This is a genomic window from Limnobacter parvus (assembly GCF_024623725.1).
GTDB lineage: Bacteria > Pseudomonadota > Gammaproteobacteria > Burkholderiales > Burkholderiaceae_B > Limnobacter > Limnobacter parvus.
In genome coordinates this window covers 57,672-288,357 of record NZ_JANKHG010000016.1, presented here as the reverse complement: position 1 = coordinate 288,357, position 230,686 = coordinate 57,672, and the positions used below count along the sequence as shown (strand labels likewise).

The 230,686-nt window shown below is 51.7% G+C and carries 196 protein-coding genes and 2 tRNA genes (2 of these 198 only partly in view); 98 read left to right on the top strand and 100 right to left on the bottom strand.

Features of this window, described 5'->3' with window-relative positions; genetic code table 11:
* From NSP04_RS06625 to NSP04_RS06610, 4 genes are all read left to right on the top strand, one after another.
* A protein-coding gene (locus NSP04_RS06625) for a YeeE/YedE family protein (protein WP_257511555.1) crosses the window boundary here: on the top strand, positions 1-753 show its 3' portion. The gene continues 363 nt to the left of window position 1, outside the view; 753 of the gene's 1,116 nt are visible here — the last part of the coding sequence; its start codon lies beyond the left edge, outside the window; it ends in the stop codon at positions 751-753.
* A gap of 67 nt (positions 754-820) precedes the next feature.
* Positions 821-897 (top strand) — tRNA-Met (locus NSP04_RS06620).
* A gap of 284 nt (positions 898-1,181) precedes the next feature.
* A complete protein-coding gene (locus NSP04_RS06615; RefSeq protein ID WP_257511554.1) occupies positions 1,182-3,476 on the top strand; it encodes a galactose oxidase-like domain-containing protein in 2,295 nt (764 codons plus the stop codon).
* Positions 3,463-4,437, top strand: a complete 975-nt coding sequence (locus NSP04_RS06610) for a hypothetical protein (RefSeq protein WP_257511553.1) — start codon at positions 3,463-3,465, stop codon at positions 4,435-4,437. The genes NSP04_RS06615 and NSP04_RS06610 overlap by 14 nt, the downstream gene beginning before the upstream one ends.
* Before the next feature lie 34 nt (positions 4,438-4,471).
* Here the strand turns inward: NSP04_RS06610 and NSP04_RS06605 are convergent, their stop codons facing one another.
* Genes NSP04_RS06605 through fabR form a run of 3 tightly spaced genes read right to left on the bottom strand, consistent with a single transcriptional unit; the run spans position 4,472 to position 8,151 of the window.
* On the bottom strand, positions 4,472-6,010 hold the full coding sequence (locus tag NSP04_RS06605) for an ArnT family glycosyltransferase (RefSeq protein WP_257511552.1): 1,539 nt from the start codon (positions 6,008-6,010) through the stop codon (positions 4,472-4,474).
* Between the two features lie 13 nt (positions 6,011-6,023).
* Positions 6,024-7,436, bottom strand: coding sequence for a UbiA family prenyltransferase (locus NSP04_RS06600; RefSeq protein WP_257511551.1), 1,413 nt, complete (start codon positions 7,434-7,436; stop codon positions 6,024-6,026).
* A 10-nt stretch (positions 7,437-7,446) separates the two neighbouring features.
* A complete protein-coding gene (gene fabR, locus NSP04_RS06595; RefSeq protein ID WP_257511550.1) occupies positions 7,447-8,151 on the bottom strand; it encodes an HTH-type transcriptional repressor FabR in 705 nt (234 codons plus the stop codon).
* Between the two features lie 308 nt (positions 8,152-8,459).
* Here fabR and NSP04_RS06590 point away from each other — a divergent pair, with 308 nt between their 5' ends.
* Both NSP04_RS06590 and NSP04_RS06585 read left to right on the top strand, forming a co-directional pair.
* Positions 8,460-9,131: a response regulator transcription factor gene (locus NSP04_RS06590; protein ID WP_257511549.1), complete on the top strand. Its 672-nt coding sequence runs from the start codon at positions 8,460-8,462 to the stop codon at positions 9,129-9,131.
* Between the two features lie 45 nt (positions 9,132-9,176).
* Positions 9,177-10,982, top strand: coding sequence for a sensor histidine kinase (locus tag NSP04_RS06585; RefSeq protein ID WP_257511548.1), 1,806 nt, complete (start codon positions 9,177-9,179; stop codon positions 10,980-10,982).
* Between the two features lie 10 nt (positions 10,983-10,992).
* Here NSP04_RS06585 and NSP04_RS06580 read toward each other — a convergent pair whose 3' ends face one another.
* Positions 10,993-12,114, bottom strand: a complete 1,122-nt coding sequence (locus NSP04_RS06580; RefSeq protein WP_257511547.1) for an anhydro-N-acetylmuramic acid kinase — start codon at positions 12,112-12,114, stop codon at positions 10,993-10,995.
* A 2-nt stretch (positions 12,115-12,116) separates the two neighbouring features.
* The gene (locus NSP04_RS06575) at positions 12,117-13,526 is read right to left on the bottom strand and encodes a peptidoglycan DD-metalloendopeptidase family protein (RefSeq protein WP_257511546.1); all 1,410 of its coding nucleotides are present in this window, start codon (positions 13,524-13,526) and stop codon (positions 12,117-12,119) included.
* A gap of 107 nt (positions 13,527-13,633) precedes the next feature.
* Here NSP04_RS06575 and tyrS point away from each other — a divergent pair, with 107 nt between their 5' ends.
* From tyrS to NSP04_RS06530, 9 genes are all read left to right on the top strand, one after another.
* Positions 13,634-14,905, top strand: a complete 1,272-nt coding sequence (gene tyrS, locus NSP04_RS06570; protein ID WP_257511545.1) for a tyrosine--tRNA ligase — start codon at positions 13,634-13,636, stop codon at positions 14,903-14,905.
* A complete protein-coding gene (locus NSP04_RS06565; RefSeq protein ID WP_257511544.1) occupies positions 14,902-15,627 on the top strand; it encodes a histidine phosphatase family protein in 726 nt (241 codons plus the stop codon). The genes tyrS and NSP04_RS06565 overlap by 4 nt, the downstream gene beginning before the upstream one ends.
* Positions 15,628-15,681: 54 nt before the next feature.
* Complete coding sequence (glyA, locus tag NSP04_RS06560; protein ID WP_257511543.1) at positions 15,682-16,926, top strand: serine hydroxymethyltransferase; 1,245 nt, start codon at positions 15,682-15,684, stop codon at positions 16,924-16,926.
* Between the two features lie 18 nt (positions 16,927-16,944).
* On the top strand, positions 16,945-17,412 hold the full coding sequence (gene nrdR / locus NSP04_RS06555) for a transcriptional regulator NrdR (RefSeq protein WP_257511542.1): 468 nt from the start codon (positions 16,945-16,947) through the stop codon (positions 17,410-17,412).
* A 14-nt stretch (positions 17,413-17,426) separates the two neighbouring features.
* Positions 17,427-18,560: a bifunctional diaminohydroxyphosphoribosylaminopyrimidine deaminase/5-amino-6-(5-phosphoribosylamino)uracil reductase RibD gene (gene ribD / locus NSP04_RS06550; RefSeq protein ID WP_257511541.1), complete on the top strand. Its 1,134-nt coding sequence runs from the start codon at positions 17,427-17,429 to the stop codon at positions 18,558-18,560.
* An 8-nt stretch (positions 18,561-18,568) separates the two neighbouring features.
* The gene (locus tag NSP04_RS06545; protein WP_257511540.1) at positions 18,569-19,195 is read left to right on the top strand and encodes a riboflavin synthase; all 627 of its coding nucleotides are present in this window, start codon (positions 18,569-18,571) and stop codon (positions 19,193-19,195) included.
* 89 nt (positions 19,196-19,284) lie between these two features.
* A complete protein-coding gene (locus tag NSP04_RS06540; protein ID WP_257511539.1) occupies positions 19,285-19,710 on the top strand; it encodes a DUF5675 family protein in 426 nt (141 codons plus the stop codon).
* The gene (locus tag NSP04_RS06535; RefSeq protein WP_257511538.1) at positions 19,707-20,297 is read left to right on the top strand and encodes a hypothetical protein; all 591 of its coding nucleotides are present in this window, start codon (positions 19,707-19,709) and stop codon (positions 20,295-20,297) included. The genes NSP04_RS06540 and NSP04_RS06535 overlap by 4 nt, the downstream gene beginning before the upstream one ends.
* A 2-nt stretch (positions 20,298-20,299) precedes the next feature.
* A complete protein-coding gene (locus tag NSP04_RS06530; protein WP_257511537.1) occupies positions 20,300-20,782 on the top strand; it encodes an Hcp family type VI secretion system effector in 483 nt (160 codons plus the stop codon).
* Positions 20,783-20,791: 9 nt separating this feature from the next.
* Here the strand turns inward: NSP04_RS06530 and NSP04_RS06525 are convergent, their stop codons facing one another.
* The 7 genes from NSP04_RS06525 to NSP04_RS06495 form a co-directional block, all read right to left on the bottom strand.
* Positions 20,792-21,529 (bottom strand): DUF3047 domain-containing protein, encoded by a 738-nt coding sequence (locus NSP04_RS06525; protein WP_257511536.1) that lies wholly within the window; start codon positions 21,527-21,529, stop codon positions 20,792-20,794.
* Positions 21,522-22,958: a TIGR04283 family arsenosugar biosynthesis glycosyltransferase gene (locus NSP04_RS06520; protein WP_257511535.1), complete on the bottom strand. Its 1,437-nt coding sequence runs from the start codon at positions 22,956-22,958 to the stop codon at positions 21,522-21,524. The genes NSP04_RS06525 and NSP04_RS06520 overlap by 8 nt, the downstream gene beginning before the upstream one ends.
* 12 nt (positions 22,959-22,970) lie before the next feature.
* Positions 22,971-24,452, bottom strand: coding sequence for a magnesium transporter (mgtE, locus tag NSP04_RS06515; RefSeq protein ID WP_257511655.1), 1,482 nt, complete (start codon positions 24,450-24,452; stop codon positions 22,971-22,973).
* A 36-nt stretch (positions 24,453-24,488) separates the two neighbouring features.
* On the bottom strand, positions 24,489-25,748 hold the full coding sequence (locus NSP04_RS06510) for a putative Na+/H+ antiporter (protein ID WP_257511534.1): 1,260 nt from the start codon (positions 25,746-25,748) through the stop codon (positions 24,489-24,491).
* A gap of 21 nt (positions 25,749-25,769) precedes the next feature.
* Positions 25,770-27,569 (bottom strand): chorismate-binding protein, encoded by a 1,800-nt coding sequence (locus tag NSP04_RS06505; RefSeq protein ID WP_257511533.1) that lies wholly within the window; start codon positions 27,567-27,569, stop codon positions 25,770-25,772.
* A gap of 58 nt (positions 27,570-27,627) precedes the next feature.
* Positions 27,628-28,830 (bottom strand): patatin-like phospholipase family protein, encoded by a 1,203-nt coding sequence (locus tag NSP04_RS06500; RefSeq protein WP_257511532.1) that lies wholly within the window; start codon positions 28,828-28,830, stop codon positions 27,628-27,630.
* 85 nt (positions 28,831-28,915) lie between these two features.
* Complete coding sequence (locus NSP04_RS06495) at positions 28,916-31,231, bottom strand: NADP-dependent malic enzyme (protein WP_306815273.1); 2,316 nt, start codon at positions 31,229-31,231, stop codon at positions 28,916-28,918.
* Between the two features lie 123 nt (positions 31,232-31,354).
* Here NSP04_RS06495 and NSP04_RS06490 point away from each other — a divergent pair, with 123 nt between their 5' ends.
* A complete protein-coding gene (locus NSP04_RS06490; protein ID WP_257511531.1) occupies positions 31,355-32,539 on the top strand; it encodes an aminotransferase class I/II-fold pyridoxal phosphate-dependent enzyme in 1,185 nt (394 codons plus the stop codon).
* Here NSP04_RS06490 and NSP04_RS06485 read toward each other — a convergent pair.
* Positions 32,536-33,396 (bottom strand): lytic transglycosylase domain-containing protein, encoded by an 861-nt coding sequence (locus tag NSP04_RS06485; protein WP_257511530.1) that lies wholly within the window; start codon positions 33,394-33,396, stop codon positions 32,536-32,538. The two genes, NSP04_RS06490 and NSP04_RS06485, sit on opposite strands and share 4 nt — an antisense overlap.
* 417 nt (positions 33,397-33,813) lie before the next feature.
* On the opposite strand from NSP04_RS06485, the gene NSP04_RS06480 reads away from it, so the two are divergent.
* Entirely contained in the window at positions 33,814-35,397 is a 1,584-nt protein-coding gene (locus tag NSP04_RS06480) for a UbiD family decarboxylase (protein ID WP_257511529.1), read from the top strand.
* Here the strand turns inward: NSP04_RS06480 and NSP04_RS06475 are convergent.
* The 5 genes from NSP04_RS06475 to NSP04_RS06455 form a co-directional block, all read right to left on the bottom strand.
* Positions 35,375-35,794: a hypothetical protein gene (locus NSP04_RS06475; RefSeq protein WP_257511528.1), complete on the bottom strand. Its 420-nt coding sequence runs from the start codon at positions 35,792-35,794 to the stop codon at positions 35,375-35,377. The two genes, NSP04_RS06480 and NSP04_RS06475, sit on opposite strands and share 23 nt — an antisense overlap.
* The gene (locus NSP04_RS06470) at positions 35,791-36,204 is read right to left on the bottom strand and encodes a phage holin family protein (protein ID WP_257511527.1); all 414 of its coding nucleotides are present in this window, start codon (positions 36,202-36,204) and stop codon (positions 35,791-35,793) included. Before NSP04_RS06470 ends, NSP04_RS06475 begins: the two co-directional genes overlap by 4 nt.
* 8 nt (positions 36,205-36,212) lie before the next feature.
* Complete coding sequence (locus NSP04_RS06465) at positions 36,213-36,515, bottom strand: ElaB/YgaM/YqjD family protein (protein ID WP_257511653.1); 303 nt, start codon at positions 36,513-36,515, stop codon at positions 36,213-36,215.
* A 94-nt stretch (positions 36,516-36,609) separates the two neighbouring features.
* Positions 36,610-38,049 carry a D-alanyl-D-alanine carboxypeptidase/D-alanyl-D-alanine endopeptidase gene (gene dacB / locus NSP04_RS06460; RefSeq protein ID WP_257511526.1) on the bottom strand — a complete coding sequence of 480 codons (1,440 nt, stop codon included), beginning with the start codon at positions 38,047-38,049 and terminating at the stop codon, positions 36,610-36,612.
* Positions 38,050-38,166: 117 nt separating this feature from the next.
* A complete protein-coding gene (locus tag NSP04_RS06455) occupies positions 38,167-38,751 on the bottom strand; it encodes a hypothetical protein (RefSeq protein ID WP_257511525.1) in 585 nt (194 codons plus the stop codon).
* A gap of 366 nt (positions 38,752-39,117) precedes the next feature.
* On the opposite strand from NSP04_RS06455, the gene NSP04_RS06450 reads away from it, so the two are divergent.
* From NSP04_RS06450 to NSP04_RS06440, 3 genes are all read left to right on the top strand, one after another.
* Positions 39,118-40,986, top strand: coding sequence for a DEAD/DEAH box helicase (locus NSP04_RS06450; RefSeq protein ID WP_257511524.1), 1,869 nt, complete (start codon positions 39,118-39,120; stop codon positions 40,984-40,986).
* Between the two features lie 138 nt (positions 40,987-41,124).
* Positions 41,125-42,495, top strand: coding sequence for a chloride channel protein (locus NSP04_RS06445; protein WP_257511523.1), 1,371 nt, complete (start codon positions 41,125-41,127; stop codon positions 42,493-42,495).
* Positions 42,492-43,031, top strand: coding sequence for an OmpA family protein (locus NSP04_RS06440; RefSeq protein ID WP_257511522.1), 540 nt, complete (start codon positions 42,492-42,494; stop codon positions 43,029-43,031). The genes NSP04_RS06445 and NSP04_RS06440 overlap by 4 nt, the downstream gene beginning before the upstream one ends.
* On the opposite strand, the gene NSP04_RS06435 is transcribed toward NSP04_RS06440, so the two are convergent.
* Positions 43,010-43,678, bottom strand: a complete 669-nt coding sequence (locus NSP04_RS06435; RefSeq protein ID WP_257511521.1) for a response regulator transcription factor — start codon at positions 43,676-43,678, stop codon at positions 43,010-43,012. The genes NSP04_RS06440 and NSP04_RS06435 overlap by 22 nt on opposite strands.
* Positions 43,665-45,656 carry a two-component system sensor histidine kinase NtrB gene (locus tag NSP04_RS06430; protein WP_257511520.1) on the bottom strand — a complete coding sequence of 664 codons (1,992 nt, stop codon included), beginning with the start codon at positions 45,654-45,656 and terminating at the stop codon, positions 43,665-43,667. Before NSP04_RS06430 ends, NSP04_RS06435 begins: the two co-directional genes overlap by 14 nt.
* Positions 45,657-45,768: 112 nt before the next feature.
* On the opposite strand from NSP04_RS06430, the gene NSP04_RS06425 reads away from it, so the two are divergent.
* Positions 45,769-46,800 (top strand): TRAP transporter substrate-binding protein, encoded by a 1,032-nt coding sequence (locus NSP04_RS06425; RefSeq protein WP_257511519.1) that lies wholly within the window; start codon positions 45,769-45,771, stop codon positions 46,798-46,800.
* 46 nt (positions 46,801-46,846) lie between these two features.
* On the opposite strand, the gene NSP04_RS06420 is transcribed toward NSP04_RS06425, so the two are convergent.
* On the bottom strand, positions 46,847-47,704 hold the full coding sequence (locus tag NSP04_RS06420) for a peroxiredoxin family protein (protein ID WP_257511518.1): 858 nt from the start codon (positions 47,702-47,704) through the stop codon (positions 46,847-46,849).
* A gap of 202 nt (positions 47,705-47,906) precedes the next feature.
* On the opposite strand from NSP04_RS06420, the gene NSP04_RS06415 reads away from it, so the two are divergent.
* From NSP04_RS06415 to NSP04_RS06400, 4 genes are all read left to right on the top strand, one after another.
* Positions 47,907-48,197, top strand: a complete 291-nt coding sequence (locus tag NSP04_RS06415) for a co-chaperone GroES (RefSeq protein ID WP_257511517.1) — start codon at positions 47,907-47,909, stop codon at positions 48,195-48,197.
* 30 nt (positions 48,198-48,227) lie between these two features.
* The gene (groL, locus tag NSP04_RS06410; RefSeq protein WP_257511516.1) at positions 48,228-49,874 is read left to right on the top strand and encodes a chaperonin GroEL; all 1,647 of its coding nucleotides are present in this window, start codon (positions 48,228-48,230) and stop codon (positions 49,872-49,874) included.
* A gap of 358 nt (positions 49,875-50,232) precedes the next feature.
* Positions 50,233-50,484: a type B 50S ribosomal protein L31 gene (locus NSP04_RS06405; protein WP_257511515.1), complete on the top strand. Its 252-nt coding sequence runs from the start codon at positions 50,233-50,235 to the stop codon at positions 50,482-50,484.
* A gap of 102 nt (positions 50,485-50,586) precedes the next feature.
* Positions 50,587-52,371 (top strand): ArnT family glycosyltransferase, encoded by a 1,785-nt coding sequence (locus NSP04_RS06400; RefSeq protein WP_257511514.1) that lies wholly within the window; start codon positions 50,587-50,589, stop codon positions 52,369-52,371.
* Position 52,372: 1 nt separating this feature from the next.
* On the opposite strand, the gene orn is transcribed toward NSP04_RS06400, so the two are convergent.
* Positions 52,373-52,996: an oligoribonuclease gene (gene orn / locus NSP04_RS06395; RefSeq protein WP_257511513.1), complete on the bottom strand. Its 624-nt coding sequence runs from the start codon at positions 52,994-52,996 to the stop codon at positions 52,373-52,375.
* Positions 52,997-53,088: 92 nt separating this feature from the next.
* On the opposite strand from orn, the gene NSP04_RS06390 reads away from it, so the two are divergent.
* Genes NSP04_RS06390 through rsgA form a run of 3 tightly spaced genes read left to right on the top strand, consistent with a single transcriptional unit; the run spans position 53,089 to position 55,707 of the window.
* Complete coding sequence (locus NSP04_RS06390; RefSeq protein ID WP_257511512.1) at positions 53,089-54,345, top strand: M48 family metallopeptidase; 1,257 nt, start codon at positions 53,089-53,091, stop codon at positions 54,343-54,345.
* Positions 54,342-54,722, top strand: coding sequence for a 4a-hydroxytetrahydrobiopterin dehydratase (locus NSP04_RS06385; RefSeq protein ID WP_257511511.1), 381 nt, complete (start codon positions 54,342-54,344; stop codon positions 54,720-54,722). The genes NSP04_RS06390 and NSP04_RS06385 overlap by 4 nt, the downstream gene beginning before the upstream one ends.
* Positions 54,715-55,707 carry a ribosome small subunit-dependent GTPase A gene (rsgA, locus tag NSP04_RS06380; protein WP_257511510.1) on the top strand — a complete coding sequence of 331 codons (993 nt, stop codon included), beginning with the start codon at positions 54,715-54,717 and terminating at the stop codon, positions 55,705-55,707. The genes NSP04_RS06385 and rsgA overlap by 8 nt, the downstream gene beginning before the upstream one ends.
* A gap of 9 nt (positions 55,708-55,716) precedes the next feature.
* Here the strand turns inward: rsgA and NSP04_RS06375 are convergent, their stop codons facing one another.
* From NSP04_RS06375 to NSP04_RS06350, 6 genes are read right to left on the bottom strand one after another with little or no spacing between them, the layout of a single operon-like run.
* Positions 55,717-56,712, bottom strand: coding sequence for a CobD/CbiB family protein (locus NSP04_RS06375; protein ID WP_257511509.1), 996 nt, complete (start codon positions 56,710-56,712; stop codon positions 55,717-55,719).
* A 3-nt stretch (positions 56,713-56,715) separates the two neighbouring features.
* Positions 56,716-57,327, bottom strand: coding sequence for an NUDIX hydrolase (locus NSP04_RS06370; RefSeq protein ID WP_257511508.1), 612 nt, complete (start codon positions 57,325-57,327; stop codon positions 56,716-56,718).
* A 17-nt stretch (positions 57,328-57,344) separates the two neighbouring features.
* Complete coding sequence (locus NSP04_RS06365; RefSeq protein ID WP_257511507.1) at positions 57,345-58,535, bottom strand: FAD-dependent monooxygenase; 1,191 nt, start codon at positions 58,533-58,535, stop codon at positions 57,345-57,347.
* Between the two features lie 7 nt (positions 58,536-58,542).
* Positions 58,543-59,931, bottom strand: coding sequence for an aminopeptidase P N-terminal domain-containing protein (locus NSP04_RS06360; protein ID WP_257511506.1), 1,389 nt, complete (start codon positions 59,929-59,931; stop codon positions 58,543-58,545).
* Position 59,932: 1 nt separating this feature from the next.
* On the bottom strand, positions 59,933-60,628 hold the full coding sequence (murU, locus tag NSP04_RS06355) for an N-acetylmuramate alpha-1-phosphate uridylyltransferase MurU (RefSeq protein ID WP_257511505.1): 696 nt from the start codon (positions 60,626-60,628) through the stop codon (positions 59,933-59,935).
* Complete coding sequence (locus tag NSP04_RS06350; protein WP_257511504.1) at positions 60,629-61,660, bottom strand: aminoglycoside phosphotransferase family protein; 1,032 nt, start codon at positions 61,658-61,660, stop codon at positions 60,629-60,631.
* A 65-nt stretch (positions 61,661-61,725) separates the two neighbouring features.
* Here NSP04_RS06350 and NSP04_RS06345 point away from each other — a divergent pair, with 65 nt between their 5' ends.
* Genes NSP04_RS06345 through rsmA form a run of 4 tightly spaced genes read left to right on the top strand, consistent with a single transcriptional unit; the run spans position 61,726 to position 67,248 of the window.
* Positions 61,726-64,056: an LPS-assembly protein LptD gene (locus NSP04_RS06345; RefSeq protein ID WP_257511503.1), complete on the top strand. Its 2,331-nt coding sequence runs from the start codon at positions 61,726-61,728 to the stop codon at positions 64,054-64,056.
* A 10-nt stretch (positions 64,057-64,066) separates the two neighbouring features.
* The gene (locus NSP04_RS06340) at positions 64,067-65,440 is read left to right on the top strand and encodes a peptidylprolyl isomerase (RefSeq protein ID WP_257511502.1); all 1,374 of its coding nucleotides are present in this window, start codon (positions 64,067-64,069) and stop codon (positions 65,438-65,440) included.
* 9 nt (positions 65,441-65,449) lie between these two features.
* On the top strand, positions 65,450-66,472 hold the full coding sequence (pdxA, locus tag NSP04_RS06335) for a 4-hydroxythreonine-4-phosphate dehydrogenase PdxA (protein WP_257511501.1): 1,023 nt from the start codon (positions 65,450-65,452) through the stop codon (positions 66,470-66,472).
* Positions 66,469-67,248: a 16S rRNA (adenine(1518)-N(6)/adenine(1519)-N(6))-dimethyltransferase RsmA gene (gene rsmA / locus NSP04_RS06330; protein WP_257511500.1), complete on the top strand. Its 780-nt coding sequence runs from the start codon at positions 66,469-66,471 to the stop codon at positions 67,246-67,248. The genes pdxA and rsmA overlap by 4 nt, the downstream gene beginning before the upstream one ends.
* Here rsmA and murI read toward each other — a convergent pair.
* Positions 67,245-68,072 (bottom strand): glutamate racemase, encoded by an 828-nt coding sequence (gene murI / locus NSP04_RS06325; RefSeq protein WP_257511499.1) that lies wholly within the window; start codon positions 68,070-68,072, stop codon positions 67,245-67,247. The two genes, rsmA and murI, sit on opposite strands and share 4 nt — an antisense overlap.
* A 181-nt stretch (positions 68,073-68,253) precedes the next feature.
* On the bottom strand, positions 68,254-68,601 hold the full coding sequence (locus NSP04_RS06320; RefSeq protein WP_257511498.1) for a RidA family protein: 348 nt from the start codon (positions 68,599-68,601) through the stop codon (positions 68,254-68,256).
* A 12-nt stretch (positions 68,602-68,613) separates the two neighbouring features.
* Between NSP04_RS06320 and NSP04_RS06315 the strand changes: the two genes are divergently transcribed.
* Positions 68,614-69,132, top strand: a complete 519-nt coding sequence (locus NSP04_RS06315) for an SRPBCC family protein (protein ID WP_257511497.1) — start codon at positions 68,614-68,616, stop codon at positions 69,130-69,132.
* 11 nt (positions 69,133-69,143) lie between these two features.
* On the opposite strand, the gene NSP04_RS06310 is transcribed toward NSP04_RS06315, so the two are convergent.
* Positions 69,144-69,482, bottom strand: coding sequence for a protein tyrosine phosphatase family protein (locus NSP04_RS06310; RefSeq protein ID WP_257511496.1), 339 nt, complete (start codon positions 69,480-69,482; stop codon positions 69,144-69,146).
* A 133-nt stretch (positions 69,483-69,615) separates the two neighbouring features.
* Here NSP04_RS06310 and NSP04_RS06305 point away from each other — a divergent pair, with 133 nt between their 5' ends.
* The 4 genes from NSP04_RS06305 to NSP04_RS06290 all read left to right on the top strand — a co-directional run bounded on the left by NSP04_RS06305 (position 69,616) and on the right by NSP04_RS06290 (position 73,133).
* Positions 69,616-70,788, top strand: coding sequence for a multidrug effflux MFS transporter (locus NSP04_RS06305; RefSeq protein ID WP_257511495.1), 1,173 nt, complete (start codon positions 69,616-69,618; stop codon positions 70,786-70,788).
* 148 nt (positions 70,789-70,936) lie between these two features.
* Entirely contained in the window at positions 70,937-71,806 is an 870-nt protein-coding gene (locus NSP04_RS06300; protein ID WP_257511494.1) for an alpha/beta hydrolase, read from the top strand.
* Positions 71,807-71,917: 111 nt separating this feature from the next.
* The gene (locus NSP04_RS06295) at positions 71,918-72,214 is read left to right on the top strand and encodes a hypothetical protein (RefSeq protein WP_257511493.1); all 297 of its coding nucleotides are present in this window, start codon (positions 71,918-71,920) and stop codon (positions 72,212-72,214) included.
* A gap of 19 nt (positions 72,215-72,233) precedes the next feature.
* Positions 72,234-73,133 carry an NAD(P)-dependent oxidoreductase gene (locus NSP04_RS06290; protein WP_257511492.1) on the top strand — a complete coding sequence of 300 codons (900 nt, stop codon included), beginning with the start codon at positions 72,234-72,236 and terminating at the stop codon, positions 73,131-73,133.
* 512 nt (positions 73,134-73,645) lie between these two features.
* Here NSP04_RS06290 and NSP04_RS06285 read toward each other — a convergent pair.
* A complete protein-coding gene (locus NSP04_RS06285) occupies positions 73,646-74,599 on the bottom strand; it encodes a CysB family HTH-type transcriptional regulator (protein WP_257511491.1) in 954 nt (317 codons plus the stop codon).
* A 113-nt stretch (positions 74,600-74,712) separates the two neighbouring features.
* Between NSP04_RS06285 and NSP04_RS06280 the strand changes: the two genes are divergently transcribed.
* The 7 genes from NSP04_RS06280 to cobA are packed head-to-tail and all read left to right on the top strand — an operon-like array spanning position 74,713 to position 81,660.
* Entirely contained in the window at positions 74,713-75,510 is a 798-nt protein-coding gene (locus NSP04_RS06280; RefSeq protein WP_257511490.1) for a sulfite exporter TauE/SafE family protein, read from the top strand.
* Positions 75,511-77,190 carry a nitrite/sulfite reductase gene (locus tag NSP04_RS06275; RefSeq protein WP_257511489.1) on the top strand — a complete coding sequence of 560 codons (1,680 nt, stop codon included), beginning with the start codon at positions 75,511-75,513 and terminating at the stop codon, positions 77,188-77,190.
* The gene (locus NSP04_RS06270) at positions 77,191-77,727 is read left to right on the top strand and encodes a DUF934 domain-containing protein (protein WP_257511488.1); all 537 of its coding nucleotides are present in this window, start codon (positions 77,191-77,193) and stop codon (positions 77,725-77,727) included.
* Positions 77,728-77,729: 2 nt separating this feature from the next.
* A complete protein-coding gene (locus NSP04_RS06265; protein WP_257511487.1) occupies positions 77,730-78,536 on the top strand; it encodes a phosphoadenylyl-sulfate reductase in 807 nt (268 codons plus the stop codon).
* Positions 78,537-78,558: 22 nt separating this feature from the next.
* The gene (gene cysD / locus NSP04_RS06260) at positions 78,559-79,482 is read left to right on the top strand and encodes a sulfate adenylyltransferase subunit CysD (protein ID WP_257511486.1); all 924 of its coding nucleotides are present in this window, start codon (positions 78,559-78,561) and stop codon (positions 79,480-79,482) included.
* 14 nt (positions 79,483-79,496) lie between these two features.
* Complete coding sequence (locus tag NSP04_RS06255; RefSeq protein ID WP_257511485.1) at positions 79,497-80,846, top strand: sulfate adenylyltransferase subunit 1; 1,350 nt, start codon at positions 79,497-79,499, stop codon at positions 80,844-80,846.
* Positions 80,847-80,901: 55 nt separating this feature from the next.
* On the top strand, positions 80,902-81,660 hold the full coding sequence (cobA, locus tag NSP04_RS06250) for a uroporphyrinogen-III C-methyltransferase (RefSeq protein ID WP_257511484.1): 759 nt from the start codon (positions 80,902-80,904) through the stop codon (positions 81,658-81,660).
* A 21-nt stretch (positions 81,661-81,681) separates the two neighbouring features.
* Here the strand turns inward: cobA and NSP04_RS06245 are convergent, their stop codons facing one another.
* A complete protein-coding gene (locus NSP04_RS06245) occupies positions 81,682-81,942 on the bottom strand; it encodes a hypothetical protein (RefSeq protein WP_257511483.1) in 261 nt (86 codons plus the stop codon).
* A gap of 1,478 nt (positions 81,943-83,420) precedes the next feature.
* On the opposite strand from NSP04_RS06245, the gene NSP04_RS06240 reads away from it, so the two are divergent.
* Positions 83,421-85,607 (top strand): hypothetical protein, encoded by a 2,187-nt coding sequence (locus NSP04_RS06240; RefSeq protein ID WP_257511482.1) that lies wholly within the window; start codon positions 83,421-83,423, stop codon positions 85,605-85,607.
* A gap of 9 nt (positions 85,608-85,616) precedes the next feature.
* Here the strand turns inward: NSP04_RS06240 and NSP04_RS06235 are convergent, their stop codons facing one another.
* The 3 genes from NSP04_RS06235 to lptF are packed head-to-tail and all read right to left on the bottom strand — an operon-like array spanning position 85,617 to position 88,323.
* A complete protein-coding gene (locus tag NSP04_RS06235) occupies positions 85,617-86,003 on the bottom strand; it encodes a sirohydrochlorin chelatase (RefSeq protein ID WP_257511481.1) in 387 nt (128 codons plus the stop codon).
* Positions 86,000-87,217 carry an LPS export ABC transporter permease LptG gene (lptG, locus tag NSP04_RS06230; RefSeq protein WP_257511480.1) on the bottom strand — a complete coding sequence of 406 codons (1,218 nt, stop codon included), beginning with the start codon at positions 87,215-87,217 and terminating at the stop codon, positions 86,000-86,002. Before lptG ends, NSP04_RS06235 begins: the two co-directional genes overlap by 4 nt.
* Entirely contained in the window at positions 87,214-88,323 is a 1,110-nt protein-coding gene (gene lptF, locus NSP04_RS06225; RefSeq protein ID WP_257511479.1) for an LPS export ABC transporter permease LptF, read from the bottom strand. Before lptF ends, lptG begins: the two co-directional genes overlap by 4 nt.
* Before the next feature lie 110 nt (positions 88,324-88,433).
* Between lptF and NSP04_RS06220 the strand changes: the two genes are divergently transcribed.
* The 3 genes from NSP04_RS06220 to NSP04_RS06210 are packed head-to-tail and all read left to right on the top strand — an operon-like array spanning position 88,434 to position 90,717.
* Complete coding sequence (locus tag NSP04_RS06220) at positions 88,434-90,035, top strand: leucyl aminopeptidase (protein ID WP_257511478.1); 1,602 nt, start codon at positions 88,434-88,436, stop codon at positions 90,033-90,035.
* A gap of 10 nt (positions 90,036-90,045) precedes the next feature.
* A complete protein-coding gene (locus NSP04_RS06215) occupies positions 90,046-90,474 on the top strand; it encodes a DNA polymerase III subunit chi (protein ID WP_257511477.1) in 429 nt (142 codons plus the stop codon).
* A 12-nt stretch (positions 90,475-90,486) separates the two neighbouring features.
* Positions 90,487-90,717: a hypothetical protein gene (locus NSP04_RS06210; RefSeq protein ID WP_257511476.1), complete on the top strand. Its 231-nt coding sequence runs from the start codon at positions 90,487-90,489 to the stop codon at positions 90,715-90,717.
* Here the strand turns inward: NSP04_RS06210 and NSP04_RS06205 are convergent, their stop codons facing one another.
* Positions 90,718-92,343, bottom strand: a complete 1,626-nt coding sequence (locus tag NSP04_RS06205) for a methyl-accepting chemotaxis protein (RefSeq protein ID WP_257511475.1) — start codon at positions 92,341-92,343, stop codon at positions 90,718-90,720.
* Positions 92,344-92,608: 265 nt separating this feature from the next.
* On the opposite strand from NSP04_RS06205, the gene NSP04_RS06200 reads away from it, so the two are divergent.
* Positions 92,609-95,458 carry a valine--tRNA ligase gene (locus NSP04_RS06200; protein ID WP_257511474.1) on the top strand — a complete coding sequence of 950 codons (2,850 nt, stop codon included), beginning with the start codon at positions 92,609-92,611 and terminating at the stop codon, positions 95,456-95,458.
* 80 nt (positions 95,459-95,538) lie between these two features.
* Here NSP04_RS06200 and NSP04_RS06195 read toward each other — a convergent pair whose 3' ends face one another.
* From NSP04_RS06195 to NSP04_RS06160, 8 genes are all read right to left on the bottom strand, one after another.
* Complete coding sequence (locus tag NSP04_RS06195) at positions 95,539-96,504, bottom strand: MBL fold metallo-hydrolase (RefSeq protein ID WP_257511473.1); 966 nt, start codon at positions 96,502-96,504, stop codon at positions 95,539-95,541.
* A 17-nt stretch (positions 96,505-96,521) separates the two neighbouring features.
* On the bottom strand, positions 96,522-97,001 hold the full coding sequence (locus tag NSP04_RS06190) for a BLUF domain-containing protein (RefSeq protein ID WP_257511472.1): 480 nt from the start codon (positions 96,999-97,001) through the stop codon (positions 96,522-96,524).
* 54 nt (positions 97,002-97,055) lie between these two features.
* Positions 97,056-97,727 carry a PIN domain-containing protein gene (locus tag NSP04_RS06185; RefSeq protein ID WP_257511471.1) on the bottom strand — a complete coding sequence of 224 codons (672 nt, stop codon included), beginning with the start codon at positions 97,725-97,727 and terminating at the stop codon, positions 97,056-97,058.
* Between the two features lie 15 nt (positions 97,728-97,742).
* Entirely contained in the window at positions 97,743-97,970 is a 228-nt protein-coding gene (locus NSP04_RS06180; RefSeq protein ID WP_257511470.1) for a sulfurtransferase TusA family protein, read from the bottom strand.
* A gap of 37 nt (positions 97,971-98,007) precedes the next feature.
* A complete protein-coding gene (locus NSP04_RS06175; protein WP_257511469.1) occupies positions 98,008-98,520 on the bottom strand; it encodes an NUDIX domain-containing protein in 513 nt (170 codons plus the stop codon).
* 28 nt (positions 98,521-98,548) lie between these two features.
* Positions 98,549-101,185 (bottom strand): alanine--tRNA ligase, encoded by a 2,637-nt coding sequence (alaS, locus tag NSP04_RS06170; RefSeq protein WP_257511468.1) that lies wholly within the window; start codon positions 101,183-101,185, stop codon positions 98,549-98,551.
* A gap of 125 nt (positions 101,186-101,310) precedes the next feature.
* Positions 101,311-101,964 (bottom strand): DUF4116 domain-containing protein, encoded by a 654-nt coding sequence (locus NSP04_RS06165; protein ID WP_257511467.1) that lies wholly within the window; start codon positions 101,962-101,964, stop codon positions 101,311-101,313.
* A 334-nt stretch (positions 101,965-102,298) separates the two neighbouring features.
* Positions 102,299-103,024, bottom strand: coding sequence for a glycerophosphodiester phosphodiesterase (locus NSP04_RS06160; RefSeq protein WP_257511466.1), 726 nt, complete (start codon positions 103,022-103,024; stop codon positions 102,299-102,301).
* Between the two features lie 104 nt (positions 103,025-103,128).
* Here NSP04_RS06160 and NSP04_RS06155 point away from each other — a divergent pair, with 104 nt between their 5' ends.
* On the top strand, positions 103,129-103,446 hold the full coding sequence (locus NSP04_RS06155; RefSeq protein WP_257511465.1) for an EthD family reductase: 318 nt from the start codon (positions 103,129-103,131) through the stop codon (positions 103,444-103,446).
* On the opposite strand, the gene NSP04_RS06150 is transcribed toward NSP04_RS06155, so the two are convergent.
* Positions 103,443-103,898, bottom strand: coding sequence for a YaiI/YqxD family protein (locus NSP04_RS06150; RefSeq protein WP_257511464.1), 456 nt, complete (start codon positions 103,896-103,898; stop codon positions 103,443-103,445). The two genes, NSP04_RS06155 and NSP04_RS06150, sit on opposite strands and share 4 nt — an antisense overlap.
* Positions 103,899-104,030: 132 nt before the next feature.
* Here NSP04_RS06150 and NSP04_RS06145 point away from each other — a divergent pair, with 132 nt between their 5' ends.
* Genes NSP04_RS06145 through NSP04_RS06135 form a run of 3 tightly spaced genes read left to right on the top strand, consistent with a single transcriptional unit; the run spans position 104,031 to position 106,835 of the window.
* The gene (locus tag NSP04_RS06145) at positions 104,031-104,894 is read left to right on the top strand and encodes an NAD(P)-dependent oxidoreductase (protein WP_257511463.1); all 864 of its coding nucleotides are present in this window, start codon (positions 104,031-104,033) and stop codon (positions 104,892-104,894) included.
* Between the two features lie 16 nt (positions 104,895-104,910).
* A complete protein-coding gene (locus NSP04_RS06140; protein ID WP_257511462.1) occupies positions 104,911-105,852 on the top strand; it encodes a DMT family transporter in 942 nt (313 codons plus the stop codon).
* A complete protein-coding gene (locus tag NSP04_RS06135) occupies positions 105,849-106,835 on the top strand; it encodes a quinone oxidoreductase family protein (RefSeq protein WP_257511461.1) in 987 nt (328 codons plus the stop codon). The genes NSP04_RS06140 and NSP04_RS06135 overlap by 4 nt, the downstream gene beginning before the upstream one ends.
* Positions 106,836-107,146: 311 nt before the next feature.
* Here NSP04_RS06135 and NSP04_RS06130 read toward each other — a convergent pair whose 3' ends face one another.
* The gene (locus NSP04_RS06130; protein ID WP_257511460.1) at positions 107,147-108,193 is read right to left on the bottom strand and encodes an HD-GYP domain-containing protein; all 1,047 of its coding nucleotides are present in this window, start codon (positions 108,191-108,193) and stop codon (positions 107,147-107,149) included.
* A 186-nt stretch (positions 108,194-108,379) separates the two neighbouring features.
* Here NSP04_RS06130 and NSP04_RS06125 point away from each other — a divergent pair, with 186 nt between their 5' ends.
* From NSP04_RS06125 to NSP04_RS06110, 4 genes are all read left to right on the top strand, one after another.
* Positions 108,380-110,575 carry an amidohydrolase family protein gene (locus NSP04_RS06125; protein WP_257511459.1) on the top strand — a complete coding sequence of 732 codons (2,196 nt, stop codon included), beginning with the start codon at positions 108,380-108,382 and terminating at the stop codon, positions 110,573-110,575.
* Positions 110,572-110,961, top strand: coding sequence for a hypothetical protein (locus NSP04_RS06120; RefSeq protein WP_257511458.1), 390 nt, complete (start codon positions 110,572-110,574; stop codon positions 110,959-110,961). The genes NSP04_RS06125 and NSP04_RS06120 overlap by 4 nt, the downstream gene beginning before the upstream one ends.
* 9 nt (positions 110,962-110,970) lie before the next feature.
* Complete coding sequence (locus NSP04_RS06115; RefSeq protein ID WP_257511457.1) at positions 110,971-111,696, top strand: sulfite exporter TauE/SafE family protein; 726 nt, start codon at positions 110,971-110,973, stop codon at positions 111,694-111,696.
* 99 nt (positions 111,697-111,795) lie between these two features.
* Positions 111,796-113,751 carry a methyl-accepting chemotaxis protein gene (locus tag NSP04_RS06110; RefSeq protein ID WP_257511456.1) on the top strand — a complete coding sequence of 652 codons (1,956 nt, stop codon included), beginning with the start codon at positions 111,796-111,798 and terminating at the stop codon, positions 113,749-113,751.
* A 9-nt stretch (positions 113,752-113,760) separates the two neighbouring features.
* On the opposite strand, the gene NSP04_RS06105 is transcribed toward NSP04_RS06110, so the two are convergent.
* The 7 genes from NSP04_RS06105 to NSP04_RS06075 form a co-directional block, all read right to left on the bottom strand.
* Positions 113,761-114,123, bottom strand: coding sequence for a phage holin family protein (locus NSP04_RS06105; RefSeq protein WP_257511652.1), 363 nt, complete (start codon positions 114,121-114,123; stop codon positions 113,761-113,763).
* A gap of 81 nt (positions 114,124-114,204) precedes the next feature.
* On the bottom strand, positions 114,205-116,484 hold the full coding sequence (locus NSP04_RS06100) for an ATP-binding protein (protein WP_257511455.1): 2,280 nt from the start codon (positions 116,482-116,484) through the stop codon (positions 114,205-114,207).
* Between the two features lie 13 nt (positions 116,485-116,497).
* Positions 116,498-117,457, bottom strand: coding sequence for an ABC transporter substrate-binding protein (locus NSP04_RS06095; protein ID WP_257511454.1), 960 nt, complete (start codon positions 117,455-117,457; stop codon positions 116,498-116,500).
* A gap of 182 nt (positions 117,458-117,639) precedes the next feature.
* Complete coding sequence (locus tag NSP04_RS06090) at positions 117,640-118,155, bottom strand: porin family protein (RefSeq protein WP_257511453.1); 516 nt, start codon at positions 118,153-118,155, stop codon at positions 117,640-117,642.
* A gap of 140 nt (positions 118,156-118,295) precedes the next feature.
* Positions 118,296-119,387, bottom strand: a complete 1,092-nt coding sequence (locus NSP04_RS06085; protein WP_257511452.1) for a fatty acid desaturase family protein — start codon at positions 119,385-119,387, stop codon at positions 118,296-118,298.
* Between the two features lie 29 nt (positions 119,388-119,416).
* Complete coding sequence (locus tag NSP04_RS06080; protein ID WP_257511451.1) at positions 119,417-120,529, bottom strand: ferredoxin reductase; 1,113 nt, start codon at positions 120,527-120,529, stop codon at positions 119,417-119,419.
* A gap of 203 nt (positions 120,530-120,732) precedes the next feature.
* On the bottom strand, positions 120,733-121,026 hold the full coding sequence (locus tag NSP04_RS06075) for a flagellar biosynthesis anti-sigma factor FlgM (RefSeq protein ID WP_257511450.1): 294 nt from the start codon (positions 121,024-121,026) through the stop codon (positions 120,733-120,735).
* A 267-nt stretch (positions 121,027-121,293) separates the two neighbouring features.
* On the opposite strand from NSP04_RS06075, the gene NSP04_RS06070 reads away from it, so the two are divergent.
* Together NSP04_RS06070 and NSP04_RS06065 are read left to right on the top strand one after the other, a co-directional pair.
* Positions 121,294-121,698, top strand: a complete 405-nt coding sequence (locus tag NSP04_RS06070; protein WP_257511449.1) for a BLUF domain-containing protein — start codon at positions 121,294-121,296, stop codon at positions 121,696-121,698.
* A gap of 57 nt (positions 121,699-121,755) precedes the next feature.
* On the top strand, positions 121,756-122,265 hold the full coding sequence (locus tag NSP04_RS06065; RefSeq protein WP_257511448.1) for a YqaA family protein: 510 nt from the start codon (positions 121,756-121,758) through the stop codon (positions 122,263-122,265).
* 31 nt (positions 122,266-122,296) lie between these two features.
* Here the strand turns inward: NSP04_RS06065 and NSP04_RS06060 are convergent.
* The 7 genes from NSP04_RS06060 to ybiB form a co-directional block, all read right to left on the bottom strand.
* Positions 122,297-122,372, bottom strand: a tRNA-Ile gene (locus tag NSP04_RS06060).
* Positions 122,373-122,391: 19 nt separating this feature from the next.
* Complete coding sequence (gene rpoD, locus NSP04_RS06055; RefSeq protein ID WP_257511447.1) at positions 122,392-124,794, bottom strand: RNA polymerase sigma factor RpoD; 2,403 nt, start codon at positions 124,792-124,794, stop codon at positions 122,392-122,394.
* A gap of 273 nt (positions 124,795-125,067) precedes the next feature.
* Complete coding sequence (gene dnaG, locus NSP04_RS06050; protein ID WP_257511446.1) at positions 125,068-126,900, bottom strand: DNA primase; 1,833 nt, start codon at positions 126,898-126,900, stop codon at positions 125,068-125,070.
* A gap of 147 nt (positions 126,901-127,047) precedes the next feature.
* Positions 127,048-127,494 carry a GatB/YqeY domain-containing protein gene (locus NSP04_RS06045; protein ID WP_257511445.1) on the bottom strand — a complete coding sequence of 149 codons (447 nt, stop codon included), beginning with the start codon at positions 127,492-127,494 and terminating at the stop codon, positions 127,048-127,050.
* Positions 127,495-127,501: 7 nt separating this feature from the next.
* Complete coding sequence (rpsU, locus tag NSP04_RS06040; RefSeq protein WP_257511444.1) at positions 127,502-127,714, bottom strand: 30S ribosomal protein S21; 213 nt, start codon at positions 127,712-127,714, stop codon at positions 127,502-127,504.
* A 178-nt stretch (positions 127,715-127,892) separates the two neighbouring features.
* Positions 127,893-129,122, bottom strand: a complete 1,230-nt coding sequence (locus NSP04_RS06035; protein WP_257511443.1) for a BaiN/RdsA family NAD(P)/FAD-dependent oxidoreductase — start codon at positions 129,120-129,122, stop codon at positions 127,893-127,895.
* Complete coding sequence (gene ybiB, locus NSP04_RS06030; RefSeq protein ID WP_257511442.1) at positions 129,109-130,095, bottom strand: DNA-binding protein YbiB; 987 nt, start codon at positions 130,093-130,095, stop codon at positions 129,109-129,111. Before ybiB ends, NSP04_RS06035 begins: the two co-directional genes overlap by 14 nt.
* A gap of 835 nt (positions 130,096-130,930) precedes the next feature.
* Here ybiB and NSP04_RS06025 point away from each other — a divergent pair.
* Complete coding sequence (locus tag NSP04_RS06025; protein WP_257511441.1) at positions 130,931-132,748, top strand: T3SS effector XopP-like protein; 1,818 nt, start codon at positions 130,931-130,933, stop codon at positions 132,746-132,748.
* A gap of 2 nt (positions 132,749-132,750) precedes the next feature.
* Here the strand turns inward: NSP04_RS06025 and NSP04_RS06020 are convergent, their stop codons facing one another.
* Genes NSP04_RS06020 through nirB form a run of 3 tightly spaced genes read right to left on the bottom strand, consistent with a single transcriptional unit; the run spans position 132,751 to position 138,430 of the window.
* Complete coding sequence (locus NSP04_RS06020; protein WP_257511440.1) at positions 132,751-135,588, bottom strand: nitrate reductase; 2,838 nt, start codon at positions 135,586-135,588, stop codon at positions 132,751-132,753.
* Positions 135,589-135,602: 14 nt separating this feature from the next.
* Positions 135,603-135,974, bottom strand: a complete 372-nt coding sequence (gene nirD / locus NSP04_RS06015; RefSeq protein WP_306815271.1) for a nitrite reductase small subunit NirD — start codon at positions 135,972-135,974, stop codon at positions 135,603-135,605.
* Positions 135,974-138,430: a nitrite reductase large subunit NirB gene (gene nirB / locus NSP04_RS06010; RefSeq protein ID WP_257511439.1), complete on the bottom strand. Its 2,457-nt coding sequence runs from the start codon at positions 138,428-138,430 to the stop codon at positions 135,974-135,976. The genes nirD and nirB overlap by 1 nt, the downstream gene beginning before the upstream one ends.
* 347 nt (positions 138,431-138,777) lie before the next feature.
* Here nirB and tsaD point away from each other — a divergent pair, with 347 nt between their 5' ends.
* The 6 genes from tsaD to glcF all read left to right on the top strand — a co-directional run bounded on the left by tsaD (position 138,778) and on the right by glcF (position 145,565).
* A complete protein-coding gene (tsaD, locus tag NSP04_RS06005; protein WP_257511438.1) occupies positions 138,778-139,836 on the top strand; it encodes a tRNA (adenosine(37)-N6)-threonylcarbamoyltransferase complex transferase subunit TsaD in 1,059 nt (352 codons plus the stop codon).
* Between the two features lie 641 nt (positions 139,837-140,477).
* Positions 140,478-141,086, top strand: a complete 609-nt coding sequence (locus NSP04_RS06000) for a J domain-containing protein (protein ID WP_257511437.1) — start codon at positions 140,478-140,480, stop codon at positions 141,084-141,086.
* 151 nt (positions 141,087-141,237) lie between these two features.
* Positions 141,238-141,594: a hypothetical protein gene (locus NSP04_RS05995; protein WP_257511436.1), complete on the top strand. Its 357-nt coding sequence runs from the start codon at positions 141,238-141,240 to the stop codon at positions 141,592-141,594.
* Positions 141,595-141,688: 94 nt separating this feature from the next.
* Positions 141,689-143,179, top strand: a complete 1,491-nt coding sequence (locus NSP04_RS05990) for an FAD-linked oxidase C-terminal domain-containing protein (RefSeq protein WP_257511435.1) — start codon at positions 141,689-141,691, stop codon at positions 143,177-143,179.
* A 12-nt stretch (positions 143,180-143,191) separates the two neighbouring features.
* Complete coding sequence (gene glcE, locus NSP04_RS05985; RefSeq protein WP_257511434.1) at positions 143,192-144,298, top strand: glycolate oxidase subunit GlcE; 1,107 nt, start codon at positions 143,192-143,194, stop codon at positions 144,296-144,298.
* A 10-nt stretch (positions 144,299-144,308) separates the two neighbouring features.
* The gene (gene glcF / locus NSP04_RS05980; RefSeq protein WP_257511433.1) at positions 144,309-145,565 is read left to right on the top strand and encodes a glycolate oxidase subunit GlcF; all 1,257 of its coding nucleotides are present in this window, start codon (positions 144,309-144,311) and stop codon (positions 145,563-145,565) included.
* Here glcF and NSP04_RS05975 read toward each other — a convergent pair.
* The 4 genes from NSP04_RS05975 to pdxH form a co-directional block, all read right to left on the bottom strand.
* On the bottom strand, positions 145,562-146,968 hold the full coding sequence (locus NSP04_RS05975; RefSeq protein WP_257511432.1) for a hypothetical protein: 1,407 nt from the start codon (positions 146,966-146,968) through the stop codon (positions 145,562-145,564). The genes glcF and NSP04_RS05975 overlap by 4 nt on opposite strands.
* 132 nt (positions 146,969-147,100) lie before the next feature.
* A complete protein-coding gene (locus NSP04_RS05970) occupies positions 147,101-148,102 on the bottom strand; it encodes a CmpA/NrtA family ABC transporter substrate-binding protein (protein WP_257511431.1) in 1,002 nt (333 codons plus the stop codon).
* Positions 148,102-148,734, bottom strand: a complete 633-nt coding sequence (locus tag NSP04_RS05965; protein WP_257511430.1) for an ANTAR domain-containing response regulator — start codon at positions 148,732-148,734, stop codon at positions 148,102-148,104. The genes NSP04_RS05970 and NSP04_RS05965 overlap by 1 nt, the downstream gene beginning before the upstream one ends.
* The gene (gene pdxH, locus NSP04_RS05960) at positions 148,707-149,342 is read right to left on the bottom strand and encodes a pyridoxamine 5'-phosphate oxidase (protein WP_257511429.1); all 636 of its coding nucleotides are present in this window, start codon (positions 149,340-149,342) and stop codon (positions 148,707-148,709) included. Before pdxH ends, NSP04_RS05965 begins: the two co-directional genes overlap by 28 nt.
* Positions 149,343-149,409: 67 nt before the next feature.
* Between pdxH and xerD the strand changes: the two genes are divergently transcribed.
* Both xerD and plsY read left to right on the top strand, forming a co-directional pair.
* The gene (gene xerD / locus NSP04_RS05955; RefSeq protein ID WP_257511428.1) at positions 149,410-150,309 is read left to right on the top strand and encodes a site-specific tyrosine recombinase XerD; all 900 of its coding nucleotides are present in this window, start codon (positions 149,410-149,412) and stop codon (positions 150,307-150,309) included.
* Positions 150,310-150,342: 33 nt separating this feature from the next.
* Complete coding sequence (gene plsY / locus NSP04_RS05950) at positions 150,343-150,951, top strand: glycerol-3-phosphate 1-O-acyltransferase PlsY (RefSeq protein WP_257511427.1); 609 nt, start codon at positions 150,343-150,345, stop codon at positions 150,949-150,951.
* Here the strand turns inward: plsY and NSP04_RS05945 are convergent.
* The 9 genes from NSP04_RS05945 to aroG form a co-directional block, all read right to left on the bottom strand.
* Positions 150,948-155,168, bottom strand: a complete 4,221-nt coding sequence (locus tag NSP04_RS05945) for a hypothetical protein (protein ID WP_257511426.1) — start codon at positions 155,166-155,168, stop codon at positions 150,948-150,950. The two genes, plsY and NSP04_RS05945, sit on opposite strands and share 4 nt — an antisense overlap.
* Positions 155,169-155,188: 20 nt before the next feature.
* Entirely contained in the window at positions 155,189-155,608 is a 420-nt protein-coding gene (locus NSP04_RS05940) for a hypothetical protein (RefSeq protein WP_257511425.1), read from the bottom strand.
* A 139-nt stretch (positions 155,609-155,747) separates the two neighbouring features.
* A complete protein-coding gene (locus tag NSP04_RS05935) occupies positions 155,748-157,217 on the bottom strand; it encodes an MORN repeat-containing protein (protein ID WP_257511424.1) in 1,470 nt (489 codons plus the stop codon).
* Positions 157,218-157,325: 108 nt separating this feature from the next.
* Positions 157,326-158,972, bottom strand: coding sequence for an MORN repeat-containing protein (locus tag NSP04_RS05930; protein ID WP_257511423.1), 1,647 nt, complete (start codon positions 158,970-158,972; stop codon positions 157,326-157,328).
* A gap of 70 nt (positions 158,973-159,042) precedes the next feature.
* Positions 159,043-164,691: an excinuclease ABC subunit UvrA gene (gene uvrA / locus NSP04_RS05925; RefSeq protein ID WP_257511422.1), complete on the bottom strand. Its 5,649-nt coding sequence runs from the start codon at positions 164,689-164,691 to the stop codon at positions 159,043-159,045.
* Between the two features lie 95 nt (positions 164,692-164,786).
* Complete coding sequence (locus NSP04_RS05920; RefSeq protein WP_257511421.1) at positions 164,787-165,365, bottom strand: hypothetical protein; 579 nt, start codon at positions 165,363-165,365, stop codon at positions 164,787-164,789.
* 40 nt (positions 165,366-165,405) lie between these two features.
* Entirely contained in the window at positions 165,406-165,945 is a 540-nt protein-coding gene (locus tag NSP04_RS05915; RefSeq protein ID WP_257511420.1) for a hypothetical protein, read from the bottom strand.
* A 66-nt stretch (positions 165,946-166,011) separates the two neighbouring features.
* Positions 166,012-168,720 (bottom strand): hypothetical protein, encoded by a 2,709-nt coding sequence (locus NSP04_RS05910; protein WP_257511419.1) that lies wholly within the window; start codon positions 168,718-168,720, stop codon positions 166,012-166,014.
* Between the two features lie 143 nt (positions 168,721-168,863).
* Positions 168,864-169,928 (bottom strand): 3-deoxy-7-phosphoheptulonate synthase AroG, encoded by a 1,065-nt coding sequence (aroG, locus tag NSP04_RS05905; RefSeq protein ID WP_257511418.1) that lies wholly within the window; start codon positions 169,926-169,928, stop codon positions 168,864-168,866.
* A gap of 318 nt (positions 169,929-170,246) precedes the next feature.
* Here aroG and NSP04_RS05900 point away from each other — a divergent pair, with 318 nt between their 5' ends.
* Entirely contained in the window at positions 170,247-171,032 is a 786-nt protein-coding gene (locus NSP04_RS05900) for a hypothetical protein (RefSeq protein WP_257511417.1), read from the top strand.
* On the opposite strand, the gene tldD is transcribed toward NSP04_RS05900, so the two are convergent.
* The 3 genes from tldD to NSP04_RS05885 are packed head-to-tail and all read right to left on the bottom strand — an operon-like array spanning position 171,013 to position 177,344.
* A complete protein-coding gene (tldD, locus tag NSP04_RS05895; protein ID WP_257511416.1) occupies positions 171,013-172,482 on the bottom strand; it encodes a metalloprotease TldD in 1,470 nt (489 codons plus the stop codon). The two genes, NSP04_RS05900 and tldD, sit on opposite strands and share 20 nt — an antisense overlap.
* A gap of 10 nt (positions 172,483-172,492) precedes the next feature.
* A complete protein-coding gene (locus tag NSP04_RS05890; protein WP_257511415.1) occupies positions 172,493-173,299 on the bottom strand; it encodes a carbon-nitrogen hydrolase family protein in 807 nt (268 codons plus the stop codon).
* A gap of 1 nt (position 173,300) precedes the next feature.
* Entirely contained in the window at positions 173,301-177,344 is a 4,044-nt protein-coding gene (locus tag NSP04_RS05885) for a YhdP family protein (RefSeq protein ID WP_257511414.1), read from the bottom strand.
* 76 nt (positions 177,345-177,420) lie between these two features.
* Between NSP04_RS05885 and glnE the strand changes: the two genes are divergently transcribed.
* Entirely contained in the window at positions 177,421-180,135 is a 2,715-nt protein-coding gene (gene glnE / locus NSP04_RS05880) for a bifunctional [glutamate--ammonia ligase]-adenylyl-L-tyrosine phosphorylase/[glutamate--ammonia-ligase] adenylyltransferase (protein WP_257511413.1), read from the top strand.
* A gap of 12 nt (positions 180,136-180,147) precedes the next feature.
* On the opposite strand, the gene mtgA is transcribed toward glnE, so the two are convergent.
* The 7 genes from mtgA to mpl are packed head-to-tail and all read right to left on the bottom strand — an operon-like array spanning position 180,148 to position 187,222.
* Positions 180,148-180,888, bottom strand: a complete 741-nt coding sequence (gene mtgA / locus NSP04_RS05875) for a monofunctional biosynthetic peptidoglycan transglycosylase (RefSeq protein WP_371825005.1) — start codon at positions 180,886-180,888, stop codon at positions 180,148-180,150.
* Positions 180,889-180,893: 5 nt separating this feature from the next.
* Entirely contained in the window at positions 180,894-181,778 is an 885-nt protein-coding gene (gene aroE, locus NSP04_RS05870; RefSeq protein WP_257511411.1) for a shikimate dehydrogenase, read from the bottom strand.
* Positions 181,779-181,805: 27 nt separating this feature from the next.
* On the bottom strand, positions 181,806-182,639 hold the full coding sequence (locus NSP04_RS05865) for an energy transducer TonB (RefSeq protein ID WP_257511410.1): 834 nt from the start codon (positions 182,637-182,639) through the stop codon (positions 181,806-181,808).
* Positions 182,636-184,630, bottom strand: a complete 1,995-nt coding sequence (locus tag NSP04_RS05860) for a ribonuclease catalytic domain-containing protein (RefSeq protein ID WP_257511409.1) — start codon at positions 184,628-184,630, stop codon at positions 182,636-182,638. The genes NSP04_RS05865 and NSP04_RS05860 overlap by 4 nt, the downstream gene beginning before the upstream one ends.
* 8 nt (positions 184,631-184,638) lie before the next feature.
* Positions 184,639-185,187, bottom strand: a complete 549-nt coding sequence (locus NSP04_RS05855) for a chorismate--pyruvate lyase family protein (RefSeq protein WP_257511408.1) — start codon at positions 185,185-185,187, stop codon at positions 184,639-184,641.
* On the bottom strand, positions 185,184-185,828 hold the full coding sequence (locus NSP04_RS05850) for a YqiA/YcfP family alpha/beta fold hydrolase (RefSeq protein WP_257511407.1): 645 nt from the start codon (positions 185,826-185,828) through the stop codon (positions 185,184-185,186). The genes NSP04_RS05855 and NSP04_RS05850 overlap by 4 nt, the downstream gene beginning before the upstream one ends.
* On the bottom strand, positions 185,825-187,222 hold the full coding sequence (gene mpl, locus NSP04_RS05845; RefSeq protein ID WP_257511406.1) for a UDP-N-acetylmuramate:L-alanyl-gamma-D-glutamyl-meso-diaminopimelate ligase: 1,398 nt from the start codon (positions 187,220-187,222) through the stop codon (positions 185,825-185,827). The genes NSP04_RS05850 and mpl overlap by 4 nt, the downstream gene beginning before the upstream one ends.
* Positions 187,223-187,284: 62 nt before the next feature.
* Here mpl and NSP04_RS05840 point away from each other — a divergent pair, with 62 nt between their 5' ends.
* The 8 genes from NSP04_RS05840 to NSP04_RS05805 all read left to right on the top strand — a co-directional run bounded on the left by NSP04_RS05840 (position 187,285) and on the right by NSP04_RS05805 (position 193,625).
* A complete protein-coding gene (locus tag NSP04_RS05840; RefSeq protein WP_257511405.1) occupies positions 187,285-187,896 on the top strand; it encodes a hypothetical protein in 612 nt (203 codons plus the stop codon).
* Positions 187,893-188,390, top strand: coding sequence for a TlpA family protein disulfide reductase (locus NSP04_RS05835; RefSeq protein WP_257511404.1), 498 nt, complete (start codon positions 187,893-187,895; stop codon positions 188,388-188,390). The genes NSP04_RS05840 and NSP04_RS05835 overlap by 4 nt, the downstream gene beginning before the upstream one ends.
* Before the next feature lie 180 nt (positions 188,391-188,570).
* The gene (gene accB, locus NSP04_RS05830) at positions 188,571-189,032 is read left to right on the top strand and encodes an acetyl-CoA carboxylase biotin carboxyl carrier protein (RefSeq protein ID WP_257511403.1); all 462 of its coding nucleotides are present in this window, start codon (positions 188,571-188,573) and stop codon (positions 189,030-189,032) included.
* Between the two features lie 16 nt (positions 189,033-189,048).
* Positions 189,049-190,398 carry an acetyl-CoA carboxylase biotin carboxylase subunit gene (accC, locus tag NSP04_RS05825; protein ID WP_257511402.1) on the top strand — a complete coding sequence of 450 codons (1,350 nt, stop codon included), beginning with the start codon at positions 189,049-189,051 and terminating at the stop codon, positions 190,396-190,398.
* Complete coding sequence (prmA, locus tag NSP04_RS05820) at positions 190,399-191,313, top strand: 50S ribosomal protein L11 methyltransferase (protein WP_257511401.1); 915 nt, start codon at positions 190,399-190,401, stop codon at positions 191,311-191,313.
* A 5-nt stretch (positions 191,314-191,318) separates the two neighbouring features.
* A complete protein-coding gene (locus tag NSP04_RS05815) occupies positions 191,319-192,119 on the top strand; it encodes a zinc-ribbon and DUF3426 domain-containing protein (RefSeq protein WP_257511400.1) in 801 nt (266 codons plus the stop codon).
* 51 nt (positions 192,120-192,170) lie between these two features.
* Positions 192,171-193,127 (top strand): carbohydrate kinase family protein, encoded by a 957-nt coding sequence (locus NSP04_RS05810; RefSeq protein WP_257511399.1) that lies wholly within the window; start codon positions 192,171-192,173, stop codon positions 193,125-193,127.
* A gap of 18 nt (positions 193,128-193,145) precedes the next feature.
* Positions 193,146-193,625, top strand: coding sequence for an outer membrane lipoprotein (locus tag NSP04_RS05805; protein ID WP_257511398.1), 480 nt, complete (start codon positions 193,146-193,148; stop codon positions 193,623-193,625).
* A gap of 79 nt (positions 193,626-193,704) precedes the next feature.
* Here NSP04_RS05805 and NSP04_RS05800 read toward each other — a convergent pair whose 3' ends face one another.
* Positions 193,705-194,274, bottom strand: coding sequence for a YggT family protein (locus NSP04_RS05800; protein ID WP_257511397.1), 570 nt, complete (start codon positions 194,272-194,274; stop codon positions 193,705-193,707).
* Between the two features lie 18 nt (positions 194,275-194,292).
* Complete coding sequence (locus tag NSP04_RS05795) at positions 194,293-194,577, bottom strand: hypothetical protein (protein WP_257511396.1); 285 nt, start codon at positions 194,575-194,577, stop codon at positions 194,293-194,295.
* A 97-nt stretch (positions 194,578-194,674) separates the two neighbouring features.
* On the opposite strand from NSP04_RS05795, the gene NSP04_RS05790 reads away from it, so the two are divergent.
* The gene (locus NSP04_RS05790; protein ID WP_257511395.1) at positions 194,675-194,923 is read left to right on the top strand and encodes a DUF1653 domain-containing protein; all 249 of its coding nucleotides are present in this window, start codon (positions 194,675-194,677) and stop codon (positions 194,921-194,923) included.
* A 22-nt stretch (positions 194,924-194,945) separates the two neighbouring features.
* Here NSP04_RS05790 and NSP04_RS05785 read toward each other — a convergent pair whose 3' ends face one another.
* Positions 194,946-196,451, bottom strand: a complete 1,506-nt coding sequence (locus tag NSP04_RS05785) for a flavin-containing monooxygenase (protein WP_257511394.1) — start codon at positions 196,449-196,451, stop codon at positions 194,946-194,948.
* A gap of 177 nt (positions 196,452-196,628) precedes the next feature.
* Here NSP04_RS05785 and NSP04_RS05780 point away from each other — a divergent pair, with 177 nt between their 5' ends.
* A complete protein-coding gene (locus tag NSP04_RS05780; RefSeq protein WP_257511393.1) occupies positions 196,629-197,528 on the top strand; it encodes an alpha/beta hydrolase in 900 nt (299 codons plus the stop codon).
* 52 nt (positions 197,529-197,580) lie between these two features.
* Entirely contained in the window at positions 197,581-198,792 is a 1,212-nt protein-coding gene (locus NSP04_RS05775; RefSeq protein WP_257511392.1) for an MBL fold metallo-hydrolase, read from the top strand.
* On the opposite strand, the gene NSP04_RS05770 is transcribed toward NSP04_RS05775, so the two are convergent.
* A complete protein-coding gene (locus tag NSP04_RS05770) occupies positions 198,793-199,632 on the bottom strand; it encodes an Lnb N-terminal periplasmic domain-containing protein (protein WP_371824998.1) in 840 nt (279 codons plus the stop codon).
* Positions 199,629-200,402 (bottom strand): MmyB family transcriptional regulator, encoded by a 774-nt coding sequence (locus NSP04_RS05765; RefSeq protein ID WP_257511391.1) that lies wholly within the window; start codon positions 200,400-200,402, stop codon positions 199,629-199,631. The genes NSP04_RS05770 and NSP04_RS05765 overlap by 4 nt, the downstream gene beginning before the upstream one ends.
* A 113-nt stretch (positions 200,403-200,515) precedes the next feature.
* Between NSP04_RS05765 and NSP04_RS05760 the strand changes: the two genes are divergently transcribed.
* From NSP04_RS05760 to NSP04_RS05725, 8 genes are all read left to right on the top strand, one after another.
* Entirely contained in the window at positions 200,516-200,971 is a 456-nt protein-coding gene (locus tag NSP04_RS05760) for a hypothetical protein (RefSeq protein ID WP_257511390.1), read from the top strand.
* A 76-nt stretch (positions 200,972-201,047) separates the two neighbouring features.
* Positions 201,048-201,932, top strand: a complete 885-nt coding sequence (locus tag NSP04_RS05755; RefSeq protein WP_257511389.1) for a PAAR domain-containing protein — start codon at positions 201,048-201,050, stop codon at positions 201,930-201,932.
* Positions 201,933-202,017: 85 nt separating this feature from the next.
* Positions 202,018-202,458, top strand: coding sequence for a hypothetical protein (locus NSP04_RS05750; RefSeq protein WP_257511388.1), 441 nt, complete (start codon positions 202,018-202,020; stop codon positions 202,456-202,458).
* A gap of 270 nt (positions 202,459-202,728) precedes the next feature.
* Positions 202,729-203,094 (top strand): hypothetical protein, encoded by a 366-nt coding sequence (locus NSP04_RS05745; RefSeq protein WP_257511387.1) that lies wholly within the window; start codon positions 202,729-202,731, stop codon positions 203,092-203,094.
* A gap of 279 nt (positions 203,095-203,373) precedes the next feature.
* Complete coding sequence (locus tag NSP04_RS05740) at positions 203,374-205,758, top strand: ADP-ribosylglycohydrolase family protein (protein WP_257511386.1); 2,385 nt, start codon at positions 203,374-203,376, stop codon at positions 205,756-205,758.
* A gap of 42 nt (positions 205,759-205,800) precedes the next feature.
* Positions 205,801-207,582, top strand: coding sequence for a hypothetical protein (locus NSP04_RS05735; RefSeq protein ID WP_257511385.1), 1,782 nt, complete (start codon positions 205,801-205,803; stop codon positions 207,580-207,582).
* Positions 207,583-207,913: 331 nt separating this feature from the next.
* A complete protein-coding gene (locus NSP04_RS05730) occupies positions 207,914-208,411 on the top strand; it encodes a hypothetical protein (protein ID WP_257511384.1) in 498 nt (165 codons plus the stop codon).
* Between the two features lie 193 nt (positions 208,412-208,604).
* Positions 208,605-209,915: a hypothetical protein gene (locus tag NSP04_RS05725; RefSeq protein WP_257511383.1), complete on the top strand. Its 1,311-nt coding sequence runs from the start codon at positions 208,605-208,607 to the stop codon at positions 209,913-209,915.
* Between the two features lie 66 nt (positions 209,916-209,981).
* Here the strand turns inward: NSP04_RS05725 and NSP04_RS05720 are convergent, their stop codons facing one another.
* The gene (locus tag NSP04_RS05720; RefSeq protein ID WP_257511382.1) at positions 209,982-211,814 is read right to left on the bottom strand and encodes a leucine-rich repeat domain-containing protein; all 1,833 of its coding nucleotides are present in this window, start codon (positions 211,812-211,814) and stop codon (positions 209,982-209,984) included.
* Complete coding sequence (locus tag NSP04_RS05715; protein ID WP_257511381.1) at positions 211,772-212,239, bottom strand: hypothetical protein; 468 nt, start codon at positions 212,237-212,239, stop codon at positions 211,772-211,774. Before NSP04_RS05715 ends, NSP04_RS05720 begins: the two co-directional genes overlap by 43 nt.
* A 418-nt stretch (positions 212,240-212,657) precedes the next feature.
* On the opposite strand from NSP04_RS05715, the gene NSP04_RS05710 reads away from it, so the two are divergent.
* From NSP04_RS05710 to NSP04_RS05700, 3 genes are all read left to right on the top strand, one after another.
* Positions 212,658-215,216, top strand: coding sequence for an ADP-ribosylglycohydrolase family protein (locus tag NSP04_RS05710; protein ID WP_257511380.1), 2,559 nt, complete (start codon positions 212,658-212,660; stop codon positions 215,214-215,216).
* 95 nt (positions 215,217-215,311) lie between these two features.
* Positions 215,312-217,906, top strand: coding sequence for a hypothetical protein (locus tag NSP04_RS05705; RefSeq protein ID WP_257511379.1), 2,595 nt, complete (start codon positions 215,312-215,314; stop codon positions 217,904-217,906).
* 34 nt (positions 217,907-217,940) lie between these two features.
* Positions 217,941-219,554, top strand: a complete 1,614-nt coding sequence (locus tag NSP04_RS05700; protein WP_257511378.1) for an NAD(P)/FAD-dependent oxidoreductase — start codon at positions 217,941-217,943, stop codon at positions 219,552-219,554.
* On the opposite strand, the gene NSP04_RS05695 is transcribed toward NSP04_RS05700, so the two are convergent.
* From NSP04_RS05695 to NSP04_RS05680, 4 genes are all read right to left on the bottom strand, one after another.
* Complete coding sequence (locus tag NSP04_RS05695; protein WP_257511377.1) at positions 219,547-219,966, bottom strand: pyridoxamine 5'-phosphate oxidase family protein; 420 nt, start codon at positions 219,964-219,966, stop codon at positions 219,547-219,549. The genes NSP04_RS05700 and NSP04_RS05695 overlap by 8 nt on opposite strands.
* A gap of 164 nt (positions 219,967-220,130) precedes the next feature.
* Positions 220,131-220,814 (bottom strand): hypothetical protein, encoded by a 684-nt coding sequence (locus NSP04_RS05690; protein WP_257511376.1) that lies wholly within the window; start codon positions 220,812-220,814, stop codon positions 220,131-220,133.
* Between the two features lie 7 nt (positions 220,815-220,821).
* Positions 220,822-221,358 (bottom strand): hypothetical protein, encoded by a 537-nt coding sequence (locus NSP04_RS05685; RefSeq protein ID WP_257511375.1) that lies wholly within the window; start codon positions 221,356-221,358, stop codon positions 220,822-220,824.
* Entirely contained in the window at positions 221,355-221,837 is a 483-nt protein-coding gene (locus NSP04_RS05680) for a M23 family metallopeptidase (protein ID WP_257511374.1), read from the bottom strand. The genes NSP04_RS05685 and NSP04_RS05680 overlap by 4 nt, the downstream gene beginning before the upstream one ends.
* A 217-nt stretch (positions 221,838-222,054) precedes the next feature.
* On the opposite strand from NSP04_RS05680, the gene NSP04_RS05675 reads away from it, so the two are divergent.
* The 5 genes from NSP04_RS05675 to NSP04_RS05655 all read left to right on the top strand — a co-directional run bounded on the left by NSP04_RS05675 (position 222,055) and on the right by NSP04_RS05655 (position 228,865).
* Positions 222,055-224,433, top strand: a complete 2,379-nt coding sequence (locus tag NSP04_RS05675) for a DNA/RNA helicase domain-containing protein (protein ID WP_257511373.1) — start codon at positions 222,055-222,057, stop codon at positions 224,431-224,433.
* Positions 224,434-224,956: 523 nt separating this feature from the next.
* Positions 224,957-225,880 (top strand): type IV toxin-antitoxin system AbiEi family antitoxin domain-containing protein, encoded by a 924-nt coding sequence (locus NSP04_RS05670; protein ID WP_257511372.1) that lies wholly within the window; start codon positions 224,957-224,959, stop codon positions 225,878-225,880.
* A complete protein-coding gene (locus tag NSP04_RS05665) occupies positions 225,873-226,751 on the top strand; it encodes a nucleotidyl transferase AbiEii/AbiGii toxin family protein (protein ID WP_257511371.1) in 879 nt (292 codons plus the stop codon). Before NSP04_RS05670 ends, NSP04_RS05665 begins: the two co-directional genes overlap by 8 nt.
* 182 nt (positions 226,752-226,933) lie before the next feature.
* Entirely contained in the window at positions 226,934-227,962 is a 1,029-nt protein-coding gene (locus NSP04_RS05660) for a hypothetical protein (RefSeq protein ID WP_257511370.1), read from the top strand.
* 33 nt (positions 227,963-227,995) lie between these two features.
* Positions 227,996-228,865 (top strand): hypothetical protein, encoded by an 870-nt coding sequence (locus NSP04_RS05655; RefSeq protein ID WP_257511369.1) that lies wholly within the window; start codon positions 227,996-227,998, stop codon positions 228,863-228,865.
* On the opposite strand, the gene NSP04_RS05650 is transcribed toward NSP04_RS05655, so the two are convergent.
* Positions 228,846-229,328, bottom strand: a complete 483-nt coding sequence (locus NSP04_RS05650; RefSeq protein WP_257511368.1) for an Hcp family type VI secretion system effector — start codon at positions 229,326-229,328, stop codon at positions 228,846-228,848. The genes NSP04_RS05655 and NSP04_RS05650 overlap by 20 nt on opposite strands.
* Before the next feature lie 208 nt (positions 229,329-229,536).
* Between NSP04_RS05650 and NSP04_RS05645 the strand changes: the two genes are divergently transcribed.
* A complete protein-coding gene (locus NSP04_RS05645) occupies positions 229,537-230,529 on the top strand; it encodes a chemotaxis protein CheB (protein ID WP_257511367.1) in 993 nt (330 codons plus the stop codon).
* A 64-nt stretch (positions 230,530-230,593) separates the two neighbouring features.
* Here the strand turns inward: NSP04_RS05645 and NSP04_RS05640 are convergent, their stop codons facing one another.
* Positions 230,594-230,686, bottom strand: partial view of a ribonucleotide-diphosphate reductase subunit beta gene (locus tag NSP04_RS05640; protein ID WP_257511366.1) — the 3' portion only. The gene runs 1,131 nt beyond the window's last position; only the last 93 of its 1,224 coding nucleotides appear in the window; its start codon lies off the right edge, out of view — the gene reads right to left on this strand; the stop codon is at positions 230,594-230,596.

Genomic DNA, 230,686 nt, shown 5'->3' with positions numbered 1-230,686 from the left:
AAAGCGTTGATGGTGTTTGTGATCATGGGCATTTCCGCATACATGACCTTGCGGGGCGTGTTCGGTGTATTGCGCGCGAATTACCTGGACCCAGTTCGGTTTGAATTTGAATCCAGCGCCTACCTTCCCGACCTGCTCTCCAACCTCATATCCACTGAACCCTCCACGATCAGCCAAGTTCTGGCAATTGCTTTGCCACTGCTGCTGTTGATTTTTGCGCTGGCCAACAAATCGGCCTGGAACAAAGAGGTAATTCTTGGCGGTGTGGGTGTTGGCTTGACTGTATTGGCTGCATGGTGGGTTATTTTCCAAATGGCCTACATTCCCGAACACCCCGATACACTTGAAGCTGCTTACCTGGGCTCCTATGCAAACCGGGCTGAAGGATTCAGTTTTGTGGCACCTTATGCGTTCACCCTGGAATGGTTGATGTTCTTTTCCGATCAGTCACGCGTGCTTACGGTGGGCGTGGTGGCCTGTTTCGGAGTGATACTGGGAGCCGCAGCCAGTGCATTGACCGAAAAATCTTTCCGCTGGGAAACATTTCAAGGCGTAGAGGACACAGCCAACCACACTGTGGGCGCGGTACTTATGGGTGTAGGTGGTGTATTGGCTTTGGGGTGCACAGTCGGGCAAGGCTTAAGCGGTGTCAGCACACTTTCACTTGCATCCTGGGTTGCATTGTTCAGCATTGTGCTGGGCGCAATGGTTGCGCTCAAGTACCAGATGTGGCGTGTTGAACGGATGATTTAAATTTGATGACTAACTGTGAAGACAGTCCTTCTTTTTTTTAGAAAGCTCAGTTATAATCTCGGTCTTTGGCGAATTAGCTCAGCCGGTTAGAGCGACGGAATCATAATCCGCAGGTCCGGGGTTCGAATCCCTGATTCGCCACCAAATACCCAAAAAGCCCATGCAAAAGCATGGGCTTTTTGCTTTATAGCCCCTCATTTTCTCTTCTACACAAATAACTTCCACCCGTACGTAATTTATTCATTAAATCGAATATACATACGCTTGTTCAAAACCATAATCACGGTTATTCTTTTTGGAAAGATGCATCTAAAAATGCACTTCAACAGTAACAACTGTTAACAAAACAAGAAGAGGGACACGCAGTACACCATGACTCCGTGAGCGCTCTTCTTCAATTAGAAAAGCTTGCCTGGAGGAGATGACACGTGTTCAAGCTGAATAAACTATCTGCAGTAATCGCCATCGGATTGGGATCTGCACTGCCTGTACAAGCCGGTCTGTTGGATGACCTGATCGGTGCCAAATTCAACCCCATTAGCACCAGCAAAGGTGTTGCACCGGAAGGCCAGAAAGGTACTTTCAGCGCACCGTTTGAGGAGCCCTTCGTTTACGAACGTTCAGGCGACAATGACAACAATGCCGATGCAACACCCATTCCAGCGCCTGAGAAGTGCATGGGAATTGGGGAAAATGGCAAGCTGCGCTGCAAACCTGCCGCCGGCACTATTTCCTTGTTGCCCAACGGCGACTTTTTGTATTTCAACGCGCTTGAAGGTACGGAAGATTTCGAATTCAGCATTTTGGTGGATTTCGGGCAAAAAGCCATTAACGATCAAACGCGTCGAATGATCATCCCCAAAGATGCAAATGCAGCCACCAACTGGGTACGACCTCTGGAAGTGGATTCTGGTGCAAACCCCGACGGCTACGCCATCACCGAGTTGCTGCCAGGACTAGGGCTAACGAACAAGGAAACCAATAGCGCGGATGGTGCACTCTTCTGTGCGGATGTGGCCATGCTGGCCGATGGCTCTATCATGGCTGTCGGCGGAACCGCTTATTACAGCGAACCTGGCAGCAACCTGATTGGGTACGGCTTGACCGAGCTTGAAGGCTTGAAAACCAGCCGCGTATACAACCCCAATACGAATCGCTGGATGCAAGGCAACGACATGAACTTCGGTCGTTGGTACCCCACCCTGCTCACTTTGCCCGACAGCAAAATGTTTGTGGCCAGTGGCGTAACCAAACTGCTCAAGCCCGTTTACCCACAGGCACCCGAACAGAGCGGCCGCAATGTGCCTCAAACAGAAACCTTTGATCCGGCGACCGGCAAATGGACAGTGAATGCACAAACTGCGCAGCGTTCTTTGCCACTGTACCCACGCCTGCACTTACTGCCCAACGGCCATGTGTATTACAACGCAGGCGGGCAGGCATTCAACCCGTTCGGTCAAGCCTACGACCAGCCTTTGTGGAATATTTCAGCCACTTACAACCCAGCCAATCAAACATGGTCTGATCTGGCCTATGCTGGTTTCCCCTTGAAGTTCAGTGACGCGGGTCTTGAGTCATTGACTCAAATCCTGAACCCGTTAACCGCGCCCAACGCCGCTGTGAGTGCATTAACAAAAACGCTCATGAGTGCACCCATGAAGAGCCCGCAAGCCCTTCAAAAAGTGTTGAGCACCATTACTACCGGCAATCCTGAGCAGATGTTACAAAAAATCGTGGGTGCTGGTATGCGTGGATCCACGTCATCAACCATGCTGCCACTGCGCCCCGATGCAGACGGCAAATACACACAAGCCAGCTTTCTGACCGCGGGCGGTGTACTTCCCTTGGTCGGCCTGACATCACCGGGTGGTTATGTGGCAGTGGCCGCGTCACGAATTGACACAGTGAAAACCAACGGTGACCAGATTGTTGATTATCAAAGTGAAGTGACCGGTTCATTGAATGAAACCCGTTGGTATGGTTCCAGTGTGTTGATGCCCGATGATTCCGTGATGGTGTTCAGCGGTGGTGACCGTGACGGTGTAGTAGCACCAGGAGTTGAGTTTCCGCGCAAAACTGCCGAGCGTTTCAATCCTGTGACAAAGAAGTGGACACAAATGGCTGTGGCCAACAACCCACGCACTTATCACAACACGGCCATTCTGATGCCAGACGGACGTGTGCTGGTTGGTGGGCACGCGCCAATTTCCACTTTGTACCTGAAAAACATTAACCTGGCTGCATTTGGCCTGTCACCGAACGATGGTCGTGATCCCTCATTCGAGATCTACTCTCCACCCTATGTGACCAATCCAAATCGCCCAGTATTGGTGGGATTCCAGGGCGGCAACAATGTACCTGCTGGCGACGGCAAAACAATGCTGAAACAGTTCACGAAGGGCCAGAACGTCACTATCCAAATGGCAGGCGGCACTGACATGGGCAAACTGGACTCAGTTACCTTGACCCGTCACACAGTGACCACTCACTTGGTTGATGCTGACCAGCGTACGGTCGTGATCCCGAAAGACAAGTTGACCATCAATGGCAACAACGTGACTTTCAAAATTCCAGACCAGGCCGCGGTGGTTCCACAAGGCGCCTACATGGTATTTGCGCGCACGAAGGCAGCCGATGGTTCACTGCTACCCTCCAAGTCAGTCAGCTTCATGTTAACGCATGGCAATTCACAAGGAGTCATGACCGCCAATGCCCGTCGTTAAAACGAACTGGGTGAAGAAAACGCTGGGCGCCTGCCTGGCGTTTTCTTTTTCCACCCTCACAATTGGTCACATCGTTCTGCCAAGCGCAGCGCATGCACATGCCGAACATGGCTCCGAAGGCGGAATACCCACGGTAAGCTCAAAGGCAAAATTGCCCAAGGGCATTTCCCTGCAAGTTGTGAAATCCAATGCCTATCAGTTTGCCTTGGCCACCGACGGCCAGCAAACACTGGAAGTGTTGGGTGAAGACAAGCGCCCCTTCCTGCGTTTCGAAGGTGACAAACTTTATGCCGATTTGAATGCTGTTGGTTGGCATCGATCAAGGCAGCCCGGCGGCGGCCCAGTACCCGATCGTCTGAAAGAAAACCCCAACGAAAAACCCAACTGGATTCTGTTGGACAAGCAACCTGGTTACGGCTGGTACGACCCCCGATTGATCAACGAAGAAGTTGCTCACTTCAATTTGCAACTGATTAGTAGTGGGAAGCCGATCAGTGTCCGCGTAGAACGCGTGGAAGCCGAGCCAATGACAGGTTATTGGCGCCCCACTTTGATCAGTGAACCTGAATTCTCGGGGTTGAACGTCTTGGTTCCCGGCCTCAGCGGAAATGCACTTTTGCTTAGCCGAATGGGCACAGCTCAGCATGAATTCGAAATACTTGATGATGAAAACCAACCCTTCATGGAACTGCGAAAAGACGGGGTGTGGCTACTGGGCAATCACAAATGGGCGCAGGACACCGGTTTGTTTTTTGGAGACTTTAAGGAAGACTCGCCATGGGTAAAAGTGTCGGAAACAAGTACAGTCACTTATTCAGATCCCAGACTGGACAACAAGCCCGGTAAGATTAACCAGATCGGTGAATGGTCTGTACCCGTTAAAATCAAAGGCCACGAGGAATTAAGCGCGCTGAAAGGCCAGATTAAATGGCAAAACATTGAAGCCAACGCAAACAAATAATCTTTAAAGACCGCGGGGAAAAACTTCCCGCTGTTTACTTGAACAAACCCAAATCACCCACCCTGCACTCTTCCTCGAATCCGTATTTGCGCGCAAATGGACAGTCCAGCACCGGCAGTACAGATGGAATTTGATAGTACTTCTCGACTGCCTCACGCAACACGACATTTCTGAATTGCTCATAATTGAAATTGGTGCCATCGACGATCGTAAACGGCACGCCTTGAATATCCCGGGTTTGCACCCGCACATCCGAAAGATAATCGGAATACAGGGCAGCATCGATGGGTTTGGCCTTGGCCACAATTCGAATGGGCTTGCCATTCATATTCCGCCAATCGACGAATGTGTCGTCGTTACGGGCGTGGTATTTGCCGGGCCCAAACACAGGCACGACCTGCTTGTGATGGTACGTCATCAATGCGGCGGGTGAATATGCAATTGTGGTGAGCACGCCATCTGGTGGCATGTCTTGAGTCAAGTTGGCAAGAATCGCCGGCATCTCGCGGTGAAACCGCACATCTTCCTGAAAATCTTTTGTGGGCCACACGCCTGCATTGGCATGCATCAGCAAACCAAACAAGACCAGATGTGGAAATGACAAAGCTGCGTTAAACCACACATAGCGCCTCATCCAGACCGTTGATGCGCACAAAGCCAATAAAACAAAGGCAATCGGCAGAAAACCCAGAACCCAGTGAAGTCCTACAGTTTTATTCAGCGAAATCAGAAAAAACAAAGTCAGGGGAACCAACAATGCAAAAAACAACGCACTTTGAGAGGACCACGCCCGCACCCCCTTAAGCAGGCTCCACAAGGCCCAGGGGGTTAGCAAGTACAGCATCATGCCCAGGTAAGTGAAAACAGTGCCCCATCCCAGCTGTGCATCCTCGTGCCGATTCACAAGGTTAAACATGATGTTGTTCCAGCAATTGTGCAGGTTGTAGCCAATGTTCACGCTGGCAAACGGCAAAACACCCGCCATTAGCAGCAAAAGGTACTTAACGCGTTGGGGCTGAAACAGCAGGTGCATGCCAAATGCAAAACCAAGCAAAACCGCAAAGTACTTGGACAGGAAGGCCAAGCCAAGAAAGCAACCAGCTAAAAAAATTCCAAAACCGGAATTGCTACGAATCGCCCGTGCGTATGTAAAAATTGACAAACCCATGAAAAATATCAGCGGGGTGTCTGTGGTTACAAACACGGCAAACCATGACACTGGCATCGACAAGTACACCGCGCCGGCCAGCCACGCGCGTGCTTCTTGTGCAGCAGGCAACAGCTCACGCGCCAACAACACCACGCCACCTGCGATTACCGTGGTCAAAAGCATGGTCAGGCTTCGAATCACAATCGGTTCATTGCCAATGTGGCTCAAGCCCCACAACCACCAGCCGATCATGGGTGGGTGATCGTAATATCCCCAGCTTAAATCAGTCGACCAAAGGTGGAAAAACGCTTCATCTCCCGTCATCGGGAAAAAATAGGCAAGCCAAATTTTGATCAGTGTTGTAACCAACACGGTGGACCAAAACACCGAACGAGCGGTTCGCAAAGGCAGTTCAGTTCGCATTGTTAAATTCCACTTAAGCCGCCATGAACACCAACACGCCCACTGCGCCCAGAAAACCCCAGCTGATGCGATCATGAATTGCAAAATGAACCGGATCGTCGATCATTTCCTTGCGGGAGGTCAGTATCCAGATCCGCATTAGCCAATACAAAAAGATGGGGCAAATGCCCCATAAATATTCTGGTGTGCTGTATTTCTCGGTGCCGTTTTGGCTGTCAACATACAAGGCCAACACCAACACCGCCACAAAGCCACTGGAAATGCCCATGGAAACCAGATAGCTCAAGTCGCTCATTCGATAACCACGACCTTGCGGCTGGCTTCCCTCAATCTGCAGGAATTCAAGTTCTGCACAACGTTTCACCAAGGCCAAACTTAGAAATACAAACAGTGAAATGGCCAGTAACCAACTCGACATTTCAAGTTCGGCACCCACGCCACCCGCAATAACCCGCACGGTGTATAGCATCGCCAACAACACCACATCCACAATTGCGGTGCGCTTGAACACGAAGGTGTAAAGCAATGTCACCACTGTATAAATGAAAAGCACAAAGGTGAATTGCCAACCCAAGGCCACAAACGCGGCCGTAAAACCCAACACACCCAGCACTTTCATCAATACAAAAGCTTTGCTGATCGACAAATCGCCACAGGCCATGGGTCGATGTTTTTTTCTTGGGTGCTGACGGTCAGCATTCAGATCCATCAGGTCATTCCAGATGTAAGTGGCAGAAGCCACCAAGCCGAACGCAATGAAACCCACTAACATGTTCAACCAAAGCTTTTGATCCAGCTCATGCGCGGCAATCAATGGAAGAAAGAGCAAAGAGTTTTTAGCCCATTGCTGCAAGCGCATTGCCTTAAGCCACACTCGAATGCCAGATTGCCGGGAATCAATGCGGCTCAATTCCACCCCAGCAGCCATTGCTTTGTTGCGTGTCTTGGTCGAGGTATTCACCCCGTAAGCCACTGCGGCCTTCTCCCAGACCGGAATGTCTACAGCCGCATCGCCAAAATAAAGGAAGGGCCTCCCCTGGCTGTCCACTTCAATGGCGTTCAACTTGTTCACGCCTTTCAAATTTGAATGTTCACTGGCGATGATGCGATCAAACAGCCCCAGGCGATCTGCAATTTTTTTAACGTCACGAGACAAGGAAGCACTGGCCAGCACCAATTCATGCCCCGCCGATTTCAATTGATTCAAACGCTCAAGCACAACCGCGTCGATTGGTAGGTAATCCAACACAGGGTCAATGCGCTTTGCAATTTCGGTTTTGAATACCCAAGGCCCTTTCAAGGCCCAGTACACCATCAAAAACCCATAAAACAGGTTCTTCTTTAGCAAAAGAAGACAGCATTCCAGCAGAACGTCCGATGGGCTTAAAGTGCCATCAAGGTCAACATAAACAATGGGTTTAGTCATAAAAGGCAGTTTATTTGGGCTTTGAAAGCCCACTGAGCAAAGACTGGGTCGGTTCTTCTTCCCAATGGGCCGCACCTAGGAACACCATCACGATTTGCTTCACGAAATTGTCCAACATTTCTTTTTCGATCTGAGGTTGATCGGCACGTGCATCCAGAAAATCGGTGGCTGAATTCATCATCAAAGTGACCACCAGGCTACAGATCAAGGTCAGTGTGTGGGTCGACAGCCCGGGGAAAATGTTCAGCAAACGCAGGTCGCTGGCCATTTCGTTTGTGAAGTGTGCGATTTCATTGCGAATGGCATTTCGAAGCGATTGGGACCCACCAGAGCGCTCCGAACTGATAAAGCGCCACTCAAGGTGATGCTGTTTAAGATAGGTTACAAAAACACTGACGGAATGGCGAATCATGTCTTCACCGGGAAGGCTGGCTTGCCGGGCTTCGCGCAATAGCCTTCGCAGGGTAATTCCGCCGTCTTCAACCAAAGCCAAACCAAGTTCGTCGGTGGTTTTGAAGTGACGATAGAACGCGGTGGGCACCACCCCGGCTTCACGGGTGATTTCGCGTATGCCAAGTGCTGTGAAACTGTTGCCATTGCCAACAAGTGTTAACGCGGCCTGCATCAAATTCTGGCGCGTTTGCTCCTTGCGCCGTACACGGGCCTGGGTTTCGTCAACCGGCTTGGTGGTCGCGGCGCTTAATCTTGTTCTCATGTTTCTAAATTGAACCTTGTTTTGATCGACCTAAGTTCTGATTTGTTGTTGTTATTCTAATAAAAACCAACATTTTGACAGTTTAACAGCCTACAGGACCACAAATTCACGGCGCAACGCTAACAAAAAATCATGCAGAACGAGGTGCTTTGTGTCGGATTACGGCATATCCCTATTGACTGCATACAAACGAGGCGGTTAACTCCCCCTAAAGAGGGTTGGAAAAAAGTGTTAATCAAATAAAGATGTTCATATGCTCACATCTAGTGACACTTAATGAATTAGTAAATCCTCGGGAGGAGACAGCGATGCCATCAAACCAGATTCTGGTTATTGAAGACCATCCACTTTTTGCAACTGGCATCAAAGACCTGGTTGAATTCGTGGCAACCAATGCGGAAATACTGTGCGCGGCCAGCATTGCCCATGCCAAGGAGCTTTGTTGCCGAAACACCCCGTCCTTGATTATTACGGACTTGCGCTTGCCCGACGCGCAGGGCCAGGAAGTCATCGACATTCTTACTCAACTTAACCCCAACCTACCCATGTTAATCATGAGTGGTGATGACCAACTTTTAAATTCTGTGACACCTAGCCAACATGCTCCGTCGTGGACCTTGTCCAAATCCGAGGGGTTCGAGCAAACTTCTTCTGTTTTGCTGGAGGCATTGACTCGCGCAGGTGTTCAAGTTCAGTGGCGCCCCAACGCCTTGTCGAATCGACAGACCAATGGCGAACACTTGACCGGGCGCATGGGACAGAACAATGGAATTCAGTTGACCCACAAACAACAACAGGTAATGCATTATTTGGCGTCTGGTCTGTCCAACAAAGAAATCGCACGGAAGCTGGATTTGTCGCCAGAAACCATCAAAACCCATTTACGTGAGATTTTCACGAGGATGAACGTTAAAAATCGAACTCAGGCCGTCAGTCTGTATCGCAAAATTCCGCGACTTAACGCATCTGCCATGGTTTGAAAACCAAACTTTAGGCGGCCATTCAACGGGCATTACAACAACTAAATGATAAATAGCTCAATTACAGCGCTTGCAGTATTGCTGGGTATTTCGCTATATCCGTTTTTTTCGAACCATCTTCCCAATCAACGGCAGAACGCATCTGCTGTGATAGGGGTGATCCTGCTTGGCTTCCTGATTCTGGGTTATGGCAGCTTCGCCCAACTTGAGCATGCAGAACCTTTGCATGTTGCGTTTCAGGTGCTGTCTTTTCTTTTCTTCGGCGCAGCATTCCTGGGGCGCCGACGTGGCACGATTGTGGCGGAACGCTCGGCCCTAACGCCTTTTGGCATCGGTATGCTTGCCGCCGGGGCCGATGTGCTTGCCTACACCTGGGAGGCTCACACTGCCCTGATTTGCGTACAAGCACTGTGTCTTCTGGCCATTACAAAAACCTACAGCAATTTACCCCGGGTCACTTTGATCAAGGCAGTCTATTTTGGTCTGTTCTACTGTGTGGTGAATGGCCTGTTTCACATTCAAACAAGCCTCCCGTTATCCGCTACCCCACCTGACTTAACCCTGGTCATCGCTGCATATTGTTTTCTTCTGTTCACTTGCGTGTTTCACATGGGATTTCAGGACTTATCGAGAACACGAACCAAAATCGGCTGGGACGAACAAAGCAGAATTGACCAAGACCTCATGAAACTTGCTTTTCGGGGACGTCGGGTTCTGAAAGATTTTCGGCATGATTTGCGCCAGCCATTGAGTACCTTGGGAATTCTGGCAAGCGTGGGCAAAGCCATTTCAAAAGACCCCGAAGTAACGGCGAGATACCAGCACATTCAAACGGCTCAGAAGGCACTGAAGAACATGCTGGAGGAGTTTTTTGATCAATTGCACACCGCGATCCGTTACCCGGTCGACGACAACAATGCACCACTTCAACAGGTAATGATCAATGAGGTGCTGGAGCCACTCATAGAAGAATATCGAATGCTTGCAGAGGTGAAGCACCTGGAAATTCGATACGTGCCAAGCGAACTCAGCGTGTTGAGCAACAAAGAAGCACTGACAAAGATCGTCAGAAATGGTTTGGACAACGCCATCAAATACACCAGCAAAGGCGGCGTGGTGGTGGGGGTTCGGCGCAGAATCGGGAAGGTATGTATTCAGATCGCAGACACAGGGCCGGGCATTGAGAACGACAAAGTGGCGCAACACAACAAGGGCTGGGGACATGGCAGTAATATTATTCGCGATCTAAGTGAACATATTCTGGCGAAAACAGAGTGTCGCAACCGTTGCATCAACAAACAGATTGTGGGTTCGATTTTCGAAGTCATGTTCCCGGAAGAGGCGGAAGTTAGCCACCGTGGCAAGTTGCCTTCTATCAAAACGAAAAGCAACTTCGAAGCGCAGGTGATGGCAATCAACAATGAGCACCTGATCGAAATTCAGCGCCGGCTCCCCACCGATGGATTCGACAAGGTCGACTTCAATCTCAATGGGGCTTACCGTGCCTATCTGTGTGCACTGCGTCGAGGAATGTCCTCGGTTTACATTATGTACGCGGGTGAAGAATCACAGCTTGATGTAGCCAGCAATCAATTGAAACTTCTGGGGTCATTGCTTGACTACGAACCTTGCTGCATATTGATCTACAACACGCCCAATGGCAGCAATGCGCAAATTGAATTCACCAAAGAAATGATCAGAATCCCGATCAGTTCTCGTCAAAATGATATGAATCTGAATGTGATCAGTGAACTCTTCCCGATTCGAGAAGGTGCCGAAGCCAACGACAGTACCTCTGCCTTTTCAAAATCTGCAACCGAATTTCGGAAAAGAACAGCGCTAATTATTTGAAGCGCAGGTTTCAGCCGGCAAGGTACAACGCACCAAGCACTGCCGCTTTTCGCGCACCTGTTACGGAGGGGCAATTCCCTGGCAAACCTACAACTCGCTGCTGAGCCAACCAGGCAAACGCGGCGGCTTCTACGGCTTGGGTTGGCAAACCAAGATTTTCAATTGGCAAGAAATCAACAGGTGCACAATCGAACCGAAGCTGCGAGACCAAAGTGCTGTTCTTCGCGCCACCACCACAAACAAAAACTTGTTCCACCCCCGGCGGAAGGCTGGCTTGAATTGACTTTACAGTCAAGGTCAACAGTGTTGCCATCACGTCTTCAGCAGGCAAATTTCGGTCTGTTTTCGCCAAGCAACTGTCGAACCACTGCAAATTGAAAGCATCGCGGCCCGTACTTTTTGGCCATTCTTGGGAAAAGAACGGGTGCTGCCAAAAACAGTTCAGCAAATCCAGACTGGGGTTGCCCATGGAGGCAATTTCACCGTCAATGTCCATTGGAATCTGGAACATGCGCTGAGCCCACATGTCCATCAAACAGTTGGCTGGACCGCAATCGCCGCCGGTCAATGGCTGAACTGCCCCGTTTAATACCGTCAAATTGGAAAAGCCACCTAGGTTCAAAACGGCCGTGCGGTCGTGTATGCCTTTGCCATTCAGCCATGCTTGGTGAAAAGCGGGCACCAGGGGGGCACCCTGCCCGGCCAAGGCGACATCGGCAGAACGAAAATCATTGGCAACATGAATACCCACAGAGTTCGCCAACAGGGCGCCATCGAGCATTTGATAGGTATAACCCAGTTCTGGCCGATGCCTAAGCGTTTGACCATGTGCACCCAACACTTGTACGTCACTCGCCTCAAGACCTAATTCAGCCAGCAATTGCCTGGCGCATTGCGCATAAAGCAAGGTCAATTCATGGCGCGCTTCGAGCATGACAGACAGGGGGTCTGAATGTGAATCAAACTGAGGTGGCAGCTGCTGCAGCATCAAAAGCGTTTGGCGCAGCTTCGGTGGAAACTCAAGGCTGGTTGCGCCAACAAAGCGCATTGCGGATGTTTTAGAATTCACTTGAATGGCCGCGACATCGACACCGTCGGTGCTGGTGCCAGACATCGCGCCAAGGGCAATCATTTTTACTGAGCGCGGGCCACTCGTTGGGCCGTGGCCAATTCCATGCGACGATCCAGCGCCAACTGCACGCGCTTGAATTCACCGATCGATACGCGATCCAGTGGTTCAGCCTGCGCAACGGTAATACTCAACGGGTTCTTGGGGACGCGGTTAACGCGGAATTCATAATGCAAGTGCGGGCCAGTTGCCCAACCTGTTGCGCCCACATAACCGATCACATCGCCCTGCTCAACTTTTTGACCAACTTTCACACCCTTGCCAAATCGGGACAAGTGCGCATATGCGGTGCTGTAGCCACTGTGGTGTTGAATTTCAACAAAGTTGCCGTAGCCGTTTTGCCAGCCTGAAAATTTTACTGTGCCGCTGGCTGTGGCCATAATCGGTGTGCCGGTTGGTGCAGCATAGTCCACACCATTGTGCGCCTTCCAGCGCTGCTGGATGGGATGGAAACGGCGCGGCGTGAATCCGGAAGAAATGCGGGAAAAGGCCAAAGGCGAACGCAGGAATGATTTTTTCAAGCTGCGGCCGTCTTCGTTGTAGTAACCGGCCGTCCCGTTGCCACTTGGCGTAAACCAGTAGGCCTTGTACGGCTTGTTGTTGTTCACGAACTCAACAGCCAACACGCGGCCTGAACGGGCGGAACGCCCCTCGAGGGTCAGGTCTTCGTACACCACTTTGAACTCATCGCCCTTGCGCAGTTCACGGTGAAAATCGATGTCAGATGAAAAAATTTCGGTCAGTTGAATGGCCACTGAATCAGGAAGGCCAGCTTTGTCGGCGGCAGCAAACAAAGAGGATTCAATTCGGCCAGCACGAAATACAATTTGTTTCTCGAAATTGACTGACTCTAGCTTGGCAGAAAACACGCCATTGGATTTTTGAATGAGAATTGACTCTTGCCTGTCTTCATCAACGCCGCTTTTGTATCGAAGCCACTGTAAATCGCCACTGGCGGTTTGTTGAACAGTCAACACACGACCAGCCCTCAAGTTGACCAAGTTGCGCGCTACTTTGTCTTGCCCAAGAAACGGCGCCAATCCGGTGGTGTTCACGCCCATCCGTTCAAGCAACCCTACCAAGGTGTCGCCGCGGCGAATGCGTTCTTCAGCCACCAGAGGGTCAAACGTGTAAATGCCTTGCTCGGCCAAGTTCAGCTCGACGGCTTCAACAACAACCTCGGAATTTTGAAGCGCAGAATCAACCGGAGAATTTTGAACGGAGCCAGCAATTGCAACAACTGCACCAAGAACGGGGAGGGAAAAAAACCCTACAATGACCCACTTTCTGTGGTGGTGTGATTCTGGTAATGCATCGTCTGCGTATCGCAGGCCCACCTGGATGAGGCTTTTGGAAAAGAAGACACCCTTTCCCAATGCGGCGATTGCTCGCTCTAATAAATTCTGAAGCATCATGTTTTAGTTTTAAAGGTGTGAAATTGCACGTAGCTGGTCGCCCTGAACCAGCACATTTTCAAAAATACAACACTGTGAACAAGCAGAGTGTAACAAAGGATTGCCAAATGAAACAGTCACCTGATAGCAGGGCCCCCATTAATGCGGTAAATACCGAAAATTTGTCTGAATCTGTTCGCCACGCCCTTGAAGTGACCAAGCGCGGCTGCGAGGAACTGTTAATTGAATCGGAATGGATCCAAAAACTGGTTCAAAGCGAAAAAACAGGCAAACCACTCCGCATCAAGTTGGGTTTAGACCCCACTGCACCCGACATACACCTAGGCCACACAGTGGTACTTAACAAGCTTCGTCATTTGCAAGATCTGGGCCATCAGGTGATTTTTTTGATCGGTGACTTCACATCCATGATTGGCGACCCGTCTGGCCGCAACAACACGCGCCCACCACTAAGCCCGGAACAAATACAGGAAAACGCCAAGACCTATCATCAGCAGGCTGTAAAAATTCTGGATGCTGACAAAACAGAAATCCGTTTCAATAGCGAATGGTGCATGCCGCTTGGGGCGGATGGCATGATCAAACTGGCGTCCAGCTACACAGTAGCCAGAATGCTTGAAAGGGAAGATTTCACGAAGCGCTATCAAGGCGGCGTTCCGATCGCCATTCATGAGTTCCTCTACCCCTTAATGCAAGGTTACGACTCGGTCGCTTTGAAGTCCGATCTTGAAATGGGCGGCACCGATCAAAAATTCAACTTGCTAGTGGGTCGGGAACTTCAAAAGCAACACGGGCAGGCCCAGCAATGCGTACTGACCATGCCATTGCTGGTGGGCACAGATGGCGTGGACAAAATGTCGAAGTCCAAGAACAACTATGTGGGCGTAACCGAATCGCCCACCAATATGTTTGGCAAGGTAATGTCCATTTCAGATGAACTGATGTGGAAATGGTACACCCTGCTGAGCTTTAAGTCGATGGCAGAAATCGACTCGATTAAAACAGCATGTGCCAATGGTGAGAACCCGCGCGATGCCAAGGTGGCGCTTGCACAGGAACTTGTTGCCCGCTTCCACAACCAGCAGGCTGCGGTTGAAGCACTGGCGGAATTTGAGGCCCGCTTCAAACAAGGTGCGCTGCCCGATGAACTGCCCGAGGTAAACATCGACCTTCCGGAGGGAGAAGCTGACGCGGCTTTGGCCTGGGTGCTTAAAACTGCGGGCCTGTGTGAAAGCAGCAGCGATGCCAACCGAAACATTCAGCAGGGCGGAGTAAAAGTCGATGGCGAAAAAGTACTGGACAAAGCCATGCGACTTGGCAAAGGTGTCTATGTGATTCAAGTTGGCAAACGCCGCTTTGCAAAGGTGCACCTGAATTGAACACGCAAGCCATTGATTTTGGTGCAATTGTCAGTAAAAAATTCACCAACACACGCTTCATTCTGGTGCGCCATGGCGAAACCGATTGGAACAAGGAAAAAAGATTTCAGGGTCACACCGACATTGCGCTGAATGCCCACGGCACTCAGCAAGCGCAGTTGATTCGGAAGTATTTTGATGAGTTGAAAGCAAACGGCCTGTCGCTTTATCAGAAGTGCGTTTGTAGCGACCTCGATCGGGCGCGCACCACGGCCCAAATTATTTGCGGCGAGAAGACACTGCCTGCGCAACTACATTCTGGTTTGCGAGAAAGACATTATGGTCATTTGGCTGGTTTAACTGCCAATCAAATGAGCGAGAAAAGTCCAGATGAATTTGCAGCCCTGAGTAACCGGCACCCTGAAGCACCACTTCAAGGTGGAGAAAGCCTACGTCAATTCTATGACCGAGTGGTAAGCACCTTCCTGGAAATTGCGAACGCAAATCGAGGTGCAAGCACACTGCTGGTGGCTCACGGCGGTGTACTTGATTGTATTTACAGGTATTGCACCGACGAGCCACTGGAAAAGCAACGGGATTGGCAACTGCCCAATTGCGCGCTGAATATTGTGGAGCTTGACTCTGAAGCCCATGGCAATGTGTTGTTGTGGGCATGGCAAGGCCATTTAAACAAGGACTTGCCGGGGCAAAACATGGACGAAGTCGATGGTCGAGTGACCTGAAATCATTTAGAATAATGGGCTTGTCTTGAACCCTATCCTTTCTCGGAAATCGCTATGTTTGACCGCCAACAGGGCATCGCCCAAACCGACCCCGAATTGTGGACTGCCATTCAGCAGGAAACCACCCGCCAGGAAGACCACATTGAGCTGATCGCGTCGGAAAACTACGCCAGCCCCGCCGTGATGGAAGCACAGGGTTCACAACTGACCAACAAATACGCAGAAGGCTACCCCGGCAAGCGTTACTACGGTGGTTGCGAACATGTCGACACAGTTGAAGATCTAGCCATTGAGCGCTTGAAAAAACTGTTTGGCGCCGAAGCGGCTAACGTGCAACCCAATTCCGGTTCACAGGCCAACCAAGCCGTATTTTTTGCATTGCTGCAGCCTGGCGACACCATCATGGGTTTGTCACTGGCTGAAGGCGGCCACTTAACGCATGGCATGCCATTGAACATGTCGGGCAAGTGGTTCAACGTGGTTTCCTATGGCTTGAATAAAGACGAAGCCATTGACTACGACCAGGTTGAAGCCCTGGCCCGTGAACACAAACCCAAGATCATCATTGCAGGTGCATCGGCTTATTCACTCCACATTGATTTCGAGCGCTTCGCGAAAATCGCCAAGGAAGTGGGCGCTTACTACATGGTTGACATGGCACATTATTCTGGCCTGATTGCAGCCGGTGTGTATCCCAACCCTGTGCCTCACGCCGATGTGTGCACATCGACCACGCACAAATCACTGCGCGGCCCGCGCGGTGGCATTATCTTGATGAAAGAAGAACTGGCCAAGAAAATCAACAGCGCAATTTTCCCCGGCATTCAGGGCGGCCCTTTGATGCACGTTATTGCAGGTAAGGCTGTAGCCTTCCATGAAGCTCTGCAACCCGAATTCAAGGAATACCAGAAACAGGTGGTGGCAAACGCCAAAGCCCTGGCCGAAACTCTGGTTGAACGTGGCCTGCGCATTGTGTCTGGCCGCACTGAGAGCCATGTGATGCTGGTTGACCTGCGTGCCAAAGGCATTACCGGCAAAGCCGCGGAAGCTGCTTTGGGCAATGCACACATTACTGTGAACAAAAACGCAATTCCAAACGACCCAGAAAAGCCATTTGTGACCAGCGGTGTTCGATTGGGCAGCCCAGCGATGACCACACGTGGTTTCAAGGAAGAACAAGCCCGCGCGGTTGGTCACTTGATTGCTGATGTACTTGAAAACCCGGAAGACGAAGCCACATTGGCCACCGTTCGTGCCAAGGTCAAGGAATTGACCAGCCAGTTTCCTGTTTACAAGTAAGCTCGGGGCCGCGGCATTATGAAATGCCCGTTTTGCGGCAATGCCGACACCCAGGTGGTCGATTCGCGCACGTCTGAAGAAGGCGACGCGATTCGCCGCCGCCGCCAGTGCGGCAGTTGCAGCAAACGCTTCACCACCTATGAACGGGCCGAACTGTTTCTGCCCGCCATCGTTAAAAAAGACGGTTCCAGAGTCGAATTTTCTCGCGACAAATTGCGCGGCAGCTTAATGCTGGCACTGCGCAAACGCCCTGTTCGCGCTGAAGCGATTGATGAAGCGGTTGCCAGTATTGAAGAAAAATTGCTGGTCAGCGCCGCCCGGGAAGTCGACACGAAATTTCTGGGCGAGCTGGTGATGCAACAGCTTAAACAACTCGACACAGTTGCTTACATTCGATTCGCATCGGTTTACAAAAGCTTTGAAGACCTGCAAAGTTTCTCTGAAGAAATTGCCCACCTGACTGCGCCCACCAAAAAAGGCGCTTAATGGTAACTGAGGCCATGCCCACTCTTTTACACACCGATGAACACTGGATGCAGCATGCGCTGAACCTGGCATGGAAAGGTCAGTACAGCACCACGCCCAATCCACGAGTGGGTTGTGTATTTGTGCGCGACGGTGTTGCAATTGCCGAGGGCTTTCATGCCAAGGCAGGCGAAGGCCATGCGGAAGTGCAAGCCATGGCTGATGCCAAAGCGCGCGGCGTTTCACTGCAGGGCAGCATAGCTTATGTAACCCTTGAGCCCTGTGCACACCATGGCCGCACTGGCCCCTGCGCTGATGCTTTAGTGCGTACCGGTGTTTCCAAGGTAGTGGCTGCTGTACTTGACCCCAATCCGCTGGTTGCAGGCAAAGGCATGGCGATGTTGCAGGTTGCAGGCATTGAAACATTGCATGGCGTGCTGGTTGAACAGGCGCGTTGGATCAACCGTGGCTTTTTTAGCCGAATGGAGCGCAAACGCCCTTGGGTGCGCCTGAAAATAGCCAGCAGTGCCGATGGCATCAGCGCCTTGAACAATGGGGTGAGCCAATGGATTACTGGCGAACAAGCCCGGCTGGACGGGCACCACCTGCGCGCCCAAGCCTGCGCCGTGCTCAGCGGCATTGGCACGGTCAAAGCCGACAATCCGCAACTGAATGTGCGCGGCATTGACACCGACCGCCAACCCCTGAAAGTGATTGTCGACAGCAAGCTGGAAATTTCGCCCGATGCGCTGTTGCTGCAAACCGGCAAAGTATTGATTGCACACACCGAGCCAGAACTGCCCGCATGGCTGACCACGCACGCTAATGCCGCGAATATCGAGGCGCTAAATGTGGCGCCGGTTGCAGCTGGCCTGCACGCCGGAAAAGTAAAAACCGACCTGCTGCGCCTGTTACTGGAATTGGCGCAACGCGGCGTTAATGAATTGCACCTTGAAGCGGGTTTTGGCTTGAACGGATCTTTTTTGCAAGCAGGGCTGGTCGATGAAATTGTGCAATACGTTGCACCCCGCTTTTTGGGTCCGGGCCAAGGCCTGTTCCGCCTGCCTGAACTGGAAAGCCTGCCAGCCTACCTTCAATGGGCACTGCATTCATACAAACAAATCGGAGAAGACCTGCGTATTACGTGGGTTAGTCACAAACAGGAGTAGTAGCACACATGTTCACCGGCATTATTGAATCGATTGGTACCATCGAAACCATCACCCCACTGGGCGGCGCAAACGCTGGCGTAAGGTTGGCAGTACAGGCACCCACGCTCGACTTTTCCGATGTAAAACTGGGTGACAGCATCGCCATTCAGGGCGCGTGCATGACCGTGGTGGCCATGACCAACGAAACCTTTCATGTGGATGTGTCGCAGGAAAGCCTGTCGAAAACAGTGGGCCTGAGCCAACCCGGTGAAGTGAATCTGGAAAAAGCCATGCGCTTGTCTGACCGCGTGGGTGGACATTTGGTGAGCGGCCATGTGGATGGTTTGGGCAGCGTGGTTGAATTTGAACCTGTGGGCGAAAGCTGGCACCTGCAAATTCGATCACCAAAAACGCTGTCGCCGTTCTTCGCTTACAAAGGCTCGGTGACCGTGAATGGCGTCAGCCTGACTGTGAACAAGGTGGACGATCTTGAAGGTGGTGAATGTGATATTCACATCAACCTGATTCCACACACTGTTCAAATGACCACGCTGAAGCACTTGAAAGCGGGAAACGCGGTGAATTTAGAAATTGATCAAATTGCGCGCTATTGCGAACGGATTGTGAAAACAATGAATTTGAATCCAGCCTGATATCCCTCTGGTTCACTCTTTCTTGGTAACTGTTTTGCACTGGCACATACCGCTGCTATGCTCCGCATTCAATTGAAATGGGAGCGGGCATGACAGAGAGTTATGTGATTCACGTCAACAGGCGTTGGCAAACTGAGGAATCGACGATTTCTGATTTTTCGGTCGAAAATACCGATTTAAAGGGCTACATCTTGGAAGAAAAAGGTCCCTCTTCTGCGCAGGCTGGAATGCAACTCCGAATTCCCGCAGGGGAATACAATCTCGTTTGGCACCATGGGGGACGTTTTGGACCCAAAGTACCCAAACTTTTCAACTTTCAAGTAAGCCCTGGTCGATTAATACTTATCCATCCCGGCAATGACGCAAGTGACACTGAAGGCTGCCTAATCGTAGGGCATAGTCGGAAAATCAATCGTGTCGAGAGTAGCAAACTGAAATTTGGCCAGTTAATGAAACTGCTGGAACCGACCGACCTATCCAAATCAAAGCTGATTATCACTGAGGACTTTCAATGATGAGCATTTTCAAGACCAGTATCTGCATGCTCCTTACGCTCACTCAATATTTGATTTTGCTTCCAACAACCTACGCACAAGTCAACGATATCTCAGAATTCGCACGTGGTGATCATGTATACATGCCTTTGAATTCAGATTTGACGCACACTCTCAGCCAAGAAACTTCTGGAATGCATCAATTTGAAGGGAGCCTCGTATTGACAGGCAAAGTTGAAGTGTTCTGGTATACGTGGACATTGGATGAGGAATCAGAAATTCGAATGAAACTTGAATTTATTCCAAGGACGGATGAACTTGAGAAGATTCCACTTGTTCTATATCCCCATGAACACTTCAAATTAGCCAAACGTCTTGAATTGAACACACCCAATGAAGCATTGGCACAGATTTTTGGTGCTAAAACCGCTGCATCAATCATCAAAAACCAAACGAGTCGATCAATTGAAGGTATCGCAGAATTTTCAGTGTATCAAACCTTTATTGAATGTGATCGACGCTATTTTCAGGCAACTTTAATCAAATTCGACGCTCAGTCAACCGCACAAGACTTGGCTTACCAATATAAAAAACGCTGTGGAGACTGATTATGAAAACCGATTTCTTTCTGCTCATTCCGGGTATTAAAGGCGAATCCGCAGACCACAAATACGCAAACTCAATTGACATCGACTCGATTGGCTGGGATTTAAAAAATAGCGGAACCACGCATTATGCCCGTGGCGGAGGCTCGGGAAAAGTTGAAGTCGACAGCATCAGCTTGACCAAGTTGGTTGATCGATCTACACCAAATTTAATCAAGGCTTGCTGCACTGGGCGACATTTTGATAAAGCAAGTGTCATTGTGCGGAAAGCGGGCGAAAAACCCTTGGAATACCTGCGCTTTGAACTGGAAAGCGTATTCATTAACCGCGTTAGCCAAGGTGGGAAAAGCAGCAATGATCAGGTTAAAGAAACAGTGTATTTAAGTTTCTCATCATTCAGAACGATTTACACACCGCAGTCGGAGACTGGGGGCATGCTGGCCAAAGTGGAAGGTGGTTTTCGGATTGCAGAAAACATTAGCACTTAAGGATCTAGTTTATTCAGCACTAATTTTCCCAAACAAGGCTTTCGCTTTCGATTTCGTGTTGTCGGAATCAGCACCCAGTGCAATGCCAGTGAACATCACTGGCCCTTGCGGCAATTCATCGCCGAAAGCCTTGCGCGCATCCGCTTGCAGGTCACGGTTTTCTGCAATCAGTTCGCTGGCTGTTGCTGTGTCGCGTACCACGATATTCCTCACACGTTCAGTGAAAGGATTGTCGAACACCTGCCCCACTTTTTCACCGGGTGTACCCCACACATAACACAGTGTGGCGGCGGGCAAGCGTTCTCCTGACACAGTGCGCGCCGCTGCCAATGCCAGGCGCGTGCCAATGCCCAGCTTGCCTTCATCAATTTGAATGAAGGCACACAACTTTGCCCCTGCATCGTCGCCTGCTTTGGTTTGCAAATTTGCCTTGGTGGGCTGCGTCAAAACTTGCCATTCCCAGCTCAGCGCTTTTAGCGTAGTGGGCTTTGCAAACGGGTGCACCAAAGTGCCGTAAGCCATGTCAGCATCAGCTAGCAGCACAGTTTTATTGCCCTGTTTTAACAGCCTGAATTCGGTGTGTTCTGCAATGTCGGGGTGGTACTGCGGCTTCCAGGGCGAAGGAATACCCACTGTTGCGTTTGCAGGCCATTGCGCCAAGGCCTCCGCTGCTTGCACAGTGGGCGACACCGCCATACCCAGCAAACTGGCAATTGACAAACCAAACAGCTTTCGCACACTACTCATATTGACCACCCGTGTTCCTGTTTCTTGAATTGGACTGTTCATCGGTATAACGTTCCGCCCAATCAACAGGTACACAACCTTGTTGAATCGCTGTTTCCAGATCGGCAGGTTCATCAATGTCCAGTTGGGCATCAAGCCATTGGGCCTGCACCCCCTGCTTGGCCAACACAGCCCTGGTTTGCTCGGCCACACTGCCTGTGCCCCATTGAATATGCTCTGCAAATACAGCAGGCTCGCATCGGGTGCAGGCCAGTGCCACATAGCCACCATCCAATGCAGGAACAAAAGCAATTGAATGTACTTTTGCAGCGAGAACCAAATTACTTAAATCAGCGCGAGTAAACTGCACCGCATCTGGCCCCAACAACACCACAATTTCAGCAGACTGCAAATGCATTTCAACTGCGGCTTGCATGCGTATTCCAAGGTGCCCTTGCGGCTGAATGTATCGCTGCACTGTGCGGCCATTCAGCAAGTCAAGCCACTGCGCTTCACTTCCGCCATCGGTCCACAAAACCACATGAAGCCCCTGCAATTTTTCCAATGTACTTAACAGTAAATAGCGCGCAAAGGCGGCGCAGCCGTCGGTTCCCAGCAGGGGTTCCATTCGGGTTTTAACCTGCCCTGGTTGTGGGTACTTGGCAAACACCGCCACAATAAATGGCAATTTGCGGCGTGTATCGGCGTATTGCCGGGCGAGCTCATGCGGAGAAACACCGCGCCAATAATCAAAACGCAAACGCCACATTAAAAGAATGGTTTTCCATGCACCATGGGAGTCCCAGCGCCGCCCGGAGGTAATGACTGAAGCACGAATGGCAAGAAATTCTTCTGCGGCAGTTTGCTTCAGAAGCTTGCACAGTGCGATGTCTTCCATCAAAGGTTGAATCGGAAAGCCGCCCACCTGATGAAACAGTTCACGCCCCACAAAAAGCGCTTGATCGCCCGTACCAATTTTGCTTAGGCGCGACCTCTGGTTGATGAACCACCCCACCAAGGGCAACCATTTACTTTTACCAACAACGCGTACATCAAACCTCCCCCATACACACACTGCGCTGCGGGTACTTATTTGAGTGTTTATTTTGTCCAAGAATTCGTGCCAAGCAGTACTGCTCAACACTGTGTCGGCATGCAAAAACAAAAGAATGTCGCCCTTGGCTTTTGCTGCGCCAGCATTCATTTGCAGCGCACGGCCCTTAGCGCTCTGAATGGCTTGCAATTGCGGGTGTACGGTCAGGTCTTTTATTGCATGCCAGCTAAAGTCGGTGGAGTTGCCATCGACCAGTATTACTTCGTCACAAGGGCGAAGCAAACCCAACAGGCTTTGAATTCGCGGGGTGAGTGAGTCGGCGTGTGGGCCCGGAACTTCGTTGTACACGGGCATCACAATCGAAACTGAAAGCGCTAGGTTGGGCAAAACGGACACAGCCAAGATGCCTTAAAAGAACAGGGAGGCAAGCCCCAGAAAAATGAAAAAGCCCATGCTGTCGGTGGTGAATGTAAGAAGTACCGAAGAACCCATGGCCGGGTCGCGCCCCAATTTCTCGAGCCCCAGTGGGACCAACACGCCGATCAGCGAACCCACCAGCAGGTTTAGCATCACGGCCAAGGTCATTAACAAACCCAGCATGACCGCATTCGGCGTACCGAAATACAAACCCCAAGCAGCCAAACCAGCCACACTGCCCCATACCACCCCGTTCAAACCGCCAATCGCCAATTCTTTTTTCAACAACAATTTCAAATTGCCTGCGGTGACCTGACCCAGAGCCAGTGAGCGAATCATCAGGGTCATGGTTTGGTTGCCCGAGTTACCCGCAATGCCCGCCACAATCGGCATCAGCGTGGCCAAAGCCACCACTTTGGCAATGGTGCCCTCAAAGGTATCAATGACCCGGCTTGCAAAAAATGCAGTACAAAGGTTCAAACCCAGCCACAGCCAGCGGTTTTTCGCCGACTCCCAAACTGAGGCAAATAAGTCCTCTTCTTCACGCAAACCAGCGCTAGAAAGCAAATCAGCCTCACTTTCTTCACGGATAACGTCCACCACCTCATTCACGGTCAAGCGGCCGATCAATTTGCCGGAGGGATCGAGTACCGGGGCAGAGACCAAGTCATACCGTTCGAAGGCCTGTGCCGCTTCATAGGCATCGTCGAGTGCAGACAACATCAACACTTCGCGGCTCATCACTTCTGAAACCAGTGTTTCTGGTTCATTCACCAACAAACGGTCAAGCGGCAAGCTTCCTTTGAAGTGATCAACACGATCCACCACAAACACCTGGTCGGTTTGATCAGGCAATTCGTCAAAACGGCGCAAGTAACGCAACACCACTTCCAGCGTTACGTCGTCACGAATGGTCACCATGTCGAAGTCCATTCGCGCACCCACGGTGTCTTCGGGATAGCTCATGGCGGCACGCAGTTGCTCGCGCTCTTCCAGGCTTAATCCGCTGGCCAACTTTTCCACCACATCACGCGGCAGGTCTGGCGCCAGTTCAGCAATTTCATCTGCATCCAGTGATTCAGTGGCAGCGTACAGCTCATCGCTGTCCATGGAACGAATCAAGGTTTCACGAACTGCATCGCTCAACTCAAGCAGAATTTCGCCGTCGCGGTCAGACCGTACCAAGCTCCACACCAGCATGCGCTCTTCTTGCGGCAAACTTTCAAGCACATAGGCCACGTCGGCAGGATGCAGCAAGTAGAGCTTGTTACCAAGTTCCGTCAGGTGCTGCCGGTGTACCAGTTCCTCGACCAAGCTTTGGCGCTCGGGGTTGACTGTTGTTTGCTGATTGTGAACAACACTTTCAATGACTTTCTGTTTGCGCAACATGGCCTGCACTTCGGCCAAAGCCCGCTGTGCATCATCGAGATCGTGAGGCAGCTCGATGGCTGGCTCCTGATCGTGGTAATCCATGTTTTGTTCGCTCAAAGCATCGGTCCTGAGACAGGATTACAGAAACTGAAAAGCCACAACTGCCACCAAGGTGGGGCCAAGGGCAGCCAAAAACAATTTGCCTGGGTTAATTGCACCGTCGTTAAAATACTTTTGTAAAATTGCAAAGCCTGCCGGGTTGGGCGCATTGGCAATCACGGTTAAACCACCACCGGTTACGGCACCCGCAACCAATGCATACTTAAACTGATCATCCACACCTTCAACCAGCGACCCCAAGTATGTCAAGGCGGCGTTGTCGGTAATTGCAGTCAATGCGGTGGCGCCATAATACAACGCTGTGGGGCTCATGCCCGTCAACACGTCTTGTAGCCACCATGCTTGCATGCCACCCAACACCACCAAGCCAGCCAGGAAGAAGGCCACCATCAAGCCTTCTTTTAAAATCAATTTGTCTTGGTAACGGCTGTATGCGCTGGTGTAGCCCAGAAAGAACAGGAACAAACCCATGAACATGGCTGCATGGTGTGCAAAAATCACCACCGCCACCAAGAACAGCAGATGGGTCGCTATTACCCAGATTGGCATGTCTTCCTTGGGACCAGTTTCTACGGGTTTGCTCATGGCCGTCAGTTCTTTGGCGAACAGAAAGGTAACAGCTGTCGCATTCACAAACACTGCGATCACAGCCTTCCAGCCAAACATGGTCAACATGTATTGCATGTCGAAACCCCATTTGGCTGCCACCATCAACACGGGTGGCGCCGCAAATGGCGTTAAGGTACCGCCAATGGAAATGTTCACGAACAACACACCGAGTGTGCCGTACATCAGTTTGTTGCTGATGCCTTGAGAATAAAACCGGTCGCGCAATAAAAATGCAGCCAGTGTCATGGCAGCTGGTTCGGTGATGAACGAGCCGAGCAGCGGCACAATTGAAAGTGTGGTGAAAAAATAGGCTACTTGCCTGTCCACAGGAATTACCGATGCCACGACCCGCACAATTCGACCCGCCAACACCAGCACCGGCTTGCTGGCTGCAATCACCATGATGGCAAATACAAAAAGGGGCTCGGTGTAATTGCGGGTGTCTACATATTCAATCGCCTCGGTTTTACCCACGATAAAGAACATGAACACCACCAACACCATGGCCCAGAAACCAAACACGGCTTCCACTTCACCCAACAAATGCCATAGGCCGGCATGGTTGGGCTGGGTGTGCGCAAGGCGCTCAAAATATTTGGTGGAAAATGTATGAACAACGGCGATGGCGAACAGACTTGCGCCAATTATCTCGATGGTGGTTGGGTTCATGTCACAGCCCTTTTATTTTGTTTATTGTTTAGTGTCAAAGAACAGCTTTTTTCCTTGCTTGTCCAGCACCGCAGATACGGGTACCCAGCCCCGCAGGCTGTTAATCAACCACACCTGCTCGGCGCGCTGCAAATCTTGCACGTTCAGCTTGGTTTGTCGAATCGTATTTTCTCTTAAAAGCTGATCACGGAACACCCCAGGCAATAAATAAGTGCATGTGCTTTCACAAATTTCAGGGGTTAACAATTCGCCGCTAATTTTAAGCACCACATTGCACCGGCAGGTCTCGGTAATTGCGCCTTGCGCATTAAACAACAGCACATCAAATGCACCGTTGGCCTGCTGCTGAAAAGAATCGTATTCAGGCCGATGGGTGGTTTTATAAAGAACAAAATCAGGGTTTGCATCAAAATGGGAATCCGCCAGGCGAATTTCAACAGGCCCCTGATCAAGCTCCAAAGGCTGAAGCTCAACATTCAGTTCACCGTGCGCATTCAACAGGCACCGGGCACGGTGCAGGCCGGTGGGGTTTGAAGTGGATTTAATGTGTAAAACCTGTCGAGCATAATCATGATCAAACAAATAAGAGAAATGATTGGCTGTTTTGGCCATGCGGTGCAAATGTTCGTCCAGGTTCAGCCATTTCCCATGCTCTAGCCGCAGGGTTTCAAGCACCTGAAAGTCACAAGTGGCATTGCGCAGGAAAATTGTTTTTTGCCACCATTCCTTTTTCTCATCAACCAAGTCGGAATACCAGGTGATGCCACTACCCACACCATATTCCAGTAACTCGTCCTGTTCAATCACTGTGCGAATCGGCACATTGAAATGCGCGACTCCCCCAGGGCTAAGCACACCCAAAGCACCACAATAAAACTTGCGGGGTGCCTGCTCCCACTGCGCAATGCGCAGCATGGCCTGCGATTTTGGTGCTCCAGTTACACTGCCGCACGGAAACAAAGCTGTGAACACGTCGGTCAAGGTGGTTCCAGCTTTGGTTTGCCCACAAATGCTGGAAGTCATTTGATCCACCGTGGGCAGGTGCATGACATCAAACAAAGATCGAACCTGAACCGACCTGGGCTCGCACACCTTGGCCATGTCGTTGCGCAACAAGTCCACAATCATTACATTCTCGGCACGGTCTTTTTCACTGTCGCTCAACACATCAAAACTATCTGCATTCGGGCGGCGTGTGCCTTTCATCGGTGCGGTTTGTAATTCCTGGCCATCCCAATTAAAAAACGATTCAGGCGACAAGCTGATGGCATTGAATACACTGCCGCGCAAAAATACACTTTGCGGCGCAGGCTGCTGCAAATACAAATGTTGAAAAAGCGCCCATGCATCTTGATGGCTATTGCGCGCTTTCAACCGCGTGGTCAGATTGATTTGATAAAACTCACCCGCTTCAATCGCCTTTCGAACTTCAGCGTATGAGTTGGCAAAGTCGGCGAAATTTTGGGAATCTTGCCAGGGCGAGAAAGTATGCGTAGGGTCTAAAGCCTTCAGCTTGCTTGTTGGCCACAGCTCAACCTGATTTGGCTGAAAGGCATGAAATTCAAGCAAGGGGAAATCGATGCTGGCGCACACAGGCAGCGAGGTATCAAATACAGGTGCAGCTTCATAGCTAAGCCCCCCCAACACGTAATAACCTTGCCGTGCCAGCGCATGGGCCTGCTCAATCAGTGCACACACCGCAGTCGAGTCAACGGTACTTAACACCTCTACAGCTTCACCGGTTGCAACGCGCAAACCATCTGGCCCATCGGGCTGGGTCATTCTGGCGTGCCATGCGGCAAAAACTTGGCTGGAAGACATGAGAAGAATTGGCCCGAACTGCCCGAAAGTTCAATTGTAACGCGGCTGGGCAGCGAACTTAGCGGGCGGGCTGACCCAAGTGAAAGAACTCATAAACCGCTTCCCGCTTGGCAATGGTGTCGGCAATGCCAAGGCGAATCAGCTCACGGGTGTAGTTCGCCTCAAACAGCAAGTAACTGGCCAAAGAAGAACCACCTGCCTCGGTAGCGCCGAGGGCAGAGAGCAAAGTTCGAACAGGGCGTGGCAAATCTTGAGTGTGGCGTGCGGCAATTTCATCAATGCGCTCGGAAGGCGAAATCACCAATAGTTCGATGGGTTTTAATGTGGTTTTGGTGGCCATTTCGGGCGGCAACAAACCCAGGGTTTTGTTCACACGGCTAAGTCGTTCAATGTCAATCGACAAACTGTCCAGAAATATCGAAGCCATTGCATGACCAGCGATTTGTGCCAGGCTGGGGTAAGCATTCTGCACCTCCAAAGCCTGTGTGTGGTCTTTGTCCGCTTGGCTGGAGCCAATAACCATGACCCGATTCGCGCCCAAGTGAATGGCCGGGCTGATGGGGGCCAATTGGCGAATTGAGCCATCGCCAAAATGCTCCATCTTGCCTTCAATATTTAACTTCACGGCAGGGAACACGAATGGAATCGCGGCCGATGCCAACAAATGCTCAACGGTAATTCGATCGGGCAATGCGACCCGCTGGGTTCGCGCCCAGCTTTCAATGACTTTCTGAGTTTGGAAGAAAGTCACACTGCGGCCGGAACTGTAGCTTGATGCAGTAACCGCCAAGGCATGAATGGTGCCATTTTCAAGGGCTTCATCCAGCCGGCGAAAGTGCAGCAGCTGGTTCATCAAATGTGACAGTGGCGTGTTGTCCAATAAACACCGGGGGCGCTTGCGCAGCATCCAGCCGATGGACAAGGCCGACAACCAGCGCGCACCCGTGCGAATAATGCCCAGCGAATCGGAACGGAATACCTGGTCTGAACTGAAGTTTTCCCAGACCTTCAACATGCGGTCGGTGGACTGATAGAAATTTCGCCCTGCGCAAGCGAGAGCAGCGGCATTGATTGCGCCCGCCGACGTGCCACAAAGTATTTTGAAGGGGAAATCAAACTCGCGTTTGTTTTCCTGCTCAAACCATTTGGCAAGCTGATGCAGAACGCCCACCTGGTAGGCCGCCCGCGCACCACCGCCAGACAACACCAGGCCGGTGATGTCTTCGTGGTCTTCACTGTGAAATGTGTCGTGTTCGCTCATGAAACTATTGTGCGACACAAATGACCGAAGTTAAAACAAAAACAGGCGTGCCTTGCACGCCCATTTGTCGTTTTAAAACGCAGCGTTAAATCGAGCTGACGCGTTCTGAATTTGCATCCAGAACAGCCAGAGCGGTCATGTTCACAATGCGTCGCACAGTGGCGGAAGCCGTCAGAATATGCACCGGCTTGTCTGAACCCAACAAGATTGGGCCAACCGCAATACCGTTGCCTGCTGCAGATTTCAGCAAGTTGTAGGCAATGTTGGCTGCGTCAATGTTCGGGCACACCAGCAAATTGGCTTCGCCAGTCAATGTTGAACCCGAGAAAATCGAATTTCGCACTTCTTCATCGATTGCGCAATCGCCATGCATTTCACCGTCGACTTCAAGCCAGGGTGCAATGTCGCGCAAAATTTGTAGCGCTTCACGCATTTTCACAGCAGAAGGCTGGTTGCTTGAACCAAAATTGGAGTGCGACAGCAACGCTGCCTTGGGTTGTACGCCCAAACGCAGCATTTCTTCAGCTGCCATCAAGGTAATTTCAGCAATTTGCTCGGCTGTGGGATCGTAGTTCACATGGGTGTCGACCAAAAACACCTGGCGGTTGGTCAACATCAAGCCGTTCATGGCACCGTAGGTGTTGCAACCAGCACGCAAGCCCAGTACCTGGTTCACATAATGCAAGTGCAGCGAATGGGTGCCAAAAGTACCGCAAATCATGCCATCTGCATTACCGTTCTTGATCATCATGGAACCGATCAAGGTATTGCGGCGGCGCATTTCAATTTTTGCATACGCCTCGGTGACGCCCTTGCGCTTGGTCAGGTCGTGATACATGCGCCAGTACTCTTTATAGCGCACATCGTACTCGGGGTTGATCAGTTCGAAATCGACACCGGGTTTAATTCGCAGGCCAAATCGCTCCAGGCGGCGCTCGATCACCGCAGGGCGGCCAATCATGATCGGCTTGGCGATGGCTTCGTCGACCACCACTTGCACAGCGCGCATCACGCGCTCGTCTTCACCTTCCGCAAACACAATGCGCGATGTTTCCGGCGTTTCGGCCACACAACGTTTGGCCACGGCAAAAATCGGCTTCATGAAGGTGCCGGAATGGTAAACAAACTGCTGCAACTGGTCTTTGTAAGCTTCCAGATCGGCGATTGGGCGCGTGGCCACACCACTTTCCATGGCGGCTTTTGCAACCGCAGGCGCAATGTGCACAATCAAGCGTGGGTCGAACGGCTTGGGAATCAGGTACTCAGGGCCAAAACTCAGGTTTTGGGTGCGGTAAGCGGAGGCCACCACATCCGATTGTTCTTTGCGGGCCAGTTCAGCCACGGCACGCACCGCCGCAATTTCCATTTCCTTGGTAATGGTGGTTGCACCCACATCCAAGGCACCCCTGAAAATGAAGGGGAAACACAACACGTTGTTGACCTGGTTCGGGTAGTCGGTTCGGCCAGTGCACATAATTGCATCGTCACGAACCTCTTTCACCTGCTCAGGTAAAATTTCAGGGGTTGGGTTGGCCAGCGCCAGAATCAATGGTTTGGCAGCCATGGTTCGAACCATGTCTTGCTTCAACACACCACCTGCGGAAAGACCCAAAAACACATCTGCGTCTTTGATGACATCAGCCAGCACCCGTGATTCAGTGTCTTGAGCAAACAGATCTTTGTCGGGGTCCATGTTGGTGGTGCGGCCCTTGTACACCACACCATCGATGTCAGTTACCCACACGTTCTTGCGGGGCAAGCCCAATTCAACCAGCAATTCGAGGCAAGCCAAAGCGGCTGCACCGGCGCCAGAAACCACAAACTTCACTTCGTCCAGTTTTTTGCCGATCACTTCAAGACCGTTCAAAATGGCGGCACCCACCACAATTGCGGTGCCGTGCTGGTCATCGTGAAATACTGGAATGTTCATGCGACTACGAAGAGCACGCTCTACCTTGAAACAATCGGGTGCCTTGATGTCTTCTAGGTTAATGCCACCAAACGTGGGCTCAAGCGAGGCGATAATCTCGATCAGCTTGTCTGGGTCGTTTTCATTGATTTCAATATCGAACACATCGATACCGGCAAACTTCTTGAACAGCACAGCCTTGCCTTCCATCACCGGCTTTGCGGCCAAAGGGCCAATATTGCCCAGGCCCAGCACTGCCGTGCCGTTGGTAACGACGCCCACCAGGTTGGCTTTGGCAGTGTAACGCACCGCATTCAATGGATCGGCTTCAATTTCTTCACAAGCTGCTGCAACACCCGGGGAATAAGCCAATGCCAGGTCACGCTGGTTTACAAGGCTTTTGGTCGCCGAAATCTGCAATTTCCCAGGCTTTGGAAATTCATGATATTCAAGGGCGGCTTGCCTGAAGCGCTGATCCATTGGTTGAGCCATATAATCTTCTCTTTTAGGTGAACAACAGAACCGAAAATTATAGGCTCAGCCAGACAGGCTGTCGCTAGGGGTTTCCACAAATCAGACAACTTGTTGGCAACTCTCACTGACAATGGTGAAAAATTGAAGCAGTCCGAACTCAGTACATTGGTGCAGCCCTTCCATGTCATGGAATTGGTTAAGCACGCCAACGCTCTTGAAGCCCAGGGCAAGCCGGTGATTCACCTGTCAATCGGCGAACCCGACTTTCCCATGCCCGAGCCAGTACAACAGGCGCTGGTTCAGGCCATATCGACCAATAAAACTCGCTACACCGCAGCACTGGGCTTGCCAGAGCTTCGCCAGGCAGTCAGCGACTACTATCGAAGTGCTTTTCAGGTTCAGGTTCCCGCGAACCAAATCGTGATCACCTCAGGTGCATCAGCCGCGCTGATGTACGCCTGCCTGGCGCTTGTGAACCCTGGCAACGAAGTACTGCTGGCCGACCCAGGCTACCCCTGCAACAAAACTTTCATACAAATGACAGGCGGCACCCCGGCTTTTGTGCAAACGGCAGAGGAAGAAAACTTTCAGCCAAGCTGGGCTGATCTTTCAAAACACTGGACTGAAAAAACAGCCGGTGTGCTGCTGGCATCACCCAATAACCCCACGGGCACGCAACTTACTGCCACCGCAATGAAAGAAATTACTGCGGGCGTGGCAACGCGTGGGGGCTTCATTATTGTGGATGAAATATATCAATCGCTGTGCTACGACCACCCAGCGCAAAGCGTGTTGCAAGTTACAGGCGCGCCAAGCGAACAGATGCCACTGCTGGTGATCAACAGCTTTTCAAAGTATTTTGGAATGACCGGTTTGCGCTTGGGCTGGATGGTGGTGCCCGAAAACCTGTTGCCTGCCATTGAACGATTCGCTCAAAACCTGAGCATTTGCCCCAACACCCCGGCACAGTGGGCAGCGTTGGCCTGTTTTCAGGCTGAAACCCTGGCCATTTGTGAAGAGCGCAGAAAACTATTCAAGGCACGCCGCGATTTCATGGTTCATGCCCTGCCTGGCGCGGGCATTGAGCTGCATTCCACCCCAGACTCTGCGTTTTATATTTACGCGAAATCTCCCTACAGCAGTGAAGACTACTGCAAAGACCTTTTGGAAAAAGCATGGGTGTGTGCGGTGCCCGGCAAAGACTTCTCACAATACCGGGGCAATGAAATGATGCGGTTTTCGTACGCCAACTCGATGGAAAATCTGCAAATTGCCATCGAGCGCATTAATCAGTTCAACCAAACCGGCTCACCGAAAGCAGTTTAACCTTCAGTACCAGCCACAGTCACCGCAGAAACTTTTTCTGCATTTCCGCGTGAAGCCACCATTTGACCCTGCTGGTGCACAGAATCAATCCTGGACTTTAAAGCCAGCACTTTGCCTGGGTAACCACCGTCGTTGCCATGAATTGCCGCGCCCACATACCAGCGCAAACCGGCGTTGACTGAACCTGTACGGCGAGTGTATTCGCGAATAATCTTCGCACCCACACGCATATTCATTTCAGGATTCAAAGGCGACCAATCGCCAGGCGACAATGCTTCAAACTTGTCTTTGTGAATCTTTGGCATGATCTGCATCAGGCCACGTGCACCCACTGGGCTTGCTGCGAACGGATTGTAAGAAGACTCGATGCCTACAATCGCCAGAATCAAAGTCGGCTCGACCTTTTCTTCTTTGCCAACTTTGTAAGCCAGTCGAACAATCGATTCGACTGCCTCTGGCGAGACACTGTAGCGCTTGGCCAGATACGATGTAATTTGACGCTGACCAGCAGTCAAAGGCTTGCTTGAATCAATTGAATTGAACTTTACTGGCATCATGCCGTTCGACGACGAGCCTGTTGAGTCCGCATGGTTGCTGCCATCGTTGACTTCAACGCCACCGGCTGCCAAGCCTGTGCTGACCAAGTCCAGTTCCGCCGCAAATATTGCCTGCACCGGAGCCGAGAAAAATACCTGACTTCGAAGTTCGGCATTCGAAAACAATATTGCTACTGCACCTAAGACCAGCACGGATGTTGCTACACCCAGGCCTGTAAAGGCTTTTCGCAAAGACTGTTTATAACTCTGAGGTTCGACCAACTGGCCATTGACGCTCAGAACGGTTTCGTACTGCTTCATGCAACCTCCTCTGCTACGCAAACGCAGGCTTAACCCTGCATTGTTTGACTCAGCGTTGCATCTGCCTCCATTTTGTCCGTGAGGCAGAACGTTCTGCTTTAACCATTCCTTACAAATACTGCGCGGCTAAAACACTCTTAAGATGAAGTTAGGTTGACTCAAGTTCCCTTGAGTTTTGCCCTCCAACTGCGTTTGTGTGACAGAGCTTGTATCTGTCATTAAGCTGAGCGGATTCTAGGGTCAACCTGCTCTAGGGTCAATCCAAAATCTGGTAGAGTCGTTCTACTCAAAACAGTTCCACACCCCCAAAACCACGTCTTATGCGCTTTTGGGGGGCTTGAAAAAGCCTTCTAGGTGTGGGTTGTTACATCTTGTGAACTGTTCCATCCGGACCACAAATAGGCAGTTTTTTTCACAATGCGATACAAAAACCTTCGAGACTTCATTGATTTGCTCTACAAAGAAGGGGAACTTCAACGTGTCCCGGAATCGGTCAGCCCACATCTGGAAATGACCCACCTTTGCGACCGAGTACTGCGCGCAGAAGGCCCTGCATTGCTATTTGACGCGCCCAAAGGCTACAAATACAGGGTATTGGGCAATCTGTTTGGCACGCCAAAGCGTGTGGCAATGGGCATGGGTGCCAGCAATACAGAGGCTTTGCGGGAAATTGGACGCACGTTGGCCTATTTAAAAGAACCTGAACCCCCAAAAGGTATGCGAGACGCGCTGGACAAGTTGCCGTTGGTGAAGCAGGTTTTATCCATGGCCCCGAAGGTGGTCAGCAAAGCACCTTGCCAGGACAATGTGATTGAAGGCCCAGATGTCGACCTAAACCAAATCCCAATCTGGACTTGCTGGCCTGACGATGCTGCCCCCTTGCTTACCTGGGGTTTGGTTGTAACGAAAGGCCCGAACAGGAAACGCCAAAACCTGGGCATTTACCGCCAACAACAGGTGGGCAAAAACAGGTTAATCATGCGCTGGCTAGCCCACCGTGGCGGTGCGCTCGATTTCCGCGACCATGCATTAAAGTACCCAGGCCAGCCCTTCCCAATTTCAGTGGCACTGGGTGCAGACCCGGCCACCATTTTAGGTGCCGTTACACCAGTGCCCGATACCTTGTCGGAATACCAGTTCGCGGGCTTGTTGCGTGGCAGCCGTACCGAACTGATCGCCTGCAAGGGCAATGAACTGCAGGTACCCGCCGAAGCGGAAATGGTGCTTGAAGGCCATATTTACCCCTACGACCACCCCATTGCCGTGAAAGCACGCCAAGGCCGAAGCGATGGGCAGGTGCCTGAACTTCGGGAAGGCGTTACCGTGCTGCGTGAACCACCGCCAGTGCCCAGCTATTTAAAAGGCTGGGACTGCGCGCTGGAAGGCCCTTATGGCGACCACACTGGCTACTACAACGAGCAAGACTGGTTCCCTGTGTTTACCGTAGACCGCATTACCCTGCGAGACGATGCGATTTACCACAGCACTTACACGGGTAAACCGCCTGATGAACCTGCAGTGCTGGGCGTGGCCTTGAACGAAGTGTTCGTGCCGATTCTGCAAAAACAGTTTCCGGAGATCGTGGACTTTTATCTGCCACCAGAAGGCTGCAGCTACCGCATGGCCGTAATTTCAATGAAGAAAGCTTATGCAGGGCATGCCAAGCGCGTGATGATGGGCGCGTGGAGCTTTTTGCGCCAGTTCATGTACACCAAGTTTATTGTGGTGGTCGACGACGACGTGAATGCACGTGACTGGAAAGAGGTAATTTGGGCGATCACCACCCGCATGGACCCGGTTCGCGACACAGTCTTGATTCAAAACACACCCATTGATTACCTGGATTTTGCAAGCCCGGTCAGTGGATTAGGCGGAAAAATGGGTCTGGATGCCACCAACAAGTGGCCAGGAGAAACCACCCGGGAGTGGGGCCGAAGCATTCAGCCCGACCCCAAGCTCGACGAGCGCGTTCGAGAACTTATGAGTCGCTTGGGTTTGTAGAAGTAACAGAATCATTCGGTAAAGCGCGAGGTGCCCATGGGCTCCTCGTTTGAAACCAAAATGTACCCAAAGCCAAAACTGCCGCGCCCAGGCCCGCTTTCAATGCAACTTTAGCAATGGGTGCGCTAAACCGCAGCAAGACTGAAGAAGCCACCATGCCCAACAAAGGGTATTTTCTCAGCCCTTCTTGTACTCGCGGACCGCCAAAGCTGGCCAATGGCCCCAAAGCCCGCATATTGCGCCGCCCCAGCCAACCACTGAATTGCTTGAACACATTCACCCAAGCGAAACCTGCGCGAAGGTCTTGAACATTCGCACCCATTTCCATTCGCTCAAGCTCGGCCTTCATCATGAGCAATTCCTTTTTCGCTTCCAGGGCATTGAATTTTTTGCTCATGATTGGCCCCGGGAGGAATTGGCTGAAGCATCAGCGGCCAAACTGTTCAAAACAGCCTGCTTGTCGCGGCCCAATTCAGCGATGGTGGCTTCAAACAAGGGAGGTTGGGCGGCAAGTGTGTCTTTCAACTTCATGTAAAAGTACGCACCCATCACCAAATAAAAAGCAATGCAAGCAGCAATTGCAATGTATCGGTAAGTATCCCAGGCCAACACAATGACCAAAACGCAAATCATCAGCGAGGCGAACGCCAATGCAAGCGCCGTCAACAAAGACCAAAGCACTGTTTGTACTGTGCTTTGGCGAGCCTGGGCCAATTCAACACCGGCCAACTCAAGGCGGGTTTGGCCCATGCCCAACAAGCTGACCACAACGCGCTTGAAAGCAGACCTGGAGTTTGAATTCAGCACAGCGTGCTCTAGCGGCGGTTAATGATTAAACCCAGCACGAAGCCCACTGCTGCGGCCACACCCACTGCTTTCCAGGGATTGTCGTGTACATAATCATCGGTGGCGCGCGCTGCTGCCTTGCCTTTTTCAACAACTGCCGATTGTGCGTCTTGCATCACTTCTTTGGCACGGCGCAAGCTCACCAAAGCCTTTTCACGCAGTTCAACTGCGCGTTCGCCAGAAGAAGATGCGGCCGCTTTCAACAAATCTTCTGCATCGCTCAAAACAATTTTCATGTCGCTAAACAGCTTCTCTTTGTTGTTGTCCATAATTGTGACCTCATGCTGGTTGTTAAAAGTAATGGTTCAGTCTAACAAAGGAAAACCCAGATTTGGCAAGGCTTGCGGGCAAGCTCCTAAATTTTGCCTATTGTGACTCCGCTCTGTAAAGAAATTCCAGCAAGCTTTCCATGGGAACCCAGCTGTCCCAAGCCTTTGGACTTTTCACCAAAATACCGACAGCCCACATCTGCCCTTCTCGGTCTCTCAGGTACCCGCCCAGTGAGCGGACACCGTTCAAACTACCAGTTTTCAAATAGGCAAATCCAGCCACATTGTTCACACGTCGATTCAAGGTTCCGTCGGCACCTGCACGCGGAAAACTGGCCAGAAAATCAGGAAAGTCCGAGCGAGTCGCCATGTAGCGCAAAAACTCGGTCAGGCCTTTGGCATCAATTCGGGTATTGCGGGAAAGCCCAGACCCGTTTTCAAAAAACCAATCTTGCGATGCTATGCCTTGGGTTCTCAACCATTCCTTCATTTGCTGATTGAACAACTCGGGCGTACCTGCAACTGCCAACTCCAAATGGCGAGCCATCACATTGCTCGACCATTTATTGATCTGCTTGACCAAATCACTTATTGGTTTGCCATAATGGGTGTACAAGGCAATTGTATTGACCGGGGTTATTCCCTTGATCACCTGGCCCCCTTGTGGGCCTGAAAATTTCCCACCCAATTGCACCCAGATTTCCTTGACCCACGACTCCCACAGCCAGTCTTGAACAGGCACGCGAATGGGAAGACGCGATTGACCACACTTGCGCGGGTAATTGCCCTTCACGGTTACCACGACGTTTTGCCCCGACTTGGCAAAATCAATTGACATGCCATTTTTCCACGCACCACACCCACCATTGGTCAAGTTGACCTCTGACACGAAAGCCCAGCCACGCGGTGCCTCCTCAGGCACCACCACCAAGGTATTTTCATTCAGTTTCAAATCAATCGACATGGCGCCAAAGTTCATCAACAACGCATCGGGTTGGGCGTGGTAAGCGCGGTGGGGTGCGTCGTCAAAAGCGTCGTCTTCTGCCAAACCCAAGCTGGGCATTTGTTCGCTGAATGCCGAATCATCAAGAACCACGGGGCCATTGATGACGTCCACGCCCTTGGTTCTGAGTTGGCGCAGCGACGACCACAAGTCGCCTGTTAAAAATGCCGGGTCGCCGCTGCCTTTGATGTACAGAGCGCCATTGAGCACTCCGTCGACGGGTTCAGCCCCCACATGAAAACCTGTTTTGAATCGATAGGTTGATTCCAGCGCCTGCAAAGCCAATCCCGTGGTGAACACCTTGGCCACTGAAGCCGGGTTCACCAACTGAGTGGACCCATGTGAATAAGCTTGGGGGTTGCGTTTCACAAAAGGCGCAATCGGCAGCGCATAAGCTGTGAATTCATTATTGGCGATGCCTTTTTTTACAAAGCTTTGTGTAACCGCTGAGGGAAAGGCACGCGTGGTTGGATCGGGCGTATTGGCCCAGCTAAATTGGGCCAGAGTCAGGCCGATCAGCAGAACAAACGTCAAAGAAAGTTGATGAGAAACAGAGCTGGGAATACCAAGTGGCACGCTGCAAATCCTGAAAGTTGATCGTGAACTTTCAGGATATCACCCACGTCACCTTACACAATGTGCAGCGATCAATCAGGTGTGTTTCTTGGGATCTTTCTTGCGCTCCCAAGGACGTGCAGGTAGATCTTGCGCTGGCGCTTTTTCGGTAGCCGGCTCTTCGGTCAAAGTAGCTGGTTCGGGTAAGTCATCTTCCACCTTGCCAGCGGCCACCTCCGGTTGGGGCGTTACATTAGCAGGCGATTCGACACCTTTGGGCACCCATCGCTGTCGGCCTTGCGCCAATGGTACTGTTTCCAGCGATTCACCCGCAGGCTCGGTTCCGGCAGTCTGCTCAGGCGCCGCCAGCGCACCTTGGTTCATCGATGTCGGCTCGGGCTTGAATGCCGAATTTCGTATTTCGGGTTTCACCACATCCAAGCCATTGGCAATCATGTAGTCATTCATTTCGCGCCAACCTTCAAACACCCCAGATTGGTAAGTGTTCGGATTCATGGTGAAACAATCCTCAAGCGCGCGGCCTGAATGCCGACATGCGGCACCCACCGCTTTGCTGTCTTCGATCGACAGCTTGCCATCCAGCCCGGGAATCTGCGATAGATCGCACGAGCTCAACATGGTTGCCGCGCTGGCAACCATCAATATTTTCAGTTTTTTCATAACCCGGTCCTGTCCTGATTGACTACCTCTGTAGGTGATAACGTCCGGATCCAGGAAATATTGATAGGCAAATGGTGTGACCGTGGTGTTTTTCTTCTAATTGATGCTTTATTCACAATCTTCCCTTGTGCATTGCACACAAAACCAGTAGACTTCGGTCCAGATTGCAAATCAACGGGTCGTTTTCACGATTTCACCATTGGACCGCGTTGGGTTGCCTTTGTTGGCACATGCTCTTGAAGCTGTGCTTTGCCCATCGCCGCCAGTTCTCTTGCGACCATCCGGAACAACAATGTTCCCAGCCGCGTCGTCTTATTTCTGTTCGTCGATGAATTTTTAAGTCCACATCGAATTGGAACTTTTATCATGTCTATGTCATTTGATGACATGGGTCTTGCCGCGCCTTTGCTGCAAGCCCTGAACGCTTTAAACATTACTGCCCCTACACTCGTACAACAAGAAGTCGTGCCCCTTGGCAAAGACGGCGGCGACCTTATGGTTTCCAGCCAAACTGGTAGCGGCAAAACTTTTGGTTTCCTGCTGCCCGTTATGCACCGCATGATGACTGGCGAACAAAGCCCCATGGAAATGATGGCTGGCCCGGAATGCCTGGTACTGTGCCCAACCCGTGAACTGGCCCAACAGGTTAGTCAAGACGCCATCAACCTGGTGAAATTCACCAAGGGTGTTCGCGTGGCAACTGTGGTTGGCGGCATGCCTTACGGCAAGCAAATGGCCAGCCTGCGTGGCGCACGTATTGTAGTTGGTACACCTGGCCGCTTGCTCGACCTGGCCCAGCAAGGCAAGTTGAATTTGAGCACCGTAACCACTCTGATCGTTGACGAAGCAGATCGTATGCTTGACCTTGGCTTCTCTGAAGACCTGGAAGCAATCGACCACCTGTGCGGCAACCGCATTCAAACCCTGATGTTCTCTGCCACCTTTGCCAAGCGCATTATTGGTTTGGCTGAAAACATCATGAACAACCCAAAGCGCATTGAAATGGCCGCGCAAAACGAAGCCAACACAGATATTTCGCAGAAATTGATGTGGGCTGACAACCGTGGCCACAAGCGCAAGCTGCTGAACCATTGGCTGGAGCACCCAGACATGGTGCAAGCCGTTGTGTTTACAAGCACACAAATTGACGCTGAAAACCTGGCCCGCGACTTGGCAGATGAAGGTGTTCGCGCTTGCGCCCTGCACGGTGGCATGCCACAGGTAGTACGTAACCGCCGTTTGGCCAGCGTTCGCAAAGGCGACATCAAGGTATTGGTTGCAACAGATGTTGCGGCCCGTGGCCTGGACGTGCCTGCAATTTCACACGTAATCAACTACGGCATGCCCATGAAGTCGGAAGACTATGTGCACCGCATCGGCCGTACTGGCCGTGCCGGCCGCAGTGGCGTGGCAGTTACCCTGGCTGAAGCCTGCGACATCATCAGTGTTCGTGGCATTGAGCGTTTCATCAATTCACGCATTCCTGAAGAGCAGGTTGAAGGTCTGGAGCCACGTGGCAACTTCACACAGGCACCACGCGGCGGCAAGCCAAGCGGTGGCCGTGGTCGTTCAGGTGGTGGCGGTTACGCTGGCAACAGCGGTGGCCGTTCAGAAGGCCGCAGTTTCGGTGGTGGCGAGCGCAAATCGTACGGCGACAAGCCAGCTTTTGGCGAGCGCAAGTCATATGGCGACAAGCCAGCTTTCGGAGAACGCAAGTCATATGGCGACAAGCCAGCTTTCGGTGAACGCAAGTCATTTGGTGACAAGCCATTCGGTGACCGCAAGCCCTTCGAAGCACGTGAAGAGCGTAGCTTTGGTGATCGCAAGCCTTTTGTTCAAGGCGAAGAGCGTAGTTTCGGCGACCGCAAACCTTTCGGTGATCGCAAGCCTTACGGCGACAAGCCTGCTTTCGGTGACCGTAAGCCCTTCGGCGAGCGCAAATCATTTGGCGACAAGCCATTCGGTGAACGCAAATCATTTGGTGACAAACCTTCGTTCGGTGACCGCAAGCCTGCCGGTTTTGGCGGTAACTCGGATGCACCTAAAAAATGGAACCGCGACGTAGAACGCCCAAGCTTCCCACGTTCAGAAGAACGTGCACGCCCAGCATTCCGCGCCGAAGGTGCCGCTGCTCCATCAGGCCCCAAGCGTGAACACGCTTCGGGTGCCCGCAAGGAAAATGCTGCACGCAATATGGGTGACCGTGGTGGCTTCAGCCGCCGCCGCGCCGGCTAAATTTTAGCCAGCTAACCCAGTTAAGTTGCTTTTCGGGGGAAACCCCGACTAAAACCCTCAGTTGAAAGACTGAGGGTTTTTTGTTTTTATGCGACAATTTGAGGGTTGCTCACCAACCGAATCAGGAAACCACTCACAGTGCGGCCGAATTCAAAAAACAAGTGGCTTGCGCAAGGCGCTCGACTGTCCCGTTTCATGGCCGACCGGGGCATGATTGTCTCGGTAATTTATATATTCTCACTGCTGGTCGGCTTGTTGGCTGTAGGTTTCGCTTGGATGTCCGACTTCGCGGGTGAATGGAACAAAGAACTGTTCGCCGAGCACATGTGGATTGCATTGCTGCTTCCACCAGTTGTATTCCCGGCAGCACTGTGGCTGGTCAACACCATCTTCTGGGGGTCGGGCGGCAGCGGCATTCCGCAGGCCATCAAGGTAACCAAACACCCCTCGCCCCGCCTGATCAACCGACTTCTCGGGCCACGCGCTTTTCTGGGCAAATTGTTGATTACTCCTTTCGTGATTGCAGCCGGCGCAGCCGCAGGTCGTGAAGGCCCCACAGTACAAATTGGTGCGGCGTTAATGGCCTACGCAGGCAGGTTCCCCAACATCGCCAAGCTTTTCGACACACGCTCATTGATTATTGCAGGCGGCGCGGCCGGGGTGGCTGCTGCGTTTAATACGCCACTGGGCGGATTGATGTTCGCTTTTGAGGAACTGGGGCGCCGCAAGACCATGCGCCACACGTCAGCCCTGCTCATGGCCATTGTGCTGGCTGGTTTGGTGGCGTTGATTTTACAAGGCAACTATTCTTATTTCGGTTATTCCAATGCCACCATTGATTGGGGTCAAGAATGGCTTGTTATTTTCACCCTGGCCATTCTTACCGGCATTGTTGGCGGACTTTACGGCCGCAGCATGTTGATTTTGGTGTCGCGCACCAGCTACCTGGGGGGCTTGCGTAGCCGTTTCCCTTACCGCTTTGCGGCAGGATGCGGTGTAGTTCTTTCACTGATGGCTTTGGTGTTTGGCGCTGAAGTATTTGGTGCAGGCTACGAAGAAACCAAAGCGGCACTACAAGACAGCGAAGAACTTTCGCCCATGTTCTGGCTGACCAAGATGGTGGCCACTGTGGTGTCATTTGCAAGCGGTGTGCCGGGCGGTGTTTTCTCTCCCACGCTTTCAATTGGTGCTGGCTTCGGTCATTTTTTTGCAGAACTGACCAACAGTGAAACCGCCCCATTGATGCTCCTGGCAATGGTGGGTGTTTTGTCCGCTGTTACACACTGCCCAATCACTGCGTTCGTGATTGTGCTGGAAATGGTCGACAACCACGACCTGGTCATGCCTCTGATTTTTGTGTCCGCCATTTCAACCCAGGTCAGCAAACGCATTTTGCCTGCATCGATTTATCACTTGCTGGCCAATCAAATCAAAGTGAGTTTTGCCCAAGCTGAGCCTGCGCCCACTACCGTTACTCCGGACAACACTGTTGAAGGTCCAAAAAAATGAAAGGCTGGTTTGCCAGCCTTGGTGTTGCGGCGTGTTTGCTCGGGCCAAACGCAGCTCAAGCTGTGGAGAACGCCTTGCAGAAGCTGAGCGATCCAGGTTTGCACTGCGGAAGTGAACCTTCTTTTGATTTGTTCAATGGGGTAATGAATGCGCTTTCGGAACCTCAAAGCACCGCAGCAGAATTAACGCTGCGGCGCGAGGACCGAACGCTTGAGTTATTGATTCATTTTAAGAAAGGAGAAAGCGAAATACCACCAGACTGCTTGCCCAAGCTACATGCGTTGAATGACGCCACCAAAACTGGCAAATCAGGCCCAATCCTTATTCGCTCAAGCACACGCGCCGAAGGGAGCACCGAACTGGATCTAGCCTTGGCCAGCCAAAGACTTGACGCCTTACAGAACTACCTGCGCGACAACAGATTGGCTCGCAGGGCCTTTGTGCTTGAATTGCATCCCGAAACGTCTAGCCCACTGTTTGGCGAAGCAATTGCCCTGCCCAACGTGGTCGAGGTCTATTCCAGCCCGGCCAATTGATCAAAGCCCAGGCGGTCGCTAAGTCGACTTAGCAAGGTGGCCAGTTCAGCGGCGGACCGAACTTTCAACTTGTCGAAAACATTCGCTCGATGAACCTCGACGGTTCTCATGGATATATCGAGATCAGAGGCAATGACCTTGTTCAGCTTGCCTTTGGCTACCAGAAACATCACTTCCCTTTCACGCGGTGAAAGACGGTCAATTCTTTCTGACCACTGCTTCAATACTTCCAGATTGACCAGGTATTCGCCCGATTTTTGCAAAGCTTGTTTTACGCGCTCAATCAAGCGTTGGTCTGTGGTGGGTTTTTCGTAAAAATCGAAGGCACCATTTTTCACAGACTCGACTGCAGTGGAAATATCGCCATGACCTGTAAGGAAAATAACTGGCAGTCGATCAAGGCTGTAACCAGAACGCTTCAGCCACTCAAACACTTCGAGTCCAGACATGTCGGGCATGCGTAGGTCCAGCAACAAACAGAGCGCGGCATCGCTATTTACGTGTTCATCAAGTCCATTTTTGAATGCATCAAACGTGGCATAGCCTTGCATGGGCAGATCCACAGTTTCGAACATCCACTTCATGCCCTCGCGCAAATCATCGTCGTCATCAAGCAACAATACCTGCACTTTTTTAATTGACTCCAACTGATTGTTCCCCTTCCATGGATTCTTTTACCGCCATCGGCAAATCCATTGTAAAGCAGGTGCCCCCGGTAGGAACGGCCTCAGCCTTTAAACGCCCGCCATGTGATTCGGCCACTGACCTGCAAAGGCTTAAGCCCAAGCCTAGACCATCCGGCTTGGTTGAAACAAGCGACTCAAACATTTTGTTGGCGTTGTTCAGTGTCAAGCCCGGCCCATCATCACGCACTGAAAGTTCGAACGAATTGTCGAGAACCCGGGTTCTAATCCAAACATTGCGAATGCGCTGCGAGGCCATGAAGGCCTCCGATGCATTTTTCACCAAATTCACCAAAGCCTGTTCTACCATGATGCGGTCAATGTGCAGCATGAAGTCTGGCGTTCCGATGTCAAAATGCAAACGGACCTGGTGGAGCATGGCTGTGGAATTCACCATGAATCGAATGGAATCGATAAGATCCGCGACTCGCACATTTTCTCGCATGGGGCGACGCTTTCGTACCAGGTTCTGAACCGAACCTACCACTCGCCCTGCCCGCTGAGCCTGATCGCGAAGTTTTTCAAACAACTGCGCGTACATTTCGATGCTGGCGCCACGCTGGCTCAAATTCATGCCGGCCTGCGCATACGACACCATGGTGGCCAGTGGCTGGTTAAGTTCATGCGCAATGTTCGATGCCACCTCGCCCACCAAGGCAAATCTGGAAGCCGACTGAAGTTTTTCTTGCTGCTCGGCGATCAAAGACTCGGATCGTTTGCGGTCAGTGATGTCAATCACCGAACTCATCCAGCCCGTGTGCACGCCACGACCATCCTTCAGTGGCGCCTCAACGATCAGCACATCAATCAAGCGGCCACTTTGGTGTTGATACACCGTCTCAAACCCTTCGGGTGGGGCGTTGCCCGAAATGACATCGGCAACAAGTCGTTTGTATTCTTCCGCGCTTTTACTGGGCCAATAAGGCAAAGGCTGAGGAATCCCGATCAAATCTTCGGGCTTGTACCCGACCATATTGCAAAAAGCTGGGTTCACATAGCGAATGAAACCTTGAAGATCCCAGACACGCAAGCCCACCGCCATCGAGTCTTGCATCGATTGCCGAAACAGTTTTTCTTCTTCCAGACGAGCTTCAATTTCAAGTCGGCGCCGGGAATCACGCCACAACATGATGAAGCTGAGCAGCAGTAAAAGCAGTAAAAACGCCAATGCGCCGGTAATACCATAGTTGAACAATCGAGGGCCTTCCTGAATGCTGTCGACCCTTAGTTGGAATTGGAGCCCTCCCAGTTCCAAAGAAGTGGTGTGCACATACACCCCTGCCCCCGGGCTGGCCTTTACCAAGCGAGACAAAATGGCACCACTGGCGTCGAGCAGTTCAACCTGGTTGTCTTGCGCAAACCACCACGGCAACTCCTTTTCAAGCATCAGATCCAGATCCAGCAATCCCACTGTAACCGCATCGCCACGCTGCGCCACACTGACGCTGGCCGCATAGTTTTTGCCCTGAAAAAGAAATGGCCCCACCAAGCCGCCCAGCCGAGATTCCACGCGCTGCCGAACTGCTCCAGAAATTAATTGACGAGCCGTTTCAAGGTCGAGATCATCAAAGTTCTCATCCAGATTCACCAATGGACTTAATTCAGGACCACGAAAAACCGCCACGAGTTCGCCTGAACTTCGACCAAGCTGATTCACACTGCTTGCCAGGCGGTCGGAAGGATAAATCAGCGAATCATTGGTCAAAGCCTGGAGTGAATTGATTAGGCCCCCCACTTGAAACTGGATGTTTTGACGAGCCCACAATGCGTCAGCAATCAGTTTCGACTGACTTTCGTCACGTTCATCTTGCTGAGCGTAGTAAACTGCGGCGACCATCAAGGCCATTAAGAGTAAGAACACAAGGACCGGCACACCAAAGCGCAACGCCTGGCGACGCTTGATTTTTTTCAGATTGGGGGCGTTGGGGACGAACACTTGCATGGCAGGATAGTGCCATGAATTATCAGGAATATTTCAGCGATGTGGAAACCCACAATGGTGGCTCTGGTCTTACTCTGGAATTTTCATTAAATACATACCCTCGGTCCATACCATGAATTATTTGTCAGCACTTGGTCTTCTGTTCGGGCTCGCCCTGTTTGGCGCTGGTGCTGCAACCGCGGCTCCACCCATTGTTATTCGGTTCAGCCACGTAGTAGAAGACAATACACCCAAGGGAATCGCCGCTTTGGAGTTTAAAAGACTGGTTGAGGAACGAACCCGCGGAAAGGTAAAGGTGCAGGTTTACCCCAACTCCTCTTTGTACAAAGACCGCGAAGAACTTGAGGCATTGCAATTGGGAGCCGTTCAAATGCTGGCCCCTTCACTGGCGAAATTCGGCCAGCTGGGAATGCGTGATTTCGAGGTGTTCGATCTGCCCTATATTTTTCCGAACCGGCAAGTGCTAAAAGCGGTTACTCAAGGTGAAATTGGGCGAGAACTGCTCGCTCAACTGGAAGACAGAGGAATTTTGGGTTTGGCATACTGGGACAATGGTTTTAAGGTAATGAGTGCAAACACACCCATTCGACTGCCTGTAGACCTGAAGGGCAAACGCATGCGCATTCAACCCTCAAGGGTTCTGGAAGCGCAAATGGAGGCTTTGGGTGCAACCCCAATTCCTTTGGCTTTTTCAGATGTACACACGGCATTGGAATCGGGCTTGGTCGACGGCACCGAAAATCCGCCCTCAAACTTGTACTCCAAGAAAATGCATGAGGTGCAGAAACACGTGGCAGTCACCAACCATGGTTACTTGGGCTACGCAGTGATAGTGAATCGCAAGTTCTGGAACAGCCTGCCAGCCGACATTCGTGCCACACTTGAACGAAGTCTGGTCGACGCCACTCGTAAAAATGACGAAGAGGCTGAAAAGCTGAATTCGCAAGCTTTGAACAAAGTGCGGGAATCGAAAAACACAACGGTCTTGAATCTGGACGCTGCCGAATTGCAAGCTTGGCGAAAAGCGCTAGAACCTGTCCACCGAAAAATGGAAAGCAGAATCAATAAAGATCTGATCAGTCGGATCCGAAAAGCGGCGGCCATTCAAGCCGCAGCAGCCGCAGCCAGTGCCGATGTTCGATAAATAGCGCTGCCGCTGCATCGCGTTCGCAGCGTTTGTATGCCAGATACTACCCCTCTTGACTTGCCAACTTTTGTCTAGCAACTTCTAGAAACTGCTCAGGTTGGGGTCGAACCCGGTAATTGGAAGTTTGGTCGGAATACACAATTCGACCATGCTTGTTGATCATCAACACGGTGGGCAGTGCCGTGTCTTCGCCATGCCCAAGCGACTTCAAACCAAAGGGCACTCCATTGGCATGCACTAGGTTCAGCTTCTTGCTGGCCTTGAAATCCGCATCAACGAAAAACTGCATGGGCACATCGAATCGCTTGGCCAATTCCAGGGTTTTATGTTCAGGTTGTGGACTGATCAATGCAACTTTTACACCGAGGCGATCAAGGTCGATGTAGCGCCCTGCCACCTCGCCAATTTGGGTCATGCACAATGGACACCAATTGCCCCGATAAAAAATCAACAACCAGGCTGAACCCTTGAATTGTTCACTTGTGAATACATTGCCTTCCAAAGTCGTCAGTTCAAACATGGGCAACTTTTCGCCTTCATTCAGCATGGCATTGCTGCGATCGCCCAAATGGGAATACCAAAAAATATAAGCAATGCTGCCAAAGAAAAGCAGGTTACCGATGACAAGCGGCCAAGGATTGGCTTCCATGCCGGGGTCAGTCAAAACCAAAGCGATGCCCATCAGGTTGGTGGCCATCAGCAAATGTAAATTGCGCGAGGTGCGCGCGCGCCTTCGCATAAACATCCAGACAAATAAATAGAAGTTGGGCAAGGCCAATACAAAAACACCCATCCAACCCGCGCCCAAGGGGCTGTGCCAACTCATGGTGGCAACATGCAGCAAACTTAAATTAATCAGAAGCAGGAAAAGGACAATAAACACAGACTTGGCTTTATTCATTCTTGTTGGTGTGGGTTGAATCGAGCCCTAGTGTAAACAAAACAGACTGACACCCCGCTTGCAGACAACTTTTTTTCACCATGCCCCTTGAAATACACGGCACCCACCCCTATTATTAGCACTCGATGACGGCGAGTGCTAACAAAGCACCCGTCAGTTGACCAAGCAATTCAATTTAAAGACAAATTTAGGAGTGGTATCCATGAACATTCGTCCGTTGCATGATCGCGTGATCGTGAAGCGTCTCGACAGCGAGCGCACTACAGCATCTGGCATCGTTATTCCAGAAGCCGCCGCCGAGAAGCCTGATCAAGGTGAAGTGATTGCAGTAGGCCCAGGCAAACGTGATGACAGCGGCAAGCTGATCAGTATGGATGTCAAGGTTGGCCAGCGCGTGTTGTTCGGCAAGTATGCAGGCCAGGCCATCAAGGTAGATGGCAAGGAAGTACTGGTTATGCGCGAAGAAGACATCATGGGCGTTATTGAAGCCTAATTACAAAGAATTCAAGAGGAAGATCAAATCATGGCAGCTAAAGAAGTATTTTTCGGCGACGACGCACGCAGCCGCATGGTGCGTGGCGTAAACATTCTGGCCAATGCAGTAAAAGTAACTTTGGGCCCACGTGGCCGCAATGTGGTTCTTGAGCGTTCATTCGGCTCACCCACCATCACCAAAGACGGCGTTTCTGTTGCCAAAGAAATCGAACTGAAAGACAAGTTCGAAAACATGGGCGCACAGATGGTGAAAGAAGTGGCTTCACGCACTTCAGACAACGCAGGTGACGGCACAACAACAGCCACAGTTCTGGCACAAGCGATTGTGAAAGAAGGCATGAAGTTTGTAACCGCCGGCATGAACCCAATGGACCTGAAGCGCGGTATCGACAAGGCAGTAACTGCGGCAATCGTTGAATTGCGCACGCTGTCAAAGCCCTGTGCCACCACCAAGGCAATTGCCCAAGTGGGTTCAATTTCCGCCAACAGCGACGAGTCCATCGGCAACATCATCGCTGAAGCCATGGAAAAAGTGGGCAAGGAAGGCGTAATTACAGTTGAAGACGGCAAAAGCCTGGACAACGAGCTGGACGTGGTTGAAGGCATGCAGTTTGACCGCGGCTACCTGAGCCCTTACTTCATCAACAACCAGGAAAAGCAGGTTGTTGCGCTGGACAACCCCTTCGTGCTGTTGCACGACAAGAAAATCAGCAACATTCGTGACCTGCTGCCTACCCTGGAACAGGTTGCCAAAGCTGGCCGCCCACTGTTGATTGTTGCTGAAGACATCGAAGGCGAAGCCTTGGCGACTTTGGTTGTGAACAACATTCGCGGCATTTTGAAAACTTGTGCAGTGAAGGCACCCGGTTTCGGCGACCGCCGCAAAGCCATGCTGGAAGACATCGCCATTTTGACTGGTGGCGTTGTGATTGCTGAAGAAACCGGCATGAGCCTGGAAACTGTAACCCTGGAACACCTGGGTCAGGCCAAGCGCATTGAAGTGGGCAAAGAAAACACCATCATCATCGACGGTGCAGGCGAAGGCGCAAACATCGAAGCACGCGTAAAGCAGATTCGCGGCCAGATCGAAGGGTCTTCCTCTGATTACGACCGTGAAAAGCTGCAAGAGCGCGTGGCCAAATTGGCTGGCGGTGTTGCCGTAATCAAGGTTGGTGCAGCCACTGAAGTTGAAATGAAAGAAAAGAAAGCGCGTGTTGAAGACGCCCTGCACGCCACGCGCGCAGCGGTGGAAGAAGGCATTGTGCCAGGCGGCGGCGTAGCCTTGTTACGCGCCCGTGCGAAAATCGAAGGCTTGAAGGGTGCAAACCCTGACCAGGATGCAGGCATCAAGATTGTTCTGCGTGCCATGGAAGAGCCATTGCGCATGATCGTGACCAACGCAGGCGAGGAATCATCTGTAGTGGCCAACAATGTGATGGCTGGCGAAGGCAACTACGGCTATAACGCAGCCACTGGCGAGTATGGCGACATGGTCGACATGGGTGTTTTGGATCCAACCAAAGTAACCCGCACTGCATTGCAAAATGCAGCGTCGATCGCCTCCTTGATGTTGACCACCGATTGCATGGTGGCAGACGCAGCCGATGACAAGCCTTCTGCACCTGACATGGGTGGCATGGGCGGAATGGGTGGTATGGGCGGCATGGGCATGTAATTGTCCCTGTTACCTGTTGCCAGGCATTCTTTGCTTGAAGACAGAGCCGCTGGCTGGGTGTGAACCGGGCCAGCGGTTTTTTATTGCACCTTTGGTTTGTCGATCAGTTGGTATCGACGCCTTGATCCGTTTGAATGCCACATCACCTCGCCTGTTCCAAGCAAGGATCATCAAGCCGGAATCAGAAGCATTGCAAAGGCGAGGTGATGTGGCTTTGGAAATGCCGGACAAGAGAAGCTTGCGACTTTTCCTTGACCAACCCAAAAGGTGAATCTATAATTTGCGGTTATCTAATCAACCAGCAAGTGACTCGACCCTGTCATCAATGACCGTCGGGTTGGCTGCAACGGAGAATCTCATGAAAGACGGCATTCACCCAAATTACCGCGAAGTTTTGTTCGTGGACATGTCCAACGGCTTTAAATTCATTTGCCGCTCTACTGCACCCAGCCGCGAAAACGGCGAACACGAGGGCAAGGAATACCCAATGATTAAATTGGACGTGAGCTCTGAATCTCACCCCTTCTACACTGGCGCGCAGAACACCATCGTGGACACCGCCGGTCGCGTTGAGAAATTCCGTCGCAGGTTCGATCGTTTCAAGAAGTAATTGGTGGACAAGGCGCAATGCTTTGTGAACCCCAAGAAGTGATGACGCAAAGGCAGCTCAGTAAAACTGGCTGCCTTTTGTTTTTACGGACACAATAAGAATATGGTCATTACCGCAGCCAACAACACCCGTTTGTCGCGCAGGCTCCTGTGGGGCCTCATTCTGCTTTACATTTTGCCGGGGCTGTTTGCGCGCAGCCCTTGGAAACCAGACGACGCCGCCGGCTTCGGACAAAGCTTCACACTGACCCAGTTGCCATTTTCTGAATGGGCCCTGTCTTCAATCGGCGATCGCCTTTATGTGGAGGGTGGTTTGTTGTCAGCCTGGCTTTCAGGCTTGTTAGGCAAGCTTGCCGTGGCTTTGAACCTACCCTACAACTGGCTTGACGACGCCATGCGAATGGGCAATGTATTCTGGATGATCTTGGCAGGCTGGGCTATCTGGAACACCACCTACCGCCTGGCCAAACGCGTCGAGTTACAACCCGAAGACCCACTGGGCACCGCACCCACCCGCGTGGACTATGCGCGCGCCGTAGCGGATGCCTCGGTGCTGTGCTTTTTGGGCACACTTGGCCTGTTGGTGCGCTCACACATGCAAGTGCCGGAAGTGGCAGAACTGGCAGGCATTTCAATCATGTTGCTGGGCGCTGTTCGTTCTCTTGATCGTCCAATCGGCGCGGGCTGGATGATTGGCGCAGGCATTGCAATTGCCTTCTTCGCACGAGGTTGGGCGCATTGGTTGCCCTTCCTGTTGATGCTGCTGCTAAGCTCGACTACCCACAGTTCATTGCGCTTTGGTCTACTTCGGCGAATGACCCGTGCTGCAACGGTGTTCGCAATTCCCTTTGCCATTTGGTTCTTTTGGCTAATGAGCCAAAAGAACGGTGAAATATGGTGGAATGCCTGGAATGAATGGAACGTGCGGCGCTTTCTGATTCTTGACCCCACCAAGTCTTTCGGCTTCGAAGACTTGGTGATCACGTTGAAAACCCTGACCTGGTTTTTGTGGCCAATCTTGCCTATGGCTTGCTGGACAATTTGGCGTTATCGCAACGCCTTAAGCGAACCATCCATTCGAATCCCATTGGCAGGTGCACTTGCGGGCGTGCTGGTGCTTTTCATCACCAATCCGGCCGATGAAGCGAATTACTTTCCCCTTCTGGCACCTCTCTCAGTGCTTGCGGCCATCGGCTTGTCCACCATGAAACGTGGGTTGATCAGCCTGATCGACTGGTTTGCAGTGCTGTGGTTTACCTTTGCCGCCGTGTTGGTGTGGTTGGGCTGGACAGCCGCCACATTTGGTTTTCCAGCAAAAATTGCCTCAAATTTCGAGAAACTTTCGCCAGGCTATGTTCCCGATGTAATTGGCCTGGAATTGGCCCTGGCCTTGATGGCCAGCTTTGCCTGGGTCAAGCTGATTATTTGGCGCACAGCATCGGGCAGCCGCGCACTGTGGCGCCCCATGGTGTTAACCACTGGTGGCGTCATCTTGTTGTGGCTGTTGATGATGACACTGTGGATTCCAAGAATTGACTACGCCAAAAGTTTTAAAGCTTTGGGGGAATCAATTACCGTTGCAGTGGCAGGCCACCCGCAAACAACGGGTAAGGGATGTGTAGCCGACTACAATTTGGGCTATGCGCAAAGGGCTACCCTGCAATATCACACAAGTGTAGATTTCACCCGCAAAGGTCAGTTTAAGGAAGCTGCGGAATGTGACTTCCTGCTGCTGCAGGATGACACGCGGCAAGGCCTGAAAATCAAGGTTGAGTTCGAGGCAAAGGCGTCTGAACGCTGGGAATTGGTCTGGACTGGCAATCGAAATTCAGACCGCCATGAATTTTTCTTTTTGTATGCCCGAACCGGGGAAGTGCAAGAAAAGTGACTTACGCTGCCGAGGCTGCCGAATCAGCTTTCACTTCGGGCGGAACGATAAAATGCTCGCGGTAAAAGCGCAGTTCGTCGATTGATTCGTGAATGTCTGCCAAGGCAGTGTGTTTGGTTTTCTTGATGAACTTGCGCGCAGTGGTCGGGTTCCAGCGCTTGCACAATTCTTTCAGCGTGCTCACATCCAGGTTGCGATAGTGAAAGTAGGCTTCAAGTTTGGGCATGTACTTGGCCATGAAGCGGCGGTCTTGGCAAATGCTGTTGCCGCACATGGGACTTTTGCCAGGACCAATGTATTTGGTCAGAAATTCAATCAATAAATCTTCAGCCTGCGCTTCATCAATCGTTGATTCTTTCACGCGTGCCGTCAGCCCCGATTTGCCGTGGGTGCTGGTGTTCCAGGCGTCCATACCAGCCAGAATGTCGTCGGCTTGATGAATCGCCAACACCGGGCCTTCTTCCAGTACATTCAATTCGCTGTCGGTTACCACCACCGCCACCTCAATGACCTTGTCATTGAAAGGGTCCAGACCTGTCATTTCCATGTCGACCCACACCAGGCGATTGTCATCGCGGGGAATCTTGATTTCATCGGGGGTGGAACTTGGCATGGCTTGTGACATAATTTGGCTGCGTGCTGAAGGTTGAATTTATTAGACAGCCTATTGTCTCACAGGCAGCTGAATTCAAATTAATCCAAGGGTGGTAGCAGGAAATGGTTTTTACTGAAGTATTTGTTGTGGCCGTGGTGTTAAGCGTTTCTCTTCGCCTGTATTTGGCTAGCCGCCAAGTGCGACACATTGCCATGAACCGGGCACAGGTGCCTGCGGAATTCAGAGACCAAATCAGCCTGCAAGACCACCAAAAAGCGGCAGACTATTCCATCGCCAAAACCCGCCTGGGCATGATCAATGTGTTCATCGAAGTGCTTGTTTTAATGGGATTTACTTTGCTGGGTGGGTTGCAGTGGATTCAAAGCTTCACCAGTACCAGTGCTGAAGGAATTCTGGCCGGCTTGTTGCTCATTGCTGTGGTCGGTTTGATCAGCAGTGTGATCGACCTGCCCCTGTCGTATTACAAACAGTTTGTACTCGAAGAACGCTTTGGCTTTAACCGCATGAAAAAAAGTTTGTTTGTCGGTGATTGGCTGAAAGGTTTACTGGTCGGTGCGTTAATTGGCGGCCCGCTTATATTTGCAGTGCTTTACCTGATGCGCGAAGCAGGCCAGCAGTGGTGGATCTACGCTTGGGCCCTTTGGTTTGGCTTTAGCCTGTTGTTGATGTGGCTGTTCCCAACAGTAATTGCGCCCATATTCAATAAATTCACCCCACTGGAAGATGGTGCAACCCGCCAGCGAATTTTGAGTTTGCTTCAGCGTTGTGGCTTTAATTCCAATGGTCTTTTTGTGATGGACGGCAGCAAACGCTCTAGCCACGGCAATGCCTATTTCAGTGGAATGGGCAAGGCCAAGCGCATTGTGTTTTTCGATACCCTGCTTTCGCGTTTGAATGACGATCAAATTGAAGCGGTACTGGCGCATGAGCTCGGCCACTTCAAGAAAAAACACATTTTGAAGCACTTGGTGTTTTCAGGTGTCGGTAGCCTTGTGATGTTTTTCGTATTGGGTCTGCTGGCCAACACACCCTGGTTTTTCACTGAACTGGGTGTGAACCCGGATTTTGCCAATGGTGCACAGGCCATGGCCTTGGTGCTGTTCATGATGGTGTTGCCATACTTCACATTCCCGATTCGCCCAGTGATGTCGTGGATGAGCCGCAAACATGAATTCGAGGCCGACGCCTACGCAGCCCAGCAAAGCGCACCCCAGCACTTGGTCAGCGCATTGGTGAAGTTGTATCAAGACAATGCATCAACCCTGACACCCGACCCCTTGCACTCCGCGTTTTACGACAGCCACCCACCGGCTTCCATTCGCATTAACAGACTGAATTCTTTGCAAGGCGCACAATGAGCACACCCCACCCCGTACGCCCCGTTTCAGACTGGTTACAAGTTACCTGCCAGCACTTGGGCGAAGGGCACGACTGGTCACCTGAAGAAATTGAACAGCAACTCGACGAATTTGAATACTGGTCAGTTGAATTCGATGAAAAAGGTGCGAAAGCCCGCGAACTGTGGCGACAGTATTCTTTCGCCAATTTTGAAGGCGTGAAACTTGCAGTGCACGCAATTACCCATCTAGCTGACGATGAAGACCACCACCCGGAAGTTACCTTTAACTTCAACCGTGTGAAAGTTCGATGGTTTACTCACAGCGCCGACGGCATTACCGACAACGATTGGGCCTGTGCCGCAAAACTTGATGATGCGCTGAAACACATTGGCTGATTCATCTCTTAACAAGGTGCGCGACACTCACCGGGCAAAACCAGCCAGCCACCATGGCAAGAATGCGCACAGCCCCGACCTGTTGAATGCCTTGGTGGTGGCCAGTTATGGCCGCCACTTTTTGGCACGCGACGAAGCGGGCACCATTTGGCAGGTGTACGGCAAAGGCAAGCGGCGTGAAGTTGCTGTGGGCGATGAAATTGTGATTCTGCCCAGCGGCGACAAACAAGCCTGGGTGGAAGACATTCAAACGCGCAAAAATTTGGTGTATCGATCGGATGCATTGAAAAGCAAAATGTTTGCGGCCAATCTGGACGGCGTTTTACTAATGCTGGCGGTTAGCCCGCCCTATTCCCCGGAACTGTTAGGCCGCACATTGACTGCCTGCAAACATGCCGATGTACCGCTAACCATTCTGTTCAACAAAGTCGATATTCTGGAAGGTGACCCGGAAACGTTGGGCGATGTAGAGCAGGAGCTGTTCGAAATGACTTTGGGCGACGTGCCCACTCATTACATCAGCGTGACTGAAAAACCCGAGGAAACTGAAAGCCTGCTGCGCCCGCTGCTAGAAGGCAAACGCACCTTGATTTTGGGGCAATCGGGCATGGGCAAATCGACACTCATCAATTTGTTGATTCCGGGTGCACTGGCGGCCACCAACGAAATTTCAATGGCCTTAAATGCAGGCAAACACACCACCACGCACACGCAAATGCATTTTGGTGAACAAGGTTTGGAACTGATCGACTCACCGGGCTTTCAGGCGTTTGGTTTGCACCACCTTTCTGAAGCCGATTTGTTGAATGCGTTTTCAGACCTGCGCGATGAAGGAAACAAGTGCCGTTTTGCCAACTGCCAGCACAAACGCGAGCCCGACTGCGCAGTAAAAAACGGTTTGGAAGATGGCACCCTAAGCCCAGCGCGTTACGAGTTGTATCAAATGCTGAAAGCAGAGCTTGAAGAAGCCCGTCAGAACTATTGAATTGCGCTTTTAAATGGCACTGCTTGGCAACCAACCCAGCAGTGCAAATAACAAAGCCACCGCCAGCCAAACCACAGCACATTTGAATACCAGTTGGCGGAATTGCTGCAAGGCTTGCACCTGGGTTTCCTGATTAATCTGTTGCCCTTCAGCAGCTGCACTGCTGGCTGGGTCAAACGCCGAACCACCCACCAAGCCCACAGCCGTAAAAAAGACGGCGGTTAGTGGTGCGCGGTTGGAAAAACGGCTTTGACTTTTTGCGGCACGCCAAGCCAGGGCTGTATCGTCAAGTTGCGACACCAAACCCACCGTTAAGGCAAGCAGGCGAGCGGGCAACCACTCTAGTGCATACAACACAAAGCGTGGGCTAATTGCGGCCTTCCATTTGCCAGATTCCCAGGCTTCCTGCATGGTGGGGCGTTCTTGAGCAAAGGCTTTCATGTGCCACATGTCTCGCTCGCGAATGACGCTCCAATGCACCATCAAATACACGACCAACCCCAAGGGGCCAGGCAGCACCAAAAACCAGAAGAACAGACCGAAATATTGCCTCAGTGCCCGCTCAGCGCCATGGTAAATGGCATGAAACACCAATTCGCCTGGGCGATGAATAACATGTTCAACCCCATCGTATTCTTTCATCCAATCGAGCAGTAGTTCACGGGCGCGGAAAAAGTCGCCCTGGTTCAAGAACAGCTGCGCATTGGTAAACACCACAGCAAAATGCCTGAACCGCAAGCCGTACAACATCAGCAAAACACTGAAGCCACCTGCAGCAATTGGCGACACAACCCACAACACTTGATACAAGAAGTACACACCCAGCAACCAGACAACCAGGGGGGCAAGCCATTGCAAATGAACATACCCGGGTGCGCCAAGCGCTTCGAGGTCTATTTCAAGTTCTTGATTGAAACGGTCTACCCAATTGCGCGCACGCGTGAACAAGCCATCTGGCAAGAGGGTTTCACAGACAACCGCGACAAGCAGGGCAAGATAGGACACGATTTACACCTTGGCGTGCAAAAAGTGGTAAAGGTTTCGAAGCATGGCCGCAGTAGCGCCCCAAATGAAATAGTTCTTGCCGCTGACCGGAGAATCATACGGCATTGCATAAAATGTGCGCTCCCCAATCGGCGTGTGTAAGCTGCGTTGTTGGTGGTTGTCAGAATCCATCAGGAAAGAAAGAGGCACCTCAAACACCTCCTGCACCTCGAATGCATCGGGCTGCAATTCGAAGCCCGGCTGCACCAGTGCGACCACAGGTGTCACCAAAAAATTGGTTGCAGTTTGGTATACAGGCATGGTGCCCAAAACCTCGATGAACTCGCGGGCCAAACCAGTTTCCTCGACAGTTTCACGCAGCGCAGTTTCTATGGGGTGACCGTCTTGAGGTTCGCAGCGCCCACCGGGAAAACTGATTTGTCCGGCGTGGTCATTCAGGTGCGCTGTGCGCAGGGTCAGCAATACGTGCAAACCTTCATCACGCTGAACCAAAGGGACCAACACCGCTGCATCTGCGGGTTCGCGGTCTTTAAAAAAACGTTCCTCAAGGGGCTCGGGCTGCCAAGCCAAATCGGCCATTGCAAAACGGGCTCGCAATAAGTCAGCAGACCACATGGGTAAAACGCTCCAGATTAAACGGCCAGACCAAACAGCATCAGTTCAGCAAACTGCTTGCGCAGCGGTGGTGTGAATTCCATCACATTCAGCGCCATTTGACGGCCCGCGCCCAGCAAGGGGTTGTGATTGGAAAATCCTTTCACCATCCAGTCTGTCATTTTAACCACCACCTGCCTGTCAGCCACCCTGGATTTCTCAAATTCCCCCAAGGCGGCGCACAAGCGATGTTCCTGTGCAACAGTGGCAGGGTCGATGCTGCGGCAAAGCTGCACTGCATCGCGCAAGCCCAAATTCAAACCCTGCCCGGCCACAGGGTGCAATATTTGTGCTGCATTGCCAATTGCCACGCGCCTGCCCTGCACCAGTTTGTCGCGCCAATTCATGCCCAACGGAAAAGATTTTCTGGGCCCAATTTGCTCAATGGAAACACGCCGGCCAAACTGCTGGCGCAGTTCACCGGCAAATTGCTGTTCTGTACAATCCAAACGGCGCTGCACTGCCTGTAGTGGCGCGCACCACACCAGCGAATACCGGCGTTGATCTGTGGAAATTGGCAGCAAGGCCAATGGCCCTTCGGATGTAAATCGTTCAAAAGCCAGTGTGTTGTTGCCCGCCAGCAGACCGGGCTCAACCTTCAAAACAAGCTCACTGACCAGAGCCCATTGGTCGTAATCCACAACCTGGTCGCGCTCGCCCGCCTCACCGTACAAACCGCCCTCCGCGTCAACGCGCAAGTTCACTGTGAACTCAGTGCCATCTTCAAGCTCGAGTACTTCCAGAGAATCTACGGCACTGCGATGGGCGTACTTGACACTGGCAGGCCGATAAATTTTCACGCCCCGGCGCTGCAAAGATTCAGCCAGACAGTTCACCAAGTCACCATAACGCACTGTCCAGCCCAAAGCACGCAAGCCCAGTTCGTCGGCCTTCATGCGCACTTGCCCAAACCGGGATTGTTCAGACACATGAATGTGATGAATGGGTGTTGCATCGGCTGGGAAGCCCAGGCTTGCCAAGCGCAACCGCGTGGCATCGGAAAGCGCAAGAATGCGGGGGTCGCGTGTTGAGGCGTCCAGCGGTTGTGCATCGAATATCGCGATGCGATTGGCGCGCTCGCCCCAGGTTTGGGCAAGCCAACCGGCAAAGGCCAAACCCACGGGGCCCGCGCCCACAATGGCCACGTCAAAGTCAGTGTGCGATGTCATGTCTTTTTCAGGCTGCCTTGCTGCTCGATTTTTTGTGCGCTTTCATGGTGGCGTGTATTTCGCTTACGGTTTTTGGGGCGTCAGCGGTGTAAATATCGCACCCTTTTTGGGTCACCAAGGCGTCGTCTTCAATGCGAATGCCAATGTTTTCAAACTGCTTGGGCACGCCTTTGCCGGGGCGAATGTACAGGCCAGGCTCAATGGTCAGCACCATACCGGCTTCCAGTTTGCGGCTTGTGTGGGGCGCTACGCCATCTTCGGGCTTTGCGGCGGGGTCGCGGTAACTGCCGCAATCGTGAACATCCATGCCCAACCAATGGCTGGTGCGGTGCATATAAAAACGTTTGTAAGCGCCACTTTCAATGGCCTCGTTCAGCCCGGTTTTCAACAACTTCAAGTCGATCAAACCCTGGGCCAACACTTTCACCGCCGCATCGTGCGGATCATTGAAACGCGCACCTGGCTTGGTGGCATCAATGGCGGCGTATTGGGCATTCAGCACCACTTCATACACCGCTTGCTGGGCCTTGCTGAACTGGCCGTTCACCGGGAAAGTGCGGGTGATGTCAGACGCATAACAGTCCATCTCACAACCCGCGTCGATTAACAGCAAATCGCCATCGCGCATTTTTGCATCGTTGGCACGGTAGTGCAGTACGCAGGCATTGGCCCCAGATGCAACAATTGATCCATACGCGGGCGCTTCAGATCCATTTTTACGGAATTGGTACAGCAATTCCGCTTCCACTTCAAATTCGAATTTCCCCGGATGGCACACCTGCATGGCAGCAATGTGAGCTTGCGCCGAAACGCTGGCCGCGCGGCGCATGATGTCGATTTCAGTTTTGTCTTTGATCAAGCGCATTTCATCGAGTGAGTGGCTTAAATCAAGCACTGCATGTGGCGCAGAGATACCCATGCGTGCTTTGGCACGCAGGCTTTTCAACACATCGGCCACCGCCGCTTCCAGGCTGTCGTCTTCACCCAGCCTTAAAAATACAGCAGGCTGATTGGCCAGTTTGTCAATCAAGTGCTCCTCTAGGTCCTCAATGCTGTGCGCTTCATGCATGCCGAACGCCGATTGCGCTGCCTTCGGGCCAAAGCGGAAACCTTCCCAAATTTCGCGCTCTTCGTTTTTATCGCGACAAAACAGCACGGCGCGCGGGTCACCATTCGGTGGCACCACCAAGGCCAAACACGCTTCGGGTTCCGGAAAGCCGGTCAGGTAGTAAAAATAGCTGTCGGATCGAAAGGCATAATCGGCATCGCGATTGCGCATCACTTCCATGCCCGACTGCACCAGCGCAACGCCACCGCCCATTTTTTTCAATCGGCGGGCCAACTGTTCACGGCGCTTGGCGTAGATCAAGGGGTTGTGGGTGGGGTACCTGCTCATACTAATTCGTCCTTCCTGAATTCAATCGTTGGTTGAGCTCTTCAAGCCTTTCCGGGGTGCCAATGTCCATCCAGAAACCTGTAAACAACTCACCTTGTACTTTGCCTGCTGACATGGCTTCACGCAACAGGGGCGCAAGTTTGGCCACCTGGCCGATTTCTATGTCTTCAAACAAATCGGGGTGATACACGCCAATGCCTGAAAAAGTAAACGCTGTTTCACCTTGCCCGGGCTGCTTCACCAAACCGTTTTCCAAAGCGAAATCCCCTTGCAGATTGTGCACCGGGTTGTGCACCATCACCAAGTGGGCCAATTGCCCTACCCGCCACGCATCTGCAATTTGTACCGCCTGCGGCACAGGCCATTCACAGGCCACATCGCCATTGATCACCAAGAATGGCTTGTTGCCCAACAACGGCAGTGCTTTGCGGATGCCCCCCGCAGTTTCGAGGGCGGTTGCTTCAGCGGAATAGCCTAGCTGTACGCCCAAGGCAGACCCATCGCCGAAATGGTCTTCAATCTGTTGGCCCAAATGCGCGTGGTTAACCACGATGTCATGAATACCAGCCGCTGCAAGGGCTTCAATGTGCCACTGCAACAAGGGCTTGCCACCCGCTGGCAACAAAGGCTTGGGGCAGTGGTCAGTCAGCGGGCGCATGCGTTCGCCACGACCGGCCGCCAATATCATGGCCTTCATTTAAAAAGTGAATCCCACTTTCACCGCCTTGTTTTCAAGGCGATCAAGCAGCAGCAACAAAGGCTTGAAGGCAATGTAGCGCCCCGCCACCAAGCGCACATAGCGCAACACCATGGGCAGGTCGTTCAGGTATTGGGCTTTGCCATCGCGGTGGTTCAAGCGGGCAAAAATTCCCAGAATTTTTAGGTGGCGTTGCAAGCCCATGAAGTCGAATTGGCGGTAAAACTCGCCGGGGTCTTCACAGATTGGCAAGCCCGCTTTTCGAGATGCTTCCCAGTAGCGCACGGTCCAATCCAAAGTTTGTGCTTCGGGCCATTCAATGTAAGCATCGCGCAAAATACTGACCAGGTCGTAGCTCAGGGGCCCTTTCACTGCATCTTGAAAATCAAGAACACCGAACTGTGGCGCATCACCCGCCGCGCTGGTCAACATCAAATTGCGGCTGTGGTAGTCGCGATGAACAAACACCTGGGGCTCGGCCAGGGCGCTTTGAATCAACATGCCTTTAATACTGTCCAGCCAATTGCGCTCCTGGTCAGTTAGTTCGGCACCGTAGTGGCGGCCCACGTACCACTCATCAAACAGGTTCATTTCCTGCAACAACTTGTCGGCCCCGTAGGCTGGCAAACCCTTGGTGGGCGTATTGGCCTGCATGTTCACAAGGTCTTGAATGGCGCGAATGTAAAAAGCATCCGTTTGCGTTGGCTGGGCGTGTAAACCCTGCAACATGGTGGTGTTGCCGAAATCTTGCAGCAGCAAAAACCCCTCGTCCGCATTCTGCGCCAATACCCCGGGGGCATTGGCCCCACCTTGGCGCAACAGTTCGGCCACACGCACGAACGGGCGCACATCTTCTTTTTCAGGGGGTGCGTCCATCACGATCAAGGTGCGTGCTGCATTGGATTCGCTAACTCGAAAATACCTTCGAAAGCTTGCATCGCTTGATGCGGCCTGCAGCGTATCCAGATCAAATTCAAATTTGGAAAGGCCAGCCAGCCATTTTTTCAACATTTCTTGACGCAAGGCGCTCATCAAACCGTCCAATCTCTTTAATTTGTAGTTAGTTGCCTATAATAGTAGGATCCAACGGTGCTTGATTGACCCGCCACCTATTTGAGTGCATGCCCAGCTTGAAGAAAAGCAAAAATTTATCGCAAGTGCACCCAGTGCCGACCCGCCCCACAGCCATCGCCTTGGCGCTGTTCTGCCTGGGCGCGCCTGCGCTGGCGCAAACCCCGCCAGCAGAGCAACCAAAGGTCCAATCGCCGGCGCGCCTGAAAATTGATGGCGGGTTAATGGGCGTAAGTACACCAATACCCGAAGACGAGTCCACGTACATTTCGGCCGATAGGCTTTACGGCAACAGCGCCGAAGAAACATTCCTTGAAGGCAATGTAGAAGTTCGGCGCAATCAATTAAAACTTTTTAGCGACTCGATCAATTACTCGCCCATTACTGACCGCGCCACGGCGAAGGGCAACCTGATCATCGAACAAGAAAACATGATCTTGCGGGCTCCGGAAGGGTCAGTGAAGCTGGGTACAGGCGAAAGCCAAATGACCAAACCCACCTTCGAGTTGAAAGAAATCAACGGCAAGGGCCGGGCCGACAGCATGCAGTACGATGGCATTTCAACTTTGACCCTTGAAAACCCGAACTACACGGTATGCGAAGTTCCAAACCCGGGTGCTGCGGACCAAGGCGATTGGTATATCACCGCCGATTCGCTTGAAATTGATCAGGCTTCTGAGGTGGGCCGTGCCCGAGGTGCAAAGGTAATATTCAAGGATGTGCCGATTCTCGGTGCGCCTTACTTCTCTTTTCCGACAACGGATCGACGCAAAAGCGGATTCCTGCCTCCCTCGTTTGGCACGGTTTCCAACAGCGGCCTGGAAGTGACCACACCTTACTACCTGAACATTGCGCCGGACAAAGACCTCACCCTGTTTCCAAAGGTAATATCGGGCCGCGGTTTTCAACTGGGCACGCAGGCACGTTATCTAAGCACCAACAATCAGGGTGAATTTAAATACGACTACCTGCCCAGCGATGAAAAAACAGGCACCGATCGGACAGCGCTTTCACTGCTGCACAAATACGAGAAAGGACCTTTTTACGCGGGTGTGAACTTTAATCAGGTCTCAGACGACAACTATTTCGTCGACTTCTCGCGCACTCAGGCGGTGGCTTCTCAGCGTATTTTGGTGCAGGAAGGGTTTGTTTCTTATCGGCAAAAGAATTGGAGCGCCAATGTTCGCACCGTTGCCCACCAAACACTTCAGCTGTTCAACGACATTATCGCAGAACCCTATGATCGACTGCCTGAAGCCACAATTGAATTGGCACCAACCCGCATCGGCAGCGCCAATGCATTTGTATCGGTCAGCGGCCAATACACCGATTTCGCAAGGCCGTCATCGGCGCCGGCTCGAGTTGAAGGCGCTCGGGGCGTAAGCCGGGCACGCGTATTCATGCCAATCCAGCGATCTGCGTTTTCATTTACACCAGCCCTGTCGGTTCAATCCACAACCTATGATTTGCAAGGCCAAACTCCAGGCATGCCGGCTGCCCCCGGCAGTGTAATCCCAACGGTTTCGCTCGACAGCACAGTGTATTTCGACAGGAAGACCAGCTTTTTTGGTCGCAGCGTTAATCAAACGCTTGAACCGAGAATCTTTTACCTCTACACGCCATTCAAAGACCAGTCTGACCAACCAATTTTTGACACGTCGGTGACTGATCAAAGTCTTAGCCGGATATTTGCCGAGAACCGATACTCCGGCCTGGACCGGGTGGGCGATGCAAACCAGCTCACACTGGCGGTCACAAGCCGGTTTTACGACGTTGGCACCAGCGAAGAGCTGTTCAGTATTACTGGCGGTCAAAGGCTAAATTTGACTGCGCCACGCGTAATTTTGCAGGGATTCGAAATACCAAACAACAACGATTCCGACTTCTTTGCGAATGCGCGCGGGCGAATCAGCAACAACATTTTCGTAGATGCGACTTCTCAATTAAGTGCTGAAACAGGGCGTCACGAGCGCGGAAACATCACGCTGAGTTACACGCCCTCGCAGGGCAAACTGCTGAATCTGGGTTATCGCTACACCCGCGCCCAAATTGATCAGTTCGATGTTTCTGGTCAATGGCCCATTTCAGATCGCTGGAGCGGCGTGGGTCGATTAAACTATTCCGTGCTGGACAACCGCCTAATTGAAGGCGTCGCTGGCCTGGAATACAGCGAGAGTTGCTGGGCGGTGCGTCTTATTGCACAGCGGTTTGCCACAGCACCACAACTGGAAACAACTTCGCTATTTGTTCAACTCGAATTGAACGGACTGGGTCGTCTGGGCTCAAACCCAGCAGACCTGTTGTCGAGAAAGGTACCCGGGTACACACCTTTCTCTTCTTCTCAAGCCACCCGATAAGTTAATAAAAATGAATCAAATCCAACACTGGTTATTTGCAGCCACCACTATTTCCGCCTTGGGCCTAGCCCATGCGCAGGGCCTAAAACCGGCGGGCAACTCGACCTTGCCCTCAGGCAAACTGAGCGTTGAGCTGGGCGCAAGCGGCAATTTGGAAGCATCTTCCATCGACGGCATTGTGGCTGTGGTGAACACAGACATCATTACCCGCAGCGAACTGAACCGCCAAGTGGCGCTGATTGAGCGCCAAATGAGCCGCCGGGGTGCACCGCTGCCCGACCGCACCGAATTGCGCAAACAAGTGCTGGACCGCATGGTCATGGACCGGGCACAGTTGCAAAAGGCTGAGGAAGTCGGCATTCGAATTGAGGATGCCCAAATCGAAGCGGCAATGGCTCGGGTTGCAGATCAAAACGGGCTGCCGCTCGAAGACTTTCTGGCTCGCCTTCAGGCCGAAGGGGTATCACCCGTCCGCTTTCGCGAAGAAGTGCGCAGTGAAATTACTTTGGCGCGCCTACGCGAACGTGAAGTTGATGCGCGTATCCAGGTTTCTGACGCAGAAATTCAAAACTTTCTAGCCTCAAGAAGCCAGGGAGGGGCCGCGGCCAACAAGCCCGAAGTGAACTGGATCCAGCTGCTGGTGAAAGCCCCAAGCGACGCCAGTGGTAGCACCTTGAATCAGGCGAGGTCCAAGGCAGAAGCTGTGGAAAAAGCTCTAAAAGACGGACAGGCCTTGGACATCATTGTGCAAGCCAACCCTGAATTGGCCATTGAGGGCACAGGTCAGATGGGCTGGACGGGTTTTGACGTTGTACCCACGCTATTCACTGAGTTTTTGACCAAAGGGCAAGCCAATGCAGTGCAAACTGTCCGCAGCCCGAATGGTTTTCACGTCCTAAAGGTGCTTGGCCGTCGCGACAGTGGCGCGGCACTTGACGCCACACCCGTGACACAAACCCGCGCCCGGCACATTCTGATTCGTCCGGGTCCAGACCTTACTGATGCGGAAGCCCAGCGCAGATTGAACTTTGCACTAGAGCAACTGCGCGGCGGAGCAGCCAATTTCGAAACACTCGCCAGACGCTTTTCTCAAGACGGATCCGCCTCCAAGGGTGGTGACTTGGGTTGGCTTTACCCTGGTGACACGGTACCTGAATTTGAACGCGAGATGAACCAGCTGCAAGCCGGTGAGGTCAGCCCGGTTTTTCAAAGTCGCTTCGGTTTTCACATTATTCAAGTGGTTGATCGTCGCCAACAGGCTGCCTCTGAAGAACGTCAACGACAGGCAGCACGCCAAGCCATTCGCACCAACAAATCAGAAGAAAGCTACCAGGAATGGTTGCGTCAACTGCGCGACTCCACTTTCATTGATATACGTCTTTAAAGACAAGGCATGCAAAGCAACACGAATCCGCCGATCCTGATTACCAGCGGCGAACCTGCCGGGATTGGGCCGGAGTTGTGTGCCCTGCTGGCTGAAACCAGCCAGGCAAGGAGACTGAATCGCCCTTTCATCATTTTGGGCGATGCTGATTTGTTGGTAAAACGCGCCGCCAACGCAGGCATTGAACCCGAATGGCAGCGGGTAGATTCACTTGACCCGGCAGTCTGTACGCTGCTTAAAGATCCCGGTTATTACCTGTTTCATCACCCATTGAATGTGACCTGCACCACTGGTCAACCCGACCCAGCCAACGCATCTTACGTGCTGAAATTGCTCGACACCGCTTGTGATGCTTGCCTCGCTGGAACAGCGGCGGCCATGGTAACGGCACCCGTCCAAAAATCTGCCATCAGCCCGCATTGGCCTGGCTTTGCAGGGCACACCGAATATTTAGCGCATCATTGCAAGCAAAGTGACGTGGTCATGATGCTGGTGGGCGGCCAAATGAAAGTGGCATTGGCCACAACGCACATCCCGCTGCGCGAGGTATCTCAGGCCATCACTCAAGAATCGCTGACACGCACTCTGCAGATCATGCTGAAAGATTTGGCCATTTACTGGAAGTTAGACAAACCTAAAATTCTGGTCACTGGCTTGAACCCACATGCAGGCGAGTCAGGTGATTTGGGCACTGAAGAAATCGACACCATTTCACCCGTGATTCAGGCACTACAGGCGCAAGGACATGACGTGCAAGGCCCCTATCCGGCCGACACACTTTTTCAGCCCAAGTACCTGCAAAACAGCGATGCCGTGCTTGCCATGTTCCACGACCAAGGATTACCGGTGCTGAAACACGCCAGCTTTGGTCAAGGGGTAAATGTTTCACTGGGCTTACCTATTGTGCGTACCTCGGTAGACCACGGCACAGCGCTTGCGCTTGCCGGTACCCGCGACATGGACGCTGGCAGCCTGAATGAAGCCATTGAATGCGCCCACCACATGGATTTGTGCCGCAGGAATATGCAATGAAACACCAAGCAAGAAAGCGGTTCGGTCAACATTTTTTGACCGATCAAAGCGTGCTTTCAAACCTGATTGGCGAAATGCGCCCCCGCGCTGATGACTATTTGGTAGAAATTGGCCCCGGTTTGGGCGCCTTAACCTTTTGGTTGCTCAAAGCAGTCAATCACCTGCAGGTCATAGAAATCGATCGCGACCTTGCAGAGAAACTTCGAACTGGTGCATGGAAAGACAAGTTGACCGTGCATGAAGTGGATGTGTTGAAATTTGATTTTCGGCAACTGCAAGCGCCTTTTCGCGTAGTGGGCAACCTGCCTTACAACATATCCTCCCCCATTTTATTCGCGCTGCTTGACGTGGCAGACCAGGTCATCGACCAACACTTCATGCTCCAGAAAGAAGTCATCGACCGCATGGTGGCTGCGCCCAAAACCAGCGACTACGGAAGGTTGTCGGTGATGCTGCAGGCCTATTACGACATGGATCATTTGTTTGATGTGCCACCGGAATGTTTCGACCCACCGCCGCGTGTCATGTCGGCAATCGTTCGCATGGTGCCAAAAAACGCCGAGACGCGCGAAAGAATTCCACATGCATTGTTTGGCCGAGTCGTGGCCACTGCCTTTTCACAACGCCGAAAAATGCTGCGCAATACATGGGCGGATGTGGTTCCAGAATCAATTGCCTTGGAAGCAGGCATTGCATTGACCGCCCGCGCCGAAGAGATTGCACCGTCGCAATTTGTGCATGTGGCGCAGTTGCTGGCCATGGCCAACCCGGACTAAACCATCAATTCTTCCACATTGGCTTGGGCCCAAACCGGCCCCAACAAAGCAAGCAACTTGCGCTTGAAATCGACTGAATCGCCCGTGGTGTAAAACCGCACACGATCCAAATCGCTTTCAGCGTTCAGCTGGGTGTTCAGTGAATTAGTGGACTCCAGTCGGGCCTTCAATTGCCGAGCCACTGGCATGCCAGTTTCTATGACTGAAACACCCGGCCCCGCTAAGCGGGAAATGATGTCGGCCACGAAAGGGTAATGCGTGCAGCCCAGCACAATGACATCCGCGCGCTTTTGCAACAGGTCGTCGACCACAGGTTTCAACAGCACTTCAATTTCCGCGTGCGGCATCGGCGTGGTTTCAATTAACTGGACCAAACCAGGACAGGGTTGTGCAATCACCTGGGCCAAGGGATCAAACCGTTCAACAAGTGTCTTAAAACGTTCGCTGGCCACGGTATTCGTGGTGGCCAGAATACCGACCACACCAGTTTGAGTCATCAAACTGGCGGGCTTCACAGCCGGTTCAATACCCACAATCGGCCAGTTTGCATGCATGGCGCGCGCCTGGCTTGCGCCCGCGGCTGTGGCGGTGTTACAGGCCACTACCATGGCCTTGCAGCCTTGCTTTCGCAGCCAGTTGCTTAGGGACAGTACTCTTTCGATGATTTCGTGCTGGGGCTTGTCGCCATACGGCAAATAACGTTCATCTGCGACAAAATCAAATTTCTCCTCAGGCAAAAGCGTCAGCAACGCCTGAAGCACAGACAAACCTCCCACACCTGAATCGAACACGCCCACACGGGCCGCCTGTTCTTCTGTTGTCATCTCTAGACCCTGTAGAACGCTTGTATCCAACATTTTAACCACGACCAAAGCCACACACCGCTGGAGCACCCCAGATTTGACCATTGCGCCGCGATGCATGCATGTATGGCGGTGGGTTGAAAAATCTGCAACAAAGGCTTTATTTGCTTAAACGATAACCGCAAACTGTTGGTAAACGGCATCAAGCCAAAGCGGCGCTTACTACCAACTCCACTTTCCAGCCTTTGCGAGCCAAACCCTTTGCCTCGATGCAAGCGCGCGAGGGTGCTGTGCCTTCTGGAACCCAGGCATCCCACACCGTGTTAAAGCCGTCGTAATCGGCCATGTCGGTTAAGAATATTTGTACTTGCAGCAAGCGACTTTTGTCGGTGCCTGCAGCAGCCAACGCGTTCTCCAGGTTGCCCAACAGGCTTTGCGTTTGAACCTGAATATTGCCTTCCTCTACTGCGGGAACTTCAACCAGATAAACCACGCCGTTGTAGCAAGTGGAATCGGAATAACGTTTTGTAGTACCTTGACGATGTATCACAGGACCCCCTTCATGAAATTTGAACATTTGGTACAGATCAATGACCCCAACTTACCGGGCATTGACTGGTTGACTCGACAACAACTTTGGTTTGGCTTGGTTGCACGCGCCTGGAAACCAACCCGTTTTGTGCTGGGCCTTGAAGATGCCCAAGTCATGCAAACCAGCCAGGAGGGCAATGTGACCAGATTGGCCCGGGTGCTGAATTACGGCCCCTTCCAGATTGAAGACACCATGGCGCTGTTCGAGGAAGACAGAACGGAAACCCACATTGCAGCGAACCGGTTTTGCGGCGACAGCACGTTGACCATTTCAATTGAAGAACCGAATCAAGACGAATTGTGGCTGCGGTTTCAATACCATGTGAACGATGCACCCAATGCAGACAACCCGGCCGGAGCCTCTTCAGCCGATGTCGACGAAATACGCAAACAAGCATACCGGGCAGCAGACGTGGACACAGTCCGCATGATCAGGGAACTGGCCATGGCCATCCCCCAACAAGCACCGGGCTCAGCAAGCAATCACTGATTCCTGAAATACTATTTCAGCGCGCAGGCACCCATGTAAATTTGGCCTGACCTGTTGCCACTGCGGCAATAGGCCAGCACGGGCTTTTCAGCGGAATCCAGAATGCGTTTGAAATCCTCGAGCAACACTTCAGATGGGGGTTGACCCACTTCCATGGGCAAATAGTGAATGGCCAAACCCAGGCTTTTGGCTTTGGCCTCAATTTCAGCATGCGCGTGCTGCGGACCCACTTCGTGGTCGGGGCGGTTGTTCACAATGGTTTTGAAACCCAGTTCAGCAATTGCTTCCAGATCGCTCGTACTAATTTGGCCGCACACAGCGACCTCTTCACTCAGTTGCCTGATGCTCATTTCAAGAAATTCCTTCGGTGTGTAATGTGTACGCCTATGCATGAAATCGAAGTGTAACTCTGTTCAATGCCTTCCCGAATCCTGCGCCGCGCAAAGCGTACAATGCCGATTCTCCCAAACCCGGACTACCGCCTTGATCAACCGCCCCATGTTTTTCTTGCTGGCCGCACTGGCAGCATTCGCACCGCTGGCGATTGACCTGTACTTGCCCAGCCTTGCTGCAATAGGCATTGAACTGCAAGCCACTTCAGGCCAGGTTCAGCAAACCGTGACGGTGTTTCTGGCAGGTTTCGCATTGGGCATGCTGTTTTACGGGCCGCTATCAGATCGCTTTGGGCGCAGGCGCATGATATTTGCTGGCACCAGTGTGTTTGTGCTGGCCAGTGTGGCCTGCATGCTTGCACAAACCATAGAACAACTGCTTTGGTTCAGATTAATTCAGGCATTTGGTGGTGGCGCTGCGGCAGTCATTTCACGCGCAGTGGTGCGCGATCTGTTTGGTGAAACCGATTCAGCCCGCGTCATGGCCATGATTGCCATGGTGACCTCATTGGCCCCAATGATTGCACCGCTGCTGGGCGCTTATATCCTTGAACTGGGCAGCTGGCGTTATGAATTTCTGGCACTGGCCTTGTTCGGCGTGGCCTGTACAGTGGGGGCCTACCTTTTGCTGCCGGAGACACTAAGCACGGTGCGCAGCCAAACATCGATCAAGCAGGCCTTTCAAGGTTACCGGACAGTTTGGAACCACCCAAGCGCACGCATGCTGATTTTTGCGGGTGGAGGCCATTTCGCTGCCATGTTTGCCTACATCACAGGTACGCCCTTTGTGTACATCGAATTTTTTGGGTTAAGCGAAAAGACCTATGCCTTGCTGTTTGGCTCCAACATTCTTGCGCTGATCCTATTTGGTTATTTGTCCACCCGTCTGGTAAAACGCACTGGTACCACGCCCTTGATCAAACTGGGTTCGGGCTTGGGTTTGCTGGGCGCAGTGTTGGTATTGGTAAGCGCGTTCGGCGGCGGTTCAGCCGATTGGAATTTGGTGTTAATGGTGCTTGGTTTTCTGGTGTGCGTGGGTTCGTTGGGGTTTGTGGCACCGAACACCACTGCTCAGTTGCTTGGCAAGCACCCGAAAAACGCGGGGGCAGCTTCTGCCTTGTATGGTTGTGCACAATTTGGCCTGGGGGGCATGGCCAGTTGGGCTGTTTCCTTGGTGCATGACAACACCGCTTTGCCCATGGCTGCAACGGTGCTGGCGTTTGCGGCGCTTGCATTCTGGGCCAGCCAGCGCTTGAAACGCTGAACTTTTCATTGTAAGCACAAAATTATTGCCAGTGTGTTTAAGCAGCGGCGAAATTGCATGAAAATTGGACTTTTTGGTCCCTTTACGGTATGTTGTGTCACGAAATTATTCTGCCCACTAACCCAAACAATCACATTTTCACTGCCATATGGCCGACACGAAAGCCCAGAGTGGCGAGAACCTACCCGATGTAGATTGGCTTGAAAGCCAGTACAACGTTCGCTCTTATTTGCCCGACCACCCAAAAACCTTTGCCCGCTGGGCCGAACAGTCACGCTATGCGCGTTTTGATCTGGATGGTTTTTGGAATCAGTATTTCGGTGAATCGGAAGCAGAAACAGTTGACGTTATTCCCGGCAAACCCGGTAAGCCCCTGTTGATATACATTCACGGTGGCTACTGGCGCTCGCTGGACAAATACGACTTCACCTTTTTGGCCAAGCCTTATGTGGCACGCGGCTATTCTGTGGCTTTGCTGAACTATGGCCTCATACCCCGCGTTACGATTGAAGACAGCGTACGCCAAACTCTACGTGGCATTGAGTGGTTGTATCGTCAGGCCGACCGCTTTGGTTTTGATGCCAATCAAATTGTTGTATGCGGTCATTCCGCTGGCGGCCACCTGGGTGTGATGAGTGCCTTGGCATTCTGGCCACTGTGGGCTTCTGACCTGCCCCAAGACCTGGTGAAGTCGGTTGTCGCGATTTCTGGCATTTACGATTTGAGCCCCTTGGTGCACACGCCATTCATTCAAAAAGACTTGAAGCTGAATCAAAAACGCACTCGCATGGTAAGCCCGGCACTGATGCCCAAGCCCACCATTCCTGTGCACCTAGCTTTCGGTACCAAAGAAACAGATGCATTTAAAGAGCAAAGCGCCTACCTTGCTTCGCACTGGGGTTTGAACCCACCGCTGCAGGTTAATGCTGACCACCTGAGCATTTGCGACAGCATTGCCGACCCAAACAGCGAATTGTTCATGCTGATTCAAAACCAGCTACTTTTGCCCTCGCACTAAGTATTTGAATTAACACTTACAGAACTGAACGGGTTATTCCCCCATGTTCGGTAAACTGCTTTCCCGGCTGGTACCGTATAACTAAGTTGTACACACCAGCTGGAGGCAAACATGCCCCTTACCATCGCCTACACCAACGCCGTAAACGCTGCAACACGCCGCTACCCCGATGGCCAAACATTAATGCGAAAAAAAACCCTTCGCCAAACCGCAAAGCTGTTCAAGGTGGGGGCCGAGGTGTTGATGGACCTGAAACCCGCCACCGTGATTGCCTACAACATTGCCGAGTTTGGCCGCTGGATATCGACCAGCCACCCGGTGCTGGTGCGTTTTCACACCGGTGAACTGCAATACTGCCGCTTGGCCGACCTGCACCCTGCTGAAAACCCGAGCATCCAGGCCCACTGAAGCTGACTATAATTCGGGGATGAACTCATCATCCCCAACACCAAACACTATCGGCTTTATTGGCCTGGGCAACATGGGCTCCGCCATGGCGAGCCATCTTTGCAAAGCAGGCTACACCGTGCTGGCCTGGGCGCGAAATGCGTCCACCTTTGAGGCCCTTCCCAACATTCCCTTAAAGCCACAACCCAGTATTCAGGCTTTGTGCGCCGGAACCCACTTGATTGCCCTGAATGTGACCAACACCGCCGATGTGCAATCGCTGTTATTTCGTGAAGGCGGAATTGCCGAATGCGCTCAAGCCGGTAGCATTGTGATCGACTTCAGCACGATTGATGCAGCAGCTGTTGCGAACATTGCCCGTGAATTGAAAGCCAAGGGAATCGACTACATTGACTGCCCTGTTTCAGGCGGTGCCGCAGGCGCGCGCGCTGCCACGCTCAGCATGATGGCGGGCGGCGATTTGTCTGCATTCCGGAAAGTTGAGCCCATGTTGCAGCACTTGGGTAAAACCATTCGGCATGTAGGGCCCTCAGGCGCCGGACAAGCCATCAAAGCAGCCAATCAAATGGCGCTGTGTATTCAATTGGTGGGCATAGCAGAAGCCATGAACTACGCACTTGAACAGGGTGCGGATTTGGCTGTAGTACTTGAACTGCTGCAAGCCGGTTTGCCTGCCAGCCGCGTGCTGGATTGGGCCGGGCCGCACATGGTGAAGGGATTTACCGACCCGATTTCGATTGAGGCGCATTTGCATGCGAAAGACGTTCGGATGGTGGCTGATGCAGCGAAGAAGCAGGGTTTGAATTTGCCGCTGCTGTTTAAAACAGCGGAGTTGCTGGATGAACTGGTGGCCAATGGACCGAAGAGTCAGGACACATCCAGGGTGTTTGAGGTGGTTCGTCAGCACATGCGTGATTGACAAGATCGCACTGGAGTTTAGCGAAGTCTACAAGCAGCACAGCCGCACTATTCAGGTCTTGGCAGCACGGATTTCACAGCAAATACCGCACTATTCGGGCCTTGGTCCAACCCGAATTCCCCAACGAATCTTCTGGCTTGGGTCATGCAAAGCGCAATGGCGCCTTTGCATCGGCTCGACTTGTCGAGCCGCCCCTCGCTGCGAAGATGTTGGGCGGGCTGGCCTTGAATCGACCCGAACAGTGCAGCATGTGCTGCTCGTCTCGTGATGAGGCTCGCGCGATGTGCGATATGCGGATTTGATCGGTTGCGCCTGTGCTTGTTGCGACAGTCGGGAAAATCTGCCCAAGCGTGCCAAGCCGGGCCGGTGCCCCAAGGGGGCAGAAGCCGCCCCGACAGCTTTTTCGAGGGGCGGTTTCAGGCAAGGCGAGGCTCAGCTGGGGGACAACAGATTTTCCGTCGCAACAGGCACTGCGCTCCGATCAAACTCAATTCACTCAGATCGCTTAACTCTCAAATATCGTAAGCATCACCACCGCCAAGAACTCGATCAATCAGCTTCGGCGTCAACATCGGGGCGAACACGGCAATGAATTCGTACATCAGTGTACGCATGAAAACCCCCTGCCGAAGCGCAATCCGGGTGGTATTGCGGCCGAACAAATGATCCACTGGCACAGCCACCAAACCTTTGTCCTTCAGCGCATCAAAAGCCACTTCTGCAATAATGCCCACGCCCAGCCCCAAGCCCACATAGGTTTTAATTACATCGGCATCAATGGCTTCCAGCACCAAGTCAATGGTCACACCAGCTTTCGCGAAAGCAGCATCAATTTTCTTGCGTCCGGCGAAGTGGGTTTCATAAGTAATTACCGGCATCTGGTCAAAATCAGCCAGTGCAATTTGCCGCCCACCGTCCATAAACGGCTTTAGCAAGGGCGACCCAGTTGGCGCCACCGCAATATGACCCCAGTCGTAACAGGGAAATGTGACCAAATCGGGCTCATCGGCCAGTGCCTCTGTAGCCACGGCCAAATCGGCTTGGTCTTTGCGCACCCATTGCGCCAATTGCTCGGGCGTACCCTGCAGCAAAATCAATTTCACTTTCGGGAATTTTTTGCGGAAAGTGGCCACCGCCTGTGGCAAGACATAACGGGCCTGGGTGTGGGTTACCGCCACGCGCAACTGCCCGCTTTCTCGTGCGGCGAATTCCTCACCCACGCGTTTGATGTTTTCCAGTTCAGCCAATACCCTTTCGCAGGCTTGGTACACAAGCTCGCCGGGTGCTGTTAATCCTTTAATACGCTTGCCGTGCCGCTTGAAAATCTGGAAGCCCAGCTCTTCTTCAAATTCAATAATCGCTTTCGACACCCCAGGCTGCGACGTGAACAGCGATTTGGCCGCATCGGTCAGGCTGAAATCATGCCGAACTGCTTCCCGAACGAATCGAAGCTGGTGCAAGTTCATAAAAACCCTTTATTCCGCAGGAGAATATATAAATGGAAATATTATCGTTTGAATTATAAAGGGAAGCGCCTACACTTCAAGTCCCAAAAAACCATTTTTTATCGAGCTTTCACGTGCCATTCGACATTGATTTAGTCTACGTAGCATCTGGCCTTGCGGTCGGCCTATTGGTCGGCCTCACCGGCGTAGGTGGCGGCTCGTTGATGACTCCACTGCTGACTGTGTTTTTCGGTGTGCCCGCCACAACCGCTGTTGGCACTGATCTGGCCTTCGCTGCCATAACCAAAGGTGCTGGCACTGTGGTGCATCGCCTGCGCAACACGGTGAACTGGAAAATTGTGGGTTTGGCTTGCCTGGGAAGCGTTCCCGCCTCGCTGATCACCATTGCGGTTTTGCATGGCATGGATATTCAGAATGCCGGCAAGGGCAGCCCGATTGATGTATTCATTCGTTGGTCCATCTCGATCTGCGTTATGTTGACCGTGGGCGTGCTTATTTTTAAAACAAAGATTGTTCATTGGCTACAAAACCACCCGCAAGCGCAACTGCAAGATAAAACACGTACCATTGCGACCGTGGTAGCGTTTTCAGTCATCGGTGTCTTGGTTACCGTCTCTTCGATTGGCGCAGGTGCAATTGGCGCCATGGTGTTGATTATGCTGTATCCACACTTGAAAGCGTCTGAAATTGCGGGAACTGACATTGCTTATGCAGTGCCATTGACTGCGGTGGCTGCATTTGGCCACTTCAGCCTGGGCACTGTCGATTTCGGTTTGTTGGGCGCTTTGTTGATCGGCTCCATTCCCGGCATAACCATTGGTAGTTATTTAAGTCGCGCAGTGCCTGAACGGTTCTTGCGCGGGGTATTGGCCACGACCCTCACCGCCGTGGCCGCAAAATTGGTGATGTAAATGTACAAATACGACGACTATGACCACGCCCTTGTTCGCGAACGCGTGGCCCAGTTTCGCAACCAGACCGAGCGCTTCCTGAAAGGCGAACTGACGGACGAAGAATTCCGCCCGCTGCGCCTGCAAAACGGCCTTTACATTCAGCGCCATGCGCCAATGTTGCGCGTGGCGATTCCTTATGGTTTGCTGGGTGCCAAGCAGCTGCACAAATTGGCCGACATTTCAGCCAAATACGACCGCAACTACGCACACTTCACAACGCGCCAGAACATTCAGTACAACTGGCCAACGCTGGAAAGCATTCCCGACATTCTGGCCGAGCTGGCTGAAGTGGAAATGCACGCCATTCAAACCAGTGGCAACTGCATTCGCAACACCACCAGCGACCCGTTCGCCGGCATTGCGAAAGACGAATTTGTGGACCCGCGCCCATTCTGCGAACTGATTCGCCAGTGGAGCACTTTTCATCCGGAATTCGCTCACTTGCCACGCAAGTTCAAGATTGCCGTGAACGGTGCGGCCGTGGATCGCGCTGCTGTTCAAGTGCACGACATTGGTGTGAACCTGACACGCAACGCAGCCGGTGAAGTGGTTGCGCAGGTGTTGGCAGGGGGTGGCTTGGGCCGCACACCGGTAATTGGTTCTGTGATCAAAAACGACCTGCCCTGGCAAGAATTGCTGACCTACATTGAAGCTGTCATGCGTGTGTACAACCGCTATGGCCGCCGCGACAACATGTACAAAGCCCGCATCAAGATTTTGGTGCGCGCCATTGGACCGGAAGAATTTGCCAAACAGGTTGAAGAAGAATGGCAACACATCAAGGGCGGCGTTTCTGTGATTCCGCAGAAAGAATTTGACCGTGTGTCGTCCTTCTTCACCGCACCTTCATACGAGCAATTCAGCGCTGAACAAGTGGCCACCATTGCCGAACAAAATCGTGGCTTGCGCGCCAAGCATGTGGGTTTCGACCGTTGGTTGATTCGCAATGCACGCGAACACCGCCAGCCTGGTTATGTGGCGATCAGCATTTCATTGAAACGCCCCGGCATTGCCCCAGGCGACGCCAACACGAATGAAATGCACCTGATCGCCGATTTGGCCGAGCAGTATTCATTCGGCGAATTGCGGGTTACGCACGAACAAAACTTTGTGCTGTCAGATGTAGCCGAGCAAGACTTGTTCGAGCTGTGGAGCACACTGAAAGAACACAATTTGGCCATGCCCAATATTGGTCTGGTTTCCGACATGATTGCCTGCCCCGGCGGCGATTTCTGTTCACTGGCCAATGCAAAGTCGATTCCAATCGCCTTGGGCATTCAGGAAGCCGTGGACAATCTGGATTATCAGTTCGACTTGGGCGACCTTAGCCTGAATATTTCTGGTTGTATCAATTCATGTGGTCACCACCACATTGGCAACATCGGTATTTTGGGTGTCGATAAAAACGGTGAAGAATGGTACCAGGTTACCTTGGGTGGTCGCCAAGGCAACGATGCGTCCATTGGCAAGGTAATTGGAAAGTCCTTCTATGAAAAAGACGTACCTGGCGTGGTTGTGAAGTTGCTGGAAGTGTATGTGCGCGAGCGTCATGAAGATGAGTTGTTCATCGACACACTCGACCGCATTGGTGCAGACCCATTCAAAGACCATGTGTACGCCAACAAGGAGGCTGCTTAAATGGCCAGTATTATCGTTAAACCGGTGAACGGTGAAGCCGCTATAGTTGCGGATGATTTCACCGTGATTGATGCGGGTACAGCCGAAGCGCCTGTAGCGGTGCCTTCTGAAGGCAAGGTGCTGGTGCACCTGTCTGTTTGGGAAGCCAACAAAGCCGAACTAAGCGCACGTGCACAGGCTGGCAATTTGGGTGTTTACTTAAACCCGGAAGACAACCCTGAGCAGTTGCAGGGCGATGTGAATGTGCTGAAACTGATTGCATTCAACTTCCCCGTGTTCAAGTATGGCCAAGGTTATTCAGGCGCGGTATTGCTGCGCACACGCTATGGCTTCAAAGGCGAAATTCGCGCCTTTGGCGATGTGTGGCGCGATCAGTTTTTCTATTTGGCGCGCTGCGGTTTCACGCAATTCGACATCAAGGAAGGCAAATCCCTGGAAGACGCGTTGAACGCATTTTCTGACTTCACCATTCCTTACCAAACCAGTGCCGATGGATCCTTGCCCGTGTTCAATCGCCGGGCTGCTGTGGGAGCCTGAGCATGAATGCAGTGAATTCTTCAGCGCAATCCCGCTTCCACAGTGTGGAAACAGCGCAGGAAAACAACGCTGTGCAAGAACAACCCATCGCCGTATTTCGTGGCCCGCACCAACCCGCCACCGACATTGCAGCCAAGGTCAAGGCGCTGGAAACATTGCTGACCCAGGCTGCCAATGAGTTCGATTCAATCGCTTTGGCCAGTAGCCTGGCGGCTGAAGACAATGTGTTGTTCGATGTGATTGCGCGCCTGAAACTGAACATTCGCGTGTTCAGCTTGAACACCGGCCGCTTGCATCAGCAAACCCTGGATGTGGCCCCTGCCCTGCAAGCCAAATATGGTCAAACCGTGCAGTGGTTTGAACCCCAGGCAGCAGCCGTGGAAACCTATGTGAACACCAAGGGTGCTGATGCTTTTTATGAAAGCACGGCACTGCGCAAAGAATGCTGCGGCATTCGCAAGGTGGAGCCCCTGGCGCGCGCATTGAAAGGTGCACAAGCCTGGATTACCGGGCAACGCCAGGCACAAGCAGCAACACGCGCTGAATTACCCTCACGCGAATTTGATACCGACCGCGGTATTGAAAAATTCAACCCGCTGGCGGATTGGACCGAGGCCGATGTGTGGACCTATGTTCGCCAGTTTGATGTACCAGTAAACAAGCTGCACTTCGAAGGCTTTCCTTCAATTGGTTGCGAACCCTGCACCCGCGCCATTACTGTGGGTGAAGACATTCGTGCAGGCCGTTGGTGGTGGGAAGACCCCACCAGCAAGGAATGCGGTTTGCACAACGCCAATTTGAAGAAATAAATTCAATTAAACGAGATCAACCATGAGCACGCAAGTGAGCACGCAAACATATACCATGTCCCACCTGGATTGGCTGGAAGCAGAAGCCATCTACATCATGCGCGAAGTGGCGGCCGAGTGCGCACGCCCTGCCTTGCTGTTTTCGGGCGGCAAAGATTCCATCGTGATGCTTCGCTTGGCTGAAAAAGCATTTCGCCCCGGCAAGTTTCCGTTCCCATTGGTGCACATCGACACCGAGCACAACTTTCCGGAAGTGATCGAATTTCGCGACTGGAAAGCCAAGCAATTGGGCGAAGAACTGATTGTGCGCTCACTGGAAGGTTCGATCAAAAAAGGCACCATTCGCCTGCCCCACCCTGAAGCCTCTCGCAATTCATTCCAAAGCGTAACCTTGCTGGAAACGCAGGAGGAATTCGGATTTGATGCGCTAATGGGTGGTGCCCGCCGCGACGAAGAAAAAGCGCGCGCCAAAGAACGTATTTTTTCTTTCCGTGATGGCTTTGGCCAGTGGGACCCGAAAAGTCAGCGCCCTGAACTTTGGGACCTATACAACACACGCGTTCACCCTGGTGAACACATGCGCGTGTTTCCGATTTCCAACTGGACGGAACTGGATGTGTGGCAATACATAGAGCGTGAAAAGCTGGAGTTGCCCAACATTTACTATGCCCACGAACGTGAAGTGATTGAGCGCAACGGCCTGTTGGTGCCCATTACAGAAATGACGCAGCCCAAAGCCGGTGAAACGGTAACCACCCGCACCGTGCGCTTCCGCACGGTTGGCGACATTACCTGCACCTGCCCTGTGGCCAGCACGGCAGCCAACCCGATCGACATTATCGCGGAAACGGCAGTGACCGACATCACAGAGCGCGGCGCAACCCGCATGGACGATCAAACTTCCGAGGCCTCCATGGAGCGCCGCAAGAAAGAAGGTTATTTCTAATAGAGATGAATAACATGAATGCAATTAACGAAGCCCTGAAACTGAGCACCCAAGAAAATGGCGTGCTGCGCTTCATCACCGCAGGTTCTGTCGACGACGGAAAGTCCACGCTGATCGGTCGTCTGTTGTTCGACAGCAAAGGCATCTTCGCTGACCAGCTGGCTGCCATTTCGAAGGCGAAAAACAAGCGTACTGCAGGCGATACGATCGACTTTTCGCTGTTGACCGACGGCCTGGAAGCCGAGCGCGAACAAGGCATTACCATCGATGTGGCCTACCGCTATTTCGCAACACCCGCACGCAAATTCATTGTGGCCGACACGCCGGGCCATGAACAGTACACGCGCAACATGGTAACCGGCGCATCCACCGCCGATGTGGCCATTGTGCTGGTCGACATTACCCGCGTTGCCTTTGAAGAAAGCGCGGATGGCCTGAAGGCCACCTTGCTGGCCCAGACCAAACGCCACAGCGCCATTGCTGGCAAACTGGGCATTCCCGCCATTCTGTTTGCCGTGAACAAAATGGATTTGGTTGATTTCGACCAGGCCAAATTCATTGCCACAGAAAAAGCCGTGCGTGAACTGGCTGTGACTGTGGGTGTTCAGGAAGCCTTGGTGCTACCGATTTCAGCGCTGACCGGCGACAATGTGGTAACCGCCAGCCCCAAAACCCCCTGGTATACCGGCCAGCCTTTGTTACCCATTCTGGAAAACATTCCCAGCCGCGCCGACCGTGCTGAGGCTGCCCACAAAGTGGGTTTCCGCTTCCCTGTGCAGCTGGTGGCTCGTCACGACGGTCACAAAGCCGACGACTTCCGTGGCTACATGGGCCGTGTGGAAGGCGGCAGCGTGAAGGTGGGCGACACTGTTGTGGTGCACCCTTCCGGCCAAAGCGCCGTTGTTTCCCGCATTGTATTTTTGAATGATGATTTGACCGAAGCCCATTTGGGCCAGTGCGTGACCTTGGTGTTGGACCGCGATGTGGACGTTTCCCGTGGCGACCAAATTGTAAGCATTGGCGACACCGTAAGCCACACCCCAGTGAAAGCATTGACGGCCGACATTTGCTGGCTGGACAATGAACCGTTGAACCCGGCGCGCAAGTACTGGATCAAGCAGACCACCCGCCAAACCCAGGCGAAAATCAAGGCGGTAAACTTGGTCCTGGACATTCACACCCTGATGCACGGCGAAAGCACCAAAACGGTGCAAATGAATGACATTGCACAGATTGAATTGGTGCTGGCCCAGCCCATCGTGGCAGATTTGTACACAGAATGCCGTGCAACAGGCAGTTTTATTCTGATTGACAGTGCCACCAACCAAACAGTGGCAGCTGGCATGATCGTTGCAAAGAACTAATCAACGACCCTTCACCCGGTTGTTGGTTGCTTGTTCTTAAATAGGGACTTTTGAGATGGGACGCATTGTATTGATTGGAGCAGGACCTGGAGCGGAGGATTTAATCACCGTTCGTGGCCTGAAACTGTTGATGCAGGCAGACTGCGTGTTTTACGATGCGCTGGTCAGTCCCTCTCTTCTTTCTGAAGCCCACCCCGATGCAAAGCTGGTCGCAGTTGGCAAACGCTGCGGCAAGAAGTCCACCGCACAAATTTTCATCAACAAACAGCTTGTTGAAGCCGCTGAACAATTCAAACTGGTGGTGCGCCTGAAAGGCGGAGACCCCATGGTGTTTGGCCGAGCTGACGAAGAAATTACTGCTTTGAAAGCCGCTGGCCACATCGTGGAAGTTGTGCCCGGTGTAACCGCTGCATTGGCTGCAGCCAGCAGCCTGCAGGCCTCGCTCACGCTGCGTGGTGTTGCCCGCAGCCTAACGCTGACCACCCCTTCAGTGGGTGCTGATGAAGTACCTAGCACTGAATTGTTCACCGGCACGGAAAACGACACCGTGGCTGTTTATATGGGCTTGCGCCAGGCTGGCCCCTGGGCCGCCGCCTTGCTTGAAAAAGGCCGCAACCCGAACACACCGGTCATTCTGTGCGAAAGCGTTTCACTGCCCGCTGAAAAGTTCACACCGCTGAATTTGGGCAAACTGCCTTTATTTTCTGCAGATCAATTGACCGACGGCCCATGCCTTATCTTGATTGGTCAAGCACTGGCCAAATCATGCGCTGAACTGGAAACAGATATTCAGCACGCCTCAAAAGCGGCCTGAGAAAAAGAAGCCAGAGAACAATCAGCCTGCTTCGGCATTGCACTTCTTCAAAAACGAGTTTTTGGCCGCACCAGCCAGCTTCTTGCTGTCTTTGCCCACGGCGCGTTCTTCACATGTTGCCTTGTTGTCAGCCAGGCATTTTTTCATGAATGAGTTTTTCGCGGCACCTGAGAGGGGCTTGCCTTCTTTGCTTACAGCCTTGGCCTGGCAAGCAGCTTCAGTCGACTGTGCGTGGGCAGGAAGGGAAAAGCAAAGCGCAAGCATCAACAGCCATTTTTTCATGCATCAGCCCCTGTGTAGTATTGGAAACCGGATTGTAAACGGGCCACTAACATTTTGAAATAGAACCTAACTGTGATTCTAGTTACTCAAGTTGAGTGTTCATACAGCTTTAACCCAGCTTTACCATTCATGCCCAGCATTTCAGGTTTGTCAAACCTTACACATTGGCAGCAGCGACAAAATGAATTCAAGCAAGCAAGCACACCCCACCGCCAACAGCCACTGAATTACAACACCGCCACCAAACCACTGACCCAAACCATTCAGCTGGCTAGTCGACAGGGCAGGCAAAGCATCCACTTGAAAGTGGATGAACTGCTGGAACTATTGGATATTCACTCAGGCTGTATCAAGGGCTCCACGGTTGGGCAAATTCAGACCGGTTATCAACAGTCATATGACATCGATTTGCACCTGAGGCTGGCCAGTGAAACAACGCAAGCCTGGGAAGAAAAAATCCACTCAATCCGAACTCAAATCGATACATTTTTTTCCAGCAAACTTGCCGAGCAACATCAAACCGGAAATCGGACACAAAAAATTCAAACATGGGCCAGAACCGTGCCCACCATTGCGAACGAATCCTTTCGACAAACTGTAATTACATTGGGCCAAGCCAGATCGGGGCACACGACCATCGACGTGAATTTCACCGATCAAAACCAGGTGTGCTACGACATGGTTGGCAGTAGCAAGCACATTGAATTCAATCGCAAGAAAAAAACCGCCACACTCAATTCGCCATGGTGCCCCAACCTTCAAAGCTGGCTTAGCGACAACAAATGGCTCAGCTTCAATACCGCCATAGACGGTGGGTTGAAGCGCTTGTCCTACCGCCTTTGCAAAACACCCGGTGCCAAAGGTCTGCAACCCGGGCTTGCCAACTATTTTTTTGACAAAGCCGACGATGTTCTGCTTCGTGAAATCTACAAACGTGCCGTGTACGGTGAATACCCTGGCATGCAACGCACTGAAGCAGCAATGGTTGGCTTGTGGAAGCCGCTTGTGAATGCGTTACTGAACGAAGAAAAAGATGCCAATGCAAAGCTTTTTGCAAGTTCTGTGCTGAGCGATTGGGCTGGCTGCAGTGGCCCTGATGAACTTGAACAGTCAATAAGCACCGACTTCCCCAGGCTGTGTGAAAAATGGACCCGCGCTGCGACGGTCGGGGGTGATTTGCGCGATTTGATTAACACTGCGATACAACAAATTCAAAACCCAGCTGAAGTTCTAAAGCCCCATATCAATGAAGTAATGGGGTTTGAACTGGTTCAGGCTGAAAACTTTTTCACAACGCTTGCCCAAATCAAGTCCAAAAAATGGGAAGTTTTGGACCACCGCCAATTGGTCAGCCTGTGTAAGCCGTTGCTGGAACACTATGAACTCNGGAAAGCCTGGAATTTTTTCTCGACCTTTGTTCAGGAAATCTTGCCAACAACAATCCACCCGAATGGGCAAAAAACCATGCAGTTCAGCAGTTGCTTCAACAGCTTGAAGACGCCGACCCCTTGGAGGTGCTCACACAGCACCCTAGAACAGCTCAACTGCCACTGAACCGGGCCCAAATTATCGATGTGCTTGGCAAATGCCTTCAAAGCGAGTGTTTGAAAACCTGTTTGTCGGGCCAATCCGGCCGCCCAAGTCAGTTTGATTTATTGATTCATTTACTTGATCAGCACCACAGCACAATAGATCAACTGGCCGCCGCCGGCCCGGCGCCTGAATTGGTCAGCAGCAAAGCGTTGCTGAATCACTGCACGCGCATGCACGCTGAATGCAATACTGGTGTGCTTCCCATGCTGCAGGGAATTCTCAAAAAAAACGGAAACAAACTGCAAATCCAACTCGAAGGCATTGAACTCTTGGTTAGCCCTGCGAACGGGCTGGTCAGCAAATCGAAATTGGCTGAACGCGGTTACAACGCGCAGCGACAGTATTCGATTGTTCATCAAGGAAAAAACAAAAACGCGGCAGTGAAATTAGAGTGGTTTGGGATCGGTAATTATTCCGGGGAACGCTTTCGAGACGAGCCTGATCTGGTCATGGGCTCACAGACACTGGAATGGAATAAATCGCCCGGGCAGCACATGCCATTGTTGTCGTTCACCCGCACAATGGCAAAGTCGATATGGCCAAATCATGTTGCTCCCATTTCTAAAATCAGCTCGCATGGCACTTCGCGACTTCATGAACTGCTTGGCTACTCACCAGAATCAAATACGCCGTTAATCATCGAAAACGGACAAACTTACTTGTCGAGCAGCGACGATGCCCCAGTTCATATGTTTATTTTCATAAACAAACAACTCGCAGGAATTCGACTTGGATTTAAAGACAGCCACGCAGACAATAAGACGTCTGTCTCCATGAAACTGGAAACCAATTTTGACGGCAACCCCTGGACAAAAAGACCACTGTTGAAACAAGCCACTTGGGTGAAAGAAACCATAGTGCCTACGTTTGGGGCCGTTGAATTACAATCGAAAATTGAATGGGAGCCATGCGGCACAGTAAATACAGAACGTTTTACTGTCTTGCAGCAGGAGAACTTGCGCTGGCAAGGCAAACTGACTGCACAACAATGCTTGCAGAATGCTCGGCTAACCGACGAAGAGGGCCAGCATTGTTTTCTACAGTTCCCTGTAGACGGAGATTCAGACCCCATCCCACTGGATGCCTTGCCCTTGTTCTCGGAAATACGCCACTCGTCGCTCGAAGGAAATTATCCCTTCAAAGCCCATTATCTGGATTGCACACAAAAAACTCCCTCGCCTGGGTTTGAAGGTTTTGTATTCAAACTACCCGTGGGCCCCTACCTTTTCTCGGGTTACTTGACCGCCACCGATCGGGCCATGGGAATTCTTTATCCTGACGACAACAATCCCGGAACTTACCTCGGCAAACAATTCGTCGGCAATTTTTTGTGGCTACGGGGCGGCATTGATTCTGAAATCATGCAAACCATGTCGTATTCAAAAGAAGACACGCTAACGCCGATAGCGCACGGGCGCTGTGCTGTTGTGTATGTGTCACCCAGAGACAATATGTCGGAGATGAAACGCGAACATTTGTTCAACTTTTGGCGTCTCTCGTTCAGTAACAATTTAAAGATTGCAAACTTAAAACCTTTCAGTGCCCCCGGATGCCTTTTTGAGTTCAAGCTGATGACCGAATACAGCAATGCAAGCCCGGAGGAAATTTGCTTCAAGCTGAGCCAGGAAGCGGACGACCATTACCTGATTCGACCCAGAGATCATGTCAACCTGCAAAACTACAACATTCAATACCAAAACGTTGGGCTGTTTGGCTGCAAGCTATTGTTAATCAACAGAACTGTAAAACAAGGTACGCTGGAATTTCCAAACGGTTTGAAGTACACAGGACAACTTGAGTTGATCAACAATACCTTGCACTTGAAAGGTCAAGGAAAAATGACTTGGGAAGATGTGAGTTTAAAAGCAATATTCAACGGCGATCGGGTCAGAAATTTGCTGGGACTGACTCCTGAAACCAAGGTTTGGCTAGACACCCTGCAAGGCAAGACGACAGAAGACGATATTTTGCTTGATGATTTGCTGCATGATCTTTCAGGCCACACCGCCATGTTCAGCACGCACATGGCGCCGGCACTTCTCTTGAAATCAGACCTGTTCCGCGCGCAGTGAAACGAGTCTTCAACCTTTGGCTGACAATTCCACTATTTCTAAAGCGATGGCTTGCCACACAGCATCCCATTGCCCCACAGCAGAGGTGGCTTGAATGTCAAGGCCAGGGTGTTTTTGTTTCATCTCGGCCATGATCACCGGAAAATCATTTTTCAAATGGCCGCCACGGCCGAAAAATATGGGCACCACCTGAATGTGTTGCACACCGCCTTGGACCATGCAATCCACTGTATCGGGCAGGCTGGGTGCCATCAGTTCAAGAAATGCGAGTTCAACCTGAACGGTGGGCAACTGCCCAATCAAAATACTTTGCAGGCGCTTCATTGGCTCGGCCCACTGAGGGTCGCGGGCGCCATGGCCAAACAACACAATTGCTCTTTTTTCGTGACTGCTCATCGATTCCTCAATACATTCAAACTGCGCCATGGCGCTGGCTGGGAAACCCACCACAAAGCCGCCATTCCCGCCACAAAGCCCAACAAGCTGGGCACGGCGGCACTGACAAAAGGTGAAAAGCTGGCCACCATGCTGAGGTGAGAAAACAGATTGTTCACCAAATGAAAGCCCACGCCGATCATGATGCCTGCAAACACCTTCACGCTGACACTGCCCGATCTGAAATGCAGGTACGCAAAAGGCAGGGAAATCATCATCATGATCAGGATTGCAAACGGGTACATGATCTTCTTGGCAAAAGCCAAATCAATGTTGTCGGTGGCCTGCAGGTTGCTGCTTAAAAACCGGGAGTAGTTGTACAACTGCCAGGCACTCATTCGATCAGGACGCACAAACAGGCCGGTTAAAAGTTCAGGCGACAGGTTGGACGTCCAGCGCATTTCATCGATGGCTTCAAAAGGAGTGGCCTCAATGGTCAAACCCGCTTTGGCCGCTTCCTCAATGCTGACGGCTTGATCAAAATAACGCTGTAGACGAACCTTGCGCAACACCCAGTCACCATTTTGTGGATCAAAACTTGCGCTTTCTGCACGCACCCAGGCGCGAATTCTGGAATCCGGGTCAAGTTCGTAATACTCCAGTTTCAACAAATCACCGTCTTTGTTAAAAGAATCGAAGTTGACAAACCGAACCCGGGATTCTTCGCCCGGCGCGCTGTAAGTGTCGCGCATCCAGTAACCGCTTCGAAAATCGCGATCAACTTCGTAACCGAGGGCTTTGGCGCGCATGGGCACGGCGGCGCGCTCAGCCAAGGGTGCTACACCCTCGCCAAACAACACGGTGATTACCACGACACCTGAGGCGATGCGAACCAGCATTTTCAGCATGCTGGTGGTGCTTAAGCCGGCGGCACGCATCGCTGTCAATTCACTGCTGGCTGCCAGTTGAACCAGCGCATAAATTGAACCAATCAACGCGGCAATGGGCGCAATTTCATAAACCCTGGCGGGCAAACCCAACATCACCGAAATGAAATAATAAAACCAGCTTGTGCCGGGCAGGCTCAAGCGATCAACCTCTGCAATCAAATCAAAGAAAGCGAACAAACCCACAAACGCCACCATCACAAAACTGATGGCTTTGTAAAGTTCGCTGCGAAAGTACACCAGCAAAGAATGAGGCACACTAAATGACTTTCTGGATCGTTTGATCATGGCTTAACTCTTGAAAGTCCAGACCTGCGCAGAAAAAACAGGGGGGCGCCAGCGGGGCGATTGCGTTTCAACACCAGCAAGTAAAACAGCACCAGCACAAAGCCGTGGGGAAGCAACAAAGCAGCCCAGAAATCCAGGGTTTCCTTGGTTACCATGCTTTGAGTGACTGAAACGATGTTGCTGTAAGTCAGGTAGATCAGCAAGGCAAACAACTGATTCAATGAATTGCCACCACGCGGGTTTACGAATGCCAATGGAATGGCCAGTAAACCAAGAACCACAGCAGACAAGGGCAGGCTGACTCGCCACAAAAACTCACCTTGCGCCGCGGGGGAAAAGTCAGCAAGCAGCAAATCAACCCGGCGGTGCTGAAGCTGGAAGCTGGGCGCGGCACCCAAGGTATTGTCGATGGCCAATCCGTAGGCTTCAAATTCAGTGCTTGAAAAGCGCTCACCAGTGCCGTCCAGCGTGGCACGTCTGCCACCACTCAACACCAGATAAGGTTGCCCCGTGGCATCCACTTCAACACTACCGCGCTCGGCGGAAACCACAGTGCGGGTGTCGCCTTTGGAATCCACCACAAACACATTTTCGACCTGCTTCGTCACTTCCGATTGGCGTTCAACGAAAAACACCCTGTCTCCATCACCTGATTCTCGAAACTGCCCAGCGCTTACCTTGCTAACATCGCTACGCTTGGCGAAACGGTCTTTGGCCGCATCCAGTTCGGCCTTGGCCCATGGGGTAAGCCACACCGAACAAATCATCGCCAACACAGTTAACGGCACGGCAAAACGAAGCACAGGGCGCACCAAAGAAAACAAAGACAAGCCAGAGGCAAACCAGGCCGTCATTTCCTGTTCCTTGAAGGAGCGGGAAACCACACCCATGACCGAGATGAATACAGTGATGACCAAGGCCGCTGGCAGGTACTGAAGCCCGCCCAACAGAATCAAGGTGAACACTTCTGCATTGTCCACCTTGCCACCCGCGGCTTGGCCCAACGTGCGAACAAGAACCGTAGTGACAATGATGGTGAACAGTGCCACAAAGGTAGCACCGGCGGTTTGAGCGAAGTCTTTTCGAAAAGTGGAACGAAACAGCATGCAATCCAGGCGGGCTGCGCTTTGACTCGCGAACCCAGCTTGTTAATAATGGTAGATTGTCGCATGCATTCGTTTTGAATGGTCGAGCATCAAACGCAAGAAGGAACACCATGACAACAACACCCGCCACCCAAAAAGCAAGAAAGCCCAGCAGCACACGCACTGCAAAAAAAACAATTGCCACCCCACCCCCCATGTTTTCGTTCAAGGCGGGAAGTGGCGCTGTTGCCGCAGTGACAGCAGGCGGACCAGTGCCTGCAAAAGGAAGCGATGTTGCGGTTGTTGCCATCTACAAAGGCGGAGAATTCAGCGCAGCTGCAAAACGCGCCGACATTGACACCGATGGATTGCTGACCAATGCATGTAAAACCGACAAAAACCTAGGAAATTCAGGCAGCACACGCCTGATTTTTAACACCGCGAAAGCAGGTGCACCTGTGTATGTGCTGGTGGGTCTGGATGAAGCCGAAAAACTAAACACGAAAGTACTTCGCAAGGCCACCAGCAGTGCCTGCGAGGCTTTAAAGAGCTTGAAGCCTGCCAAAGTATTTTTCGCGCTGAATCAGGAAGTACCGAAAAAATGTAGCGAAAAAGAAATTGCCGCTTTGTGTGCAAGAACCATCACTGAAAGCTTTTACAGCTTCTCTGCCTGCAAGAAACAGGACGAAGATGCAGCCACTCCGCCCGCTTTCGAGTTGGCCTGTACGAAATCAACCCAAGACGCAGTGGAAAAAGGCGCTGCGATTGGGCAAGCGATCGGCAATGGCATGCAACTGACCAAAGACCTGGGCAACTTGCCAGGCAATATCTGTACCCCCAACTACCTGGCTGAAACTGCCAAAGCCATGGCCAAACAATACAAACTTGGCGTGGAAGTGCTGGACCACAAGAAAATGGAAGCACTGGGCATGTTCAGCCTGTTGTCGGTGGGCAAGGCCTCTAGCGAACCCCCAAAACTGATTGTGCTGAAGTACAACGGTGCGAAGGATCCAAAAGAGGCTCCCGTTGTGCTGGTGGGCAAAGGCATCACTTTTGACACCGGTGGTATTTCGCTGAAACCCGGCGCTGGCATGGATGAAATGAAGTACGACATGTGTGGCGCAGCCAGCGTGTTGGGCACCATGCGTGCTGCAGTTGAAATGAAGTTGCCATTGAACCTGATTGTGGTGGTTCCAAGTGCTGAAAACATGCCTGCGGGCAACGCCAGTAAGCCTGGCGATGTGGTGGTTTCCATGAGCGGCCAAACCATTGAAATTTTGAACACTGATGCCGAAGGCCGCCTGATTTTGTGCGACGCGTTAACCTATGTAGAACGCTTCAATCCTGCGGCAGTTGTCGACGTTGCCACCCTGACAGGTGCCTGCATTGTCGCACTGGGTCATGTGAATACAGGCTTGTTCAGCCCCGATGACCAGCTTGCCGATGAACTCCTGAAAGCCGGACAAAACTCATTGGACACCGCGTGGCGCATGCCGCTGGACGAGGAATACCACGAACAGCTGAAAAGCAACTTTGCCGACATGGCCAACATTGGTGGCCCGCCCGCAGGCAGCGTGACTGCGGCCTGTTTCCTGCAAAAATACGCCAAGGCCTACAACTGGGCCCACCTGGACATTGCGGGCACAGCCTGGCATTCCGGCAAAGCCAAAGGGGCTAGTGGTCGCCCCGTACCACTGCTGGCTGAATTTGTCATGAAGCGCGCGAAGGCCTGAGGCGGTTGAATTGACCCGAATCGACTTTCATTTGAATGTGGCCGACCATCTGTTGTATACCTGCCGCTTAATCCGGAAGGCATACAACAACGGGCAAGGGCTGAAGGTGGTGTGTTACAGCACCCGACCTGAAATTCTGGAGAGCCTGGACAAGCTTCTTTGGACGTTTTCAGAAGAAGACTTCCTGCCCCATGTGGTAACCGGTCACCCTGGTGTGCTTGATACCCCCATTGTACTGACCGACAAATCCGACGACATCAGTCATTACGATTTATTGATTAATCTGGATGATCAGTGGCCACCATTTTTCGCACGCTTTGACCGATTGGTGGAAATTGTGGGCACTGATGAGGACAACAAAGCATTGGCTCGGCAGCGCTACAAATTCTACAAAGAACGTGGCTACCCACTGAACACATTTGACCGGGCAAACAGCTAAGGAACCTTTGACATGAGCGAGCATTTTGACGGCGGCCCACCTTTGCTGACGGAAGTAATTGAAAGTGGCTTGCAGGAAATTGAGAAATCAACCGGTGAACGCTTGAGTGGAAGTTTAAGTGATCCGCAGATTGAAGTACTGCGCGCGCAATTGCCCGAATTGTTCGAACGCGCCCTGCTTCGTATCAAACCCCAGCTTATGCAAGAGTTTGAGAAGATTGTGCTGGACGCGTTAAAAAAATAATCAGGTTTTAAACACCGCAACTGACTGAGTCAAATTCTGCGCCAAATCTGAGATCTGTGTCGCCACATGTTTGTTTTGGGCAATGGCGGCTGTGTTTTCTTCGGTCATTTGTGCAACTCGTTCCACGTTCCGACTAATTTCAACACTCACATTGCTTTGTTCTTTCATCGACACTGTGATGGCCTGAATCGCCTCGTTCACGCGATCCGCATTTGCTTTGATCTGGTCAATTGTTCCTGAAACCGAATCGGCCTGTTCAATACCCTGCTGAACCATTTCCACTGAATCGTCCATCGACTTCGACGCTTGTTGGGTGATGCTTTGAATCTGGAATACCATGCTTGAAATACGCTCGGAAGATCCCTTGGTTTGTTCAGCAAGCTTGCGCACTTCATCGGCCACCACCGCGAATCCACGGCCGCTCTCACCAGCGCGTGCTGCCTCAATGGCTGCATTCAGTGCCAGCAAATTGGTGCGGTCCGCAATGTCAGTGATGGTAGAAATAATTTCCGAGATCTCATTGGACTGCTTTTCCAGTGACCGCACAGTGCCTGCGCTGCCCTGCACAGATGATGCAATTTTCCGGATGCCTTCCACCACTTTGCCCAATGTCAGCGTGCCTTGGTCTGCTGCTTCCTTGGCCTGCATGGCTGTGTGCGATGCATCGTTGGAGTTTTCTGTGATCTGGCTGATCGATACAGTGAGCTCTTCCACAGCCGCGGCCATGGAGGCGGTTGCATCGGCCTGTTCTGATGCCGCATTGTTCATTTCATCTGAAGAAGTACGCACTGCGCTGGAACTCTCGGTCAACGACACGGTTGAGGCTCGAATTCCATCAATCAAGCCACGTAAATTGGTTTGTGCAGTACTCAGGGCCTTCATCAACTGGTCCACTTCGTCCTTACCCGACACCTGAATATTGCTGTTCAGTTTGCCCTCAGCCAAGGCATCAATGTGCACTTTCGCCACTCCAAGCTTGCGCTTGAACATGCGTGCAACCAGCCAGTTCAAACCCAGGCCAATCAAGGCCGCAAGCAAGGTAATTGCAATCGTGTAAACAATGGATTGTTCGTAGACGGATTCGCTGAGCTTCTTGCGTTCGTTCAACAAGCGGAATTCTTCTTCTTCCACTATTTTTAATTCAGCGCGCATTTTGTCGGTTAAATCTTTGCTTGAACGCGATGCAATGGCCTCGCTCATTTGCTCTTCAGTCAAACGCCCGGCGTTCACTGCATAACGCGTTTCAATCAAGGGTTCGATAACTGTGTCAACCCAGGTGTTGTAATGTGCCCTGAATTTTTTCAAACTGGTAGTAACCAGTTCATTGTGTGCAGTCAAATCCATGGTCTCTTTCAGGTTTATCTCAATGGTGTCTTTTCCGGTTTTGTAGGGCGCAAGGTAAGCCTCATCGCCGCGCAATAGAAAACCGCGCTCGCCAGTTTCAACGGCCAACATGCTTTCCTTCAAGATCAGCACATTTTCAATGACCTGATGCGTGAAGTCGTTCTTGGCATTCGCATCCATAATCACTTTGCTGTTGTACAGGCCAAGTGCGCCCACGCCCACTGCCATCAATATGACAGCAATCAAACTTGCACTGAACCGTGCACTTATTGTATTTAACATGACCAACCCCTTTCGCTCACAATTCGATGTATTTGAAGTTAACCGCTGCGCCAGTGAATGCACTCCCCCTCACGCCGTAACCCCAATGCTTGACATATGCATACATTCTGGCGCTTCGAACACAATTACAAATTGATGAATAGAGGAGGATTACACTGCGGCAAAAACGGAATGAAGACACTTGGAAACAGGAATTCACCACGATGGGGGCTATAATGCTGGGCTAGTTTCCCTTTGATATTGCTCATTTTTTACCGTCTTCACCATGACCCTCGCCAAAAGTTTCGACCCGAATGCCATTGAATCCCACTGGGGCCCCGAATGGGAGCGCCAAGGCCATGCCAAGGCGACCACAGTGGATGGCAAGCCCGACTTTTGCATTCAGCTGCCACCACCCAACGTAACCGGCACGCTGCACATGGGCCATGCGTTTAACCAGACCATCATGGACGGGCTAACACGCTACTACCGCATGCGCGGCCACAACACCCTGTGGCAACCCGGCACCGACCATGCGGGCATTGCCACCCAAATCGTGGTGGAACGTCAGTTGGCCGCGAAGAACATTACCCGCCACGACCTGGGTCGCGAGAAGTTTGTTGAAAAAATCTGGGAATGGAAAAACGAAAGCGGCAGCAAAATTACCGAGCAAATGCGCCGCATGGGTGCCAGCGTGGATTGGCAACGCGAGTACTTCACCATGGACCCAGCGCTTTCCAAATCAGTTACAGAAGTGTTTGTTCGCCTGTTTGAACAAGGCTTGATTTACCGCGGCAAGCGCTTGGTGAACTGGGACCCCGTGCTGAAAACGGCTGTTTCTGACCTCGAAGTGGAAAGCGTTGAAACCGAAGGCCACCTGTGGGAATTGAAATACCCGCTGCTTGAAGCAGATACAGTGAAAGGCCTGACCCACCTGACGGTGGCCACAACCCGCCCGGAGACCATGCTGGGCGATTCAGCCGTGATGGTGCACCCCGACGATGAACGCTACCAGCACCTGATTGGCAAAAAAGTAAAACTGCCTTTGTGCGACCGTGAACTGACCATTATTGCCGACGATTATGTGGACAGCTCATTCGGTACAGGTGTGGTGAAAGTAACCCCTGCGCATGACTTCAACGATTACGCTGTTGGCCAACGCCACAAGCTGGAATTGATTAACATCCTGACGCTGGACGCCACCATCAACGAAAACGCACCTGCCAAGTACGTGGGCATGGATCGTTTCGTGGCCCGCAAGCAGATTGTGGCCGACCTGGAAGAACAAGGCCTTCTGGGTGAAATCAAACCCCACAAACTGATGGTGCCCAAAGGCGACCGCACCGGCGTGGTGATTGAACCCATGTTGACTGACCAATGGTTTGTGGCCATGACAAAAGCCGCCGAAGGCGACGCCACCGGCAAAAGCATCACGCAGAAAGCCATTGATGCGGTTGAACAGGGCCAAGTAAAGTTTGTGCCCGAGCAATGGGTGAACACCTACAACCAATGGTTGAATAACATTCAAGATTGGTGCATTTCCCGCCAGTTGTGGTGGGGCCACCAAATCCCGGCCTGGTACGGCGAAAATGGTGAAGTGTTTGTGGCCCGAACTGAAGAAGACGCACGCAGCAAAGCAGCGGCTGCGGGTTATACAGGGGCATTGAAGCGCGACGATGATGTGCTGGACACCTGGTTTTCATCAGCACTTGTGCCTTTCAGCACTTTGGGTTGGCCCGACGAAACACCCGAGTTGAAGCATTTCCTGCCTTCATCGGTGTTGGTCACCGGGTTTGACATCATTTTCTTCTGGGTTGCCCGAATGATCATGATGACCACTCACTTCACCGGCCAGGTGCCTTTCCACACCGTGTATGTGCATGGTTTGGTGCGCGACGCCGAAGGCAAGAAGATGAGCAAGTCCGTGGGCAATACGCTTGACCCTGTGGATTTGATTGACGGGTGCGATTTGGACACCCTGCTTGTAAAACGCACCACAGGTTTGAGCAAGCCGCAAGATGCACCGAAAATCGAGAAAAAAACCCGCAAGGAATTCCCGGACGGCATTCCTGCTTACGGTGCAGACGCGTTGCGCTTCACTTTCGCAAGCCTGGCCACATTGGGGCGCAACATCAACTTTGACCAGAAGCGCTGCGACGGTTATCGCAACTTCTGCAACAAATTGTGGAACGCCACCCGGTTTGTGTTGATGAACACCGAAGGGCAAGATTGTGGTTTGAGCGATCACGACGCTGAAGCTTGCACACCCGGTGGCTACCTTGACTTTTCACAAGCCGATCGCTGGATTACCAGCACCCTGCAACGCGTGGAAGCCGATGTGGCACAGGGATTCGAGAACTACCGGTTCGACCTGATTGCACAAAGCATTTACCAGTTTGTGTGGGACGAATACTGCGATTGGTATCTTGAAATTGCCAAGGTGCAAATTGCCAATGGAAGCGCTGCGCAACAACGCGCCACCCGCCGCACACTGGTACGTGTACTGGAAACCATTTTGCGTTTGGCCCACCCCATTATTCCTTTCATTACCGAAGAATTGTGGCAAACAGTCAGCGTGGTGGCAGGCCGCCGCGAGGAAGGCCAGCAAGCCAACCTGATGACCCAAGCCTACCCGGTCAGCGTGCCTTCCCGCATTGATGAAAAGGCAGAAGCACACGTGGCCCAACTGAAAGCAACTGTGGACGCCGTGCGCGCACTGCGCGGTGAAATGGGTTTAAGCCCTGCGGAAAAAGCGCCGCTGATTGCCAGTTGCGAAGGCAACGCGGACCAACGCGCATTTCTGGAGAAAACTGGCCCCGTATTGGCCGCACTTGCGAAGTTGAGCAAGGTTGATGTGGTCGATTCACTGCCCGCCGATTCCATGGCGCCTGTGCAAATTGTCGGCGAACTAAAACTGATGCTGCACATTGAAATCGATGTGGAAGCTGAGCGTGCTCGCATTGGCAAGGAAGCGGAAAGAATCCGCACTGAAATTGCCAAATGCAACGGCAAACTGGGCAATGCCAGCTTTGTAGACCGTGCACCGGCTGCAGTGGTGGACCAGGAAAAAGCGCGTTTGGCTGAATTCAGTGCACTACTGGAAAAGCTTGAAAGCCAACTCAGTAAACTAAAGTAGAAATGCTGGCTGGCAGGCCAGTTAATTAAAAAAAAGGCACTTCTCGGTGCCTTTTTTTTACAGCCGCGTTGCCAGAATATTTAGCAGCCTGCAGTGCATTTGCCTTTGCCATCAAAGCTCATGGTTTTGCCACTCAAAGGCACATACACAGGCATCTTGCTGGCCTTCATAAACTGTTCCGTGCGCGTGCCGGCAATTACCTTGCCATTCGAAGTCGCTACTTCATTGGCGTGGCTGGCAATCACAGCTTTGGGTTCGACCAGTTCATTGACCACGTAAGCCGCTTCTTTCGGGCCGGTGGTGAAGGTGTCGCCAATGTTCATCACCGCCAGTTGGGGCTTGTAGTACTCGCCCACCACCTCTTTTTGCTCGGCGGTTATACCCGTGTCCCCACTCAGGTAAGCCACCAAACCATTGCTGAATTTCAGCACATAACCAGTGGGGGGGCCTGCGTAGGCGGTTATGCCGGTTTCTTTCAACAATTCGCCCAAGCGGCTGCCCACGAAGTCACCAGAAATCCCGTTGCTGTGCGCTGCGGGCACCGTGGTAATGTCCACTCCGCCAATGGTTTGCATAGCCCCAAATCGAACCAGTATGGAATTCTTTTCATCGCCACCGGCCTGTTTTAGCTTGTTGGCCAGAAAGGATGGCATTTCACTGCCGGTTACTATTTTTGCGCCGGTTTTCACTGCGATGTTCACGCTATTGGAATTGGGCAGTGCGCTAACTGAAATATCGGGTTTGTCGCAGCTACCCGCATTCGGTGTCGGGTTGTGGCGGTCGCCCAAATGGTCGCCATGCATGTGGCTGATCAACACCACATCAATCTTGCCCAAACGAGAATCTGCAGCACCCGCAACGGTTCGGCCCGCATCATACAAAATGCGGGTGCCGTTGGGGTCTTCAAAAATCATGGCACGGTCGAAACGGCAAAATTCACCCTCTTGCCCGCCAAGTGGGGTCACTTTGACCACGCTTTGGGCATAAACAGCAAGGGGAAACATGGCGAAAAGGGAGATTGAGCGAAGAAAAAAACCAATTGTCATACTGCTACCTGCTTACATCATGGTTGATACACTTCAAATACCTTGCTGAGGGGGCCGGTGTCACCTGCCTTTTCAAGCTCGGATTTGACTTTGGCATACTCGAACATCAAATCAACTGCACTGGTTCCCAAGCTTTTCCAAGGCCAGTACAAGCGATGATCTAGAAGTGTATACGCGATGGGTTCTGCGCTCAAGACAGACCTTGGCTTGATCGCCAAACCGACCATCGACCAATTGTTAAACAAACGTTCGGATGCAGGTTCAGACATCAGCAGGCGGATGTCCGTGTGTCGGGAGTCTTGAGTAATCCGCTTGTAAATCGAGGCCACGGCATTGTGCGGGCCTTCCAAACACTGCATGAACTCCAGGTCGTTACACAACAACAAACCGCCCACGCCTACCGCATGGTTGTTCCTGGATGCTGTATCGCACAATTGCTCGAAGCCCAAGCGATCAAAGCTCGAGGACTGGGAGGAAGTGTAGATAAGTCTGAACATAATTTTGATTATCAGTGGATATGACAATGATAAGACAAGACAAGTAAATTTTGACTAACCAGAACGGGTTACCGTTTTTACGCGACAAAGTAATTTCGCGGTTTTGTGCATGCGGTTGCGGGGCAAGAACTCAAGCCAGTCTTGCTCTGTGGCGGGAAGTGCTTGCGCCTTGCTTTGATATACAGTCGGAAAGTTGTAGTTCTTGCTCAAGGTTTCGGCCTGCATGGTCGCAATTGTTTGTAACAGGCAAGGCAAGGGGTCTTCGGTGCCCTTGAACGATTCCGTACACAATTCATCGGGACTAAACCTGACCAGTCCAAGTTTCAAAAGTGGCTTTCGCGGAAAGTCTTTTAAATTCCAGGTAATCAAACCCACTGGCGACTGAATTTGGTGCTTCAAGGCCAAAGCTGCTGCGGCCACATGGCGATCCTTTTCATCAACCTGCTTTACATCGGCCAAATAAGGCTCATGCTGCTGCGGCAACAAGGTTGCGTTTAAACGCCCCGGCAAAGCAAGGCGCTCTGCCAGTGCGTCGTCAGGGTGCAAGCGGCCTAAGCGCACCAGATTACGGTAGCACTCATTTTCAATGTGGGGGGTCCAGTACAGCGTGGCATTGTGGCGATGCGCCAAAACCACGAGTAACCAACGCGTCCATTCCGAGAAAATCACGTTGGCGTCGAGCAACCAGTGTGCAGGCACCTCGGGTTTTCCAAGAACAACGCTCACCAGGTGCCCGCCCGCTTAGCGGCGTTTCATGTAAAAAATGAAAGAGCCAGACATGTCTGCCTGTTCCATCAATTCATTGCCGGTTTGCTTGGCGAACATGGCGAAATCTCGCACGGAACCAGGGTCGGTCGAGGTAACTTTCAGCACTTGCCCGCTTTGCATTTCAGCCAGGGCCTTTTTGGTTCGAAGAATGGGCAGTGGGCAGTTCAGGCCACTGGCATCTACTTCACGGTCAAAATTCATGTCTCTTTGCTCCTTGGTACAGCTTGATTTAATGACGTTATTTTAATTCAATCCAGTTGACAGGCAGCTGACGCGCTGCAAGCCAATCGGCCATGGCCAAGCCAGTGCCCATACGCCAGGGCCGCAGTTCAGCGGGTTCTACCAGTTTGTAATCAGCCAGTTCTTCACTCAGGCTGATTTGCCCCACTGCCTTGATGTGGTAACAAATAATCACTTCGTTTTTCATGGGAAAGGGGTACACACCAATCAGGCTGCTTTCCACTGCATCCAGGTTGGTTTCCTCTTTCAATTCGCGAATGGCACCTTGTTCAGGTGTTTCATTGCGTTCCAGAAAACCAGTAATCAAGGCAAAAAAGTGCGCCGGCCATGCTGCATTGCGGGCCAGCAACACTTTGCCATCGTATTCCACCAATGCAGCCACCACGGGAACTGGGTTGCCCCACTGCACGAAATTGCAACTGCCACAGGCCATTCTTGCCTGCCCGGAATGCTGCAACTCGTGCAGCTTGTTGGCGCACATGGGGCAGAACTGATAAATGGCTTTGCTCATGGCTGCTTGCCTTGCTTATTTGGCTAACTTATTTGCTTTTGACCCATTCAAGCACGCTGGCCAAAGCCGCATCCAGATTTTCTGGCTGGGTACCACCGGCCTGTGCCATGTCGGGTCGGCCACCGCCCTTGCCGCCCACCTGCTGGGCCACAAAGTTGACCAAATCGCCCGCCTTTACTTTCGCAGTGGCGTCTTTGCTCACTGAGGCAATCAAGCTGACCTTGCCTTCCAGCACGGTGGCCAGCACCAGTGCAGCATTGCCCAACTTGTCGCGCAGCTTGTCTGCTGCTTCGCGAAGCTGTTTTACATCTGCACCTTCAAGTTTTGCAGCCAGCACTTTCACACCGTCTACATCCACAGCCTGGCTTGCCAAATCATCACCTTGCGATGCAGCCAATTTGCTTTTCAAGCGGTCCAGTTCCTTCTCCAGATTTTTCATCTGGTCCATCATCTGGCCAATTTTCACAGTGGCTTCAGTTGCTGGCACGCGCAGGCTTTGCGCAATGGCATCCACCTGGGCTTGCGCCTTCTGGGCAAATTCCATGGCACCCAGGCCGGTGGTGGCCTCCACGCGGCGAATGCCGGCAGCCACACCGCTTTCGCTGGTAATTTTGAACAGACCAATGTCGCCGGTGCGCTGCACGTGCGTGCCGCCACACAGTTCGCGCGATGAACCAATGTCCAATACCCGCACGGTGTCGCCGTACTTCTCGCCAAACAGCATCATGGCACCTGCGCTTTTCGCGCTTTCAATGTCCATCACCCGGGCTTGCGTTTCCGCATTGGCCAGAATTTCTTCGTTCACGATGCGTTCCACTTGAGCAATTTGCTCAGGGGTCATGGCGCTGTGGTGCGCAAAGTCGAAGCGGGTTTTTTCCGCATCCACCAGCGAGCCTTTCTGGCTAACGTGTTCACCCAGCACTTCACGCAAGGCTTTGTGCATGAGGTGCGTTGCGCTGTGATTGCGAATGGTGCGGTTGCGCTGGTGTTGGTCAACCTGCGCGCCCACTGCGTCGCCTACTTTCAGTTCACCGGTGACCAGTTCGCCATGGTGCCCAAACACATTGGCCTGAATTTTCAAAGTGTCTTCCACACGGAACAAATTCAAACAAGCTGCGCCACTTGAAATTTCGCCCTGGTCGCCCACCTGACCACCACTTTCAGCATAGAAAGGGGTTTGGTCCAGCACAATTACGCCTTGCTGCCCGGCGGTAATGCTGTTGGCGGCCGTACCATTCACATAAATGGCGGTGACCGTGGCGTTGCTGAGTTCAAGCGCATCGTAGCCCTTGAATTCGGTAGACACGCCGCTGTAGGCCAGGTCTGCGTCCATCTTGAACTTGCCAGCTGCGCGAGCCTGTTGCTTTTGCTTGTTCATGGCTTCATCAAACGCGGCTTCGTCCACACTCATTTCACGTTCGCGGCACACGTCGGCCGTTAAATCCAACGGAAAGCCGTAGGTGTCGTGCAACTTGAATGCGGTGTCGCCGTCCAGCATGCCGCCCTTCGGAAGCGCGCCTAAGGCTGAGTCCAGAATCGCCATGCCGTTTTCAATCGTCTCGAAGAAACGCTCTTCTTCGGCCTTCAGAATGCTTTGCACTTGCTTGGCGGCTTTGGCCAATTCGGGATAAGCTTCGCCCATTTCACCGACCAAATCGCCCACCATGGCATTGAAAAATGGCTTGCGGCAACCCAGCTTGTAACCATGGCGAATGGCGCGGCGAATAATTCGGCGCAGTACATAGCCACGGCCTTCATTGCCGGGAATAACACCATCAACTACCAAAAATGAACAGGCGCGAATGTGGTCGGCAATAACGCGCAATGAATTGTTGCTAAGCTCGACCAAATTGCCCTGCGCGGTCACTTCACGCGCCGCCGCCTTGATCAAGGCCTGGAACAAATCAATTTCATAGTTGCTGTGCACATGTTGCAACACGGCGGCAATGCGCTCCAGGCCCATGCCGGTGTCTACACAGGGTTTGGGCAGCGGGTGCAACACGCCATCGGCGCTGCGGTCGAATTGCATGAACACCAGATTCCACACTTCAATGTAGCGGTCGCCGTCTTCCTGATCACTTCCGGGTGGGCCGCCCCAAACGTCGGGACCGTGGTCGTAGAAAATTTCTGTGCACGGGCCGCAAGGGCCGGTGTCGGCCATTTGCCAGAAGTTATCGGACGCGTAGCGCGCGCCCTTGTTGTCGCCAATGCGAATAATGCGCTCGGCGGGTACGCCAACCTGCTTGTTCCAAATGTTGTACGCTTCGTCGTCTTCCTGGTACACGGTCACATACAGCTTCTCAGCGGGCAAACCATAAGTAACAGTTAGCAATTCCCAAGCGTACTGAATCGCGTTTTCTTTGAAATAGTCGCCAAAACTGAAGTTGCCCAACATTTCAAAGAAGGTGTGGTGGCGCGCGGTGTAGCCCACGTTTTCCAGGTCGTTGTGCTTGCCGCCTGCGCGCACCGAGCGCTGGCTGGAAGTAGCGCGGGTGTAGGGTCGCTTGTCTTTGCCGGTGAACACGTCTTTGAACTGCACCATGCCGCTGTTGGTGAACAACAGGGTGGGGTCGTTGCCGGGCACCAGGCTGCTGGAAGGCACAATGGTGTGGCCCTTGCTGGCAAAGAAATCAAGAAACTTTTCGCGAATATCAGCGACTTTCATAAATAAAACACCCGACCAAGCTGAGAAGTAAGGTGTTGATTATAAGGCTTTGTGCTGGTTTAAACGGCCACAGAATGCGCGTTTGCAATGCCATATAGGCGATATCGTGCTGCTCACTGAACGCCTTATTCAGTGGGTGGGTACGTGAGCTCAAATTCCGCTCGAAGGCGCGGGCTTGCATACCGGAGTGCGCTGCTGTTTTTCTTCGCTGCAGCAAACACCAACACCCGATCATTTTTTAGGTCATCGCTGGCATATTCGAGTAAATTTGCATTCTGATTGATCGCGGCAAGTGAAACATCCAAGTCGTTGCGCCAAACCTCGGACAAGCCACTGTAAGCCGATGAATCAAGGCGCACTGCGCTGATCGTCGATTGTTTACTAATAGCGTGGGTCAACGCGTTTCTGAATTTTTCGCTTTCGAGGTTGGACACTTTGTTGAGCAAACCCTGCATACTATTTAAAGTGAAAGCATCCAGTTTGTGCAAGTCACCACTTTGAACCAGCGGTTTCAATAGCAACATGGCCAAACCGGTGAGCTTACTCAAGCTTCGATTTAAATTGGTTTTTTCAGTGTCGCTGAGCTTTTTTCGATTTAGAAGTGGATCAGTGAATTGCTCAGCCAGCCCAGCCAGAGCTTTCGTTAATTTCAACTCATTTGAAAGGCTCAGCTTCAACCCAGATAATTCAGGCAATTCACGTACATTACGAGCCTTGTAAAACTGACTCAGCCAAATTCGCGGCGCAATATCCGAATTTCGAGATGTGGCAAGCGCCATTGCGCTAAACGCTTCTGGGAAGTCACTGGTGCTCAGAATTTCCAGCGCCGCCGCAAGCAAACCTTGCTTAGGCTGCGCTTTAGGTCGTTCAACTGGAGCTGATTCTAGAGAAAAACCTGCTTGATGAGATTGCTTGCAAACGCGCAGAAATGCTCTAGATAAGTTTCCCGCAACATCAGCAATCGAACTCCGGTTTAATAGTGCTGGCGAATCGATGTTTTCCGGGCTTGAAGCGATGGGACTCGAACTTACGTAAACACTGGGCCGATCCATCAGCTACCTAAATTATAAATATCACAGAGCTTCTGTTTCCAAAGGCCCGTTTTGGTTCCATTCAGTAAGCAGCCGCCAATGTCATTCTGTCGGTAAATAAGCCCTTCACACCCAAGGCTTGCAGCGTTTTCGCTTGTTCCGCGTCGTTCACCGTGTAAACCCGAACCACCCGGCCTGTGGTGTGTATGCGGCGCAAGGCCGTGGGTTCAGCGCCACTGAAGTGCAGGTGAATGGCGCTGGCCTGTAAGGCATCGGCATGCAACACCCAATTGTCGGGCAATTGTTCATACAGCAAAGCGAGGTCGAAGCCTTGAAGTGGCAACAAGCTTGCATGGTAAAAGCTGGAAAACACCCAGTTGCTGCGTATGTGTTCTTGCGCATCAAGCGGCAATTCTTCAATGACCGCCAGCACAGCACGCCCCAAGGCGATGGCATTGGCCGGGTGGGTGGCCTTCAATTCCACATTCGCCCGCATGCCATGCTTCAAACAAAAATCAATGGTTTGGGCCAGGCTGGGAATGGGTTCGCCCTGCACTGAAAAATGGCGAAGGTCGCGGGCACAAAGCGAGTCGAACCGGGTCAGTACATCCGTGCTGGCGATGGCAGGGTCGATTGACCTTGCACAACGCCCCATGACCCAATCATGGTGAATCATGGGTGCGCCATCGGCAGTCAGCATCACATCAAATTCAACCGCCTTAAAACCCGCATTGAATGCAATTTCGAAACCTTTCAGCGTGTTCTCCAACGCGCCTTTTCCGCTGCCACGGTGTGCCCACAATTCCATTTAATTTCTCTTTAAAAAAGGTTGTACCGGACCTTCCGGGCTTTAAGCCACGTTTGCGGTTATGTTACGGTAAAGAATGAAAGCAATTTAGGAGGCCCAATAAAATGATCAAAGTCAGCGTGATGTACCCCAATGCCGAAGGCGTCAGCTTCAACCACGAGTACTACAAAACCACACACATGCCGTTGGTGAAAAGCAAAATGGGCAGCGCCCTGCACTACTACACCGTAGACAAAGGTTTGGCAGGTGGCGCGGGCGACGCACCTGCTTTCATTGCCATGGGTCACTTGTTTGTGGATTCCATCGAGGCATTTCAGGCTGCGTTCGGCCCGCATGCGCGGGAAATCATGGGCGACATTCCCAACTACACAAACTCAAGCCCGGTGATTGTGATCAGTGAAGTGGCAGTTGCCCAGCCTTAACTATTTTTCGGAAATTTCGCAATAATGCGGTCAAACTGACTGGCAAAATTTTTGCGGTCAGCTTGGCTGTAAGCAGGTGGTCCACCAGTGTCTACGCCACTGGCACGCATGGTGTCCATGAAATCGCGCATGGTGTGCAAGGCTTTTATATTCTCGACACTGAACAGTTCACCACGCGGGCTCAACACCTGCGCACCTTTCTCCACCAACTGGGCGGCCAACGGAATGTCGCTGGTAATCACCAAATTGCCCGCTTCCACCCTGCGCACAATTTCATCGTCCGCTTCATCGAACCCACGTGGCACTTGCAACATTTTGATGTACTTCGAGGGCGGCGTGCGGATGTACTGATTTGCCACAAGCGTGGTTTCAATACCCGTGCGGTCGGCTGCGCGGAAAATGATTTCCTTGACGGCCACCGGGCAAGCGTCGGCATCGACCCAGATTTTCATTTTGAGGTACTCAAGATAAGCGGCAAGGCCTGATCGTACCAAATCGCAAAACCTAGGGATGATCCGAAGCGCAATACCTGTTCTATTCCGCTACAGTTCAACCAAGAACTAAAACTTTTCAGGTGATTAATTATGGGTTTCAAAGTCGCGTTTTTGGGTTTGGGTGTAATGGGATACCCAATGGCAGGTCATTTGACCAAAGCAGGCCATGAGGTCACGGTGTACAACCGCAGCTCGGCCAAGGCCGAAAAATGGGTTGAACAACATGGTGGCAAAATGGCCGCCACACCGGAACAAGCTGCCGCAGGACAGGACTTTGTATTCGCATGCGTGGGCAACGACGACGACCTGCGCCAGATTTGCACAGGCATCAACGGTGCATTTCACGGCATGAAGCCAGGTGCAGTGTTTATTGACCACACCACCGCCAGCGCGAAAATTGCGCGTGAAATGTTTGAACAAGCCAAAGACGCAGGTTTCGGTTTTATCGACGCGCCAGTGTCTGGCGGCCAGGCTGGTGCAGAAAACGGGCAGTTGACCGTGATGTGTGGTGGAACTCACGCCGACTTCGAACAATCAAAGGATGTAATTGCAGCATTTGCCAAGGCCGTTACCCTGATGGGCGAATCGGGCGCAGGCCAACTGACCAAGATGGTGAACCAGGTGTGTATCGCCGGCTTGTTGCAGGGTTTGTCTGAAGCTTTAAAATTCGGTATGAATGCTGGGCTGGACGTGAACAAAGCATTGGAAGTAATCGGCAAGGGAGCAGCCCAAAGCTGGCAAATGGACAACCGTGGAAAAACCATGGTTGAAGGAAAATTCGATTTTGGTTTCGCAGTGGACTGGATGCGCAAAGACTTGAGCCTGGTGCTTGAAGAAGCGCGCCGCAATGGTTCCCAGCTGCCGGTAACCGCATTGGTGGATCAGTTTTATGCCGAAGTACAGGGCATGGGCGGACAGCGTTGGGACACTTCCAGCCTGATCAAACGTTTGTAAACGCGCGCAGTAAGCCTTGAGCCGAACGCGCGCTTTACTGGAACGATCACCCACGGCTTGGGGCGTGGGTTTGGCGCTCTTGGGCGCCGTCTTTTTTTCCGGCAAAGCCATTGTCGTGAAGCTGGCTTATGCCTACACGGTGGATGCATCCACCCTGCTGGCCATGCGCATGTTGTTGTCGCTCCCCCTGTTTTTGGGTGCATTGATTTTTACAACCCTGCGCGAGAAAAACGCCGTCAAAATGACGCCAAAAGACTTCGGGTTGATTACGCTTGCGGGTTTGTTAGGCTACTACCTGGCGAGCCTGTTTGACTTCATGGGCTTGCAATACATCACTGCCGGGCTTGAACGGCTGATTCTGTTCACCTACCCGTCCATCGTGCTGCTGATCGCTTGCATGGTAAAACAGCAGTGGCCGCAACCTTGGCAGCTCATGTGCATGGCGCTCAGCTACGTTGGCCTGGCCGTGGTGTATGGTCATGAAACAGTTTTGGTGGGCGAAAACACCGGGCTTGGTGTGCTTCTGGTTTTTATGTCGGCCATTTGCTATGCCAGTTACCTGATCGTGGGCGAACGATTGTTAAAACGTTTGGGGACCATCCGAGTAACGGCCATGGCCACCTTGGTGTCGGCCGTTGCAATCTTGGTGCAAATCAATATTCAGCAACCGATGAGCATAATTTTGGAACAACCGCTGCCTGTGTGGGGTTGGTCGCTGGTCAATGCGGTGTTCTGCACTTTTGTGCCTGTATTCGCTGTCATGACAGCGATCAGTTTGATTGGTGCGCCGCGCGTTTCGCAGCTGGGCATGATCGGCCCAATTGCCACCATTGCCTTGGGCACCTGGATATTAAAAGAACCATTCACCATTTGGCATGCAGCAGGCACCGCACTGGTTATTCTGGGTGTGGCATTGCTCAGCCTGAAAAAAGAAGCAAAACAAGGAGTTACAGCATGAGTACAAGCACGGGAAAAATTGTTCGATTTCACAGCCCCGGCACACCTGACGTGCTGACCATGGAAAACCTGGAATTGGGCCCGCCCAAAGCAGGTGAAGTACAAGTGGAGCACAAAGCAATCGGCTTGAATTACATCGAAGTGTACTGGCGCACCGGCGTTTACCCGCAACCCCTGCCCTGCTGCCCCGGCACCGAAGGTGCGGGCATTGTGCGCGCGGTGGGCGAGGGAGTGACTGAATTCAAAGTGGGAGACCGCGTTGCTTACGGATCAGGTCCTGTGGGTTCGTACAGCACAGCGCGCAACATGCCCGCACACCCCCTGGTTAAAATTCCTGACAGCATTGATTTTGAAACAGCTGCAGCCATGATGCTAAAAGGCTTCACCGCCCAATACCTGCTGCGCCGAGTTTACAAAGTACAAGCCGGCGAAACCATTTTGTTTCATGCCGCTGCCGGTGGTGTGGGCAGCATTGTGACCCAGTGGGCAAAATCGCTGGGAGTGCGTGTAATCGGCACGGTTTCCACGCATGAAAAAGCTGAATTGGCCAAAGCCAATGGCTGTGCCGAAGTGATTGTGACCAGCGAAGAGAACATTGTCGACCGCGTGAAAGAACTGACCGACGGCAAAGGCGTGCCCGTGGTGTATGACAGCGTAGGCAAGGCCACATTTGTCGATTCACTGAACTGCCTGAAACCGCGCGGCATGATGGTCAGCTTCGGCAATGCCAGTGGCAAGGTTGACCCTGTTCCTCTGCAGTGGTTGGCCGAGCGTGGTTCATTGGTTTTGACCCGCCCGTCGGTTGCATCATTCACCGTAGACAAAGCGGAGATGCTGGAAAGTGCGGCAGAGATGTTTGACGTGGTGGCCAGTGGTGCCGTGAAAATTCAGATCAACCAGCGCTTTGCATTGGCTGATGTCGTGAAAGCGCACACCGAACTGGAGGGGCGACGCACGACAGGTTGCACCGTGCTGATTCCGTGATCGCATTTGATCCCAATCAGCGAGAGGCCCAACCGGTCGCCTGTGTGATGCCAACTCGGCAGTGGATTTGCTTGTTCCGCACTTCAAGGAAACCGCCCCATTTGAATTCAGGCGAAGCGTTCGGCTGCAAGCCGACACGCGATTCGGCCATCTTTTTTGCCGAATCGTGTGAGCAAGGATAAATTCAAAGAGGGACTAAGCGGTTTTCAGTGCGGAATGAGCAACCCACAACGAGGTGGCTATAACGCCGGGCCGAGTTGGCTAAAGCACCCTCGCTAAACCGAACACAGAGTTTTCGAGCAGAAGCGGTACTACAACGCCACATGTCCAGTTTGCTGCGCAGGCTGAGGTGGTGCTTTCGCGGAGGTAGAAGCACTCTTGGTGCCCGCCGTCTTGACCACATAAATTTTCATCGCCACACCATTTTTCAGCTCAGCTTCCCGCACACGGTCAATAAAGTGCCGCGACACTGCATGGTCTTTCGAAAGCCACATGAATCCATCTGGACCAACAAAATCACGCGACAACATGAAGCCTTCGCACAGGTCTTCACCGTGCAGAATTTTCTCATGCGACTTCTCGGAAGCCTTTAACTTCTCCAGTGCCACGGGCAGCACACTGATTACAATCGGGCAATATCGCTTGCCTGCCGCACCCTGCAAAAACGCTTGCGCCTGCTGCTCATCAAACTCCTTGCTGGCCAACCAACCCAGTTGAAGCTCATCAAAATCTTCCGCCGCCGCCAAAATTCGTGCACCCAGGGGAATACTTTCGCCAGCCAAACCGTCTGGAAAACCTTGACCATCATAACGTTCATGGTGGTGTCGAATAATCGCACTTACATTGGTCATTTCAGCCAAGCCATGGAAAGTGGCTTCCGCTTTCATGGGGTGTTTCATCAAGGCCACTCGTGCATCGCCCTTTAGTTCTACCACCGGTTTAAACAGGGTTTCATTGTCCAAGCCCAACTTGCCAATGTCGTGCAGCAAAGCCGCCACGTAAATATCTTGCAGCGCTGTTTCGCTGGCGTTCAGTTCCTTGGCAATCAATCGAGCCAGTTCAGCCACCCGGCGACCATGTGAAGCCAATTGAGGTGAACGCAATTCAATCAGATTGGAAAAAGACTTCACCGCTGCCAGGTATTGCATGCGCATGTCGCGCTTCACCTGTTCCAGCATCAACTGGATTTGGTGCGTTTCTGCCATCTGGGACTCGAGTTGCTGGCCCAGCTTGTCATTGCGCCCCTCAAGCTCTGAAACCTCGCTTTTCAATTTCTCCGCAATGGCCTCCGCCTCAGCAATACGCTTGGTCAAGTCTTCAACCGACAGGTCGGTTTTTTCTTTTTGGTCGACAGCCATGAATGTTCTCGTTCCTCTGCGAATGCGGCGCAATACCCATAAAGGCCTTAACGACAACGCTCGCATATTTCTGAAATGTTTTGCCACTCCAAATAGGGGGGGCTACCCACATGAATCTGAAACCACAAATTGTCAGTACCAAAACTTATAAACATTTGAGTCACAACGACCATTGGAAGACGAGACATGAAACTATCCCTTTACGGCGCATTGGTGCTTTGCGCTGCCCTGGTCGCCTGCAGTAGCGATACAGACACTGCCAATACGGCCGCTGACGATCGCGCCAACCCGGCTGAAGTTGACGCTACACCGACCGCATTCAATATTGCAAATCAATGTGTTGCAATCCAGTCGCTGGCCAACGACAAGTTCATCAGCCTGAACACCGATGGCAGCTATGGTGTCAGTGAAGCCACTGCCAGCAATGCTGCGCCGTTCTTTCTCAAGCCCACCTCGCTGGGCAAGTACATGATTTACAACCGCGATGAGGCGATGATGCAGGCGGCGGGCAATTCAGCGGGAACGCCCGTCAACAGCAGCACAGCCTTTTCTGATGCAGTGGAATGGGCAGTTCAGGAAGATGACAAGGCGCGTGGTGGATTTTCGCTTACCAATACGGGCAACACCATGAAGCTTGCGCTGCTGGGCCTAAGCGATGGATTGTCCACAGTGGAAGGCAGTGGCGACAGTGAAGAAACCCTCTTTCAATTTGTTAAAACAACGGGCTGCGCGGAGTTTCCCGAAATTGCCACCAATACCCAAGGGCGTACATTCGCGGGTGCCGGCTTGAATCAGGCAGTGAAGGGTTTTGCTGATGTGCACAACCACATTAGCGCCACCACATTCCTGGGTGGTGCCCACCATGGCACGCCCCACCACCGATTCGGGGTAACGCATGCCCTGGGAAGTTGCATCGCCAACCACGGCCCCATGGGCAGGCTGGATCTGGTCGATAACCTGTTTAAATTCTCGCCCCAAGCCAGCCACGACACCGATGGCTGGCCCACCTTCCGAAGCTGGCCTGCGGCCGATGCGTTAACACACGAGGGCCTCTACTACAAATGGCTTGAACGCGCCTGGCAAGCGGGCCTTCGCATTTTTGTCACCAACCTGGTGGAAAACGAAACCCTGTGCAATTTGGTCAAAACAACCAAGGGCATGCCACTGCAAAACTGCAATGAAATGGAAAGTGCAGTGGGCCAAATTGAGTATGTGAAACAACTTGAAAGTTACATTGATGCACAAGAGGGCGGCCCCGGCAAGGGCTGGTTTCGCGTAGTTACCAGCCCGCAAGAAGCCCGCGAAGTGATCAACCAGGGCAAACTGGCTGTGGTACTGGGTATTGAAATTTCTCACCTGTTTAATTGCGGCATCAAGTTTGGTCAAAACCTGTGCGACGAAGCCGAAATCGATAAGCAGTTGGACCGGCTGCACGCACTGGGCGTGCGGCAGATGTTCCCGATCCATGAATTTGACAATGCCTTCGGTGGCAACGGCATATTCGACGGTGCCGTGCTGAACGTGGGCAATTTCTTGGACACAGGCGGCTTTTGGCAAACCTACGATTGCCCGGGTGGCGAAAACAATTATGCCGACTACATTTTGCGCCAACCCGGCGCAGTGATGACCTCCGTGCCCGGCCTGGGCAATGACCCAATTACTCAAGCTCTTATTGCCAACAACCCTGGCCTGGCCCCCATTTACCCCACAGGTGAAGACCAGCGTCAGTGCAACCGCCGCGGGCTGACAGAACTTGGCAAGTACGCCTTCAAGCGCTTGATGGAGAAAGGCATCATCATTGAAGTAGACCACATGGAATTGAGCATCAAAGGCGACCTGATCGAAATGGCCGATCGGCAGCAGCCCAAATACCCATTGGTTTCTACACACGGTGCGCACGGCGGTATTACCCGTGAACAGGGCCGAAAAATTCTGGCAGCGGGTGGCATTATTTATCCTTACCAGGGCACAGCTCAAAGCTGGGCTGAAGATTTGAAAGTCATTGCCCCGCTAAAAAGCCAGCAATTCGAATTCGCCATGGGCTTTGGTGCAGACACCAATGGTTTGGGCGCGCAGGCTGGTCCGAGGGGTGCTGACCGCCCACAAATTACCTACCCCTTCACCTTGTTTGAAGGTCCGGATTGGGCAGGCGTGTTCAACACCAATGTAACGCCTGTAAAGTTTGATCAGCAACTCAGTGGCGAGCGTCTGTTCAATGCCAACACTGAAGGTCAGGCTCACTACGGCTTAAAGGCAGACTGGGTTGAGGAACTGCGACTGGAAGGCGGTAACGAGGCCTTGAAGGCACTTTACAATTCCGCCGAGGTGTATATTCAAATGTGGGAAAGAACTATCGCGAAGCGACCTCAAATTAATCCATGAACACACGAGCACTTGTTTATCTTGGCCTGGCCAGCGCCACGCTGGCTGGGGCATATCTTTACGTTCAATCGTTGCCTACACAACCCGCCATAACAACACAAATTCAGGAAGGTGCGGCACAAGCGCTTGAATCTCTATCGATTGTCGACGGCAGCCTGACCACAGGCACATACAGCATTCAAGTGAAGCAAGGCCAGAAAATACAGTTTCTTGTGCATAGCAATCAAACCGATTCAATCATCGTTCAGGGGCTTGACGCCCGCGTTCCCCTACCCGGCAATCAAACCACACTGGTCAGCATTCAAGCCCACACACCAGGTACGCACGCCATTGAACTGGACCTGACCGCCACCACCATTGGCAGCATCGAAGTCCTACCCAACTAATCAAGCAAAATGACGCTGGTGCTGCTACTCAGCTTTGCAGCCTTCCTAACATCCAGCATCACCGCTGCCATGGGTGTGGGCGGCGGTGTAGTGTTGCTGGCCCTGATGGCGCAAGTGGTGCCCCCTGCCTTGCTGATACCGCTGCATGGTGCCGCGCAGCTCATGTCCAATACCAACCGTGTGCTGGTACAGCGCAAACACATCAATTGGGCCTACATCAAACCCTTTGCCTTGGGTTCGATAGTGGGCGGGGTATTGCTTACCCCCTTGGCGCTGTTCATTCCAGTGCCAGTAGGCCAAATTACATTGGGACTATTCATTCTGCTGGCCACCTGGAAGCCGGCGTGGCTGAGTCTGTTCACGTGGCACCCCGCGAGTTCTGGCGGCATGACAACCGGTCTTAGCCTTGTTCTGGGCGCAACTGGCCCCTTGGTAATGTCGGTACTGCCGAAATCGACCTGGGAAAGGCAAATGGTTGTGGGCACCCACGGCATGGCAATGACCATCCAGCACGGCATCAAGGTCATTGCTTTCTCCAGTCTCCATGTGAATTTGCTCGAATACTGGCACCTGCTGCTGGGTATTGGATTGGCCACACTGGCTGGCAACCTGTTGGGCGCACGTTTACTGGCCCGAATTCCAGAATCGAAATTCACCGTTGTGTTGAACTGCTTGCTGACTGTGCTTGCACTTCGTCTTGTCTGGCAGGGTGTTTCGGCACTTCTTTCCGCCTAGCTAACCATTTTGGGTTCCCATCGAACAGGGATGTGAATTAAAGCCATGCGCGCCACACTGGAAGGTACACAGTGAAAACAATTGGCCACCGGAGTACGCATGCTATTCAAGTCCTTACTCGACTCACTTTCCCTGCCCAAAAAATGTGCCCTGATCGCCCTGCCCCTGCTGGTGGCATTCGGCTTTCTATTTCAACAAATGTACACGCAGGTCAACACGTTGATCGGCTCGTCTGCCAACGAACTTCAAGGCGCTGTGGTACTTGGCAAATTAAACCCTGTGCTTCAAACGATTGCCAATGACAGGGCACAGCACAAGGCCACCTCGCTGGAAGCCACAACCCAAACACTTGGCGCCATAAAAAACGAATTGCCCGGCAATTGGCAAAACACTGCGAAAAACATAGACCGATTGACTGAACTGCTTCCCAAAGCTTTGTCTCGGCAATCCACCCAGGCCGATTCAAACAACTTGGGTGATCAAATGGTTACTTTGGTACGTCAGTTGGCCGATGAAAGTGAACTGACTCTAGACCCCTATTTGCCCAGCTACTACATGATGAGCCCCATGGCATTTCAATTGCCCGGGGTAATCGACTACCTTTCTGGCCTGGAAGAACAGTTGCGCTTTCAAAGCAGCGATGTGGCTGGCACATTAAGCTTTGCCAATTCCCGCATGAGCACCTTGAAACGCGTACTTGAAGAAGTGCGCGAAGCCACGGAGAAGTCGAATGCCGCCGGTGGCAACATTCCGGCTGATGTTCTAAAACAACTGGAGACCATCGACGCCCGCCTACAATCCGTGGTTGACTGGGTTGCCGCAGAGTCGGCCAAAGATCTGAATTATGAAAGCATGACGGGCTCGGCCGAAACTATTCGTTGGTTGAACCAGGCAGTCACCGCAAGTTTTCTGCTTAGCCAAGGCTTGAACGCCACCTTGCAAGATGACTTGACCTTGCGTATTGCCAGCATGCAAGCCGACCTCGCTATCGCGAGTGCCATCTCGCTGACGGTGCTGATACTCGCATTCACAATGGGCTATTTGGTGTTTAAAGACACAAACAATGAAATTTCACAAATTTTAGCCCATGCAAAAATTATGGGAACGGGAGATTTGTCGAAACCCATCGCCAGCAGGGGCAGCAATGAAATCAGCAAAATTCGGGCGGCCCTAGAGAATATTCGACTGAAACAAACCACCTTGGTGGCTGAACTGAAAGACGCTTGCAACCGCATGACCCACACCGTTGAAACCCTGGTTGGTGCGGCAGCCCATGTAAAGAACAGTGCGCAGGAACAAACTGATTCCGCTTCAGCCGTGGCTGCATCGGTTGAAGAACTCACTGTATCGATTGGCCAGGTACACAACCACGCAAGCCAGGCGCTGGAACTTTCCAACCAGGCTGGGCATTCTTCAGTTCAGGGTCGTGAAAGCGTGAAGCAGGCGCGCCAGGCCATGGCTGAAATCGGCGTTGCGTCAGGGTCTTTGGCGCAAAGTATTAACAATCTCGGCCTTCAGTCCGACAACATCTCAAACATTGTTCAGGTGATACACGCCATCGCTGCACAAACCAATTTGCTGGCCCTGAATGCTGCCATTGAAGCAGCGCGTGCGGGTGAACAGGGCCGAGGTTTTGCCGTGGTGGCCGATGAGGTGCGAAAACTTGCCGAAAAAACTGCGGCATCCACCAAAAACATTTCATCACTGATCACTGACATTCAAGGTGAAACCCATTCCGCAGTCAGCCAGGTAAACGGCTGGGCACAGATGATCAAAACTGGTGAAAAGGCTTCGCAGGGCGCCGAACAACAAATGGAAGCCATCACCCAGCACACAGACGAGGCCGAACAGGCCGTGAATGAAATCAATGAAGCCCTTAGCGAACAAAGCGCTGCGTCCACCCTGATTGCACGGCAAGTCGAAAACATTGCTCGCATGACCGAGGAAAGCCAAGGGGTTGCCCAAGAAGTAAACCAAGTGATCAGCGAGTTACAAAACCTTTCCAATCACATGGACACTGTCATGGGCAAATTCAAAATAAGTGAACAGGCTTAATGAATGAACTTAAATGCGTTCGATCCTGACTTTCTCTTGGAACAGGATCGAGCTGAGAAATGTGGCAAACAAGGAATACAGCAACGCCGCCAACACCGCCCACCAGAATCCAGTTACCTGAAAACCATCCAGGATTGAACCCACCCAGTAAAACATCAACCCATTCAACACAAAATAGAAAAGCCCTAGCGTAACGACCGTCAACGGCAAGGTCAGGATAAGCAGCACAGGCTTCACGATTGTATTAACCAAACCAAGAATCAGGGCAGCCCAGAAGGCAGCCAATACACCTTCTACGACAACGCCTGGCAACACATAGGCAACACCCATCAAGGCCACTGCGTGTAAAACCCAGCTTAGCAAGAGTCTCAAATCAAATCCCCCAAAATTCAAAAAACCAGTAACAGAAGAATAACGCGGTTGGGCCACCACATCAGTGAGCAAACTCATGTTTCAAGCTGCAATCGGCTTGATCAATTTGTTCAGAACAAACATAAGGTCGTCGGGCTGAAGCGGTTTGTGCAGCACAGCGTTCATGCCGGCCTCCAATGCGCGCTTTTCATCTTCTGGGCCCACCTCACCAGTTAGTCCAATCACTGGTAACGCACTGTTAAATGCTTGCTTGCGAATTTCTCGGGTGGCTTCCAGCCCGTCCATCAACGGCATCTGCACATCCATCACCACCGCATCAAACCCGTGGCCGAATTGTAGTAAGTAGGATAACGCTTCCAAGCCGTTGTTGGCTTTGGTAATGTTGGCCTGTTTGCGACTCAGAATGCCTTCCAGCACCCTTAAGTTCAATTCGCTGTCATCAACAATCAATAAGTTGAGTTTGTTCGCGCCGAGCAAATCTACGCCTGGACGTGTCAGCAAATTAGTCGACGAGGTTTTGAATGCATTTTGTAGTTGTAAAGGGGTCAGTGGTTTCACAAATATCGAACTGAATATTTCACTGATTCCCTTGTCAAGCAGGCGGCGGGTGTCGTCACTGCCCAGCAAAACCGCGCAGGGTATGCCTAACTGACCCATTGTGTTCACGAACTCAAGCCAAGCCATGCGGTCAATCTGGCTTCTCGGAAAATCCAACACCACACCCGCAACCTTGCCAGTCGTTCGAATGCGATGTTCGGCCGCAGCCAAAGTAAGTACTGGCTCAACAACCCGGCCCACCAGCGCAGCGGCCTTGATCAAGGCCTGGGTTTGCAACGCACTGTCGGAAACCAAGACCAAGGTATCTGGTGGAGTCTGCCCGCTCTCACCCAGTATGGGTGATGCAGGCAAGCCGAACTCCAGTTCAGCCCAAAACACGCTGCCATGCCCCAATTCGCTGTTGAAACCCAAGCTGCCCTTCATCAGCTCGACCAGTTTTTTAACCAGACTTAAACCAAGCCCAGACCCCCCAAACTCCCTGGCGACGGATGAACTGCTTTGGTGAAACTGACGAAATAGGTTGGCCTGTCCTTGTGGCGATATGCCAATGCCGGTGTCCTGCACTTCAACTCGCAAGCGGCATACGCCCCCTGTATTTGAGACCACACTCAAGGCCAAATGCACATAACCGCCCGGGGTAAATTTGATCGCATTGCCTATGAGGTTCACCACGATCTGTCGGAAACGCAGCTCATCGCCAATCAGTTCCTTGGGCAGGTCTGTGGCGGCATCAATAATCAACTCGATCGGTTTACTTGCGGCTGCACCGGTCATGATGCCCGACACTTTGTCGATAAACTCGAGTGTAGAAAACGTCTTGCTCTCCAGCTCCATGCTGCCGGCTTCAATTTTCGAAATATCCAGTACGTCACTCACCAGATCAATCAGGTTTCGTGAGGTTTTCTCCAGGCTTTCCAGAAGAAGTCTTTGATTGCTTGAAACAGAAGTGTCTTTCAACAAGTAAGTCAAACCCACAATCCCGTTCAGCGGCGTTCGAATCTCATGGCTCATGTTGGACAGAAAATCGGTTTTCGCCTGACTGGCCATTTCAATGCGCGAATTCGCGTCCCGAAGCCTGCGATTCTTGTGTGCCAAATTGTGGGCCATCTGGTTCACAGCCTTGGCAACATCACCCAGTTCATCGTGGGTGTTGACGTCACACACCGCATCCTCATTGCCACTTCGAATTTCGTCTGCTGTGCGTTTCAATTTGTTCAAAGGGTTCAACACGCCTGTGCGCATTAAAACCACCAGCAAAGCAATTACCACCACAAAACTACCCAGGCCTGCGGCCTCTAGCAGTGGCAAACCCCTTAAGCTTCGTGCCTGGTCAGCGTTGACCTGGCTGGCCCACTGGTAACCCAGTTCAGAAATAACCTGGGTTTCAGCAATCAATCGCTCAACAATCAAACTTTCCCGGCGTTGAAGAAAATCCGTGTCAAGGCTCCCAGGCAAACCGCTGTTTTTTAACTCGGTAAAAATTGGCGTTAGTTCAGCCAAACTGCTTTGAATGTCAAGCAACTCTTGCGGGCTGCCCTGCATGCTGGAACTCGCGTCCAGCACCTTTTCCAGTTCAGTCAGGGTACTTCGCCATGAATCAGCCACTGAAGGCGATTTGAACAATACATATTCCTGAGTCAACACCAGCAGACTGGTGGACAGGCGGGTTATCGCTTGGGCTTTTTCTGTGCGTTCCAGCCCCTTAAACTGTTCACTGAGCAAAAACAGGTTACCCACCACCAAAACAATCGCGCAGATAATTGTGCTAAGAATAGCCAGGTTAATTTTGGTGGCTACGCGCACGGGCTGCCCTCTTTCATTGTAAAGACACCGCCGCTGGTTCAACCGCCTTCAAGAATACAGGTGCCACGAATTCAGAATAATTAGGTTGTGCCGATTTGGCCTTGACATGCCCTTCACGCACCGCCCAACGGGCTTGCCCCTCCATGGTTCTACCCAATGATCGACTCAAGCTAAGGCGAAACCGGTAGTCGTCAAATATTTGGTCCACCAAGTCGACCGAAACATTCAATTGTTTGGCTGCCAGCGCTTTGGCTTTGTCTGGATTGGCCTGAATAAACTGGGTGCTGTCTCTCAGGGCCAATAGAATTTTTTCCAATTCCTTGGGGCGAGCCTGAATCACGGACTTCAGAGCAATCAGATTGAATGTCTCTGTATAAAGTTTGGGGATGGGCACCAACTGCACTTCCTTGCCCAAATCCAGCCTGATTTTAGAAACAAACGGTTCCCACAGGCACAGGGCATCGACATCGCCCTTGTCAAGCTGGTCTTGTGCAGACTCCGGCGTAACCTGCTTCAAAGTGACCGTGTCGGGGTCGATGCCGTTGTACACCAGCACCAAATCAAGCACATACTGGCTCGCAGTGCCTTTCACATAACCCAGGGTTTTATCGCGCATTTTGCCAGGGTCAGTGATGTTTGCGCTGGTTTTTGAAATAACCTTCAGGTCATTGGAAGCACTTACGAAACTTGCCAAAATGGCGAAGTCGTTGCGCGCAAAGCTGTTGAACACCACAGGCAGCTCGGTGGCCGTTGAAAGGTCGCTTTGACCAGCCAACATGTTGCGCATACAACGGTTGCCGCCCACGCAACTGACGAATTCAACACTGACCCCGCGTTTTTCGAAAAAGCCTTCCGACTGGGCGACATACAAGGGCAGGGAAAGCATGGTTTCAGACACGCCAATGCGCACCGGCGCGGCCTGAGCGGTCGCGGATGCGAATACGATTCCTATCAAAAGCCACAGACGAAACATTCACACGCTCTGATCAAGAATTTCCCAAACCAAGTTTAGGGCATTGTTACATCAGAAAAGTACCAAGAAGAAACACAAAAAGCCATCTCTTCAGGTCAATGAATGATCAATCAATCCGGGAATGTGGCAACCCCGGCACAAGAGGAACAGGGAAGCCAAAGCTGGCTCCCCACTATCGGAACTTAGAATGCAAAAGTTGCAGTCAAGTTCAAACCTTCTGCCTCAATGTTGTCTTTGTCATACAACATTTCGTAACCGGCACGAATATTGACGTTGCCAGTGGTAAACATCACACCACCACCGTAGCTCATGCCACCATCGTCATCGCTTGTATTGAATCCTGGACCACTAATGTTGGCATCCAGAAGACCATAACCCAGGGTGCCATACAGCGAAAATTCATTGTTCAGGGGAAGCTTGCCCAACAGGTTCACACCGATGTAAGAATCGATCTCGGCACGAAACGGGCCTGAGGTTTCTTCATCAACGCCTGTCAACAGGCGGCCTTCGATGGCCAGATTGGGGCTAAGCTCGTAGCCACCGACCACACCCAGTGTGTCCACATCTAGCTCAACGCCACCGATGCGGCTGTCAGTGATCGACAGGTTGTTGTAAGCAGCGCCCAAATAGGGGCCTTCGGCAAATACAGGACTTGCGGCGGCGGTGGCCAGTGCGGCGACACAGATTAATTTTTTCATGGCTGGACTTCCTTTGTTTGTTGTAAATACTGCGCATCCCTTGGGGAATGCACAGCACTAACGCAGACAAGTTGTCATACGCTTACAAAAACTAGTCAAGCCAGGTAAACAGGCTCGGTTGTGCAACCGAGCCTTCATTCTCAGGCAGCCAAAGCACTCGCGTTCTTGCGCTTCAGTGAAGGCAAACTGTACTTGAATGCACGGCCAACCACAGTCGAGAACTGCTTGAAGATCGACGCCTTGTTGTAATGCTGGCCATAGCGCTTGCAAATTTCCTGCACCTCAACCGACATTTCCGCATAGCGGTGCGCAGGCACCTCTGGGAACAAGTGGTGTTCGATCTGGTGGCTCAGGTTGCCAGACATGATGTGGAACAATTTTCCACCCGTCAGGTTCGAAGAACCCTTCAGCTGGCGCAAGTACCAATGGGCTTGCGTTTCGTTTTCAGTAATCGATTTGTCGAACACTTCAGAATCAGCAGTAAAGTGACCACAGAAAATAATCACGAAAGTCCAGTAATTGCGAATGATGTTGGCAAGGAAGTTACCCGCCAGCACAGGCAAGAAGAATGGACCCGCCAACAAGGGGAAGAACACGTAGTCTTTCGCGATCTGGCGGCCTGCTTTCTTGAAGGTCGGAATGGCGCGGTCTTTGGTTTCTTTCAGGGTTTTCTCGCCATTGATTACTTTTTCAAGTTCAAGTGTTTGCAAAGCCAGCAGGTTTTCAAAGAAAGTGGCCAGAATCACCATCAAAGGCACATTCGCCAAAAAGCGTGGCTCCCACTTTTGCTCGGGGAACAGGCGCAACACGCCATAACCAATGTCATGGTCTTCACCCAGCACGTTGGTGAAGGTATGGTGGCGATAGTTGTGGCTGTAACGCCAGTTGTCGGCAGTACACCAGGTATCCCACTCATAGGTTTGACCCATCAAGCGCTTGTTCTGCATGAAATCGTATTGGCCATGCATTACGTTGTGGCCCAGCTCCATGTTCTCCAGAATCTTTGAAACACCCAGAGTCAATGTACCCAACACAAACGCGGGTGGAAAAATACCAGCCATCAACATGCCACGGCCAGCAATTTCGGTGTAGCGCACGGCTTTTTCAATCTTGGTGATGTACTTGGCATCGCGCTCACCCACATCTGCCAAATGCTTTTGGCGAAGGGCTTCAATTTCTGCACCAAACTGTTCCAGTTCAGCGGGGCTTAATTTGCGGTCAACTTTTCTCATGATTCGCTCCGAATATTTTTGAATTTGAATTAGAGGTCCAGTGAAACCGGGCCTTGGGCGGCGTTAATGCACAAACGCAACGCTGTGTTGTTGGTGCCACACACCGACTTGTTCTGCATGTTTTGCGTAGTACCAGTCAGCTTTTCGCATGAACAGGTGTTGCAAATGCCCATGCCGCAGCCATGTGGGGGATTAACGCCCTGCTCTTGCAACGCCTTCAGCAACGGCTTGTTGTTGCTCACTTCCAGAATGCGATTGCTCTTGGTCAGAGTCACCGTGTAGGTTTTCACCTCGGCGTTTTCATCGATGGTCAATGCCATGGGTGTGAACGATTCAGCATGAAAACTCTTGGGCGTGTCGCCCAAAATGCCTTGTAGCGCATTCATAAAGCCATCTGGGCCACAGGCGTAAACATCGGTGGTTTCCAAAGTACCCGCCACAGCTGCAAACTGCTCAGCACTTGGGCGGCCGGTCAAATCGCCTTCAGCCAGATTCGCACCGCTTTCCAGCAGACGAACATACTTGAAATGTTCGTTGGCTTTGGCTTTCAGTGTGGCATCAAACAACACGTCTTCAGGGTTGCGCGCCCAGCTCATCAGCGTCACGTCTGCGGGCCAGCCTTGGGTTTCCAGTTGTTCAATCAGGCTGATCATGGGGGTAATGCCGCTTCCAGCAGCCAGCAACAGCATGGTGGGGCGCTGGGTGTTCAAATCTGGCTGCGTCTGCTTTAAAGTCATGTGACCAAACACATCACCCAATTCCACCACCGTGCCCACTTCCAGCTGGTTCACTGCGAAGCGGGAAACCAGGCCAGTTGGAGTTTGCTTGATGGTCAAGCGCACCAAACCATCGGCTATAGGGGCATTGCTGAAACTGTATGAACGGGTGTGCACCACATCATCAATGGTTACGCTAAGGTTCACGTGTTGACCAGCTTCAAACCCTGCAAACAAAGCATTGGGGCGCAACCAAAGGCTAACAGCGTCTGCAGTTTCGCGATCAATGCGCACAACCTCGGCGAGGCAACGATCGGCTGAATGGGTGCTGCCAGCTTGTTCAAGCCAGAAGTTTACAAATTCCTGACCCAGAATTTTGGAGAGTCCGCGGACTACTTTGTTGGACAGTTGGCTATTGGTTCTCATGGCGTTTTCCACATAAGTGAACATATGTGCACTAATGTAACGAAAAACACCCTTTTTCTGCAAGTAATTTTGGGTTAAAAACTAGAATAAAGTGTCAGAAGAGTACAACCGTACACTTATAATATAACTTAAGTCATTGTTTTTATTTGTTATTTTTTATTGTAACGATTTTATGAAATTTAGTGAACAGACATACCAATTTTCTAGCCCAACAGCGCTTTTTGATCATTGATCATACGCTCTGCCACGATTGTGGCCTCAATTTTGAAGCCCCCTTCGCTGAGTTGACGCCGAATCATTTCCACTTTGTCCGCATTAAACGGCGTGGTGTTGTCGAGCAGCATGGTACCGCGCGGCCTGGAAACAGACACGACCACACTGGCGCCATCCCGGTCGGCTGCAGTTTTCACCTCCGGGGGCCGCGATGCGGCCAAAGCATCCGCCTTTTTGGCATCGGGCATTGTGAAGGCTATGGGTGGTTTGTCGCCTGAAATCATGGTGCGCTTTTGGATGTTGGGTGATGGACTCAGAAGACAATCAAGATACCCAGAACCGACACTGAATTAAATCGGAACGCCTGGAGATGACTTGCAAGGCATTGGCTGACAAGGCGTCATCCTGATGAACATTGTGGCCTCCCAATCGTCTCAATTACTGACGCCTCCTGCCACGAAATATTTTTTCACCTACAACTTGCGATTGCCTTTACCCACTATGATGGTAAAAAGCAGCAGATACTTTCACGCCAAACCGGACAGCAAAACATGATTCGTCTTCTTTACTGCAGCCAAGCCAAACCTGATTTCAACAAGGACACCTTGGACGAAATACTTCTGACCTCCCGAAAAAATAACAGCGAGGCAGGAATTACTGGCGTGTTGGTTCATGGCGGTGGCATGTTCATGCAGGTACTCGAAGGGCCTGAACAGGCCGTGCTTCGTACCTATGTAAAAATTCTTGATGACAAGCGGCACACCGACAGCCGAATCATTCACATCACGCCCGTTAAAGAACGGCTGTTTAGCAACTGGACAATGGGTGTTGTTGAAGCGGGCCCACTTACTTTCGAGCATGTCGCAAAGTTGCGGGCAAACCGCTTGGAATCCGTCCATGCAGACGCGTTTTCTCAGGTTATGCGTGAATTCAATGCCATGTTGATTAAAACCTGAAACATTACTCAGTCATTATTTGAGGCTTCAACAGCCTTCCGTAAGCAACACCAGGCCATGCTTAAATCGTTTTGCGAGAAACTGGCCAATAGCCGCTTCGGTATTGCAGCCATGTGCCTGCTGACCTACCTGGGTGGTTTTATTTTCCCAGTGCCCAGCGATGTGATGCTTCCGCCCATGATCATTGGCCGCCCTGACCGCTGGAAGCCGCTCATGATTGCCTGTGTGGTATTTTCTGTGGCTGGTGCCTGTTCAGCTTACTTCTTGGGGTTCGCATTTGCGGGGGAATTGGCAACTTGGGCCCAATCTACAAATCTCGAAGAAATCAACCAGGCCACAGTGCTGATGGCCCAATACGGCTCACCCATTTTATTCGTCGCAGCATTTGCACCCATTCCGTTTAAAACACTTGCACTGGCAGCCGGTGCAGGGGCGATGCCCATGGCCTTGTTTTTGCCCGCAGTGGTGTTGGGCCGAACCATCAGGTTTTACTTTATATCGAAGGTGACTCTGAAAGGATTGAAGTGGATGAAGCACTACAAGGGAATTGAAACAAAAAGGACTTAGAAGCTTGTCGCCTCTAAGTCCCTCATATTACTGGTAGGGCCACCCGGATTTGAACCGGGGACCAAAGGATTATGAGTCCTCTGCTCTAACCGCTGAGCTATAGCCCCACATTACCTTTTAAAAGCCTTATTCGCCTTCCAGGAAGCTCTTTAGCTTGTCTGAACGGCTGGGGTGGCGCAGCTTTCGAAGTGCCTTGGCTTCGATTTGACGAATCCGCTCACGGGTTACATCAAACTGCTTGCCCACTTCTTCCAGCGTGTGGTCAGTGCTCATTTCAATGCCGAAACGCATGCGCAGCACTTTGGCTTCGCGTGGGGTCAGTGAATCCAGCACATCCTTGGTCACGAAGCGCAGGCTGCTGTACTGCGCTGCATCTTGAGGGGCCAAGGTGTGATTGTCTTCAATGAAATCGCCCAAATGAGAATCGTCATCGTCACCAATCGGTGTTTCCATCGAAATCGGCTCTTTTGCGATTTTCAAGATCTTGCGAATTTTCTCTTCTGGCATTTCCATGCGTTCAGCCAGCGTGGCTGGATCGGGCTCAATACCAGTTTCCTGCAAAATCTGGCGGCTGATTCGATTCATCTTATTGATGGTTTCGATCATGTGCACCGGAATACGAATGGTGCGCGCCTGGTCTGCGATAGAACGGGTAATCGCCTGGCGAATCCACCATGTGGCATACGTTGAAAACTTGTAGCCGCGGCGGTATTCAAACTTGTCCACCGCCTTCATCAAGCCCACATTGCCTTCCTGAATCAAATCAAGGAACTGCAAGCCACGGTTGGTGTACTTTTTGGCAATTGAAATTACCAAACGCAAGTTGGCTTCAATCATCTCACGCTTGGCCAAACGGGCGCGGTTTTCGCCAGAAACCATTTGCTTGTTGATTGCACGTAAATCGTTCAATGGCAGTGAAACTGCGTCCTGAATGGCGACCAGTTTCTGTTGCAATTCATTGATCGCAGGCACATTACGCGCCCAAGTTTCAGCCCAAGCTGCGTTCGATGCACTGAATGTGTTAACCCATGCAGCTTCCACTTCATGGCCACGGAACTTGTCGATAAACTGTTCGCGCGGAACGCCCACACGGTTCACTGAAATGTCGTAAATTTCACGTTCAATGCGACGCACACCATCGACCTGTTCGCGCAAAATGCTGCACAAACGCTCAACCTGCTTCGCAGTAAAGCGAATCTTCATGAACTGCTCGGCGATCGCTTCCTTGGCTTTCTTGTAGGCGGCTGTGTTGTAACCACCGTCTGCACGCACCTTTTTAAGCTTGGTGAACTGCTTCTCAATTTCAGCAAACACAACCAGCGAATTGCGCTTCAACTCTTCAAGCTGGCGAGCCGACATGCCTGAAGTGGTACCTCCGTCATTGCCTTCTTCTTCGTCATCGCTTTCTTCGTCGTCGTTGGTTTCTTCGGGCGCAGCGGCCTCAACCATTTCTTCGGTGATGGAGTCATCAATTATTCCATCCACCACTTCGTCGACAGTCGACAAACCTTCGGCAATGCGCTGGCCCAAACCGACCACGTCTTCAACAATGGCCGGGCAGGCGGAAATAGCCTGCACCATGTCTTTCAAACCAGCTTCAATGCGCTTGGCAATTTCAATTTCGCCTTCGCGAGTCAACAACTCAACCGTACCCATTTCACGCATGTACATGCGAACAGGGTCGGTGGTACGGCCAAATTCCGAGTCCACGTTGCTTAGCGCGGCTTCAGCTTCTTCTTCTGCGTCTTCTGCAGAAGTACCCACCGGCGCATTGTCATTCATCAGCAACGCTTCAGCGTCTGGGGCCTGCTCGTAAACAGTGATGCCCATGTCGTTGAATGTGCTGACCATGGCTTCGATCACTTCGCCGTCTGTTACATCGTCGGGCAGGTGATCATTAATCTCGGCAAATGTCAGGTAGCCGCGCTCTTTACCCATCTTGATCAGGGTTTTAAGCTGCGTGCGACGCAATTCAAGTTCTTCAACTGTGGCGTTGGCCGAGCTTAGGTATGCAGAATTGATCAGGGCCTTGTCTTTGGCTTTGGATCCACGACCACGCTTGGGCATAATAACCAAATCTGCTTTTTTAGCATCGCTGTCGTCGTCTTCGGGTACATCGTCTGAATCAATCGAAGCATCACTGCCTGAATCCAGATCGTCATCATCTTCCTCTTCGGCCTTGGGCTTGCTGGCGACTGCCTTTGGCGGGCGTCCACGGCCTTTGGGGGCATCTGCGGAGATTACCGGTGCAGCTTGCTCCAGAACCTTAGGCTTGCGTCCCCGCTTTTTAGGTTGAGCTTCTTCGGCTGCCACTTCAACGACCTGCACTACAACAGGCTCAGCAGCTTTGGGCTTGCGTCCGCGTTTGGGCGTGTCTTCAGCCACAACGGTTGCGGGTGCAGCGGCTTTCTTGCTAGCAGGCTTTTCAGCAACAGGTGCTGTTTTCTTGGATTCTGTCTTCTTTACCACGGTGTTTTCATTCGCTTTTTTTACAGTTGCCTTTTGAGGAGAAACCTTCTTTCCTGCCATTGACGACGCTCCCTTGCGTTTGGATGCCTTAGTGGAGGATTCCTTCTCCGGCTTTTGGCCACCAGGAATCTGTGATTGTGTATCGGAATGCTGAGTAATCACGTCTTGTGATGTCCCAGACTTGGTTTTGTGGCCGGATTTCGCTTTCTGTTCCTGCGTTTTTGAAAAAATGTTAAGTATTTTGAACATTCATTCCCTGAACAACTCAATTACAGCCACTTAGTGCGCAAAAACGCACAACAAAAGATGCAAAACCTGCACCGTAACCTTTAATTATAACTGATTAACTCGCTTCTGTTTCAATTCTTGAAAGCGTTGCATGCACTCGTGATACCAACGTAGTTGCTCCCCCTGTGTAGGCATTGCCTCGGTGAGTCGCTCCAGCTCGTCTTTGAACCACAATTCACTACATTGATACACGCCAGAACGCAACTCGGTTTCAAAATCGAGGGAATCATCCAAACTGCGGGCTTCTTTTAAAACGGAGTTAACCCAGTTTTGGTGTGTTTCGTCGTTAAACGCATGCTGCAAGCGCGCTTCAAGAAGATTGGGGTCATTTCTGACTTTTTCAAGCAAATGAACAAAACTATGCACTTCGAGCGCTGGTTTTTCTTCCCTTTCATACAAAGCCAACAGGGAATCACACAAATTCACCAATTGCGGCGCCCGAATTACCCGCGCAGCCAAACTTAGAAGGGGCGACTTCGCCGTGGGTCTGGGGCCCCAGTTGTTCTGCAAAGGCTCGTCTTTGTATTTCCCGAACTTTTTGCCTTGAAATTGACCTTTGTTCTTTGGCGAAAAGTAATCGCCACCGCCTTCCCTGCTTTTCAAACCCAAATGCCGGCTTAATTCCATCGGCGTTGCACCCAGCAAATTGGCCAAAGCGCGCAAAAGTGAGGACCTGTAAACGGTGGGCTGCATTTGCACAATCAGCGGCTTCAAAAATGAAATGGCTGCGGCACTGCCCTCGATTTGCTGTAAAGGGTAATTACGCTCCAGGTAACGGGTCAGGTACTCTGACAGCGAAGCGGCTTGCGCCACCATGGCCTCGAATCCATCCGGCCCCTCGGTGCGAATGAATGAATCGGGGTCATGCTCGGCGGGCAAAAAAATAAAATCGGCCCGCTTGTTTTCGCTAACATGCGGCAAACAGGCCAGCAAGGCACGCCATGCGGCCTTCTGGCCCGCACCATCACCATCGAACGCAAACACCAGGCGGTCGGTTTGCTTGAACAGCTTCAACACATGGTCGGGTGTTACCGCAGTGCCCAAGGTGGCCACTGCATTTTCAAACCCCCACTGGGCCAGGGCCACCACATCCATGTAGCCTTCGGTGACCAGGGCGTAGCCCATTTTGTGAATTGCCTGCCGAGCTTCGAATAGGCCGTAGACCTCGTGCCCCTTTGAAAATACCGGGGTTTCGGGGCTGTTCAGGTACTTCGGCTTTTCATCGCCCAGCACGCGGCCACCAAAGCCAATCACCTGCCCTTTGGCATTTCGAATCGGGAACATGATGCGCCCGCGAAATGCATCGTAACGGCGGTTGCTGTCGCTCATCTTGGTCAAGCCCGCCAAATCCAACTGAGTGTTGCTGGCGTAGTTGTCGACCACTGTTTCCAGGTTCTGGTACGTATCGGGCGCATAGCCCATGCCGTAGCGGGCTGCCACTTGCCCAGTCAAGCCACGATTCTTCAAATAATCAATGGCGAGCGGGCTTTTTTTAAGCTGGGCTTTGTAATAATTTGCCGCGCGGGTCAGCAACTCAACCAACTCTTCCCGCTCTGAACGTACCTCGGCGGGAACATCCATGCCTTTCTCATGGGGCACATCAATTCCCAAATTCCCAGCCAGGCTCTCAACCGCCTCGGGAAAAGTCATGCCCAAGTGTTCCATCACAAAACCCACGGCATTGCCATGAGCCCCACAACCAAAGCAGTGATAAAACTGTTTTGATGGGCTTACTGTAAACGAGGGAGATTTTTCATTGTGAAATGGGCACAAGCCCTGCAAATTCGCGCCTGCTGCTTTCAATTGCACGTAGCGCCCCACCACATCGGTGATGTCTAGGCGGTATAGCAAATCGTCGATAAAGCTTTGTGGAATCATGCGGTTTGGGTGAATTCACTTGCGGAAAAGCCATGGCAAAAGCCTGCTTTCAAGAATAACAAACCCAAGGGGGTTGAAACGAAAATCGCGCTTGCGCGCGCTGAATTTCCTTAGTTTGACAGTGATGGCTTGGTAATGCTGGTGCGCTTACTTCGACAGTACTGCTTTCACAAGGCCAGACACCTTGCCCATGTCAGCCTTTCCTGCAAGCTTCGCTTTCACAGCGCCCATTACCTTGCCCATGTCTTGGGGGCCATTGGCGCCCACGGCTTGAACAATTGCAGCAATTTCAGCCACAACTTCGGCCTCAGACAATTGTGCTGGAAGGTAAGACGCCAAAATGGCAGCCTCAGCTTTTTCAGCCTCAGCCGACTCTGGCCGACCACCCTGCTCAAACTGGATGGCGGCTTCATTTCGCTGCTTGATTTGCTTTTCGATGATGGCTAGAACCGCCCCATCGTCGAGCTCGACACGTTCGTCGACCTCTTTTTGCTTGATTGCCGCTGAAAGCATTCGAAGCGTTGCGAGCCTAGCTTGCTCGCGGGCCTTCATGGCCTGCTTAATGTCTTCGAGAACTTGCGCTTTCAGGGACATAAACGAATCAATACATTTTCTTGGGCAACATTTGGCTACGCAGGCGCTTGTAGTGACGCTTTACGGCAGCAGCACGCAGGCGCTTGCGCTCTGCAGTTGGCTTTTCGTAGAACTCGCGTGAACGCAGCTCAGTCAACAGACCTGTTTTTTCAATGGTGCGCTTGAAGCGACGCAGGGCAACTTCAAATGGCTCGTTTTCTTTAACGCGAACGTTTGGCATAAGGCTCCAATCGGGTGTTCGTAATTTGTTTGTGGTGTTACAGCGATACCTTCCAACCCATTGATTTCAAACAGAAAACCTTAAGAAATCAACACCTGAAAGCAAATAGCTGCCGCCAAGAATCTGGCAAAGACCGAGATATTACCACGCATAAGCAGGTTTTCTCAAGAATTTTCAACTATTTTTGGCTCAATATGGCATGCGCTGCCGTGTAGCCGCTGGCCCATGCCCACTGGAAGTTGTAACCACCCAGCCAGCCGGTCACATCGACCACTTCGCCAATGAAATAAAGGCCTGCAACTTTTCGCGATTCCAGGGTTTTGGCATGCAAATCGGCAGTGCTTACACCACCGCGCATTACCTCTGCTTTTTTATAGCCCTCTGTGCCGCTGGGCACCAGTTGCCAACTGGCCACCGCCTGCGCCAGGGGTCCCAACTGTTTTTTGCCCAACTCAGCCACTTTGCGCCCGGCAATGGCTTGTAATTCAGGTTTGTTCAACCACGCCTGCACAAGCCGCTTGGGCCAATGCGGTACTTGGGCAGCGAACCAGTTGTCGGCATTGGCTTTTGCACCCAGCGTGGCTTGTAACAAATCAGTTTGAAGGGTGGCCGGTTCGCAATCGCGCCCTGACAGGTTCAATGTAATGGCCCTGCCCGGGTTCCAGTAAGTAGAAGCCTGCAACACAGCAGGTCCGCTTAAACCACGGTGGGTGAACAGCAAATCTTCATCGAACCACGGGGCCTGTGCTTCGCTTCCCCGGCTTAAAACCGGCAAGGCCAGCCCCGCCAATTGAACGAACGGTTCCCACTGGGCAGAGTCAAATGTTAGCGGCACCAGCGCGGGGCGTTGATCCACCAGCGCGTGGCCAAACTGCTTGGCCAGCTTCAGACCGAAATCAGTCGCGCCAATTTTAGGCACGGGCAGTCCACCTGTGGCCACCACCAAATGCCTGGCCTGCAAGGGGCCTGCCGTAGTGGTCAGCTTGAACTGGCTGCCATCATGCTCTACAGCATTCACACTGTGGGGCCTGAACCATTTCACTTTGCCTGCATTGCATTCAGCGGCCAGCATGTCGATGATGTCATCGCTTTTGCGATCGCAAAACAACTGGCCTTTGTGTTTTTCATGAAACGGAATGTTGTGCCGCTTCACCAAAGCAATGAAATCAGCCGAAGAATATCGGCTCAAGGCTGAGCGCGCGAAGCGAGGGTTCTCAGAAATAAAATTCACTTCCGACACATTGATATTTGTGAAATTGCAGCGACCACCGCCGCTGATTCGAATTTTCTCGGCCAGTTTCTCGCTGTGGTCCAACAGCGCCACATTCAAGCCACCCTGCCCGGCCTGGGCCGCGCACATCAGCCCGGCTGCGCCGGCACCAATGACCAACACATCAAATTGCTGCATGTGCTGTTGCCTGGTGAACGACCTCAATGGCGTCGAGTTGGCGCGCAAAGCCATGTGGCATTTCCTGTGGATTGTTCAGCCACATTTCGATTAGGCGTGCTGTGGATTCCGCATCAATGTCTGGGTGTGGGTCAGGCTGTTCAGTAAACAGATTTTCGGGCTCGGCAATACACCAGGTACGGCCTGCCTTCACACCATCCATACGCGGTGCACGGTACGGGGCAGCCACTGGCTCACCTTCATGGCCCCGCAACACCAATGCTGTTTGGCCCATGGCGCACAACACTTCCCGCTGTAAATTCCAGAATTCAGGGTGGGTGTAACTGGTAATAAGCAGGGATTGATCAAACACGGCGGGCACCATCAGCTTCACCAAGGTGTGGGTGCAACTGCGCACGCCCAACACTTTTCGCGTTTGAAGCAATGCCTCGATGCGCGGATAGATTTGCGCCATGGGCATGTAAACAGGCGCGGGGAAATTCAATTCAATACCACCCCAATTCAAATGCGAAAACACCTCGGCACTGGTAACCCTGCCAGTGAAATCACTTTCAAGCCCATGAACAAAAACCGGGTAGCCTTTCTGGGCCAACAACCCAGCCAGCAGCGGTGTGAAATTCGGTTTGCGCCGCGCACCGTTGTAGCTCGGTATCACGACTACCGGCTTGCCACTTTCCGCAGACTGCTCATTTAGGATCCTGAAGGCATGGCCATTTGGCAGGCTTTCACCCAACGGCCAATTCGCAGCAATCGCTTCAAGAAAACCAATTAATTCGTCATTGCTTTCGCCTTTCACCCGCAATGCAATCAGTACGGCACCCAGCTCGAAATCAGACACCTCACCCCGCAGAATGGCAGAGAACAACGCGTTGGCCTGCTCGCTCGCAAGGCCGCGCGCACCATCTTTTCCCCGACCAATTTCCTTGATGAAGGGAGCACACGAGAATTTGTCGGCTAAGACGTGATTGGGCATAACAACTCAATAAGGGTTCGATGGCCCTATTGTAACGACCAAGACCCGGAAAGAACGTAATTAACCGAAAGTAATACAGCCAAAAGGAACCCAAATTGCCCACACGCCACTTACATGGTTAGCAGCACAAACAGGCATCTTGACGTACAGGGCAGCAGCAGCAATTAGGTGGCTGACAATTTGGCGCGGCAATTAAACATTTCCGCAGCAGTGCCGAACACCCCCAGGCCCGTGGGTTGTGCCTCGCCGCAACAAAAAGTGGCCCATGTTGTTGCCAGTTTTAAATCTTTAAGGGCTCTCGCAGATCACTTGAACTTTGAGTTGAGCAAATCGATTGACAATCCTGAGCTACTTGATTCAGTGAATATGCAAAGACAAGCCCACCTAGACATACTCAAAAATTTACGGGAACTGCCGGTCAATCTACGTAACGTATCGTTCAAACCTGGCTGCATTCGATCTGAGATCTATCAAATCGAGAAGCACTTCACCAAAACGATGTGTTGGCGGCCCATTTGAAATGAAACGAAAATAAGGCTCAATGAGCCAAATCCATTTTGATGCTTGAAAATCGCAACTCAATGGCAAACGAACCTAAATGTGACGAAACGCCCGAGAACCCCAAATGACCAACAGAATTACCACAGCTGCGATCGCTTTTGCCAATCAAACCAACCCGGTTGCATTGCCCGAAAGAACCGCCATATCAAGGGCAGCCCAAGAATTGGCACGTCATTTTAAAGCGCAACAAACTTCCGCACCTGCTGAAAGGCCAAAAACCATCGAGGCGCTGCAGAATCGTTATCTTGAATTCACCGACAACGTGAATATTTCAATGGTGCAAGCCGAAGAGTTGCGAGAACAACTGGAAAGCAACCCACACAACATTGCGTTAATTCCTGAGATAGAGGAAATCAAGCTGATTATTCAAAGTCTTTTGGCTGAACTGCCGGCAATGCCTCGCGGTAAAATTGTGGCTACCAATGGCGCAGATCTCTATGAGGGGTTAACTTCTAATCTGCATTACTTTCTGTCGCATGAAATCGACTTGAAAGCGATGCGGGCTCTTCCCGAAATAGCTCGAAGCAGTGTTTGTCTGAATTCTGCCGTTATTGATATTGATGCATTGATGAAACACATCGAGGCAGAACAAAAATTTGAAGAACTAAAAACGCCGTCCAGAGAGCTTATAGAAAACGCGCTACGAACTTACGCACTGAATCCAAATATCCAAACCCTCAAACTGGAAAACATTATTACGAATTCATACAATCGAGTTCACCAAATTCAAAGAGCACTAAAGAATTATGCTTACTTTGACTCTGTTGCAGAACAGTGTGACAAGTTCTTCGTATCCCAAAGACACTTGATTCCAAGAATTCTGGAGAAGGTCGAAGAATGCTATCAACAAACAATGGAAATACAACCCAAATCATTTGTAAAAATGATTATGCAAGATGGTGCATTCGTTGAAATAGAGAACAAGGATCAAGCTGACAATGATCACCATGTCTTCGTGAAACTACTGCCAAAAATTGAAGAGCTGAGTGAACTTGGGATTTCCACCCTGGCGCATCTGATTGAAACTGCGTCTGAAAGCCAACACCCGCTGCACACAGAGCAGCGCTTATTACGCCAACTTAACGACTTGTGTTACTTCACGGAAAAGTTCAGCTGGGCGATCCGTGAATTGTGTGCCAAAGAGGGTCTGCAAGATTTGCTGGTACAGGCGACTGAGGACACTACTGCCACTGATGACTCAATTACACTCAATTTGAATGCGAGTTTAGGCGGCCTAACGATAGACAACACCAAGGCCAACATTGTTGTCGACTCTACGATCGAACCGACACATGAAGAAAGGCTTGAGTTAAGGACAAAACGGACTACTGGTTTACTGGAAAAGTGCGGTCAAATATTGGCAATTAATCCCATTGGTATGCTTGAAAGCGTACAACGCAATCCCGGCTTTTACTCTCCAGCAACGGTTATGCAAATCTACAGGGTGTTCACTGCCCAGTCGCTGAAGGTTTGCGGCGCAGCGTCCTCTGCCAAGTCGCGAATTGAACGTGAACTTCAACACAGTCAGTTAAGTCCAGAGATTCGAACTCTTTTGGAAAGCCATTCCAACAGGTTGAGTGAATTGGCAAAAAATCTTGAACAGGAAATGCATTATGCTGCAACAGATGACTTTAAGTTCAGCGTACTAAAGCAGCATAGAACACCACGGGCTGAGTCATGGGCCACATTAGTTGAACATGAGCAGCTTGACTCGATTTCATTAAAGCCAAAACTGCCAAGTGCCGACCGAGACGATCATCTGTATGAATTTGAGCTTGCACCCAAATCAGATTCCTCGGGTAAGCAATTTCCAAGCGTGTGGCTGCATGTCCATTTGAATAAAAATTTACACAAACCCGCGCAGTGGCAATCGCTTGAACAGGCGGATGTGAAAGCAGCGCACTTGAAGCCAGACCATGCGCGCAATTTGGGAGCGAAGTGGCAAGAAGCACAACGCGCACTGGGCAATTACAACACAGTGGTTGAACGTTCAAGGGTGAATATTGAATTCATCAAGCTTGTTGCGAGCAAAGTTGAAGCCACGGCAGAGCAATCGAAAAATCACAAGAAAAGCAAAAGCAGGAGAAAGTAAAACTACGTGAGTAGCACAGCCGCACTGACTTGCGCACGAATCAGCTTGCGAATTTCAGGCGCACAAGAACCACACTGAGTGCCGCATTTCAGTGTGCCTTGCAAAACACCCAGCAGGTCGTTTTCGCTGGCATTCGGAGTTTTCGCACAGGCGATTGCAATATTCGCCTGAATGGATTGTTCAGAAACACCCACACAATTGCACACCATGCGTACTACTTCGGTTTGCACACCAGGTGGCTGGCTTGCGGGGGCCAGCAAAAAACTACGAATTGGCATCACATCGAGTTGCTGGTCGAAGTAATTTCGCAACCAACCTTCCGATTCAATATTGCCCGCCAGAAACACTTTACTCAACGTCGCTGTTTGCGCCTGCGGCGTGCCAGCCACCTTCACGCCAATGCGTCGTCGTGCATCGGTCTTCGGGTCGGAATACACCAGCACGTCTGAACCATCGCATTCAAACAATGTTTGTAATTGGTCAATGATTTCTTTGGCGGGCGCATTTGCGCTGGCTGCGCGAAACAATACACCAGTTTGTTCGCGGCCAACGGGCACGCATACAGCGGCATCAAATTCTGAGTACAAGGCACGGGCTTTTTGCCACAAGCCTAGCCAATGCTCGCTGTAAACGAACACCACCACTTGCCAGGGCAAATGAACACGCTGAATATTCACGGCTGAATGCTTCAGTTCCGGCTGTTTGGAATACGGATCGAACGCTTCGATGGTGAGTGCGTTCACCCCCCCCACACCCGATTTTCCACCGAAAAATTCGGGCCCCCAATGCATGGGCAATACAGCTTGATTTCGTGCAACTGACTCATCTTCTTTTGCACGCAGGGTAATTGTGGCGCGGCGTGATTTCACGGAAACCCAGCTGCTGGGCTTTAAGTTCAATCGCTTGAAGTCAGCAGGGTGCATGGCAACAACAGGCTCGGCTTCATGCGAGAAAAACTCAGCGAGTGTGCCGGTGCGGCTGCCGCCATGCCATTGGTCGCGCAAGCGCCCTGTGTTCAAGCGCCATGGAAAGCGCGCATCGGCCTCTTCGGCCACTGGTTCATAGTGTGCAAACACAAATTTCGCCTTGCCGGTGGCTGTGGGGTAGACCCCATCTTCGTACAGGCGGGCTTTGCCCTCAGAAACGCCTTCGGGCATGGGCCACTGTTGCGGGCCCTTTGTCTCCAACACCGCATAACTTAAACCGGTAATGTCCAGGTCAAGGCCCCGCGTGGTTTCGCGGTGCTCGTTGAAAATTTCTTCTGTATTGCTGTACGGCATGAAAGCATGAATGCCGCTATTGATGCGCGGGCTTTCCACACCAAGCTTTTTCAACTCCACTTCCAGCCGCTTTGCAAACTCAACCACAATTTGCCAATCGTTTTTTGAATCGGCGTAGGCTGGCATTGCAGGCAGCACGCGGCTAATTCGCCTTTCACTGTTCGTGACCGTGCCTTCTTTTTCGCCCCAAGTGGTGGCGGGCAGCAGCACATCGGCATACTGCACGGTGGCAGGAGTTAGGTAGGCGTCTTGCACCACAACCAGTTCAGCATTTTGCATGGCACGCGCCACTTTCTGGGAATTGGGCAGTGAGTGCGCAGGGTTGGTACAGGCGACCCACACCGCTTTTATTTTGCCTTGCTCCAGTTGATCGAACATTTCAACCGCACTGGCACCGGGTGTTGCGCTAATTTGCTTGACGCCCCAAAAGGCAGCCACTTCAGCCACATGTGCAGGATTGTTCAATTCACGGTGCGCAGGCAACAACGTAGACAGTCCACCCACTTCACGGCCACCCATTGCATTGGGCTGGCCTGTTAACGAAAACGGACCCGAACCTTCTTTGCCAATTTGGCCTGTGGCCAGGTGCAAAGCAATCAGCGAAGTGTTTTTGTCCGTTCCCGTGGTGGCCTGGTTCAACCCTTGGCAATACAGGGAGAGTGTTCTGCTGCTTTGGGCGAACCAGGTGGCAGCCAATACAATGTCTGCCTCGGGAACTGCACACACACTGGCTGCAAGCTTGGGCGTGTAGGCAGCCAAGCCTTTGGCCATTGCTTCGAACCCCTCGGTGTGTTGGTTGATGTAAGCCATGTCAAGCCAGCCGTTTTGCATCATCACGTGCAGCATGGCGTTGAACAACATCACGTCGGTGCCGGGCTGAATTTTCAAGTGCAAATCAGCCATCAGCGCGGTGTCTGTTGCGCGGGGGTCAACCACAATCAGTTTGTGACCAAGTTTGGCAGCACGTGCGGCTTCAAGCCTGTGGTAAGCCACCGGGTGCGCATACGCCATGTTGGAACCTGCAATGAACACGCAATCGGCCAGCGCTAAATCGTCGTAATTACAGGGTGGCGCATCAGCACCCAGAGTGCGTTTGTAACCGCTCACGGCGCTGCTCATGCACAGGCGTGAATTGGTGTCGATGTTGTTGGTGCCGATCAAACCCTTGGCGAGTTTGTTGAACACGTAATAGTCTTCGGTCAAAAGCTGACCGCTGATGTAAAAGCCAATGCTGTCGGGCCCATAAGTGGCAATCAACCTTGCGAATTCACGCGCGGTGAAATCAAGCGCAGTGTTCCAATCGGTGGGAGCCACTTGCTGATCGCGCTGAATGCGCAACAGGGGCTGGCTTGCACGCACCTGCCCGTACACATTTTCAGAAGCGGTTTCGGCCAGTTTGCTGCCTTTGCTGCACAGCTTGCCCCAGTTGGCCGGGTGGCTTTCATCGCCCTTCACTTCAATAATTTTTCCGGCTTGCGTGCTGACCACCACACCACAACCCACACCGCAATATGGGCAGGTTGTTTTGGTACTTTGAATGGGTTGCAGCAATTCAGTCATTGTGAAAGTTGCCCTTAAATACCGTGGTTTTTCACTTCGCTGGCTTTCAAATGTACGCGGCCATCCACCACCTGCACTGTGAACTTTGCAGTGCAGCCTTCATCGGGTTCGCGCGCGCAACCGTCCGCCAAACCAATTTGCCAATTGTGCAAGGGGCAAGTGACGGTGGTGCCGTGCACAATACCTTGGCTTAGCGGGCCTTTTTTGTGGGGGCATTCATCCAGCAATGCGAAAACCTGCTCTTCGGAATTGCGAAAAACTGCAATGTCTTGACCGGTGGGGCGACGCACAATTCTTGAACCCAGCACCGGGATGTCTTCCACTGCGCAAATGTCGATCCATTCCATTTGAATTTCCTTTTGTTCCTTCAGTAACGAAGCCGACATTAAACCACCTCCGCCAATTTGATTGGAATGAATTGGCGCAAATCAACCTGCGCTTCTTTGGGCTTGTGCCACGGGTCTTCTTCAATCGCCAATGCAGCCTGAAGTTCGGCCCACAGTGCGTTGCGGTTGGCCACGTCATCAACCACGCGGGCCTTGGCGTGTTCAAGCCCCACGCGCTCGAGGTAATGCACCGTGCGCTCTAGGTACCAGCCTTCCTTGCGGTATAGCTGCAGGAATGCACCACTCACTGCCATTACTTCTTCAGATGTTTTAACGCGACACAAAAACTGGGCCACTTCGGTTTTTATACCGCCGTTACCACCCACATAGATTTCCCAACCGGAATCTACGCCGATTACACCCACGTCTTTAATGCCACTTTCGGCACAATTGCGCGGGCAACCCGACACCGCCAATTTCACCTTGTGGGGCGCGTACATTTTGAACAACCCGCGCTCAAGGTCTTTGCCCATTTGCGTACTGTCTTGCGTACCAAAACGACACCATTCACTGCCCACACAGGTTTTTACTGTGCGCAAACCTTTCGCATAAGCATGTCCACTGGGCATGTCCAAATCTTTCCACACGCTTTGCAAATCTTCCTTTTTCACACCCAGCAAGTCGATGCGCTGGCCGCCCGTCACTTTCACGGTGGGGATGTTGTACTTGTCGACCACATCAGCAATGCGGCGCAATTCAGCAGCAGTTGTTTCGCCACCCCACATGCGCGGCACCACTGAATAGGTTTTGTCTTTTTGAATATTGGCGTGTGCACGTTCATTGATAAAGCGGCTTTGTGGATCGTCCACCGCCTCGCCAGGCCAGGAACTGATCAAGTAATAATTCACAGCCGGGCGGCAGCTTGCACAGCCATTCGGGGTGCGCCAGTTCATGGTGGCGAACACTTCTTCTTTGGTGGTTAAGTGGTGCTTGAAGATTGCATCGCGAACCACTTGGTGCCCATGGTCAGTACAACCACACATGGGTTTTGTTTTCGGTGTGGCGGAATAATCGGCACCCGCAGTGCTCATCAAAATCTGTTCACACAAACCCGTGCATGAACCACAACTTGCGCTGGCCTTGGTGTGCTTGCGCACTTCTTCAATGGTGAACAAACCTTTGGTCTTAATGGCCTGAACAATGGCGCCTTTGCACACACCGTTGCAACCGCACACCTCATCGGTATCCAACATTTTGCTGGCCTGGCTTTGGCCCTCGTGGCCAGTGTCACCAATGTTGTTTTGACCAAACATCAGCTTTTCGCGAATTTCATTGATGGCTTTGCCTTCACGCATCAGCTTGAAATACCAGGAACCGTCGACCGTGTCGCCATATAGGCAAGCACCAATCAGCTTGTCTTCTTTAATCACCAATTTTTTGTACACGCCACCGATTGGGTCAGAAAGCAGCAGTTCTTCGCAACCCTCACCGCCCATGAAATTGCCAGCAGAAAACAAATCAACGCCTGTTACTTTCAGCTTGGTAGAAGTTACCGAGCCTTCGTAACGACCAATACCAAACTGCGCCAAGTGGTTGGCACACACCTTGGCCTGTTCAAACAAGGGGGCCACCAAGCCATAGGCAATACCACGGTGGCTGGCACATTCACCCACTGAATAAATTTTCGGGTCGGTAATGGTTTGCATGGTGTCGTTGACCACCACACCACGGTTGCACAACAGTCCGCTGCTGGCAGCCAGCTTGTCGTTCGGGCGAATACCCACGGCCATCACCACCAAATCCGCATCGTGAATGTTGCCATCGGTAAATTCAATTTTCGCAACACGTCCATCTGCGCCCTCATGCAAGGCTTTTGTGTTTTTAGAAAGCAAAAACTTCAGACCTTTGGTTTCAAGGCTTTTCTGCAGCAAACCGGCGGCAGTGGGGTCAAGTTGACGTTCCATCAACCAGGTGGGCAAGTGCACCACACTGACATCCATGCCCTGCAAGGCCAAGCCGTTGGCGGCTTCAAGCCCCAACAATCCGCCGCCGATGACCACCGCCTTTTTGTATTGCGTGGCCGCTTCCAACATGGCTTCGGTGTCTGCTATGTCGCGGTAACCAATTACTCCGGGCAATGTGGAGCCAGGCACTGGCAGAATGAATGAGTTGGAGCCGGTGGCTAGTAACAAGCGATCGTATTGGGCATGGGTGCCGTCTGCACACTTCACAATGCGCTTAATGCGGTCAATCTCGGTAACCTCGCGGCCCACGTGCAAGGTAATGTTGTTGCTGGTGTACCAGTCCCAATCGTTCAACACGATTTCTTCGAACTTCTGCTCACCAGCCAGTACGGGCGACAACATGATGCGGTTGTAATTGGGATGCGGCTCAGCACCAAACACCGTGATTTCATACAGTTCAGGTGCAAGCTTAATGAGCTCTTCAACCACCCGAATACCGGCCATGCCGTTACCGATTACCACCAGCTTCTGTTTTTTGACCGACATCAGCATAGATTCAATCCCAATTTACCCAAAAAAAAACGGCCCCCGGCTGCACGAAGCAGCACGGACGCCGTTGTCCAACTCCCTTGGCTGCATTAGCAACCTTGGGAGACCTGTCAATCCACCTGCAGATCGCCGCCGTTGACGACCTACGTTGGTATCTATGCAAGGGGCGTGCCAGCTGTTTTAGACCGGATTTGCACTGTTTTGGCTGGTTTGTGGCAAAGGTGGGGGTTACCGATGCATCAATGCACCACGGCACAGCACCGCAAGGGTGCAGTGCACAAAACAGGGATTCCACTTTCAGGTGTCAGGCTGGTTTAAAATGCACGCTTCAACTAGTTGGGTAGTGCTGCGTGAATTCTTCAAAAATTGTGCTTGGCTTTGAAAGCTCGTGTGACGAGACTGGTGTAGCGCTGTGTACAACCGACGGCCGAATCCTGGGGCAAGCGCTGTATTCGCAAATTGCCATGCACAAAGACTATGGTGGCGTGGTGCCGGAATTGGCCTCACGCGACCACATTCGCAGGCTAATTCCTTTGATGGATGAAACCTTTGCGCAAGCCGGCATCACCATGAAGCAAGTCGATGCAATTGCCGTAACTACAGGCCCCGGCCTGCCCGGCGCTTTGATGGCTGGTTGTGCATTTGCCTACAGCCTGGCCATGGGCCTAAATTTGCCAGTGATACCAGTGCACCATCTGGAAGGACATTTGTTGTCGCCGTTGTTGTCGGCCAATCCACCCGCTTTTCCTTTCACTGCTTTGCTGGTCAGCGGCGGGCACACCCAATTGATGGGCGTGGAAGGATTGGGCAAATATACCTTGCTGGGCGAAACTCTGGACGATGCCGCAGGCGAGGCATTCGACAAAACTGCGAAAATGATCGGTTTGCCCTACCCGGGTGGCCCGGCATTGTCGAAGCTTGCGGAAATCGGTAACCCGGAACGCTTCAAACTGCCCCGTCCGATGTTGCACAGCGGCGATTACATGTTCAGCTTTTCTGGACTAAAAACTGCCGTGCTGACCACAGCGATGAAACTGGCGGGCGTTGGCCAGCCTTCGGAAACCATGGTGATTTCCGATACCGACAAAGCCGACCTAGCCGCAAGCTTTCAAGCGGCCATTGTGGAAACGCTGGTGAAAAAAGCGCTTGCAGCCTGCATGCACCTGGACCACAAAAGGCTGGTGGTGGCTGGTGGTGTGGGCGCGAACAAATTGCTGCGCGAGCAACTGGTGAAGGCTTCAGGCAAGCGTGGCATTGAAGTGTATTTCCCTGAACTCAGCCTTTGCACAGACAATGGCGCGATGATTGCGTTTGCAGGGGCCATGCAGTTGGCAAAGAACCCTGCGCTGCTGGATGCGCGGGATTACGGCATGTTGACCAGGCCGAGATGTGAATTGGCGACTTCTTAGTTGAAAGCGCAAATAACGCTGCCATACAAAATCGCAGGTGTCACATCAACTCGGCGTGGTTCACCTGTCCCGCACTGAAAACCGCTTAATCCCTTTTTGAAATTCATCTTTCGCTCACCGAATTAGGCAAAACAGACGGCCTAATTCGGAGTCGGCATGCTGCCGAACGCTCTCGATGAATTCAAACGGGGCGGTTTTCTTAAAGTGCGGAACAAGCAAACCCACTGCCGAGCTGACTAGACAAGCATCTGCGCGCAAATCCGGCAAGTTTTCTAACTGGTCATCGTGCGACAACCCCCACGTTCAGCTTTTAATCACAGGCCGAGTCCGTCAGCACCCGCGCAACATCGTGCCAGCGTGATTAATCACCTTTTTAGTTCAGTCCCAATCAGCTGCGACGTTCCTATCGCCACGCCTTCAGGAAAACCTGCCCGTTTGAATTCACACGCCACGGTCGGCTGCAAGCCGACATTGAGTTCGGCCGTTAGTTTTGCCGAATTCAATGAGTCAGTGTGAACTTCAAAAAGGGATCAACAGGTTTTCAGGCGGGCGATAGGAACGTCGCTGCTGATTGGGATGAAAAAATCTGGAACTTTCCTGTTTCAAAAACCACGGAGTTCTTTGGGCCATGGAGTCTTCACATGTCTGTACTTTTACATCCACAAGTATTTGCTGTATTTCCAAACTCGCTTAACCACCATGAGCATGAATTCGCACAGCTTTTCATTGAGCACGCCATAAGAACCATTGTGGCAGATCTACTGTTGAACATGCTATTGAGTCAGCAAGCCAATTCTGGCTTTCGGTTCCCGCCTTACACACCACCGCGACCCAATCAATTTAAACAACCGCCACAATTTTTCAATTCAATGCCCCGGCAAAAGTCCAATGTTGAACACACGCTACCCAACAAGCCCAAGGAAGTGGCTGCCTCAACATTTGTAGCGCAAGCCAGCGGCGCCGTGAAAGGCGTTCAAGGCATTGCCACAAAGTTTGACCCGAATGGTAAGACACAAAAAGAGCAGCTAGCGGTTGCGCTACATTTGAATGCTTTTCAACAGGCCGAAACCCCTGCAACTGTGCAAGAAACTTACGACCAACTAAAAACTTCGCTCAACAAGCTGGTGCGCCGCCTTGGCCTTCTGGTTCATCCCGATAAAAACCCGGCCCCTGAGGCCACAGAAGCATTCAAACAACTCAATGATCTCCGCGAAAAATTCGACAACACCCGGAACACAGCAACCCAATGATGCTCAACTTGAAGCTTGCCCGGTCTGCTGGGAAACCGACAGCCGGCAAGCACCACAAACTGACTTCTGCTCCAACCAACACAAAGCCTGTGCAAATTGTGTCAAAAGGCTTGCTGAACAAGCAATTCAAGACCATTCCACGCTGCCCTGCATGATTTGCAGAAAACCAATCAATCCGGAAATAGCGCTGCAATCGGCCCTGAAGGCATTGAAATCAATTAATACATGTGCAACGGGCCTTAAAATTTCCGATATGCAGTCCACACACTGGATTTTGTACGCGCGGGACATAGACATTGACCAAACCATTGAACTGGAAGGGCAGGAGTTCACCAAGCGCGACTGCCTGGTTCAGGCGGCCAAAGCAATGCCAACCCACATTGATGCATGGGCAGAACTAGGTGTTTCACTGACTGAAGGCGAACGCGTGGTTATTCGCGGAAAATCGTATGACAAGGCAAGATGCTTCGTGAAAGCATCCAGTGCTGCCCGCACGGCTTCGGCTTAAGTTTTTGCATTAATCAAGAGATCTTCGGGCAAGCACCAATTACCAATCGCAATCAGAAATGGGTATCCTTGTAGGCTGTTGATGAGGTACCCCCATGAATGCGCCCACCGAAGATTTCATACTAAACGCAGCCCAAAGGGCAGAGGTTATCGCTGGCCTGAACCAGATTCTGCCTGCGCATGCTGTTTTGCATGAAGTGGAAGACACCAAACCCTATGAATGCGACGGCTTAAGCCTGTTTCGGCAACTGCCCATGGTGGTTGCACTGCCAGACACTGAAGAACAGGTTATTCAAATCCTGAAGCTGGCTAACCGGCTGAACGTGCCTGTAGTGGCGCGCGGTGCAGGCACTGGTCTTTCCGGTGGTGCTCAACCCCACAAGCACGGCATTTTGCTGGGCTTGGCCAAGTTCAACAAAATTTTGAAAGTGGATGTGCAATCGCGCAGCGCCGTGGTGCAACCGGGTGTGCGCAACCTGGCCATTTCTGAAGCCGTGGCCCAACACCAGTTGTACTACGCGCCAGACCCTTCCAGCCAAATTGCCTGCACCATTGGTGGCAATGTGGCTGAAAACAGCGGCGGCGTGCACTGCCTGAAATACGGCCTAACGGTGCACAACGTGTTGAAAGTGCGCGCCATTACCATTGAAGGTGAAGTGGTTGAATTCGGTTCCGAAGCACCGGATGCCCCTGGCCTTGAACTGTTAAACCTGGTCATTGGTTCAGAGGGTATGTTGGCTGTGGTTACCGAGGTTACCGTGAAGCTGGTGCCCAAACCTGCCCTGGCGCAGGTCATCATGGCCAGCTTCGACGACGTGGCCAATGCAGGCAACGCCGTGGCTGCAGTCATTGCCGCCGGCATTATTCCCGCCGGGCTGGAAATGATGGACAAGCGCGCCACACAAATGGTCGAGCCATTTGTGAACGCAGGCTACGACACCGAAGCCGAGGCCATCTTGCTGCTGGAAAGCGATGGTACGCCCGAGGAAGTGGCCGAAGAAATTGCCGAAATGACCCGCGTGCTGAATGGCTGCGGGGCCACCGCCATCAAGGTTTCGCAAAGCGAAGCCGAGCGCTTGAAATTTTGGGCGGGCCGCAAAAATGCATTTCCGGCGGCTGGCCGGGTTTCGCCCGACTACTACTGCATGGACGGCACCATTCCTCGCCGCCGCCTTGCCGATGTGTTGAACGCCATTACCGAGATGGAAAAAAAATATGACATGCGCTGCGCAAACGTTTTCCATGCAGGCGACGGCAATTTGCACCCCCTAATTTTGTTCGATGCCAACAAGCCTGAGGAAATCAAGCGCGCTGAAGATTTCGGTGCGGAAATTCTGGAATTGTGCGTGGAAGTGGGCGGCACAGTAACCGGTGAACATGGCGTGGGCATCGAGAAAATCAACCAGATGTGCGTGCAGTTTTCACGCGCTGAACTGGATACATTTTTTGCCGTTAAAAAAGCCTTCGACGAACCTGGTTTGCTGAACCCCGGCAAAGCCATTCCAACCCTGCACCGCTGTGCGGAATATGGCCGCATGCATGTGCACGGTGGCCAGGTGCCGTTTGCCGACCTGCCACGCTTTTAATAGAACGAGACCATGAGCGACTTTATCGACGACCTGTGCAAACGGGTTGAACTGGCTGCGCGCAACAAAACGCAAATTCGCCCCGTGGGCGGCAGCACCAAAAATTTCTACGGTGGCCCCCTGCAAGGCGAGGAAGTGGACATGCGCCAATGGGCCGGCATTGTGGAATATGAGCCCACAGAACTGGTGATTACTGTAAAACCAGGTACGCCACTGGCTGAAGTCGAAGCTGCCCTGGCAGCGCAAAAGCAGGAATTGGCATTTGAGCCCCCCAGGCTTGGTGCTGGCGGCACCAACGGAGGCACCATAGGCGGAGCCATTGTTAGCGGCCTAGCCGGCCCCGCCCGCTTAAGCAAAGGCGGCGTGAAAGACTATGTACTGGGTTGTACGTTGCTGGATGGCAAAGGCCAACTGCTGCACTTTGGCGGCGTGGTCATGAAAAACGTGGCGGGCTACGATGTGTCCCGCGTTATTCCGGGCAGCATGGGCACGCTGGGCATAGCCACTGAACTGTCGATCAAGGTAATGCCCGTGGCCCCAGCTGAAGCCACTTTACAGTTCGAAATGGATGTGAACCAGGCCATTTCGCAAAGCAACAATTGGCTTTCAAAACCCTTGCCCATTTCCGCCACCTTTTTCGAGAACGGCAAGTTAACCGTGCGCCTGCGTGGTGCCAGTGCAGCCGTACAAGCCGCTTTGAAAAACGTGGGTGGGCAAGAAATGGAAAACCAACAGGCGCAAGCCTTTTGGACCAATGTGCGCGACCAGCAACATGAATTTTTCACACGCGAGGGCGACCTGTGGCGTTTGGCTGTGCCACCCACCACAGTTGATCTGGCCCTTCACGGTCACAGCGTGCATGAATGGGGCAGCGGCCTGCGCTGGTTCCGTGCCGATGAAAACAATAGCAGCGGCAACGGCAAAACCGCAGAACAAATCCGCGCCCTGGCCAAACGCGTGGGTGGCCACGCCACCCTGTACCGCACGGCCAATGAAGCTGCACGTGCGCATGCATTTCAGCAACCCGACGCGGTCATGCTGAAGTTGCAACGCCGCCTGAAAGAACAATTCGACCCGGCTGGTGTGTTTAGCATCAACCGCCTGTCACCTATTTTGTAAGTAGAGCGTAATGGACACCCAACTCGCCGACTGGATCAAAGACACCCCCGATGGCAAAGCCGCCGATGCTATTTTGCGCAAGTGCGTGCACTGCGGTTTTTGTACAGCCACCTGCCCCACTTACCAAATTCTGGGCGATGAACTCGACAGCCCACGCGGCCGCATTTACCTGATCAAACAAGTGCTGGAAGGCAAGCAGGTTACCCGCAAAACCCAACAACATTTGGACCGCTGCCTAACCTGCCGCAACTGCGAAACTACCTGCCCATCGGGTGTGAAATATGGGCAGTTGATCGACATTGGCCGCAAAATTGTGGATGAACGGGTCGAGCGCCCCATGGCTGAAAAGCTGACGCGCCAAAGCCTAAAAATGCTGATGACCAATCGCTCCATGTTTACAGCTGGCATGACCATGGGCAAGGCAGTGCGTGGCATATTGCCCGCCAGCATTCAGAAAAAAGTACCCGCCAAGCGCACCACCCTGCCCTTCGCCAACACAGCCCACACGCGCAAAGTCATTTTGCTGAAGGGTTGTGTGCAGCCCGCCATGATGCCGTCAATTGATTCTGCAACATCGGTCATTCTGGACGCACTGGGCATTCAAAGCATGGTGATTCAAGAATCGGGTTGCTGTGGCGCAGTGAAGTTTCACTTGAACGACCACGCTGGTGGTTTGGCACAGATGAAAACCAATATTGATGCGTGGCATTCATTGCTGCAAAGCGGTGAAGCCGAGGCCTTAGTGATGAATGCTTCTGGCTGCGGCGTTACCGTGCGTGAATACGCGCATCACTTCGAGAACGACGCAGAATACGCCGCCAAAGCCAAACTGGTCAGCGAAAAAACTTTGGACATTGGCGAATTCATTACCCAACAAAATGCCGATGGCTTGGCCCGTTTGGGCACCAAGGTAAAAGCTGCCATTGAACAACAGCGCATACCGGGCTCCATTGCATTTCATCCACCCTGCACGCTGCAACACGGCCAACAAATCAAGGGCGTGATTGAAAACGTACTCACCACACTGGGTTTTCAGCTAACGCCTGTGGCCGACTCTCATTTGTGTTGTGGCTCGGCTGGCACCTATTCAGTGTTGCAACCCGAACTGTCGAAAGAACTGAAAAAGCGCAAGCTGGCCAATTTGATGGCGGGCAAACCGCAGGCCATTGCATCGGCCAACATTGGTTGCCTGGGGCATTTGGAAAGTGACGCCACGGTTGATGTGCGCCACTGGGTGGAATGGGTGGCGCAGGCGGTTTATAATTAATCGAGTTTGACAACCGGGCCTATGGTGATTTTGGCAGGATTGTTTTTCTCTGCCTGCCAGCCTTCGCTTAGCCCGAACCCCCTAAGCCATATATTGGAAAAAAACCTTGAATCACCTACGTTTTTTTCGTTCACCATGTCGCTGAACTCATCGACTGTTTTCACCATCTGGCCGCCGCTTTCTACCCAAATTTCCATTCGGCCGGGCGAAAACTTGATTTGGGCTGTAGTTTCTTTGCCTGGCTCAACCTTTACCGATCTTGAAGAAGTAGCGCTTTGTAATTGCTGACCATTGAGCCATCTATTTGAAGCAATTAAATCCAGACTCTGAATGTTTTGTTCAATCAAATCACCCTCAAAGCTCTGGGCTTTTAGGCCTGGTTTGGCCAAGTAAGTAAAAGCACTTCCCACAACAAAACGATTGGCATCTTCCGGATTCATCGGTGTGTACTTCATTTGATATGTACCAAACACGTCACCACCGGTCAGTTCCGCGATTGTGTCAGATTCAACTTCAGCGCCCACACCATTGTAAGAAAGCTCGATATTGTCTCCGACCACTTTCACATTCTTGGAGGAAAAAGCGCTTAAAAACGGGGGCGCGTTTTGACCGTCCCTGGCCTTCCAATCACTTCCCGACACCAACACAGTGCCGCCTTCCACTTTGGAAGAACCACTTACAGCCATGGCTTTCATCGGTGCAGCAGTAACAGCCTCAGCCTTTGCAACACCGTTGCCAGCACCCCCGGCATTTGCGCCCCCGCCAGCATACAAATTTACTGACGCTGGAATGGCGCCCGTAGCCTGCTGCAGCCACGCCATGTCGTCGCGGATTGGGGCTTCGGTCATGGGAAGGCGTCGCGGCGAACTGGGAATATTTTCCCACTCGCGTTCTGTCATCTCTACTGCCAGTTGATGAACAAGGTCGGTATTCCACTCATTCGCATCGAGCGTGAATGAACACCCACCCTGCTGGCTCATGGCTTCTTTGACGAACTGCAACCCGGAATGCGCCAAATTGGCATCCAGGCCGAACCCTTCAAGCTTGGAAATGAATCCGTTGTTTCCAAGAATATCTGTTTCCCAATTCACCTGATTGTTTGAACTGGCATCGCGCAGCATAGCAGTTGCCACATCAAGTGTTTCATTCAGGTTTAAGCGATTCTCCGCACCTTGTATCTTACCGATCAGGCTTTCTGAAAGCCCGACTTTTCTGGCGGCGTCAACGAACCCGCTTGTTTGAAAGTAGGCATTGCCAGCCTGGTTAGCCAGGCCATATTCGCCCGTTAATGCCTCTACCGACTTTTCTTTGATGGCGGGCAAGCTGCCGTAGCCCAAGTAGTCGAATTCTGCTAAACGGCTTTTCTTAGTGCCTTCAATGCGTTCAATAAATTCTTGTGCCACAGCAACCTCGGTCTAGTTTTTTTAAGTTAAATAGCTACAAGAGTTAAGTACCCAAAAAAAATCCGGAGTTCCCTTAGAATTTAAATGCACTGTGTTTTCAAAACGCTCGCATGGTTATTTTGCTTAGGCGATTCAAAAGCCAAACGGCACCAGGCCTTTTTTCAAACTTGCCGCCGATTCGTCACTGCCCAGTGCATGCGACGAAGACGAAACCAAGGCTTGAGTTTCCACCACCAGCGATTCAAACAAAGGCTTTTGATCCGCCGTCAAAGCCGCGCCATCGAACTGAATGAACGGCGCTGAACCACCCGGGCTTTCCAACAAGGCCATTTCAAGCAAAGTCTGCGGCAAATTCACATGGTCTGAATTTGAAAGCCAGGCCGCAGCCTGTTTGCGATTTTCCATGCCGCCTTCCAGCCACAAACACGCTTTGCGCAGCGCACTAACTAGCCCGGCCAAGGCTTCCGGGTTACTGCTCGCCCAGGCCTGAGTGCAACCCAAAACCTTTTCAGGTGCATTCGGCCACAGGCCGTTTGATGTGGCCACAATTTTGCCTAAGCCCTCTTTCACGGCCAGGGAATTGTAGGGCTCGCCCACACAAAATGCATCGATTAAACCCGCTTGCAGCGAACCCACCATGCGAATGGGCGGCACCACGTCAAAACGTACATCTTGATCAGGGTCTACATCGTGGGCTCGCAACCAGCGGCGCAACTGCAAGGTGTGCATTGAAAACGGAAACACGGTGCCAAACACCATAGGCCGCTCGCCACCTAATTTGCCCGCGCGCAAAGCCGAGCCCAAGGTTTCGCCGGGTGCCAAATTGTTCAACAAATCAGCAAACAGAATGCTCAAAGTAATTGCATTGCCACCACGGTTTAACACCACTGGGGCCAGCACTTCCTTTTTGGGTGAACCACCCAAACCCAACTGCAAGGCAATCGCCATCGGCGAAAGCATGTGCGCGGCGTCCAGTTCACGATAAGCCAACTTGTCGCGCAGCGTGGCCCAGGAAGCTTGCTTCACCAATTGCACCTGCAGGCTTTCTTCATCAAAAAAACCCATGTGCTGCGCCACCACAAATGGCGCAGAATCGGTCAGCGCGATTACACCAATTCGAATTTCATGTTGCATTACAGCCCACCCCCAGCCAGCATTTCAAAGACCTCAATTACATTGCGTGCCGTGTCGACCAAACGCTGGTTGCGTTCCATGGAAAGTTTGCGCATGGCGTGGTAGGCCTCGTCTTCATTGAAATTTCGATGCTTCATCAGCAAGCCTTTTGCCTTGTCGATCAGCTTGCGGTCGGCCAACTGGTCGCGTGTTTTCTGAAGTTCATTCTTCAAAGCCTGAAATTCGCGGAAACGCGCCACCGCCACCTGCACGATGGGGCGCACCCGGTCCGGGTTCATGCCATCGGCCACATACGCGCTTACCCCCGCCTTGATTGCGCTAGCAATGGTGTCCTCATTGTCTTCATCTGAAAACATGATGACCGGCTTGGGGTTGCTTCGCGACAGCACAGCCATGTTTTCCAGGCAATCGCGGTCGGGTGAATCAATGTCCACGATCACAATGTCGGGCTGGGAAGCAGCCACATGCTCGGCCAGCCGGTCTGCGGAACTTAAGCGCGAAACCAGCACATAGCCGGCATCAAGCAAGGCGCGTTCCAGAATTGCAGTGCGCCCCGGTTCTTCATCCACCAGTAGCACTTTCAAAGCGGGCTTGGCCGGTTTGGTCATGGGGCCAGCCGAACCATGGCCCATGAATCGCCTTGGCGCGTGTAAGCCAGGCGGTCGTGCAGGCGTGAAGGCCTGCCCTGCCAGAATTCAAAAAATTCGGGCACCAGGCGGTAACCACCCCAAAACGGCGGGCGGGTTTTCGGGTCGCCCTGCTGCTCGGCCTGCGCTTGCTGCACGCGCGCTTCCAGCGCTTCACGCGAATCGATGACCTGGCTTTGCGGCGAAGCCCAGGCGCCCAAACGGCTGCCCGCCGGGCGGGAAAGGTAATAGGCATCGGATTCTTCTGGGGGGCATTTTTCAACCAGGCCCTCAATGCGCACTTGGCGTTCAAGCTCGGTCCAGTGAAACAGAATGGCGGCATTCGGGTTTTCGGCGAGCTCTTGGCCCTTACGGCTTTCGTAGTTGGTGAAAAAAGTAATGCCGCGTTCGTCCAGCCCTTTGATCAACACAATGCGGGCAGAAGGCTTGCCTTGGGCGTTCACGGTGGCCAGGGTCATGGCATTGGGTTCCGGCAGGTCGGCCTTCAAGGCCTGGTCAAACCACAGTTTGAAAAAATCGAATGGGTTGGCCAAGGCATCGGCTTCGTCCAGCGTGGCTTGTGTGTAATCTTTGCGTAAATCGGCGATCGACATAAAAAGGCGCTCCGTGGTGCTGCTAAAGGTATGATGGCTTTTATTTTCACATGCCACCAGCACTTCAATGATGCGCAATGCCGATCTGATCGACGAATTCTGCACCACTTTGTGGCTTGAAGAAGGTTTGGCCAAAGCCACCCTGCAAGCTTACCGCAGCGACCTGCAACAACTGGGCGACTGGCTTCAAGCACAATTTGATGAAACCCTGCTGGCCGCCAGCACCGAGCACATACGCAACCATGTGCACAACCTGCTTGAACTGAAACCCGCCAGCCTGAACCGCAAAACCAGCAGCTACAAACGCTTTTACCTGTGGCTAAACACCAGCAAAAAACGGGAAGACAACCCGTGCCAGCAACTACAAAGCGCCAAGCGCGGGCTGCGCATACCCAAAACCCTGAATGAACAGCAAATGCTCGACCTGCTGGCCGCGCCAGACGTAAGCCACGCCGCAGGCCAGCGCGACAAAGCCATGCTTGAATTCATGTACGCCAGCGGGCTGCGGGTTAGCGAACTGGTGAACATGCCCCTGCGCGCCGTTGATTTGAATGCGGGCGCGGTGAAAGTGCTGGGCAAGGGCAACAAAGAAAGGCTGGTGCCCATGGGCGAACCCGCGCGGCTTGCCATTCAGCTGTATTTGAACCAGGCCCGCGGTGAATTGCTGAAAGGAAAAACCAGCGACTTTTTGTTTGTAACCCATTTTGGCAAACCCATGACACGGCAGGGTTTTTGGAAAAACATCAAACGCCTTGCCTTGGTGGCCGGTATAAACACGCCCATTAGCCCGCATGTGTTGCGCCACGCCTTTGCCACCCACTTGATTAACCACGGCGCTGATTTGCGCGTGGTGCAACTGCTGCTGGGCCACGCCGACATTGGCACCACGCAAATTTACACCCACGTGGCCAAGGAACACTTGCACACCCTGCTGAAGCAAAGCCACCCGCGCTCGAAAAGTCGCTAGAATCAACGCAAACCTAATACTTTGGAGCCCACTTTGCTTAATTTCGCCGCTGGCCTGTTGGTCGCTTACCTAATCGGTTCTATTTCATTTGCAGTGGTGGTTTCAAAATTTGTGGGCCTGGCCGACCCCCGCACCTATGGCTCGAAAAACCCTGGTGCCACCAATGTGCTGCGCAGCGGCAACAAAAAAGCCGCCATCTTGACCCTGCTGGGCGACGCCTTGAAAGGCACATTGGCCGTGGCACTGGCCTTTCATTTTCAAGACCAGTTGGGCTACACCCGCAGCGACATAGCCTGGATAGGCCTGGCCGCATTCATTGGCCACCTGTACCCCATATTTTTCAAGTTTGAAGGTGGCAAAGGCGTGGCCACGGCACTGGGCGTGCTGCTTGGCCTGAACTGGGTGCTTGGCCTGGCCACCGCCGTAACCTGGGTGGTTATAGCGTATTTCTTCAGGTATTCATCGCTGGCGGCCCTGGTGGCCAGCCTGTTTGCCGTGTTTTACAACGTGTTGCTGTTTGGTATTAACGGCCAGGCCGCAGCCGTGGCCATTATGTCGGCCCTGCTGATTTACCGGCACAAGCAAAATATTGCGAACCTTGTGGCCGGTAAAGAAAGCAAGATAGGGCAGAAAAAGGCTTAAGAAGTTGTTGTAGCCGGTGGTCTATTCGACCTTGGCATATGAAACTGCCAATGACCGGCCGAAACACCGCCTGTGTTATACAAAATCGGCCAGTTTTTCGGATGACGCGCTGAGTTCACATTAAAGTTAGCGGGGAAAAATAGATCTGGCGCTTCCTCAGGTGACCCTGTATTGATGATTACAGGCAGACCCAAGGCGTTAAGTAAAGCAGTTGGAAACTCTGCTTCCGCCTGAGGATTTTCTTTTTTGTTGTCGTCGAGTTTTAAGTCCGATTTCAGTGTCTTTAATGTGCCTTCCCCGCTTTTTGACAAAGGATACTGTGTGCTGTGCTCCGCAAGTGCCATCATCAGCAAACGTTTTTCTGTTGCATATAGTTCATTGGCAGAATTTTGCTCTGGTTCGTCTACGATAGACTGATACAGATCCCTTACCTTATTATCGTCGCCTACTTTAAAAGAATTGTCTGGCAATTTTCCATTGTCACTCAACCACTGAATCGCTGCCATGGTTCTATTTAAAAACTCGCTTTTTTCAAGGGCGTGCACAGCAGCACCCCACCCGGCTCTAGCCCAGCATCTATTGCTGCTTCCGCTTACGTTTTGCAGTGGTCTTTCATACGCATAAACTTGCGCTTGCCGCATTACAATGCCTCGCCGCGCATGCAACAAGAAAGCTACATGCTTGTTCATATAAGCCGACACACCAGTCAAGTCGCGCGGATCCGCGTTATATGCATCTGCAATCGCTTTAATTTCATCTTTGAAGGTTTGAAAGTCTACTTTTTGCGCCGGTGTTAAATTCGCCCCTTTCGGATCACCCGGGTTAAGAAACACTGCATAGCTGGTTACCAAATCGCCCCGTTGACCATCCGGTGTTTCCGGAAGTTGCGGCTCAAAGAAGCGAGTCCACAAATCGGTAACCCAAGCTTCAACAGATTCGTTTTTTGTAATTTCAATGCCTTGTTCTATTTCCGCTTGTAAAGCAGTGGCGCGAGCGGCGGCATCGGCTTTGACTTTGGCCTCATCAGCTTTGGCCTTGGCATCATCAGCATCAGGTGAAGGAAATGTACTTGTTGCACCGCTTGAACGCTTAGAGACAGGGGTCCCTAACACAGGGGTAGAGGAATCGTCCGGAAGACGCGCGGCGGCTTTGGCGTTTGTGTCTATCGTCAACTTTTTAATAGAGCTTTCGCGTTTGGCTTCAACTGGGGAAGCGGAAGCTGCCTTGTCTAGAAACTTCAAAACGGCAGCATTTTCTTGAACCCTGCATATTTGCGCAATATCGACTGCCTGCAACTTAATTGAACCGGGGCGAGCTTTCTTTGGGTACTTCTCGCTCCAAACTTCTTCCATCAAGTTACCGACGCGCACCAATACAAGAGCCATCTTTTCTGAGATTGGACCTTCCAACTCAAGCTCAAATTTTTCACCCGCCAAGAACTTTTTAATGGCGGTAGAATTCCGTTCAAACACTGGTGAGTTTTCCTTGGCGCTTGCTAAAGCTGCGTTGATATGACGCAAGTGACCAATCGTATTTGGCGAATTTTTCAGCAATGCTTTCATGCTTTCTTTTCGTGAAACATTGCTTGCAAATTGAGCAACATTTTTCGCACCTTCACGAACAAAGCCAACACCATATGTATTCAAAGTAGCCACTGTAGAAGACGCAGCCTTGCGGAATGTTCCCTTCCTTAAACGACTAACGATAATAGCGCCAGTGTCCTTCGATGCAGCAATCGACTCACTTTTAGTTTCTGCGGTTTTATCTCGGGCATTCAACCAATTGGCGGACTGCTCATGGAAATTTTTAATCGTTGACTTGAATGTATTCAGTTCATTCAATGCAATCAAATCATCTTTGATAGGATTCGCTTCTGCCAAGTCCTCAAATTCCCGAACCTGTTTAAGGAATCTGCTTACTTCCTGTGATTTGTTAACCAGTAAATCATTTGGCAGGGCTGCCAGAAGTAGCGAACACGCTTCAATCGCTTGGTTTGGTGTTTGAATGGCATGCTGTATGTTGACTGGTTTGCCATTGCGGAATAAAGCCTCTTGAAACACTTCCGAAATGTTGGCGAGCACGTTTAGCCTACTCTGAATGTGCTTGATGGGGTCTCGTGCAGTTACACCCGGTTTCCCTATGTAAAAGGCTTTCTTCAAGGCGCTGAAACCGCGGTCAACCTTATATTGTAATGACGGTGCGTCCAGTTTTAGTGTTTTTGTATTAAAGCCCGCAGCAACCAAATTTCCAGCAGCCAGGTCGTGAATATACCTTCTTCGATCGCCTGCCTCTACATTTTCGCCCGTAGTAAAAAACTCAATCATTCGGTCTGCCGCGCCGCTGCTGGGGTCTTTTAGCATGCCACCCAACACAGCAAGCTCAGTTCTGCTTCCTCCGCGACCTGCACCCGACAAGTCTCGCTTGTTCGTCGTTTCACTGTTATTGAATCGTGTGAAGTGTGAACCAAATCCCGCCAACGTAGTGCGCAACCAAGAAGCGCGGCCCATGGCGTGATTATTTGCATTTACATTCCCAACCCAAAATGCGCCTTTCAGTCCGCGCATGAGCACGTTGTCGCGCAATGCTGGATCTTTGCCATTGGCCATGAATGGCAGGCTGAAAGGCAAGTTCTGGACATCGCGTTCAGTTTGCTTAACCTCAGAATGCAAACCGGCAATAACAGCCATTTCTGTGCGAGCCGTTTTGTTGGCTGCGATCAGCTGGTTAACCGATGTCAGTTTTGCTTCAATTTCACCTATTCGCTGATTACATGCAACCAAATTAGTTTGAAGCTGTTGCGATCTTGCACTACCGGGATCATCTGCTTTAGCGTTCTCCAAATTGGTCTTAAGCTCGTCTTTCTCAGCCGTTTTGGTATCTAAAAACCCCTTCAGCTTTAATTTGAATTCACCCAGCTGGTCGGCGAATGATTCGTTACGGGCAACTTTCTCCGGTCTTTCTAAATCAACCCAGTCAGTGAGTTTGTTCTGAATTTCCCCAAATGATTTGGAGACTTGTTTGTCAAGCTGTGATTTTCTAAAATTCGCAACCAGTGTTTTTCCGGCAATCTCGCCCTCCTCGGACTTTATCCAGTCTGCTTTCGCAGCCGCTTCCCCCGTCTTGTTCAAATTGAGCCGCTCATCTAGATGCCTCGATGCAAGTCGATTGGCCCGATCTGCAGTTTCTATTTGACGGCAAAACTCGGTTTTTTTCTCGCTTGTTTTCTTGGTGAATTCTTCAAACGATGTTTTAAATTCATTCTGATCAAGCTTTTCGAGCAAGGCCTCATAGGTAGTACAAGCAGTGATCCCGCCTAATTTTGTTGCACCCTCATTTTTTATGGCTTCAGCGCGCGCATCAGCTTCTGCCTTTTTCGTTTCTCTTGCTGCTTTAAGTTTTTCACGCTCTTTAAGCTTTTCCAGCATTTCAGCAAGAGCCTTTTTTAATTTTGGGTTGCCGCCGACGGCACTATTGATATCGGCTCGCAAACCAGCGGGTGACGTGGGCGGCACACTGGTAGGATGGTCAGTCGCAGGTTGAGCAGTACTTTCAGTTTCTTGGTTTTGAAAAGGAAATGCCGCCCGAAATATTTGGCCTGCCACTTCAAACCCCTTTCCCAAAAACCACCCTGTAGCCCTTCCAATAAAACCTGGTGTCTCGGATGAATCAACTGAAGGTGGCGTAGCAATGCCGGAAGTACTCGGTGACGCGACGTCAGGACCAGTTGCTGCGGGAGCCGTACTTGGTGGGCTTGCTGTTGCGGCAGGAACTGCTGCTGCGCCCGTTGCTGCTGCCGCCGATGTTGTTGTGCCCGTAGCAGGGGTAGGAGCAGTTTTAGTTGAAACAGGCTTTGTTTGAACAAATTTGGTAACAAAACCGAGCAGAAAATCTGTAGAAAAACTTCCCTTGCCGGCTACATCTTCGGAAAGTTGACGAATAAAGGGGGTCAATATCCTATCTTTCTGTTCCGTACTGGCTACGGAGTTGAAATGTTGCAATATCTCTAAAACATGACAATCACCGAGATTTTCCAACGCGATGCTGGCTTGGGCCGTGGCAGATGCACCAGCTGCGGAAGCTGTTTTGCTTAAGCTAGCTAAGTATGCTACGGCAGCAGCAGCGCCATCGGATCGGCTGCCACCTGTAACCGCGGGTGGCCGGAAAGCAGGATTACTCGTCGCACGATCGGCGGGTGCGGTTGCTTGTGGGAACGCCATGTCATCTCACTCCAGAATAATTATTGTTGTTGGTCTGAATTTTTTCGTACTTCTTCCATCATCACTTCCAGACCTTCTGGTTTGGTCTTTACATCAATTCGACATACCAACAAATCATTCTGAATTTTCGAAGCAATTTCGTCATGTTTTTCTTTGGGGCCAATTTTCGAACCCAAAAGCGTTTTTTCGAGCATTTCGAAGTTGTCGAGAATGTTTTCGAGAAGTTGGGGGGGTATTTCTTTCCCAACCAGTGACTTGGAAAGACTCAAGCAGTTTGCCAGCGCCGCTTCCCAATTTGCTGAGGGGTTTTTACGCAAATCTTTGCTGAGATGTTTCCATAACTGTTCACCATGCTTGGAAATGGATGTTTCGTTAGCGACCACAGAAAGCTGTTCTCGGGTGTTGCCTGAAGTGCCAACTACTTTGCCGGGACCACTCATGTACTTTCCTTTTTAGTTTGCGTGCATGTGAAAAAAGCATAAGCCTTATGCTTTGAGGAACTTTTTTTTTACAAAAGTTCCAGCACGTTCAAACAAAATACTTCACAAAAACAAGCACCTAGGGTTTACCCTAGGCGCTTCAACGCCAATCGTCTGTCGCCATGCTCCATCGGCTCACCTGCCCGCCAATGCTTTCGCGCAGGTCGGCCAATTTTTGCAAGGCGGCACCATGAATGTCGGCAGAATAGTTTTGTATTTTGTCGGGGTGGGTAAGCAAACTAAGTTCACGAGTAACCTTTTTGTACTGGGCAGTGAAGCCTTGCAAGGCCATGTCGTACTGTTCCGGGTTATGCGCCAGCAGAGCTTGCTGGGCAGCGGTGTTCAGCTTGGCGGCGCTGTTGCTGTACTTACCAGTTGTATCGAACCGGCGTTGAATACGAACCAGTTCTTGAACCGAACTTTGAATTTGATTGCAAACATATTGCGGCAACTCTAGTTTAGGCGGTGGGGGTGTAAACACCATGCGCTCTTGATAGTGGCAGTAGGCCCACGTGCCGGTTTGCACATCGTCGCCTTGTGTAATGCTGCCGGCAGTTAACACCACTTCATTCAGTTCAGGCACATAGCTGTAGGTGCCTTCTTGCCGGGTGCCGTCGGGAGATACGCTTAAACCTTCCATCAACGCCATGCCGTTTATCTGCGGCACGTATTCACGCCGCCCCTGGAACCAAACGTCGCCCATGTAGTCTTTGGTGGCGCCGTTTACCAGCTTCATGCCGTTTAGTTGGGGAATGTAGGCAAATTCGCCAGTTTCGGAACGGCCGATGGAATAGGTTAGCGTTCCGTTAATCAGCTGGGTGTTTTTATCCACACCGGGCACATATGCAAAGGTGCCTGAATAAACATCGCCATTGGGAAGAGTTGCTTCTCCCTCTATCAAACACATGGCCTTAAACTGCTCAACATACTGCCGCTTTCCCTCTACAACCTTACCGGTAATGTAAGTCACTTTCCCATCCACCAAGTGCATGCTTTTCATCTGCTCGATATACTGCCATTGGCCGTCATAAGAACTCCCGTTGGAATAAAGTGCTTTTCCCTCAACTAAACACACTTCTTTTAATTGCTCGACATACTGCCATTTGCCGATGTAAGTACTCCCGCTGGAACTGATTTTGCTTCCATTCAACAGGTGCATGCTTTTCAACTGCTCGACATACTGCCATTTGCCTTCATAAATCGCTCCCGTGGCGGAGGTATATTTCCCGTCCACCAATTCACGCTTGCCTAACTGCGGGATGAATTCAAATTTCCCTTGTTCGTTTCTATTTGTTCCGTAACACATGTCGTGATATTCAACATGGCATGTATCACCCAGATCTGTCACGGTCAAAACCAAGGGTTTGGGGGTGGGGTGAGTTTGCAAATACTCACCCACCACCCGTTGAAGTACTGTGGGGTCGATGGTGTACTTAACATTCGGCGATTTTTGGGCACATGCCGCCACAGCAGCAGTGATGCGGCCACACACCGCTTTCTGGCTGTGTGGTCTTAAGTTTTGTGCAAGCAATACAGTGGCGAATTTGCGCAGAACAGGGGGCATGGTCATGTTGGTGGCTCGCTAATTAGAGTTCAATACTCAGTAAGGAACCTTAGGTAGCCCTGGTGCAGTGGAAGTTCACCGCACCAGTGTGAAAGCGGCAATGTGGTTCCGGTCTTAACTCCAATCGACCGTGGCCAGCTTCCACCGGTTCACCTGCCCATCAATGCTTTCGCGCAGGCTGGCCAATTGCTGCAAAGCAGGCCCATGAATATGGGCAGAATAGTTTCCTACTTTGTCGGGGTGGGTTAGCAGGCTGAGTTCGCGGGTCAGGGTTTTGTACTGGGCATTGAAGTTTTGCAGGGCGTTGGTGTACTGTTCCGGGTTTTGCGCCAATGCAAGCTGCTGGGCAGCGGTATTCAACATGGCGGCGCTGCCGTTGTATTTGCCTGTTGAATCAAATCGGTGTTGAATGCGAACGAGTTCTTGCACCGCGCTTTGAATTTGATTGCGAACATGTTGCGGCAGCTTTGGTTTGGGTGGTGTGGGTGTAAACACCATGCGCCCTTCATACTGGCTATACGCCCAAGTGCCGATTTGTATTTTATTGCCTTGGGTAATGCTACCCGCGGTTAGAACCACTTCATTTAATTCGGGCACATAGCTGCGGGTGCCTTCTTGCCGTGTACCGTCGGGAAACACGCTTAAACCTTCAATCAGCATCATGCCGTTTTTCTGCGGCACGTATTCACGCCGCCCCTGCCTTACCACTTCGCCTTCCGCATTTTTGGTGGTACCGTTCACCAGCTTCATGCTCTTCAGTTGGGGAATGTAGGCAAATTCGCCAGTTTCAGAACGACCAGTGGAGTAGGTTAGCGTGCCGTTGACCAGTTGGGAATTTTTATCCATGCCGGGCACATACGCAAAGGTGTCTGAGTAAACATCGCCATTGGGCATGGTGCGTTTACCGCTGGTCATGCAGGTTAAATTCAATTGACTGATATATCGAAACTCTGGGCTTTCGTCAATTTGCCCATCAGGGAAGATCAACCGGCCACTCTTGATGCACATTCCGTTTGCCTCCTCCACATAATGTTTCTTGCCAACATTGACAATTCCAGCTACGTCGCGCCACTCGCCATCCACCAAGTACATGTTTTTCAACTGCTCAACATACTGCCGCCTGCCTTTCTCAACCTCGCCACTTGGAAAAGTTATTTTTCCATCCATCAAGCACATGTCTTTCAACTGCTCGACATACTGCCGCTTGCCTATTTGAACCTCGCCGCTTGGAAAAGTTAATTTTCCATCCACCAAGTACATGCCTTTCAACTGCTCGACATACTGCCACTTGCCTTCGTTAACGTTGCCGCTTGGAAAAGTTATTTTTCCATCCACCAAGTACATGCCGTTCAACTGCTCAACATATTGCAATTTACCTTCATAAACTGCTCCGTCGGCACAGGTAAATTTTCCATCCACCAATTCACGTCGGCCTAGCTGCGGAATAAACTCGAATTTTCCTTGTTGGCTATTGTCTGTTCCGTAACACATCTCGTAGTAATCCACGCGGCATGTGTCGTCCAGCTCCGTCACCATCAAATTCAAAGCCTTGTTGTGGGTGGGGTGTGTTTCCAGGTAGTCGCCCACCACCCGTTGCAGCACTGCGGGGTCGATGGTGTACCTGGCATGGGGCAACGCTTGGGCAAACGCCGCCACGGCCGTGGTTATGCTGCTGCACACGCTGGTGGTAAGGCTGCGGGGACTTAAGTTTTGTTCAGGCAATGCGGCGGCGAATTCGCGCAGGTCAAGGGGCGTAGGCATTTTGGTTGGCTCGCTAACAAGGGTTCAATACACCGTAAGGAACCCTAAGTAGCCGTGGTGCAGTGAAAGTTCACCGCACCGAGTAAAAAGCAGCCATGGCCTGTGTGGTGTGCCCGGCTTTCTTTCCCTTCATTTTGGCCAGTTGTTGCGGGCTGCCCTGCGCCACCAGTTGGCCACCGCCTATGCCAGCTTCCGGACCCATGTCGATTACCCAGTCGGCCTGGGCAATCAAGTCCAAATCGTGTTCAATCACCACCACGGTGTGGCCTGCGTCTACCAGCCGGTGCAGCACAGCAATCAGCTTTTCCACATCGTTCATGTGCAGGCCCACGGTGGGTTCGTCTAGCACATACAAGGTGGGTGGGCTCATTTGCACACCGGCTTTGTTTTCGCGCACCTTCACCAGCTCAGTCACCAGCTTGATTCGCTGTGCCTCGCCGCCGCTTAGCGTGGGGCTGGGTTGGCCTATGGTCAGGTAGCCCAAACCCACGTCGTTCAGCAGTTGCAGCGCCTGCGCAATGGCGGGGTGCGCTTCAAAAAACGGAGCGGCTTCTGAGCAGCTCATGTTCAGAATTTCCGCGGCGGTTTTGTCACGCCAGGTTACCTGCAATGTTTCAGGGTTGAAGCGTTTGCCACGGCAGGCTTCACACACTACTTTTACATCGGGCAGGAAGTTCATTTCAATGGTTTGCATGCCTTGGCCGTCGCACACTGGGCAGCGGCCCGGCCCGGCATTGAAGCTGAAGCGGTTGGCCGCAAAGCCGCGCATGCGGGCTTCAATGGTATCGGCCAGTACATTGCGAATTCGATTCCAAAAGCCAATGTAGGTGGCGGGGCAACTGCGCGGGGTTTTGCCAATTGGGGTTTGGTCTACTTCCAATACACGGGCTACTTGTTCAGCACCCACAATTTCATCGCAGGCAAACCAGTTGTGCGTGGGCTTTCCTTTCTTGTTTTGGTTCAACACATACTGGCGCATGTTGGCCAATAAAATGTCGCGCGCCAAGGTAGATTTTCCACTGCCTGAAACACCGGTAATGGCCACCAAGCGGCCCAGTGGAATGTCCACATTCAGGCCAGTGATGTTGTGCAGTTTTGCGCCCTTGATTCTTAGGCGCGGAGTTTCTTTTTCAACAGGGCGCTTGGGCTGCAACAAGTGCGGAATTGGGTTTTTCAAATACCGGCCTGTTAGCGAATTCTTGTCTGCTGTTACTTCAGCCACCGTACCTTGAGAAATAATTTCGCCACCCAGTTTGCCAGCGCCGGGGCCAATGTCAACTAGCCTGTCGGCGCGCTGCATGGTGTCAATGTCGTGTTCAACAATTACCAGCGTGTTGCCTTTGGCGCGCAGTTCTTCAAGCGCATCCAGCAGGCGGTGATTGTCGCGGGTATGTAAGCCAATGGTGGGTTCGTCCAGCACATAGCACACACCGCGCAAGTTGGTGCCCAGTTGCGAAGCCAGGCGTATGCGCTGTGCTTCACCGCCGCTTAGCGTGGGTGCGCTGCGGTTCAAGTGCAAATAATCCAGCCCCACTTGCTTCAGAAATTTCAAGCGCCCGGCCATTTCAATTCGAATGTCTTTGGCAATGGCGGTTTGGCGTTCGTCCAGTTCAAGCTGGTCCACCCACTGCAATGCATCGCTTACGGTTTGGTCGGCCAGTTCAGCAATGTTGCTGTTCTTGAATTTCACCGCCAGTGCGGTAGGGTTCAGGCGTTGGCCATTGCAGGAAGCGCACACCGCGCTTTCACGCAACGCATTGGCCAAATAAGTTCCCTCAGCATTCTCCGCCGCATCCTCGTAACTTTTGTCTTGCTCGGAAAGCCACTTGCCTTCTTCGCCGGTGGTTTCAGCATCAAAGCCTTCCACTTCTTCGCCCACACCAAAGCAACTGGCGCACCAGCCGTGTTTGCTGTTGTAGCTGAACAGGCGTGGGTCCAGTTCCGGGAAGCTGCGTGCACAACTTGGGCAAGCGCGCTTGGTGGAATAAAAGCGGATTGAAGGTGATTCACCTTTCTTGCCAAGTGCTTCCACCATCACGGTGCCTTTGCCGTATTCAAGCGCAAGCGCCAACACTTCACGCAGTTCTTTCTCGCCCTTGGCTTGAATACTCAGCGTTTTAACGGGCAATTCAATGTGGTGTTCTTGGTAGCGGGCCAGCTTGGGCCAGGGGTTGGTGGGCACATATTCACCATCTACGCGCAGGCGTTCATAGCCACGGTCTACAGCCCACTTGGCAATTTCGTTGTAAATGCCTTTTCGGCCCTGCACCAAGGGGGCCAGCAGTGTAATTTCCTGCCCTTTGTAGTGCTGCATAATTTGCGCCAGCATGCTGTCCATGCTCTGCGGGGCAATGGGTACTTCGCAGGTGGGGCAATGCTGAATGCCCAGCTTTACAAACAGCAAGCGCAGGAAGTGGTACACCTCGGTTACCGTGGCCACCGTGCTTTTGCGGCCACCACGGCTTGTGCGTTGTTCAATGGCCACCGTGGGTGGAATACCAAAAATTGCATCCACATCAGGCTTTGCAGCGGGCTGCACAAACTGGCGTGCATAAGCGTTCAAACTTTCAAGGTAACGGCGCTGGCCTTCGTTGAACAAAATGTCGAATGCCAATGTAGATTTTCCACTGCCGGAAGGCCCGGTAATCACGGTCATTTTTTCACGCGGAATGGTCAAGCTGACGTTTTTTAAATTGTGTTCACGCGCATGAAGAATTTCGATGCCGTCGGTAAGGCCACGCCTGCTGTGTGCTGTGTTCAGCCCATACAACGCCGCGGCTTCAGCCACCAAGTGCTCACTGTTTCCTTTATTTAGATCAGCCGCTTCCAGCAAATTGATTTGCGCCAGGTATTGCTTAATGGCAATACCTGTGTGGCTTGTCTTTATTTTGGCCACTTGTTCAGGCGTGCCTTGGGCCACCAGTTCACCGCCGTATTCGCCCGCTTCGGGGCCCAAATCGACCAGCCAATCGGCGGCGCAAATTACATCCAAGTTGTGCTCAACAATCAGCACGCTGTGCCCGGCTTCCTGCAGCAGGCGCAGTGAACGCATTAGCTTGGCCACGTCGTCGAAATGCAGGCCGGTGGTGGGCTCATCAAACACAAACAAATCGCCACGCTGGGCCACTTTTTGGCCACTTGCGGTGGGCTTTAGCTTGGCTAAAAAGCCCGCCAATTTTAAGCGCTGCGCTTCACCACCGCTTAGGGTGGGCACAGGCTGGCCAAGGCGTAAATAATTCAAACCCACCTGCGCCAGCGGTTGCAGGGTTTTTAGCAAGGCAGTGTCTTTCTCGAATAAATCAAGCGCCTGGTCTACAGTTAATTCCAGCACCTGGGCCATGTTCAGCACTTGGCCTTTGCGCTCCAGTGTTACCTCTAATGCTTCTGGCCGGTAGCGTGTGCCATTGCATTCGCCGCAGCGCAAATACACGTCGCTTAAAAATTGCATTTCAACATGTTCAAAGCCATTGCCACCGCACATGGGGCAGCGGCCATCGCCGCTGTTGAAGCTGAAAAAGCCGGGCTTGTAATCGCGTTCCACTGCTATTTTGGTTTTAGAAAACAGTTTGCGCAATTCATCGAATGCGCCCACATAACTGGCTGGGTTGCTTCGCGTGGTTTTGCCAATCGGGCTTTGGTCCACAAAGGCCAATTGGGCAATGTGTTCAACACCTTCAATTGACTCAAATTCGCCGGGGGCTTCAGTGGGCTCGCCTTTGATTTTTTTAATGGCGGGCACCAGTACGTCTTGCACCAAAGTACTTTTGCCTGAACCTGAAACACCAGTAAGCACCACCAAACGGTTCAACGGCAAGTTGAAGTCGATATTTTTCAGGTTGTTGGCGCGCACACCGGTTAAGGTGATGTGTTCTTTTGCATCACCCAGCGGCTTGGTTTTTTCCACCACCTTTAGCTCGCCTTTCAAGTAGCGGGCTGTTAGCGAATTCGATTTCGAAATGCTGGCGGGTGCTCCATCAAACACAATGTTGCCACCAGCAACACCCGGGCCGGGGCCAATGTCCACAAGCCGGTCGGCCTGGTTCATTAATTGGGGGTCGTGCTCCACTACAACCAAAGTATTGCCTGCTTCTTTCAAGCGTTGCATGGCTTGGGCCACGCGCGCAATATCGCGGGGGTGCAGGCCTACCGAGGGTTCGTCCAGCACAAACAGGGTATTCACCAGTGAACTGCCCAGCGCGGTGGTTAAATTGATGCGTTGTACTTCACCGCCACTTAGCGTTCTGCTTTGGCGGTCTAAAGTTAAATACCCCAAGCCCACTTGAATGAGAAAGCCCAGGCGGGTGCGAATTTCTTGCAGCACCAAATCGCTGGCTTCATCCAAAGCGCCGGGTAGTTGCAAGTTCTTGAAAAGTTGCGCCACCTTGAGCAGCGGCATTTGCATAATTTCGTGAATGCTGTATTTGGTATTCTCGCTGGGCAATTTCCACAGCAGTGAATCGGGCTTTAAGCGCGCGCCACCGCAATTGCCACAGGGCGTGTAGCTACGGTATTTGCTCAACATTACCCGCACATGCATTTTGTAGGTGCGGCTTTCAAGCCATTCGAAATAACGGGCCACGCCGTAAAACAAATTGCCTTCCCAATTGCCATCGAAATTCGCATCGCCTTCAATCACCCACAGCTTGTGTTCTTCGGGCAAGTGCTTGTAGGCAATGTTGGTGGCAATGCCGCGTTTTTTCGCAAAGCGCACCAGGTCTTTCTGGCAGCTTTTGAAGCTTTCTGTGGTCCAGGGCTTAATGGCCCCCTCTTCCAGCGATTTGTTTTCATCGGGCACTACCAGGCCATAATCAATACCAACAACCCGGCCAAAACCACGGCAGGTGTCGCAAGCACCCAGCGGTGAATTAAAGCTGAAGTGGCTGGGCAAGGGGCTTGAATAATCCAGGTCGCAGGTGGCGCAGTGCAACCCTTCAGAATAGCGCCAAGGTTCTTGCTCTTCGCCACCCTCTTCAGGCAAGGCAAACACATTCACCTTGCCCTTGCCACGGTGCAGGGCACTGGCCACTGCGTCGCTAAAACGGCTTTCCTCTACGCCCGCCACGCGGAAGCGGTCTTGCACCACATCCAGCAGTTTTTCAACCACAGTGCGGCCTTTTTTAATGGGTGTTTCGCGGTGTATGCGGGTGTAGCCTTGAGCGCTCAAAAAGTCTTCAATTTCTTGCGATGTAAACTTGGCGGGCACGCGCACTGGGAAGGTAATCACCAAACGGGCATCGTTTTGCGCGGCGGCTTTGTCGAGTATCGATTGTTTGATGGTGGCCACCGTGTCTTCACGCACCCACTGGCCGCACTGGCGGCAATGCAGGTGGGCGGCACGGGCGTAAATCAACTTCAAGTGGTCGTTGATTTCAGTCATGGTGCCCACAGTGCTGCGGGAAGTGCGCACGGGGTTGGCCTGGTCAATCGCGATGGCGGGCAATACGCCCTCGATGCTGTCTACATCGGGTTTGTCCATGCGGTCCAGAAACTGGCGCGCGTAGGGCGAAAACGTTTCAACGTAGCGGCGCTGGCCTTCGGCATAAAGGGTGTCGAATACCAGCGAGCTTTTGCCACTGCCTGAAACCCCGGTGAACACGGCAATTTCACCGGTTTTAATGTCGATATCGACGTTTTTCAGGTTGTGCTGGCGGGCACCCTTGATGCGAATTACATTACCAAGGTAGGTTGAATTCTGGCTGGTTTTTGCTTTGCTTGTCATGGGGCGCCTACGGGGTAAAACGGTTGCTACAGGCCTTTGATTGTACCTGTAGCAACCGACCAAACCGGGCGCACCGCAGCGCCAAAAGGTTTTGTTTACCAGCTGGCGGGGTTGGCTGCCTTGGCCCAGGTTGCCGACACATCGGGAACGCGGGGGGCGCCTTTTGCAGCAGCGATATTATTTAAGGTTTGAACTGCATTGACAACATCTTGCATTCCATCACTTGCCATTTTGGTAACGAATCCTCGATGACGTACCACCTCGTTTCTAAGGCTGTCAGGTGAATAACCATCTTTCGTGCGCAGGTTACTATCGTTCAACAAAGCCCGGCTGTCACCGCCTTGGCGCTCATACTTTTGCGCAAGCTCGTTACCCCATTGATCATATGTTTTGTTGAAACAAGTCAATTCTTGTGTTGTGTACTTGGCAAATGTTCCCTGTAATTCGAGCAATTCTTTAGCGTTAGAAACTTGTGCACGCTGATCCGAGGAAAGGCTTTTGTTCTTTCCCAAGGCCCGAGCACTATTTAACGCGTTGAATGTTTCAGTGGTCACCTGATTGGCCACCCGCGTAATTTGCGACATTTCCTCAGTTTCTTTTTGAAACAGACGTGCTTGGCAAGTTGGCATTTGCGCCATTGCAGGTGGCTTTGATGCTGAACTGAATAATCCCATGATGATTCCTTTTGTGTTGGTGTTTACGTCGAAAAGTTACTTAGGCCAAGTCAGCCAAAAGAGTCGGCAAATTGGTGCTGACAGCAGGGCGGCCTAATACGTAAGCGGAGTTCTGGATGGTTCTAACTGAATTTGCAGCAGTGGATTGCTCTGATTGAGCCAGGCGATTGGTACGCTGCTGAATTTTGTTGACTTGCCCTGTACACCACCTAACCTTATCGCCCGGCGGAACAGCGCGCACATTGCCTTGAAGAAGCCCGATTTGGTGGGCGGAGAAAAAGTCGACTTCCCTGTCCAGGCTACTGACCTTCGATTCCAAACCCTTGATCGCGTCTTTGGCCATTTTCAGGCTTCTAGTCAGGTCCTTGGTAGCAACGCGATCGCCGTTGGGCGATGTAACTTGACGTTGACCATTCCGCTCGAGCTGGGTTGAGTAGTCTTTCAATTGGCGAGCGGTTTCCGCCAAATTGGTGGCAGCTGCTTTCAGTGGCGATACTTTGGATTTGATGCTGGACATGGTCGCAACATTGGTTTGATGTTGCGCAGTAATCTCTGCTGGAGATGGTCTGGAAGAGAGCATGGCATAACCTCACTGATTCGTTGGAAGGATCAGTGGGTGGTGCGCAACCAGGGATGGTTCGAAAAGTTACGAGGTTATATTCCTTCTGAACGGCCTTTGTAACTTTGAGCGCCAACCAGAGGTAGGCCGCTCCGAAATCGTAGGGAGGTTCACATTACTGAGGGCAAAAGCCTCATAAGTGACATAAACGGGCCGACAGGTTTTATCAGGCGCCATCAACTCGGCAAACTCTGTACTCGACATGTAATCGTCCGATCCCTTCATACGCCATCGCCCTTCAGGCGTTTTAAACCAGGTGGAGTAGTGTCCTGAATCGGCACTGTTGCCTTCGTGAACAACAATTAGCTTGGGCTTGAGCTTTAGTTGTTTGATTTCATTTTCAGATTTAATAATCAACTCGGCATTAGGGTGAAAATTATGCAAACCACCCAACACCTTGGATTTTATCTTTGGCCCACCAGTCAAGCTACCGGCTGTTTCAACTTCGATGGACGGGTATTCAAAACCCACATGCAAAATAGGTAGGCGAGTAGGTCGATGCGCGGTAAAGTCGTCGGCCAAACGGTAATTATTAGAAATATCGTTGATATCCAAACCGCGTTTGTTCGTTGAAGATTTTTCAAGCAATAACAAACCCTCAAGCTTTGCTTTCGAGTTATTTGCAACAGCACCTTTGCCTGTCTGCAAGATCAGTTTGCCATCTTTTCTATTACTACTTTGCCGCGACAAATCAAGACAAATACTGTTACTGCTTACAAAAAACTTATTTTGTATGCTGTGGTTAAACTTTTTAAGGAAGCTTAATGCAGATTCATGATGTGGATGTGACGCGGTATCGCTGCCGGTACCTTTCAATGCAGCGTCAGTCTGTTGAACTTGATTCGCCTTCACAAGATAAGCCTTTAAAAAGCCTTTAAGTTTCGGGGTTATCGCTTTTTTGGCATCAGCAGTTGTTTCAGGACTAAAGTAGTCAAAAGTATGAACAATCGCAGAATCGAGAAGCTTGATGCGCTCGCGTTCTTCACCCAGCCGCTGAATACCTTCCTGAGTCCTGGCAACCAAAGCATTAAGTTTTATTCTAGGTTTGATCTTTACTGAAGGCTGGTTGCGGGATACTACTAACTGAAAACGTCCTTGTTCATCGAGACAACTGGGCTTGGGAATTGGTACGTCAAGGAGAACCTGAGACAATTTAAAATGAGCGGCCGCAAAGAATTTCTCTTCAAGACTCTGGATGTCTCTCGAAACTTGTTTGTACATAAGTTTGATCTCGTAAGAAGGCTTGTTGTTAGAACTCAGAGCCTTACTGTTTTCGAGATCTTCCTGTGCAAGCTTTAAACTTCTTGCATATCGATGATATGTTTTGTGATCAAGAATGGCTGAACGCCAACCACACAAATCAATCAGGGTGTTCAAAGCATCTTCGGGGCGCACATCCAAAAATTTGGCCAATTCCTCAATGTTGTCAAATTTGAGTACCGAAGGTGTTTTTGTTTCAAGAAGACTTTTCACCACGCCTAAGGTCATTTCCTGTCGCTTTAAGCTCGCAAGACTTTTCTGCAGACTAGAACCCAATCTTGCCTTATCCCCAGTTTCAACAATTGCCATTAAGCCCGCGGTTAAATAGCTCTTGTTTGAACTCACAGGGATGTCATCGAGTGTGGCTGACCGAGCATTGGCGGTTGGTGCTGGTGGAACCGGGGCAGGCGGAACTGGGGTCGGTGGAACTTGGGGCGGTGGAACTTGGGGCGGTGGAACTTGGGGCGTCGAAGCTGGCGCCGTGGGAGCTGGGACGGCTGAGGCAGCAGCAGGTACTGGCAAACTTTTAAAATAAGTTTCCAGGTGATTTAAGATTGCCTCTTGCTGCTGCCTGGATTGTTCGTTATCCACAGACAGGTATGCAGGGCGGTGCTGTTCAATATCGTGGATTGACCTTTGCAACCATTCACGAATGGGTGGCGGATTTGCGGCGTTAGCAGAAGCACGATGTATCTCGAGTTGCTCCCGAATTCGCATCACACTTTGCATAATCGCAATACGGCCCGTGCCCCGGTAGCTCAACATGCAGTCACGTGGCTTGTCTTTCATCAAGGTAGCCACATCGGCTATGGCTTCTTCAGTCATTGAACCACCTGCGAAATCAGGGGCAATTTCTGTCAGAAACAAAGCTTTTACGGGGCTGGTTGAATTCTCTCGATATTGAATCCTGAAGACGCGGCTGGGAGTACCGTTTTCATACGTAACTTCTGGTTCGCCGATGTCGACGAGGTGATAGTTACCGACTTCACCACCTTTCAAACGCTTAAGCTGCTCAGACATAGGCCTGTCTTGAGACTTTGCCGGATTGTGGTAGGCACGCGGTGAAATGAATTGAACTATTTCAGCAGGTCCAGCAGCCCCGGGATGGCCTGCAGTACTGTGTTCATTCACTTCTTCAGCGGCTTTAACCAAACTGAAAAACTGGCGCAGGTACAAATTTTCTTTGGCTCCGATCACTGTATCAGGAAGACTCAACCCGCCCACTTCTGGGTTGCTACCCGCCAAAGGTGTTTTTCCCAAACAAACTTCTTGGTCGCTACACAGCATTTGGTGTGCATTCAAACCTGTTTTATCCACACCCAACAGAGGCACAATCGGCGAAAGGGGATTTTTTCTTTCAAGAAAAGCAGGAGATGAGTCGCCAGTGCTTTTTTTATTGTGCGCTGCTTCGTCTGGAGGCGCTGCACCACGAGACCTGAACAAAGAGGAAACAAAGCCACGAGTAAAAGCATTCATTGGAGTGTATCGCCCAGAAAATTATTCATCGGGCATGCACCCATGTGCAAAAGCCCCATTCACACAGACTCAATGAATTGAGTGGGAATAGGGCTTCTTTGGTTCCAAACAATACTGCTCGTGGGGCAATAAGGCTTGAATACTTAACGCACCTGCGCCAACCTGCGTTTGCGCACGCCCTGCGCCAGGGTTTCAAGCACTTGCAGGCTGTCGTCCCAGCCCACGCAGCCGTCGGTAATGCTTTGGCCATAGGTTAGCGGTTTGCCAGGCTCCAGGTCTTGCCGACCTTCAACCAGGTGGCTTTCAACCATTACGCCCATAATGCGGGCGTCGCCTGCGGCCAGTTGCTCGGAAATGTTTTCACACACGCCCACCTGGTTTTTGGGTACTTTGCTGCTGTTACCATGGCTTGCATCAATCATGATGCGGGCGGCCAAACCGGCCTTACCAATGTCGGCGGCTGCGGCTTCTACCGAGGCTGCGTCGTAATTGGGCCCTTTGCCACCACGCAAAATAATATGGCAGTCTTCATTGCCTGAAGTGCTTACAATGGCGCTGCGGCCTTCCTTCGTTACGCTTAAAAAGTGGTGCGGGTGTTGCGCGGCCTTAATTGCATCAACTGCAATTTTCACATTGCCATCGGTGCCGTTTTTAAAGCCCACTGGGCAGCTAAGGCCAGAAGACAGTTCGCGGTGAATCTGGCTTTCAGTGGTGCGCGCACCAATTGCGCCCCAGCTGACCAGGTCGGCGATGTACTGCGGCGTAATCATGTCCAGAAATTCGGTGCCTGCAGGCAGGCCCAGGCTGTTGATGTTCAACAGCACTTCACGCGCCATGCGCAGGCCTTTGTTAATCTCGAAGCTGCCATCCAGGTTGGGGTCGTTGATCAAACCCTTCCAGCCCACCGTGGTGCGGGGCTTTTCGAAGTACACACGCATCACGATTTCCAGGTCTTCCGCGTATTTCGTGCGGTACTGGGCCAGCTTGTTGGCGTATTCCATGGCCGCTTTCACGTCGTGAATGGAACATGGGCCCATGACCACGATCAATCGGTCGTCGCCACCATGCAGAATTTTGTGCAGGGCTGTGCGGCAACCTGCCACGGTGTCGGCAATTGCGGGAGTGATGGGCACTTCTGCGATCAAGGCCGCAGGGGTGGTCAGTTCTTTTATTTCTTTGATTCTCAAGTCGTCTGTTACCGTGTTCATGCCAATTCTCCTGAATGCTGGCGCGCTTTTTAGTCAAAGTCTCGGTTCAAAAAAAAACCGCCAGGTGTTTTGGGCCTGGCGGTTTTGGGATCTGTTTGAACTTCGTGTTTTTTACGCACAACCCTTTTCCGCCGCTTGCCCAAACCAGGCAAAGAAGCCAAAAAATGCATAAAAAGTGTGTGCGTGGTGAAAATTCATTCCCGAAGATTACCTGATTTGCATCAAATTAATCAAGGAGATCGCTTAATTGAAGTGTTTTTAGTGAACAAATGGGGGCCGTTAGTTACCTATTTTTTTTAACTCGTCAAAAGTTGTGTCATGTTTCGCGCAGTCGATTTCAATTCTCTGTCAAACCTTTCCCACACATTATCAACCCCAGCACAAACAACCCAACACGGCATTGCAGGCACTGCCCAAGCCCTTGCATTGCCCATGCTTGAAGTATGCAACCCAAACGTAACCGCGTGTTTTGAACCCCATTTACTGGCACCATCTGAATGTTTGCAAATAGCAGCCCCTGCCCGCCCCGTACCCAGAAGGGCCACGCCATCGCCAGAACCACAGCCGCCCGCAGTTGAAACCAACCCTGGCAGCAAAAGAAAAAGAACTGAAAGTACCGAAGATTACAGGGAACTGATTAAAAACAACATTGGCAAAGCCGATACTGTTTTAATTCAACTGCCGGAAACTTCTCGAATTGCAGCGCCAAGCCGGCTGCAAAAAGCAGCCACTCCCATGCCAGAAGTTATGGCGCCGCCGGCTGAAGTGTGCGCACGCCAGGCCCGGGCAATACTTGAACCGCTTTACAGGAAGTTTCAGCGAATGCTGGATAAATCGCCCACGTTAAAAAACACCATGAACCACAAAGAACGGTTTGAAGCCATTCAAACCATTCAAACCGCTTTGTTTTTAGACAACACCAGTGTGTTAGGTTGGAGCATGCTGGCAGCCTTGGCCGAAACCAGCGGGCGGGTTCGCATGGGAAGTACCGAGTACAGCTTTAGCGAATGTTTGCATTACGCGAAAGATTGCAGCACCAACAAAAAAGCTGTTGAAGAAATTGGCGCCCGCCTGAAACAAGATTCTACTGAGTGCCGCCCATAACCAAACCATCAATCCGCAAAGTAGGCTGGCCCACGCCCACAGGCACGCTTTGGCCTTCTTTGCCACAGGTGCCCACGCCGTCGTCAAGCGCCATGTCATTGCCAACCATGCTGATTTTGGTCAGCGAATCGGGGCCATTGCCAATCAGGGTGGCCCCTTTTAGCGGGTAGGTCACTTTGCCGTTTTCAATTTTGTAAGCCAGCGAAGCTGAAAATACAAACTTACCGCTGGTAATGTCGACCTGGCCACCGCCAAAGTTCACCGCGTACACGCCGTCTTTCACACTGGCAATAATTTCCTCCGGCGTTTTGTCGCCGTTCAACATGTAGGTGTTGGTCATGCGCGGCATGGGCAGGTGCGCAAAGCTTTCACGGCGGCCATTGCCGGTTACCGGCATTTTCATGAGCCGGGCGTTGGTAATGTCTTGAATATAGCCTTTCAAAATACCGTCTTCAATCAGGGTGGTGCACTGGGTTTTGTTGCCTTCGTCGTCGATGTTCAGCGAACCACGGCGGCTGGCAAGGGTGCCGTCGTCGACGATGGTGACGCCTTTGGCGGCCACGCGCTGGCCTATCATGCCGGAAAATGCACTGCTGCCCTTGCGGTTAAAGTCGCCTTCCAGGCCATGGCCAATCGCTTCGTGCAGCAAAATGCCGGGCCAACCGGAACCCAACACCACGGTTTGAACACCAGCAGGGGCGGGGCGCGCTTCCAGGTTGATCAAGGCTTGGTCCACAGCCGTGTGGGCGTGGTGCATCAAAAATGCATCGTTGAAATGGCCGAAATCATAACGGCCACCAGCACCCGATGAACCGGTTTCACGGCGGCCTTTTTGTTCAACCACTACGCTTACATTCACGCGCACCAAGGGGCGCACGTCGGCGGCCAATACACCGTCGCTTCGCGCAACCATGACCACATCATAAGCACCCACAATATTGGCCATGACTTGTTTAACCCGTTTGTCGCGCTTGCGGGCAAACTGTTCAAGGCGCTTTAGCAAGTCGACTTTTTCGGTGGAAGTTAAGGTGGGAATTGGGTTTAGCGGGCTGTACAGTGCGCGGCTTTCCGCACCGGCAAAGCCTTTGCCGGTTTTCAAGTTGCGGTTGGCGGTTTTGCCAAGGCTTGCAATTTCGCGCACCGATTTGGCAGCGGCCAAAATGGGTTTAAAGCCAATGTCGTCGGAATACGCAAAAGCGGTTTTGTCGCCACTCACGGCGCGTACACCCACCCCTTGTTCGATGTTGTAGCTGCCGGATTTCACAATGCCTTCATCAAGCGACCAGCCTTCTACACAGCCGTACTGAAAGTACAAATCGGCGAAATCAACCTTGTGCGCAAAAATTTCGCCAAACGCTTTTTGAATGTGGCCTTCGTCAATGCCGTAGGGGGTCCACAACAGGCTTTGAGCGGTTGCAAGGTTGGAAATGGCGGGGTCTACTACTTTCATGATTAATCCTTTAAAGCACGCGGTGCGCAAGCGCGGGCAAGCTGTTTCGCACATCGTCTATCTTAGCAGGGTCGAGCTGGCCCAGTACAACACCCTCGCCTTCCGCCAAAATATTCTCGATCTCGCCCCATGGGTTCACCAGCATGGAATGACCCCAGGTGCGGCGTTTGTTCTCGTGAACACCGCCTTGCCCACAGGCCAGCACGTAGCATTGGTTTTCAATTGCGCGGGCGCGCATTAGCACTTCCCAATGGGCCTTGCCGGTGGTGTAAGTAAACGCAGCGGGCATGACGATTAAATCGACCTTGCCCATGGCGCGGTACAGCTCAGGAAAACGCAGGTCGTAGCACACCGACAAACCGATTTTAAAGCCATCCACATCGGCCACCACTGGGGTATTGCCGGGCAACAACACACGGCCTTCGTCATAGCTTTCTTCACCCATGGTGAAACAAAACAAGTGAATTTTGTCGTAACGTGAAGTGCATTCCCCTTGCGGGTTGAACACAAGCGTGGTGTTGTATACACGGCCATCGACAGGACTGGAAATCGGCAAAGTGCCAGCCACAATATGCACATTGCGCACCACAGCCTGATCGGCCAAAAATTCTTGAATGGGACCTTGGCCGAAAGCTTCTGAAATGGCCAGTTTGTCGGTGTCTTGATTGCCCATCAAGCAAAAATATTCAGGCAACAGTACCATGCGTGCGCCTTGTTTGGCAGCTTGGCCAATTAAGCGCTGGGCAATGTCCAGGTTGCGTTCCAGGTCGGGGGTGGAGATCATTTGCAGGCTGGCAACAGTCATTGGGCTGGGCATGTTATGGCCTTGCGTTGGTGGTGGTGGGGTTGTTGGGCGGGTCGCTTTTGCGCACCCGTTCAATTACGGGCGCAGACCATGGGCCACTTACCTGATATTGAAAAGAGAAAATTTTCGCCAAGGGGTCTTTGAATACGTAGTCGGCAATCAGCGACGCAATGCCCACAGCCGGGTTGGCGGCAATCACAGAATAAATCAGTGAGCCACCTGCGGGGTTCAGGTCGGGCAGCACCACAACGTTCAGGTTTTGGGTTTCACTTTCCAGATCAAGATTGCCGTCGATCAGCACAGTGGCGCTGGGCCCGGTCATTTTGAAATTCTGGGTGCTGGCAATGCCCTCTTTCAGCGCCACATCGGCTTCCATGGTGTCGTAGGCAAAGCCTTCAGAAAAAACATCACGGAAATCGAGCGCAAAACGGCGCGGGATGCTTTGCAACGAAAGCACACCCAGCAATTTGGCCACGCCGGGGTCGGCCTTCAGAAACTGGCCCTTGTTGCTGAGCAGTTTGAATTGGCCGCTCAGGCTGCCGTAATCAATGTTAGTGGGTGCGCCATTCCAACGCAGCCGCCCGACCAGTGTGCCTTCACCGCCCCGAAATACATCGGCCATGCCCAGGCGGGTCAGCAAGCCGCCCCCATTTTTCACAGTTTGGTTGACATCAATGTCGGTGCGCTGCTTGGTGAAATTCGCGCCGTATTGCCACACGCCTTTGGCGGTTGTTACGGATTCAGGGTTTTCAACGCGCAATTCTTCCAGCTTCCATTCGCGCGGTCGCTGGGTAAGCGTGGCACGGGCCTGTTCTTCACGGCTTTGGTTCACTGCAATCAATTTCAAACTGCCCAAGGCCAGGTCGTTCAGAGTGAAGTTATCAACTTGCACATCAAGAGCAGGAATACTTGACGCAGGTTCTTCCACCAAATTGCGCATGTCGCTGTCCAGGGTTTGGGGAATTACCAGGGTTTTGAAGCGGGCCAGCACAGCGCCATCGGGCCTTTGTTTGTCAGCGATCCAAGTCAGGTAACCGTCTACACCTTTTGCTTTTACATCAAATTGCCAACGGTTTTCAACGGTGCGCGCTGCCACTGAAACACCCTCGAATGACTTGCTGCCCACGTTCAACCGGTCGGTGCGAATGCCCACTTTCAGCTTCATTGAAGGGTTGGAAGCAGGGTCACCCATGAATTCACCCATCAAGCCTGCGTTGCCAGGGACCGATGTAATTTGATTGAACACTTCACGCCATTCATCAAGGTCAATAACAGGTACCCGTACGTCGCCTTGAAAGCCAACGGTGGGCGCTGCCAAGGGTGCGCCCACTGCAAATTGAAGTGAATCAATGCCCGGCTGCCCACCTTCATCCAGCACCACAGCACGCACTTGCGCGGTGGGCTTGCCATCGGGGCCCAAGTCAATGGCCCAGCGTTCACCTTGATTCGTTGCGGCTTGGTTCAGCTTGAATGACAAACGTGTGTCTGCTTTTTTGTTAAATGGGCTGGGCAGTTTTACTTCCAGACCAAGCAACTGACTATTCACGTCGACGACCACGCCCTGTTCCCGCGTGGCCACCACCACGGTGTAGGGGGTGCTTCCCGCCAAGTAGGGTTCCGCCAGGGGGTTCAAATACTGCGCAAGCCCGCGTGCACGGGCTGTGCCATTGGCACGAATTTCCATTCGGCCTGTGGAATCTGTGGTGCCATTTAAAGTTACCGGGCCACCCAAGGCCTGCCCCAGCAATTTGTCAATAAACAAGCCTTTGTTCGAGAATTGAATAAGCCCATCGACATTGCTGACCGTAGGCATGCCACGCACCACGCGAATGGAATTGCCCTTGAGCAGCAAGTCGCCTTTCACTTGTGTTTCATCAGGGGCGGCAATCGGAATGTTGATTTGCAAATTCAGGTTGGCATTGCCCTCAACCTGGGCATTGATTAACGCCTCATTCAATATTTCCCGCACGGGGCTTTGGTTCACAAATGCCACCATATTGCCCAATTCGCCTTGCCCTTGCCCTTTGATTTCAAGCAGTGGCTCCCAGGCATCCAGGTTGTCGATTCGCGCCTGTACATCTTTAAGCTGCACACCTTGTGTCTCTGCAGTTTCGGCCTGAACCAGCATGCTTTTGCCATTGAAAGTCGCTTTTCCATTTACCTTCTGAATGCCGGGCCAGCCCGGCGCATAGGTAAACTCGCCACCCTCGAAAGGAATCTCAATTCGAAACACGCCTTTTTTGTTCGGGCCGTCGAAGGGAAAATCGCTTAAACGCCCAGTCAGCTGAAATTCACCGTTCTTGGCCAAACCGGCTTTCAAATTCGTGCTTAGCCATTCCCGGGCACTGCTGCCCACAACCAAAGGCAAGTACGCGGAAACCTTGGCCACATCGGCCATGGGCAGCGTGCCTTTCAAATCGACCACATCGGCTTCATCGCGCAGAAATTCGTAGGTGCCTGCCGTGTTTATGTGCAAATCAGCGTTGCGTGCCTCAAGTTGATCCACTGAAAACCGCGTGGGCACATCAGGGGAAAAGACATGGGTCCAGGCGCCCTCGCCCTTCACTTCATCAAAGCGCAGCAATTCACTGGCAAAAATTTCAGGCAAGGCAACCTCAGAATTCTTACCGATCAGGGTCCAACGCCCCGCTGTGTCGTTGCCCTTGAAGGTGCCGCTCAGATTTTTAAAGCCGGTCACTGTTCCGTTCGAATTGGCCGATGGATCACGGTAAAACAGCATCAAATTGCTGAACTCAACATCGGAATTAAAAGACTGGGAATTTTCAATCGGGCTGCCGCCAGCAGTACTCCAATTCAAATCAACACGGTTTATTCGCCCAGAAATATCCAACGCCTTCAACGTGTCGAGCTGTGCCTGCTGACTTAGGTGGGGACCAAGTTCCAGCAAAATGGCTTTGGCCTGCGCAGCATCCAGCTTGCTGATTTGCAAACCCCACTGTGTGCCCCCGTCAACACTGCTTTTGCTGACTGCCAGGTCGGTGGGGCCGAATTGCTGCCGGCCCGCAATTTGCCCCTGCAACTGCCGAATCGACAAGGCTTGCGGCTCAAACAACAAATGCTCGCCGCGTACCTCAATCAAAGCGCTGGTGTTGACCATGTCAAAAGGTACTGCATCCACTTGCGGATTGGCAAAGCGCAGTTTCGCCACACGTGCATTCAACAGCGAACGTTGCACCAAGCCCTTTTCAAAATCGATCCACAACTGGCCCTGTGGCTGGCTGATCTGCGCATCCACCCCAAAATTCTTGATCACTGTTTCAAGGGGCTGGGTTCTGTCCAACACAGCATCAACGTGGAAAGTACCTTTCCACTTGCTGATGTCGCCAAGCTGACGCTCAAGCAAAGGGGTTTTGAAATTCAAGGTGGCTTGAATTGGGCTTTCGGCCAAGCTTGGCAACATGAACACCAAACCGGCCTGATGGCGGTTCAAGGTATTTTCAATCAACAACTCGGCTTGAACTGCCTGGGAATCCGGAAACTGCCCAAGACTGTCTTGCCAATTTAAAATGCCGTTTTTCAGTAGTACGCGCCGCTGGTCCAGCAACCAATCCAGACCCGGGTTGCCCTCGGTGCCATCGTCTACAAATGGAACACCGGCAACCACGATCTCACCTTGAAGGTTGCGCTGCACGCTTAACAAGGGCGAGTGAAGTTCCAGATTCTTAAGCCGTGGCGAGAACGCAAGGATGCTGGGCAAAGACCAGTCTAGTTGAATGCGGCTGGCCTCGAAGCCGGTTTCACCGTTGCTTTGGGGCAACCTCACGTTTTCAATTTCCAAATGTGGACCAAACCCCCGCCAATTGGCCTGTAACTGACCAATTTGAATGTTGGTACCCGTTTGGTTTTGAAGAAACTGCTGAATTTCAGGCCGATAGCGGTCAATTTCAGGTAAAACCAGCCATTTAATTGCCAGCAAGGCCAGGCACAAAGGCACATACACCACTACCAATGCCCAAAACAGCACCGCCCCTGCACGCCGTAACGTCGGGTTTTTGGCTGCCTGTTGTACCTGTGATTGGATAGTTCCTTCCTGCAAGAAATACCGCCTGAAAAGTCTTGAACACCTGTAGTACGCTATTGTAGAACCAAGCTTCCCAATTTTACGAACCCCCATGAACGACCCACTCGATTTCTATCATCAGGTTTGGCCCAAACACTCGGAATACGCCAAACGCTGGCTGAATCGCTTTCCCGAGTGGGACACGGGGCACAGCGACGACGAACATTTGCTGAACTGCATTGAAACCTGGCTTGAGAAAGCACGGGAACTTAGCGACGAAAAAGCGCTGATGGCCGAACTTCGGCTAGTGCGCCAGCGCAGCATGATTGAAATCATGCGCCGCGACCTGCAAGGAAAGGTCGATTTGTTCGACGTAACGGAAGCCTTGTCATTCCTGGCCGATGCTGCAGTACAAATTGCCTTGAAACTAAGCCACCGTTTGCAAGCCGAGCGCTTTGGCGAGCCGGCTAACGGCGATTGCTTGATGGTGGTGGGCATGGGCAAACTGGGTGGTTTTGAGCTGAATGCATCCAGCGACATCGACCTAATTTTTCTGTACAACCAGGACGACGAAACACTGGGCGGCCCCAACGGCAAAACCCAATCACATGCCGAGTTTTTTACCCAGGTTGGCAAACGGATCATCAAGATTATTTCTGAAGTAACCGACGAGGGTTTTGTATTTCGCGTGGACATGCGTCTGCGCCCCAATGGCGATTCAGGCCCTTTGGTGGTTAGCCTGGACATGCTTGAAGAATATTTTGTGGTGCAGGGCCGGGAGTGGGAACGCTACGCGTGGATAAAGGCTCGTGTAGTTAACTGGGCAGTTGACCCTGCCCAAGACACGGCTTTTCAGCAAAGCCTGGACAATTTGAACAACATTGTTCGCCCCTTTGTGTTTCGAAAGTACCTTGATTTTGGATCCATTCGCGCTTTGCGTGCCCTGCACATTCAAATTCGTAACGAAGTGAACAAACGCGAAAGCCAGTACCCCGGTTCCGTACACGTAAAGCTGGGGCGAGGTGGCATTCGTGAAATTGAATTCACTGCGCAGGCTTTTCAGCTTATTCGCGGTGGCCGCGAACCCAAACTACAACTGCGCCGCACCGTGGACGTGCTTGAGGTGTGTGTTGAACTTGGGCTGATAACCGCCGACGACCATGACAAACTGGTTGCCGCTTATCGCTTCTTGCGCAACCTTGAACACCGCCTGCAATACGTGGACGACGCGCAAACCCACCGCCTGCCCGCCAGCCCCACCGAGGTATTACGGGTTTCACGGTCCATGGGTTTTCAAGACCCCGGCAATTTCATGAAAACCCTGAACCGGCACATGGATTATGTGGCCAGCCATTTTGATGTGGTGTTTGGCGACAAACAGGAAGACGAAGAAACACCTAGCCTTGAACTGCCCTGGGCAGACAACCTGTTGCAAGGCTTTACCAACCCACAGGCAGCGCAAGACCGCTACCAACATTTGATTGAATCAAGCCGCTACCAAGCCCTGCCCAGCGCCCACCGGGAACGGGTAGACCGGGTAATGCCCGCACTGCTGGCAGCAGCCGGTGCATCTGCCGCGCCCGATTCATGCTGGCGGCATTGCTGCGATTTGATTGAAACCGTGTCGCGCCGGGGGGCTTACTTAAGCTTGCTTGACGAATACCCGATTGCCCGAATTCGCGTAAGCCGCATGCTGGCCGCCAGCCCATGGGCTGCGAATTTCTTGATCAAGCACCCCCTGTTGCTTGATGAGTTGCTAGACAGCCGTACGCTGCTGACCCCGCCCAACCTGGATGAGTGGAAGCAACAACTTCGCGACCTGCTGGACCATGCCAAGCTGCCAGACGGCCAGCCCGACCTTGAACGACAAATGGACTTGATTCGTGAACAACACCATGCGCAGTTGTTTCGGGTGTTGACGCAAGATCTGGAAAATTTGCTGACTGTGGAACATGTTTCCGATTTGTTGTCTGAATTGGCCGACTGCACTTTGGAAGTGATTCTGGAACGCGCTTGGGACCAACTGGCCAAACGCCACCGGGCACAACCACGATTTGCGGTGGTGGCTTACGGCAAACATGGCGGCAAAGAGTTGGGGTATTCATCCGACCTTGACCTGATTTTCTTGTTTGAAGACGACGACGACCGCGCACCCGACCTGTACGCCCAACTGGCCAAACGCATGAACCGCTGGTTGACCACACAAACCGCAGCAGGCACCTTGTTTGAGACGGACTTTCGCCTGCGGCCCAATGGCGAAGCCGGTTTGCTGGTTAGCAGCGTGGCATCGTTTGAAGACTACCAGCGCCGGGAAGGCGGCGTGGGCGCATGGTTCTGGGAACACCAGGCATTAACCCGCGCGCGTTTTTGTGTGGGCGATGCTGAGATTGGCAAGAAATTCGAGAACCTGCGCGAAGAAATTTTGCAATTGCCGCGCGATTGGGAAGACGTGAAAAAAGAAGTGATTGGCATGCGGCAGAAAATGCTGGAGGGCCACCCCAACAACTCTGAATTGTTTGATGTAAAACATGACCTGGGCGGCATGGTTGACATTGAATTCATGGTGCAGGCCTTGGTGCTGGGCCATGCCCACACCCACCCTGAACTGACGAAAAACAAAGGCAATATTGCGCTGCTTAAAAAAGCAGGTGAGCTTGGCTTAGTGCCCGCCGAGTTGGCCAATTATGTGGCCGATGCCTACCGCCAACTGCGCGCAAAACAACACGCACTACGCCTGGCTGGGCACGACAAATCGCGCACCAGCGACCCGGCGCTGATGGTGCTTAAAAAGCCCATACGAAAGCTTTGGGAGGCTTTGTTGGGTTAGGTGGATGACAGACTATTTTGGAACAGTAACCTGATACATCCGCTTTTGCAGCGTGCCTGTTTTGCGTGCCAGAAAAGGCGAATTCCGCCGTTTGTCGAAATAACGCGGCGCTGGCAGCATGCCTGCCATGCGCGCTGCCTGGTAACTACTTAGCTGCGCAGCGCTAACTCCATAGTGATGCTGCGCCCCTGCTTGCGCGCCATACACGCCATTTCCCCATTCCACCACATTCAAATACACCTCCAGAATGCGGCGTTTGTCCCACACAGCCTCGATCATCAGGGCAATCACCAATTCCTGCCCTTTGCGTATATAGCTGCGCTTGCTGGTTAAAAACAAATTCTTGGCCAATTGCTGCGTAATGGTTGAACCACCATGCGTAACCTTGCCTCTGCGTGCATTACGCTTCAAGGCCAGTTCAATGGCTTCCATTTCAACGCCCTTGTGGGTCATGAAACCGCTGTCTTCGGCCGCAATTACCGCACGCTTTAAATTCAGTGAAATTTTGTCGTAAGGCACCCATTCATGCTTCAACTGAAAACCTGGCTCGGTTTTACGAATTTCAGCCAGGCGGGTTTGCATGAAGCTGGTGCTGCTGGGGTTTACATGAGTCCACACCGCAATTTGAGCCAGGTACCAAAGCTGCAACAACACCAGCGCAAAAAAACCCCAGAAAAAAATGCGCCACAGCCACACCAAGGGGTTCAGGCTGAATTTGCGTTTGCTGCCAGTAGAGTTTTTCTTGCGGGCCATGGCGTTCATTGTTGTTTTGTTTTGTTCAGCAACATTTGCCGCACTTTGCTCAAGGTTACCAGCGCATTGGGCGATTGGCCGGTCCACACTTCAAAAGCCAGCTGGGCTTGAAACACCAACATGCCCAAGCCGTCGCTACAGGGCAACTCGGGATTGTGAATCGACTGCATAAAAGGCGTAGGTTCAGCGGCGTACATCATGTCGTAAACCAGCACGGCGCGTTCATACCAGTCGGGGTGCAGTGCAGGCACATCGCCTTTCAAACTGCTTGACGAAGCATTCACGATAACAACCGGCGCGCCCGGAATTTCGAAATGCGAAGGCGGTGTATCCAGCGCCCCACCTGCTGCAGGCAGGTCGATGGCTTCAGCCCGTTCCGCCAGTTCGCGGGCCTTGCCCACCGTGCGGTTCAAAACAGTTAAATGTTGAATGCTCGAATCTTGAAATGCGGCCACACAGCCACTGGCTGCGCCACCTGCGCCAATCATCAATACCTGGCATTGGTCCATGCGCAAGCCCAGGGTTTTTAACTGCCGAGCCAGGTCGCGGCATAAGCCACCGCCATCGGTGTTGTCGGCCAGCACGGTGCCGTCGGCATTGAATTTCAGGGTGTTGGCCGCTTGAGCAAATTGCGCAGCAGGGCTGCACTCAGTGGCCAGAGCAAAAGCTTCCAACTTGAAAGGCACGGTTACATTCGCACCTTTCACGCCTGCAGCTTTCAAGGCCGCCACAGTTTGTGTAAAGCCATTCAACGGGGCCAGCACACGCTGGTATTGCAAGGGCAAACCCAGTTGTGCCGCAAAGTCGGTGTGGATGGCAGGCGACATACTATGTGCAATCGGATTGCCGATCACCACATAACGGTCTTGATCACAACTGGGAAGGGTCAACGGGTTTCTCCATGAGTTTTCATGTAGTTAGTATTCCGTGCTAATCGTGTCACGGCTGAACACCCAAGTGCGGGTAATGGCCAATACATCAGCCTTGGCGCGCATTTCGGAAGGGAATGCCGGAAAGGGAGTGGACATGCGTAAAATTCGAAGCGCTGCACGGTCCAGCACTGCCGAGCCTGAAGAACGATCTACTTCAATGTCTTCCAGAGTGCCATCGGCGCGAATGTAAGCAGTCAAGCGAAGCTTGCCGTAAATTCGGCCCTTGAGTTCATCGGGGTAATTGGCGTTGCCCACTTGCTCTACTTTGGCGCGCCAGGCTTCTTCGTAAATGGCAAATGCGTAAGGCGAGGTGCGGGGCGAAAAAAAATGCTTTCTGGGCCGCTCGTTGTAGCTTTTGATGTTGTCTGCAATTTGTGCCTGAAGGCGTTTAATTTCAAGCGCACGCTGGGTTTTCGGGTCGTTGCCGGGTCGTGTGTCCAGCACCTCATTCTGCGGGGTGGTGCGCAACTCTGCACCGGCCAAACTGCGCTGCAAAGCTTCAAGTTCTTTCAGCCTTTCCTGGCTGGCAATCAGCTCACGCTGATTCACTTTGTCTTCAGCCTGACCTGGCAAGGTGGTGGCCCTGCCTTTGTCGGCTTGGCCACCGCCATCAAGCGCTACTTGCGCAAGCACCTTGGCATCGTTCGGAGTTTTCTGCGACTGCGCGTTCACCAAAATTACTTCCAGCGGGCGACTAAATGCGGTGTCTGCCTGCGGCTTGGAAAAATGCACCAGCAGCAAAAGCGCATGAAGAAACACTGACAACACCAGTGCCTTCTTCAAATTCAATTCGCCAATGGGTGCACGCAGTGTGGTCACGCTTGGGGGTCTCCCTCAACCTTCACGCCCTCTGCTTCAACCGCAGCCACTGGCGTTTCTGGAAGCTCTACTTCTTCCTCTTCTTCATCATCCAGCAAGCGCGTTGCAGTGCCCTTTTTCAAGGCCAGCAATTTGCATGACACAGTCAACGTTAGTTCATCCACCTGGTCCAGTTCCACTTCCACTGCAACACCGCGGCCTGGCGAGGTAACACCCACCAAGCGCACAAACAAAGGAATATCGTCGAGCCGAACCAGTTCGTCTTTCACCACCACGCCATCGAATTGCTTGCGGCCTTTTTGCTGAATCCAGCGCAGGCACCAGTAGCGTTCCATGCTTTGCTGAAATTCTGCATAGGCTTTGTAAGTGATATCAAAACTGTTCACGGCTGAAAGCAGTTCCGCATCGGTGGCGGTGTACACGGGCGGCTCCTGGCGCAGCAATGAAATTAATTGCTGCTGGTTCACCAAATCTACATAGCGGCGTAAGGGCGATGTGCTCCATGCGTACTGCGGCACGCCCAAGCCAATGTGCGGGCCCGCATGGGTCGACATTCTTACGCGGCCCATGGGCGGTTGCACGCGGTAAATGCCGGTGACCTTGCATTCATCCAGCATGCCGCCCCATTCGCGGTTCACGTAGATCATCCATTCGGCCACCAAGAGGTCAAGCGGTGCATCGCGGCGGCGGGGTTGAATTTCAACCGTACCACTTTCATCTACATAAAAATTGAAATCAATGCGGGTGTGTTTCTCGGGCTGGCCACGCACAACTTCACGTTCCATGCGCAGCACGCATGAACTTTTCCACAACATTTTCAGCGCGGGGAAAAACTCGCCCACCACATCCAATTCATTCAGTTCAGGGTCTTCCAGCACTTCTTTAGAAAGTGCTGCATCCAGGTGGTTGTGGCGCAGGTTGGCGGCCATGGGCACTTGTTCAATGGTGCTGTAGGGTTCACTTAACAGCTCGCCAGTTTCCGTGCTGACTTCCACATAAATACTGACCGACGGCACGGTGCGGCCTTCAGCCAATGTAGACAATTCCACCACCTGGTCAGGCAACATGGTAATTTTGTCTCCGGGTGCATACACGGTTGAAAGGCGTTCGCGGGCCACACGGTCGTAAGGGCTGCCACGCGGAATCAACAGCGCGGGTGCAGCAATGTGCACACCAATTTTTGCGCGGTTTTTATCCAGCCAAACCACACTGAATGCGTCGTCAATTTCTGTGGTTGAAATATCGTCAATTGAAAAAGCGCGCACATTGGCCACAGGCAGTTCGGCCAAATCGGCGGGCACCGGCGGTGCGGGCAAATCAATTTCAGTGCCCTTCGGGAAGTGAATCGCAGAAAAACGCGCACGCATCATTTCATGCACCGAAGCAAAGGCACCACATTCAATCAGCAACACATCGGGCGAACGGCCCGCTTCCGTGCAGGCCAGCATCAGCGCTTTGTACTCGGCACTGTTTTTATCAGGCCGCACCAGCAAAGTGGCAGCTTGCTTGGCGAAGCCCTCGGGCAGTTCACGGCGCACCAGCGCATCGGCCCAAGCCTGCTGTTGCTCAGCAGCCAAACGTTTCTTTTCCAAACCAGCCAGGGCCGCCTGTAAAATTTCTGGCGGGGCTGCGCGGTACATGCCCTTGCCCTTGCGGTGGAACTGAACCGGGGCTGCGTGCAATGCAGCCAAAGTTGCGGCCTGCTGCACCACACTTGGCTTTTCACCAAAGTACTCCTTGGCCATCACAGTGAAATCGAATTCACCTTCGGGCGCACATTCCCACAAAAACTCGATGTCTACTTCCTTGGCCAAGGCTTCTACCTGCGTGTGGAATTCTGCACATTCCAGCGCATCGAATTTCAGCATCACACTGTTGGCTTTCACCTTGGTGCGTTTGCCATGCAAGGTTTCTACCTGAAAGGCATTGCCTTGCTCTTGAAGCACGCGGCCTACTTTGAAGGCTCCGGCCTCTTCGTAATACAAATTCATCAACTGTCCTAAATAAGGTGTTCAAGTTGGGGCAGGAACACTTCCATGACCCACAACGGTGTTCGGTTGGGTTTGCGCGAAAACTGCGCACAGCGGGCGTACCACACGCGGCCTTGGCCCATCTTGTTCATTTCAGCGCGCAAAGCCGGGTTCAACAACTGCTGTACCCAAGCTTGGCGCAACGGCAAACGCGCGAAGTACAATTCACCGCGTTTTACCTGCGGGTCGGAAAAAAGCACCGTGCCCAGCGAGCGTGTGCCCAGGCCCCGCCAAAAATGCCAATCGTTCACAGGGCCATGCATTTTCACCAAGGTTTGTGCCAGCACCACCGGGGCCCCGTTCACATGCAAACGCACCAAACGCTGGCGCATCATCTGCTTTCTTTGGGCCGCATCTAGCAGCACCCGCGCCTTGCCCTGCACCACAGGCTCTACTTTAAACCCCTTGTTCAAACCCACCAAACGCTGGGTTAGCGAACCCTGGGAGGTAGCCCAATCGCGTGCCCACGTTGGCCACCCGGGTGGGCAGTGCCTGGTCCAGGCCACAACACCGGTCATTGCAAACCCACCGCCAGTTTTACAAAGGGCAGAATGTCGTCGAAATCGCTCAAGGCATGGTCTGAGCCCAGCAAATGCAGTTGGTGTGCGCCGGGGTAACGCGCCAGCATGGTGTCACAGTTCAGCACTTCATCGTCGCGGGCAGCCACCAAAAAATATCGTGCTGGGTCGGTAAGGCTGGTTTGCTCCATGGCCTTTAAATCGCCCAGGTAAGCGGGCACAAATTCAATTTCTTCGTCGGAAAAATACACTTTCTTTTTGCCGATTTGGTCTTGCAAATCGTCGTAAGGCCGAATTGCCGGGTTCAGCAACACCACGCTGGCCTGCGTGTGCAATTCGCCTAGTACCGTGGCGTAATAGCCGCCCAGTGAACTGCCAAAAAAGGTCAGCGTTGTGTCGGGCTGGCTTTGCAGGCGTGAGTCGACCTGTTGCTCGATCAAGGCCAGCGCTTGCGCGGGCGATGCAGGCAGATCCGGCACCCACAAATGGCTGCTAAGGCCAGCCCGCGCAAAGGTATCGATCATTTTTTGCGCTTTCACCGATTTGGATGAAGATCGAAACCCGTGCAGATACACCACCAAATCGGCCACGTCGCGGGTGCGTCCAAAGCCGCCGGGGCTGCTTAAATTAAAAGGGGTCAAACCCGCACCCCTGCCGCCTGGGCCAAGGCACCAATCAGCTTTTCATGAATACCGCCGAACGAGCCATTGCTCATGGCCAAAATCCAGTCGCCGGGCCGGGCCTGCGCCACCACATGGTCAATAATTTCATCCAGGTGGTTGCTGGTGAACAAGCGTTCGCCCAGGCTGCCCAGGGTGTCGAGCACATCCCATTGAATACCGGCGGTGTAGCACGCCACCGCATGGGCTTCTTTGAACGATGCGGGCAAGGCTTGCGCCAAAGTGCCCATTTTCATGGTGTTTGAACGGGGCTCGAACAGGGCAATCAATCGCCCACTTTCCTCGCCCTTGCTCGCCGCAATTTCCGCCATGCGGGCCCTGGCGCCTTCCAGTGTGGTGGCAATGGCTGTGGGGTGGTGGGCAAAATCGTCGTACACCTTCACACCGCCCGCTTCACCGCGCAATTCCATGCGGCGCTTCACACCGGGGAATTCGCTTAAGTAACTGCAAGCATCGGCCACATTCACACCCACCGCATGGGCCGCAGCCACCACCGCCAGCGCATTGTTTACATTGTGCAAGCCAGACCAACCCCACTCCACCGTACCTTTCACTTCGCCGTTGTTCAGCACCTCAAACTTCGAGGCGCCCAGTACACGCGCCTGCCAGGGTGCGGCCTCACCACTGGCTGAAAAACGCTCCACAGGTGTCCAGCAACCTCGTTTCAGCACGCGTTCCAGCGATTCTGTATTGGCAGGGCAAACCACACGCCCCTCAGAAGGCACAGTACGCACCAAGTGGTGAAACTGGGTTTCAATGGCTGCCAAGTCGGGGAATATATCGGCATGGTCAAATTCAAGGTTGTTCAACACCGCCACGGTGGGCCGATAGTGCACAAACTTCGAACGCTTGTCGAAAAACGCTGTGTCGTATTCATCGGCTTCAATTACAAAGCAATCGCCCTGCCCCAGCGTGGCCGACACACCAAAACCACTGGGCACACCACCAATGACAAAACCGGGATTTAAACCAGCTTGCTGCAACACCCAGGCCAACATTGAACTGGTGCTGGTTTTGCCATGCGTGCCTGCCACGGCCAACACCTTGCGACCGCGCAGAATATGCTCGCCCACCCACTGAGGGCCGCTGGTGTAGGCCAAACCCTGATTCAAAATGGCTTCCATCAAAGGGTTACCGCGTGAAACCACATTGCCAACTACCCACAAATCGGGCTTTATAGCCAGTTGTTCCACCCCAAAGCCTTCAGTGAGCTCAATGCCCGCCTGGGTTAGCTGGGTGCTCATGGGCGGGTAAACATTGGTATCGCAACCGGTTACTTTGTGGCCCAGGGCCTTGGCCAACTGGGCAACGCCGCCCATAAAGGTGCCACAAATTCCCAGAATATGGATGTGCATTCTTTCTTCCTTTCAGAACAAGCCCATATTGTAGTGCCTGTGAATTTGGATACACTGCCGGTATGGAAGAATTCTTCGCCCCGCAAGACGAACTTCGCATTGAAATTGCGATGACAGCCGCCCGATTGATCGCCGAGGAAGGTTTGGACTATGCCACCGCGCGCAACCAGGCCGTGAAAGCCAAGGTGGGCAAACAGCGAATTCCACGGGAACGCCTGCCCTCGGATCAAGACATTCAAGATGAAGTACGCGCCTACCAAGCCCTGTTTCAAGCCGACAGCCAACCCGGCGAATTGAACGAATTGCGCGAAGTGGCACTCCTATTCATGCAAGGCATGCAGCAGTTTGAGCCCATTGTGTATGGCGCGGCGGTGAATGGCACTGGTAGCGCCCATTCTGATGTGCACATCATTGCATTTGCAGACGATGAAAAAGAGGTGGACTTCTGGCTGTTGAACCAGAACATCAACTTCGAAGCCTGTGAAGACGCCTTGCTGGCTGGCAAATCATTCCCCGCTGTGGCTTTTCGCTGGAAACAGCGCTGGTTTCAGCTGGGCGTGGCCAACCATGTACAACGCCGTGGCTTGCTGAACAGGCAAGCGCCCGACGGAACCCCTTTTCAAACCGACACAGCGGGCCTGGCCCGATTGATAAGCCAAATAGAAGCACCATGAAAAACAAACTAATCCCGATTGTGACCGCGATTTTGGCTTTGGCCATTGGCCTGTATTTTGGCTTGAAGCCGCAAGGCGAGCCCGCCTACCCATTAAACGGCTATACATTTGACACGCCACAGGGCGGTTCACTGGACCTTGGCGCTTTGAAAGGTCGGGTTGTGGTGCTGAACTTCTGGGCCACTTGGTGCCCACCCTGCGTGGAAGAAATGCCCGAGCTTGACGAGCTATACCCGCAACTGTTGACGCAAAATGTGGAGCTTATTGGCATTGCAATTGATTCACCCAGCAACGTCGAGCAATTTCTTCAAAAAACCCCTGTAAATTATCCCATCGTGCTGGCAGGCATGACTGGTACTGAATTGGGCAAGGTGCTGGGCAACCAACAGGGTGGATTACCATTTACGGTCATTTTGGACGAAAATGGTAATCAAATACTCGCAGAAGCCGGCAGGATACAGATGAGTACTATCACTAACGCACTGCAGCGGTAAAATCGGGTATGCTCTCGCAACACTTTGGCTGGGCGAATCATGAAGCAAGGTTCGACAAAGCCCATCAAGGTAGAAAATAATTGATTTTCAGTGCACACTAAGCGAAGTTAGGCTCAATTAGCCTGTCGCTTGGTTGTGTATTGCCATATAAAACCAACCATCCCTAGATGGAGCAAGTGAATGGACCTCAGAAAGCTAAAAACATTGATCGACCTGGTCGCTGAATCTGACATTTCCGAACTGGAAGTGACTGAAGGCGAAGGCAAGGTACGCATCGTTAAAAGCCAACCCCAATACACCATGGCCATGCCACAGCAGATGATGCAACAGGCACCTGCCATGGCTGCGCCCACTGCGGCGGCTGTAGCTGCGGCCGCGATTGAAACACCTAGCGCCCCAGTAGACGCAGGCCACAAAGTAGAATCGCCCATGGTCGGTACGTTTTACCGCGCCCCAAGCCCAGGTGCATCCAACTTTGTTGAAATTGGCAGCACGGTAAAAGAAGGCCAAACCATTTGCATTATTGAAGCCATGAAGCTGCTCAATGAAATTGAGTGCGACAAATCTGGCGTGGTAAAGGCAATTCTGGTTGAAAACGGTCAACCCGTGGAGTTTGGTCAAGCTCTGTTCATCATTGAATAGAACAGGAGCAACCACCATGTTTGGAAAAATTCTGATCGCCAATCGCGGCGAAATAGCCTTGCGCATTCTTCGCGCCTGCAAAGAAATGGGCATAAAAACCGTGGTGGTGTATTCCACCGCCGACGTGGATGCCAAGTATGTGAAGCTGGCCGACGAATCGGTTTGCATTGGCCCGCCCAGCTCCAAAGAGAGTTACCTGAACATCCCCGCTATTATTAGCGCGGCAGAGGTAACGGACTCCGAAGCCATCCACCCTGGTTACGGTTTTCTGTCTGAAAACGCCAGCTTCGCAGACCGTGTTGAAAAAAGCGGATTTGTATTCATCGGCCCCCGCTCAGAATCCATTCTGTTAATGGGCGACAAAGTTTCTGCCAAGCGCGCCATGATTGCCGCAGGAGTACCTTGCGTGCCCGGTTCTGAAGGCGAGCTGCCCGACGACCCTCGCGAAATCGTGAAGATTGCACGCCAGGTTGGCTACCCGGTTATCATTAAAGCCGCTGGCGGCGGCGGTGGCCGTGGCATGCGCGTGGTGCACACTGAAGCGGCACTTCTGAATGCGGTCACAATGACCAAAAACGAAGCGGGTTCTGCATTCAACAACCCAGCGGTTTACATGGAAAAATTCCTTGAAAACCCGCGCCACATTGAAATTCAGATTCTCGCAGACGAGCACAAAAACGCCGTTTGGCTGGGCGAGCGCGATTGTTCCATGCAGCGCCGCCACCAAAAAGTAATTGAAGAAGCGCCAGCACCCAACATTCCCCGCCGTCTGATTGAACGCATTGGCGAACGCTGCGCGGAAGCTTGCCGAAAAATTGCATACCGTGGCGCAGGCACCTTCGAGTTCCTGTACGAGAACGGCGAGTTCTATTTCATTGAAATGAACACCCGCGTGCAGGTTGAACACCCGGTGACCGAAATGATCACCGGCGTGGACATTGTTCAAGAGCAAATTCGCATTGCGGCTGGCCAAAAGCTGCGCTTTCGCCAACGCGACATTGAGTTCCGTGGCCACGCCATGGAATGTCGAATCAATGCCGAAGATCCGTTCAAGTTTGTGCCTTCACCCGGCCCAATCAAGAATTGGCATGCACCGGGCGGCCCTGGCGTGCGTGTGGATTCCCATGTGTACAGTGGCTACAACGTACCGCCGCACTACGATTCAATGATCGCGAAAGTAATTACCTACGGCGAAGACCGGAAGCAGGCCATGGCCCGCATGCGCCAAGCCCTGGCTGAATTGGTTGTGGATGGCATTAAAACCAACACGGCCCTGCATCGTGAACTAATGGAAGATGCCCGCTTTGTAGAAGGCGGCACCAGTATTCACTACCTTGAGCACAAACTTGAAGCGCGGTTTAAATAAATGACCCAACAGGCCGCACCGCTGATTCAAGCCAAGCTAACCCTGCCCTTTGAGCAAGCGGATGAAGTTTCCGACATGCTTATGGAACTGGGTGCCTTGGCGGTCAGCCTTGAAGACGCCAATGCTGATAGCGAAGACGAACAGCCCCTGTTCGGCGAACCCGGCATGGAGCCAGAATCAGCGGCGTGGCACCTGAACCATGTGGTAGCCCTGTTTCGCAACAAGGCCGAAGGTCAACAAATTTTCGCGGAAATTCCAGCCGAGTTGCTAGGCGATGTGAAAATTGACTACACCGAAGTGCCTCAAGAGGACTGGGTACGAATCACCCAGGCTCAATTCGAACCCATTCCGATTTCAGCCCGCTTGTGGATTGTGCCCTCTTGGCATGAACCCCAACACATCGATGATCGAATCAATTTGGTGCTCGACCCTGGCTTGGCTTTTGGCACTGGCTCGCACCCCACCACTGCCCTGTGTTTGCGCTGGCTTAGTGAATTTCCGCTGAAAGGCCAAAGCGTGCTGGACTACGGCTGTGGTTCTGGCATTTTGGGTATTGCTGCGCTCAAGCTGGGCGCTTCAGAAGCCATTGGCGTGGACATTGACCCCCAAGCCGTGGACAGCACAGCCTACAACGCCAGCAACAACGGGGTTGAAATGCCTTGTGGCCTGCCCGATTTCCCGCTGGCCAAGCGCCAGTTCCCCGTGGTGGTGGCCAATATCTTGTCCAACCCCTTGAAAGTGCTGGCGCCCTCGCTGTGCAATCATGTGGAAGCAGGTGGGCAATTGGTGCTGTCGGGCGTTTTGGCTCGCCAGGCTGAAGAGGTAATTGAGCATTACCGCCAGTGGATCAATATGGCGGTTTGGGCAGAACGCGATGGCTGGGTCTGTTTGCACGGCCAGAAAGCTGTCGACTAAAAGCAATGAGCCTCGCTACCCGTTGCCCCAACTGCGAAACTCTGTTCAAGGTTACTTCGGGCCAGCTTCAGTTGCACGAAGGGAAGGTACGATGCGGACAATGCCAAACCGTATTTTCAGGCATTGAACATTTAACCTCTGCAGACACCGAAGCCTGGCAAAAACTCGATTTAAGCCCCAGCCAGAGTAACAGCGCTTACACCAGCGACCACAATTTAACCGGCGGCGATGGCACTGGTTCAGAAGACTTGTTCGCCAGTAAAGCGCCCGCCAAATCCCTGTTTAATTTTGACCAAGGCAGCCCGATTATCAAGGCGGCGTGTGTTGGGGTTTTGGTTTTACTGGGCCTGCAAACCCTGTGGTGGCAGCGCACCACACTTTTGCTGGAAAGCCCGGCATTGGCCAGCGCCATCAACAATGCCGGCCCAAGCATACAACACATGTTCTCAAGCCCGGCCACACAGGCATTGGCTGTAGAGGGCAGCGGCCTGCAAGCGCTTGACGAACACAATATGCGCGTAGACCTAACCCTTCGCAACCAGCAACCACTGCCAAGCAATTGGCCTTATCTGAAAGTCGACTTGCTCGACCCGCAGGGATTGGTGCTGGCCAGCAAATCAATTGCGCCAAGCGACTACCAAGTGCGCAATGAAGGCGCCGCCGGCGAAGCATCGCTGATTCCCGGGCAAAAAACAGTGGAAGTACTGGCATACTTGAATCTGAGCGAGTTGAATGAGCAACTGCCAGAAAGTGCAGCCACTGGCTTTCGATTGTCGATATACGACCACGGCCCGCAAGTGGACTAAGGCGAACTAAAACAAGCCGACCCTTTTTACAAATATATTGGACAGCATCACATGAATACCCCAACAAACACCAAGCGCGTTTTAATTTGCGGCTCAATCGCGTTCGACACCATCATGGTGTTTGAAGGCCGTTTCAAAGACCAAATTTTGCCCGACCAGGTTCACATTCTGAATGTGGCTTTTCTGGTGCCCAGCCTGCGGAAAGACTGGGGCGGCTGCGCAGGTAACATTGCCTACAGCTTGAACATGTTGGGCGGCAAACCCGTGCCCATGGCCACAATTGGCCACGATGCGGGCGGCTACTTTCAACGCCTTCAAACTTTGGGGATTGAAACCACCTGTATTAAACAGATCGGCGACGAATTCACTGCCCAAGCCTTCATTACCACCGACTTGGACGACAACCAGATTACCGCATTTCACCCCGGTGCCATGAGCCATTCGCATTTGAATAAAATCAGCGATGCGGGCGCGCTGGCCTTGGGTATCATCGCCCCCGATGGCCGCGACGGCATGATGCAACACGCCGAGCAATTTGCAGAAGCGGGCATTCCGTTTGTATTCGACCCGGGCCAAGGCTTGCCCATGTTCGGCAAACCCGAACTGGACCGATTTCTTGAACTTGCGACCTACGCAGCGGTCAATGACTATGAAGCGAAGATGTTGTGCGACCGCACCGGGCTAACGCTTGAACAAATTGCAGACAAGCTGGAAGCACTGGTGGTAACGCGCGGTGCGGAGGGCAGCTGGGTGTACGCACAGGGTCAACGACACGATATACCATGCGTTAAAGCAGAACGGATTGCCGACCCAACTGGCTGCGGCGATGCGTACCGCGGTGGCTTGCTTTACGGCCTTACAGAAGGCCTTGGCATAGTGAACGCGGCAAAACTGGCAAGTTTAATGGGCTCCTTGAAAATTGCAGTCAAAGGCCCACAAACTTACCAACACAGCCGGGAAGACATTGCATCCAGATTTGAAGCCGCTTTCGGCCACAAACCCTGGTAACTTGAAAGGATATAAATCATGGCCAAATCAGTTCAATTCAGTTTTAGAAGCACCGGCGCAGTGGCCTTGATTGCACTCTCTGCGCTTGCAGCAGGCTGTGCCACGCAAAGCAGTTCCGGGCAGGTGTACCGCGAAGGTGAAACCCGCAGGGCGCAAATTGTGGAACAAGGCGTTGTTGAAAGTGTGCGCAATGTAACCATTCAGGGCGACACAAACAATGTGGGCACAGCAGCAGGCGGCATTGTTGGCGGTATCGCTGGTAGCAATGTGGGCGGTGGCAGTGGCCGGGCAGTTGGCGCGGTATTGGGCGCTGTTGCAGGCGGCTTGGCAGGGCAGGCAGTTGAACGCAATGCGTCCACCCGTGCAGGCCTTGAAATAACCGTGCGCATGGACAACGGCACCCTGCGTGCCTATGTGCAAGACGCTGACGACCAGTTCCGCCCCGGTGACCGGGTACGAATTGTTAGCAGTGGCGGTACTTCACGGGTTACCCGCTAACTTCAAATACAACAACTGAAAACAACAAGAGCACCTGTTCAAGGTGCTCTTTTTTATACACAAGCGAACACTGATTCGCTTAGAAGCCGGGCATCAAGCTTTGCAGTACCATCATGATGATTTGCAAAATCAGCAGGAATGCCAAAGGCGACAAGTCGACATTCCCAATGGTCGGCAACACTCGGCGCAAGGGCTCCAGGAATGGGCGAGAAAGCTCGTTCAAAATTGAAGCGATGGGCGAAAACGGATTCACCCAACTTAAAATAACCTGAATCAGCACAATGCCCATCAGCAGATAGGCCACGTTGCGCAGCACCCAGAAAATCGCGATTGGAATGGTCAGGGTAATGAGCGAACCCACGCCCGGCCCACCCGTAGACAAGCCAACGGTAATCAGCACCAGCACAATGTGCAGCACGAACGACACCACAAATGCTGCAAAAATTGACGCCCAATCAATGCCGCCATAGCCGGGTACGCCCTTGCGCAGCGGCTTCACCAACCAGTCTGTCATGGAAAAAATGAAAGGCGACAAGGGGTTGCTTGGGTGAATACGCACCCATTGCATGAGTGCGCGCAACAACAGGCAGAAAGTCAGCAGGCTGGCAGCTGTTTCCAGCAGTAAGCGTAAAATATCGATTAGCAGCATAGTATTGAATGTACTTTATTAAGGGCGTGAGCCTGTTGGGAAAGGCCAGGTGGTGGTGGCACCCTTCAACTTTCTGGGCTTGGCTGCCCCGGAACGGCGACGGCGTGCAGGCTTGCTGGGTGTCAGCAAGGCCAGGGGCGTTACTTCAGATGGGGAAAGTGCTGTTTTCGATGGTTTGCGTGTGGACACCACTGGGCGTGCCTTTTGCTCAGGCTCGGCAACAACTGGTTTGTTCGCGGTTTTCAATGGGGATTTGCTCACGGGTTTGCTGGTTTCCTCGCTTGCTCGCTTGGTTGCAGGCATTCAGAAACTCCTTTCAATTCTTCAAAGACAGCCGTACAGTTTAACGATATGACCTTGAATATTCAAGAAATTTGACTCGTATTGGTCAGGAGCGCCCATGAGCCACGTACCCGAACAAGCACCCAGCGTAAAACCCGGTGAACGTTACCGACACTACAAAGGCGGCCTTTATGAAGTGATTTGCCAGGCCGTTCAAGAAAGTGACCTAAGCCCTGTGGTGGTGTACCGCCCATTAAGTGGCGACACCCACAGCGCCTGGACACGCCCCATGGATGTATTTTTTGAAATGGTGCAGGTGGGTGAGCGCATGACCCAACGCTTCACCCGGGTAGACAGCGACAACTAGGGCACTTGGGCCTTATTGAGCCTTAAGCCACCGCTTTCAACTTGGGCTTGGCCGCCTCAGCTGCCTTGGCGGGCTCAAACACCAAGCCTGCCTCATCGATTGGGTCTTCCAGCAGGGTTTTGGTATCGTGGTAATAATCTTGCCGGTTGTGCCAGGGGTGGGTTTCGCCCTGGCGTGGTAACTGGTCGGCCACGCGCTTCAAATACCCTGAATTCAAACCACCCAGCACGGTGAAGCCTTCCACAGGCTGCACATCGGAAGTTTTGGCCACGGCCACTGCATGGCCCTTCTTGTCCATGTAATTCAGCAGGCGGCACACAAAACCACTGACCAAATCTGATTTCAAGGTCCATGAAGCGTGGGTGTAACCCAGCACCACCGCCGCGTTCGGTAGGTCTTGAAGCATGGCGCTTTTGTAGAACATTTTCTCGCTCAGATTCACTGGTGCATTGTCCAGGCTAATCTTCATGCCACCCACCATTTGCACATTCAAACCGGTGGCAGTCACGATGATGTCGGCTTCCAGCACTTCACCTGAATTCAATTCAATGCCATTGGGCACAAACTGCTTGATGGTGTCGGTGGCCACGCTGGCTTTGCCGCTGCGCAGGGCTTTGAAAAAATCGCCGTCGGGCACCAGGCACAAACGTTGATCCCAAGGCATGTAGTTGGGCGTGAAGTGCTTGATATCCACTTTTGAGCCTTTTAACTGCCGGCGCATCATGGCGATCAAAAAGCGGCGTACTACCTCCGGTTTGCTTTTGCTGGCCTTGAACATGAAGTGCGCCAAGCCAATGGTGCGTGTACGGTTCAGCTTGTAAGCCAACTTGGAGGGCAAAGTTTTTTGCAACACTTTGGTGAGCGCATCAACAGAAGGCAGCGAGAAAATATAGGAAGGCGAGCGCTGCAACATGGTGATGTGCTCTACCTTCTCGGCCATGCTGGGAATCAGCGTAACCGCGGTTGCGCCACTGCCAATTACCACCACTTTTCTGCCGGTGTAGTCCAGATTTTCAGGCCAGTGTTGGGGGTGAATAATCTGGCCTTTGAAATTGCTTTCGCCCGGGAAGTCGGGGCGGTAACCTTGGTCGTAATTGTAATAACCCGCACACGCCATCATGAATTTGGCGCGGTACTGCTCAGGTTCGCCAGTCGCTTCATTCACCACGTTGATTACCCAGCGCTGGGCTACGCTGTCCCAATTCGCATCGCTTACCTTGCGCTGAAAACGAATGTGGTCGAACACTTTGTTTTCAGTGGCCGCTTCGTGAACATAGCTGCGAATGTCATTGCCCTGGGAAAAGAAATGCGCATTCTTCCAGGGCTTGAACTTGAAACCGAAACTGAACATGTCGGAATCGGAACGAATACCAGGGTAGCGGAAAAGGTCCCAAGTGCCGCCAATGGTGGTGCGGCGCTCAAGAATGGTGAAATTTCGATTGGGGCATTCCTTCTTTAAGTGGCATGCGGCACTGATGCCAGACAAACCTGCGCCAATGATCAAAATGTCTTCGTCGAAAATAGCCATGGTGTCTCCGTGTTTTGATATTTTTTCCAATTGTGCCGATTTTTCGGACGCTGAAAACAGCGTTTACTATTCCATTTGGGATTTGTCCGAATTTATCAAGTTTGAAAAAACCGGCGTTAGACGGATCTGCACTGGCAGTGCTATAAATACCCCACCTCATCGGAAACAAGGAACACCATGCCGTCCATTCAAGCCAAAGTCATGAACAAAATTGCCAGTCTTGCGCTGAAAAGCTACGAGGGCAATGGCGCAGGTTTTGTACGCAGGTTCCGAATGGTGACAGGTGCATCCAACCTGCTGGCGCCGGTGCCGAAAGGTTTGAAACACATCAAAGGTGCATTGGGTGGCGTGCCTGGTGAATGGCTGATTCCGGTAAATCCAAAGGGTGCGCTGCTGTACATTCACGGCGGCGGTTTTGTGGCTGGCCACCCCCCCATGTACCGCCCGTTTTGCGGCGCGTTGGCCAATGCGTTGGGGTTTCGGGTGTTCATGGTGGATTACCGGCTTGCACCTGAAAACCCGTTCCCAGAACCGCTAGACGACTGCATCGCCGCCTTCGAGGCCTTGGTGGCCGACACCCCGGAAGGCGAGCCATTTTTCGTGGCGGGCGACTCGGCTGGTGGTAATTTAAGTTTGGCCGTGGTGCAGCATGCCGTGAAAAATAAACTACCGGTGCATGGTGGCCTGCTAATTTCCCCAGCCACCGACATGCGTCGCCTGTCGCCTTCCATTCAAGGCAATGACAAAACCGACAGCATGTTGTCTGCCCACCTGATTGAACACGCCGCGAAGTTGTACATGTGCGGCCACGACCCGGCCGATCCTCGTGCTTCCCCCTTGTTGGGCGAACTGAAAGGCTTGCCACCGCTGATGGTGACCGCCAGCGAAAGCGAATGCTTGCTGGATGATTCTGTGCGCTTGCGTGATGCAGTTCAAGAAGTTGGCGGAAGCATTCAGTTGCTGACACGCCCAGGCATGCCACACATTTGGCCCACCATGAATTTGGCCTTGCCTGAAGCCAAAGAAGACCTTCAAAAAATCATCCAGTTTTTCTCGCCGTTGGTGAAGGGCATCTAAAGCAGCCAGGTGGAAGTACAAGTTGTTGGAGACACATTCAACACCAACAACAATGACCACTTTTATTTCACGCGCAGGCCTTCTGGCCTGTGCACTGTTTTTAGCGGCCTGCATGGGCAGCAGCAATGAACAAGGCAGCGCTGCCAGCATGGCCATTTCTCCCAACGAAACCCGCCCCAATGTATTCGAGGCCAGTAACTTCGCGCCTTTGCCAGCCGCCGATACTCCCAGCGCAGAATTGCAAGCCACGCGCGAACGCATTCTTGGACCCAATGCAATGGACCCTGAACAGGTGAAGTTTTGGTGGGTGGGTGTTTCAAGTTTCATTGCTAGCATGAAGGGCCATTTGTTTTTGATGGACGCTTGGGAAATTGTGGGAGTGCACGCCGACTATGTGCCAATTGGCCGCGAAGAATTGGCTGCCATTCAACCCGAAGCAATCTTCATTGGGCACGGGCATTTTGACCATGCGGCCGATGCAGGTTACGTGGCTGGCCTAAGCAACGCGCTTTTGGTTGCCGGCAGCAATGTGTGCGACATTGCCCGCGAACGCGCAGCCAGCGAAGGCATACCCAACACCTTTCCCTGCCTGAACCTGGGCGACCATAGCACACCGGGTGTTGGTTCCGTGCAGAGCATCAAAATTTGGGAAGACCTGCCCGAAGTGAATGTGGTGCAGCACACCCATTCTGCTGCGGAACCCGCGGATTTACTAAGCGGTGGCATGCCGCTGGTTTACATTCCAAATGTACTTACCTTCCCGACTTACCTGAACACAAGCCTGGCAGAGGCACTGCGATTTGTGGGCACATTGCGCGATGATGGCGGCGTGGGTCAACCTGCCGGGGGCACATGGGCTTACCACTTCCGCGCAGGCGATTTTGCGTGGTTTTGGCACGATTCAACCGGTGTGATGAAAGTTGGCAATGCGGAAAGTGAAGCGATTGCCAACGCCCTTACAAAATTGCCCGAATGCGTCGACGTGCAACTGAATGCCATCGTTGGTTTTGGTTTACTAACCAGCGCCTACCGCGATGCGTTGGCCTATGTTGCCCTGACTCAACCCAAAGTTGCGCTGCCCACGCACCACGATGCCTGGACCCCCGGCATAGGCGGCGGTGCAGCCGCCTATGAAAGTACCTGGCTGAATGCGGTGGCTAAGTTGCCCAAGCCACCTGAAGTCGACTACCTGCGCGACCCGGTGGATTACATGAAAGCACGCAGCTACAACATCAACGACGCACGCTGGGCGGGTGGTTGCTGATTAATCTGATTGCACGCTTTGCTGCATTCCAGGCACACCCCGGCGAATTGCTTCTGAAAAATTTTCGCCGGGCTGAATGGCTTTCGCGCGCAGCACAATGTAGCCTTTTTCCTGAAGCTCGGCATAGCTGAAACCTTCCACCAAGCCCCCTTGTTCATGCGCATATTCTGCAAAATAGCCACTGGCCAGCAGCCGATAATCCAAAGGCAGGTTGGGCACAATTTGCTTGGCGATGTCGTAAACCACCGTGGTGCAATTGCTGGTCAGGGTGTTGTAAAACTCAGGCTCTTTTTCAAGCGAATTAGCGCGTTCTACGTAAGCCATGAACAGGGTTTTTAATTGTTCAGGCGGAATGGCCAGGCGGTAAATGTAAACATCTTCACCACGCGCATTGCTGCGGGTGCGAATAATATCGGCTTCATCGGCAGCCACCAAAATGGCTTCGTATTGGCGTACAAACCCTTTCCACGGCGAAAATTCTTCGCCCTTTTCTTTGCGAATTTCGATTGAAAAAGTAAGATAGCGCCCATCGGCAAAACCGAATGAAACCAAGGTGTGCGCAATCTTTGGCCCCATCCAGTACGACAGCACTAGGTCTGCTGTTTGCAACTGGCTTAAATCGTATTCACGGGTTTCCCAGCGCGGTGTGTAATCGGTTTCTGTACGCCATTCAAAGTTGCGCACATTGTTCAACACCACTGTGTCGCCATTCACTTCAGCGTGCAACATTTGGGAAACATCGTCAGCCCACTGGCGATTGTGGCTGGGCTTTTGCATGAACCACCATGTGGCAAAACCACCCACGGCAAGCAGCATGAATATCAGCAGAAATCGCATCATGAAAAAGCCGTTCGGGTTTGTTCATCGGCAGGGAATAAATGCTCGATGCGCAGCGATGCCGCAGTAATGTCCAAAGGTGCTCCAAAGGTGGTGAATGTTGATATAAAACGCAGCTCGCCAACGGCACTTTGAAAGCGGGTGACCAGGGTTGGGTTGTTGGTGTCCACAGGCACTTTGCTTTCGAACATGGATTGTGGAATTTGATTCAACATGGCTTGCAGCGAGGGTACATGCAAGGCCTCTCGCTGTGCACGGCGAAGTACATCGCCCAGCACCTCAGCTGGGTTGATCAGGCGCGTGGCCAATCCACCCGGCGCAGTCAAGGCAAGCAATATATTGGGCGTGGCTTGAAGGGCAGCCACATCAAATTCAAGCAGGTTCATCAAGCGTATAAAACCAGGGTTGAATTTCACCAGATTCCATTCACTGTCCAGCACCATGGCAGGCGCGGCATGTTGGCCCATCAACATCAGGTCGATCACCTCGTTGATGGTATTCATTTCGCGGTGCTCAATCGGCCTGCTTCCAAACAAGGGGGCGAACCCACCCGCCACCAGGGTTTCGTTGCGAATATTCAAGGGGGCTTCCAAGCCTTCCAGCAGGGCCAACAACATTTCCTTGCTGGCACTGGCTTTGCCGGTTTCAATGCAGCTTAAATGGCGCTGTGACACTCCCACGCGCAAGGCCAAATCCAATTGGCTAACCTTCTGCCGTGCGCGCAAATCGCGAACGCAAATTCCTGCGTGTTTGGTTGAAGTGTGTGTATGCATGCGCCAATACTGCCACGGAAAATAACTTGAATCTATGACCTGGCAGGTTATTGCTGGAATGACCCCGCAATTGGCACACTGGGCACGAATTAACTCAACCCAGGAGAACAATCATGCAAAGCGACACCATGAACCACCGTACCTCAAGCACCCCCACTTTCTGGATCAACTGGCTTACCTACACTGCGGAATTCACCGTGCTGTTTGGTTTGTTCATGGTGCTGGCACCGGGGCTTACGCAACAGGCATTCGGGCTGATGATGTTTCAAAACCCCGCACAATTTGGCAATTTTGACCCTCAAGCCACCGCCTACATTGGGCTGGCCCATGCGGTAATGGGTTCGGTAATGGTGGGCTGGGGGGCGCTTGTGTTTATGGTGGTGCGCAAACTGCTGGCCAAAGGCGTGAAAGAAGCCTGGGGCATGGTGGCAGTGTCGGTTTTGCTGTGGTACGTGCCCGACACGGCCTATTCCCTTTACAGCGGGTTTTGGCAAAACGCAGTGCTGAACACCAGCTTTGCGGTGCTGTATGCCGTGCCTTTGATTGCAATGCGAAAGCAGTTTCAGTAAGCCGAAATAGAAAGGAACCACCGACCCCCAATTGTTTACTTAAAGGATTAAACCAATTACCTACCCTATCTAGATTATGCAACCCAGGCCATTCTTCAACGGTCGCGCCCAAGTGCTTGTTGGCGACACCACCAGTCATGGTGGTGTTGTTGTTTCCGGCAGCCCAAGAACGCTGATCAACGGGCACCCCGTGGCACGCATTGGCGACATGGTTACTTGCCCGCTGTGCAAGCCACACCTGTTTAAAATTGTTGAGGGGTATTCACCCTTCACCGACAACAACATGGCCATAGCGCTGAGCGGCCACAAAACAGCCTGTGGCGCCACATTGATTGCATCGGCCAAGGGGGCGGACATGCCTAAAGCACCGGCGCCCAGTTCGCCTGCACCCGACTCTGAAGCCAATCTTCTTAAAAAAGGATTCGACCCGGAAGTCAACGAACTTGTGGCCGGCTCGCCCAGCTTGACAAAAGACCTGCAAAAACTGCGCGATGAAGGCTGGATAATCAAAGATGGCCCGGCTGGCAAAGGCTCGACCATCAACCGAGGCCTGAAAACGATTACGATGGACAGCAATTTAAAAACCGATCCAAAAGCTTATACAAAAATACTTTCTCACGAGGTAGGGCATGGCATTTATCCTTACCGAAGCAACCTGAGTTCCAAGTCCGCTTATCTGGAAGGCGCGCTGGATGACGAAGGTGTTGCAACCATGAAAAACATTCAGGTTCAACGTGAAATCATCAAATCACGCAATATAGATATCGGCATTGCAGGGCAAGCAGTAAACCGACCAACCTACATACAAGCCTTTGACCAATACCTGAAAGATGGAGATTTAAAATCTGCCGTTCGAAAAATTGGCAACGTTGTGGGTTCAGGGGAATACACATCAAACACGAAGGAAACCTATGAGGACTATCACGGCAAATGGTACGACAAGCACTACGGCAAGAAGTAATGCCTTTAGCAAACTCATTGCCCTGTTCCTGGCTGTGGCCACAACTGCCTGCCAACCCACCGTACATGCTTCAAAGGAAAATGCCATGATTCAACTTAACTTGTCAGTTTGGCAACTGATCGAAGACATACAGGCCGCTTCATTTACATTGGCTAGTGTCGAAAAATTACTAGGCCAATCACTGATCGAACAAACACAGCAATCGACTGTATCTTTCCAGTTTTTTGCTGGCCAGCAATTGGCCTTGGCAGGCAATGTAAACGTTGTAGACATCGACCTTCGACTACCGCGCAGCACCACAAGCAACCTTGGAATGCTGGCTCTTCACCTAGGCGGCGAATGCATCACCCTACAGCAGGTACGCCAACAGTTTTCGGAGTTGGACATCACTGACATTCCCAGGGATGGCTCGCCTGAAGAGGCCACTACCTTCACCGCAACCACGACTTGGGGCGGGGTCAGCTTTGGCTTTCAAGAAAAGAAGCCTGATTGCGTGGGGTACTTGGTATTTAATCCAGGCCAGTAAAAACCTCCCCTGCAAGCAAATATCGTGAGCGGCACGACAACGGGTATCTTCCATGGTGCGAAAAGTACCGTAATAAAAAATATTGGCGTACTCCAAAAACTATTGCTTCTGTTACTGGCCATTGCTACAACTGCGTGTCAACCCACCGCACATGCTTCAAAGGAAAACACCAGAATTCACATTAACCTTTCTGTTTGGCAACTAATTGAGGACATACAAGCAGCCTCTTTTAAATTGGCGGGTGTTGAGAAAATACTGGGCCAAACTCTCGTGGAACAAACTCAAAAATCGAACGAGTATGTTCAATTTTTTTCTGGCCAGCAATTGGCCCTTGCAGGCAATTCCAGCATTGTAAAAATAGACCTTCGATTGCCTCGAGACACGAGCAATAGCAATAGCAATAGCAATAGCAATAGCAAAGGCATGCTGGCGCTGGACGTGGACGGTAAATGCATTACCGTACAGCAGGTAAGCCAACAGTTTTCAGATTTGGCAATAACAGGTGTGCCCCGTGGCGGCTCGCTGGAAGAAGCCACTACCTTCACCACAAACACGGCTTGGGGAAAAATCAGTTTTGGCTTTCAGCAAAAGAAATCCGACTGCCTGGGGTACTTGGTATTTAATCCAGGCGAGTAAAACCTTCCGTGGCAGACAAATCGGGCTTGTATCTCAAAAATTAGTTATTGGGCTTGGCCGAAGCCACTTGTTGGCATGCCTGCTCTTCACATGGCTGAACATGGGCCTGCTCTACCTGCCTTTCGGGCGCTTTCATTGCATCCAACTACCTTTCCTGGCCTGCCGGTACATTGGCCAACCCAACAGAAACGGTCTCCGCAGAACGGAACACATCGTTTTTTAAACCGAACTTGCCAGGAAGGTTAAGCCACGAAAGTCTTTAGATTCGAATACCCAACTATGGCACCACCACTAGCAAGCCCACGCCAAGCAAGCAGCGCATTTTTTCCCCCTGATACAACAAATACTCCTAACGACCCGGCTGGAAATGGCATAGACAGCCATCACATTGAATTCCAACTTGGAACCGCACCAAACGTTATGAAAGTGGAAACTGTGGTGGGCGCTTCTGGTGTGGAAAGCCAAAAAGTTCACGATGCACTTGAAAGTTTAAAACTGCGTCTGCTAGAGGTGTATGAAAACGGCTCGTGCTTGGTCAGCTTTGGAAGCAGCGAGAGCTTCGACCGTATTACGAACATGCAAACCAAGCCAATAAAAGTAAACTCGTCGAGCTTGCTTGAGCAAATACTTGCTCAGTTTGGCCAAGCACGAATCGACGGGCTGAAGCTTTCAGACAACGTCACACTCAAATCAATTGAGAAAAAAACTCAAACAGATGCGAATGCATTCAAGTATCACTCGGGAACAATTACCTTTCAGGTTGCAGGTAAGCCAGATAGAAAAATTAAATTCCGGGAATTTTGCCCCGATTATGACGGCAGAAGCCTGGATTCGGCAACACTGCGGGCCGCGTTGAAACATGTACCAAAACCAAAGTCTGAAGACAGCCATGCAGCAAATACACCTTGTCCGCAGTTGTACAGCGCCAATGGAATTGGGCGCAGCGCCAGCTTGGCGGTGCTGTATTCGTTCAAAGAAATGTGCGCACAGCAAAACGGGGTAAAGCCCGCCTTGGTCGAACGACACCTTAAAACTTTAATTAACCAAGGACGGGAACAAAGGCATGCCCACTTCGTAAATTCGCAAGAACAACTAAAACAATTACTGGAAGCATGCACCGTTGTTAATGCAGAGGTCGGGGTGAACGAAACAATCAAACACCTGGTCGAAGACAAACCTTTATTTGCTGGAAAAGAACATCAATTTCCTTACATGCCAATTAAAGTAGACGGTATTGTCAAAATAGCCAGCGACCCAGATAAGTTTCCATTTCCTCAATTAGATCTTGAGAATGCAAACGAATATGCAAGCGATGTCATCAAAGCTGGATATTACGGAGATGCACTGGGTGCAGATTTGGAATCGCACTTTTACGTGCGGCCAGAAGGCAATACCGATGATGAACCACTTAGAAAAGATGTACTCGAGGCGAAGTTGGGGAAAGATGAGAAAAGGGAGTACAGGGCTAGCCCCAATCAAGCAGACAAAGACAAAATATTGATCGCCCAGCTAAAAAAACACAACCGCAACGGTCACCATGCAACAGACGATACCCAGCAAGGGGCGCTAAGTGCCAACGCTAAAATACGGTGGATAGTAGAAGACAAAGGAGACTTAAATGAACTTGGAAAGAAAATACTGAGCGCATTTAGGGAATCGAAATTTCCAGAGAAGGGACAACAACTCGGCGATGCGCCGGAAACAGATTTTGTTATCCGGGGTGGCGCTGACACGCTGACAATGTGTCAGCGCAGACCCTTAAAACAGGAATGGAAAGATCAATGCATACCAGACCTAAGAAATTCGGATAGGCGATCAGGCGGTGCCGGCAATGGCGGCATGATGCGGATTGGCTATGACTTGTTGCCGTTGCTGGCATCGGGCGCCAGTATGAAAGACCTGGTTCAACAGGCTTTAATCAGCAATCAGGTTACCCACCACGGTTCATTATCTACAGTGGCTTCAGTGGGGCAAGTAGTGCTCATGGCCAAATGCATGCATTTGCGAAAGGTAGCAGAACAACAAGATGAGAAACCTGTACCGCCTAAAAACTTTTTTATCGATACATTTTACGAAATCGCCAAAGTGCTGGAACATCCCGATCAACTGTTTGGTCTAGACGGTAACGCAGTACCTGTTGGCGACGGCTCTAATTGGCGTACACCGCGGCTACCCAGCGAATTTCTGAAAGGGCGCAGCGCGCAGGGCTTGACCGAACCGAGGGAAATAACTAAAGCAAACTCGGTAACTGCGGGTTCGGTTCTAACGGCGCTTGAGACATACAAAGACAAGACGCAGCTGAACAGCATCGAAACCAATGAGGTACTACAACGCTGGTGCAGCCGTGCTTACCTTGGCGCTACCTTTCCAAGCATTGTGTTTTTACTTGAAAAGTTCGGCAACGACCCGGCCCATGCAGTAAACATGGCCGCCTTGGTAACCAAAGACAGCGACACCTGCGCCACCATTATTGCGCAGGTAATGGGTGCTCTACACGGTTCGGCGTGGGTTCATGAAGAAATTAAAAGCTGCGAAGACGGTGACCATAGATCTACTTTCAATGAAGACTTGGGCGGAGGTTTCACTCTGAAAAACTTCATCGACCACATGAGCAATTTTTACGATAAACGTGAGAAACAAACTCAATCCACAACTACAACCTAAGCCATGCATATTTCAGATCAGTACGGGCAAGTTGACAGAGGCGTGCAAGACCTGGCCTTGCCTGACTTAAGCTCGCCTTCTGATTCATGGACTGAAGGTGCCCGACAAAAAGAACTGAATGAACGCGGTGCTTACATTCACCGCTTTAAAGATCAAAGTTCTTTAAACTCCATGATTGCCGCGGTGAAAAAGATCTCTGAAGACAATATTTGCACCCCATGCACTCTAGTAGGGCCTTCGCTTTGCAGAAGCTACAACCACTATGTGTGGGAAGGGTGTGCGGCTTTGCTCTTTTCTCCCGCCATGAATATTGTTTTAAGCTACAAAGGCGATATTTATTCTGACCGGCTTAAAAACGAACCTAACTTGAGCCACAGCAATTTTAAAAGCGGACAAGCTGGCAGAAAAGAATCACTGGAATTATTCTCTGATGCAGTACGCAGCAAATTCAATGGATATGCCGCCACCTCTTCGGCTTTTAAAGGGCGGCGAACAAAAAAACTAAATTTAGTAGTTAGCGCCAGCCATCATGTTGCCAAAACACAGGAAATGGAAAAACGGGCAAACTTGTATTTCATACCCCCCGAAGATTTTCCGGCTATCAATCTGGATGTGTCTTCCAAGTATTTGATACTCGACTTGTGCGAAAGATACAGCGACTACCAATTACCCTGCAAACCAGTTTTGCAAACCAAGGCACAGGTATTGGAATTCATCGATACGGTTACACAAATCAATCCCAGTTTGCTACCGTTTCTTAGGGCCGCCCGAATCAAAATTTCTACTTTTAAGGATGATTCGGTAGTCCATCTCTACTTTGAGAATGCAAAACATGCCAGTAACAAACAATCGCATGAGAGCAGTTACGCTGATTTTATGAAGTGGCAGTTTAAAAATAGTCAGACTGGCTCCAACCTGCTTACTCATTCGGATAAAAGTACAACCCTGACCCCAAATGAGGTTTTAGGTATGCCAAGCACTGAAGACTTGGTAGGCCTTTTGATTGATCCAAGCACCAGCAAATCATTTGACCAAGCCCTGGCGACGTTGAAACATCTACGGGAATCACGGACGTCGAACTGGGCCTCAGTGGCCCAAAGCGTACCGCCTTTCACCCACCTTATTAGTCATTTGGATCACGGTACTTTAATTCAGCTGGGTTGGTCGAAAATGATCATTCCTTACAGTACGGAAGGTTTAACAGAATATTGCACTACTGGAAAAATCACAGCGATTGATGGATATAAATTTGGCCCCGATTATTTTTTGCTTCTACATCGCATCGCGTCGAATTCTATTTTGGTGTTTTCCAAAGAGCACCGCACAGTGGATCTTCTGTTTGTCAAACCCAACGTAATCAGTAATTTTTCATCTATTTTGAGCGGTGGCGGCAAGACCCTACTTTTCGAAGCAGTTGAGCAGGGAAATATTCACACCGAAACCTTACGCTTGTTTTGTCATCTGGACAGGTTGGGTACTGGTAATTTCTCCCGAGTACGTGAAGCCCATGAGAATCCACACGCGAATCCTAGACACAAGTCCACCCTAGAAAAATTGATAATTCTGGATGACCAGAAAGCTGATGAGGACTTAAAAAACCTGCTCACTGCTCAAATAAACCGGATAGAAAGATCTGCATTCAGAAAGTGTGGTGATCACCGAACTGTAAAGTACAGGGCGGGGTTTGAAGACCAGGGAATATTTGAATTCAACCCAAGTTTAGGATCACTTTCTTTGACGGAAGGAGTAAGAAAATTTGACAATGGAACCCGATTGATTGGCGTGTTCAAGCCCGATAGCGACATGAAACGTGGGGGGGGCTAGCCCGACATTTGGAGTGATCCTGCATGCAAATGAATGTAAATTTGGCAATCTCGAGGGCCCATTGCCACCATTCTCCTTATGCGAAATGACCAGCGCGAGAGGGGGAAAATATTTTCGCTTACTGTTGGGACATCAAGAGCCAGTATGTCTAATCGATTTCTCATTTGATCGGCGTGTACTCGCGTACTTTTCCTTGCATACAAAAATACGAGACCATATTTTTAAAACAAGACTGCGGAACGCCGACTGGACCGGAAATTTAGATCAAGTACTTAATGAACCCGTAAAGGCATTGCGGTTTGTTATTGACGCCATAAAGGCGACAAACAATGTGACCGATGAATGGCTTGGAAGCACCATCGTTTGTTTATCAGCCGCGCGTCATGCAGTGTCGTTACAATTAAATGCTGCTGCCGCTGGCTTGGCTAGATCTACCGGTACACATAAAGCCATGCACAGTGAATCGACTCGAGAATTGGCAAAATCATTTCAAGAATTGATCACTGAAATTGACAGAAAAGTGAGAACGTTGGCACGACGTTACAAGAACACTGACCCCAACTGCGACAAGCTTGATTCCAAGCTTTATGAACTAATCGACACTGCAGCCCTGCCTATCAGAACCTACCTTTCAGGTTCGCATCAACTAAATGTTAACAGGCCAAAACCAGTACCAATTGCTACGCCCGCCTTCACTTATGTTTCTCCGCCTGTGTCGCCAATGCCAACCATTCAACACACTCGACAAACTGCGGTAATACCTGTAACACGAAAAATCAGTCTTGCAAGAAAACTGATATCAAGAGTCAAACGAGCGCTTAATATGTAGGCCTGATCCGAAACGCAGATCCACAAAGTACACACCAGCACCGAATGAGCCAAACTTGTCAAGTAAGGTGGCCCAACGTACAAAGGAACCGCCAACCCCCGTTTGTTTACTCAAAGCATTAAGTCACCAGCTTACCCCTGTAGAAATTATGCCGCCAAGACTATTTTTTAACGGCAAGCAATATGGAGTGCTCATGCTCAAGTTCTTTTCAGGATTAATCCGCCGGCAACCCAAGTCGCAAAACGATGTTGTTAATACAAGTAATTCGCAAACTTTTCCAATTTCGCAAACAGGCATTGAATCGCTTCAGGAACAAATTAAAAGCGCATTGAACTTAAGGCTGAAACTTGATGATTTTTTAATACTGGTTAAGTCAACAATTATTGACGCGCGCAAAAGTGCACTTCAACTCACTTCGATTGCTGATATCAATTCCATTCTTGATGAAACCGATGTGGCGAGCAATTTGGTTTTCTCACAAATTGGCCAACACATTCCACGATTTCGATACGCGTTGCGGCTGGAATATCTCAAGCAAGTGCTTGGTTTGGGCAATCGCTTCAACGTTGATGCGTTCAAGCTGCTGCAAAATCATTCCGGCTTTCCGGCGCACAAACAGCTTCAGCAAGAACTGGTACGCAGCCAAATTGAGGCCCACCTGGAACTTGAATACGGCCTACACCCCTGCCGAAGCACCCAGCGAATTGCAAGGCACAATATTTCCAGCATTAGCAAAGCCGAATACGTGCAGCACTGCCTGAACCTGTTGAACCTGGGCTTGCCAATAAGCGCTGAAACCACACAAAAAATGGTGGCGCTGTGCCAAAGCACCGGCCTGCCCAGCCAGTTGGTTCACAACCTTCAAAATGCGCACCAAAACATGGTGCCGGTGCACGTGGTAATTACCGACCTGCTGCGCGCCAACCTGGGTGTGCAGGGCAACCACAATACCCACCCTGCTTCACGCCTTCTGGAATTTAGCACTGGCTTTGTGTTTCACCCCAATTCCACAACAAACATCAATCAACTACTGAACCCGAATTCACCTTCCGCATTTCAAAACATTGGAAAGCTGCTAACCGACAAATATATTGCTGCATTGGCAAGCAACAACACCCGGCATTTTTTTGAGAATGCATTTGTGCAGCAAGACCCCTGTTTTGAAGCCACAGTTGAAAACCTGATTGAATTCAATCCCGAGCAAATTGCAAACACACTGGCCGTGCCCCCCACCCCAAAGTGGACCCGCTTGGCCAGCACTGCAGACAATATTGAAGCCCTGCTTGACTGGCAAGAACTTGCCACCCTGAAAAGCTATGCAGATTCAAACAACATTGCAGTGAAGGCGAATGAGCACCAAAAAATTGAGCAGCTACTTGGCTGTACTGAATTTCATGCATTCATTCGCAGTAAAAAAACCGAACTGCTTGGCCTGCTTGCTTCGTTGATTCCCAACGGCACACCGCACCAACTGCAAGCGCAGCTTGATGCGCGGTGGCCTTAACAACATCACTCTGAAGTCTTGAAATGCGCACTTGCTGCTCACAATGCGCATTAGATGCTGCTGCTTTCATCGCATCCAATTACCAAGCCTGCGCAGGCGCCCAGAAAAAGCTGAAGTTCTGCTAGCTGCGGTTTGCACTGGCGGGCCTACCGTGGCGTTTGAACTTGTCTGAATACTGTCTGCAAGTTCCCCAAGGTTAATATCGGCAAGTTGTATGGCAATTGCATCTTCAGGCAACTGAATCCCCTGTGCTTGCAGGTTTTCGCCCAGGCTGAAATTTCGAAGTTCATGTGGTGGCTTTTGAAATACCGAATCACTGCCCATGGTGGCCAAGGAATTTTTAAGGCTCTCCACTCCGGCGGCAAAGCCATTCAACTTTGCAACACCCACGGCCTTGGCAATCGCTTGGCTGGCCTGTACCATTTCACCTCCTACCCATGGCAAATACACAATGCCCTGGGGTAGCCCACCACCAATGGCCTTAATGCGCTGGGTACTCAGAATTTTTAAGCCCGTTTGATACAAGCCATTGCCTATTCGAGCTTGTTCACTTTGCAAACCTTGAACCTCAGCATCAAGATTCTTTCGTGCGTATTTATGCGCACGTACCAGTTGGTTTTGTTTTTCTAGTGGCTGCTGTTGTGTGCTGGCCAGTTGATGAAAATAATCACTGTACTGCGTGTGGAACTGCGCTGCATGGTTCGTATTCAGGCCCAAGGCATCGCGAACAGAATGCAAACCATCAAGCAGTGGTTGCTGATTTTCCTGAAAGGCCCGTTGTGCTGGAAAAGCCTGCCTGGAAGATTGCTTGCCCTGAATATGAAGTTTAATGTTGAGCGCAGCAGTGCGAGTTAAGGCACCAATGTTCTCGCCGTAATGCACCAAACTTAATAGCCGGGCCAGCTCCTGTTTCCGAACCGCTTCACTACGTCGCTCCAGGTTAACGGTATCGATAGGTCCATCGCTATAACCTCCATCTTCATCCCTAACCTGGTAGCTCGGCGGGCCATAGCCGTCAAGCGACCCACCAAGCGCAACATCGACCTGAACCAAATTGTTTAAAACGCTTAGGCAGACGCCTTCCAGGCAAACCTGTACCTGTGGCCAACTTAACTCACCCCTGTCATGGGCGAAAGCTAACATTTGAAACGCCGACATTGCATCTGTAACGCTTTTACTTTTCTCCAGCAAAATACGCTCTGTTTGCTCAGCCCACGGCTGGTTTTCAACAAGCAGTTTATGGTGTTCATACACATTGTTGTGAGCGCGTAAATTTGAACGCAACCTTGAAGAACTGTGTGCTACATATAGACCATAGCTAGCATCGCCTTCGCAGTGATAATAATCGTGAATAAACAAGTTTGTTAAGTTGGTTAGGCTGTCCACCGCATAACAAAAAGAATTTGTGCTTAGTAATTGATCAGCATTTTCACTTAACCCATTTTCAGCAATACTTAAACTATGTAATTTGGGTAATTGCGACAAACAATCAAAAAATGGTTTGTGGTATTTCACATCGGGTAAATACCCCAATCTGTTGTGATCTAAATGAAGAGTTTCCAGTTGTTTTAATTCGCCCAAACACTGATAAAACGCTTTTGCTGTTATCGGGTTTTCAATAACGTCGTCAAGTTTACTATTGGACAAACTAAGATGCTGCAACTGGCGGTGTTTGCTCAAAACACCGCAAAATGCTTCTATAACTTCCGCGCTTTGTAGTTGGTATAAACAGTCTAGTGTTAGCGTTTTTAACTGCGCGTAGCTGCCTAATGCATTAAAAACCACCTGTGCAGCTTGAAGATTATTGGGCAGATACCCAAAGCCAAAATCTAGGTACTCTAGCTGTTTTAATTGACTTAAACCGTTGGCAAAAGTGGTGCCACTTGGGCGTTTCCGCACAGTTTGCCCAGGTTATCACCTATCAACGTAAAGGATTGCAACTGGTGTAGTTGTGCCAAACAATTAGCAAACACTTGTACCGCTTGCGTGTTCTCTGCCAGCCTATCAAGATTATTATTGTTCAAGTTCAGGGTTTGCAAATTGCGGAGTTGGCTTAGGCCTTTGGCAAAAGCTTTAGCCACTTGCGGGTTCTCTGCCAGCCTACCAAGATTATTATTACTCAAGTTTAAGGTTTGCAAATTGTTTAATTGGCCTAGAGCATTAAAAAATACTTGAGCCACAGGTGGATTTTCAGCCAATTTGTGGAGTTGGCAATCAGTTAGGTTTAAGTGTCGCAACTCACGCAACTGGCCCAAGTTTGGCAAGGATGTGAGCGATAAAAAACGCAAATCTAAACTTTCACCCGCATTTTCAGATACTTCCAAAATTCGCTCGGCTGCACGCTTTCTGGAATGCCCCTCCTCAGGCGTGGCTTGGTTTACCCACTGCTGTAATTCTTGCTTGAAACTTTCCGCTGAGCTACCCGCATTAATTACACTACCAACCCGAGCTTGGGGTGCCGCTGCAATTACACCTGCTGTGGGGGTAGGTGCTTGAATTGAGCAAGCTTGTCGCCTTGCGGCAGACGGGTTTTGGTTGTTGCGGGGCAGTTGGGCGAGTTGAGTGGCGTTGATCATGGCGTGTGAACTGGGTGGTGGTTAACTCGCCTAGGTAACACGTGTTTGAATTCAGTTCCATTTGTCCCATTACGCAATTCGGGCCAACAGAACGGAATCGCTTTTAATAGTATTGCGAACTAAGCCCTGGATTGCGCTACCCAATATTTTCAACTTGGGCTTTCTAATGGGTAACGTTACTGACACCAAGGCAACAGGGGCTACACACCACACAAGTTTTCCTGGCGCCGCCAATCAAATTAGAAGCCCACAGAACCAAGAAATAAATAGTCACCACATTCAGTTCAAACTTAAAGCGGTGCCAACAGAAGAACTCAACACCGTGGTTGGTGCGTCTTTAGACAGCAAGCGAATTTCTGACAACCTGAAAAATCTTGCCCCCCGTTTACAGGAAGTTGCTGCCAATGGAACAAGCCTGATCAGCTTTGGCAGCATTTACAGCTACGAGCGAATATCAGCGGGGAATCGAGCCAACCTTAAAGTTAATTCATCGGGGATAATCGAACAAATTCTAGCCGCACGGGAAAATGCAGCAAATCCCGATATTGTGGAATTGTCACCCACAACCCGACTAACTGGCATACAAATTCAAAAGCACGCAAACAGCGCCCCCTCGGGCAATTGGCTGTCGGGTACAGTCACGCTCGAAGTTCTCGATGCCGGGAATTGGGTGGAAAGTGAAGTGCATTTCCAAGAGTTCTGCCCGGACTATGACGGTACCAGCTTAAGCGCACAAACATTGCTCACCCTTCTTGATCGAATACCGCACAAACACGCTTTTTCTGAAGCGCCACACTTCTACAGTGCTAATGGAATTGGTCGCAGTGCCAGTTTGGCTGTACTTTGCGCCTTCCGGAAAAGCTGTGCGGCCCAAGGTGGTTTCAATGAAAATCAGCTACAAACGATTGTTCAGGAACTTGTTAATCAAGGGCGTCAACAAAGAAACAGTGAATTCGTCAACACACCACAACAGTATCAAGAATTATTGTCCGCCTGCGCCACGCTTAATAAAAACATAAGCAGTTCAACCAGCACCGCGAAATCGACTCCTCAGCAAAGTGCAGCAAGCGCGCAAGCGACTGGTGCTGCTGCTCCTGGGGTTGCGCCAGCTGGCCCCCAGCGATATACATTGGCACACATCAGTCAAATAATTAAAAACTTGACTGAAAAAACTCCCGATCGTTTACAACCAAAACAACCACAAACAGGGACACCAGCACAGCCAGCAAATCAGCAAAAATCGACCGCCGAAGAAATAGCGATTGCCAATAGAAATAAGTTGCCCTACATGCCAATTCGAGCGCAAGGCATTGTTGACATTGCCAATGAACCGACCAAATTCCCTTTTCCGCAGTTGTCAGTTGATCAGGCCAAGAAATATGCCGGCGACGTAATTCGCGCAGGGTTTTACGGCGATGCCCTGGGGGCAGGTCTAGAAAGTAAAACATTGAGCACCAAAGAAACTTATCTGCTACCCACATTTTCAAGGTTGGACAACTTCTGGGCAGGCATTAGTAACACCTGGAAAGAAAACATTCTTCGTAACAAGCTGCACCACGTGGGTAAACACAATGCAACAGATGACACGCAGCAAGGTGTGCTCAGCATGTTTGAAAAAATGAAGTGGATGCTAAACCCAAACAAACAGCTTGAAGCCTTACCAAAAAAAATCATGGATTCATTCACTCGTCCAAAATTGCCCACTAGCAGCTTTTATGACCCCCCTGAAAAAAAAGCGGAATTTATAATAGAGGGCGGTGCCCGAACCCTACGCATGTGCCAAGACCCCAGAAGACGAGATTGGAACTGGGAAGACCGTTGCATGGTGGAGCTAAAGACTCTGAACACTCGAGCGGGTGGCGCAGGCAACGGGGCCATGATGCGAATTGGATACGACCTGCTACCCCTGTTGGCATCCAAAGCAACCATGCATGAACTGGTTGAGCAAGTATTGCTAAGCAACCAGGTAACCCACCCCAGTTCTTTGTCGGCCATTGCATCGGTTGGGCAAATTGTAATCATGGCCAAGTGCATGCATTTGCGAAGCCAAGCTGAACTAACAGGCAAAAAAGTAGAGCTTCCAGAAAATTTCTTTATTGATACCTTCTACGAAGTTGCATTGGCTTTGGAAAGCAATGAGAAATTTGAACTTGAGGGATGGGATGAATATGACCCAAACCGATTGAATGAAGCCTTCGACGCAATGGATTTCGGAACAATGGAAGCCGAATTCGAGCAAGCGGTGAAAAATAAATGGACGACAGGACGCCTGCCCAGTGAACTATTGAAAGGCCTTGGCCCAAATCACAAATACAAAGCGCCTGAAGCGGAAGCAATTCGCCGGGGCTCTGTTCAAGAAGCACTTGACGGCAACCCCAAGTCAACCCTGGACATGTATCGCTGCGATGCCATTCTAAAACGTTGGAACAGCCGCAGCTACTTGGGCGCCACGTTGCCCAGTGTAATTTTCATGTTGGAAAAGTATGGGTATGACGACCCTGCACGTGCGGTGGAATTAACCGCCTTGATTACAAAAGACAGCGACACCTGCGCCACCATCGTTGCGCAAACCATGGGGGCATTGCATGGGTCAGGCTGGATAAGAAAAGAAGACACCGAACACTTCGAACAAGGCTTGGCTGAGGCAGGTGGCAAAAGCTTCTACCCTGTTGAAAACTTAATTGCAGACATGAACACTTTTTACGACCGCCAAGCGGGTTCCTGAGCCATGCGATGTTGATGAAAAATAGCCATTGATTCAATCGCATGCACATTTCTAACCAGTATGGGCCAGTTCACAAAGGTGTGCGAGACCTTTGTTTGCCCGAGCTTGAATCGCCGATAGATTCGTGGACACTGGGGGTGCGCCAAAAAGAGCTGAATGAACGAGGTGCTTATGCGCACAGGTTCAACAAGGCTGGCTCGCGCAGCTCGATGGTTGATGCAGTCAAGAAAATTAGCCAAGACAGTATCTGCACACCATGCACGTACATAGGCCCTTCCTTGTGCCGAACCTACAATCACTCGATTTGGGAAGGTTGCGCGGCGCTGTTGTTTTCACCCGCGATGAACCTGGTGTTGGGGTACAAAGGCGATATTTATTCTGCCCGCCTTAGCGATTTACCAAAACTAAGCCATGATGTTCACAAGCGCTGGTTCAGGACAAGAGGCAGTTCCTTACCCATGTTTGCCGAAGATATTCGCACCAACTTTAACAAGTTTGGCCCCACTACTTCTGCATTCAAAGGCAGGGCCACCAAGCAATTGAATTTGGCAGTTAGCGCGCAGCACCACAGCAAGAAAATTCAGGAAATGGAAAAACGGGCCAACCAGTATTTCATGCCCGAAGAAAACAAATCTGCCTACAAGGTTGATGGTCCATCGAAAAATTTAATTCTTGAGCTACGAAATCGACATCATGAATTTCAAATAGATTCGAGGCCAGAATTCGACACGGTTTGCGATGTGGTGATGTTCATTGATGCAGTGCTAGACGCGGCACCTGAACTGGAACCATACTTATCGGCTGCCCAAGAAAAAATCAGCAATTTCGAAGACGACGCAGCAGTAAAAACCTATTTTCAGAATGCGGGTAACCCCAATATCAAGCCCGATCACCAAGTAAGCTACTCTTCTTACATGCAATGGCAATACGACGCTGGAAAAAGAGGAAACATTTATCAATCTTATTACGACCCAAGCACCGTACTTACTCCAAATGAGGTGCTGGGAATGCCTCATCTTAAAGACTTGGTGGGCGTGTTAATCGACCCCGGTAAGTTAAGTTCATTTGATCAAGCACTAGAAACCATTAATTATCTAAAACAATCAAAAAATGCCGCTGCCAGCAGGGTAGCCAAAGCCATTCCACCGTACGCCCATTTAATAAGCCACATTGACGAGGGCACCATCATTCAACTGGGGTGGTCTACGATGATTATTCCGTACAGCACCCAAGGACTGATCGAATACTGCGAAACGGGCCACATTACCTCAATGAACAATCAAGCATTTTCACCAGACTATTTTACCTTGCTTCACAGAATTGCAACCTATGGTTCATTGGTGTTCAATCAGAAACACGCCACTGTCGATATTCTGACAATAAAATCGAATGTTATCGATAATTTTTCGTCGATTCGAGATTCAATAGGAACACATTTGCTTAGGTCTGCCATTCAGCAACCATCTATCAACAAAGCAACCATACAACTTTTCTGCCACCTGGATTATTTATCAAATGGCAGAAGTCACGACAATAATATTGAAGCAATAAAACACTGCTATCCATATGCCCCTCATTTAAGAACACTCCAAGAGTTTACAAAGTTAGACGAGATAGAAGTTTTAACAAGCCAATACAGGCTACTGACTGAACAAATTGATCGAATTGAAAAATCAATTTTCGACGGGAAAAAGACCGAGCGATCCATGAAATTTCGATGTGGCTATACCGATCAAGGCACATTCCGCTACAACCTGCAGTTAGGCTCTTTGGCTTTAAAACAGGGAACCAGAACATCGAATAAAGGTGTGACATGGACAGGCTACTTTGAACACAACGACAAAATGCGTGAAGGTGGGGCAGCCTTAAGTTGGGGGCTAAAAAAAATACCAGAAGAAACTTCCTTCGGGTCATTTATTGATTTACTTGAACCGCTTTCTCTTCGCACAAAGCTGAACACTCGAACGGGCCAATCTTATGCCAGCCTACGTCTTGAAATGGACGGAGCATCAATGGGCATAGATTTTTCGAAATCGACAACACTGCGAATGTTTTTTACGCTGTTGCCCACACATTCAAGCACACCCATTAAGGCTCAGTTAACGGGTGCAAACTGCGACTTGTCACACCTCAACGAAGTGGTCGAGGATCCAAAAAAAGCGTTGTCAATCATAGCCACTGCATTTGATTCAGCCAGTAGCATTCCTGACCACTACTTGGCACCAACGCTTGTTTGCTTCTCATTTTTACACCAAGTATTGCTGAAGCACCAAGAGGCTTTTAACAGGGCGTTATTAGACAGTCCCACTGCTGGTGACGAAGCGATTGCGCTGAAAAATGCAATCGATATTTTGATTAACCAGGTAAAAAGTAACACCAAAAAAATTGCAGACCGGCATAAAAGAATCAGCTTCAACAACAACGAGATTAAGGTATTGCTGGATGACTTACCAAAATCTTTAAACACATTAGTACGATCACAACTTGGCAGTGATTATCAAATTTACCTTCCCGCCATAAATGAGCAGCAAACCTCAACGCCAGACACATCGCCCGGTACATCGCCCGGTACATCGCCCGACACAATATCGAATCATTCATTTATGACTCGACCAACTACGCGCTCGGTACGCGCGAAAGCCAAGAAAGTACTTTCTAAACTAACGGGAAGGTATAAAATGCCTCCTTGATCCGAAAAACAGATCCACAAGGTACACAACCGCCATGATCCGCCTGTCTGAGCTGAAACTTCCGCTTGACCACCCCGAGCACGCTCTGCCCGCGCTTATTCACAACACGCTTAACATTTCCCCCGAAGAACTGAAAAGTTTTTCCATTTATAAACGCAGCTACGACGCCCGCAAGCAAAAGCTGTTGCTGGTGTACATCGTGGATGTGGAATTGCACAGCGCCCAGCTTGAAGCACACCTGCTGGCCAAGTTCACCGGAAATTCGCATGTTCGCCCCGCCCCCGATATGGCCTACCACTTGGTGGCTAAGTTTAGTGAAGCGCCTGCCATTCGCCCGGTTGTAATCGGCTTTGGCCCCTGCGGAATTTTTGCCGCCATGATGCTGGCGCAAATGGGCTTTAAACCCATCGTGATTGAACGCGGCAAACCAGTGCGCGAACGCACCAAAGACACCTGGGGCTTGTGGCGCAAGCGTGTGCTACACACGGAATCAAATGTGCAGTTTGGCGAAGGTGGAGCAGGCACGTTTTCAGACGGAAAGCTGTGGAGTCAAATCAAAGACCCTCGCTTTTTGGGCCGCAAGGTGATGACGGAATTTGTAAAAGCCGGCGCGCCTGAAGAAATTTTGCTGGTCAGCAAACCGCACATTGGCACCTTCCGCCTGGTGAAGGTGGTTGAGAACATGCGCGAGCAAATTATTGCCATGGGCGGTGAAATTCGCTTTCAGCAACGGGTTAGCGATTTTCACATTGAAAACGGCCACATTCGCGGCCTGACCATTGAAAACTTGGCCGACGGCAGCAACTACGATTTGCGCGCGGATCATGTGGTGCTGGCACTGGGCCACAGTTCACGCGACACATTTGCCAAATTGCATGAACGCGGTGTGTACATGGAAGCCAAGCCGTTTTCCGTGGGCTTTCGAATTGAACACCCACAGGGTTTGATTGACCGTGCACGCCTAGGCCAACATGCGGGCCACCCGCTGCTGGGCGCAGCCGATTACAAACTGGTGCACCATGCAAGCAATGGCCGCTCGGTGTACAGTTTTTGCATGTGCCCTGGCGGCACGGTGGTGGCCGCCACGTCGGAGGAAAACCGCGTGGTAACCAACGGCATGAGCCAGTATTCTCGCAATGAACGCAACGCCAATGCCGGTATTGTGGTGGGCATAAGCCCGACCGACTACCCCGGCGGTCCGCTGGCGGGCATTGCATTTCAGCGCCAGCTTGAATCGCATGCATTCACCTTGGGCGGCAGCACCTACGAAGCACCAGGCCAATTGGTGGGCGACTTCATTGCGGGCAAACCCTCGACTGAACTGGGTAGCGTAGAACCTTCTTACAAACCCGGCGTGTACCTTACCGACCTGGCCAGCGCCCTGCCTGAATACGCCATTACTGCCATGCGCGAAGCCCTGCCCGCTTTCGGTAAAAAAATTAAAGGCTTCGACATGCACGATGCCGTGTTAACCGGCGTAGAAACCCGCACTTCATCGCCCTTGCGCATTACGCGTGGCAGCGACTTCCAAAGCCTGAATGTGAAAGGCCTATACCCTGCGGGTGAAGGAGCCAGCTATGCGGGCGGAATATTGTCTGCTGGTGTGGACGGCATTGAAGTGGCAGAGGCTGTGGCGAAATTTATTTAAACTCTTGCTCGCCAATCTGCCCCCAGGTTCGAATCCTGTTTGCGCTTACTTTAATCAGCGTTACTTCTGGATCTTCAGGCCCCTTGCCACCGAACCATTTCTCAAGCTGCTTTTGCCACAGCTTCTTTTTCAGTTCGACATCAACCACAATTTTGCCGGTTCCCCACACTGAAATGAAACTCGGGCCAGTGGGGTCGGTATAGGTTAGGTGCACACGGCTGTCCTGTTCCAGCTCGGCAATTTTGTCGGTGTCGGAATAGGAAAAAAACCAGCTGTCGCCATCGTATTCCACCTCGCTGTTGTTCGACATCGGGCGGCAGTCAATGCCCTCTTCCTTGAAGGTCTGCATCATGCAGAAATCAATCTTCGCCATGGCCTTGGCCACCTCGGCCAACTCTGTAGTTTTTTTCATGGTGTGCTCCATTGAAATTTGGATTAGATGAAAAAGGATTGTCTGTTCGAATACAGGTAACATGCCACGCCATACCCTGGCCAGTTTCATGTCCGTTCAGCATCCCCAGGGCCATTGCATACAGCGGCAAAAATAACGGCCCTAGTCCTTGATTTCAAATGAAGCTATTCACACCAGTTTTCCATGTCCGCCACCTTTTCCGGGTTGCAGTTCAAAGACATTTCATCCAGATGCAAAGGGACTGTGTTCTGTAACACCTCTACCTTTGTATTTGCTTTTTGTGATTCATCAAACAGGTTTTCACCATACGACGTTCGCAGTGAGCCAAGCACATAGTCGACCTTGATTTGTTCAATATCACCTGAACTGCGGGAAGCCTGAAACAACTCATACGCGCTTAATTGAAGGCGGGCACCTTCCAGCCGAAATGCAAACTTTTCAGTGAATGTGTCGTAACTTCCACAGCTGGTGCCATGGTGAAATGCAAGGGTTAGAGTGCCTTCGGCAATTTTCACCGCATCAGGTTCGAGCAATGGGTCGAGCCAGCACAGTGCATCTTCTTGATACGCGCTGGGCAGTAAATCGTCGCGGCTTAGTGCTTTTTCAAGCCCGGCTGGTGTGCTTAGCAACATCAACATTCGGCGCGGCGGCAGGCGCCCCACTTTGGGCAAACGTTTTATTTGGTCGAGCACAATCGCGGCGTCTTCCATGCCGTCGGCATTCAAATCGCCAGTGGCTAGGGCAATGCGCTTCCAGCCCTTGGGCGTCCACTTGGAAAATGGGTCAGGGGGAGTGGCAAAGGCGGTTGTAACTGCCAGGGTAAGCAGCAAAGCAATTGAATATTTCATGGTGGGGTTAGTCTGGCAACTCGCTCCATACGTAACTGCCTTGCGTGTTCAGGGCCAATATGCCCTCGGCGGCTTCGGTGGCCAGTTGAATTGCATATCGTCCATCTTCAGTCGTCACTTGTTCCCACAAGCCTGGACCAGACCGTGCGGCCTGAAAGTACAGAATCGCTGTGCTACCGTCTTCACCAAGGTCGGTTAGCAAATGCCCTTTAGTTAGCTCTGGATCTTGATCGCAATCAGTAACATGCAATGCGCGCTGAGAATTGGAAACTGGCCTTACTGGCAAATAAAAGGCTTTTAGATCACAGCGATTGGTTTCGCAAGTCAATTCAGCATCGCGCACCACAACGGCACGTACACATTTCTCTGCTACATCGCCTTTTTTAGCACCCAGAAAAAGCTGAGCGGGTTCTGCGCCTTCGTATGGCATAACACCCGAACCAACCCGGCCAGCGAGTGCAGTGGATTTCTCGGATTCGGTTTTGCTGCACGCCTGGACAGACAAAACCAAACAACTAAACACAAACACCCAGGATAATCTCATTTGCATTCCTTGCTTCTTAGGCAGAGTAGTGAATCAAGCAACTTGGTACAGTCCAGCAAATCGCCACGTCGGAAATATGGCGCGTTTTTCAAATTAGTGACTGACCCGGTAGAACGGCCCGAGTAGTGCTCGATATGAAGCATAGGGTGTATGCCACGACCAAGGCTACCTATCTTTCCGATCTGCTGCCCGGCGATAACCAGCGTCCCTACTTTGGGAATTTTTTCTGGCGCTATTTCACCGTAACGAATAATACCCAGTGCGCCGTGATCAATGGTTAATTGCGAAGTACCCAAATAGAAAAAACCGGACTCAACAACCCGCCCCGCAGTGATGGCCAATACAGGTGAATGAAGGGGTGCGTACAGATCGCATCCGGCATGCACACGACCTTTGCTGCGGTTGGAACCAAAACTGCGCGGTGACTGTTTGTAAGACTGTGTCGAAATCCATTCTGGAACTGGCCAGTAGTTACTCATAGCGTGTACCCAAGAAGAAGTCAGCATACTTTTACGAACTACTAGACACCTTTGCGAGTGATGCAATTTACAAGCCGCTCACTCACCGTGATCACCTTGAACATGTCCAATAACACTACCCCCACCCATTTGCGGCCCCCAATAAGATCACTACAAATGGTTCATCAAATAAAGGTTTCCTGATACATTCCAAATATAAAAACAAACTACAACCGCAATGATTGTTTATACCGCCCGCAAATCGAAGTTTCTGGACGACGTACTGGACGATCAAATTCATAAAGTTATTCATCGGGAATTTCAGCGCAAGCTGTACCGCAGGGCAGGCGAATCGGAAGTGAACTCCTGGCGCAACTCAATGAAAGAAATGCGCCAAGTGTTGACCGATCCCGACATTCCCGGCGACTCGCGGGTTTCAATCGAATACAACATTCCGCTGACTGGCAAACGCATCGACTTTATTTTGACGGGCCGCAATGCGCAGCTTGAAGAATGCGCGGTAATTATTGAGCTAAAACAGTGGAGCGACGTGCAAGCCACCGGGCAAGACGCGGTGGTGAATACGTGGCTGGGCAAAAGCAATATCAACACGCCCCACCCTTCTTACCAAGCCTGGACGTATGCAGCACTTATTGAAGATTATTCCGAGGTGGTGCAAAACGAACAGGTGCGCCTTAGTGCGTGTGCTTACCTGCACAACCTGAAAATTGATACGGTAATCAACGATCCGTTTTACAAAGCGCACACCGACCGCGCCCCTGTTTTTATTTCAAAAGACGCACGCAAACTTTCAGACTTTTTGAAACAGCATGTGAAGTACGGTGACCAGAACGACTTGATGTACCGCATTGAGCACGGAAAAATTCGCCCATCCAAAAACCTGGCTGACAGCCTGGCCAGCATGCTGCAAGGCAAGCGCGAATTTTTAATGATCGACGATCAAAAACTGGTGTATGAAATGGCGCTGGATTTGGCCCATGCGCGTGGCCCCGAACAAAAACGCGTGTTGATTGTTGAAGGTGGGCCAGGCACCGGCAAATCGGTGGTGGCCATCAACTTGCTGAATGAATTTACACAGCAAGGCAAGGTGTGCCAATACGTGTCGAAAAATGCAGCGCCGCGCGCAGTGTTTGAAGCCAAGCTAACGGGTACATTCAAGAAAACACGAATTACAAACATGTTCAAAGGATCAGGCGGCTATATTGCAACTGAATCTAATTTCTTTGATGTGCTTTTGGTGGACGAAGCCCACCGCCTGAATGAAAAAAGTGGCTTGTATGGCAACCAGGGCGAGAATCAAGTTAAAGAATTGATCAACGCCAGCAAGGTGAGCATTTTCTTTGTGGATGAATACCAGCGTGTGACGTTTAAAGACATTGGCAGCAAAGCGGAAATTCGCAAATGGGCCGAAGCGCTGGGCGCCACGGTGTGCGAGCAGGCACTGCGCTCGCAATTTCGCTGCAACGGCAGCGACAGCTACATCGCTTGGCTTAACCACCACCTGCAAATTAAGCCCACCGCCAATTTGAATATGGACGGACTGGATTTCGAATTCAAGGTATTCGACAACCCTGCAGCGATGCACCAAGCCATTCGTGAGAAAAACAAAACCAAAAACAAAGCCCGCGTGGTGGCGGGTTACTGCTGGGACTGGAAAAGCAAAAAGAACGCGCAGGCATTTGACATTGAATTTCCCGAATTCGGCTACCAAGCCCAATGGAATTTAGACAACGATGGCAGCACGTGGATTATCAAACCCAACAGCGTGGAGCAAGTGGGCTGTATACACACCTGCCAAGGGTTGGAGCTGGACTATGTGGGCGTCATTGTTGGCCCCGACTTTGTAGTGCGCAATGGCGAAGTGGTAACCGATGCATTCAAGCGTAGCAACATGGACCAAAGCATTAAAGGATTCAAGGGTGGAATAAAAGCGAACCGGGAAAAGAACCTGGCAATGGCCGACACAGTGATCAAGAACACCTACAAAACCTTGATGACTCGCGGCATGAAGGGCTGCTATGTGTACTTCACCGACGACGAAACACGCACACACTTTCAAGCGCTGTTGAATGGTTTTGAATATGTGGAGGCAGCACCCATGTTGACCAAATACGAAGGGTTGGACCTACCCATTGTGCAAGCAGGCCAGGAAGCCGCCAACAGCGTGCCGATTTTTGATTTGAAGTTTGCCGCCGGGCAGTTTAGCGAATACCAACAGGCCGACACATTCGACCATGTTGTGCTGCCCGCCCACCTGCGCGCCAGTGAAGGCTACTTTGTAGCCCGGGTTGATGGCGACTCGATGAACAAACGCATACCACCCGGCGCATGGTGCTTGTTCCACTTCAACCCCCAAGGCACCCGCAACGGAAAAATTGTGGTCGTACAACACCGCCGAATTTCAGACCCAGAACTGGGTGGGCAATACACCATTAAACGCTACAAAAGCGAGAAAAATCTTGGTGAAGATGGTGTGGTGAACAGCGTGATTGTATTGAAACCAGAATCGACGAATGACAAGCATGAAGCGATTGTGCTGAGTGCGGAAGATGCAGAAGAAATGGTGGTGGTGGCAGAGTTTTTGACGGTGGTTTGAGGGGGGGATGAGCCTTACTTTTATAACATTCCATAAACGCTGAGTTAGAGACCAAAATTACGCAGACAACAATCAACCGCTACCGTTCAATCGATATGCTGGCTCACTATTATTGCTTGTCGAGAAACACTGTAAAGGTCTATTACCAAATTGTCCTTGACACCAGTATTAGTGGGCGACTAGTGGTTGCGCCAGTGTTGTAAAAATCGAAGATTGGATTCAAATATTATTCCCCAAGCGAATTCACTGCTATTAGTCAAGTTGACATTACTCAAAGTAGATGAGGTGTAGGATCGATGGACGACAAAACTAAGGGTGAATCGCCCCGCTTTTCGAAAGCACTTTTTATCCTCACTTTAGACTGCCCCGTCACCAAACTCAAAATAGGGGCGTATCCGCATATCAACCGGCTTTGAATTGAATATGAGCGGTGCTGGAAACCCACACCGTGTTGAGCTTGATTGACATTCCAATGCCAATCATTTAACATCCGTCCTAAGGACGGATGTTAAATGATTGGCGCGTGAACGTTAAACACCTTTTACCTCAACAGCTTGCAGCAGAAGTCGCTCAGCAACTGAACAAGCACACCGGCCCTGCCATTACGCAGTATGAATTGGCTCGCCTGGTGTATCAAGCTGCGGGCAAACCAAACGTAACATCGGCATCAGCAAAAAAACAACTGACCGAAACTTTAAGCCTGCTTGAGCAATTTCAGCTTGTTCGCCCCGTCGAACCACTGACACAAACTCGCGGCTACCAACTTTTTGGGCACGAACGAAGTACCGCCATGGAACTTGCCTGCAGCCTTGACCCATTTGCATATGTTTCGCACCTTAGCGCAATGGAGCATCACGGCCTAACAGACCGCTTTCCACAGCTACTTTACTTAACTCGACCAAGGTCTACTGAATGGACTGCGCTGGCCAATGCGAAAATGGAACGGGACCTGCCGCAAGGCTTGGAAGGCTTTTTGAAGCAAGGCTACCCCAAGTTGGTTCGCCCCACTTTTAAAATGCTGCAAGGTACAAATGTGCATTTGCTTGAACGATCAAACCAAGGGGCGTTTCGATCAGTATCAAACACAAGCCTGCGCGTGGCCACAATTGGCCGAGTATTTTTGGACATGCTGCGCGAGCCCTCCCTATGTGGTGGGCTTCAACACGTCGTAGACATTTATACCAACAATGCGAAAAAATACCTTTCATTGATTGTGGACGAGCTGAATACGCATGGGGCCCCAATTGACAAGGTAAGGGCCGGCTTTCTGTTGTCTGAAGTTTGCAGGCTTGATCACCCAGCCTTCTCTGCCTGGGAAAAGTTCGCACAACGCGGCGGCTCTAGAAAGCTCGACCCAGAAGGCGAGTTTGAGCCCCACTATTCCAAGCGCTGGCAACTGTCAATTAACCTGCCCTCTCTTTTGAATAACGAGCACACATTTGAATAAGCAGATAGAACCACTGAACGTGGCGAGTTGGGTGGCTTGCGCGCCCGCAGAGCAGCAAGGCTTTCGGGAGGCTGTTCACATTGTGTTGTCTGCCATTGGTGGCAGTGTAGCGCTGCGCACACAAATGGTGATGAAAGGTGGAATGTTGATGGCCTTGCGGTACAACAGCACGCGCTTTACACGCGATGCCGACTTTTCCACCACCCAGCTTTACCAGCAAGGCAAAGAGAAAGAACTGACGGAAGAACTTGAAATACAAATTCAGTACTTCAACCAAGTACTTTCTTACAACACACATTGCACCATACAAACCGCATCAATGAGCCCACCGGGCCCTAACCGCACGCACCCCACCCTGAAGTTGACCATTGGCTACGCGGCACCCAGCAATCCAGCTGCCATGCGCCGTTTATTTGCCAAACAATCATCAAAAATTCTGGAAATTGATTTTAGTTATAACGAGGCTGTACTGGACATTGAAATGCTAAGGCTTAGCGATGCGGAAGAACTGCATGTGTACAGCTTGGCCAATTTAATGGCCGAGAAATACCGTTCACTGCTGCAACAACCACTGCGACGAAGAAACCGGTATCAAGATGTTTACGACCTGTATTTCTTGATCAGGAAAGTGGCACTGAGTAGCCTTCAGGAACAAGCACATTTGCTGGAATGTATAAAAGCTACTTGTAACTCTAAAAATATTGCTGCCCAACGGAACAGTTTGAATAACCCCGATGTACAACGCATGGCCGCCGAGGGTTACATCACGCTGGAAAATGATTTAAGCGAAAAGTTGCCAGATTTTGAATCGGCATATGGCATGGTGAGCGAGTTTTACAAAAACCTGCCTTGGCATGAATCTGAAAACTGAACCAAGAGACCTAGCCCTTCGATACGACGAACTTGCACGTATATATTTACGGTCTACGACACTTTCATAAGCAGTCAAAATACGCCCATCCCCCTCACCTCCTCGAAAATTCCCACCATTTCTACCCCTTACCGCCTTTCCCGCATACTGCCGCTTGCTTTGTTTATCTTCACCACTCCAGCATGAATACCCAGGCAAGAGATTTCCACGAAGACCACCTGCAACGTAAGGCACAGTCGCTGCAACTGGCCTACACCCGCGCACTAAATAGCCACGACGGTTCTGCACCTCTTTACCTGCACCAAGAAATGGATTTTTTGGGGCATTTTGAACCCGACACGAAAGTAAGCCTGGCCATGGTGCCGGAGGTGCTACAACACGACCCGGTGGCGGGCGTGATGCTAATGACCGCGCAGCTAAACACACAGCAAACCAACACCTTGGTCAGCGCTGCTGAGAAAGGAACGCTTTATGCCGCGCTGCTAGGGCAGTTATTTGGCCCAAACAACCTGCCCGGAAACCTGGCCAACTTGATCGAGGCCGGGGTCAAAGCGCGATTCACCGCAAAAATGAAGAGCGAATTGAAAACCATGCTGGCAAGCGGCAAAGCACGCACAGTGAAATTGGGTAATGGTGTGGAACTAAAAGCAGTTGGCTTCAAAGGCCCAAACCAATTTGGTAAACATGCTGATGTGCTTATTCGCATTCGGCAAACCAATGCCAAACAAATTACACTGCTTGAGAAAAACCAATTTCAAAAAATCAGTAAAAACATGAATACCAAATCGCTGGGTCCCACTGCGTTTAAACACGACAAGGTGCTCAGCTTGAGCCGACAGGCTTCTGATGAAATGTGGGAATTGCGCAGAATGACTGGCTCAACGTGGCTGGGCTCTGCGAAAGTGGGTGGTGTTCTTACGTTCGGACCTACATTGATCAACGACATCCTAAATAACTACAATCACAACGCAAAGCTGGGTCAAAAATTTAACCATAAACAGTTTGCAGTGGACAGCGCCAAGAATCAAACTGGCAATGCACTCGGCATGGCCGCTGGTTTTGGCGTGGCAATTTTATTTACAGGAGGCATGGTCGCTGGTGCCCCATTGATATTGCTATCAATAGGTGTTGGGTTGGCTGTTTCTGTGGCCTACGATCGCCTTGGGATAGATGATGTAGTCGAAGCCAAAGCCAAGAAGTTATTTCAATAAAACACTCAGACTGCACTGTAATTGCTAAAGACCATGATCAATCCAGCCCCTTTACACTTCTACTTCTTTGGTGGAGTTTTCAGTTTGTCATTCTTGCTGCTGATCGCCGCGACACCTCTGTATACCGCCACTTGGATGAGCACAGGTATATTTCTTTGCTTGTTTATCGGAATTATTCTTTTCTCGTTTTTCGTATGTTATCAATGGGTTTTTGTCAGCAAACGACCTGTCAAAGCGACCATGTTAGAGTTTGCGACGCTGCTCGCGGCATTGCATCCATTTGCATTTGGAATTCATTATTGGGATCCCCTAACAGACCACAGCAAGCTAATTCAAACCACGCACTGGTGGGAAAATATCAACCTTGTGTTTGGTATCGGCGTATTGCTTATCACCACTGCGGTCGCTTATGCGATTGCCTATTCAAAATCTGATAAAGCATCTCTTGAAACATACTCCAACCTTGAATGGTCCATTTTTCAAATAGATCTGCGAACCAGGAAGTATGGACGTCGTAAAAACTTTCCAATCATTCATACACTTTACTGGCCCCTCATATTGACGGGTGTGTTTTACATCTCGTGGTTTGCCAACCAATACGCCCACACAGCAGATTTAAAAGAAGACTTAAAGCTGATTTCGCTGATCGGAATGTGCTCAATGATTCTCTGTTACCTCTGCGGTCTGGTCTTTGGAGAAGGGATTCGGCTTATTCAGATCGAACGATATTTGAATAAAGGAAAATTCGGGATCGAAGGTTTGGAACATCTGCTACGCTGGCGCCACGACTATGTGAAGTACCACCTACCCACCCCAATCCGAAAGCTCAACCTTCGCCTGTTCAACCAGCATGTGGAGGCGTATGAACGCCTCCAAAACAAAGTTAAAACTTCACGCACTTAATGCAGTTGAACCCCGCAGTTACGGCTGCGCCACCTGTGCCGTCACCGTTCTGCGGTTTGTATTCTTCCTGAAATTCTGTGAAGGCGAAGGTGACCACTTCAAGGTCGCCATCGTCGCCACCGCCCAGTGAAATATCAATGTCGGTCACAATCACGTCTTTGAAAGTAATGCGCAAATATTCAAGTGGCAACAGGCCCGACTTTCTTTTGGTCAACACCATGGTGTCGTAAAGCTGGCCTACACAGGTTTGTGCATGCAGTGTGGGTGAAGCACGGTCCACGCGCTTTTCTACGCGCAGGGCTTTTACTTCGGCACGGCCTGCGGGTGCCAACACGCCACCGTTTGCTGCCACCGCCACATGCATGCCCCAGCGTGCGCCCAGCAGTTCCATTTCACCTGCGTGTTTCAAATCGACTGACTCGCCTTTTACATTACCCAACTTCAAAAATAAATCTGCCGGCATTGCGCTGTAACCCCTAAAAATTAGAACAAGCGGGGAAGTGTAGCGGGCAGACCTCTGGGGGTAGAACTTTGAGCAAAGGGAACCATGTGCACACCTATTCAGAGTGATGTATGCCCCACCCTGCATTCCCCGTATTTAAACCCTGTGTTCGTATTGGGTGTATGTTGAACTCACGGGGACTTCCCCACGCGAAGCTTCAAAAGGCAATATGGACAAGGAACGGATCATTGTTATTGGCGCATCAGCGGGCGGAGTGGAAGCACTTCTTACCATGGCGCCCCTTTTGTCGCCCAACCTGGCGGCCCCGGTTGTTGTGGTGCTGCACATTGGCTCACACCGCAGCTTGCTGCCCAACTTGCTAAGTTCCAAGGGGCCCAACCCTGCCGTGTTCGCCCAAACTGGAATGGTGCCACGCCCGGGCATGATCTATGTTGCGCCTTCAGACCACCATGTGTTGGTTGAAGAAAATAAATTCATCCTACAACGTGGCCCTAAGGAGCACCACGCCCGGCCCGCCATCAACCCCTTATTCAGATCAGTGGCCATTGATCAAGGACCACGCGTGGTCGGCGTGGTACTAACAGGAAGGCTAGACGACGGAGCCGCTGGTTTGCACGCCATTAAAGCGTGTGGAGGGACCACAATTGTTCAAGACCCGAATGAGGCCCGCGAGCCAAGCATGCCACTGCAGGCCATCGCCGGTACTTCAGTCGACCACATCGTGAGGCTTGATGAAATGACAAAACTTATCAACACGCTGGCACAACCGCTGAACTCAACATCGCAAAACAAAGCACCCGAATGGCTGAAAACTGAACATGCGGTTACTTTGGGGGCGGGCATGGGGGAACTGAGTCGCATTGGTTCGCCGTCAGGATTTACTTGCCCGGACTGCGGGGGTTCGTTGTTCGAGATCAAAGAAGGCAAGCCGGTGCGATTCCTTTGCCACACAGGACATGCGTTCAGCTTGTTGAGCCTTGCCGATCTGCAAGACAATGTGGCTGAAGAAAACCTTTGGGCTGCCCTACGCGCGCTTCAGGAAAAAGAAGCTTTGTTGCGTAAATTGTCTGAGGTTCAGGCCTGCGATGGCGCGGCGGGAGCGGCTGAAACGTTGCAGGAAGCGGAGAAGCTTGCCAACTTTATTCAGCAGATGCGCACCATGGTTTGGAAAAATCCGGAGAGTGAAACTGCAGAAATTTAGCTTTAGGGGTTTAGACAAAGTTCAACCAAGGCACTGATCGAACTTTGTCTAATTCTTAACTGGTTTACTCCCAGTTCAACGCCCCACCAGTCTGGTACTCAGTCACGCGGCGTTCGAAGAAGTTGGTTTCTTTCTTCAAGTCCATCATTTCGCTCAT

Coding starts and splice junctions, on each gene's coding strand:
- NSP04_RS06135 (WP_257511461.1), top strand. CDS start 105,849: ATGAGTACAAGCACGGGAAAAATTGTTCGATTTCACAGCCCCGGCACA.
- fabR (WP_257511550.1), bottom strand. CDS start 8,151: ATGAGAACAAGATTAAGCGCCGCGACCACCAAGCCGGTTGACGAAACC.
- NSP04_RS06165 (WP_257511467.1), bottom strand. CDS start 101,964: ATGGCGCTTGCCACATCTCGAAATTCGGATATTGCGCCGCGAATTTGG.
- NSP04_RS06195 (WP_257511473.1), bottom strand. CDS start 96,504: ATGACAATTGGTTTTTTTCTTCGCTCAATCTCCCTTTTCGCCATGTTT.
- NSP04_RS06455 (WP_257511525.1), bottom strand. CDS start 38,751: ATGAAAAAACTGAAAATATTGATGGTTGCCAGCGCGGCAACCATGTTG.
- glcF (WP_257511433.1), top strand. CDS start 144,309: ATGGACACCCAACTCGCCGACTGGATCAAAGACACCCCCGATGGCAAA.
- NSP04_RS06295 (WP_257511493.1), top strand. CDS start 71,918: ATGCCCCTTACCATCGCCTACACCAACGCCGTAAACGCTGCAACACGC.
- NSP04_RS05770 (WP_371824998.1), bottom strand. CDS start 199,632: ATGATGCGATTTCTGCTGATATTCATGCTGCTTGCCGTGGGTGGTTTT.
- cysD (WP_257511486.1), top strand. CDS start 78,559: ATGAGCACGCAAGTGAGCACGCAAACATATACCATGTCCCACCTGGAT.
- NSP04_RS05890 (WP_257511415.1), bottom strand. CDS start 173,299: ATGCCCAGCCCAATGACTGTTGCCAGCCTGCAAATGATCTCCACCCCC.
- murI (WP_257511499.1), bottom strand. CDS start 68,072: ATGACAACAGAAGAACAGGCGGCCCGTGTGGGCGTGTTCGATTCAGGT.
- NSP04_RS06450 (WP_257511524.1), top strand. CDS start 39,118: ATGTCTATGTCATTTGATGACATGGGTCTTGCCGCGCCTTTGCTGCAA.
- NSP04_RS05695 (WP_257511377.1), bottom strand. CDS start 219,966: ATGAAAAAAACTACAGAGTTGGCCGAGGTGGCCAAGGCCATGGCGAAG.
- NSP04_RS06600 (WP_257511551.1), bottom strand. CDS start 7,436: ATGACTAAACCCATTGTTTATGTTGACCTTGATGGCACTTTAAGCCCA.
- NSP04_RS06535 (WP_257511538.1), top strand. CDS start 19,707: ATGATGAGCATTTTCAAGACCAGTATCTGCATGCTCCTTACGCTCACT.
- groL (WP_257511516.1), top strand. CDS start 48,228: ATGGCAGCTAAAGAAGTATTTTTCGGCGACGACGCACGCAGCCGCATG.
- NSP04_RS05655 (WP_257511369.1), top strand. CDS start 227,996: ATGATCAATCCAGCCCCTTTACACTTCTACTTCTTTGGTGGAGTTTTC.
- NSP04_RS05740 (WP_257511386.1), top strand. CDS start 203,374: ATGGCACCACCACTAGCAAGCCCACGCCAAGCAAGCAGCGCATTTTTT.
- NSP04_RS06150 (WP_257511464.1), bottom strand. CDS start 103,898: ATGAAAATCTGGGTCGATGCCGACGCTTGCCCGGTGGCCGTCAAGGAA.
- NSP04_RS06255 (WP_257511485.1), top strand. CDS start 79,497: ATGAATGCAATTAACGAAGCCCTGAAACTGAGCACCCAAGAAAATGGC.
- NSP04_RS06480 (WP_257511529.1), top strand. CDS start 33,814: ATGCGATACAAAAACCTTCGAGACTTCATTGATTTGCTCTACAAAGAA.
- NSP04_RS05855 (WP_257511408.1), bottom strand. CDS start 185,187: ATGACCGGTGTTGTGGCCTGGACCAGGCACTGCCCACCCGGGTGGCCA.
- NSP04_RS06360 (WP_257511506.1), bottom strand. CDS start 59,931: ATGAGCAGGTACCCCACCCACAACCCCTTGATCTACGCCAAGCGCCGT.
- NSP04_RS06190 (WP_257511472.1), bottom strand. CDS start 97,001: ATGTTCAGACTTATCTACACTTCCTCCCAGTCCTCGAGCTTTGATCGC.
- NSP04_RS05700 (WP_257511378.1), top strand. CDS start 217,941: ATGATCCGCCTGTCTGAGCTGAAACTTCCGCTTGACCACCCCGAGCAC.
- NSP04_RS06180 (WP_257511470.1), bottom strand. CDS start 97,970: ATGAATTTTGACCGTGAAGTAGATGCCAGTGGCCTGAACTGCCCACTG.
- NSP04_RS06370 (WP_257511508.1), bottom strand. CDS start 57,327: ATGTGGTCTGCTGACTTATTGCGAGCCCGTTTTGCAATGGCCGATTTG.
- NSP04_RS06145 (WP_257511463.1), top strand. CDS start 104,031: ATGGGTTTCAAAGTCGCGTTTTTGGGTTTGGGTGTAATGGGATACCCA.
- NSP04_RS06495 (WP_306815273.1), bottom strand. CDS start 31,231: ATGGCTCAACCAATGGATCAGCGCTTCAGGCAAGCCGCCCTTGAATAT.
- pdxH (WP_257511429.1), bottom strand. CDS start 149,342: ATGTCGATCGCCGATTTACGCAAAGATTACACACAAGCCACGCTGGAC.
- NSP04_RS06385 (WP_257511511.1), top strand. CDS start 54,342: ATGAGCACACCCCACCCCGTACGCCCCGTTTCAGACTGGTTACAAGTT.
- NSP04_RS05815 (WP_257511400.1), top strand. CDS start 191,319: ATGAGCCTCGCTACCCGTTGCCCCAACTGCGAAACTCTGTTCAAGGTT.
- NSP04_RS05810 (WP_257511399.1), top strand. CDS start 192,171: ATGAATACCCCAACAAACACCAAGCGCGTTTTAATTTGCGGCTCAATC.
- NSP04_RS06095 (WP_257511454.1), bottom strand. CDS start 117,457: ATGTTTCGTCTGTGGCTTTTGATAGGAATCGTATTCGCATCCGCGACC.
- NSP04_RS06300 (WP_257511494.1), top strand. CDS start 70,937: ATGGCCGACACGAAAGCCCAGAGTGGCGAGAACCTACCCGATGTAGAT.
- NSP04_RS06075 (WP_257511450.1), bottom strand. CDS start 121,026: ATGATTTCAGGCGACAAACCACCCATAGCCTTCACAATGCCCGATGCC.
- NSP04_RS06200 (WP_257511474.1), top strand. CDS start 92,609: ATGACCCTCGCCAAAAGTTTCGACCCGAATGCCATTGAATCCCACTGG.
- NSP04_RS06545 (WP_257511540.1), top strand. CDS start 18,569: ATGTTCACCGGCATTATTGAATCGATTGGTACCATCGAAACCATCACC.
- NSP04_RS05795 (WP_257511396.1), bottom strand. CDS start 194,577: ATGCCTGCAACCAAGCGAGCAAGCGAGGAAACCAGCAAACCCGTGAGC.
- glyA (WP_257511543.1), top strand. CDS start 15,682: ATGTTTGACCGCCAACAGGGCATCGCCCAAACCGACCCCGAATTGTGG.
- NSP04_RS06130 (WP_257511460.1), bottom strand. CDS start 108,193: ATGGCTGTCGACCAAAAAGAAAAAACCGACCTGTCGGTTGAAGACTTG.
- NSP04_RS05660 (WP_257511370.1), top strand. CDS start 226,934: ATGAATACCCAGGCAAGAGATTTCCACGAAGACCACCTGCAACGTAAG.
- NSP04_RS06365 (WP_257511507.1), bottom strand. CDS start 58,535: ATGACATCGCACACTGACTTTGACGTGGCCATTGTGGGCGCGGGCCCC.
- NSP04_RS05860 (WP_257511409.1), bottom strand. CDS start 184,630: ATGAATTTGTATTACGAAGAGGCCGGAGCCTTCAAAGTAGGCCGCGTG.
- NSP04_RS06155 (WP_257511465.1), top strand. CDS start 103,129: ATGATCAAAGTCAGCGTGATGTACCCCAATGCCGAAGGCGTCAGCTTC.
- glcE (WP_257511434.1), top strand. CDS start 143,192: ATGAGCGACTTTATCGACGACCTGTGCAAACGGGTTGAACTGGCTGCG.
- NSP04_RS05690 (WP_257511376.1), bottom strand. CDS start 220,814: ATGAAATATTCAATTGCTTTGCTGCTTACCCTGGCAGTTACAACCGCC.
- NSP04_RS06440 (WP_257511522.1), top strand. CDS start 42,492: ATGAAAGGCTGGTTTGCCAGCCTTGGTGTTGCGGCGTGTTTGCTCGGG.
- NSP04_RS06505 (WP_257511533.1), bottom strand. CDS start 27,569: ATGTCTTCCAGCCAAGTTTTTGCCGCATGGCACGCCAGAATGACCCAG.
- NSP04_RS06120 (WP_257511458.1), top strand. CDS start 110,572: ATGAACACACGAGCACTTGTTTATCTTGGCCTGGCCAGCGCCACGCTG.
- NSP04_RS05995 (WP_257511436.1), top strand. CDS start 141,238: ATGATTTGCAGAAAACCAATCAATCCGGAAATAGCGCTGCAATCGGCC.
- accC (WP_257511402.1), top strand. CDS start 189,049: ATGTTTGGAAAAATTCTGATCGCCAATCGCGGCGAAATAGCCTTGCGC.
- NSP04_RS05900 (WP_257511417.1), top strand. CDS start 170,247: ATGTTTCGCGCAGTCGATTTCAATTCTCTGTCAAACCTTTCCCACACA.
- lptF (WP_257511479.1), bottom strand. CDS start 88,323: ATGCTGTTTCGTTCCACTTTTCGAAAAGACTTCGCTCAAACCGCCGGT.
- tldD (WP_257511416.1), bottom strand. CDS start 172,482: ATGAAAGTAGTAGACCCCGCCATTTCCAACCTTGCAACCGCTCAAAGC.
- lptG (WP_257511480.1), bottom strand. CDS start 87,217: ATGATCAAACGATCCAGAAAGTCATTTAGTGTGCCTCATTCTTTGCTG.
- NSP04_RS06115 (WP_257511457.1), top strand. CDS start 110,971: ATGACGCTGGTGCTGCTACTCAGCTTTGCAGCCTTCCTAACATCCAGC.
- NSP04_RS05750 (WP_257511388.1), top strand. CDS start 202,018: ATGATTCAACTTAACTTGTCAGTTTGGCAACTGATCGAAGACATACAG.
- NSP04_RS06390 (WP_257511512.1), top strand. CDS start 53,089: ATGGTTTTTACTGAAGTATTTGTTGTGGCCGTGGTGTTAAGCGTTTCT.
- NSP04_RS06605 (WP_257511552.1), bottom strand. CDS start 6,010: ATGCGAACTGAACTGCCTTTGCGAACCGCTCGTTCGGTGTTTTGGTCC.
- NSP04_RS06315 (WP_257511497.1), top strand. CDS start 68,614: ATGAAATTTGAACATTTGGTACAGATCAATGACCCCAACTTACCGGGC.
- mpl (WP_257511406.1), bottom strand. CDS start 187,222: ATGCACATCCATATTCTGGGAATTTGTGGCACCTTTATGGGCGGCGTT.
- NSP04_RS06510 (WP_257511534.1), bottom strand. CDS start 25,748: ATGAACCCAACCACCATCGAGATAATTGGCGCAAGTCTGTTCGCCATC.
- NSP04_RS05800 (WP_257511397.1), bottom strand. CDS start 194,274: ATGCTGCTAATCGATATTTTACGCTTACTGCTGGAAACAGCTGCCAGC.
- NSP04_RS06525 (WP_257511536.1), bottom strand. CDS start 21,529: ATGAGTAGTGTGCGAAAGCTGTTTGGTTTGTCAATTGCCAGTTTGCTG.
- NSP04_RS06090 (WP_257511453.1), bottom strand. CDS start 118,155: ATGAAAAAATTAATCTGTGTCGCCGCACTGGCCACCGCCGCCGCAAGT.
- nrdR (WP_257511542.1), top strand. CDS start 16,945: ATGAAATGCCCGTTTTGCGGCAATGCCGACACCCAGGTGGTCGATTCG.
- NSP04_RS06400 (WP_257511514.1), top strand. CDS start 50,587: ATGGTCATTACCGCAGCCAACAACACCCGTTTGTCGCGCAGGCTCCTG.
- NSP04_RS05840 (WP_257511405.1), top strand. CDS start 187,285: ATGGAAGAATTCTTCGCCCCGCAAGACGAACTTCGCATTGAAATTGCG.
- NSP04_RS06285 (WP_257511491.1), bottom strand. CDS start 74,599: ATGAACTTGCACCAGCTTCGATTCGTTCGGGAAGCAGTTCGGCATGAT.
- NSP04_RS05915 (WP_257511420.1), bottom strand. CDS start 165,945: ATGCTCTCTTCCAGACCATCTCCAGCAGAGATTACTGCGCAACATCAA.
- murU (WP_257511505.1), bottom strand. CDS start 60,628: ATGAAGGCCATGATATTGGCGGCCGGTCGTGGCGAACGCATGCGCCCG.
- NSP04_RS06275 (WP_257511489.1), top strand. CDS start 75,511: ATGTACAAATACGACGACTATGACCACGCCCTTGTTCGCGAACGCGTG.
- NSP04_RS05645 (WP_257511367.1), top strand. CDS start 229,537: ATGGACAAGGAACGGATCATTGTTATTGGCGCATCAGCGGGCGGAGTG.
- NSP04_RS06245 (WP_257511483.1), bottom strand. CDS start 81,942: ATGAAAAAATGGCTGTTGATGCTTGCGCTTTGCTTTTCCCTTCCTGCC.
- accB (WP_257511403.1), top strand. CDS start 188,571: ATGGACCTCAGAAAGCTAAAAACATTGATCGACCTGGTCGCTGAATCT.
- rpoD (WP_257511447.1), bottom strand. CDS start 124,794: ATGGCAGGAAAGAAGGTTTCTCCTCAAAAGGCAACTGTAAAAAAAGCG.
- orn (WP_257511513.1), bottom strand. CDS start 52,996: ATGTCACAAGCCATGCCAAGTTCCACCCCCGATGAAATCAAGATTCCC.
- aroG (WP_257511418.1), bottom strand. CDS start 169,928: ATGAACACGGTAACAGACGACTTGAGAATCAAAGAAATAAAAGAACTG.
- NSP04_RS06425 (WP_257511519.1), top strand. CDS start 45,769: ATGAATTATTTGTCAGCACTTGGTCTTCTGTTCGGGCTCGCCCTGTTT.
- NSP04_RS06270 (WP_257511488.1), top strand. CDS start 77,191: ATGGCCAGTATTATCGTTAAACCGGTGAACGGTGAAGCCGCTATAGTT.
- NSP04_RS05755 (WP_257511389.1), top strand. CDS start 201,048: ATGCAACCCAGGCCATTCTTCAACGGTCGCGCCCAAGTGCTTGTTGGC.
- nirB (WP_257511439.1), bottom strand. CDS start 138,430: ATGCTGATGTCGGTCAAAAAACAGAAGCTGGTGGTAATCGGTAACGGC.
- alaS (WP_257511468.1), bottom strand. CDS start 101,185: ATGAAAGTCGCTGATATTCGCGAAAAGTTTCTTGATTTCTTTGCCAGC.
- prmA (WP_257511401.1), top strand. CDS start 190,399: ATGACCCAACAGGCCGCACCGCTGATTCAAGCCAAGCTAACCCTGCCC.
- NSP04_RS06500 (WP_257511532.1), bottom strand. CDS start 28,830: ATGAGCGAACACGACACATTTCACAGTGAAGACCACGAAGACATCACC.
- NSP04_RS05945 (WP_257511426.1), bottom strand. CDS start 155,168: ATGGCGTTCCCACAAGCAACCGCACCCGCCGATCGTGCGACGAGTAAT.
- NSP04_RS05785 (WP_257511394.1), bottom strand. CDS start 196,451: ATGGCTATTTTCGACGAAGACATTTTGATCATTGGCGCAGGTTTGTCT.
- NSP04_RS06430 (WP_257511520.1), bottom strand. CDS start 45,656: ATGCAAGTGTTCGTCCCCAACGCCCCCAATCTGAAAAAAATCAAGCGT.
- NSP04_RS06020 (WP_257511440.1), bottom strand. CDS start 135,588: ATGACTGAATTGCTGCAACCCATTCAAAGTACCAAAACAACCTGCCCA.
- NSP04_RS05680 (WP_257511374.1), bottom strand. CDS start 221,837: ATGAGTAACTACTGGCCAGTTCCAGAATGGATTTCGACACAGTCTTAC.
- NSP04_RS06065 (WP_257511448.1), top strand. CDS start 121,756: ATGCTTAAATCGTTTTGCGAGAAACTGGCCAATAGCCGCTTCGGTATT.
- NSP04_RS06475 (WP_257511528.1), bottom strand. CDS start 35,794: ATGAGCAAAAAATTCAATGCCCTGGAAGCGAAAAAGGAATTGCTCATG.
- NSP04_RS06290 (WP_257511492.1), top strand. CDS start 72,234: ATGAACTCATCATCCCCAACACCAAACACTATCGGCTTTATTGGCCTG.
- ribD (WP_257511541.1), top strand. CDS start 17,427: ATGCCCACTCTTTTACACACCGATGAACACTGGATGCAGCATGCGCTG.
- NSP04_RS05990 (WP_257511435.1), top strand. CDS start 141,689: ATGAATGCGCCCACCGAAGATTTCATACTAAACGCAGCCCAAAGGGCA.
- NSP04_RS06125 (WP_257511459.1), top strand. CDS start 108,380: ATGAAACTATCCCTTTACGGCGCATTGGTGCTTTGCGCTGCCCTGGTC.
- NSP04_RS05940 (WP_257511425.1), bottom strand. CDS start 155,608: ATGAGTGGTCCCGGCAAAGTAGTTGGCACTTCAGGCAACACCCGAGAA.
- NSP04_RS06045 (WP_257511445.1), bottom strand. CDS start 127,494: ATGTCCCTGAAAGCGCAAGTTCTCGAAGACATTAAGCAGGCCATGAAG.
- NSP04_RS06175 (WP_257511469.1), bottom strand. CDS start 98,520: ATGAGCAAAGCCATTTATCAGTTCTGCCCCATGTGCGCCAACAAGCTG.
- NSP04_RS06025 (WP_257511441.1), top strand. CDS start 130,931: ATGGTGCAAGCCGAAGAGTTGCGAGAACAACTGGAAAGCAACCCACAC.
- NSP04_RS06610 (WP_257511553.1), top strand. CDS start 3,463: ATGCCCGTCGTTAAAACGAACTGGGTGAAGAAAACGCTGGGCGCCTGC.
- NSP04_RS06035 (WP_257511443.1), bottom strand. CDS start 129,122: ATGCAGCAATTTGATGTGTTGGTCATTGGTGCCGGCGCAGCCGGGCTG.
- dnaG (WP_257511446.1), bottom strand. CDS start 126,900: ATGATTCCACAAAGCTTTATCGACGATTTGCTATACCGCCTAGACATC.
- NSP04_RS06160 (WP_257511466.1), bottom strand. CDS start 103,024: ATGGAATTGTGGGCACACCGTGGCAGCGGAAAAGGCGCGTTGGAGAAC.
- NSP04_RS06110 (WP_257511456.1), top strand. CDS start 111,796: ATGCTATTCAAGTCCTTACTCGACTCACTTTCCCTGCCCAAAAAATGT.
- NSP04_RS05805 (WP_257511398.1), top strand. CDS start 193,146: ATGGCCAAATCAGTTCAATTCAGTTTTAGAAGCACCGGCGCAGTGGCC.
- NSP04_RS06530 (WP_257511537.1), top strand. CDS start 20,300: ATGAAAACCGATTTCTTTCTGCTCATTCCGGGTATTAAAGGCGAATCC.
- NSP04_RS06485 (WP_257511530.1), bottom strand. CDS start 33,396: ATGAAGCAGTACGAAACCGTTCTGAGCGTCAATGGCCAGTTGGTCGAA.
- rsmA (WP_257511500.1), top strand. CDS start 66,469: ATGAAACACCAAGCAAGAAAGCGGTTCGGTCAACATTTTTTGACCGAT.
- NSP04_RS05775 (WP_257511392.1), top strand. CDS start 197,581: ATGACCACTTTTATTTCACGCGCAGGCCTTCTGGCCTGTGCACTGTTT.
- NSP04_RS06350 (WP_257511504.1), bottom strand. CDS start 61,660: ATGAGCGCCTTGCGTCAAGAAATGTTGAAAAAATGGCTGGCTGGCCTT.
- NSP04_RS06575 (WP_257511546.1), bottom strand. CDS start 13,526: ATGATGCTTCAGAATTTATTAGAGCGAGCAATCGCCGCATTGGGAAAG.
- NSP04_RS06220 (WP_257511478.1), top strand. CDS start 88,434: ATGACAACAACACCCGCCACCCAAAAAGCAAGAAAGCCCAGCAGCACA.
- NSP04_RS05685 (WP_257511375.1), bottom strand. CDS start 221,358: ATGAGATTATCCTGGGTGTTTGTGTTTAGTTGTTTGGTTTTGTCTGTC.
- NSP04_RS06070 (WP_257511449.1), top strand. CDS start 121,294: ATGATTCGTCTTCTTTACTGCAGCCAAGCCAAACCTGATTTCAACAAG.
- NSP04_RS05970 (WP_257511431.1), bottom strand. CDS start 148,102: ATGCAACATGAAATTCGAATTGGTGTAATCGCGCTGACCGATTCTGCG.
- NSP04_RS06405 (WP_257511515.1), top strand. CDS start 50,233: ATGAAAGACGGCATTCACCCAAATTACCGCGAAGTTTTGTTCGTGGAC.
- NSP04_RS05965 (WP_257511430.1), bottom strand. CDS start 148,734: ATGGGCCATGGTTCGGCTGGCCCCATGACCAAACCGGCCAAGCCCGCT.
- NSP04_RS06235 (WP_257511481.1), bottom strand. CDS start 86,003: ATGAGCAGTCACGAAAAAAGAGCAATTGTGTTGTTTGGCCATGGCGCC.
- NSP04_RS05910 (WP_257511419.1), bottom strand. CDS start 168,720: ATGAATGCTTTTACTCGTGGCTTTGTTTCCTCTTTGTTCAGGTCTCGT.
- NSP04_RS06000 (WP_257511437.1), top strand. CDS start 140,478: ATGTCTGTACTTTTACATCCACAAGTATTTGCTGTATTTCCAAACTCG.
- NSP04_RS05835 (WP_257511404.1), top strand. CDS start 187,893: ATGAAAAACAAACTAATCCCGATTGTGACCGCGATTTTGGCTTTGGCC.
- mtgA (WP_371825005.1), bottom strand. CDS start 180,888: ATGGCCCGCAAGAAAAACTCTACTGGCAGCAAACGCAAATTCAGCCTG.
- NSP04_RS05725 (WP_257511383.1), top strand. CDS start 208,605: ATGCTCAAGTTCTTTTCAGGATTAATCCGCCGGCAACCCAAGTCGCAA.
- NSP04_RS05675 (WP_257511373.1), top strand. CDS start 222,055: ATGATTGTTTATACCGCCCGCAAATCGAAGTTTCTGGACGACGTACTG.
- NSP04_RS06540 (WP_257511539.1), top strand. CDS start 19,285: ATGACAGAGAGTTATGTGATTCACGTCAACAGGCGTTGGCAAACTGAG.
- NSP04_RS05920 (WP_257511421.1), bottom strand. CDS start 165,365: ATGGGATTATTCAGTTCAGCATCAAAGCCACCTGCAATGGCGCAAATG.
- NSP04_RS06310 (WP_257511496.1), bottom strand. CDS start 69,482: ATGAGCATCAGGCAACTGAGTGAAGAGGTCGCTGTGTGCGGCCAAATT.
- NSP04_RS05790 (WP_257511395.1), top strand. CDS start 194,675: ATGAGCCACGTACCCGAACAAGCACCCAGCGTAAAACCCGGTGAACGT.
- NSP04_RS05650 (WP_257511368.1), bottom strand. CDS start 229,328: ATGCCGGCAGATTTATTTTTGAAGTTGGGTAATGTAAAAGGCGAGTCA.
- tyrS (WP_257511545.1), top strand. CDS start 13,634: ATGAAACAGTCACCTGATAGCAGGGCCCCCATTAATGCGGTAAATACC.
- NSP04_RS05710 (WP_257511380.1), top strand. CDS start 212,658: ATGGGTAACGTTACTGACACCAAGGCAACAGGGGCTACACACCACACA.
- NSP04_RS05780 (WP_257511393.1), top strand. CDS start 196,629: ATGCCGTCCATTCAAGCCAAAGTCATGAACAAAATTGCCAGTCTTGCG.
- NSP04_RS06420 (WP_257511518.1), bottom strand. CDS start 47,704: ATGAATAAAGCCAAGTCTGTGTTTATTGTCCTTTTCCTGCTTCTGATT.
- NSP04_RS05935 (WP_257511424.1), bottom strand. CDS start 157,217: ATGACCATGCCCCCTGTTCTGCGCAAATTCGCCACTGTATTGCTTGCA.
- xerD (WP_257511428.1), top strand. CDS start 149,410: ATGATGCGCAATGCCGATCTGATCGACGAATTCTGCACCACTTTGTGG.
- glnE (WP_257511413.1), top strand. CDS start 177,421: ATGAACGACCCACTCGATTTCTATCATCAGGTTTGGCCCAAACACTCG.
- NSP04_RS05760 (WP_257511390.1), top strand. CDS start 200,516: ATGCAAAGCGACACCATGAACCACCGTACCTCAAGCACCCCCACTTTC.
- NSP04_RS06585 (WP_257511548.1), top strand. CDS start 9,177: ATGATAAATAGCTCAATTACAGCGCTTGCAGTATTGCTGGGTATTTCG.
- NSP04_RS06340 (WP_257511502.1), top strand. CDS start 64,067: ATGAATCAAATCCAACACTGGTTATTTGCAGCCACCACTATTTCCGCC.
- NSP04_RS06085 (WP_257511452.1), bottom strand. CDS start 119,387: ATGAGAAAAGTTGACCGCAAATTAAGCCCCGCTGAACTGGAACAGTTT.
- pdxA (WP_257511501.1), top strand. CDS start 65,450: ATGCAAAGCAACACGAATCCGCCGATCCTGATTACCAGCGGCGAACCT.
- rpsU (WP_257511444.1), bottom strand. CDS start 127,714: ATGCCAAACGTTCGCGTTAAAGAAAACGAGCCATTTGAAGTTGCCCTG.
- nirD (WP_306815271.1), bottom strand. CDS start 135,974: ATGTCGGCTTCGTTACTGAAGGAACAAAAGGAAATTCAAATGGAATGG.
- NSP04_RS06590 (WP_257511549.1), top strand. CDS start 8,460: ATGCCATCAAACCAGATTCTGGTTATTGAAGACCATCCACTTTTTGCA.
- NSP04_RS05930 (WP_257511423.1), bottom strand. CDS start 158,972: ATGCCTACGCCCCTTGACCTGCGCGAATTCGCCGCCGCATTGCCTGAA.
- NSP04_RS06205 (WP_257511475.1), bottom strand. CDS start 92,343: ATGTTAAATACAATAAGTGCACGGTTCAGTGCAAGTTTGATTGCTGTC.
- ybiB (WP_257511442.1), bottom strand. CDS start 130,095: ATGCCCAATCACGTCTTAGCCGACAAATTCTCGTGTGCTCCCTTCATC.
- NSP04_RS06265 (WP_257511487.1), top strand. CDS start 77,730: ATGAATGCAGTGAATTCTTCAGCGCAATCCCGCTTCCACAGTGTGGAA.
- mgtE (WP_257511655.1), bottom strand. CDS start 24,452: ATGGATTACCACGATCAGGAGCCAGCCATCGAGCTGCCTCACGATCTC.
- NSP04_RS06580 (WP_257511547.1), bottom strand. CDS start 12,114: ATGATTGCCCTTGGCGCGATGTCTGGCACCAGCACCGACGGTGTCGAT.
- cobA (WP_257511484.1), top strand. CDS start 80,902: ATGGGACGCATTGTATTGATTGGAGCAGGACCTGGAGCGGAGGATTTA.
- NSP04_RS06415 (WP_257511517.1), top strand. CDS start 47,907: ATGAACATTCGTCCGTTGCATGATCGCGTGATCGTGAAGCGTCTCGAC.
- NSP04_RS06210 (WP_257511476.1), top strand. CDS start 90,487: ATGAGCGAGCATTTTGACGGCGGCCCACCTTTGCTGACGGAAGTAATT.
- NSP04_RS06080 (WP_257511451.1), bottom strand. CDS start 120,529: ATGAGAACCAATAGCCAACTGTCCAACAAAGTAGTCCGCGGACTCTCC.
- uvrA (WP_257511422.1), bottom strand. CDS start 164,691: ATGACAAGCAAAGCAAAAACCAGCCAGAATTCAACCTACCTTGGTAAT.
- NSP04_RS05765 (WP_257511391.1), bottom strand. CDS start 200,402: ATGCATACACACACTTCAACCAAACACGCAGGAATTTGCGTTCGCGAT.